Source organism: Enterococcus sp. 2G9_DIV0600 (assembly GCF_002140615.1).
Classification (GTDB): Bacteria; Bacillota; Bacilli; order Lactobacillales; family Enterococcaceae; genus Enterococcus_D; species Enterococcus_D innesii.
Genome location: NZ_NGLL01000001.1, coordinates 792884 through 971356, shown reverse-complemented (window position 1 = coordinate 971356; position 178473 = coordinate 792884). Strand labels below are relative to the sequence as shown.

Genomic DNA, 178473 nt, shown 5'->3' with positions numbered 1-178473 from the left:
CATACCAACAAACAACCCTAACACTTTTTCATTTTTACTCCTATCCCGCCAGTCCCCGCTGGCGGGCTCCTTTTTGTGAGATTGGACTTGCATTTCTTCCTAGAAAGGATTATCTTTATCTTATGCGGAAGTGGCGGAATGGCAGACGCGCACGCTTCAGGCGCGTGTGAGTTTATCTCGTGTGGGTTCAACTCCCATCTTCCGCATTTAGCAGTTCAGCTTTCTGAACTGCTTTTTTTGTTGCAAAACGCGCATGTTCATCGAATAAACATGCGCGTTTCATTCAACTATTTTTCCCCTTATTCACTAACATAGGCGGTGCGGAAAAAGAAATGCGCGCCATAAGCTGGGAATTGGATGTCTTTTACCTTTGATTTGATCAGATAATTTGAAGCACTTTGGTAAAGAGGGACTTGCGCAGCATCTTGTTCCAATAAAATTTCTTCTGCCGCTTTGTAATCTTCAAAATATTGATCGGGGTCATTGGCATGAACGGTGCGCGCATCTTCCGTCAACGCCGTATATTCTTCATTGACATAGCCGCCGTAGTTAAAGGAAGCGCCGGTTTTGTATAAGATAAAGAACATATCCATGTCACTGCTTCCAGCGATCCAACCAGAAACGGAAAGCTCGTAATCACTATTTGCTCTTGATTGATTCAAGCTGGCACGTGGCTGTTTGTTTATGGAGATCGACAAGCCTGGCAAGTTTTCTTGGAGTTGGCTTTGCAAGTACTCCCCGATTTTTTGACCATTGTCATCATCTGTCACTAATAAACGCAGCGTCGTACTTTCGCCAATTTCCGCTTGGGCTTTTTCCCACTCTTCCTTGGCAGCCTCTAAATCATACAGGTTGTAATCACCGCTATATGCTCGAAAATCTTCGCCAGTATTTGGATTCGCAGCTAAGCCGGTAGGGATCAATCCATTTAAAACTTTCGCTCCATCGTTCAACACATTATCCACGAGACTTTCTTTGTCGATCGCCAACGCGATCGCTTTACGCACATGAACATTTCCTAAGGCATCGTTGGCGGTTTTATTGAAGTCTAAGAAAAAGTTCGCCACATCGTTTTGCGTAACTAGTTCTTCATTGTCCCCGTAGTGTTGGACGTAGATCCCGCTGATTTTTTGCAAATCAAGGTCGCCGCTTTCAAACAATTGGATCCCCGTATTTTCTTCTTTGATGGTGGAGCCTTTGATCTCCTCCAATTGAACGACATCAGCATCGTAGTATTGGTCGTTTTTCACTAGCGTCCACTCATCTCCAGTCTGTTGCCAATCGGTTAAAGTAAAGGGACCAGAATACAACAAATCCTCACTTGTCCGTGCATAGGTCTCGCCTTTTTCTTCAACAAAGGCTTGATTTTGCGGTGCCAACCAGCCGATGGAAATCAAGGATAAAAAGGAAGGCTGCGGCTGCGCCAACTGCACGATAAAGGTCGCGTCATCTGGGGTTTCCAGACCAATCGTTTCTACGTCTGCATTGCCTTCACGAATGTCTTTACTATTGACTACATTATCCAACAAATAGGCATTTGGTCCCATCGTTGCTGGATCAACTAACTTTTTCCACGCATAAGCAAAGTCAGCCGAAGTGATCGCTTCGCCATTGCTCCACTTCGCATCCTCTCGCAAGGTAAAGGTATAGGTTTTGCCATCTTCACTGATTTCGACTCCTTCTGCCAAGCCTGGAACTGGTTCGCTGTTTTCATCGAAACGATAAAGCCCTTCGAATAAATGTTGTACGATGGTAAACGTTGCTTTATCCGTCGTTTGGGTCGTATCGAGAGTCGTCAGCTCAGCTGGTAGACTCACCGCAATCGCTTGATTCGGCGCTCCATTAGTTTCAGCCTCTGATCCCTCGGTATTTCCTGTTGTCGTGCAGCCAGAAAGGGTCAACCCAATCACTCCTGCTGCAACCAATAAACGCTTCTTCCAGATCATTTTCATTCTTCCTCCTATGTGATTGCGCAACCAACGCAAGTGTTTTTCATGACAGCAAAAAACGCATTCAACGATAAAAAGAAAAAACCTCATCCCTTTGCTTATCAACTTTGACAAACAAAGGGACGAGATTTTCGTGTTACCACCCTTTTTCGCACCATTCTCACAAATGGCACCTCAACAGTACGCTAAGATACTTGGCACGGTAACGGCTGCTTTCCGTCTGATTTGCGTGAACAAATCAGATCACTCAGAGCTCATCTTCACTTTTTTTCTGCTGCCCTTTCTCACCATCCGGGTTCTCTTCTAACAGATTCCAAAGCTACTCTTCTCTTCATCGTCTTTCTTTTTATCTAAAAAACAGGTAAATGACGTTTTTTTGTCTATTTCATGATTGTTTTAAAGTATACTATTGGTGTTTTTGGAAGTCAACAAGAATTGCGAATATTCAGTTTTTTATGATTTTTCTATCAGAGCTTGTTTTGCGTCTTGCTTGCCTTTCGTCAGGTTCTTCTCTAGGATAAGAACTAGATAAGCCTTCTCATTTGTAAAAAAGGAGTGTGCCAAAATGAAATTAGCAGAAGCGTTACTTTTAAGACGAGATTTGAACAATCGTCTGTTTCAATTGCGCAACGAAATCTTTAGCAGTGTGTTAGTCCAAGAAGGCGATACCTTGGATCGCAGTATTACAGAATTATTCAAGGAATACGATGAGATCAATCAACAGTATTCCGAATTAGTCGTAGCCATCAATCGGAAAAATGCGACTGCCTCTGTAGCAGATAGTGCGTTATTGCTGATGGAAGCACTAGAACAGCGAGAACAGCTGCGCCGTAAGCATGCACTGCTAACGCAAGCACTGGATGAAACCAAAGCAGCTCCCCGAATGGGTCGCAACGAAATTCGACTGGTGCGCATGATCGATACAAAAACGCTAACGGAGCAATTGAATGCGACCGCCAAACAGCTGCGAGAATTAGATGGAAAGATCCAACAAACCAACTGGCTAGTCGATCTTTAACAAACATGGGTGGGTGTCAAAGGCGAGCACAAAGCAGGTACAGGCTGATATGTACACTATGGAACGTCTGGCAGAGACGTAAACGTAACAACCACTGCTTACGAATCACAATCGTAACAATCACATTGTATTTTTTAGCGACCACGTGCTGATTTGACTGGATGGGAAAAACCCTCTTCTTTTTTGAGAAGAGGGTTGTTTTTATCGTATCCAGCCGTACGTGGAGCCGGCTCTTTTACTGGAGAGCCGGCTGCTCATTATTCACAGTGGCAGAACGCGTCAGAAACGCTTGCCCTTTCTCACTGCTCCAAAACTCCTTCATCAATGCCGTCAATCCCTCTTTGGTTTGATTGGCACCAAAGAAAGGACTGCCGGGTTCTAACATGATGCCATTAGCTAAAGCACCGATAGGAAAGGGATCAAAGCCGAAAGCGGCAACGATTTCGGCTGTCTGATCAAGGGCGGTTTGGTCATCACCAGCAATGGCGATGGCTTTTTTGGCAGTTCCTTGAGCAGCCGTTCTCGTCAGCAAGGATTCCTCTTGGATATCGTGGTACCCCATATGATTGAATCCTTTGACTACTTTACTTTGGGAAAAATAGCGTTGCACACGTTCCGAAGAAGTCTGCTCGATGGATGAGTATTCTGTTTCTTTGCCATCGACTTCCCACCAATAATTCATGGCATCGATCACTAGCTTACCAGCCAAAGCTTCTGCTGGCAGCTGTTGGTACTTACTCAACGGGATTGCCAAAATGATCGTTTGGGCTTCTGTCATCACTTCAGCGGCATTTTTTGCGATCGCTCCCGGAGCCAACACAGAAACGGACAAGGCGATTTTTTCTGCTGGCTTCGTACTGGCGATCAAGACCCGATAGCCCGCCTGGGCACCAAGATTTGCGAGCGCTAATCCTAACTTGCCTGCGCCTAAAATACCGATGGTTTTAGGCATTGCCATCACCTGCTGCCAACAATTCTTTCACCCGTGGAATCACTTTGGTTCCATACAATTCAATCGTTTTGAAACGGTCTTTTTGCAGCTGTCCGCCTGTACCGTAAACCAGATCAAAACGTTCTACACCGACTTGCGGCATCATACGGGCAATTTTTTGCGCCACGGTTTCTGGACTGCCTACATAGTAAGAACCATGTTCGACTTCAAAGTCAAAGCGCTCTTTGCTCATGGCTGGCCAGCCGCGATCAAGACCGATTTTGTCCATGCTCTTTTTGATGTAGTTCCAGCCGATTTCATAGGCTTCTTCGTCGGTGTCGGCGATCACACCATGGGAGTGCATGCCGATTGGCAGAATTGGTTGCCCCAATTGCTGCGCTGCCTTTTTATACAGATCAACATACGGCGCAAAACGAGCAGGTTCGCCACCGATGATCGCTAACATAACGGGAAACCCATAACGGACGGCACGAATGATCGATTCAGGGGTTCCACCGACACCCACATAGGTATCTAATTGATGTCCCTCGATTTTTGGAAAAACGTCGGCATTTTTTAAGGATTGCGTGAACTTGCCTTCCCAAGTTAATGGTTTGCCTTTTCTCAGTTCACTAAACATCGCTGTTTTTTCTTCAAATAGTTCTTCATAATCTTGCAAGTCATAGCCGAATAGAGGGAATGATTCAGTAAAAGATCCTCGTCCCAGCATGATTTGTGCACGACCGTTCGACAACGCGTCAACGGTCGCAAACCGTTCGTAGACCCGCACGGGATCATCCGAACTCAAGACAGTTACACCGGTACCTAATTTGATGGTTTTGGTAACCATCGCTAAAGCCGCTAGTACCGTATCAGGACTTGAGATCGAATATTCTTCCCGATGGTGCTCCCCTAAGGCAATGACATCGATGCCGACTTCATCGGCTAATTTTCCTTCCGCTACGATATTGCGCAACGATTCGCTGTAACTGATCCGTTCTTTCGTTGTATCATCAAAGGCTAGATCGCCAAACGTATCTAACCCAAATTCAAGATTTCTGTGATTGATGGTCATTTTCTTTTCCTCATTTCTCATTACTGATTCTCTGTTCTCACTATAACAAGGAACAAAAAAAGTTGCGAACAATATGCTTACTTTTTGTAAGTTAGCGATTTTAAAGCGAAAAAAACACTTTCCCGAACAAAAATTCAGGAAAGTGTTTGGTCTTTAAAGATAGATCCCCTTACTATGGAGATTCACTAAGCATTCTTCAAAGTATGCTTCATCATGTTCTGGATAGATCGGCGTAGTCAAAGGAACGGCTTGAACCGAGGGTTCCAGCGGCAGATTTTTGCCACGATACGCTGGATCGTACCATTCAGGTGCTGGCCGATAGCCTCGACGGGTCATTTCATCCAGCACTAACTGATGGTATTGAAACAATTTATAGGGCGGATGAGTAAAAACGTAATCGACCGTTGCGTGCCTCTTGCCCCAGCCTAACCCTCGTAAGGCTGCTGCTTCACGATGCTGGCCTAACAGCTGCTGCCGAGGCAAAGCAGGGATCAGTGCTTCATGCCATAAGCGCATCGGTTCAGCCTCCTTTATTCTGCGTCTTGGCTGATGAAATTGTCTTGATTTTCAATAACGATCTTGCCGACCGCATGGTGTGTCTCACTCAATGCGTGGGCATCGTAAATCCCTTGTGCTGTCAATGGGAAGGTTGCACCGATGACACTGTTGACTTTTTCTGCTTCGATCAGCTCTGTCAATTCTGCCAATTGTTTGCCGTTGGTTCGTAACCAAATTGCTTTGGCGAAGATGTCTTTTTCTTTTGCCAAGTCTTCATCTTCAATACTCAAAATCGAGATCAGACGGCCCTTAGGTTTTAAGACAGTGAAACTTTTCTTCTGGGTGTCGCCCCCCATCGTATCAAAGACCAAATCGATGTCTTGCAAGACTTCTTCAAAATCTGTCGTGTGGTAATCGATGATCTCATCGGCACCAAGTTTTTGTAATAACTCATGGTTACGAGGACTAGCCGTCGTGATGACGTAAGCGCCAGCTGCTTTTGCTAGTTGGATCGCATAGGTGCCAACTCCGCCTGCTCCGGCATGGATCAAGACTTTTTCCCCTTCTTTTAAACGACCGTGTTCAAACAACGCTTGGTAAGCAGTCAAACCAGCTAATGGCACTGCAGCTGCTTCTGCGTAGTTTTGGTTTTCTGGTTTGATCGCTGCTAACTCAGCATCCACGATGGCATAATCAGCATACGTCCCAAAACGAGTCGTTTCAGGACGGGCATAGATTGCATCACCAACTTTGAATTCTGTCACGTCAGCGCCTATTTCTACGATATTCCCTGCGACATCCCAGCCTAAAATAATTGGGAAGTCCCATGGAAACATTTGTTTCAAATAGCCTTCTCTTAATTTCCAATCGATTGGGTTGATGGATGTTGCGGCAACTTTGACTAATAATTGATTTGCTTTTAATTCTGGTAATTGGACCGTTGCTTCTTTTAATTGGTCTTTTCCACCATAGGCTTCAATAACGACAGCACGTGTTTCCATTGATGCTTCACTCCTTACATTCATTCTTCATCAAAGAGAGGTTCCTGTTTTTCCATCCCTTGATTTCTCACTTCCCTAGCTTAGGCAAAAGGAAGAAATTTGACAAATGATATGTTTGGAAACTGCCCCAGCCACCTGGCCGTTCCTCCTGCTAAGCCTTGAAAGAAACGGGTTTATTTTTTCTTCATTTTTTTATTGCCTTTTCTTTAAAAATCAATTACGCTACTCAAGAAATACGAAATTGTAAAGAAAGAAGGAATTGATGAATTGAAAAGGTTGTGGGTATTTTTTGGCGGTGTGATCGGCATCACCGCATTGCTGTTTTTCGGTGCTTCGGTGTTAACGAAAGAATCGGGGGCAGCAACGTCGTCCGACAAAAATACAGTGATTATTTACAATTGGGGCGAATATATTGACCCCGAATTGATCAAAACATTCGAAACTGAGACTGGTTACTCAGTGATTTATAATACATTTGACTCCAACGAAGCGATGGAAACGAAAATCAAGCAAGGCGGCTCGCGCTATGATTTGGTTTTCCCTAGCGAATCGATCATTCCGAAAATGATCGAAGAAGGACTGTTAGTGCCTTTAGATCATCAGAAATTGACGGGAACGGAAGATCTGTCGCCTTTTTTGATGGATCAAGCCTTTGATCCGGACAATACCTATTCGATCCCCTATTTTTGGGGCACGATCGGAATCATGGCAAATACTGAAGAAGTCGATGTTTCTTCGATCCATGGCTGGAGTGATTTATGGGACCCTGCATTTAAAAATGATGTATTGATGGTGGATGGTGCTCGCGAAACCTTAGGAATCGCGTTACAGACGCTCGGTCTTTCCCAAAACGAAAAAGACCCGACCAAGGTCGCCAAAGCCTTGAAGAAGCTGGAAAGTATCCGTCCCAATGTCAAAGCAGTTTTGACCGACGAGATCAAAACCTTGATGATCAACAACGATGCCCCTTTAGGAATCGGGTATTCGGGCGATGCCGCTTATGTGATGGCGGAAAATCCTGCCGTCACCTATATCGTTCCCAATGACGGCGGTGCGATTTGGACAGACAATTTTGCGATCCCGAAAACCGTTGGTAATCTTGAAGGAGCTTACGCCTTCATCAACTTTATGCTCCGCCCAGAAAATGCCGCACAAAATGCCGAATACGTGGGCTATGCCACGCCGAGTGAAACGGCCAAAGCCATGCTGCCAGCAGAACTGACTGCTGACAAAGCTTTCTACCCTGAGCCAAGTGCGATGGAACAAATGGAACATTATGAATACTTAGGAAAAGAAGCGGTTGAGCTTTACAACGACCTTTTCCTTGAATGGAAGTTGGGATTATAATTGTCACTATTACTAAAATCTGAACACATCTTTGATACCAAAACGAAAACGACTTTTGCGGGCTTTCTCTTGATAGAAGACCAGAAAATCACGGCTGTAGGTCCTCTTTCAGCGCTGCCAACACTTGCGGAAGACACCCAGGTCATTGATCTCAAAGAACAAATGATCATCCCAGGCTTTATTGATGCTCATGTTCATTTTTATCTTTCCGCATTACTCCATCAAGGGGCATTGACCCATCTTACGGGAATGACAGAAGAAGCCGTTGCCCAGCAAGTGCCCGCCTTGCCCATCACCCATGGATGGAAAATTGGCATCGGCTGGTTCAGCAGTGATTTCGGTCAGCAAGTCTACCCGACGAAAGATTCGATCGACAACTATTGTGCCGACACGCCTGTCATGCTGATTTCCGGTGATGCCCACAGTATTTGGTTGAATAGCCAAGGGATCGCTGCTTTAGGGATCACACCCGAGAACTTACCAGCAGGGATCAGTGGGGAGGCACTACTTGACGAAAACAGCGGACAATTAAGCGGCTGCTTTTTAGAAGCGATCGCCATTCATTATTTAGCAAAGGTCTTACAGTCGTTTCAAGCACAAAGCCCTGCTGCTTTTCTGACCTATATGAAACAGCTCAATCAATACGGCATCACGACGATCGGCGATGTTGCCTTGACAGGAGAAAGCTGGGACGATCTAGTCTATCCCACTCTTTATCGACAAACAGAAGCAGAAGCGACCTTGCGCGCTGTCTTTTATCCAGCCATGCGAGAAGACATCACGCAACTAAAAGAAACTTACCGTACTTATCGCTCCGAAAAAGTACAGATGGGCGGCGTCAAACAATTTTTTGACGGCGTGACGAGTACGCACACGGCTTTTTTAAAAGCGGAATATGAAACACCGTATTTTGCCGGTGATGTCGGGATGCCGTTGATCGATGTTCAACGGATGCGTCGCTTTATTTTACAAGCCAACCAGCAAGACTGGCCGATGCGCATCCATACCATCGGTGATGAAGCGATTCGACAAGCACTCCTCTTTTATCAAGAAAGTGCTGCTGCTCACCCGCTTTCTAAAGGCAAAGCCAATACCTTGGAACACTTGGAAGTGATGGATGCCGCTGATCTGCCACTAGTTCGCCAAGAACAATTGGTACTCTCCGTACAGCCTAGCCATTTATTAGTCGGTTATGAGACCCTCGATGAAGAAGTAGGACCTCAGCGTGCCAGTCAAATGTTTCCTTTTCAGTCCTTTCTAGAGCAAGGCGCAACCTTGGCTTTTGGGACTGATACGCCGGTCGTGATCGACGTGCCCCCTTTAGACTCGCTGTATTATGCGGTTGCTCGGCAAGAGAAAAACGGCCAGCCAGCAGGCGGATTGATGCCGCAAGAAAAAATCTCCATCGCCGATGCCCTCTATGCCCACACCGCAGGCGCCGCCAAAGCCTTGAGTCGGCAAGATATCGGGCGATTAGAAGTTGGCTGTTTAGCCGATCTTTGTATTTTGTCCCAAAACATCTTACCTTTGACCGCCGAAGAATTGCTTCAAACGACCGTTGAAGCGACCGTATTTGATGGGCGATTTGTTTATCGGCGTAATTGATGAAACACCAGATCTTGTGAAAGCACAAGGTCTGGTGTTTTTCTTTGATCAAAAAATACAGAAACAGGTGCTTAGTTTGGACCACTCTTCCCTTTTCGTACTTGCCCCTATCCCTTACGATGGATTCCCTGTTTGGCAGCTATGCATTATCATAGGTTTTCTTTCGGCAATTTTGATCCTCGTGGATTGGTCTATTCGATTGGTGCAGCAAAAGAATAATTCAAGCAGTTGTCAGTTTCTTTATTTGATGGAAATTCAGAAACATGCCTCTTTTTCCCAGGAGCTTATTCCTTTTAACAGCAATCATTGGTCTATTCCACCACCCCTTACTTTCTCCTTCAATCGTTTCTTAAACCTTTGAATAAATTCTTAATAAAATAACTAACAAAAAATAAACTTTTACTATATCTATTGAATGTAAGCGGTAAATTTGTTATTATTACCAAGGATAAGGAGGTGTTTATCTATTGTATGCGATTAAAATCTTTCATGGTTATCTAACCGCCGAAGGAAAAAGAACACGGGACAAAACAATTGCATTGACCTATACTTGCAGAGAAGATGCTGAACGTTTCGCAAATAAAATCGGCGGGAGAGTTAAAAAAATTGGCTAACCAACTAGAATAAAAAAGGCTGTCAACCTCAGTAGGTGACTGCCTTTTTTTGTTATCTGATTTCCAGCAAATCAAGCGATACTCCTGACTTTTTACATATGTTTATGATCCTTTTCTTGTTGAATCGAGAAGTGAAGCAAGTTAGTTGGTTTTGACGCCTTGAGTCTTTATACTGAAACAAAGGCACCAGCCAATCCAAAAAAAGGAGTGACCCGTCCATGTGCGGCCGATACTTATTTGACCCAACAACTGGCGAATTGTCAGAATATTATCAAGAAGCCGCGGCGAAAGCCCGCAAGCGCCAACAGACTGTCGCTGTCAATGATGTTTTCCCTTCCAATCATGTCGTAACCATCGGTGCAAATCAACAACAACAAGTTGTAGCTGGTGTGACAAGATGGGGCTTTACCGGCTTTAAAAAAGGGCATTTGATGATCAATGCGCGTTCTGAGACCGTTGAAGAGAAACCGACTTTTCGCAAACCTTTCCAAGAGCATCGCTGTGTCTTTCCAATGTCTGGTTTCTATGAATGGAATCATGAAAAGGAAAAGTTCCTCTTTTCGCAAGATCACGTGATTTATGCCGCTGGTTTTTATCGCATCCTTCAAAAAGAGGATCAGATCGAAACCGAATCAATCATTCTAACGACTGCCGCGAACGATTCTGTTGAACCGGTCCATGATCGAATGCCTCTGTTCTTAGAAAAAGAAGCGATTGCTTCTTGGATCAATGACTTGGCTTTTGCTCGCCAACAACTTAAAGCAGAAATGCCCAAGTTGAAAACCCAAATGCTCTCTTCTTAACTGTTTGCTGCCTCTTTTTCAGCAGAACAAAAAACCGCCAAGTCAGCTGTGATTTGGCGGTTTTTGCTACTTCTGCTTTTCTTAATAAACGGTGAAAGTTTTGCCAGTCATGATCCCAAAAACTGCTTTTTGATACGCTGCAAAAACGGGTGCGTCACCAACGGGAATAAAGCCTTTAAAAGAATCGGCGAAGGTTTCCCAAGAACCCACAAGCGCATTGGGACTGACTGCATTGATTCGTAGCCCATGACCGATCTCAAAAGCTGCCGATGCCACGAAGGCTTCTAAACCGCCATTGACCAGTGCTGAAGGCGTGCCCATTGGGATAAATTCGTCTTTGATAATTCCAGAAGTCAGTGTGATACTACCGCCTTCATTGAGAAACTGCTGGCCAATCAACGCAAGGTTGACTTGTCCTTGTAGCTTCGAAGCCACCGACTGTTGAATATCAGCTGGCGTCAATTCCTCAAAGGGTTTAAACACTGTGCTTCCCGCAGCGGAAACAATAGCATCCACTTTCCCAGTAGCTGCAAATAGCTGGCTGACACTGGCTGCATCCGCAATTTCGACCTGATGATCGCCATTGCTACGGCTAGCCGTGATCAGCTCCACCTCTGGTACCTGCTGAAAGCCTTCAGCTAAAAGCTGCCCAAGTGTGCCGGTATGTCCAATCAAAAGTAATTTCATTTGCTCGCCTCTTTTTTTGTTTTGTGTTTCGATTCTAACCCAACCAAGCGATTTCGACCATTCATCTGCTTTTTAGGTCTATTCTTGCCCTTGTCCATTTGTTCCCCTTCTACCTGCGTAGTGATTGGAATCACCTATCACGAAAGCAATTGACAACTTTCTCATCTTGTTCTAAGATACTACTAATTTCATACACATGCAGTGAGAAGAAGAGTACGATCCCCCCTTTCTTTCAAGAGAACTCGGAACTGGTGGAAACGAGTAAGGAAGAAGATCCGAAGATGACCTTTGAGCATTCGTGGACGAACAATCCCCGACGGAGAAAGCCCGATAGCGCAATGCAGTTTATTTGATGAACTGACTGAGGTTTTTTGTTTCAGCAAAAAACAAACGAAGGTGGTACCGCGAAATGATCGTCCTTCCCAAAGACTATTCTTTGGGAAGGCTTTTTTTATAAAAAAGGAGGAAAAGTTATGAAACGAAAGATTCGATTGGGTGTGGGCATTGGTTTATTGTCCTTAGTTTTATTTGCCGGTTGTGGCAATCAAGAAGAAGTAACGGGAAATGCCGAGGAACAGCAGACAGAAATCAGATTGGGGACGACACCAGGGCCTTACAGTGAACTATTTCTCAAAGGAATCAAACCGATTTTAGAAGAAGCTGGCTATACTGTGACGGATATTGGCTTTACTGGGGTCTTGGAAGCGGACATTGCATTGAACGATGGCGAGATCGACTTAAACGTCGATCAGCACACCGCCTATTTAGAAAACTTCAATGAAAACACGGATGCCGATTTAGTGGGTATCACACCGATTCCTACCGTTCCAGCCGGCTTGTATCCTGGCAGAAAGGACAGTTTAACAGCGATTGAAGCAAACGATACCATCGGGATCCCCAATGATCCGTCAAATAGTACCCGTGCCCTGTTGCTGCTACAAAAAGCCGGCTGGATCGAGCTTGACTCCGAAGTGGCGCCCATTGCCGCGACTTTGAGAAACATTACTAACAATCCTTATGACCTGGACATCGTCGAGATGGATTCTGCCCAAATCCCCCGCAGCTTAGCAGATTTAGACTATGCGGTGATTCCCGGCAGCATCGTTTATAGTGCTGGAATCGCTGCAGAGGAAAGCCTATTAAGTGAAGACATTTTGCAAGAATATGAACTGGTGGCAACGGTAAAAGAAGCCAATAAAGATAGTGATTGGGCACAGGCAGTGGTGGCAGCTTATCATTCTGAAGCCTTTAAAGAACTGCTGGCAGAAGAGAATCAAACGGATTATTGGTTTATTCCTGAGGAATTGCAATGACCGCTTGAAAAGTAGCAATAAGCAGCAACTGTCGTCTTATTTTTTAAAGAAGCTTCTATTATTATAGAAGTAAAAGAACTGACTACTATTGATTGGTGGACCCTTCCCTGTCGAAATCTTTGTAAAGGAGGTCAAAAATTGAATATTCAACAAATGCGGATCGTGCAAGCGATCGCTGACCATGGAAGTTTTCGTGAAGCAGCAAAACGGCTGTATCTTTCGCAGCCAAGTCTTTCCCAAGCCGTGAAAGAGTTGGAAACAGAATTGGAGGTCCAGCTTTTTGAGCGTACGAATCAAGGCGCCCGCTTGACTGCTGAAGGCTCGGAATTTCTAGACCATGCCCAGCCGATCTTGAGTCAAGTGGCGCAGCTGCAAACACGTTTTTCCAGCAAGCAAGCAGCGAATCAAACCTTCACTATCGCAAGCCAGCACTATGATTTCACGGCTGGAATTTTCAGTGAGCTGCTGCAGGAATTTCCCGACTGTCGCCAGTTTCGCCTTTTAGAAACCACGACCTTAAAGGTAATCACGGACGTGCAGCAATATCGAAGTGAATTTGGGATCCTTTATTTAAATGAGCAAAACCAAGCAGGGTTGGAACGACTTCTGCAAGGCGCCCAATTGTCCTTCGAGGCGTTGGGACGGTTTCGCCCCCATGTCTTTTTGCGAGCGGCTCATCCCTTGACAGAAAAAAGGCAGCTTTCCTTAAGACATCTCGCCCCTTATCCACAAGTACGCTTTTTGCAAGAAGATGAACGCTATTCGTTTTTTTCCGAAGATTTGATCGACTTTGCTCCAAGCCCTCAAGTGGTGCATGTCAGCGATCGAGGCACGATGGTCCAGCTATTACAGCAGACGGATCTTTATGGAACCGGCTCGGGGATCGTTGCCCAACCAGAACGCCAAGGCTTGGCTTTTCTTCCTTTGATCGACGCGTCCGAGGGTGAGATCATCCTCATTAAAAAGAACGCTCGCCCGTTATCAGTGATCGGCGAGCGTTTCTTAGCAAAATTACGGCATCATCTTACAGCTTTTCCTACTGATATATAAGCGAAGGCCTCCTCTTCCTACTCCCCATAGATGATTGGCTGCACCTTCGCATTATATTAAAAATCCTTGAGCCACTTCCCATGCAGGAGGCTCAAGGATTTTCTTTTACGGTTAACGTTGTCGGCAATCACCGCTGATTACAGCTGTTCTGCCTGCATTTGATACATTTGCTGATAGATTCCTTGCCCTTGGACAAGACTCGCATGGGTTCCCCTTTCCACGATCTTCCCTTGGTCTAGGACCAAGATTTGATCGGCTTGTTTGATCGTTGACAAACGGTGAGCGATCATGAAGGTCGTCCGTCCTTTTTGCAAGACGGTCATCGCCTTTTGAATGATGGACTCTGTTTCAGTGTCCACATGGCTCGTCGCTTCATCCAGAATCAAGATTTTTGGATCAAACACCAGCGCACGGGCGAAACTGATCAGCTGACGTTCTCCACTAGAAAACTCATTGCCTTTTTCAACGACTGGATGATGGATGCCTTTTTCATAACGGCTCAAAAGGTAGTCAGCGCCGACTTGTTTCAAGGCATCGATAATCATCGCTTCGGTGATCATTGGATCGTTCATTCCGATGTTGCTGGCGATCGTTCCAGTAAATAGATAGGGATCTTGCATGACGATCGCCATTGAATCTCTTAAACTATGACGATCATAATCAGCGATCACTTGTCCATCCACAACGATTTTTCCCTGCTGTGGATCATAAAAACGGAACAACAGGTTCAAAATACTCGATTTTCCAGAACCAGTATGACCGACTAAAGCAATGGTCTCTCCTGCGGCAACGTCAAAGTTGATATCGTGCAAGATCGCTTGCTCAGGATCATAGCCAAAGGTCACCTGTTGGAAAGAAACATCGCCATTCGTGACAGTCAGCTGATCACTTTGTTGTTTTTCAACCGGCTGATCAGCAAACTCAAAGACCCGCTGTCCAGCAGCTAATGATTGCTGCACGTTGGTGATGGTTTGGACAAGCCCTTCGATGGGATCATACAGGCGGTTGATGTAATCAATAAAGGCATACAGCAAGCCTGCTGAGATCGCCAAGCGGCCATCAAGGAAAAAGGCGGCCAAGGTCGTGATCAAAATCAAGATCGTTGAATTTCGCAACAAATTGCCTAATCCCCAAGCGATACTTGAATCGAGCAAGAGGTATTTCCGTCCAGTTTTGAACCATTTCTCTACTGTTTCATTAAATTCTTTCTGCAACTGCTTTTCTCGTTGGAAGGCTTGGATGATCGCCATTCCTTGGACAAATTCATTTAACTGCCCACTGATTTGTGAGATATACTCCCGCATTGCTAAATTGTAACGAGAGGCATATTTGGTATAAAAATGCTGCCAGATGCCCAGAATCGGGATCAAAATAAGCATCGCTGCTCCTAAGGTGCGATTCAAAAGAAATAATGCAATAAACGCACCAATGATTTGGATGATGTTGCTTAACAAATTACTGATCACGATCACGTAGAAATTCGACCGCAAGACTTCGGTGTCATTCGTGATCCGTGCGACGACCTTGCCGGCTGGAATCTGGTCAAAGTAAGAAACCGGTAATTTGTGCATATGATCAAAAAGCTGATCTCGCATTTTTTTGACGATACTGTTGGACATTTTTCGCAATTGTAGCAAGCTGATATAACGAAAAAGGGAACCAATCAAATTGACCAGCAAATACCCAGCGAGTAATTGGATCAAAAGCATCGTATTTAGGTTTCTGCTGTCAACCGCCGGTGTCATCACTCGGTCGATCAGCTGTTTGGCAATCAGTGGTGAAGTCAGTTCGAGCGCTGCTGCCAGCAACAGCAAGATCGCGCCCACGGTAAATTGTTTTTTATAATAGCTCAAATACGTGAGCAAGCGCTTAATCGTTGAGAACACTTGTATCGTCCTCCTTTAACTGTTGATGGTAATACTGTTCTTGGTACCACCCTGGGGTTTCGATCAACTCCTGATGGGTACCACGCTGTGTGATCCGTCCGTCTTCTAAGACGATGATTTGATCCGCTTCGGTGATGGCGGACAATCGATGGGTCACGATAATGGAGGTCGGTGCCTGCTTCATCGTTTTCAAATTCGTGATGATGGCTTGTTCCGTTTTGGCATCAACTGCCGAAAGGGCATCATCCAGTAAGAGGACTTCACTGTTTCGTAAAAACGCCCGTGCTAAGGACAAGCGTTGTTTTTGTCCACCAGAAAGGGAAACGCCTTTCTCACCGACAATCGTTTCGAGCCCTTCTGGCATCCGCTTGATGTCTTCGCTAAAGCAAGCAGCTTCCAGGGCTTCCCACAATACTTCTTCGGAAGCGTCTGGCTGTCCGAATAACAAGTTCTCGCGAATCGTTCGTGAAAACAAGGTATGTTCTTGCGGTACTTCTGCAAAGTGGTTGCGCACGGCTGTTGTTTGATAGGCCGTCAAGGGCTGCTCATTGATCAAGGGTACTTGATCAGAGTATGGATAGCGGTGACCGAATTGTCTTAGCAGCGTCGTTTTTCCGCTGCCGGTCTTCCCAACGATCCCTAAGACTTCTCCACGAGTGATCGTCAAATCCAGTCCTTCTAACACATAGCGAGCTGCTTGTGGGTATTGGAAATGGTATGCTTCAAAACGGATCGTATTGATGGCTTGCAGGTCGGCTTCGCCTGGCGTTTCTAATTCATCCCCTGTCTGCAGCACTTCATTGATCCGACGCCAGGATGCAGCACCTTGCTGCATCACATTCACAAGATCTCCTGCTGAGATCATCGGCCAAACGACCATTGTCAAATACACTTGGAAAGAAACCATCGCACCAATGGTGATCGTTTGGTTAGCAACAAGAAACGCCCCGACACCAAAGCTCATCACAAAACTGATCGCTAAGATGATGGTAATCAGCGGCCCAAAACGGGAATCGATCTCAGAAACGATATTGTTTTTTGCTCGTGTTTCCAGTGTTTTCTTTTGAAACTGTTCCGTGGTGGCTCCTTCTAGTCCATAAGCTCGGACGACCCGAATGCCATCAATGATCTCCAACACTTCACTGTTCATCTCAGAAACAGAATTCTGCGCTTCCGTAAACGCCTTATCGACTTGCGAGCCCCATTTGAAAATGTAATAGGCTAAAAGCGGCATTGGAATCAAGGCAATCAAGGTCAATAACCAAGAAACCGTCCCAGCCATCATCGCTACGATAAAGCTTAGATACAAACTAGTATTTAAGAAAACCATCAGACCATACCCAACGGTCATCCCCATCACTTGGACATCGTCACTGGAACGAGTCATTAAATCACCTGTTCGGAAACGATGGTAAAACGGCGCCCCCATTTTGAGAAAGTGGCTCATCAATTGTTCCCGTAATTGTTTTTGCAAATCGTAGGAACCAATAAATAAATTAAACGTCCAAACAAATTCCGCCAAATATCCTAACAAGATAGCTCCCGCGAAGAGGCTCACATATTGGATCAGTACGGAGTAATCAAAATTATCTTGAATCAACGCATCGATGAACAAGCGCAGAATATAGATCGGTGCAACATACATCGCACTAGCGATCACCATAAAGACGAATACAAAGGTATAGCGCACCTTATGTTCTTTAAAATACGTTGTTAATTGTTTTAATACATACTTCATGTTTTATCCCTCACATTCTAAAAAAGTACACAAAAAAGCTCTGTCCCTTCGGAAAAAGGACAGAGCATAAACGTCGTTATTATAGACATTATCTGTACACTAATGGTTACCGAATGAGGGATTCACTTTATTCAATTTAGTTGTTTTTTTATCAAATACTTTTTGCATCGTAATCCCTCCTTCTCTTTTTATTTTGCTGACTACACCTAACACTTTACAGATAAGTTTCTGAGAATGCAACAACTTTTATTAATTTTCTTTAAAAAAGATTGACTTTTCTAAAAATGCGAATGTCAGAACAGTCCTTTTTAACAACCTTTTTTTGAAAACGAATTCCTGTTTTATCCCAAGAGTTGCAAGGATTTTGGCAAAAATTAAAAAACAGATGCCCCTCTTTTCAACAAGCGCTGTTTGATCAGCACAATTGGTTGAAAAAAAGTTCCTCTGTTTTCTTACTACCTGTTTATTCTGTGACAGATGCTAGGCGATAGGATACTGTTCGTCCAAAAGGAAACACTTGCACCCCTTGCAAGCGATCCGTTTTCAAATACGCCACCGCTCCTTGATATAACGGCAAAACGGCTGTATCTTCAACGATCAATTGCTTTTCGAGTTCTTTCAATAAGTCCCAACGGGCAGCTGGGTCGTTTGCTAAAGTCGTCCGTGCTTCTGCTAACCCTTGGTCGTAACTTTCACTGGCATACCCAGAGGTATTCAAGCCACCTGTCGAATCATAAAATTCTAAGAAGTTGATTGGATCCGCGTAATCTGGTGTCCAAGTCCCAAAGACGAGATCAAATTCACCTTGGGATTGCAAGTCCAAGCGGTTTTGTAAAGGAATCGACTTGGCATCGATGGTTAATCCAGGCAAATTAGTTTCTAACTGTCCTTGGACAAATTCGATGGTTTTCTTGGCTGCTGCTGTATCTGCCGATAGCAACTCCAAGGTAATCTCGTCTTGTCCTAGCTCTTCTTTGGCTTGCGCCCAAAGCGCTTGTGCGGCTGTTAAATCGTACGGCAGTAAATCGCCATTCTCTTCACGAAAATCTTGGTCTGTTTCAGGATCTTTGGCAAAGTTGCTTGGCACAAAGCCGTTCAATGCAGTGGACCCATCACCTAAGATATTTTCGGCAAATGCCTCTTTGTCGATGGCTTGTAAAATTGCTTGACGTACTTTGACATTGCCTGTGACTTCTCGTTTTTGGTTGGCACTTAAATACCCCACCAGCGCCTTTGGCACATAGTTGGCTTGGTCTGAGTTTTGATATTGCTGTGCGTAAGTATCTGTCAAGGTGGTGTAGTCCAGTTCCCCTGTTTCAAAAAGGCTCACACCAGTTGCCGTTTCCTTCACTACTTGCACGTCGATCTTGGTCAATTGGACATTCTCAGCATCCCAATAATCAGGATTTTTCGTTAACGTCCATGATTCGTTGGTTCCATTCCACCCTTCGATCAAGAATGGGCCGTTGCCGACAAAATTTTCCGCTGATAACCCATAATCGGCGCCTTTTTCTTCAGCAAACGCTTGGTTTTTTGGCATAAAAGGTGTCCCGACCAGAATTTGATCCAGATATGAGATTGGACTTGTCAATGTTAGCTCTAACGTCTGCTGGTCCAATGCTTTGGCACCTAACTCACTCACCTCAGCGTCCCCTTGACGCACTTGACTGCCATTTTTCAACACATCCATTTGATTGCTACTGCTAGAACCGTTCTCTGGATTGGCAACATATTGAAAGGCGTAGACAAAATCATCCGCTGTAACAGGATCGCCATTGCTCCATTTTGCATCACGAATGGTGAAGGTATAAACCAGTCTATCTTCTGATACCGTAGGCTCTTCAGCGGCCATCGCAAGCTCAGGATCCCCCTCTTGATCCAGACGGTATAACCCTTCTGCCACTTGTCCGATCATATCGGAACTGTTGACATCCGTGTATTGCCCGCTATCAAGGGTCGATAAGGCGCCAGCGGTTGATACTTGAATCTCTTGCGCCACGGCGCCTTGCTCCTCTTGCTGTCCAGAATCCGTCGTGGAACTCGTGGTACTGCAGGCACTTAAAACCAATAGTGTGAAAGCAGCGATACCAAACATTTTCTTTTTCATTTTTCTCCTCCTTGCGTGACCTCTTTCTTACAACACGTCAACGACATACTTGAAAACCGCTTGTTCTTGTAAAAGCGCATCATAGGCAAAGTCTGGATGCCATTGAACCGCCAACAAACGCTGACCCACGTGTTCAATGCCTTCAATGATGCCATCAGGACTCCAAGCCGTCTTTTGCAACGGACGAGCCAATCGATCCACCGCTTGATGATGAAAGGAATTGACCTTTGTTTTTTGGCCATAGACACGAGCCAACATACTTTTTTCAGCCGTCGCGATGGCATGAGTCGGCACTTCTTTCGGAATCGGTGCCTGCATATGAATGATCTCACTGAAGGTACTGATGTCTTGCTGCAGCGTGCCCCCGAATGCCACGTTGACCAGCTGCATTCCCCGACAAACCGCAAAGATCGGTTTCTTTTGCAGCAGCGCTTCATCGATCAGCGCTAGTTCAAACTCATCCCGTGCCAAAAAGCCACTTCCAGTTGCCTGATGGGCTTCCTGCCCATAAAACTTGGGTGAAACATCTTGTCCACCAGCTAATACCAGTTTATCGATCTGTGAAACATAGTCCTTGGCTGCAGCTGGCTCACTGATTGGCACGAGCAATGGCAGTCCGCCCACTTGCTGGATCGCTCGCACATACCCTAATGGTGTGTAGGCGATCGGCAAATGATGCAGCACATCGCCAGCATCTTGCACTTCATTCGCAGCGATCCCTATAATTGGTTCGCTCATCGACATCCCTCCCTGATTAACGATTTTTTCAGAAAAAAAGCGGCATCTAGCAGTTGCACAAGGCAAGCGCCGCTCTTTTTCTCAAGATATGTTTCAACTATTCTAAACCAATCCGCACTTTTTGTGAAACACTATTTTCACTTTCGCGATCATTTATTACAATCACCATTCTATTTAACCCCCTCTTTGATAAGCAATAAAGAACACCGCTAGTCAGATATAGTTGAATTTTACCAATGCTTTCTCTATGTAAAAAAACATGCGAGAAGCCGTTGCTTTCCGCATGTTTCGTCATTAAAATAATCGATTGTCTTTTAAAAACTCCAGCATCTGTGTTTTTAGGGGATCTTTTTCATTACGGATCGACTTTGTTTGCGTCGTTTCATCAAGTGTCGATGGCCGCTTTTTAGGAAAAGGCGCCGCTGGTTCTTCTGCCAACTCTAAGATTTGGAAGCTATCCACCACCACTTCTGCCGCACAAAGTCTCTGACCTTCTGGTGTTTCATAAGGACAGCCTTGCAAGTGTCCATTGATTTTGATACTTGCCCCTTTTTGAGTATACCGTAAAAAGGTCTCTGCCTGTTTTCCATGAACGACACAAGCAAACCATTCATGGTGCACTTCTTCACTGTTTTGCCATTGAGACACAATGACAAGATCAAAACGTACGCTTTGATCGTCCGCCGCATCAAACGCTTCTTTACTAGGCATCTCTGCGATTTTCCCAGTAAGAACCACTTTATTCATTGCCACGTTGCATCCTCGCTTTTCTCTCATTTCTTGAGTGATCTTACCTTATGCGACCTATTCTACCACATTCCAAAAAACAAGCAATCAAAGGTCGAATGGCTTAAGAAATGCTTTGAACAAAATGAACCAACTCAAAGAATTCGTCTGATCCTGCCAACAATGTGCGATTTTCTGACTGAAAACTTTTCTTTGCTCCAGACAGCAAAAAACCAGTTGGTTCAATCCCCCTCTGAACCAACTGCCTTTTGCGGATTTTTATTTAGCAAAGGAATCTTGACTACCATAGCGATCAAAATGGAGGGTTTCGCTTTCGAGATAATCGATGATCGCTTTGGGGATCATGACCCCTTCTTTCTGGGCTTTTTCAAAGTGTATTTGGCTGATCTCTCCAGGATAGTAGACTTGTGATTGCCCTTCTACTGGCGGGATTGCATGCAGCTCAGTCACCATCTGATCGATGCTTTGCTTGAAGGTTTCGGTGTTGGTAAAACGAGATGGATCGATCACAAGCAGGAATTGTCCTAAGCGGCGTTTTTCCGTCAAGTCCGCATACATGGAGGTGACCTGTTTACCAAAAGCCAAGCCTAGCATTGAGCCAGCTAAAATATCCACCATCATCATCAAGCCATATCCTTTGGCACCAGCGATGGGCAATAATCCTTGGACTGCATAGGGATCGGTGGTAGGCAAGCCATGCTCGTCTACTGCCCAAGTATCGGGGATCTGCTGTTTCTTCGAGCGAGCGTCCAAAATTTTGCCCCACGCTTGAACCGTTGTCGCCATATCAAAAACCACCGGCGGATGATTGGCTCGTGGTGCAGCAAACGCGATTGGATTGGTGCCAAAATAGTTTTCGGTCCCACCAAAAGGCACCGCCATCGGATCCGATTGACACATGGCGATCGCCACTAAGTCGGCTTCAGCAGCCTGTTTGACGTAATACGCCATCGTCCCGCTATGGCTGGTCTGCTCGATTCCTACTGCAGCGATCCCGGCTTCTTTTGCCAGATGAATGGCGATCGCCATCGCTTCATTGCACACATAATGCCCCATACCGTTATCTCCGTGGAAAATTCCGGTAGCGGCGCTTGTTTTTTCAAAAGACATGTTTGGTTCCAGCGTGATGCCGCCTTTTACTAAACGCTCGGCATAGTAGTCCATCCGCACGGCACCATGAGAATGGATCCCGCACGCATCCGCAAAGGTCAAATGTGCCGCTGTTTCACTGGCAGCGGCTTCTGGCAAACCAGCAGCCAAGAGTTTCTTTTGCATTAATGCTTCTAATTCCAGCAGAGAACGTCTGCTCATTTCTTCCATCTTTTCTCCTCCTTATGAAAAAGAGAAGCACGCTTGGCAACGGCTTCTCCTATTGATTAAACACGCGATAATCGAGTTCATCGGCTGACTTAGCGATCAGCAGCGCTGAATAGACGTCTGAGTTCACGTTCAAAATCGTCCGCAGCATGCCAATAAACCATTCGACACCAGCAAATAGCGCAATGCTTTCGATTGGTAACCCGAGCTGGGGAACGATGATTGCCAAGGAAACTAACCCCGCTCCGGGAACAACAGCATTGGCTAAAGAAACGAAAGTCGCAGTGACAGCTACCGTCACCATTTGGATCCCGTCAAAGTTGATTTGATACATTTGGGCGATCGTCATGACGGTAATCGCCATATGCATTGCTGACCCATTGCTGTTCAAAGACATGCCCAATGGCAATACCAAATTGGTGATGCGGCTACTGAGTCCTAATTTGTTCTGGGATTCTTCCATAGCGATCGGCAGTGTGATGGCAGAAGAGGTTGTCGCCAATGCCATGACCGACATATTTTTCATATTTTTGATCAATCGTAACGGATTGATCCGACAATACACGGTCAACAAGACTAGCCACAGCCCAAGGAACGTAACGGTGGCTAGACCGTAGATGAGCAAATAGCTGCCTAATGGCAAAATGATCTGCAAGCCCAGGGAGCTGATCGTTGAAGCGATCAATGCAAAAATACCGATTGGTGCCACGATCATCACGTAACGAATGATGGCAATGACGACCTCATTCAGATCCACGATCAGCCCATAAAGAGCTGACTCAGGTTTCTTTTGCATAAAGCGATTGAGGGCAACACCAAAAAATAACCCAAAAACGATGATTTGAATAATTGACCCTTTACTCAACGCATCGAAAATATTCGTGGGAATAAAGTTGATCACTGTCTCTGATATAGAAATTTCTTGTGCTTGCAGAGGTTCACCGGCAGCTTGTGAAAAGTCGATCCCTTTGCCCGGAGCAAAGAAGACCGCCATCAGCACACCCCATGCAGCAGCGAATAAGGAGGAAATCCCAAAGACAGCGATCGTTTTTCCACCCAAACGTGTGAGTTCTTTCGGGGCAATGCCCCCAACTGCTTGAATGATTTGTCCAACGATCAATAACGGGATCGCCATTTGCATCAGACGCAAGAAAAGATCGCCCAAGATTTTTAGGAATGAAGCGGCTTGCCCAAAGAACAAACCGCAAAGAATCCCTAGAAGAACGGCAATAACGATCTGCGTCACCATCGGTAGTTTTTTTGCTTTCACTTTGATCCCCTCTTTATTTTCGAAGTATGGTTCCTGTATGCTGATCTAGTTCAGCTAACTTTTCGATTGAGGTAATAATCGCGGTTCTGGCAGCATCTTCTTCAACAAAATCAATCGCAGCTTCTATTTTTGGCAACATACTTCCCGCTGCAAAATGGCCTTCCTCGATGTAGCCCTTGGCTTGTGCCACACTGATTTCCCCTAAGGCTTGCTGATTCGGCTGATTGTAATTGATGTAGATATTGTCGACACCGGTCAAAATGATCAGGCGATCGGCCTGCACATCTTTTGCTAAGACACTGGCGGTAAAGTCTTTGTCGTTGACGGCTTCCACGCCAGTAAACCCATTATCGTTGCGAACGACAGGTACGCCACCACCACCGGCGCAAATCGTGATCACACCAGCATCGACCAATGTTTTAATGGCTTCTTTTTCAACGATTTCTTGCGGTTTCGGGGATGGAACCACTTTGCGGTAACCACGCCCAGCATCTTCTTGATATACCCCGCCATTGGCTGCCATCGCAGCATTGGCTTCCTCTTCACTATAAAAAGGTCCGACTGGTTTGGAAGGTTTCTCAAAGGATGGATCTGCTGGATCGACACGAACTTGAGTGACTAATGAGATCACTGAAGGATGTGCTTGACGTGTGGCAAACTCATTGATCAAGGCATTTTGCAGCCAATAACCGATACTTCCTTGGGTCATCGCTACGCAGCTGTCTAATTTCAATTGGGGATTTTTTCCACTTTCCCCGGCTTTTTGCTGCAACAGCAAGTTTCCGACTTGTGGTCCATTGCCGTGACAAACAATGACTTTTTCCCCTTTTTCGACAAAATCGGCAATATAATGTGCTGCTTGCGCAACAACGGCTTTTTGTCCTTCATCACTAGGGTCTTTATCTAAAATAGCATTGCCGCCTAACGCGATCACATTCAAACTCATTTTATGCTCTCCTTCTGATTTTCCTTTGCTAATACGGCAAAAACACCTAATCCGATCAGCAGTAATAGACAAGACAGGTAAAACCCGACCTGCATCGATCCTAAAGAATCGGCTAAAAAGCCAGTAACATAAGGCGCTAAGATCGACCCCGACATCCCGATAAAGTTATAGGCACTCAAGGTCGTTCCTAAGGCGCCTTTTGGTGCGTTTTTCGTCACAAAGGTCACGACGATTGGATCAAGCGCCAGCTTGCCAGTCAATCCATACAAAATCAAAACAGTGATCAATAAGGTACGATCGGTTACAAAGGCAATGGCAAATACGGAAAGGGTCGCCAATGGGACCAATAAATAGACTAATTTTTTCGTCGCGCCAGTTTTATCATTCAATCGAGCAAAGATCAATGCACCTGGAATCGATGCCCATGGGACTAAGGAAGCAATAAAGCCGACACTCGCCCCTTCAAAGCCACGCTCGGCAATCAAGAATTGCGGCAACCAAGTAATGATCACAAAGTTTGCATAAATGCTGGTAAAGCAAAGAACAAAGGCTGCCACGAGATTGCGGTTTGAAAAAATCTGCTTCAAGGAAATCTTTTCTTTTGGCCCTTCTTCTTTTATTTCTTGTCCTTCATCTTCTGGACGAATCACTTTTTCTTTCAAAACAAAATAGAACAAGACACCGACGATCAAGGTCGGAATTGCCATTAGGAAGAAGGGTTGACTCCAATGGCCCCCATTATCCAAGACCAATTTACTAGAAAGCAAGTATCCGCCAGACGTTCCAAACGCCATCCCACTGTTGATAATGGCATTTCCGACGGTCCGTTTGTTGTCGGGAATCGCTTCGGTAGACAATGCGTATTGCGGACCGTAATAGGCACCTTGACCAATCCCTGCAATGGCACGAATCACTAAGAACAAAACGAAGCTTGTGGCTAGCCCACTGAAGTACGTAGTCACCGCCAATAAAACAAAACCTAGGGCGATCACCAATTTGCGACCGATTTTGTCGCCGATGATGCCAAAAGGAATTTGCGCAACGGCATATGTCAAAAAGAAAATACTATTGGCAAGTCCTAGTTGTGTGTTGCTTAAATTGAATTCTTCTCCGATCACACCCATGATTGGATTGAAGATCGTCCGTGTGGCGTACATTAAAATCCAGCCGACAAAGAAAATAGCAACGACTTTTTTCCAGTAAGAATTGCTTACTTTGACCGCATCTTTCTGGTTACTGATTTCCATGATTTCTCCCCATTTCTATTCTTTTTCCTCAAGTGACAATGACTCCAACGCTAACAACAACCCAAAACTAAGATCTTTGCCTGACGAATGACCAACGGACATCAACTGCTGCACATCTTTTTCAATCACCTGTGGGTTTTGCTTTTTTAAGTCTTTAAATAATTGCAGCATCAGAGAATTGACATACCCTTGACTGGCACTTTGAATATAAGCAAGGCTGACATCCGTCGTAGACAGCGGTTTTGCCAATGCTTGCGCTAACGCGTCAGCTTCCGGCTGCTGCAAGGCATAGAGCATCGCTTGATAGGCAACTAAAAGATCATCGCCGCTAGGTGTCAATCCTTTGCCGCGGCCAATCAGGTGGTCAATGATTGGTTCCCAATCTGAGACAGGCTGCCGCAATTCCGCAAACACTGCTTGGGTTTTCTCATCTTCGGGCAACCCAATCTTGGTTTCTAGTTTTTGTTGAAGCAGGATTTCTTTCAAAAGCTGCAATTCCGCAGAGGTGAAGGATAGCTCCTTCACCTGCAGCGAAACCAATTCTTTTTCCTCTAATGACAGAGAAAATGTTCCTTTTGTGCTGTAAAAGGTCAGACCATGCTCTCGGACTTGCACGCGATTGCCGACCTCGATCAAAGGCAGGACTTGTTCAAACAATGCATCTGGTAAAAAGATACCGAAGCCAGTCAAATAGTTGTGATAATTGTTGATGTTAACCAGTTGCTGCCCGATCATCACATTGAATGAACGATCAAACACGCTATGCACCCGACCGTTACGACCGAATCGTCGCAATGGGTCTAGATAATCACTGATTTTGATTTTCTCAGTCAACATCGATCCCCAGATCCTTCGCATAAGCCGTCAAGGCATTTTCAAAACAGCCTAACGGTGCGCGCACAGTCCCTGCACCGACTTGGCCGACACCTGCTTCTTTATGGGCGATCCCGGTATTGATGATTGGGGTGATGCCTGTTTCAACGACTTTACGGATGTCGATCCCCAAACAAGTCCCTTGGAAGTCCCATGTTGGGATCGAGAAGGTCGGATTATGACCGAAACAGATTTTTGCCATTTCATTGGAAGTTTCTAGCGCATCTTCAAAGCCACCAGCGCCGACAAAGCGGGTTACCCCTGGTGCAGCTACCATCGCCATTGCTCCGACGCCGACGGTTTCAGTAATGGCACTATCCCCAATATCAGGATTGCCATCTGCTTCGGTAAACCCAGTAAAGTACAAACCTTTCGGCGTATTGACTGGTGCAGTATGCCATTGGTCTTCTGTTTGGGCGACACGAACTCCAAAATTGACGCCGTTTCTTGTCATGGTGGTCACGATCGTTCCTTTGGCATCGACACGAGCACCATCAACGATGGCTTTGCCAGTTGCCATCATGATATTCAAGAAGAACTGATCGGTATCTGCTAAGAACTTGATCACTTCATATTTTTGCTTTTCATCGATCTCTGTTTGGATGATCAACGGTGCGATCTCTTTCAAGAAGTTCAATGATGCTGCAATATTTCGTTGATGGAATTCATCCCCCATTGTGATCGACCGGGCAATCAATACATTCAAGTTGATGCCTTCTTCTGTTAATTGTAATGCTTTGGCAATGGTTGGTCCTAAGACGTCTTTGATCCAATCCAAACGATCGATGACTTCTTGTGAATAGGCACCGAATCGCAAGACTTTACCGATCCCTTCGTTCAAAATACAGTAGGCTTTGTTGCCGACAAGGCGGTTTTCAACCACAAAGACAGGCATATTCCCAGAAGTGATCCCGCCCATTGGTCCAACTGCCTTGACATGGTGACATGGCATAAAGCGGACTTCCCCACTTTCGAGTAAGCGGCGGGCTTCGTCTTCATCCTTCGCCCAGCGTTCAAACAAGGCAGCGCCGATACAAGATCCTTGCATCGGTCCCGTCATTTCCGACCATTGGATCGGTGGTCCTGCATGCAGCAAGGTTTTCTGGCTTTCGTTTAATTCAGCGATCACTGATTTAGCTGGAACGACATCGATCAAGAATGGTTGGGCATTTTTGATTTTATCCGTCACTGCTTGGTTTTCAGCTGTGATTTTTTCGTCAAATTCTTCTAACGCGTCTAAAATGCGGATCATTTTCTTGTTGCCGTTGGCACGAGGACGCCAGTTGAATTGTTCTGTTTTCCCGCCATATTGCAGGATCGATTCATTGAAGCTTTGCAAGCCAACATTGATGATCCGTGGTTTGGTGGTCAACAGCTCCATCACTTTCTTGCTAACTGTCGGCACCTCAACTTTGCTACCAGTATAGTCATTGACCGCTTTGTCTGCTTCAGAAAGAGTCGCCCCTTTTAAGGCGAGGGCTAATTGCACTGCTTGAGCATTGCTTGGTGCCACATAGACGCCAGCTGCTTTCAAACGGTTGACCGCTTCTTGGTAGTTTTGCGGATCTTTTTCAGTTCCGCAGACGGTAGCAACAAAGTACAGCGTGCGATCAGCTGCTTGGGCTGTTTGCTGTGCAGCTTCGATGGCTGGTAACAGTGCACCTACCATATCTGCATGTGCGCCGTAACCTAACACCACATCAAATAAAATGACCCCGGTTTGCTCATCTTGCGCATAGTCTTCGATTTTTTTAATGCGCACTTCAGGATCGATCATTGGGTGCGGTTTGCCTTGGGTATAGATATCATCACCAAGGTCGATCACATCATAGCCCTGGGAATGCAAGATATAGCCTTCTTGTTTTACAAGGCCTTCTAGATTCAAGGCTTCGGAGATCAGCATTCCTGCTTCGGCAGCTAATGTACCGCCAGAATAAAGACCTTTGACCACTTTATCTTCAGCGAGTTTGGGCACATCTGGGGTTTTCACGCGTTCAAAATAGTTCGCTTTGACGGGTTCTTCATTGGCAAGATCAACAGCGATGCGCGCTGTTTCTTCCAGCGTATGTGCCAAATAGACTTTTCCTTCATGGGCTTCTGGTTTTTCTCCTAAGAAAATCGCTACCACAGGTTTGCTGATACTTTGCAGCAATTGAACAACTTCATCCCGCACTTCTTTTGCAGGTGGTTTCGAGATCACGCAAATCACATCTGTCGGTTCATGATTTTCTAAAGCAACGATGGCATCTTTGACAGTGATCGCCCCAACTTTGTCGCTTAAGTCACGTCCGCCGGTCCCGATGGCATGAACGACACCACCGCCTAATCGGTCAATGATCGTTGTCACTTCTTGAATCCCCGTACCAGAGGCACCAACAACGCCGATGTTTCCTGGTGCCACGACATTCGTGAAGGCAATCGGAATGCTAGAAATAATACCAGTCCCACAGTCAGGACCCATCATCAATAAGCCTTTTTCATGAGCCAGCTTTTTCAAACGCACTTCATCTTCGATAGCGACATTGTCCGTAAACGAGAAAACATGCAAGTCATTTTTTAGCGCTTTTTCCATCTCGGCTGCGCCATATTCCCCAGGAATACTAAATAATGCAACATTGGCATCCGGCATTGCGCTCAAGGCTTCTTGCCATGAAGCCGCCGCTGGCGTTTCTTTGCCTTGATCTTTTGCTGAAAGATCAGCTAAAAATGAATCGATCGCTGGCATAACTTGATCCATGATTTGTTCGTTTTGGCTATCGACCACGATCATCATATCGTTGGGCGAAGCACCTTCTGCCTCTTTAGAAAGCAAGCCAGTGTTATTTAATATATCTTTGTTTGCATCCGTCCCCATCATGATTTGACTCATTTCGACATCGCCTAGATCATTGATCGTATTCGTCAGCAGCATTAAGTTAATGGAATCTTGGTAGTTATTCTTTAAGATTACTGTGTGCAGCATTTGTTCTCCTCCTTTTCTTATACTCTCATTCTAACGAGCCTTGTTTGCGTTTTCATTGGATAAAGTTCTAAAAAAATGCTATACTTTTTATCCAAAAGAGAAAAAAGGAGCATTTTATGAAATTAAAAGAATTGGTTGAACTGCCGCTTTTTGAAAAAAGTAAAGTCCTGACTGGCTCCATTGGTTTAACAAATTCCGTCGGTTCCGTTATGGTGCTGGAAGCGATGGATATCGAGAAATGGAGCAAAGCCCATCAATTGATTTTGACTTCTTTTTATGCCTTCAAAGACCAATCCCCTGAGGAACTGCGTGTTTTTTTTGAAAAAATGCAGCAAATCGGCGTCAGCGGTTTAGTGATCAAAGTGGATCGCTTGATCCCTATGATTCCAGATTGGGTGATCGAGCTTAGCTTTGCTTATCAGATCCCTTTGATCAAAGTACAGCAAGAAGTCAGCTATGAAGCCATCATGCTAGCGGTTTACGAACCATTGCTGAATCACCAAACCCAGCTGCTGCGTACCTATTACGAAGTTCGCCAGCGCTTCATGAAAGTCGAGCGCAACCACTCGTCTTTCGATCAGATCATGCAGGAGTTCTATCAATTGATCGAAAAGCCTTGTTCTTTGCGCATCCCCCATTTAGATGTGCATGTGTCCGTCGGTCAATCCTTTAAGAATTTCGTGGTGACCAAACAAGAACCCATGAAAACCGTTGAGTTTACCAAGAACCACTACGAATATTTGGAATTATTTTCTCATGAGAACAATCAATATGTGACTGCCATCAAAGTAGAGATCATCAATCCTTACAATGATTTATGTACCTTGATCGTTTATCAGAAAGATTCGCAGATTCCTGAGGCAAAAGTCATGATTATTGAAAATGTGATCGACGTCATCTATGAACGCCTCCAAATGGCGTATTTGTTGAAGAAAGAGCGCTACAATCGTATGAACAATCTTGCCGATGCCATCTTGCAAAACACTCCTAGCAATTTGGCTGAGCTGGATCTTTTGTTAGAAGAAGCGCAACTGGATCGCTACGATTTCTACCAAGGCATCGCCTTTGCTTCCAACAGCTTTAAAGATAAGGAGCGTAAGTCCGTCGTTTTGCACAAGCTACGGGCGTTGAAAACACCCCACGTCTTTTTCGAACACCATAATTATTTGGTGATCCTTTATAATTTCCAATCGATCGCCCATCAGGTGACGAAACAGATGCTGCAGACACATTTTGATGATGCCCTGCTAGCCGATGAACATGGCTGCTTGGTGGTCAGCGAAGTCTTACGCAAGGAACAGATCAAAGAGATCCTGCCAGAGTGTTTGGATGCGATCCGCTTCAATCGGCAGTTTTATTTGGCGCCGATCATTGCCTATAGCGACTTAGGTATCTTTAGTTCCTTTATCAAAGAGAACCAACTAGAAAAGCTGCAGCAAAGCATTCCCCCGAAGCTGTATCAACTTTCGGAAGAAAATGAAGAGCTGTTCAAAACGCTGTATACCTTTTTTATCACGAATCGCAATTACAAAAATACGGCTGAAACCTTGTTTCTTCATGCCAAAACGATTCGCTACCGGCTAAGCAAAATTGAACAGCTACTAGAGATCGATCTAACAAGTCCGATCCAATTAGTCAATTACGAGATCGGCACCTATTTATTAGAGCTTCAGAAAAGGAGTCAAGCAAAATGAAAAAAGAATGGCAATTGACCACCAGCGCTTCGGTGACCCTTTATCCTGCTTCTGAGAAATACCTGGTTTATTTTCACGGTGGCGGTTTTGTTTATGGAACCCGCCAAGACATTCCCGCATCACTGATCGCACTATTTCAAGCGCAGCAATACAGCGTCCTCACAGTCGATTATTTGCTGGCACCTAATTCCTCGTTAGCGGAGATTTTAGCAATGAACTGGCAGAACTTTCAAGAATTGCAAGCAACTGTGCTTAAAGATCGCCCATTTTGTTTCTGCGGTCGGTCAGCCGGTGGGTATTTGATGCTGGCGCTGACCCAGCAATTACTGAAGGAACAACAGAGATTACCTGAAAAACTGGTCAACTTTTATGGGTACACCGATCTTTCTTTTATCGAAAACAAACGAGTCTTGCAGCAGCCGCTCTTAAGCAAAGAGCAAGTCCCTCCTTTGGATCAAACCGAGATCGTTTGGGATGATCCGCAGTTTCAGCGCTATTTGCCTTATGTTTATTGGGTCCAACAGCAAGAACTCGCCACCATCTATGGGCTAACAGCTGAGGATCTTTCTGACTATGCCATTGATCCTGAGCTACTTTCACAATTTCCTCCAATTTTCAGCAGTGCTAGCAGTACCGATGAGGAAGTACCTTTTCGTTACAGCAAAGGCTTGAAGAAAGTGCCTAAAAGTAAATTTGTCCCTGTCTATGATTTGCCCCACGACTTTTTGAAAAACGTCGAGGAGCCGCAAGTCCAAATGGTCTTTCAGCAGCTTGCCCATTGGCTCGAACAATAATTTGTTACAAGTAAAGTAAAAATAATGTTTTTTTATTTTAATGATTGCGCAGAATAATTCTAATTGCCTTCGCTTCCTCCTCATCTCAAAAAACGTGCGGTTTAATGAAACTCTTTTATTAAAAAAAGGCTTGATACAGGCTCAATTCAAGAGAGAATGCTATACTAAAGGGGAGTATGTTATAGGAAAGAAGGATGAGGTTTTATGCATTTTGTCGGGATTTTGTGTTTGATCCTAATCACGACGACCCTCTTCTCGCATCTGGCGAGACGGATGGGCGTTCCTGCTGTCATCGGGCAGTTGCTAGCGGGGGTTTTATTAGGAGGCGCAGGACTCAATTGGGTCCATCCAGATATTCTGGTTCATGATTTTTCAGAGATTGGTGTTATTTTGCTGATGTTTTTAGCGGGACTGGAAAGTGATATTTCTTTATTGAAACGCTATTTTCGTCCAGGAATGCTCGTTGCCCTTTTGGGGATCGTGTTCCCGATGCTCTTCGGGTATGCCACAGGAGTCGGTTTTCAAAGCAGTCCCACAGAAGCGTTCTTTTTCGGGATCGTATTAGCTGCCACCTCAGTCAGTATTTCTGTCGAAGTATTGAAAGAGTTGAATGTGGTAAACACGAAAGAAGGTTCGACGATTCTTGGTGCTTCCGTCGTGGATGATATTTTGGTCGTGTTGGTTTTGAGTCTTAGCCTTTCCTTTTTAGGCGGCGAAAGCAGCCAAGCAACACCACTGCCGGTCACCTTATTGGTAGAACTGATTTATTTTGTGTTGATTTTTCTATTGGTGAAATGGATCGCTCCGTTCTTATTGGCACTTGCAGAAAAGCTATTTGCAAATTCCGCGGTAATCATCATGTCACTGATCATCTGCTTAGGAATGGCGTATCTTGCTGACCTTGTTGGGTTAAGCTCTGTCATTGGTGCCTTCTTCGCAGGGATCGCTGTCAGTCAAACGAAGGTTCGTGAGGAAGTGGAACACAGTGTCGAAGCATTAGGTTATGCCGTCTTCATTCCGGTGTTCTTTGTCAGCGTTGGCTTAGAAGTTGATTTTTCCCGCTTAAATGAGCAATTATTCTTTATTCTTGCCTTTACCGTGGTCGCGATCTTGACCAAACTGGTCGGCGGCTATGTCGGGGCGAAAATCGCGAAATTCTCGAACAACAGCGCTTGGATGGTGGGAGCTGGAATGATTTCCCGAGGTGAAATGGCATTGATCATTTTGCAGATTGGTCAACAAAACCAATTGATTTCGTCCACATTGTATTCCCCTTTGGTGATCGTTGTCTTGTTGAGCACCTTGATCTCTCCACTGATCTTAAAATACTTTACGAAAAAGATTTATTAAGCGATGTAGCAACAGCTAGGCGATACCGATTAGTGCAAAAAAACAGTGCGGGTTTTGTAGTGACCGCTCAACGGCCGATTGTTGATCGAACGTTGGGCGGTCATTTCCTTTCCCGCGCTGTTTTTCTCTATACAGGTATAAAAGCGACAATGCTGCTAGTTACTGGAAACCAATGTTAATTTCCCATGATCGATTTGATACACGTCATCCGCGACAGCATCAATAAACGCTTGATCGTGAGAAGTGAACAAAACCATGCCACGATAGCTGCGAATCAATTGTTCCAAGACGGTGATTGTCGGCAGATCAATAAAGTTCGTCGGTTCATCAAGAATCAAGACATTGGCAGCTTGAGTAAAGATGCGTGCGAGCTCGACCCGTGTCGCTTCTCCGCCGCTTAGCACATTGACTGGCTTCATCACTTCATTCTGGCTAAATCCTAGATTGTGTAAAATACTGCGGACCAGTGGTTCCTGATAGTCTGTTTGAGCCATCAATTCCGTCAAAAGTGGTGTGGTGCTGTTTTTTCGATAGCCCATTTGCTCGTAGATCGCAAAGACGATTTTCGGTGATACATAGATTCCCTCTCCACCTGCGATGATTTCTTTTAGTAAAGTCGACTTCCCCGAACCGTTCGGACCCACGATAGCGATTTTCTTCCCGGCAGCAAACTGGAAACTGCTGCTGTCTAGCAAACATTTCGTCCCTCTTTGAATGGTTACTTGCTCCCCACGAATCGGTCGTTTATTATGCAGTTCCACTGCAGGGACTACTGGAAAACGAATCACCTGCTGCTGGGCGACACCCTTCACTTCTTCCAACTGATCCAAGCGGCTTTCCATGGCTTTGACTGTTTTTTGCAATGACTTTTGCACCGTGTCCTTTTGTTTTGATGACGACAAACGGTCTGGTCGGATGTTTTGCTGCCGCTTTTTTTCAGAAATGCGACTGCTCTTGATCACTTGTTCTTTTTTCTTTTGGATTGCTTGAGTCAACTGCTGCTTTTGTTGCTGATACTGTGCCGCCTCCCAGGCAACACGCTGTGTCGCTTGCTCTTTTTGCTGTCGGTAACTGTCATAATTGCCAGAATACTCGATGACTTTGCCTTGATCGACTTCCCAGATTTTCGTTGCCAGCTGATTCAATAGGTACCGATCATGACTGACCACGATCAGGGTGCCATAATAATACTGCAATTCCTCAATCAAGACTTGAATTCCTTGCTGGTCTAAATGGGTCGTTGGCTCATCGAGCAAAAGTCCTAATTGATAGGAAGATAACATTTGTGCCAACCGGTATTTGGTCTCCTCCCCGCCACTTAGTGTCGCCAATTCATTAGTTGGGATCGAAAAACGACCAAACAGCGCCCAGTCAAGAGCCTCCGTCTTTTCAGTCACCTCAGCGATTTGCGGGAAATAGTGAAACGAATTTTCTCTTTGGATCGTTCCTGAATCAGGATCGATCACTCCCGCAATCAATTTCAGCAAGCTGGACTTGCCTTGCCCGTTTGCGCCCACGATCCCGATACGATCTGTTTGATAGGCGCTCAGTTCTTCAATGTTCAGTACTTCTTTGGACCCATAATTTTTGATTAGCTTGTTTATTTTTACACTTAATTGTTCCATCAGTCTGTCCTTCCCGTCTAGGAAAACGCAAGAACAAAAAAAGGGCATAGCCTACCGCTATACCCTGATTTTAATAAGAAATTGGAAAAAAGAGGACACTCATCCCTTGAAATCACGATTGCCTAGACTTTTGAAATAGATTTAAATTAGCTATTCAAAAGGTCAATCCACAATTTCATCGATGCTGTCATGTTTTTTCCTCCTCTTTTTGTCGTATTTGTCTGTTGAATGACGAGCTGAAAATCAGTCGCTACTGTTTACCGTTTACGGTATTTCAGGAAGCTTCTTTAGTCTATCAACGAATCAATCGTAGCACGTTTTCAAAAAAGAGTAAAGTTTCATCACAAGAATGATTGGTCTTATACGCCATCGGTGATTTTTTCTGCTAATTTGACCGGGGCTTTTTCACCATTGAAGACTGCACGATCCAGTTCTCCTTCATCATGAGCAACGATCAACGCCACCGTGACGTCAGGATCCACATTCAAAAGGGTCCGAAACATCCCAGAAAACCAATCGATCCCTGCCAGTAAGGCGATGCTTTCATTAGGCAGTCCTAACATAGGTAAAACCGTAGCCAGTGTAACTAATCCGCCGCCTGGAACGACGATCGTTCCCAAGCATGCCAACGAGGACAACAAGACCACTTGCAAAAGATCCCCCAAGCTTAATTGGATCTGGTACGCCTGAGCAACGGTTACGATTGCCAGGGCTAAAAATAAGGAGAGCCCATTGCTATTTAAGGTCATGCCCAGAGGCATCACGAGCTTATTGATTCGATCACTGATCCCAAATCGTTCTTTGCCATCTTCGATTTGAAACGGCAATGAAACAGCAGAAGAGGTGGTCGTAAAGGAAATCACCGAGAGGCGCCACATGTTCTTTATCAAACGAAACAAGGAAACTTTGCAATAGAGCGACGTCAAGAGAAACCAAAGAAACAAAAAGAGCAAAGATGCTGCTGATAACGTCAATAAAAAACTGGCTAACATTCCCAAAACACGAATACCGGTATCTTCTACTAAGGAAGCAACAAGGCCGAAAATCCCGATCGGCGCCAACTTCATGATCATGCTGACCATTTTTATCAAAATATGATTAAAACTGCTGATCATATCTAGAAACAGCTGATTCTTTTTTTCATGCTTGATCAAGCTCAAGGCAAGGCCAAAGAAGAGCGAAAAAATAATCACTTGGATCATATTCTGCTCCACCATGGCTTGAACAATGTTCAGTGGAACAAAGTTTAAGATGACTTCTTCCATGCTGCTGGTACTTAATGCGGTTTCTGTACTTTGCAGCAGGGACTGATCAAGGCCTGCGCCGGGCTTGAGGATCAAGGCGAACAAGAGACCGAAAATAGCGGCGACAAGGGTCGAACCGGTAAACCAGAGGAAGACTTTCCCGCCAATACCACCTAATTCTTTTGGATCAAGTCCCCCCACCGCTTCAATCACCGAGCCCATGACCAACACGACCACAGACATTTGAATCAGTCGCAAGAAGAAGTCCCCGACTAGCTGCATTTGATCACCTAACCCGGGAAAGGAAACGCCCCAAAAAATCCCCAATACCGTTGCAATCATGATTTGGTTGGTCAAACTGATTTTTAAGGATCGTTTTTTCATCTGTTGTTCCTCACTTTTCTACTTGGCTGTTTTCTTAGAGTTTACAGTCAAGAATAAGAATGTACCACCGATCAACAAAATAATTGCGATATAAAAGCCCATTACTTTTGACCCTGTTGCATCCGAGATCGATCCGGTCAATGTTGGTGCGATAACGGAAGACATCATGCCGAAAAAGTTGAAGACCCCTAATGTCGTACCGACCCCAACTTTTGGTGCATTTTCCCCTAGCCAAGAAATGATGATTGGTTCAACTGCTAATTTTCCAAGGAACCCGTACAAGATCAACGCGATCATTAAGAAGGTCGAATTTGTCGCTTGCACTGTTACTAATAACATCAACGCCGCCAATACTTCTAAAATAACGATAAAGGTAACTTTTTTATGCATGTATTTATCTGCCAAGCGGCTAAAGAACAAGGCCCCAGGAATCGAAGCAAATGCCACCAATGAAGAAGAGAAGCCGATCGCGACTCCTTGGAAGCCTCGTTCTGTTCCTAAGAAGTTTGGTAGCCAAGTAACCGTCATATAGTAGGCATAACACGTCGCAAAATATAACACATAAGTAAAGAGCATCCGCAGTGAGAACAAGGTCGAAAGGGAAACTTTTTCTTTCGGCTGATCCGTTGTTTCTTCTTCAGCTGCTGCTTGACTCTCCAAGAAAGCTACGTCTTCTTTGTTGCTGCGGATCACCAATGCGAAAGCGATCGTCATACAAACGATCAAGAAAGCGGATAAATACATCATTGTTTGCCAAGGCATGTTCATCTGAATAACGATAAAGCTTGACAAGATCATCCCAAACCCTGAACCAACGGCAGAACCACTATTGACGATCGCTGTTGAGAAGCTCTTCTTTTCTTTCGGAATGTTCTGTGAGGTCAAAGAATACGCGGAGCCGTAAAAAGACCCACAGCCGATCCCTGCTAAAAAGCTACCGGTATAGATCATGGTGATTGAAGAGGCTTGTGAAATCAGTAAAGCTGCCAGTGCAAATACCACAAATCCCGGAAGCAGAACTGTTTTCTTCCCAATCTTATCCACTAAAAAGCCGGCAGGGATCTGCATGATCACATAGCCGAAAAAGTAAAAGCTGGCGATCGATCCTAATGCTGTATCAGAAATATTGCCGCCAAGTGACTCATTGATTTGCGGATAGACCGGTGATAACGCAGCACGATAAATCCAGATAGTGACCCAGCCTGAACACATTAAGATAATAATTTGTTTCCAGTAGGCAAGCCCACCACGTTCTTTATTGATTTCCATTTTTTTCCCTCCATCAGTTACACAAGTAAAGTTTGTGAAGCACGCCAACGAAAGCGCTTTAAGATAGTCTTAGTGTACGTTTTTTTGCCGACGATTGCATTTGTCATTTTTCACAAAGCGCTTTCAGTCGTTGTGCATTTGTGCTAAAATTTTAAGTCGTTTTTTGGTAGTAATTTAACGCAGCGATGAGCGCTTTGCCGGCAGAAATTGGTGCTTGCTGGTACAATAGTGCCCCTTCTAACGCGGCTAGGACATGTAAAATATTTTCTTTGCGGCTGCTGTAACCCATATTTCCAATCCGCCAGATTTTTCCTTTTAGATCACCAAATGAACTAGCGATCTCTACACCAAAGGAGTGAAGCATCTCTTCTCGGACAGCTTCGCCATCAACACCTTCTGGAATAAAGATGGGGGTAACTGTCGGCATTTTGGTTGCTTTTTCGCCATAAATTGAAAGCCCCATTGCCTCCAGTCCAGCGACCAACGCCCCTTCATTCGTCAAATGACGTTGGTAGGCTGCATCCAGGCCTTCGTTTAGCAGCATCCGTAATCCTTCATGAAGCGCATAGATCATACTCGTCGCTTCTGTGTGATGGTTGATTCGCTCTTTATTCCAGTAGCGTTGCAGTTGACTCAAATCCAGGTAATTGCTCATAATGTGCCGCTTGTTTCGATCCGTTTTGCTCAAGCCTAATTCTTTTTGGTAACGGGCATTAAGGACAGCTTCGACTCGCTCGTTGTAGGTCACTAATGAAAGACCAGACGGCACGCTTAAACACTTCTGAGTACCAGCAATTGCCAAATCGACACACCAATCATCGACTGACAGGGCTACGCCACCATAAGTCGCCACCATGTCAACGACAAAGAAAATATCTTTTGCGCGACAATACTGCCCGATTTCTGCTAACGGCTGCATTTGCCCGTTGGCGGTTTCCCCGTGGACCATCGCCACGATTTTGGGTTGAAATGCGGCGATTTCTTTGATGACCTCTGCGGGTGCAAAAGGAGCCGTCCACTCTTTTTCCACATATTTGACTTGCGCTTGAGCACGTTCACAGATTTCTCCCAGTAAGAAAGCAAAGCGCCCATAGGCTGGGATCAAGACTTTGTCCCCTGGTTCGATCAAAGCGATCAGCGCCGCTTCTAAACCAGCTCGGGAAGTCCCGTCAATGGCAAATGCCTCTTTGTTTTTGGTTCCAAACGGTTGTTTGATCATTTCTTTGACCTCATCCATGATCACCAAAAAATTCGGATCAAACTGCCCCAAAATACGATTGGTCATTGCTTGTAGAACAGCTGGATGGGCTTCTACAGGCCCAGGTGTCATGATCGTACGTTGTGCGATCGTTAACTCTTTATACATCTTTTCCCCTCATTTCTCTTTTTGTTTTCACTGTCCATCGTCTTGTCAACGTTTCCAAGTTTGTTGTACAATAAAGCTAAAAAAGGACATGTTTTTGTTTGTTTTGTTCAATTCTAAAAGGAGTTTCTCTATGAAGTTAGTTGCTGAATTGCTTGCTACACCACGCTTTTCCAATTTGCGTTTATTGACAGATCCCCTGACTGCGGAAATTCCCGTCGACAGTATCGAAATCACTGAGACCCCCGATATCGCCCACTATATTCCTGAGCATACCTTTATCTTAAGCACGGCGATGGTTTATAAAGATAATCAAGGAGCACTGCTTGAACTGATCGATTCCCTCGTAGCCAAAAATGCCGCTGGATTAGGCATCAAGATCGGTCGTTTTTTAGATGTCATCGATCCTGAAGTCATCGCCTATGCCGATAGCTTGGGTTTCCCCATCGTAGAAGTACCTGCCACGATGCCGCTGGGCCGTTTGATGCACCAGCTTTTGAATTTACTATGGAACACCAAAACCGAGCAGTTGAGTTATGCCTTAGATATCCAAAAACGGTTCTCTGCTTCCTTGATGAAGGATGTCAGCATCGCTCGCTTTATCGCTGATTTTGGCCAAATGGTCAATACACCGATCATTTTGTTGAATCCTTTTAAACAAGTGATTGCCCACTCCAAGCATTTCACCCGCATGTCAAAACCCGCGGAGTACTACATCCATCAATTAGGACAAACGAAAGGGGTTTTTACTGGTGAAAAAAGCGGGGCGATCCCTATCAAAGATCTTCATGAAAAAACGTCACAAATTTCTTATTATGCCATTGAAACCTCCACTTATTTCCCCCATTATTTAGTCATTTTGAATCCTGAGGCAATTCCTTATCCTGTCTCGGATTTTGCGCTGGAACAAGCAGCATTGGTCTTGTCGTTTATGCTCTACAAGAACCAAAAAGTGCAAGAATCTTTTGAAGATTTAAAAAGTGACTTTTTAACACGGATGATCGAATACCAGCAATCGACCAAGCAAGAACAAAAAGATTGGTTAGATCTCGGAAAGACTTACGGGTTAGTCAAAGCCCGCCATTATCGTGTCATCTATGGTGCCTGTGAACCAACCAAAGAAACCAAAGGCAAAGACAAATACCTAAAAGAAGAAAGTGACTTGGTTTATCAGTGGTTTAGTGAACAACTGCCTTATCGCATCAAAGATGTTTGTCTCTTTCGCTTAAAGGGCAGCAATCACTTTGCGATTTTCGTGCAGCACAAGTGTGATGCCTTAGAAGACCATTTGATCGAGACCGCCAATGCTTTGACCAATCGGTTGCCATTTCGAATGGCCTTTGGTGTAGGAAGTGTCTGTGAAAGTATCAATGATTTAGCCAGCTCCTACATCGAAGCAAAAACTGCGTATGAAGAACGAAGAGGCCAACATGATTCTTCCATCGTCTCTTTCTACCATCAAAGGGGAATGCGGAGTCTATTTGAAAAAATGAGTCCTGAAGATATCCATTATTTCTGCCGTACGATTCTTAAAGAATTGGCGTTTCCGCAAGAAGATGCCACCATCGAATTGCGCAAAACCTTACGGGCTTACTTGGATTATCAATGTGAGATCACCCGCACCGCCAAAGCCTTGTTCGTTCATCGCAACACGATCAAATACCGCATCGAACAGTGTCAAAAGCTACTAGGAAAAAACGTGCATGATCCTAGCATCAGCCTGGATCTGCGTTTAGCCCTTGAGCTGTCGGAAGAAGGCGACTAATAGGCGAATCAAGCAGTTGGATCGCTGGTTTTACCCAGCGATCCTTGTGCCTGCTTCACCTAACAATGCTAAGTCCGCTTCTTCCAATGAGCAGATGATTGCTGTCTTTCCTTGTTTGGCAAACGCAATCGCCGCTTCCATTTTCGGCCCCATACTACCTTCTGCAAAATGCCCCGCATCAAAATATGCTTGCGCTTCACTTACGGATAAGCCCGTTAATTTTTCTTGTTTCGGTGTTCCATAATTGATATAAACGTTGTTGACGTCGGTCAGCATCATAAATACATCGGCATCCACTTGTTCTGCCAGTTTTTTCCCAGTTCGATCTTTATCGATGACTGCTTCGATCCCTTTCAAGCCTTCCGCTTGTTTTACGACTGGAATCCCACCGCCGCCACCAGCGATCACGATGGTATTTTGATTCAATAAATGAACCATTGATTCCACGCCGTGGATCGTCACAGGTTGTGGAGATGGCACGACGCGACGGTACCCACGTCCAGCATCTTCTTCCATCACCCAATGTTTTTCCTCAGCCATCTTTTTTGCTTCTTCTTCTGAGTAGAACAAGCCGATCGGCTTCGTTGGCTTTTCAAACGCGGGATCATCCGCTGCCACTTCCACTTGGGTCAATAAGGTCACGACATTGCTGGTCAATTCTTCTTGCTCAATTTTATTTTTGATGCTTTGCTCCATTAAATAACCGATAAAGCCTTGTGACTCTGCATTGCAGACATCCAGTGGAAAAGGCGGCACGACTTCTTTGGCTTCTTCATTTTGTCGTAAAATATTGCCGACTTGCGGACCATTGCCGTGCGTCACGACGATTTGATGGTCAAGCTTCTCGATTTTAGCGATCTGTTCTGCACTTAACTGGATATTTGCAAGCTGTGTCTCAACGGTCGCTGGTTGATTCGGTTTTAAAATTGCATTGCCCCCTAGAGCGATGACCACTCGTTTTGCCATATGAATTCCTCATTTCTATTGTTTTGAAATTGATCGATACTGCGAGCAACCCCTGCCAAAAAGTCGGCCCCCGAGGTGTGACCGATCGCTAGTATCTCTTTGATTACTTGGGAAAAAGCCGCTGAATCGGTACACCTGGTCAAGGATAATGCCGATTGATTGAATGCGCCTGTCAGTGCATGCAGAAGATAGTGTTTACTGACGTCAGTCGTTAAATCATTGACTGTCAACAGCCTTCTTTGTAGATAAGCCACCAAGCGGGTATCTTCTTGCCCCATCACTCGGCGAGCCAGTAAATGACCAACTAGCATATCATCGCCTGTGGGGGTCAATCCGACACCCCGTCCGACTAAATAAGCGACTGCTTGCCGTTGTTCCTTAAATGAAGGCGTGCATAGCTGATCGATTGCGTCATAAAACGGATGATTGCTGCGGATGGTTTCTGAAACCGCTTCTTGAATTCCCGTCTTTTCCGTGACGCTTTGGAGGGCTGACCAAAACAGTTCTCGATCAAATGGGACTGTGCCAGCTGGAAAGGTGGTTGTAAATTTGGCTGCCTTTTGAAAAGACAGACGATGATGCGGAAAATGGATCACCCGTTGCTGAACCAAAAGAGCGGTACCAGCAACTAAGCCTGTCGCCAACGCTGCATAATCGTCGGCAGCTAAAATCATCCCTTTGGGCACGCGAGCCGCTTGTTTGGAGACACAGATCAGCTGATCCTGACGAGGATCTTGCAGATTGAAACTATGCTGAAACACACTGTGAACGATCCAGTTGCCATTGATAAATGTGGGTTCAAATAAAGCTTGGTCGATCCATTTTGCCTGTATCATCGCTAGGTTGCTCCTTTTTCACGTTTTCAGTCCCTGATTTATTCTTCAAATCCTAATTTTTTCGCATAAGCCAAGACAGCTTTTTCAAAGCAATCCATTGGTGGTGTCACTGTCCCGGCACCAATTTGTCCCCGTCCAGCTTGTTTGTTGGCGATCCCTGTATTGATCATCGGTAAGATCCCTGTTTCCACGACTTTACGAGCATCGATCCCTAAACAGATCCCTTTGAAGTCCCATGTAGGAACGGGAAAATTCGGATTGGTATCAATGGAGATCTCTAACATCTCATTGCTGGTTTTCAACGCATCGTGAAATCCGCCGGAACCAACGAAGCGTGTCACAGCTGGGGCAGCAATCATTGCCATTCCCCCAACACCAAAGGTTTCCGTAATGGCACTGTCGCCCATATCTGGAGAGGCATCTTCTTCACTGAATCCTGAGAAATAGAGCCCTTTTGGTGTATTGACAGGACCAGTAAACCACTCATCTCCCATGCCAGAAATACGGATACCGAATTCATGCCCGTTGCGACACATTGCTGTCACAACCGTTCCTTCTTCAATCGTCCGGGCGCCATCAAGCACCGCTTTTGAAGAAGCCATCATGATATTCAAGAAAAACTGATCCGTGTCTGCTAGAAACTGAATGACTTCTGGTTTTTCTTTTTCAAATCCTTCCAGAGTAACGATCGCTGGTGCTACTTCTTTTAAGAACGCCAACGAAGCAGCGATATTCCGTTGATGGAACTCATCCCCCATGGCGATTGCTTTTGCGACTAAGACATTGATGTTCAAGCCATCGGGTTTTGTTTGTAGTGCAGCACTTAAAACTGGTGCTAACGTATTTTTCATCCAATGCAAGCGATCAATGACTTCTTGAGAATAGGCGCCAAAACGTAAAACTGCCCCGATCCCTTCGTTCATCGTACAATACGCTCGGTTGCCATCGGTTTTGTTTTCTACCACGAGCACTGGCATATTGGCAGAGGTGATGCCCCCCATTGGGCCAACCGCTTGCACGTGGTGACAAGGAATCAATTGAACTTCCCCAGATGCTAATAAATGGCGTACCTCTTCTTCCGTTTCGCCCCAGCCTTCAAAAAGCCCCGCACCAACACAAGCGCCTTGAATCGGATCGATCATCTGGTCGTAGCGGATCGGTGGTCCTGCATGCAATAGGACTTTTCCTTCACCTAACTCTGGAATGACACTGACTGCTGGAACGACATCCAGCAAAAAAGGCGAACCCGCAACGATTTTGGCAATAACGGCTTGGTTTGCTTCTTCAATAGTTTCGTACACGATAACTTCCTCCTACTCTGATAGTGACACTTGTGCTAAGAAACGTAAGGCTTTTTGTAACGTTACGTTTCCACCAGCAATTGGCTGCCAGTCATATTGAACGACTTGACCGTGATGCGCCTGGATTGCTTCCGCAAAGCTACGCAATCCTACATTGATGAATGCGTCATTCGCCAACAATTCGCGGCTCTTTTCAGATGGCTCTGGCAATGCATCGGCAGTTGTCACTGCTTTTGGCAACAGCTTACGATTAATTGGTGAAAAGGGGTGACCGAGTAATGCTAAAGCTTGTTTGACTGCTTGGGCATTGCTTTGACACAAAATCACGCCAGCTGCGGTTAAAATCTCTGCTTGCTCGTTACTGTCTTGGGGGTCTAAATCACTTCCGACGATCGTAGCGATCACCGCTAACTCTCGGCCAGCTGCTTGTGCTGCTTCCTTCAACGATTTGATGGTCGGTGCCAATTCACTCGCCATATCTTGATGAGAGCCGTACCCTAAAACGATATCTAACAAAATCACTGCCGTTTCAGGATCTTCTCCCGCTTGTTTCAACAGTTCGATCCGCTTTGTTGGGTCGATCATCGGATGGGGCTTGCCTTGCGTATAGATGTCATCACCTAAATCGATGATCTCATGGCCAGCTGCTTTTAAGATGTACCCTTCCTGATGGGCATCTTCTTGTTCTAGATTTAATCCTGCTTTGACTAGCATCGCTGCTTCGTACGCCAATGTTCCGCCAGAATAGTAAGCTTTGATTTTTTGCTGTTCAGGGCCAAAAGCGGCAGCTGCCGTTTCCTCTTTTACTGGCTCTAATCCAATCTGTTCTTGACGTAGCAGCTGCACGGCTAATTGAGCCGCTTCTTCCAGCGTGTAAGCTCGGTAAAGATTTTCTTCGTGATCCGTTGGCTCTTCCCCCAGAAAAATCGTGACTGCAGGTTTTGTTCCTCTTCTTAATAATGCCAATACTTCATCGCGGACACGTGGTGCAGGTGGTTTGGAGATCACCACGATCACCTCCGTATCAGGATCATGTTCCAAGGCAAGAATGCTGTCTTTCATGGTGATCCCACCGACTTCTTCTTTGAGATCTCGTCCACCGGTTCCGATGGCTTGTGTCACACCCGCACCCAATTTATGAATGATGGTGGTGACTTCTTGGATGCCCGTACCCGAAGCGCCGACAACACCGATTTTCCCTTTACGAACGGCATTCGTGAAGGCTACTGGTATCCCATTGAGAATCCCTGTGCCACAATCTGGTCCCATTAAAAGAAGTCCTTGTTCATGAGCCAGTTTCTTTAGCCGAACTTCCTCTTCCAATGAAACGTTATCACTGAAACAAAAAACATGTTTGCCCGCTGCTAATGCGGTTTCAATTTCTGGTGCTGCCATAGTACCAGGAATCGATAAGACAGCGACCTTCGCATCTTTTCCAAGATCTAAGGCTTTTTCCCAAGTTTTGACGCTTTGGGTTTCTTCCCCTGCGCTATTGCTTTGGTCCGATAAGAAGGCATCGATTTCTGACAGGACTGTTTCGATGATTTCTTCCTCTTCAATGTCTAACACGAGCACCATATCGTTGGAGGTCGCATTGCTCATCTCCTCGGTATAAAGACCACCCGTCTTGAAGATATCCTTATTGGCAGGTGTACCCATCATGACCGAAGCGTTGTTGATCCCTTCGATCGTCAGTAAACGATTGGTCAAAAGCATTAAAACAATGGAATCTTGGTAATTGTTTTTTTGAATAATAGTGTGTAACATGGGTCTCCTCACTTTCCTGTTCCTGTCTGTGCAAAGGCATCTGACCCAGAATACTGGTCAAAATGAACCGTGTCGCTAATGAGATAGCGATAAATGTTCTTTTCGATAGGAATGCCTTCTGCCATATATTTTTCATAGGTTAGTTGATTGATCTCGCCTGGATAATAGACTTGCTGGAACTGTTCAGCAGCCGGTATGGCGTGTAGCTCTTCGATCATCGTTTCGACTGACTCTTTAAATGTCTCTAAATCTGTAAAGCGTTGCGGATCGATCAGCAAAATAAATTGCCCTAAGTCGCGGCCTTTCGTCAGATCGTTGTACATAGAGGAAACATGCTTGCCAAAAGGCAGCCCAAGGAGCATTCCAGACAAGATATCCACCATCATCATCAACCCAAAGCCTTTTGGTCCTGAGATTGGCAATAACCCATGAACATGATGCGGATTTGTCGTTGGCTTGCCATGGGCATCAACGGCCCATGTTGCTGGAATCTCTTTATCTTTGGAACGAGCATCTAAAATTTTGCCCCACGCTTGGACCGTCGTTGCCATATCAAAAACCACCGGCGCACCATGCTTTCGCGGTGCCGCAAAGGCAATCGGATTGGTACCAAAATAATTTTCTTTGCCGCCAAAAGGAACCACCATTGAATCCGATTGGCACATAGATAATGCAATCAAGTCAGCTTCTGCGGCTTTTTTGACATAATAGGATAGTGCCCCACTATGACTCGTTTTCCGCACACCAACCGCCGCGATCCCAGAACGTTTGGCCATCTCAATCGCATGCTTTGTCGCTTCTAATACGACGACCTGCCCTGCGCCATTTTGACCGTGAACGATCCCGCTGCTAGGTCCAGTCTCTTCAAACGTGATCTGCGGGGTGCGATTCATCCCGCCTTTAGCGATCCGCTCTGCGTAATAGTCTACCCGTACAGCCCCGTGAGAGTGGATCCCGCTGGCATCGGCAAAGACCAAATGCTCTGCAACGATGGCTGCGTGCTCTTCAGACAAACCAGCAGCCGCTAATTTGTTTTGGATCAATTGTTGTAACTCTTGTGACTGTACAATAACCGTTTCTTCCATCTTCTAAACTCCTTTAAATTTCCGGATCGCGGTTGCAATCTTTGGAATAAATATAGGTCAATGGTTCGTCACGACCAACACCATAGGCCGCTTGCTGTACATAGGCACTCATGAAAATGTAGTCGCCTTTTTCCACCGGGAACCACTCATTGTCTAAGTTATACATCCCTTTACCTGACAGTAAGTACGCCCCGTGTTCTTGATAGTGGGTCTCAATGTAGCCATGACTTGCCCCTGGTTCAAAGGAAAGGATATGGATATTCATGTCAAAGCCCAACTCTTTCGGTAAGAAATCCCAAAGCAAGACGCCTGCCATCCCTTCGTATTGGATCGGTGTCAACTCTGAAAGATTCCCCACTACTTTGTAGGATTGGTGATTTTCTAACGGTTGGTAACGCTTCTTATACAAGAACACTTCTGTCGCTTCTTCTTGGAGATTTTTCATATACAGTTTTTCTCCAGCAGGCAGATAGATATAGCCTCCGTCCGTCAATGTATGGGTTTCTTTGCCATCACTTACTTCCAGTTTGCCCGAGATGACATACAAGAAACTTTCGATCTCTGGACCGCCGAAGCCCAATTGGTTGGCGCCATCTTTTTTGAATGAAATGATGTAATCGACAAAAGATGCCCCTAATTTTGGTGTGCCGAGTATCGAACATTCACAGTTTTCAAAGCCTGGAATGACATTATTCACTAACCCATCATGCGGCAAGATCGCAAAATTATTTTTTCTAATGACTGCTCGTGATTGCAGCAATCCATCTAAATAGCCCGTGTTATTATTTTTATATCCCATGTGTGTCCCTGCTTTCTATTCTTTGTATGCTAGCTCGTAAATGGAAGCTGCTAAAACTTCAACCCCAGCTACTAAATCTTCGATAGTCGTTGCTTCGGCTGGGTTGTGGCTAATCCCATCAATACTTGGTACAAACAGCATCGCCGTTGGAAAATGTGGTGCAATGATTTGGGAATCATGACCCGCCCCACTGTGCATGACTTTGTAGCGTTTGCCATTTTGCTTCACCGCTTGTTCCACCGTGGCAACGATCGTATCGTCCATCGGCACAGGGCGTTCATCCATCCATAGGTCCATCTCCACTGTCAGGTCGTGCTCTTGGGCGATCGCTTGAATGATCTGTTCTGCTTCAGCAGTAAAGGCATCCAATAACTGCCCATCAGTATGGCGACAATCCATCGTAAACAACACTTCACCAGGAACCACGTTGACCGTATTCGGCTTTGGCTCAACTTTACCGAATGTCACAACTAATGGATCCCCAAGCTCTAAACCACGGTCGATCACTGCGGCACACATTTTGGCAAAACCATACACAGCATCTTGGCGATAGCCCATCGGTGTGGTTCCTGCATGATTGGCTTGTCCTTTTAAGACAAAGGTGTAGCGCTTTTGTCCAGCGATACTATTGACGACACCGATCTGCAAATTTTCTTTTTCTAAAACACTGCCTTGTTCGATATGGATTTCCACGAAGGCTTTGATGTCTGATCGAACCGGTTCTTGTGGGTCGCTAAAATCAAAGCCTTGGCGTTGCATCTCTGCCACGAAGCTATTGCCTTCAAAATCTGCGATCGCTTCAACATCGGCTTTTTTGGCCTCTCCGACAAAGTTTTTACTTCCCCAAAAAACGGTTGGAAAACGACTGCCTTCTTCTTCTGCCATTGAGATGACTTCCAAGGAGCGTAAAGGTTGCCCATGGGTCTCTTTTAAATACTTGATCGCTAAAGCAGCAGCAACGACCCCGTATTGACCGTCTAATGTGCCTCCGTTGACGACGGTATCGATATGTGACCCTGAAAGAATCGTTTCTTCTGGATACTGGCTGCCTTCCATTCTGCCGAAGAGATTGCCGACTGCATCATAGGACGTCGTTAAGCCAGTTTCTTTTAATTGTTTTTCTACAAATGATTGCGCTTCTTTCCATGAATCGGTATAAAGCAGTCTAGTCATTCCTCCAGTGGGATCACTCCCAATCTGAGATAGTGCATCGATCATTGCCGCTACTTCTTTTTTCAACTCCATTGTTCTGCCTCCTTTGATTTATACGGTTATTGTAAGCGTGTTACTGAAGGACATCATTGTTCACTTTCGACAAAACCGTTTCTATTTTTAGTCATAACGCTGTTTTTTAAACCGCTTCCTTCTCCTATACTCTTCCTTATACTATCGAAGAAGAGAAAGGAAGAAAACAATGGTTTATCCTAAAAATGCCTTTGCGCAAATAGAAAATATCCAATTTGACACCTACGGCACTTTGCCGTTAGAAGTGACGATCCTAAAAGCAGCGCAGCCTCGGATCAGCCTTTTGTATTTTCATGGTGGTGGCTTCCTCTATGGTCAGCGGGAAGACCTTCCACAGGATTATGTCCACCAATTGCTGGCTGCCGGCGTTAGCCTTTACCTGTTCGATTATCCACTGGCTCCCGAAGTAGCGCTACACGATATCTACCTTCATGCAAAAAAAGCAGTGGAGTGGTTTTTGGCAGAAGGCTGGCAGTTCAGCGGCGTTGGTACAAATGAGTACATTTTGTTCGGTCGCTCCGCCGGCGGTTTTTTAGCGACCTTACTGACCGCAAGCACAAAGCACTCGGAGCAAAAGGGCTTGATCCGATTTTACGGTTACCAAGAGTTGTTTTGTAAAGAATTTTTGCAGCCGGCACGCTTTTACACACAATTTCCGAAAGTCCCACCACTCGCCGCTGAAGCCATGATCGAAAGCCAACCCATCACCCACGGCACGTTAGAAAAACGATTCCCTTTGTACCTTTCCGCCCGTCAATATGGCAACTGGCAGCGTTATTTAGGGAATCGGGAACAGCTAGCAGCCTTGGCGATTCCTGCTGCCGCTTACCAAGACTTTCCTCCTTGCTTTGTCGTTCATTGCAAAAAAGATCCAGATGTTCCCTTCAGCGCATCCGATGCTTTCGCTGCACAAGTCCCCCATGCCAAAACACTTTGGCTCGACTTAGATCAGCATGACTTTGATCGGACACCAAATGCGAGCGCTGATGAGTGCTATCGAGAGATGATTGGGTGGCTGACTAACCAATTCTGAAACTCTCAGCTCTTGATAGGTGATGATTTTGAAGCGATCGGTACGCTGTGATCTTGCGTACAGCAAAAAAGTGACCATTAGAGAACCAACTCTAATGATCACTTTTTTTGATTTGATTACTAGTATATGGGCACAACGATTTCTTCAAAAATCTAACGCTTTGCCTCGCAATTTTACTGAAGTCTTCAGAATAAAACAGCAACTGATCAGCAGATCGTTGTTAAGGGAAACTTGCAGAAGTATCTTTCATTTCTTCGAATTTCGTACCTTTAACAAGATTACATCAACGAACGATAAAGCTCAATAATTTCTTCTAAAGTCGTATCCCGCGGGTTGCCTGGTGTGCAGACATCGTTCAAGGCATCTTTGGCGATGGCTGGGATATCTTCTTCTTTGACGCCTAATTCAGAAATGGTCACTGGAATGCCCACATCTTTGCTTAACTGATCGATTGCTTGGCAAGCAGCATCGCGGACGTCTTCAAGTGACATCGTTTCTGCCCCTTCAATGCCTAAAACGATCGCGATCTCACGGTATTTTTCACCCGTAAAGTCTTTGTTGTATTTCATGATGGTTGGCAACAAGGACGCGCACGCTACTCCGTGAGGAATGTTGTACCAAGCGGACAATGGATGGGCCATGCCGTGGACTAAGCCCAAGCCGACGTTTGAAAAGCCCATACCGGCAATGTATTGTCCTAACGCCATCGCTTCTCGTCCTGCTTGATCGCCATTCACGGAATCTCGCAATGAGCGGCCGATGATCTCAATTGCTTTGATGTGCAGCATATCAGTCATTTCCCATGCGCCTTTGGTGATGAAGCCTTCGATGGCGTGGGTCATGGCATCCATTCCCGTTGCGGCTGCCAAGCTCTTAGGCATCCCCATCATCATATCGCTGTCCACAAAGGCTACCAGAGGAATATCGTGAGGATCTACACAAACAAATTTCCGATGATTGTCTTCATCTGTAATCACATAGTTGATCGTTACTTCGGCTGCAGTCCCAGAAGTTGTCGGTACCGCTAAAATCGGCAAGCACGGATGTTTCGTGTCTGCCACGCCTTCCAAACTAATCACATCGGAAAATTCAGGATTCGTAGCAATGATCGCGATCGCTTTTGCCGTATCGATCGGTGAACCACCGCCAATCGCAATGATACAATCGGCTTGGGCTTCTTGGACAAACGCTAAGCCGTCTTTGACATTTTGGATCGTTGGGTTCGGCACAATCCCATCATATAACGCATAATCGACACCTGCTTCATCCAATAATTTCGTCACTTTGGTCGCAACTTCAAATTTCACCAAATCTTTGTCGGTGATCACTGCCGCTTTTTTAAACCCTCGTGCCTTGAATTCGGTCGGTACGTTCTCGATCGCTCCTTTTCCAAAATACGATGTTTCATTCAAAATCATTCTATTTGTCATTCTTTCTACCTCCATTTGTTTGTTTATTCACAATATATTTTAAATAGAAAAGACTGAAAGCCTTTTCTATTTTTCTACCATTGATTATACCTCAAGATAGCCTGCTCGGGGAGTGACTTTGAAAGCGTCAGCCAATTTTTTCAGATTTTCATCTGTAATGGTTTGTAAAATTGGGCCTTGCGCTTTGACATAGGTGTACACTTCCGCAGCTTTCTCTGCCGTTTCAATCAAGCCAAAGACTTCGTCCATATCTTTGCCAGCGCCATAGATCCCATGTTGTGGCCAAAGAACCAAACGGGTCTCTTTCATTTTAGCAGCCGTTGCTTCGCCGATCTCATTCGTTCCTGGGACCATCCAAGGAATGATGGAAACACCTTCGGGGAAGACCACCAAGCACTCCGTACACATTTGCCACAAGGTCCGCGTGAAACTGCGTTCATCCAACTCATGGGTAAAACTCATGGCTAAAAGATGAGATGCGTGGTTATGCATGATGATTCGGTTTTCTGGATCGACCGACAAGCGAGCGATATGACTCATGAAATGACTTGGCAGTTCACTCGTTGGCACCGCACCATTTTCCAAGCCCCAAAGCAATTCCAATGTTTGCCCATCTTCTTTGACTCGGATCACACCAAGGTTTTCCGCTGGATGTGCCGCTACATTTTTAAAGTATTTTCCTGAACCTGTCACGATAAAGTACTTGCCAGCTAGTGCCGTGGCATCAAAAATCATGGGAATTTCCCGCAAGACGCTTTGCGGATCGAGGAAAGGCAAGATCTCTTCTTCTGTTAATAAGTAAGAAATATTGCCGCCGTTGCGCTCATCCCACCCTAAACGGTAAAGGTTTGCTGTCGTTTCCATCATTTCTTGTACAAAATTCGCTTGTAAAATATCAATCTTTTTCATCGTTCTCCTACTTTCTGGCTTTTAAGACGGTTTCTTCATAGGCTTTCACTTCTGATAGCCAATCCAGACCTGCTGGTACCCCTTGGCTTTCACAGAAGTAATTCCAAACATCTGCATACGGATAGTCTTTTAATTCTTCCGTCATGGCTAAACGAGTGGTGAAATCACCTGACAATTCGATTGCTTTTAGTTCTTCGATCGGTTCTAGCATCGCTTTTAGCAACGCTTTTTGAGTATTGCGCGTCCCGATCACCCACGCAGCGACCCGATTGATCGTCGCATCAAAGAAATCTAACCCAATGTTGGTTTTTGGCAATAAGTCATTGCGAACCAATTCGCGGCCAATCTCTTGCAATTCATCGTCCATGATCACGACATGATCACTATCCCAGCGTACAGGACGGCTGACATGCAGCAAAATGCCTTTGCTGAATAGTGCCAATGAAGACAGTTTATTGGAGATCACTTCGGTTGGATGGAAATGTCCAGCATCCAAACAAATCAATTTATCGCGCGTCAAGCCATAGCCCATATAAAATTCATGAGAGCCGACGGTGTAGGCTTCGGCACCAAGACCAAACAACTTGCTTTCCACGGCATCTACCGTGTAGTCCGCTGGCAATTCTTCAGCAAAAATCTCATCTAATGCTGTCATCAAGCGTTCCCGTGGTGTAAAACGATCGATCGGGTTGTCTTTGTAGCCATCTGGCACCCAGAAATTATTGACACAGACTTGCCCAGTTTCTTTCCCCATATAGGCAGCGATTTGACGAGAACGTTTGCCGTGTTCGATCCAGAACTGACGAACTTCTTCATCTGGTGAAGCAAGGGTAAAGCCATCTTTGAACATGGGATGTGAGAAAAAGGTTGGATTGAAGTCTAAACCTAAGCCTTGTTCTTTCGCCCAAGCAACCCATTTTTCAAAATGCTTCGGCTCCAATTCATTTAGATCCACTTCTTCCTCGGTGTCTAAATAGATGGCGTGAAGGTTCAATTTGTGTTTTCCAGGAATCAAAGAGTAGGCTTTTTCTAAATCTTGGCGCAACTCCTCTGGGGTATGGGCAGCACCAGGATAATTCCCCGTTACAGAGATCCCACCAGATAACGCTTCATCACTCAAAAATCCTTGGACATCGTCCCCTTGCCAAACATGCATCGAGATTTTCACATCGGCTAATTTTTTCAAAACCGCATCCGTGTTGACGCCTAATTTGGCATATGCTTTCTTAGCTTCTTCATAACGCTGTTGAATCGTTGTCATTTTTTTCCTACTCCTTCTATAAAACGTTGATAGTTGCTTAAAATCTTGTGATCAAAAGGCTGTGGTTCATGAACACTGCAAGGAAATGAGTGTTTGACCGCGCGGCGTGCTTCAGCCAGCGACGTGAAGATGCCAGCACTCATCATCTGCATTAAAAGATTACCGATCGCCGTTGCTTCACTTGGACTGGCTTCGATCGTCAGCTGCGCAGCATCAGCCGTCAGTTGATTTAAAAAGCGATTATTGGAACCGCCCCCCACGATATGCAGTTTTTGCAGCTTGTTTGTCGTACCTGTCAGCTGTTCCAGCTTTTGTAATTCACTGGCATAACAAAGCGCTAAGTTATCATACACACAGCGAGCCAGTTCCCCTGCGGTTTCTGGAACTTTCTGCTGGGTTTCTCGACAATACGCTTGCAGTTCAGTAATCATGTTTTCCGGATTCAAAAAACGAGGATCATTGACATCGACAAACTGTTGAAAAGCAGGCGTTGCTTGCGCCAATTCCGCCAATTCTGCATAGGAATACTGATAGTCTTGCTGCCGAGCCACTTCTTGGATCAGCCACATGCCCATAATATTTTTTAAAAAGCGAATCGTGTTGTGGGCACCCCATTCGTTCGTATAATTTTCATCAAAGGCGGCAAGGGAAACATTGGGTACTTTGGTTTCGATCCCCAGCAATGACCAAGTCCCGCTGCTGATGTAGCCCCAATCTGCCCCCTCTCCAGGTGTACCGATGATCGCCGATGCCGTATCATGACTAGCGACAGTGACAAAGGTCGCTTGTGGCAAATCATAGGCGGGAAACTTCTGTGTTTGCAGTACGCCTAAAATCGTTCCAGCATCAACCAATGGTGGGAATAAGCCTTCTGTTACACCGATCTCAGCTAACAATTCTGCATCCCATGTTTGGGTGTTGGCATTTAGGAGCTGCATCGTCGAAGCATTGGTTTTTTCCGTGACCATCTTGCCAGTAAAAACGTAGCCCAAGTAGTCTGGAATCAGCAGCAGCTTGTCGGCTTTTTGCAGCAGTTGCGCTTCTTCTGCGGCTAACTGAAAAATCGTGTTGAAGGGCTGCAGCTGAATGCCTGTTTTCTCATACAGTTTTTGCAAAGAATAGCGCTGACCAAAAGTTGCGATCGCATCATTGGTGCGACTATCTCGATAAGCGACTGGGTCGCCTAAACGCTCGCCTGCTTGATCGATCAAACAGTAATCCACTGCCCAGGTGTCGATTCCGACGAAGCAGTCATTGATACCTGCTTGTTTCACTTTTTGCAGTCCTACTAAAATCTCTTGGATCAAATAATCGATCGCCCAGCGGTCAAAGCCTTCATGGGAACGAAAGCCGTTTTTAAAGCGATGGATTTCCTCTAAAGTGATCTGCTCATTTTCCCAACGGCTCAGCATCAGACGACCGCTTGATGCACCGATATCGATTGCGATAAATGTGTTCACTGGTCTCCACCTTTCATTATCTTGTTTAAAAATAAATCGATTACAATTCACTGATTCATTCTTGTTTCCTCAATTTTAGCTTGACAATTAACGAGTTTCATCACACAATTTTGATAAATACTTGCACAATCTTGGTAAAAAGGAGGATCCGATGGATTACTGGGAAAAAGCCAACCACTCATGGTCAACCGATTCACTGCGTTACATCAATACTTCAACCCAAAAGCAGCGTGAACTTTTCTATTACATTCAAGAAATCGGCTATTTCAAAGCCAGCAAACCTTACTTTACAGAACGAGAGAACCTGCCTTCTTATTTGATCAAATATACATTGTCCGGCTGCGGTGAATTGCGCTACAAAGGTAAAAGCTATCAATTAAAAGCAGGTGATGTGTTTTTTATCGACTGCCTAGACTATCAGTACTACCGCACCGTTAGTCAAGAGCCCTGGGAAATGGACTGGATCCATCTATATGGCGCCAATGTCGCAGCATTTTATGATGAATTTCTAAAGAATGGCAGTCCAGTTTTTCACACCAATCCTGCCAGCAGTCGTCAAAATCCGATCCACTTGGTCTTACAAGATTTATTGATGCTACAGCCAGAACCAAATGCGAAAACTGCCTTCCAAAGCTCTGTTTTGATCCATCAGCTGCTCAATGAACTGCTCCTGCAAAAATATCATCTCGACTTTTCGGATAGTGAAATCCCGCCTTATATTTTGCAGATTCGAGACCAGCTAGAAGAAGATTTCCGTCAAGGGATCACCTTGGAATCTTTGGAGGAAAGGTATCATATCAATAAGTATCAAATCGTCAAGGAGTTCTCCAAATATATGGGCTTGCCCCCCATCGAGTACCAGATCAGCAAACGCATCTCTTATTCGAAAGACCTTTTGCGCTATTCTCGGCTTTCCATCAAAGAGATCTCATTGGCGATCGGCATTGAAAACACCGCCTATTTCAGCCGTTTATTCAAGAAAAAAGTCGGCATTTCACCTAGTGATTATCGACAGACGGAGAATGGGCGGTAAAAAAAACATGAAATCATTCACTGATTTCATGTTTTTTTGCATTGAATCTAACGTTTTAGTTGGCAACAATATGAGACTCTTTTTCATTCATGATCTTCTCGAATGCTGACGCATTCGTTACCACAACTGGCGTAATGGTCGCATATCCCTCAGCTTGGATAGCTGCGAGATCGGCTTTTATCAGCGGCTGGCCCTTTTTGATTGCTTGATTTGCTTCAACAAGGGTCGTAAAGTGTTTTCCTTCTAGTTCTACGGTGTCAACACCAATATGGATCAAAAGTTCAACGCCTTGATCACTGGTCAAGCCGATCGCATGCTTTGTCGGAAATAAAGCAGTGACCATGCCATCAAAAGGGGCATAAAAGGTATTTGATTGCGGTTTGACAGCTTTACCTTGCCCCATCAAGCCTTCTGAAAAAACTTTATCAGGAACCTCTGTTAAGGGAACGACTTCTCCCTGAACGACTTCTTGAAAATTAATTTTGGTATCCACGGACTCTTTTGAATTGACTGCTTCCCTTTTTTCAGGTTCTACAATTCCCCATAAATAAGTGATTAGAAAAGCCGCAACAAGCCCTACTGCCTGCGAAGCGATCCCACCATAAAATCCACCATCGATTCCTGCTGGATTGATGATCAAAGGAATACCTAATAATCCTGAACCACCAAAAGAATACTGCACTGTCTGCGTAAAGCCTGCAATAACCCCACCTAAACTTCCACCGATGACAGCAGCGATCAACGGACGTTTATAAGGAAGCAATACTCCGTACAATGCTGGTTCGCTGACACCAATCAGGGTTGTCAGACCTGTTGAGTATGCGAGTGCTTTCGTTTTATCATTTTTCGTACGTAGACCAACCGCTACGACAGCACCAGCCATTGCCATTTGGTTCGCTAAGAGCAGACCCATCACAGGATCGAACCCTTGCATCGCCATGTTGTTAAGAAAAATCGGAATGAATGCCCAATGCAATCCGAACATGACCATCAAGATCCATGGACCCCCAATCACCAGCCCACCCAATACCGGACTAAAGTGATAAACATTATTAACAAGCGCTGCCATTAGACTGGATAAGTTGGATATAATTGGACCAACGACCAGCAAGGCAAGAGGGACAGAAACTAGCAACACGATAAGAGGCTGTACCATGAATCGCAAATCCTTCAATGGCCAATTCTGAACGAAGCCATTGATTTTGGCTGCCACCCAGACAGCAATGATTGCCGGAAAAACGGAAGAAGTATAGTCCATCATATTCACGGGAATCGACAAAAAGGTCAAACTACCTTCTGTCGCATACGGCAGCAAAGTAGGATAGATCAATGATGCCCCAATCAACATTCCGACATAACTGTTTAATTTAAAATAATTTGCCGCCGAAGCACCTAATAAGATTGGCATGAAGTAAAAGAAAGCATTAGACAATGCATACAAAACGATATAGGTTCCCGAAGTTTCTGACAAAATACCTGCTACTGATAAAATCGTCAAGATTCCTTTGATCGTTCCTGACGCAGCCATAGCGCCTAAAGCTGGCGTGAAAATCCCTGAAATCGTGGTGGTAAATTGATCAAAAAGAGACTTTTTTGTTTTTTCACGAGTATTGTCCTCTTTTAGTTCGCCAACTTGTTGCAGGACCGCTTCATAGACATCGTTCACACGATTTCCTAAGACGATCTGGTACTGTCCGCCCTGTTCAACGACTGAGATCACTCCGTCAAGACTAGCAATCGTCTCCTTATTTGGAATACCGGTATCATGCAATACAAAGCGCAGACGTGTGACGCAATGGGTCACCGATTCGATATTGGCTTTTCCACCAATTTCCTTTAAAACCTCTGTTGCCAACTGCTGGTTGTTCATTTTTACTCCTCCTCAATAAAAAGTTTGATTTCGCCAGTGATCCCCAAAGGCTCGAACAGGACAAACTGTGAAAGATAATCCCTCATACTGCGACCTAAATTATTGATCACTTCAATCTGGATGGAATTATTCGTTTTTCGAAGCAGGTCCGTCAACTCAAATGTATACGGTGTACTGATTCTTGTGCCTACACAATGACCGTTCACTGAAACAGTCACAACTTCTGAAGCATCTTCAATACTTAATAAAACCTCTCCTGCTGCTTTAGGGAAGTCCACGGTATAAGTGATTTTCCCGCTAAACCGACTGAAGTCATCACCGACCCCCAGTAAAGGCAGTGACGAATATTGTTTTTGACAGGTAACCGCTGCTTGCTCTTTCCCGATTCCTTCGAAAGTGACTTGCCATGGCTGATCGTTTAGATGAACTTCTTTCATAGGTTTGCTTGTTTCAATACGCAATGGTTGTTCCGAGGTAGCTTCAAAAAGAATCAGACTCTCTGCTGGTGCTAAATGAATCTCATAGCTGCCATTTTTATATGACACAGGTTTCAGTTTATTTTCTACTGGATCATATTGAACTAAAGGCTTCTCAGCAGGAAAAACAGCCTGAAACTGCAGCGATTCACTGTCATTTTCGTTGAAAAGCATGAATACCTCATCTGTCTGCTGCTGATAATGATAGTACCGCAAATACGGCAGAGCTTTTGACGTTTCTAAACGATCCCGTACCTTCAAGCCAGCATTATCAGTAAGTGCTGTGAGCGGCGTTACTTCTGTCAGACGATCGAGAAGCCGCAGCTCATGGCTAAGCAAAGTCTCTTCAAGGGATTCTTTCACCATCTCCTCAATAAAAATAATTTGAATACCAGATTCTGCGAGAGCTGTCAGCTTTTTGATCAATGAATCAGACATTCGCTCAGCATATGGAATGACTAGTGTTTGAAAGGCATGCTCATTAATGACAAATGTTTGATTCGTATATTGCGCATCAAGCATCATCTCAACCGAAACGATTTCAAATTCGTATTGATGTTCCATCAGTTCACGAGCAACTTTTTGAATCGGCATATAAGCGCCTGCCCACTCCGCTTCAGCATGGTACAGCACAGCAATGTCCGCTTGATGTTTCCCGTCACTAAATAGATAACTCAAACGATTCATATACGCCATCAGCTGTTTGAAGCCCTCAAATTGTGGATTATGGCCTTGCGCATAAAAATGCGGCGGACAATCGGCATCAGGAAAGTCATTCATTGAAAAGGCATGAGGGACAAAATGATTGACCCCTCGCACCAGCATGTGATCGGTTAGCCATTTCATCAGTTTGGTTCCTTCTGACCAACCATATGCGCCGAATACTTCGCACATCGTTCGACCTTGTTTCACAGGGTCTAAGTTTCCTAAAGACGCCCCCATTTTCCCTAATGCGTAATGGAAAAATTCGCCATCCCAGCCAGTAGATGTCATGGCTTCAAAGTATCCGTCATTTTGTTGCGGCATCAATTGATGCAAAACGACATCGATCCCTGCCATCGATTGTCCTTTCATCGATTGAAAGAAGTGACCTGCCCCATAGCCTAAACGTGCATGGGCATTGTTATCCTCAATCACATGTCCGATATAGTCGACTTTATGTTCACGACACCAACGTCCGATCCGCTGAGAAAAGTGTTGACTATATAGCTCAGAAACCAACGACATATAATTGTAACGAATCTTAGCCGTATGTTTTGATTCACCACGATAGAGAGCCGGCAACAGCCCTCGCAGCTCAGTTTCAGATATGGCTAGCTGGTTTGCTAACAAAGTCAACAAATCATGCCGCCACGGCAATGGCATATCTACTTTTCCAAGGACTGCATCAGGACCCTTGATATTCCCAAACCGCGGTTCATCTGAGAAAAATCCTTGGATCGTTGTGCCAAATTTCTCTCCAAAGTGTTGATAATGACTTTGATAAACCGTTTCCAGCAAAATATCTGTTGCTTCTGGTACCAAAGGATTTAAGTACCCTTGTGTCGAAGCTTCCCCTCCTTCTTGTGTCGTGTAAAAGACAAAGATACTCCACTCTCCTTCAGGAATAGACCAATACAATGTCTCATCAATAATTGAGTCTGTAAGGTCGATCCAGTTCTCCTCACTGATCTGCTTAAATCCAGTTTTCTTGACCGCAACGGCGCTGATGATTTCAGCTGAAAAAAATGACTTGCCACTCTCCTTAACCGTTTCCCTTTCTGAATTCAAAATATTCGGTCTTTCTGCATTAAAACACCAATCCAGCATAATTCCAGCATTCTTTTTGGGACCTACAAAATCAAATTGTCGGAAATTCAAAAATTCTTTCTGCAAGTGACGATGATTCTTTTCAATTTCTCCTGCGGCATAGCCTGTTGGAAAGTGTTTATCATCCAAAATCCAAAGTGTCATCTGTCTTTTTTCACACTCTTCAATGATGATCGCCAACTCATCCCACCATTGTGCTTTCAAAAATTCTTCATGGGGGCGTGATTCGATACAGACAGATCGGATGCCTGCTTCATAAATTTTACTGATGTAAGTTTGAATCGTTTCCTTATCTTCTCCATGCATCCATAAAAACGGAAAAATATGATTATCATATTTTTCGTTCAATAAATTCGTTATCTTTTTCATACAAATTCCTCTTTCTTTCTCATTCAACTTCATTTAAAATCATAATAAATACGCTTACAAATGTATCATAAGCAATTCTTTAGCTTGAAACAATGTCATACGCTTTGTAGATAATTATCATATTTTTAGATTTACGAAAGGAGGAGATCGTAATGACAACCGAAGAAATGGAAGCAAAACTTTTTCAGTTATCTGAACGAGAATGCTATCACAGAGACCATCCAAACCACCTTTCTGACTATTATCAACAGCTGGAAAAAGTGACGATCAATGGCCGACAAGTTTACTTATTCGATAATCTGATGGAAGAACAAGAAAACTTTACTCTGGTAAAGCAAAGCCGCTTCAGTCCAGTTCCTTATCATAACCACAGTTTTATCGAATTAAATTATATCTACTCAGGAACATGCACCCAATTGATCGATGATCAGAAAGTTACGCTGACAAAAGGACAAATTTGTCTGATTGATACCGGAATTCCCCATTCGATTGAAATGACCGGTGAAGAAGATGTTTTGATCAATCTTTTGATCAAGCGGGATTATTTCGCTCAATTGATTAGTCGGGAACAGTTTGATGAAGGGGTCGTGCTTGATTTTGTTCTGACTGCATTGTCAGACAAGCACGCGCATGACCAATATATTGTCTTTAAGAACAATAAAGATGATCGGATCCATGCTGTGATTCAAGAAATGCTGAAAGAAACTTATGAAAAAGCCATTGGTAGTAAACGAATCATCAGCAATCTAATAGCCATTCTTTTCACTTTTCTCGTGCGTGAGTTCGACTATCAGACCAACAAGCAAGAAGCGGCAAAAAAACAGCACATTCTAGCGATCTTGACCTATATCGAAGAAAACTTCCAAACGGTTACTTTGCCAAAACTCGCCACCCTTTTTAACTATTCCCCTTCCTATCTAAGTGCATTGATCAAACGAGAAACTAGTAAAAATTTGACCGAATTGATTATCGAAAAAAAATTGAATCTCGCCCACAACTTAATTGCTTCTTCCACCAAACCAATCACCCAATGCGCGGCTGAAGCAGGTTTCACCAATATCACTTTTTTCTATAAGAAATACAAAATTTATTATGGGCATACACCGAAAAAGAAAAAATGATCCTATTTCGCTACTTGCAAAAAAAGAAGCCGAGAAATGTTCCTTCTCGGCTTCTTTTTATTCGTCATTCCCTATCGCCCCAACACCTCCGCCACCGAATATACGCCTGGGGCAAAGGTCTTGCCTGTTAGCTTCTTCGTCATGGCATTAAAGGTATAGTGCTCCTCTAAGACGACAACTTCATCGTATTGCTTTAATAGCGTGCGAAATTCTGCATCAGATAAGAGGAAATTCTCTCGGCCATCGACATTGGGTGAAAACAAGTAATATTTGCCGACATAGCCAACTAAGTAGCTGTCTACTGCTTCTTTGTTAGTACTGACCACCAAATATTTTTTCTCGTTCAGGTCAAAGTGATCGCCAGTAACGGCTGAAACTTGTGCTGGAATCGAAGCAGCATATTCACGATTGGTATAACGCATGCCATTATTTTCTGAGAGGATCAGCAATGTCGCAAAAAACAGCAGAATCAAGGTGCTGTATTGATAGATTTTTTTTGTGGTCAAACTGGCAAAGCTACGGTAGTTTCGCCGATCGATCGCTTGTTCATGATACAAATGATCAATGCCCCGGACCATTAAAAAGGTCATCAAACCTAATGCCAAGATCACAATACTCGAGGCATAACGATCGAACCCTGCCAAAGACAGTGCTTCATCAGTGGGCATCGAGAACAAGAACATGGCATAGATTCCTAAATAATACCCCCCAATGATACCATCGATCAACAGCAGTTCTTTTAAAAATGGATTGCGTTTTTTCATGATAAATCGGACAAATAGCCAACTGCCCAACAGAATGACCTGGATCAAGAGAATCCCTTGCGTGGAGATCGTCGCAACATCCGTGATCGTTTTGACAAAAACATCCGTAATCTGCTGCAGTATCTGAGAATCCTTTTCGCCAAAAATCTGTTTATATGCGGTCACGCTGACTTCATGCTTCGATTTAGGAAAATTCGCTTTGACATGCAGGTTCCAAAGAATCGCTGGCAGGACAGATAGCCCAATGGCAGCTAATCCTACAATCATCATGCCCAGCCGTTGCCGCCAACGAACTGATGCCTGCCACAAGCAGACTAGTAAATAGCCGCCTAAAATCAGCAGAAAAAAGACGGCGCTATTTTTGACCAAATCAAGAGAGGCGCCAATCAAAAGAAAGAAACCGATCGACGGTAGTACGTTGCCTTTTAAAGCGAATAAGCCAGCGATGCCAGCTAAAGTCAACACTGGCAGGATAAAGTCTACTAACAAATTATTCATTCGAATCGCAATATTAAAATAATTGAAAACCGCCATACTGGTGAAGATCAGGGCAAAAGCCAGCTTTCTTTTCGGATCACGAATAATCGCAAAGAAACTATACAGACTACAGAAAATCAAAATCAATTGACCAATCAGCAAGACATTCTCATGATAGCCAACAATGATCGCTGTATAAGTAACAAACAGCGAGCTGCCTAAAGGATAGGAAGTAAAACTAATGATGGCATCGGCTGCCGTTGGCAATTGTCCCTGCGTATAAAGGAATTTAACGATCGTCGCCCAATGGGAGAAGTTGTCATAGTGGGTCAAATGACTGTGAAGCAAGGTTAAAACGAACAAAGCAAAATAGCCGTAAAACCACAGCATGATGGGCTCTTGCAAGCCCCAACGCACCTGATAGCGCTCCTGCCAAAAACGCCAAACGCATAATAGTAAGCCAAGACCAAATAAAACCCATGCCCCCCAGATCAACCATCCTTTGGGACCATATGCGACAAAGGAAAGAACGAGGATCGGCAAACAGCAAGCAGCGATCCAGCTGATGTGTTTGGGAAAATGGCAAACTCGTACAAAAAGATAGGCATAGCCAGCTAATGATAAACCAAAGAGACTAAATCGCAGCAGGATCTCGATCATCGTCTGCCTCCTTTCTCAGCAAGCTGTCTACCCATTCTTGAAAGGCTGCTGTAAAACGCAGCTCGGAAAGATTGCTTACTTGATAAATCACTTGATTTTCTGTTGGTTGAAGCATCGCTTTTTCAGCGTGAAGCACAAGATTACTGATCGGCAAGGTTAGATGAGCCGGCATCTCGACTTCTTCTGCTTTTGTCAGCGTGAACTGGTCAAAACCAAACGTTGTGACCACATAGGTTCCTTCATCAAAGTGCCATTTTTGATCAATGGTCAGTATGGGCACTCGTTGAGTCGGCAATGGCTTTTGTTTAGCTTGCAGCAGATGCTTACCGAGATTCTCAAAAAGACTATCAAAGAAGGTCATCCATGGGTCCCGCAGAACCGGTAGGCTTTGATTGAAGCCATCATAAATGATCTGCAAATAAGCCAAGTAGTCTTTTTCTGATAATTGGTGTAAAGCAACCCCATAGACCCAGCGATCCTTGCCTGAAAAGACGCGGACGACGTTTCCCGTCATCTCTGCTTGGTAGCCATTGCGGGTGATTTTAAAAGTCAGCTGCGCATCTGGCGGAAAATAAAGAGGAACGTCAGAAACGAAGGACATGCCGTTTTCTGAGATATTTTCTGTCATCAAAGAATAGCTGGCGTCTTGGTCGGAAACTTCAACAGGATAATAGGCTCTGAACCGTTCCGTCGTTCGGTAAATCGGGCGACCAAGATAAAATAAGACCGCAAAGGTTAAGTTAAAGAAATGGGTCAGCAACCAGAAAGTCAACACGCTGCCATAGAAAATCTCTGAGCCGAATTTGCCGTAATTAAACTTCACTAAGCCGATAATCGTCAAAATCAACAGCAACAAATGCGGCACCACAAATAACAAGTCTTTTTTAGACTGAGTTGCTGCTTTATTGGTCACTTTGAAACGGGTCTCTTTGATGCCAATGGCTTGTAAAAAGACAGGAATCACTAGGTAAGGTGCAAAAATCGTTTCCTGGATCTCGCCCCAGCGCTGCGTTCGAATATCACTGCTCAAATCCTGCATCGCCAAATGCAAGAACGTATAGCTTGGCAGCCAAAACAGCAGCAAGACCCAAAAGTTGGTCTCTACGACCCTTACATTAAAGACGGTGTACAAAATCGGCGCGAAAATAAACAGCAACCGACGCAAAAACGACCACCAATACAAATAACTGTTTAAGAAAACCATTTTTTGCGCCAAAGACAACGTCTTGTTTTTGAAAAGATGGAGATTATGGACACTTTGGACCACTCCTCTCCCCCAGCGAATCCGCTGCTTTAAGGCACTTGGGATATCAATGGGAGACAGACCACTGGCCATTGGCTGCAGTGTTGACAAACTGCGATAACCTTGGCAATTGATCAAGGCGCCTAATTCAAAATCTTCCGTGATCGTGTCCGTCGGAAATCCGCCAGCGGCTTCGATCGCTTCTCGTGCGATCACCGTATTGGAACCTGTATAAATAGCTGTATCATGGGCGTTGTTCAAAACATTGACTTCTCTGGAAAAGAAGTCCTGCTCGTTAGGGATTGCCGCTTCTGAAAAAAGATTGTACTGAAAAAGATCCGCATTATAAAAGCTTTGCGGTGTTTGGACAAAGCCCAACGGTTTGATGGTCTGGTCTTTACGGCGTTCCTGCTGATTTGCCACAAAATATGGCACTGTTTCCAGCAAAAAATCTGAGTAAGGAATCATATCTGCATCAAAGGTCGCCACTAGCGGCGAATTGGTTTTTGACAATGCATGATTGAGATTGCCTGACTTGGCATGCTGATTGCCGGTCAATCCGATATAACCGATGCCAAATTTATCTGCCAGTGCTTTGACCTCTGGACGGTTGGTGTCATCTGACAAGTAGATGTGAACTTTTTTGGGATCGGGGTATTTCATATGAACTGCCGCATTGACCGTTTTTAATAAAAGCGGCACTTCTTCATTATGGGTCGCAATCAACACATCGATCGCTGGATAGTCGGCTTCTGGCACGATCGGTTTTTCAAAAGGCTTTGCTTTGTTTTTGTTCCAAATCAACAGCAAGCCCGTAAAGTTCGATACGATCTCACTGCCCCAAAGCAGCAAACCAAACAGCAGGGCAAACCAAGACTCGTGCCATGGCAATGTATACAGCCCCCGCCATGATAAATAGATCAGCGAAAAGACAAACGCCAGAAAGTAAACGACTTTTTTCGCCCAAGGCAAACGTTTTTGTTCCACCTCAATCACTCCTTAAAGATGACATTTTTTTGCACATGGTAACTAAAGAAAAAGAGCAGGCAATCGACGCCTATTTTTAACAACACAGAATCCCCGATTGGCAGGATCAAATAGATCAAGTAGACGAGGAAAGAGGACAGCAAAATCTGTACGATCACCAATAAAAAATATTGCAACATACTGTTCTTTGTCCGTTGACCAAAAACAAGCTCACGATTGATGTAATAATTGACGATCGCCGAAATCAATCGGGCCCCCAGCGAAGCGATCACGATGGAGGACAGATCGATGACAGACAAGAAATGGATCAATAACGCATAGGCGATCACATCGACAAAAAAGGAGACCACAGATGAAAACAAATACTTCAAAAAGACGCTATAGATAGCGACAGAATCTGCCAAGACCCGAAAATGGGAAGACGCATTTTCTTCAATATAGATGGTGGCGATCGGTTGCGAGAGAATCGGCCACCCCCGCTTCTGGGCTTCGATCAGCATCCGCGTTTCATATTCAAAGCGCTCACCTGAGATCGCCAACAAATCTGTCATGAATTTCCGAGGGAAAACCCTTAAGCCCGTCTGCGAATCCTCGATGGCAAGACCAGTCGCTAAACGTAAGATATTTCGGGTCAAAATATTGCCGAACTTACTCCGCAAGGGGACTTCTTTGCCAAAGGATCGGGTCCCTAAAATAATGCTGTCCGGATGGGCTTGTGCCTTGGTTAAGCAAGCCATCATATCGGTATACTCATGTTGCCCATCCGAATCAATGGTCACCATAAATTCAACTGCCGGTTGATTTGTCAGCACTTCGGTGAGGGCGGTTTTGATAGCTGCGCCTTTTCCAAGATTCTTTGGATGGGTCAAAACCTGACAGCCAAACTGCTGTTCCAACGCCGAAAAGACAGACTGATAAGCTGATCCACTGCCATCATCCACGACCAAAATCGGCAGGTGTTGGTTATGCAAACGAATTTTCTCCACCAGAGCCAGCAGTTTGTGGTCAGGTTCTAGCGAAGGAATCATGATTAAACTATTTTCCATATGCGTTCCTCATTTAAGGTAGTATTTTTGAAAACAAAAAAAGAAAAGAAGCCAACCCCATCAGTAAAGACAGAGTTGGTCGCGACCGCTGCGCTTGGCGCGATACAATGCTTGATCGGCACGTTCTTGTGTTTGCATCAGCAGCTCGCCCCTTTGCCGTTGTGCGATCCCAATCGACAACGTGATGCTGACCGAATCGCCGGCATCCAAGATGATTTCTTGGTAACGGATGCGCTTTTGGATTTTTTCGAGGAGATAAGCAGCAGCCTGTGCGTCTCCTTGGATCAAGATCGCAAACTCTTCCCCACCGATGCGATAGACCGGATTGCTAGCCGTACAGTAGGTCGAAAAAATACGAGCGATTTCTTGCAAAATCACATCCCCGGCACGGTGTCCGTAACGGTCATTGTAATTTTTGAAATGATCGATATCGATCAAAGCGATCGATAAGTCCACCTCGGTCGTATCTAGGCGTTGGCGGTCCTCTTGAAACTTACGAAAGTTGTTCAACTGCGTCAAATCATCGATTTTGACTAAAGCCAAAATGCGCTGCATATCATTTAATATTGAGTAAAGGAAAAACGCCAACGTATAAGCAAGAATGCCATAAACTATATAAATTAAGGTCGTTTTTTGAATATCACCAGTCAAATAGCAGCCAAATAGAAAGGAGATAACAATCAAGTAGGTGATCGATAAAATCAACTCTTGTTTGTCACTAAGCCGCCGCTTGGCCCAAGCATGGAGAAGCGTCAGGGTCACCATCAAAAAGAAACTGAGATATAAGTTCAACCAGGAAGATTTTGATACTTCAAACAAAAAACGGCCTAACGCTAGATTGAACATCGTTGGTACGGTCACCTTCCAGCCCAGATACTTCATAGAAAAAGCGTACAGCAAAAAGCGCAGGTCAAATCTTGTTTCATATACGACATAAGAGAAGTTCATTAGCAACATCCCTACCACGGTTTCACAAACAATCGCCGCTGCGATCTGCTTTGCTTTGAAAGTCCCTTGCCCTACGAAGCCATCACTGACTTTGAACAACAAGTAAATATTGATGATGATTGCACCTAAATTTGCGAGTGTATTGACAACCAGCGTATTTGCCATTTCCTGCGCTTCCTTTCTAAAAAAAAGAACCCTTACTTGCTGATTCGACAGAACATTTCCAAAGATGTTTCATGGAAAAGCGGACGGAGCATCAAGTAAGGATCACTATTTATCATTGACAGTTTCTATCACTCTTGATTTAAAATAATTTACCAGAAATTATACATATTTTCAATCTTTTTGTTGATATAAGAAGATTCTCAAAATAAATAAAATGATCAAAATGTATATTTTCTAAATAAATAACATTATTTCTTTATTATTACTAACTTTTTGTGCATAAACATTTAATTCTTTGAGAATTTGTGTAAATTATTTTTCCATTATTTTTTACGTCTCAGGCAAGGTGCACACCCGGTTTCGACCACTTTGTTTTGCGAGATAGAGGGCTTGATCGGCTCTTTCAACAGCTGCCAAGATATCGCCATGACAAACTGTACTCGCTTCAACGCCGCAAGACAAAGACATCGTCCCTTTTTCAAAATTGGCCACAGGAAACATACTGCTGGAAATGGTTTGACACAGTGTCGTCATCGCAGCTACGGTCTTTTCTTTGACATCCCCTTCGATCACGAGACAGAACTCTTCTCCGCCATAACGATAAAAGGAAAAGGTCTCGGCAAAATGCGCCTCTAAAAAAGTAGTCGTCCGTGAGGCAAAGGTTCTTAACAACTCATTTCCGGCGATATGACCATAACGGTCGTTGACCTTTTTGAAGTGATCGAGATCAATCATGGCGATCGTCACAGTCTTTTTCTGTGAAACGGCTTGAAGCAGATCGTGGTTATAGGTCCCATAGTTGAAGCAGCCGGTCAACGCATCGATCTTACTATTCGCCAACTCTGCCAGTACTTGGTACTCTTCGCCTTCAATCAACCGATGAAGCCACATAAAGCCGCCCAACAGCACAAAAGAACCAACAAATACTGCCAGCATCGCTTCCCAGTCATAGGTCGTCGTATGATGGACCAGCATCGAAAAATGCGGTGAGAGCAGACAGGTCAAAAAATACATCAAATAAAATTGCTGTTGCGGACGGATCCGCTTGACTTTTGATAAAAGAAAATCAAGGACAAAGATCCCAACTCCGAATAATGGAAGATAAAAAGCTTTACCCACATCAGAAAAACCGACAAACCACAAATAAAAGACGACCATACACGGCGTTACCAAAATCAAGATCTTACCACGATCACCATAGAAAAAATGACTCGCTATAAAAGCGGTTGTGTATTGATAACAGATAAACCCAACTGAATTCATAGAAAAAGAAAGAATAAAATACAAATGCGTAAACGTCAGAATACCAATAATAAAATACTTAAATGGACGAGAAACCGATATTTTTTGCACACTTCGTACAAAAACATCTGCGGTCACCAGTAAACTGGCAATCATCAGCGGCAAACCAAACGCCAAAAGCACGCCTCGTTCTAACATTCCATCACAATCGCTCTCCTTTAGACCATAAATACCCTTGTTGCAAATGCACCCCCATCTCAAGCAACTGTACCATTTTTTCGCGGTTCTCGATGCCTTCAACGATCAGCTCAAGCTGATATTTTTGGGCAACCTTCAACCAACAAGCCAAAAAGCTGAAGCCAATCTCCTCATCAAGCTGAATAAACGGTAACAACGAAAATTTCAAACAATCAACGCTGGCAAGATTGGCAAAGACCAACGAGAGGGTATTTTGTCCACAACCGATATCATCGACCGCAATCACATAACCATAAGCTTTAATTTTTGCAATGGCTACAGACAAATCAAATGACTCCTGCTGTATGCGTACGGGATGCTCCGTCAATTCAATCTGCAACTGCTCCTTATGAACAGCCATCGTTTCAAAAAAGGACCACGTTGACTGCCACAGCAGCTGTTGTGGATGAATATTTACACTAAAGCGGGTTTCCGGCTTTTTTTGACACAAACGCCGCAATTCCTTAGCATACCATTCCATCAATTGCTGATTGCCGCTTTCAGTTTGAATCATTGTACTGAATTCTTGCTGAGGGAAGCGGTTGTTCTTCTCGCTACGCAGTAAGACTTCATAGCCATTCAGCTCTTGCTGACTTAGCGATTCTACCTGCATGATTGGTTGACACAACAGATAAAGGCGATCTATGTTTTCCCAAGTTGTTTCATTCACCATCTTCGTTAAGCCCCCATCTAGTAAAGTTATCATATCTGAGAATCGGTAATATTCCTGTCATCGTTCGTTTCTCATGCAAAAAAATGGTTCTCGTAAAGGAACTGATTTGCCTAAGTATACCAAACAGAACCAAAAATGCCCAAATATTTTAAATTCTCTGAAAGAGACTTCCGTGAAAGAATGGACGGCAATCCCATGCCTGTTTAATAGAAATGCCCCAAAGTAACCACTTTTTGCTTTTTCGTAGAAACTTGCACGTTGAAAGTTGCTTCTTTCTCATCAGCTTCCTATTTCCCTAAGTACTTATAAAAAAAACGATTCTTTTTAAATAACAAAAAAAACAGCAAGTCTGCTTGCTGCTTTTTCTACGTATTTCTTTGACTGGGGTAGCTGGATTCGAACCAACGCATGACGGAGTCAAAGTCCGTTGCCTTACCGCTTGGCTATACCCCAATAATGGTGGAGGAGAGTGGATTCGAACCACTGAACCCTAAGGAACGGATTTACAGTCCGTCGCGTTTAGCCACTTCGCTACTCCTCCAAAAGGTTTTTCTCAAACCTGACAATAGTTATAATACCGAAAAAGATAACAAATTGCAAGAGCAAAAAGTAATTTTTTCTAGAAATTATTCATGTAAATTCCATTGGCGAATAATCATCTCGATGGCAGCTTCTAAGCTTCTGCTCGAACCTAGATCCTCATCCCCTAAAAAGCTTTGAAATTCTTTTGGTCCAGTTGTTAAAATCTCACCGATGCGTTTTTTACCGATAAATAATTCATTGACGGTATAGTCTTTGCCATGAATGGCTTTTGTTGTTTCTTCAATACGGACTTCGATATCTTTATTTTTCTTAGACATGGTTGCACCTCTTTCTTTACAGCACCTTCCTATTTTAACAGAAAAGCAGCAAAAGAAAAAGAAAATCTCTTCTGGAAATAAAAAAAGTAGCCAATCTTTACGATCAGCTACATTTCCTTAGATCACTTCTGGTTCGTCAAGACAGCACTCGTCACGGTATAACCTGCATCGCTTAAAATTTTCTCGATTGCTGCGACTTGCCGTGATTCTACTTGGATCTCAACAACTGTTTTTAGTGCCATCCGATTTACCACAATCGTCAAAATACTCATTTGATGATCGGCAAGGAGTTTCGTCACGTCTGCTAAAACCCCCACATGGTCATCCGTGATCTCGATCGATACTCGGGTCCCGCCATCGTGGTAGCCAGTGATTTTCAAAAAGGCATCAAAAATATCATTGTTGGTAATGATTCCCACTAGGGCATCATCATCCATGACTGGTAAAACCCCCACGTTCTCACTACGCATGACGGAAATGGCGTCCTCTAATAGTGCATCTGGTTCAATCGTAGTCACTTTTTTCAACATGATATCAGCGACCGTCGTTTTATTTAAGAGATAGTTCATTTCATAAACGCTTAAGCTTGTCGCTTTTGAGGGAGTTGCTTCAGCGATCGTTCCTTCTGTGATCAACCCTACTAATTTACCATCGTCAACGACGGGCAGACGATGGATATCGTGCTGCTTCATCACATCTATTGCATCAAAGATCGGTGTCTGCGAATCGACGGTGATGACCGTCTTCGTCATAAAATCACTTACGCTCATTGTTTAACCTCCTAGATACGCTTTTCTTACTTCATCGCTTGCTAGTAATTCTTCTCCAGTACCTTCTAAAACGATTTTCCCCGTTTCTAATACATAGCCGCGATCGGCAATCGATAAAGCCATTTTCGCATTTTGTTCGATCAGCAGCACAGTCGTTCCTTGCTGCTTGATTTCTTGAATGATGGAAAAAATTTCTTTGATAAAAATTGGTGCCAAGCCCATCGATGGCTCATCCAGCAAAAGCAAGCGCGGTTTTGACATCAATGCCCGCCCCATTGCCAACATCTGCTGCTCACCGCCAGATAATGTCGACGCATCTTGCGAGAGGCGTTCTTTCAATACAGGAAACTTGCCGTAAACTTGTTCATAGTCTTCTTTGACACCACTGTCTTTACGCAAGAAGGCGCCCATCTCTAAGTTTTCTTGAACCGTCAAACCGGAAAAGACGTGCCGCCCTTCTGGCACCTGCGACAAGCCGTTTGCGACGATTTTTTGCGGTGCTTCTTTCTCAATTTGCTTTCCTTCAAAAGTGACGGAGCCTTTTGAAGGACGGATCAATCCAGAAATCGTCCGTAAAATCGTGGTTTTCCCGGCACCATTGGCACCAATCAGCGAAACGATCTCTCCTTGATTGACGTGGAAGGAAACATCATGAACTGCTTGGATCATGCCGTAGTGAACACTTAAATTTTGAATTTCCAGCATCAGATTTCCCCTCCTAGATAGGCTTCGATTACCCGTGGATTGTTTTTGATCTCTTCTGGTTCACCGTGGGCGATGACTTGCCCGTATTCCAGTACATAGATCCGTTCGCACACTTCCATGACCAAACTCATATCATGCTCGATCAAGAGGATCGTCAATTGAAAATCTTTTTGGATCTTATAGATCAGCTTTGTCAGTTCTGTTGTTTCCTGAGGATTCATCCCCGCTGCCGGCTCGTCAAGAAACAAAATTTTTGGCTCCGTAGCTAATGCGCGTACGATCTCTAAACGGCGTTGCTCGCCATAAGGCAAATTTTTCGCTAACGTTTGACTTTTTCGATCCATATCAAAGATCCGTAACAGCTCTAAGGCTTTTTTCTTCATGGATTCTTCGTTTTTGTAATACTTTGGCAAACGCAGGATGCTCGTCAGTAGTCCTTCTTTATGCTTACTGTTCATAGCGATCAAAACGTTGTCCATCACGGTCAAGTTTTTAAACAAGCGAATGTTTTGGAAGGTTCTTGAAAGGCCTAAATCCGCGATTTTATAAGGCTTCACGCCATTTAAACGTTTTGGCTTACCTTGGGTCTCAAAAAGCACTTCGCCTTCACTAGGCTCATACACACCTGTCAGGAGGTTAAAGAGCGTTGTCTTGCCGGCACCGTTTGGTCCAATCAACCCGACCAGCTCATTGGTATCTAGATGGAGGTCTACATGAGAAACAGCAGCTAAACCGCCGAAGTTTTTCGTTAAGCTTTTAACTTCTAATAGAGGCATCGTTGTCATCCCCCTTTTTTCTAAATTTGTCCAACAGTCCTTTTACGGAGAATTCCCAGGTTCCTAAAAGTCCGCTTGGTTTAAAGATCATGATGATGATCAAAGCCAATGCATAAATGATCATGCGCAAATCAGAGAAGCCTTGCAAGTACATGTTTAAGATTCCTAGCACTACTGCCGAAACAACTGCTCCTGTGGTACTCCCAAGCCCTCCAAAAACGACGATGATCAAGACATCGATCGATTTCATAAAACCGTAATCTCGTGGGAAAACCGACTGCTGATAGCTGGCATAAAGGGTACCAGCAATGCTTGCCATCACTGCCCCCATTACAAACGCAATTACCTTGTATTTCGTTGTGTTGACCCCCATCGATTCTGCAGCAATCTCATCTTCCCGAATCGCTAAAGTCGCTCGACCAGGTCCGCTATGGATAAAGTTTGACACGACAAGAATCGATAAAACGGCAAAGAGAAAGACGATCTGCCAATTACTGAATTGGGGCAATCCGAAAATTCCAGCAGGACCATTGGTCAAGCCTCGTAAGTTCACCAACAAGATCCGAATGATCTCTGCCACACCTAAGGTAGCGATCGCTAGATAGTCGCCTTTTAAACGGAGGGTCGGAATCCCAACTACTAATGCGACTGCACCTGAAACCAGCATTCCCACCAATAAACCAGTTAAAAAGCCGCCAAAGGTTGGATTGCTTGCCGACAGGATCGCGCCAGCATAAGCACCGATAGCCATGAACCCGGCATGTCCCAAGGAGAATTGCCCTGAAAAACCAATGATAAGATTCAAACTGACTGCCAAGATGATATTGATGCCGATATTGACAATGATGGCGTCAGAAAACAGATTGATCATCCCGCCGTTGTAAGCTGCAAATAACCCGAAATAAAGAATAGCTGCCAGAGCGAGCCAAATTAAGTTGTAACGTAAATTCTTTTTCATTTCTGCCACCTACACTTTCTCTTTGATATTTTTGCCGAGGATCCCAGCTGGACGAACCAACAATATAATTATTAAAATGACGTACACTAAAGCATCCTTGTAATCAGAAAAACCAAGCGCTGTCGCTGCTGTCTCCACCAAACCGATCACAAAGCCGCCTAAAGCTGCACCAGGAATGATCCCGATCCCGCCGAGAACCGCCGCAACAAAAGATTTCAGACCAGGAACGACCCCCATTGATGGATCAATGGAATTATAATACAAACCGATCAGCATCCCACCAGCTGCAGCCAAAGCCGAGCCTAAGGCAAAGGTAAAGGAAATCGTTCGGTTGACATTGATCCCCATTAAACGCGCTGCATCCGCATCAACACTTACTGCACGCATCGCTTTTCCCATACGGGTCTTTTTCACGATCAATTGCAAGAGAATCATTAAGGTAACCGAAACAGCCAAGATCAATAACTGGACATTACTTACTTGAACAAACCCGATGGAATAAGTTTGTCGTTCGATCGCTTGCGGAAAGGGGCGCACATTGGCTGAAAAGAAAAAGATCATGACATTTTGCAAAAAATAAGAAACCCCGATTGCCGTGATCAGTGCCGAAATTCGCGTGGAATTGCGTAAGGGACGATACGCTAAAAATTCGATCGTTACCCCAAGAGCTGCACTGGCGATCATTGAAATGAACAACGCGGGGAAAAACCCTAATTGCCATTGATTGATCAAAAAGTAACCGATAAAACTACCAATCATATAAACTTCTCCGTGGGCGAAGTTGATCAGCTTGATGATGCCATACACCATCGTATAACCCAACGCTAACAAGGCGTAGATACTGCCTAGAAACAAGCCGTTGATCAATTGTTGGATCATCATTTCCATATACTCACTTCCAATATCATTTATTATGGTTCTTCTCGTCAGAGAAAAGAAACTGAGACAAACACATCAGGTCTGTCCCAGTTTTCACTGCCAAACAACTGCAGGTTTTTAAGGTTCCACAGTGTCTGCTGAGGTTTCCTTCCCGTCAGTCAATCCTAAAACAACTGCTGATTTCTCAGGGTTATGATTTTCATCCATTGTGATTTCACCTGTCACGCCGACAAAGTCTTTCAGTTCAGACAAACCAGCTGCAATTGCCAATGAATCTGCTGAGTTTTGATCTTCGATTGCTTGTTTGATCATATAAACGGCATCATAGGCTAATGCATTAAAAGCAGAAGGTTCTTTGCCATACTTTTCCTTGAAAGCGGCCACAAACGGCTCAACTTTGTCATTTGCTGGTGCTTTGGTAGAGAAGTGACCGGTATAGTAAACATTGCTGACATTTTCTGCACCAGCTGTTTGAACCATTTTTTCATCACCGAATCCATCGGCACCAATGATTGCTTGATCAATTCCTAATTCTCGCGCTTGCTTGATGATCAAACCAGCTTCTGTGTAGTAGCCTGGAATGAACAAGACATCGAAGTCGACATCTTTGATTCTTGTAAGAACTGCTTGGAAATCTTTGTCGCCTTCAGTAAAGTTATCTTCTAAGACAATTTCGCCTGGGTAGCTTTCTTTAAATGCTTCCGTCAATCCAATTGCGTAATCACTTGAGTTGTCTCCCAAGATCACGGCTTTTGATGCATCCAAATTTTCAGCCGCATATTTTGCTAAGATCGTTCCTTGGAAGCTATCTTGGAAACAAGAACGGAAGGCAAATTCTTGCACTTTCCCACTAGTGTAAGTAATCGCATCGTCAGTACCTGAAGGAGTAACCATTGGTACTTGCGCTCTAGTCACGTTAGGCAAAGCTGCTTTCGTAGCACCAGAGGTTGCTGGACCAATGATGGCTACCACTTTATCATTCGTTGCTAAATTGGCTGCTACTGTAGCAGCTTCATTGTTATCTGATTTGTTATCTTTCGAAATAATTTCAATTTGTTTTCCAAGAACACCACCGGCAGCATTGATTTCTTCTACTGCTAAGTCGATTCCTTCTTTTTCAGCCGTCCCATAAGCAGCTACGGCTCCTGACAACTCTAAATTGGTTCCGATCTTGATAGTATCTCCCTCTTGTTTGTTGCCACCTTCAGCAGCCCCGCTGCCGTCCGTTGATCCACCTGTTGGTCCAGCGCTACACGCTGTCAACAAAAACAAACTCGCAAACAAAAACGCAAATTTCTTTTTCATATTTTTCCTCTCCTTCACTTCCCCTGAATATGTTATCCAATATACTGAAAAATCCGGAAAATGTCAACGAATTATCAGAATATTTCACCTATTCAGAATTTATTTTTTTCGCTATAAAAAAATGGGGTTTTTAAAACACTGATCCACCAACAATGGAATCGCTTTTCAGTTTTTTGAGCAAAAAGAAAAGTAAGCAAAGTTTTTTTCCTTTGCTTACTTTTTGAACGTTTCGAATTGCTTCATTTTTTTGTCAAAAGGACGTTTGAAAACATCACATCTAGATGTTAGCGGCTATTTCTTGGATACAATGCTTGAAAATTGGCTGCTGCCCCAACTAGATTGGCGTCATTGCGATAGTCACAAAGCTTGATCAGTGGGACAAAATCATTTAAAGCTTGATCTGCCAGCATTTTTTTCAACCGTTGATCAACTTCTTGTAATAAGCCTTTTTTGGCACTGACACCGCCACCGATAATGATCACTTCAGGATCAAAAGCAAATTGAATACTGAACAGTCCTTGCGCTAAATAGCGGTAAAATTTATTGACTTCCTCGATCGCAATGGCATCCCCATCTTCTGCGCGTTGAAAGACCTCTTCGCCGGTAATTGTGGCTCGATCTACACCGATTCGATCACAATACCGCCAAGCCATCTGAACCGCTGTCCCTAATTGCGAAAATGTTTTGCCTTGATCCAAGATCATCAACCCAAATTCGCCACCGTATAAATGTGCCCCACGGACTAGCTCACCATTTTGAAACAGGGTGCCGCCAACGCCTGTTCCGATCACAACGAAGGCAGCTTGCTGAAACTCTTTGCCCGCTCCTTGATAAAATTCAGCCATCCCAGCGCAATTGGCATCATTTTCGATGGTTACTGGTACCCCAAATGCTGCTTCGAGTTCTGAGTAAATATCAAACCCATGGATATAAGGGATCGCACTGATGCCGTCGATCCGCCGCTCTTGGGCATTGACCGCACCCGGCGCACTGATCCCGACCCCTTCGATCTCTTCGTTTACGCTTGTTCTCACTTGCTGCAGCTGGGCTTTCATTTCCTCCCAAGTATTTGGAGTAATAAATTTGCCTTTACTCACCAAAGAATCTTGTGACCAGACGCCGTATTTTACTGCTGAACCACCCATATCAAAAACTAAAATCGCCATTTTTTCCCCTCAATCCTTTATTATTCTGATACTATCTATTTTACCGTAAGTCCCCGCTTGAAGAAAGCGATTTCCGATAACAATAAAAAAAACAGCCTAAAATCGACATAGACTGTCTCTATGGGATTAGAGCTGCTTTTCCAAAATAACTTGATCAATCAACTGCTGCCCATTTTCGAAAATCGGTTCAGCATAGTGGGTGGTGAAATAATTTTTCACCCGGTCTTTTTCAACATATCCTTGCTTTTGATACAAAGTCAGGGCTGCTGAGGGCAGACTACCGGTTTTGATCACGACGAGAGGGTGTTTTGCACCTTGCTGCTGACTAAGAATCGCTTTTTCGGCAGCTTGCAACAATTGACCCCCAATGCCCCTTCCTTGCTTTACTGGGGAGACAGCCACATTCATTATCTCCCACTTTGTGCCTTGGTCTTGATACACTAAGACACCGATCACTTCTCCAGCTTCTTCATAAACAAGCGTCTGGCTATCATATAGATAGCCTTCTACAACTGTTTTTTCAGGATCCGCATCCAGCAACAGTGACCAAGGATACGCTTCATTAGGGTGGATTGGACGAATCATGTTTTTCTTCCTTTTCTTTTTCTCTTATGTTCGTTTAACTTTTCCGATAACGGTACGTTGGTTTGACTTTATCATCAGTGTTACGTTTTAACGTAAAGGTCTGAGGCACGTAGTCGATTCCCCCCTTTACAAAAGGATGGCACCGTAAGATACGTGCGATTCCCATCAAACCTCCTTTGGCTGCTCCATGGACTTGGATCGCTTGGATCATGTATCCTGAGCAAGTCGGATAATAACGACAGCTAGGAGGAAATAATGGAGAAATAAAACGTTGATAGAAACGAACAAAGCCAATCAAAAGTTTACTCATTTCTTGCCAACCTTTCTTTTTATGATCACGATGCAGTAAAGACAGATAGAAAAAACTAGGACTCAGCACGAGGCGTAAGTCCTAGTTTTGGTTTACTTCATAAACTCAAAGATATGATTCCAAAGACTTGGAGAGAAGACTTTAAAAGGACTACCGTCGCCAATCACTCCATAGCCAATCATTGTTCCAGCTAAGAACAATAAAATAGCTAACAAAATGACAATTAGAATTTTTATCAAGCTAGTTAGAATGTAACGGTTCAACTTCACTTTATTCTCTCCTACTCCTACTAAGCGTTTACTGGTACGGTTTCTTCAACTACTTCAGAAACTCGTTCCACAGAAGCACCTAATTGCTGCAATTTTTCATGGAATTTGTAATAGCCACGATCCAAATATTTTAGATTGCGGACACGTGTCCGACCAGTTGAACGCAGACCTAATAAAATCAACGCTGCGGCAGCACGTAAATCCGTCGCATAGACCAGCGCACCTTGCAATTCATGGCCGCCTTCGATCACTGCTATGTTGCCGTCGATTTTGACATGAGCATTCATCCGACGCATTTCTTCTAAATGTTGGAAACGATTCTCAAATACCGTTTCATTCACAACACTTGTTCCAGCTGCTAAAAGTTGAATAGCAGACATTTGCGCTTGCATGTCCGTAGGAAAACCTGGATGAGGCATTGTTTTCACATCTGTTGCCTTCAATTTTTCAGGTCCAACGACACGAATCCCTTCAGCTACTTCAGTCACTTCTGCGCCCATTTCGATCAATTTTGAAATCAATGGACGATTGTGTTCTGAGATTGCATCTTTAATAATAACGTCTCCTTGAGTCATCGCAGCTGCAACCATAAAGGTTCCTGCTTCGATACGGTCTTGGACGATCGAATGATCTACTGCATGCAGGTGTTCGACCCCTTCAATACGCATCGTTTCGGTTCCTGCACCAAAGACCTTGGCACCCATTTTGTTTAAAATGTTTGCTAAATCGACGATTTCAGGTTCACGAGCGACGTTTTCAATGATAGTGATGCCTTTAGCTTTTACGGCAGCCATCATGATATTTTGCGTTGCGCCGACACTTGGGAAATCCAAGTAAATGCTATTGCCTTTTAACTCATCAGCGATCGCTTCTATGTATCCATCTTTTTGGATGATTTGAGCGCCTAGTGCTTGAAATCCCTTCAAATGTAGATCAATTGGTCGTTTGCCGATTGCACAGCCGCCAGGCATTGCCACTTTGGCATGACCATTACGGGCTAACAAAGGTCCCATGACTACGATTGAAGCGCGCATTTGGCTTACATACTCATACGGTGCTTCGATCGCTAACTCTTGTGATGCATCGATCGTCATCGTATTGTTTTCTTCTTCAAAATCGATTGCGACATTTAAATGCCGAATCACTTCTTTCATTGTTAATACATCGGAAAGGATCGGTACATTTGTTAATGTCGTTGTTCCTTCTTCCGCTAATAAGCTTGCCGCTAAGATAGGTAGAACAGCATTTTTTGCCCCTTCGATCTTCACTGTTCCAGTTAATCGATTACCACCTTGAACGATCATCTCTTCCATTTATGTTCCCTCCAAATAATGCAGTGACTCACACAAATCTTGCCAATTATAGCATAATATTCGGTGTTTTTGCATATATTAATGAAATTCTTAAAAACCTGTTAAAAATAAATTACGACATAACGCAATCAACTCAAGGAAAAAAGTACTGGCGGTGTAGCCTAATGCAATCGCAAGAAACACCATGACCATTCGTATCTGAGTCGTTCGTAAGGCTTTAAAAAAAGCATCGATCCGCACAGATTGCAATGCCCAAAATGCTAAATAGATGAACGCTAAATGACTCACGATTCGAATGATTGCATCAATTCCATACACTTGCATACTTCCTGCTCCTTTTTTCATAATTGAACATTCCTATCATACCACAAAGATGTCAAGATAAAAAATAATCTTTCTTGAAACCTTCATGAAAAGACTTTAAAAAGTTTTTAAAACGTTTTCTCGGAGAAACAAAAAAACAAAGGCAAGATGCCCTTGTTTTTTAGGAATGTTTTGACACGTTGATTCGATTGATGGCGCGGTGCAAAGCAACCGTTGCGCGACGAAGCTGGTCGATATCTTCGACTTGTTTGGCCTCTTCGATTTGACGTTCTGCACGTTGTTTTGCTCTTTCTGCCCGTGAAACGTCGATGTCGCGATCACGTTCCGCACTATCGGCTACGATAGAGACAACATTGTCCCGCACTTCAAGGATACCGCCATTGACGGCGACCCAGTCGACGTGAGTATCCGAATCGATCCGTTTGACCCGGACTTCATCAATCGTCAAAGGAACGATGATTGGGGCATGATGCGGCAAAATACCGATCTCGCCATCTGTCGTACGTGCAACCACGATTTTCGCGTGGTGATCGTAAACCAAACCAGCAGGTGTCACCACATTGACTGTTAAAAATTGATCCATGAGGTTCCCCTCTTTCTTCGAGGCTGGTTAATTAATAGCCAATTTTTTTCGCTTTTTCAATGACGTCTTCAATTCGTCCTACACTACGGAAGGCTTCTTCTGGAAGATCATCATATTTTCCTTCAAGAATCTCAGCAAAGCCTTTGATCGTTTCCTCAACTGGTACATAAGAACCAGGTTGTCCAGTAAACTGTTCCGCTACGTGGAAGTTTTGCGACAAGAAGAATTGAATCCGACGCGCACGAGCCACTAACGTTTTTTCTTCATCAGACAACTCATCCATCCCTAAGATAGCGATGATGTCTTGTAGTTCGCGGTAACGTTGCAACGCATGCTGTACTTCAGTCGCTACTTCATAGTGTTTTTCACCAACGATTTCAGGTGCTAACGCACTAGAAGAAGAAGCCAGTGGATCAACGGCTGGATAGATCCCTTGTTCAGTCAATTTCCGTTCCAAGTTGGTTGTTGCATCCAAATGGGCAAAAGCAGTCGCTGGTGCCGGGTCCGTGTAGTCATCGGCAGGAACATAGATCGCTTGAATAGAAGTAACCGATCCTTTTTTCGTTGAAGTGATCCGTTCTTGTAATTGTCCCATTTCGGTTGCTAGTGTCGGTTGATACCCAACAGCAGAAGGCATCCGACCTAGTAAGGCAGATACTTCAGAACCAGCTTGCGTAAATCGGAAAATGTTATCGATAAACAAGAGTACGTCTTGTCCTTCTACATCGCGGAAGTACTCCGCTAAGGTCAAACCAGTCAAGGCAACCCGCATCCGAGCACCTGGTGGTTCGTTCATTTGTCCAAACACCATGGCTGTTTTTTCGATAACGCCAGATTCTTTCATTTCATTATAAAGGTCGTTTCCTTCACGTGTCCGTTCACCAACACCTGTGAAGACAGAGATCCCCCCATGCTCTTGGGCGATGTTGTGGATCAGTTCTTGAATCAAGACGGTTTTACCAACACCGGCACCACCGAAAAGACCAACTTTCCCCCCTTTTAAATAAGGGGCCAATAAGTCGATAACTTTGATCCCAGTCTCAAGGATCTCGGTACTTGTTGACAATTCATCAAAGTCAGGAGCTTTTTTGTGAATCCCACTGCGAGGTGCTTCTTCAGGGAACGGCGCTTCTAAATCGATAGTGTCTCCTAGGACATTAAACACCCGTCCTAAGGTGTCTGTCCCAACTGGAACAGAAATGGAGGCGCCTGTATCGATTACTTCCATTCCTCGTTGTAAGCCATCTGTTGATTCCATGGCAATCGTACGGATAACGCCGTCGCCAAGTTCTAAGGCAGCTTCTAACACAACTTTTGTTTTCTGCTCATCTTTTTTGTAAACAATCAACGCATTGTTGATATCTGGTAATGATTGGTCTAGAGAGAATTCCACGTCAACAACGGGACCAATGACTTGAACAATCTTGCCTGAACTCATTCGTATTCCTCCATTCGTTCTTGAAACTATTCTAACGCGGATGCCCCCGCCACAATTTCAGTAATTTCTTGGGTGATTGCGCCTTGACGCGCTCGGTTGTAAGAGATCGTCAAGTCCCCAATAATATTTTTGGCATTATCTGTTGCTGTTTTCATCGCTGTCATTCCGGCAGCATGCTCGGCTGTTTTTGCGTCAACAATCGCACCATAAATCAAGCTTTCAGCGTATTGAGGCAGTAATTGATTCAAAATCGCTTCTCTAGAAGGTTCAAACAAGTATTCTTGTTCATAACTTTCGGCTTCTTCAGGATCTAGATCGGAAATCGGCAACATTTTCTCCACACGAAATTGGCTAGTCAATGAGTTGATATGATGGTTATAACACACATATAATTCATCGAAGACTTCGTTTTGGTACATCGTTGTCGCCAATGTTACGATTTTACGCACCTCGTCAAAGCTTGGTTGATCCGAAAGGTTTCTTAACTCGTACGCCAAATTGATGCCCCGTGCTTTGAAAAAGTCGGCGCCAGTTGCACCAATGGCAATCATGACATACTCTTCTTCTTTTGCATGGTCTTCGTCCAGCATGGTCATCATTTGCTTCAAGATGGAACTATTGTAGCCGCCCACTAGACCGCCATCAGAAGTGATGACGATATAGCCTGTGCGTTTGACCGGACGACTAACCAACATACTGTTATAGTTCACACCATCTTTAGGACCGGAACCTGCAAGATCGGAAAGCTGCTGCGCAGTTAAATGCGTAACGATTTCACGTACTTTGTTGGCATACACTTGAAACTGTTTCGAATGAGCTTCAGATTTTGTTAATTTTGCAGCTGAAACCATTTGCATGGCCTTTGTGATTTGGCTGGTTTTTTTTGTTGAGGCAATTCGTTGCTTGATTTCATTTAATGAAGCAGCCATTTTCTCTCACCTCTTTTATGCGTTTTGCATTGTCGATATTTTATCTTGCGGCGTTACCCGAGAACTGTTGGATGCCATGAAAATATCTTTGAATGCTTTAATGGTGTCATCTAACAAGCTTTCTTCTGGCAAGTCTTTCGTTGTCCGAATGGTTTCAAAAATCGTTGCTGCGTTTGCTTCGATATATTCAAATAATTCTGCTTCAAAGTCCAATAGTTTATTGACTGGCACACTATCAATGAATCCATGCGTCAAGGCATAAAGAATCACGACTTGTTTTTCTACTGCCAATGGTTCATGCAGTTTTTGCTTCAAGATTTCAACGGTTCGACGACCGCGGTTTAATTTGGCTTGTGTCGCAGCATCTAGATCAGACCCAAACTGTGTAAAGGCCTCTAGTTCGCGATAGCTAGCCAAGTCCAAACGCAAGGTACCGGCAACTTTTTTCATCGCTTTGATCTGCGCAGAACCACCAACCCGTGAAACGGACAATCCAGCCGCTACGGCAGGACGCACACCAGAATAGAATAGGTCGTTTTCTAAGAAAATTTGTCCATCTGTGATAGAAATCACGTTGGTTGGGATATAGGCTGAGATATCCCCTGCTTGTGTTTCAACAAACGGCAATGCCGTCATTGATCCACCGCCTAGTTCATCACTTAATTTCGCTGCACGTTCCAATAAACGAGAGTGCAAGTAGAAGACATCCCCTGGGTATGCTTCACGACCTGGCGGACGGCGTAGAAGGAGAGAAAGTTCACGATAAGCGACTGCTTGTTTTGATAAGTCATCAAAGACGATCAAAACATGTTTGCCGTTATACATGAATTCTTCTCCCATTGCTGCCCCAGCATAAGGTGCGATGTAAAGCAATGGTGCTGGTTGTGAAGCACCTGCTGAAACAACGATCGTGTAATCAAGTGCACCGTAACGGCGTAATGTTTCTACTTGTGCACGAACCGTTGAGTCTTTTTGGCCAATAGCGACATAGATACAGATCATGTCTTGCCCTTTTTGGTTGATGATCGCATCAATAGCGATCGTTGTTTTCCCGGTTTTCCGGTCACCGATGACTAATTCCCGTTGGCCACGACCGATTGGTACTAAAGCATCAATAGCTTTTAAACCAGTTTGCATTGGTTCCGAAACGGATTTCCGTTGCATAACACCTGGTGCAGCTGCTTCGACTGGGCGTGATTTATCTGTTTCGATCGGACCTAAACCATCGATTGGTTGCCCTAATGGATTTACTACCCGGCCAATTAATGCATCGCCGACAGGAACTTCCATGATTTTACCGGTTCGTTTTACTTTGTCCCCTTCACGAATGGTTTCAAAATCACCTAGGATGATGATCCCGACATCGTTTGACTCTAAGTTTTGTGCCATCCCATAAGAACCGTTTGAAAACTCAAGCAGTTCTCCACTCATGGCATTTTCTAAACCGTGGGCGCGGGCGATCCCGTCCCCAACGTATGTGACAGTACCGATTTCTTCTACAGAAAGTTCGTTCTGATAATTTTTAATTTGCTCTTTGATCAAGGCACTAATTTCTTCTGCTTTGATGGCCATCCGATTCACCTCTTATCTCTTGTTTATCTGCCGATTTTTTGTCGCAGATAATCCAGTTGGCTCTTAATACTACCGTCGATCACTTGATGATTTGCTTCAACGATGACACCGCCTAAAATCGTTGGATCGATCGTTTCTTTCAATTGTGCCTGCTTGTACCCAAGCTTATCGGCGATCTGCTTTTCAATTTTGCTTTTTTGTTCTGCTGACAAAGCAACAGCCGTTGTGATCGTTCCGAGAACAAGACCTTGATATTCATCGTAACGACGTTCGTATTCATCAATGATCAGCAATAGATCATCCATGCGATCATATTCATAAACGATCTCTAAGAAATTTCTGACCAAGCCTTCAAAGCCCTTCAGCAATTGATCGACTAATTGTCTTTTCTCATGAAGATCCAAACGGTTATCGGTCACGATTTGGCCGAATGTTGGAATTTCCTGATAAATCTGACGCAAGGTCATTAATTCTTGGTAAACTTCTGTCAAGCGCTGTTCTTCCATCGCCAATTCGAACAACGCTTTTCCATAACGTTTTCCCACTGTGAATTTATCGAGTTTCATTAACTGAACCCAATCCTTCGATATATTGATTGATTAGGGATTCATGATTTTCGGGAGTCAATTCGCGGCCTAAGATTTTTTCTGCGATTTGAAGCGAAAGTTCTGCCACATCATCTTTCACTTCTTTTAACGCAGTTTCTTTTTCAAGGGTGATATCTGAGTTGGCTTTTTCTTTCAAACGAGCCACTTCTTCTTTGGTCTCGCTCAAAATATTTTGCCGACTCAATTCCCCGCTATCTTTGGCGCTCTTGATGATCTCCGCAGCTTCAGAATGAGAACGTGCCAATTTTTCTTGGCGTTCTTTTTCTAATTTTGCTGCATTCAAGCGTGATTGTTCCGCTGAATCCAAATCATTGGCGATTTTATCTTCCCGTTTTTGCATCATGCTACTGATGGCATCCCATGCAAAATGTTTCAATAAGAATAGCAAAAGAAGAATTGATCCGCTGACAACGATAATATTGCCAAGCATTGGATTTTGAACTTCCGCCATAACCAACTGATTTAGCATAACGATTCTTCCTTTCTGAAAGTCATTGTTTCATTAGAAAAAAGCAAAAACGAGTGCAATTGTTCGTTTCTGCCTTTTCGTGCTTGTCTTATCGGAAGACTAATAACAGCGCGATAACTACCCCTAGAATCGGTACAGCTTCGACTAACGCTACCCCGATAAACATTGTTGAACGTAGTTGACCTGACATTTCAGGTTGGCGTGCCATTGATTCGATCGTTTTTGCGATTACTTGTCCGTTACCATACCCTGCACCAATTGCTGCTCCGATAATTGCTAATCCTGCTCCAATAAAGTTCATTCTTTTTTCCTCCTAATTGTATGTCGATTCGATTAATGTTCTGCCACGATTTTGTGGCTCATAAATACCATGGTCAATGTAACAAATACATAAGCTTGGATCGCTCCAATAAAGAGTGAGAAGCCAATCCAGATCATTTCTAGCGGCATCACGATCGGTAATGACCACCAACCAAGACTAATAAACATGTTGGCAATCAATCCTAATAACACTTCACCAGCGAATATATTTCCATATAAACGCAAGCCTAACGTGATGACATTCGTAAACTCTTCGATGATTTTTAGCGGCAATAAAAAGCCCACCGGTTTCAGATACGAATTGATCAAGTAATTTTTGAAGCCCAACGACTTGATCCCAAAGAAATGTGTCAAGGAAATAACCATAAGTGCGAGTGTCAATGTAACAAACGGGTCTGCTGTCGGACTTTTCCATAAGGTAATGTCATCTGTCGTCACGATTTTTGTGACTAAGCCGATCTCATTTGCCACAAACACAAAAAGAAACATTGTTACACCGAGCAAATGAAAGTTGTTCACTTGAGATCCTGGTAGATTGTCCGCCACGATGCCACGAACAAAGTCAATGACCCATTCAATGAAGTTCTGCTTCCCTTTCGGTTTCATTTGCAAATTACGTGTACAAATAAAGACCACCAAAAAAACAATGATACAAGAAATGATTGTCATCATAGCTACAGTTCCATCAAACCATATAGGACCGATATGAAACATAAGCGATTTATCTTCCAATCTTTCTCACCTCTTTTCCTGTCATCTCCAGAAAAAAATCTGGTGTTACAATGCGTTTCCTCTCATAACAATCGGTATCATACCACCACGAATGGAAAATTTCAAAGCATTTTCAAGAAAATTAGACAAAAAACTCACAATGCCAAAAATCCTAAATTAAATGAAAAATCCCCGTGTCGCTATGTGGAAGAAAAAGCCTGTTATATCAACAGCTTTCCCTTAAATGCTACCAAATTTAGCGCGATTTTCAAAGCAATAACCTCTATCGGATTCTAAAAGAAGTTCTTAGAAAATTAGAAATTTCTAAGAACTCGGTCAATTTGTCTTTCTTGATCTTTGCGTTTCAAGGATTCCCGCTTGTCATATTCGCGTTTTCCTTTCGCTAAACCAATCAAAACTTTGGCATAACCATCCTTGATATACACCTTTAACGGAACGATCGTCATGCCTGTATTTTTTGTTTCGCCAACCAGACGAGCAATCTGCTTTTTATGCAGTAACAGTTTTCTTGTCCGTAGTGGATCATGATTAAAAATGTTTCCTTGCTCGTAAGGGCTGATATGCACATTGACTAAGAATGCCTCACCATTGCGAATGCGTACAAAGCCGTCTTTCAAATTGATCCGACTGTTACGGATCGCTTTGATCTCTGTTCCCTGTAAGACGATCCCCGCTTCGATCGTATCGAGGATCGTGTAATCATGGCGGGCCTTTTTGTTTTGGGCGATTAATTTCCCTTCTCCTTTAGGCACGGGCCATCCCTCCATTTATTTTTTCTTGATTCCTTTGTAAAAAGGTTTTTTCTTTTTCACTTTGCCAGCTTTTTTCGGCTTGCCTTTGCCTGATTGTTCAAACCGTTTCCCTTGGTTTTTCTCAGGGTTTCGTTGTTTTTTTCCACGGCGGTTCGCTTCATTTTTTTGATGGTTGCTTCGTTTGTTAGCTTTTGGTGCTTGCAGTTTTTCAACTTCTTCTGCTGCTACCAGTTCGAAATCAATCTCTCTTGTTTCTGGATCAGCCTTTACGACTTTGATGCGAACTTTCTGACCAATTTTAAAGGTCAAGCCTGTCCGTTCCCCCACAAGTGCTAGATGGTTTTCCAAATAATGGAAGTAATCTTGCTTCAAGTTATTGATATGGATCAGCCCTTCAATCGTGTTAGGCAATTCAATAAACAAGCCAAACTTGACCACTGAACTGATGATACCGTCAAACTCTTCTCCTACTTTATCGGCCATATACTCAGCTTTTTTAAGCGCATCGACTTCTCTTTCTGCATCGACTGCTCGTCGTTCCATTTGGGAGCTGTGCATTGCGATATCAGGCAAGATTTCCGCCCATTTGTTTTGGTTGGCTTCAGAGACATCTTCACTGTAAGAACGAATCAAGCGATGCACGATCAAGTCGGGGTACCGACGGATAGGTGACGTGAAGTGGGTATAATCTTCCGCTGCCAAACCATAGTGACCGACGTTTTCTTCAGAATACTTCGCTTGTTGCATACTTCTTAGTAGCATCGTATTGACAACCATTGCCTCTGGCTTATCTGCCACATCTTCAACCACTTTTTGTAGTTGTTTTGGTGAGATCGAGCCATTGGTCTGTTTGACTACGATCCCTAAAGCAGACGCAAAATCAAAGAAGCGGCGCATTTTCTCTTCTTTTGGTTCCTCGTGGATCCGATAAATAAATGGCAGATGTTTCCGATTGAAATGGCGCGCCACGGTTTCATTGGCTGCCAACATGAAGGATTCGATCAATCGCTCGCCGACACCACGTTCTCGCAGAACGATTTCTTGTGGGTGTCCTTCTCCATCGACTAAGACTTTCGCTTCTCGGTCTTCAAAAGAAACTGCCCCACGTTTGATGCGCATCGCTTCTAACACGTGATGCAAGGCGGCCATATCATGGAACATCGGTACTAGTTCCGCATATTCTTTGGTGGTTTCTGGATCATTGTCTTCAATGATTTGATTGACTGCTTGATACGTCATCCGGGCACTTGTTTGAATAATACTTTGGAAAATATTGTAATCCGTGACGATCCCCTCTTGGTTGATCCACATTTCACAGCTCATGGTCAACCTTGGCACGTTTGGATTCAACGAACAGATGCCGTTTGATAAACGCTGTGGGATCATTGGAATCACTCGATCCGTAAGGTAGACACTCGTTCCCCGATCAAACGCTTCTTTATCCAATGCGCTGTTTTCGGTCACATAATAAGAAACATCGGCGATATGCACGCCCAAATAGAAGCTGCCGTTAGGCAATGCTTTTACCGTCACCGCATCATCCAAATCTTTGGCATCCGCTCCATCGATCGTTACGATCTGTTGACCTCGCAAATCACGCCGTTCTGGAAAGTCGGCAGGATCGATCGTATCTGGGACTGCATCTGCCGCCGCTAAGGTTTCTTCCTCGAATTTTGTGGGAATCCCGTTCGCCACGACGATCGACAATATATCCATTCCAGGATCGTTTTTATGTCCTACAACTTTCGTGATCAACCCCTCTAAGCTTTTCGAATAACCTTTTTCTGGGTAATGGCTGATTTCAACGATCACAATGCTACCATCTACAGGTCGAATCCCTTGAGCGCCAATAAACACCTTTAATTCACTTAGTTTTTTATCTTTAGGCTGAACTACGCCATATAGATCCGACTCTTCGATCTCTTTTTCGTCAAATAATGTAAACTCGCCGACCAACTGACTGATGGCGCGTTGTTTGATTTCTACGACTTTCCCCTCTGCACCACGATCTGAGAAAGGATCGGCAACATGCACGATGTCTACAGCAACGGTATCGCCGTCCATGGCATAGCCTGTTGCTTCTTTAGGGATATAAATATCGTCTTCTTCTTCATCCAACGTGACAAAACCGAAGCCCCGCTCGTTGGCTCGGAAAGTCCCTTCCACAAATACACGTTTCATGGGTAATTTCACTTTGCCTTTTTTGTTAAAAATCACACTGCCTTCTCGTTCCATCGCTGCTACTGTCTGGACAAGATTCTTAAAGTCTGTGCTTTTTTGAAGTCCTAGACCTTCAGCAATTTCTTCCATTGAAAAGCTTTTTTTGCGGCTTTCTTCGAGAAACTGAATGATTTTTGTTTTAATCGTTTCTGTCATAACTCACTCTTTCCAAGCAAGTGTTTCTAAGAAAGCAAACACATCCTGCTCTAATTTTTTCCGTTCTGGTCCAACGGTCACCACATGACCGCTTTCGGGATACCATTGAAGCGTATAGGGAACATGGGACAGTGCCTCTGCTGTTTTGAAAACTGTCTGTGGATCGATCATTTGATCCTTTCCTGCTTGCGCCAGGAAGATTGGGCGCTTGATTTTTCCTAAATGCCCAGCTGTGGTTTGTCCGACTGTTTCGATTCCTTGCAGCTGTTCTCTGACCTTACGAGGGACTCCTGCCAATATTTCTTTTTGGGTCGCCTCGTCTAAATCAGCATAGGGTATGACCATTTCAGCATACTTTTCAAAATTGACTGGCACTTCATTCTTGGTTTCAAATAATGGCGAACAAAACAGTCCGCCCCCCATCAATGTTGGATCTTGGGTCAAACGATCCATCGCTAAAATCCCACCCATCGAAAGTCCAAGAACGGCAACTTCCTCATAGCCTTTTTCTTTCACATAAGCAACTGCATCCGCAGCATCCTGCTGCCAAACAGTCATTCCTTGATTTAAGATATCATCTGGATTCGGTGTACCATGTCCAGTAAACATCGGTGTATAAACCGTGTAGTCTTTTTGTTCTAACGAACGACAAAGCATGCGCACATCGTTAGGACTGCCTGAATAGGCATGGAACAAAATGACCGCTCGTTTGCCGTGTTCAGCAAAAACCGGTTTTGGTTGATTAAATGTTTTCATGTTTCCTTTCACCTCACGTCCAATTCTACCATAGTTAGCAAGAATACTTCGACAAATGCGATCAAAATCTTCCCGTTAAAAAGAAAAAAACCTCTCTTTACGAGAGGTTCGCTAACAAAGTGATTAGTTTGATGAAAGAAAAGCCAAAATAAAGAGCAAGACCATCCAAACAAAACCTAAAATGGCCGTTGAACGCTGCATCACCGCTTCAAATCCACGGGCTTTTTGCTTACCAAACAATTGATCTGCACCGCCAGTAAAGGCACTAGCTGCACTATTTTGCTTGCTAGGCTGCATCATGATCGTAATGACCATTAAAATCGAAATAACGATCACAGCAGTTAATAAGATGTTATACACGTTAGCTCCTCCTTGCTTGCTAAAGTCGTCCTTTCCATTTTAGCATTTTCCGCTGGAAATTACTACTCTCTTTTTGTCATGGACCGTTGCATGACGGTTTTAAAAAAAGACTGTCCTTTCTGACAGCCTTTTTCTCATAGATCACTTTCGTTCAAATCAGCGAACGAGTACGTCATCGTATTCTGGTTTTTCTTTGAACTCTTTGACCGCAAAGGAGCAGACAGGCATAATTTTTTTCTCTTCCCGTCTTGCTTTTTCAACAACCGCTTTGAGTAATTTTTGCGCCAATTGCTGGCCGCGATAATCAGGGTTGACGAAGGTGTGGTCTACTTCTAGAACATCATCTGGCGTTTCTTGCCATGTGATTTCTCCCACCTCTTTTTCTCCATCATACAAAGCAAAACGTTTATTTTCTTCTTTGATTTCCATTGCTTTCTTCCTTTCTATCAGACGATGTCTGTATTTTGTTTGATATTCTCAATGAATTGCAAAACGGTTGGCCAATATTCTGGAGCATCTTTCACTGCCTGTAAATGTCCCATATTCGCAAAGAGGACTTTTTGTTTCGGTCCAGCCGTTGCTTCCATTAAGGTATTGATCTCTTTTTCCGAAAGAAACGAATCTTTTTCTCCTTGTAAAAACAGCGCAGGTAAATGGTTGCTGCCGACTTGTCGGGTCACCGAGATCTGCAAGAAGGGATAACCGACTAATTGTTTGCTATAGCGATTCGCTAAGCGCAAAAAGCGTTTGATCGGTAACCGAGAAAATTGCGGCAAGCTTGATCGGATCGCACTGTAAACGGACGTATAGCTGCTGTCTGAGATCAACCCAGCCACTTGCACCGGCATGACTTCTCCACTAGCCAGCAGCAAAGTCGCCGCCCCCATTCCTAAACCATAGAGGAAGATTTGTGTTTGGGGGTCTTTTTCCAAAATCTTATCGATCCACAAAAGCAGGTCCATCCGATCTAGCCACCCTAAGCCGATCTCTTTGCCTTCACTGCGGCCATGTCCACGCAAATCAGGAACTAAAACATTGTAACCCGCAGCCCAGAATTTCTCGGCCGCATCTTGACAGTCTGCTTGCCCATCACTGCGATACCCATGCAAGCAAATCACCCATGTTTTAGCACACTGATCGAAGACTTCTGCTCTCAAGATCAGATCATCGGTGGTCGTTACCGTACATTCCGAACCTTGTGCCCAAAAAGCCGAACTGCTTTTTGCGATCCGCTCTTTGTATGGAATCCCCAGTTTCTTTCTGCCTTCTTTTTCATACCATTCATTGTTACGCATAATAATTGCCGAAACAAAATAGCGTACGCCCTTTTTCATCACAGACGTGCGATATACATAGTACACCAAAAAAATAAAAATAAGCAGTAGTAGCAATAGCCAAACCATAGGATCCCCCCTTCATTTTAGTTTACCATTTACACCGGTTTTCAGCCAAAGTTTTGTCGCAAGTCTTAAATAAGTCCTATACTTTTTTAAGAAAAAATCTTTGTACTGACTTCTAGCGAAGGAGCAGTACAAAGATTTGTTTGGTTAACTATGTTTCTGTTTATAGAATAGGAAAGCAATCATGGTGAGTAAGATACCTCCAAAAACACTTAGTTCATAAGAGGATTCCTCGTTTGTCTTTGGCAAGCGTTTTTCATTATCTGTCTGTGATGACTCTGTCTGGTTCTTTTTGTCATCCAGCTTTTGCTCGGCGTTTCTGGCTATTTTTTTCGGTTTATCAGACTTGTCAGAAGGGGTTGGTACTTTGGGACCGCTAGGATCATTCGGTGTCTCAGGCGTTCTCGGCGTTTTTGGTTCGACATAAGTATTGATCAAATCATAGCCATGGACATCTGACTTGTATCCTTTGACAGCCACTTCTTGAATGCTATAGGTGTAAGCTTGACCTTCGGCATCATACTTAGGCAGATTGTCAAATCGATAGGTCCAGTTGCCTTGGTTATCTGCTTTTACGACTTGCTTGTCGATTTCTTTATCATTTCGCATCAATTTGACAGTGATACTCTTCGGCCGTGTGTTGAACTTGTTATCATAGTCTTTCCATGTCTTTGTTCCGGCTACTTCTGTCGTTTCGTTGTTACGATAGGTGTTGACTAGGTCATAGCCGTTGACTTTAGTGGTGTAACCTAGCACTTTTCCTTCCTGGATCGTGTAAGTGTACTCTTTTCCTTCGGCATCATATTTAGGCAGATTGTCAAAACGATAGGTCCAGTTCCCTTGGTTATCTGCTTTTACGGTTTGTTTGTCAATCTCTTTACCGTTTTGCATTAAGTCGACAGTGATGCTTTCAGGGCGGGTATTGAACTTGTTGTCGTAGTCATTCCACGTCTTCGTTCCCGATACTGCCGTTGTTTCGGTGTTACGATAGGTGTTAACTAGGTCATAGCCTTTGATTTCAGTGGTGTATTCTGGAACTTTCTCTTCCTGGATCGTGTAAGTGTACTCTTTTCCTTCGGCATCATACTTAGGCAGATTGTCAAAACGATAGGTCCAGTTCCCTTGGTTATCTGCTTTTACGACTTGCTTGGCGATTTCTTTATCATTTTGCATCAGCTTGACAGTGATGCTTTCAGGACGGGTATTGAACTTGTTATCATAATCATTCCACGTCTTCGTTCCCGATACTGCCGTTTTTTCGGTGTTACGATAGGTGTTAACTAAGTCATAACCGTTGATTTCACTGGTGTATCCTGGAACATTTTCTTCTTGGATCATGTAAGTGTACACTTTTCCTTCGGCATCATACTTAGGCAAATTGTCAAATCGATAGGTCCAGTCGCCGTGGTTATCTGATTTTACGACTTGCTTGTCGATTTTCTTATCATTTTGAATCAGTTTGACAGTGATGCTTTCAGGGCGGGTATTGAACTTGTTGTCGTAGTCATTCCATGTCTTTGTTCCTGATACTTCTGTCGTTTCAGTATTGCGGTAGGTGTTGACTAGGTCATAGCCATTTACTTTGGTGGTGTATCCTTCAACGGGTGTTTCTTGAATTGCGTAGTCATAGGTCTGACCAGATTCGTCGGTTGTTGGTAGATCGGTAAATTCATAATGCCATTCCCCCTCTTTATTCGGGGTAACCTTTTTTGTTTGGAACACTTCACCGTTTTGCAGTAATTGAACCGTAATGCTTGTCGGACGAGTATTAAATTTGTTGTCATAATCGTCCCACGTTTTGGTTCCGCTGACTGTCGTTGTATCAAGAGACAGCAGGTGATTCATTGCAGCAAGTTTGATTATCGGTACAACCGTTTCATTGGCTTGAAGATCCCAGCGGTGGGTTTCCGCATTGACCAATACCGTATCAGCAATGATACTGCCGTCAACATTTTGGTGGACATCAACTGTATCACCAACAGCCAAAATCGTTCCTTGGAAGGGACTATTAATCGAAATCATTTGATTTTCTGGCTGATTAATAAAATTCCACAGGATAACGGCATCATCAAAATCTTCTGTTTCATGACTATTGCGCGTCGTGCCATCTGTATATTCTAGTTTAATTTGCGACTTGATATTAACGGTACTTGCTCCTTCGGTATCCACATTGATGAGTACAGGAGACGTGCCCTTTGTTAGCCCTTTGATGGTAATTGGTGTATCTTTTTCTAATTCTGTTTTTGAAAGAGTAACGACTACCTTTTGATCTTCTTCATCAATAGTGTCTGCCGAAAAGGAAATTGGTTTCTTGTCGATTAGATAACCATCTGGCGCTTCTGTTTCAACAAAGGAATAGTCCCCTTCTGGAAGATCCGTTTCGATTACTTGTCCATCATCATTTGTGACCTCTTCATCAACCTCTTTATGTGTCTTTTTATTTTGAAGTTCGTAAACACCGTCATCAAGCGGGTTTCCTTGTTCATCCGTTAAGGTCAACACCACCTCTTGCGTATCATTTTCAGCACGGGCGGTATTAATGACCCGCTGATTATTATCAGTAAAATCTTTGGTTACACCGGGTGTTTGCGGATAGGCTCCTAGCCTTTCTGACGTCGCCTGTAACGTTGAAAATACCTTTTTAAAATCTATATACGGTTCACTTGCAGAATGATCTTGGAAAACTTCGGAAGTTTTCAAGTGATCCATTCTCTGTCCATTTACAAAAACGGCAGGTTGTTGATTTTGATCTGCGAAATCTACTGTGACTGCTGGGCCAAAGACAACTTTGTTTTTTCTGCTATCAGTTCCTGACACAAAAGAAGAATTTGCGATCGTATTGACCTTTTGAATATAATTGATTTCTGTTGCCAACGAACCATCCTGAATACTGGTTCCAAAATTGACATTGCCATTTAGTTCCCCCACTGCTATGTTTCCGTTCGTGTGGGTATTTAGCGTCGCATGGTTAGCAAAAATATGAAAATACTGAGCTTCTCCTAGAAGTACGTTATCAACTTCTGGCACATCATTCTTAAAGCTGCCGCCACTTGATAGTTGTGAAGCTGCTGGCGCACTTGCTTGTGTATCAAGTGGTGATTCGATTGTTGTTGATACGGTAGTTGATTCTGCTTGTGGTTGTGACTCGCTGCTTTTTGTGGCAGGCTGTTTTTCGGAAGCCTCTGTTTGTTCCTGACTGTCAGCAAGCACTGCTTCGGCACTCGTTGCTTCTGTGGATTGATTGTCAGGTAGAACAACTGCTACATCTGTTGTGTTGATAATGTCTTCTTTCACTTGTCCATTTTTTTCCTCTGTTTGAAGAAATGCGGATTTGATTGTCAAAGTTTTAAGAGCTTTTGTTTGAAACGTTAGCGTCATTTGGCTAAAGGAGCTGCTAGTAGTTTCTTCCATCAGCTGCTGTCTTTGCGGATCATATGTAAATGGCGTGCCGTTGCTTTGGATTGATTCTGGCAGAACCGTTTGTTCTCCTTTACTCAAGCTGAATGCCAGTTGATTAGCAGCAGACTGCTGATTCTTTTCTACCTCGATCGTCCAAGTGATTTTTCCTGTCGTATGATCTGGTAATGAGGTCACTTGCGCTGTTCCTTTTTCATTTTGAAATAGAATTATTTTGGTGTTTCCCTCGGTGTCCGCATGAGCTGTAATGACTGGTAACAATGGTATCACATAGGACATCACAAGCAATGACAACATGAAAATTGGGTAAGCTATTTTTTTCACATAAGTACGCATTTCTCTTCCTCCAAACAACAAATTTTACTCAGGTGATTATCCTAATCGGAAAAAAGACAAAATGCAAAATACCTCAAAGTTTGTTTATGTGAAAAAAATGAAAGCAAGACCCATAAAATGATTCTTACTCTCAGGAGAATTTGTGAAAATGAAATATAATTTCTTTAGTTTTAAAAAACAACAGAACAATTTATTCATGATAAATACTCAAAATCCAGAAAGAATCTTTTGTTTGTGATAAAAGTTCTTTCATTCAAAACTCTTGAGCAACAGCAGTGATTGGCAACTCGTTAAAATTTCACTAGTCAAAAAACAATAAATGTAAACTGGAAATGAAAATTTTCATAAACAATCAGATTATTTTCATTTTCGATTACAAAAATTTTAGCTGATTCTTTAAAATCTTACTGTTATTTTCCCTCTATTTATAAGTTCTCTTAATTTTTCAACTTACTTTCTATAAAAAAAACTGTTCCTTGTTCATCTACTAGAAACAGGTTTTTTCTATATAGCTTTCATTCACTTTTAATTACTAAAAGTTTGAGCAATCTCCTCTTGATCAAAGTCACAAGCCACATCCAAGGACAAAGAATCTGCAGTAGCCAATGCACCCCATGACACACAAAATTTTAAATCAGTTGGACTTTGATTCCCCTCAATAAAATAAGCTGGGAATCCCGAGTCAGACCTGTCAAGTTGATATACACCCCCAGATTTTTTCAGGAAACACTCATCGTCATAATATTGAGTTACAGCAAAATTAAGGTTATTGGCAGATTTTTTTAACAAATATTGCCCGCCATAGTATCTTTGCCCACTAACGATTTCAAAATCACGGAAAGAGTGTCGAGGAAGATCCGTTTTTATCTCAAGTTTTCCCTTCCCTTTGATCATTTTTAAATTAGGCAATAAGATAAAGCGACCGATTATTTCGTTGACCCAATCTGGATGACTTTCACCGTAGTCACTCGAAAAATTGCTATGACCATCGATTACTTTAAAAGAAATCGGCTCCCCGTTAAAGGTTAACCATTAGTTTCCAACAGTTGTGGGTAGCAACTGGTGACTATAAAGATCGCCAAACGATCTGTCTGGTCTTTCATCACATGAATCAGACACAGCTATATCCTTACAATGCTTTTCTATATATACCAATAGATCTGTATCGTCTGTAACGACAGAATATGAGCTACCATCATCAATAATTAATTCTAGGCTGCCTAATGGATGCTGAATATACGGAAGATCTACATCACGATTCCAGCCTTCCCACTCAGGCTAAGAATCAAAGATCAAAAGATCATCCAAAGAAATGCTGGGTAAAAAACCAGTTAGCACCCCTTCATAAAGATAAGTATCTTTGATTGTATCCAATAAATTATGGCCGCTCAGCCAAATAAGCGACTTTCCATTTTTATTCTTTTCAATCGAATGCAAAATACTTATGTCACCTGAATAATCGGTAATCAGCCAATTATACTGGAGGATCACATCTTTTGGAAATAGGTCAATAATTCCTGCAGCCGAAACAATATGTTCTACTTCCTTTGATACTACATTATTTATGTACAATTTTTTCATCAGCATTCTCTCCTAAAATACTAAGTTTTCCTATAGTCTATCATACAAGTAGCATACCGATAAAACTCGTAAAAAAGTCCCCCCATGTCATTTAACATGAGGGGACTTTACCATCATTTCAGTACAGCCAAACGAAAATGTTTGTTCAAACTGAAATTATTTATTTTTCAAGTTGTAGAATGCTTGCAAGCCTTTGTATTCAGCAACTTCACCAAGTTGGTCTTCGATACGTAATAATTGGTTGTATTTTGCAATACGGTCAGTACGTGAAAGAGAACCAGTTTTGATTTGGCCAGCGTTTGTTGCAACTGCGATATCAGAGATTGTTGAATCTTCTGTTTCACCTGAACGGTGAGAAACGACTGCAGTGTAACCAGCTTCTTTCGCCATTTCGATTGCATTGAAAGTTTCAGTCAATGTACCGATTTGGTTAACTTTGATAAGGATTGAGTTACCGATACCGTTTTTGATCCCTTTTTCAAGGATTTCAGTATTTGTAACGAACAAGTCATCCCCTACTAATTGAACTTTGTCGCCTAGGCGTTCAGTTAATAGTTTCCAACCATCCCAGTCATTTTCATCCATACCGTCTTCGATAGTGATGATTGGGTATTTGTTAACTAATTCTTCTAAGTAGTCAACTTGTTCAGCAGCAGTACGTTTTACGCCGTTTTCGCCTTCAAATTTAGAGTAGTCGTAAACACCGTTTTCGTAGAATTCTGATGATGCACAGTCAAATCCTAGGTATACATCTTTACCTGGTTCTAAACCAGCAGCTTTGATTGCTTCTAAGATTGTTTCAACACCGTCTTCAGTTCCTTCAAAACGAGGAGCGAAACCACCTTCGTCACCTACTGAAGTTTCTAAACCACGTTTAGACAAGATTGATTTCAAAGCGTGGAATACTTCAGTACCCCAACGTAAGCCTTCTTTGAATGTAGGTGCGCCTACAGGCAAGATCATGAATTCTTGGAAAGCGATTGGTGCGTCAGAGTGAGAACCACCGTTGACGATGTTCATCATAGGAGTTGGCAATACTTTTGTATTGAATCCGCCTAAGTAGTGGTATAAAGGTACTTCTAGGTAATCAGCAGCTGCACGAGCAACAGCGATAGAAACACCAAGAATCGCGTTTGCGCCTAATTTGCCTTTGTTAGGAGTTCCGTCTAAAGCGATCATTGCTTTATCGATAGCCATTTGGTCACGTACATCGTAGCCGATGATAGCTTCTGCAATGATGTTATTTACATTGTCAACTGCTTTCGTTACACCTTTACCGCCATAACGAGCTTTGTCGCCATCACGTAATTCAACTGCTTCGTGTTCACCTGTTGAAGCTCCTGAAGGAACCATTCCGCGGCCGAAAGCACCTGATTCTGTGTAGACTTCTACTTCGATAGTTGGGTTACCACGTGAGTCTAAGACTTCGCGTGCGTAAACATCAGTAATAATTGACATGTTTTGTCTCTCCTTTGAGTTTGTTTTATCTTAAGGGGAAAGCCCCTTGCGAACAACTTAATTGTAGTGAAAAAATCACGATTCTGCAAATGTTATTTTCATGAAAATGAAATTATTTTACAGCATCTAATAATGCTAGGAATGAATCAGCTTGCAAGCTTGCGCCGCCAACTAATGCTCCGTCAACATTTTCTTTTGCCATGTATTCAGCAATGTTTTCAGGTTTTACAGAACCGCCGTATTGGATACGCACGCTATCTGAAACTTCTTTGCCGTATAATTTTTCAACGGTTTTGCGGACAACACCACAAATTTCGTCTGCGATGTTTGCATCCGCTGATTTACCAGTACCGATCGCCCAGATTGGTTCGTACGCAATCACAAGATTACTTACTTGACCGTCTGTTAAACCGTCTAAGCCAGCAGTGATTTGTCCTTCGATCCACTCAGCTGTTTTGCCAGCTTCATAGGTTTCTAAAGATTCACCACAGCATAGGATTGGAATCATGCCGTTTGCAAAGATTGCTTTGGCTTTTTTGTTGATGTCTTCATCTGTCTCATGGAAGTATTCACGACGTTCTGAATGGCCGATGATGACATAGTCAACACCTAGATCTGCTAAAGCTGCTGGTGAAGTTTCGCCAGTAAAGGCACCTTCATTTTCCCAGTAGCTGTTTTGAGCAGCAATTTTTAATTCTGTTCCTTCAGCAGCATTCACTAATGTTTCTAAGAATAAAGCTGGCGAACCGATCACAGAGTCAACTGTCTCGTTGCTAGGAATTTTTGTTTTGACTGCTTCAGCAAATTCTTTTGCTTCTTTCGCAGTTTTGTTCATTTTCCAGTTTCCGGCAATAATTGGTTTGCGCATGTTCTGGCACTCCTTTTCGTTATCAAGCGTGCAAAGAAAGTTCTTTGCACGGCTTGTCATTGATTATTTATCGTTGATCGCAGCTAGGCCAGGAAGTGTTTTTCCTTCTAGCAATTCAAGGCTGGCACCGCCACCTGTTGAGATGTGGGTAAACTTGTCAGCAAACCCTAATTGTTCTGCTGCAGCTGCAGAGTCACCGCCACCGATGATCGTTGTTGCATCTTCAAGGTTAGCAATTGCTTCACAAACACCGATCGTACCGTTTGCGAAGTTAGACATTTCAAACACACCCATAGGTCCGTTCCAAACGACTGTTTTTGCGCCTTTTAATGTTTCAGCAAACAAAGCGATGGTTTCAGGTCCGATATCTAAGCCCATTTGTCCTTCAGGAACATCACCAGTATGTTCTTCTGTTGGGACATCATTTGAAAATTCAGCAGCAGTGATTGAATCAACTGGTAATACTAATTTATCGCCAGCTTTTTCGATCAATTCTTTTGCTAATTCTACTTTATCTGCTTCCACAAGAGAATTACCGATTTCCATGCCTTTTGCTTTGTAGAACGTATACGTCATTCCGCCGCCGATCAAGATTTTGTCTGCTTTAGGAATCAAGTTTTCGATTACGCCGATTTTATCAGATACTTTTGCTCCACCAAGAATCGCGATCATTGGACGTTTTGGTTCTTCGACTGCTTCCCCGATGAATTTGATTTCTTTTTCCATTAAGAAACCAGCAACTGTTGGGATACCTGTTGAAGCGATCCCTACGTTTGAAGCGTGTGCGCGGTGTGCGGTACCAAAGGCATCATTTACAAAAACATCGCCTAAAGAAGCCCAGTATTTACCTAGTTCAGGATCGTTTTTGCTTTCTTTTTTGCCATCGATGTCTTCGAAACGAGTGTTTTCAAAAACAACGACATCACCATCTTGCATGTTGTTGATCGCTGCTTCTAATTTTTCACCGCGGGTTTCATCAACGAAAGTTACTTCTTTGCCTAATAATTCGCCAAGACGTTTCGCAACTGGCGCTAAAGATTTTCCAGCTTTATCTGCTTCTTCTTTCACACGACCTAAGTGTGAGAAAAGAATTGCTTTTCCGCCGTTTTCGATCACATAATTGATTGTTGGTAATGCTGCTTTGATCCGTGTATCATCTCCGATCACTCCATCTTTCAATGGAACGTTGAAGTCCACACGTACAAGAACTTTTTTATCTTTTAAATCGATATCTTGAACTGTCATTTTAGCCATGAACAGATTCCTCCTAGCATAATTGTTAAAAAAAGCGGAGAAGCGCGATGCTTCCCCGCTTTCTCTTGCGATGGTTTAAATTAAAGTCGTTCGCAACTCTTATAGGTTAGCGAAGTATTCTAAAGTACGTACTAATTGTGCAGTGTATGACATTTCATTGTCGTACCAAGCAACAGTTTTAACTAATTGTTTGTCGCCAACAGTCATAACTTTTGTTTGAGTTGCATCAAATAATGAACCGTAAGTCATACCAACGATATCAGAAGAAACGATTTCGTCTGTGTTGTAACCGTAAGATTCGTTTGAAGCTTCTTTCATTGCTGCATTGATTTCATCAACAGTTACTTCTTTGTCAAGAACAGTAACTAATTCAGTTAATGAACCAGTTGCAACAGGAACACGTTGAGCAGCACCATCTAATTTGCCGTTCAATTCTGGGATTACTAAGCCGATCGCTTTAGCAGCACCAGTTGAGTTAGGCACGATGTTTGCAGCAGCAGCACGGGCACGGCGGAAGTCACCTTTAGGGTGTGGTCCGTCTAGAGTCATTTGGTCACCTGTGTAAGCGTGGATTGTAGTCATTAATCCTTCAATCACACCAAATTTGTCGTTCAATGTTTTCGCCATAGGAGCTAAACAGTTTGTTGTACATGAAGCGCCAGAGATAACTGTTTCTTCACCTGTTAAAGTTTCATGGTTTGTGTTGTAAACGATTGTTGGAACATCGTTTCCACCAGGAGCTGAGATAACTACACGTTTTGCACCAGCTGTTAAATGTTTTTCAGCAGCTGCTTTAGAAGTGAAGAATCCAGTACATTCTAACACGATTTCAACACCTAGTTCGCCCCAAGGCAATTCTTCAGGGTTGCGGTTAGCTAAAACTTTGATTTCGTTTCCGTTCACATTGAATGAACCTTCGTGAACTTCAACTGTACCGTTGAAACGTCCTTGTGTTGTATCATATTTTAACAAGTGAGCTAACATTTTAGCGTCTGTTAAATCATTGATAGCCACAACTTCGATTCCTTCTACTTCTTGGATACGACGAAATGCTAAGCGTCCGATACGTCCAAATCCATTAATACCTACTTTAACTGTCATTTAAGATTTCCTCCTTATGAAAATCATAAAAATATTTATTTTAAAGGGTTGCCCCTTTTAAAATCTCATTTGCGCAAGCTTCATCGGTGATGAGCCAGGTTTGTTTTGGTGCATTTTTCATGTATGCATTGACCGCTTTGGCTTTTGACTGTCCACCAGCGACCGCAAAAATGATTGGGACTTTTTGCAAATCTTTTAATTGAAGCCCAATTCGAGGAACTTTGTAAACGACCTCGCCTGCTTCATTAAAGAAATACCCAAAGGATTCTGCAACTGCATTTTTTTGTTTCAACATCAGAATTTCTTGTTCTGACATTTTTCGTCGAGCCGCCATATGCAACGCCCGTCCAATACTATGAATAACACAATTTGCTTGACTTATCAAGTTTAAGACATCAACGATGGCGGGTTCTTTCAAGAGAAACTCGTAGGTGTTCATGCTTAATTGTTCTGGTACAAACAAGGAGCGATAATCGCCATTTGTCTGCATCGCCATCACTGAGCTGACTGAGTTTGCTTGGACGTTGACTGATTCTCCAATACCGCCACGGGCTGGTACAAACAAGTTATGACGTTTGGCGGTTTCTAAATTGCCTAATTCCTCAGCAACTTTCGCCATTGTCGTCCCTCCCATCACTGCGATGGTGTTTTTGCCTTCTGGCAATAAGAGATCCAACGATTCATTCAGCAACTGGCCAAATTCAGCAATAACTTTCGGTTGTCGATCACCATCGCCACTCGCAATCAAACAACGTTCGATGCCAAAGGTCTCTGATAATCGTTTCTCGATTTGGTGCATTCCGAACAGCTGATCCATCAGTGCACCGATCTTCGTGTACACTTCTTCTCCGTAGGCGGTCAATTGCATGCCGCTTTTTGAAGAGTCGATCAGTTTCAGCTTTTTAAGGATATCTGTTTCCGTCCTCAACACGCGTTCCGTCATTGATAAACTTTCCGAAAGTGTCCGGCGGCCAACGGGCTGCATCCAATAAATATTTCTTAAGATACGGTAACGTTCCTGGAGTACAGCGAGAATATCCGGGGTGATTGCCTCAATCAATTTTAATTCATCGAGCATTTTATATCCTCCCGTTGGACAATTTTCGTCCTACAATGACTTAAAATGACCCATCGATTGCAAAAAAAATTTAAATCTGTTTCCTACACCAATAATAGTAGCACTTATCGCCTTGATACGCAACTATTTCAGTCACAAAATCTTGCTTTTCATAAAATCGTCATAAATTAAAAAATTGGAAGTGATCGATAAAAAAAGGAAAGGCTTTGCTGCCTTCCCTACTCGTCGTTAGTAGTAAGCTTTTGCTTTACTCGAATCGTTTCCGCTTGGAAGAACCAGGGATATTCATGGCTTCGCGATACTTTGCCACCGTTCGTCTGGAAATATCGATGCCTTGGGCTTTGAGGGCATCTGTCAACTTTTGATCTGACAATGGTTTATTTTTATTTTCTTCATCGATCAGTGCTTTTAGCTGCTGTTTGATCGATGCAGTCGTCAGGTCATCACCGCTTTCTTGCGTCGAAACTTTCTGTCCAAAAAATAGTTTCAATTCAAACACCCCAAAGGAGGTTTCCAAATATTTCCCATTGACTGCCCGGCTGACCGTTGATTCATGAATGCCTAACTCTTCGGCAACTTCTCTTAAAACCAATGGCTTTAATGGTCGATCCGGTTGGGTGAAAAACTCCTTTTGCCGAGCAACGATCTGCACGCCGACACGATAGATGGTATCCCCTCGTTGTTGCAAGGTCTTCTTTAGCCACTCGAACTCTTGGGCTTTATTGTCTAAATAACTGAGGACCTCCGGATCACCGCTTTGCTTTAATTGGTCAAAGTACTGTTGCTGAAAGCGAACTTCTGGTAAGGCGCGCTTGTTTGATTTCACGATTGGTTGTCCTTTTTCAACCGTTACTCGCAAATCAGGTACAATGTAAAGCCCATCCGTTGACCCAAACGCCGCCCCCGGTGTCGGGGTCAACGTTTGAACATAGTCAAAGACCTTTTGGATCTCGTTTAAAGGGATCTGCAACGCTTTACTGATTTTGTCCCACTTGCGCTCTGCCATTTCCGTAAAGAATTCTTCTAAAATGAGATAGGCCATTGGCGGCGCATAGTCATCTCTTTCCGTTTGCAGCATCAAGCACTCTCTTAGATCACGAGCACCGACTCCTGCCGGATCTAGCTGCTGGATCAAGGTCAAGGCATCGAGCATTTGGATTGGGGTCCCACCAACAAGCTTTCCAGCTTCTTCCAAGTCAATCGTCAAAAAGCCGTTTAAATCAATGTACTCGACTAAAAATAAAACGATTGTCCGCAAAAAGGTGTCGCGGTAATTTAAATGGACTTGATCAATGAGGTGTTCAAACAACGATGTATGCTGGTCAGGAATCTGACTTAAATAATCCATTATTTGTTCTGACGAGCCGCTGCTCTTGCTTGGTGTGATGGGCGAATCATATTCCCCCAGATCAATCAACGGATTTTCTAATGCCTGGTTATCTATGAATGACAATAATTCGTCTGCGGAAAATTGCAGCACTTGGATCGATTGCTGCAATTTCTGCGTCATAGCAAGCTTTTGCGTCTGTTTTTGTTGTTGTGAAAATTGCTGTTGAAATTTCATCATTCTACCTCTTGTTTTTTTCACTGAAATTGGTTAAACTAATATTTGTGGTTCGCGCCTTTAGTGTAGTGGATATCACGTAAGATTCCGGTTCTTGAGACGGGGGTTCGATTCCCTCAAGGCGCGTTTTTTCTTTTCGTTACAAGTATACTCGATTCAAATCAATAATTCAAAAGCACTTAGGGACCGCTGACGCGGTTCCTTTTTTTATTTGTATCTATGTAAGAAGACGAAAACGTCCTTCACCGATTATAAGTTGCTTGCAACCAAAAGGCGAAAAAAAGAAGAGGATTACTCCTCTTCTTCCTCTTCATCCGCAAAATCATCTTCATCATCGTCATCGATAATGGTGAGATCTTCCTCAATGCTGTCAGGTAATTCTTCTTCATCATCGGTGCTGTTGTCGGCGCCGATTTCTTGCAAGTCTGAATTGTATGCCGAGATTTCTTCATCCTCGTCATCATCATCATCAAAGAGATCATCTTCTTCGTCATCTGACAAATCAGTATCCTCAGGATCATCATCGTTATAATCGATTGCGTCTTCATCATCGTTGATAAAGGCATTGACTTTTTTACGTTTGCGACGACGTGGTGTATCTTCATCCTCGTCTTCGATGCCATGGTTGACTTCTTCATCGATCGAATCAATGGCGTACCATGAACGTAAGCCCCAACGATTGTCGCCTAAAGAAATAAAACTACCGTCGATATTCAAGTCTGTATAAAACTGCGCCAATGAATCACGAATCTCGCTGTCTGATGTTTCAAGATAGTTTTGGATTTGGTTGACCAAATCAGAAAAATCCATCACGTCACCGCGCTGCTCTAAAATCGCATGGGCAACTTCAATCATCGACAATTCGTTTTTATTTACACCTTCAAATACATTAATTTCCAAACAGGACACGTCCTTTCACAGTCTACTCCTAATCATACAAAATTACGGCTCAAATTGCAATTTTTTCTTTCAATTTCCCTTTGATCAAGCGGTAAATTCTAAAGATAGCTTGTATTCGCCGACTTTGTCAGCAGCCATGAACAAGTCATAATCGATATCGATCTTTCCCGAGTATGGACGGTCTTTCAAACTAACGTGCAAGTGATTGGTGAAGGTGTGGAACATCATCAAGCCATATGGGGTTTGATAGCTCGTCTCTAAACGTTCCTTATAAGAAAATTTCAAGCGCATGCGCATTTCCCCTGAGCGAATCAATTGAATCAGTCCGTCTGGCATGATTTTCATCGTAACGGGAATGTCGGTGCCATCTGGCTGGATCTCTTTGTAACGGATATATAAGGTATCACCGATCTTGACTGCTTGTCCTTGCAGATCAAACAGAAAGTTCTCTGTTTCCCCTGCTTGACGTACATTGGTTGTTAAATGAATCGAGATTGGGATTCCTTTTGATAATTCTTGCATGTACGTGTGCCTCCTTTGAAGATTTCAGTTTCATTCTTGCTTTTTTTTATGCGTTTGTCAATCATTTCAGTTGATTCTCCTTGGTCTATTTCTTCATTGAAAATAAAAACGAAAACAAAAGCAAGTTTTCATTCTTTTCTCCAAGTAATTTTCCAAGAATCGTATATAATAAGGATAACAGCTATTTTTAAAGGAGTTTAACCGATTTGACTATCTATGTAATGGATCAAACCTTACCACGTATCCACAATCCTTATGAGCCGTTTGCCTTCACCGATGTTGCCACCGAAGCTGCTGGCAAACAGGAACAAGTTTATTGTCATTTTTGGCAGTTGTCCGATACGATGATTTTAGGCATGAAAGATATCCGGTTGCCGTTTTTGACAGACGGCCTGCAGGTTTTAAAAGAAGCTGGCTATGCCTCGATCATCCGCAACTCAGGCGGGCTCGGGGTCATCAATGATGCCGGTATTTTGAATGTCTCCCTCATTTTCCCTAAACATTTGGCTGCCACCACGGATGCCGCCTATGAAATGATGGCGACATTGTTGCAAACAGCCTTTCCTGAGCAGACAATTTTGGCTTATGAAATTGCTGACTCGTATTGCCCAGGCACCTATGACCTGAGTATTGATGGAAAAAAAATTGCTGGTACAGCACAACGACGGATCAAAGATGGCGTGGCTGTCATGATGTATCTGAGCATCAATGGCGACCAACTAGCCCGCGGTTCTCTCGTTCGTCGTTTTTACCAAGCAGGTTTGAAAGAAGGCTTTGGTACGAATGGCTATCCAGCCGTCAATCCTGCGAGCATGACCACTTTAGAAGCAGCCCTCGGCCGTAAGTTTACCACACAAGAGGTGATTGACCGCTTGCAAAAAGCCCTGCTTTCCTTGATCTCTGGCCAATCCCTATATCCGCTTGAATCACTGGATCAATGGCTGACAGAAAATAACCTTAGCGAACAAATGCAGCAACGCTTAGCTGGCATGGAAAAGCGAAACCAACCAATAAAGGAGTTTAGCGATGAGTCTACCTTATAAATATCAAACCTTAGCGATAGAAAAAGTATTTCGTGACCCCGTTCATAACTATGTCCATGTACAGCACCAAGTAATTTTAGATTTGATCAATTCCAAAGAAGTACAGCGTTTACGACGCATCAAACAGCTGGGAACTGCTTCCTTTACCTTTCACGGAGCAGAACACAGCCGCTTTTCCCATTCCTTGGGGGTTTATGAAATCAGTCGTCGCATTTGCGATATTTTCCAACGCAATTATCCCATTGAAAAAGTCGGGCCAAACGGCTGGGATGACAAAGAGCGTTTAGTGACCTTGTGTGCAGCATTGCTTCATGATGTGGGCCACGGACCCTACTCCCACACCTTTGAGCATATTTTTCATACGGATCATGAAGCGATCACAGTGGCGATCATCACTTCTCCTGAGACGGAAGTTCATCAGATATTGAATCGTGTGGAAGCTGGATTTCCTGAGAAGGTGGCAAGTGTTATCACTAAAACCTATCCCAATCCCCAAGTCGTTCAAATGATTTCCAGTCAAATCGATGCTGATCGGATGGACTACTTGCTGCGCGATGCTTATTTTACCGGCACTGAATACGGCACGTTTGATCTGACTCGCATTCTACGAGTGATTCGTCCTTATGAAGGCGGTATTGCTTTTTCTATGAATGGCATGCACGCTGTGGAGGACTACATCGTCAGTCGTTACCAAATGTATGTGCAAGTTTATTTCCATGCTAGTTCTCGAGGGATGGAAGTGATCTTAGCCCATTTGCTGGATCGAGCTGCAGAACTGTATCAAGTGGATTCAGAATTGTTTCAAGGCCATTCGCAGCTGCTTCTCCCATTTTTAAAACAAGAATTCACTTTAGATGAATACTTGAAACTCGACGATGGCGTGTTGAATACCTACTTTACCCAATGGACGGAAGAGAATGATCCGATCCTCAGCGATTTAGCCAAGCGGTTCTTAAATCGTAAACCGCTAAAATCCGCTCGCTTTGACGATGAGACACAGTTGCCGATGATTGAAGAAATGCAGGGACTGGTGGAAAAAGTCGGCTTCAATCCCCGCTATTATACTGCCATCAATTCAAGCTTCGATCTGCCTTATGATTTTTATCGGCCGACTTCAGGCAAACATCGGACACAGATCGAATTACAGGAAAAAGATGGTTCTCTTGTGGAATTATCCCAAGCCAGTCAGCTTGTTGCAGCCTTAGCAGGACAAACCCAAGGTGACCAGCGCTTTTATTTTCCAAAAGAAATGATTGACCCCAACATCCAAAATCACTATGATTTATTTGGAGAGACGTATCAAGAGTTTGCCAAGCACATTCGCAATGGTGCTTTGATCAAACCAAGCCACTAGGAGGAACTTATGAGTATCAAATTGATCGCCATCGATATCGATGGCACCCTGTTGAACAACGACCGCAAGATCACCCCAGCCGTTTACAAGGCATTGAAAGACGCTGAAAAGCAAGGTGTACGCATCGTTTTGTGTACGGGACGCCCTTTAACTGGTGTCCAAGATTTATTAAAGGAACTAGACTTATTTACGGACAATGATTTCGTGATTACTTATAATGGCTCTTTGGTTCAAAAAACCAAAAACCAAGAGATCATCTCTGAATTTGGTTTGTCCCAAGACGACTATCTCTTTGTTGAGATGACTGCGAGAAAATTAGGGGTTCATCTTCATGTAGAAACCGAAGATACTATGTATACCGCTAACCGCGATATCAGTCCTTATACGATTTATGAAGCTTTCTTAGTCAACATGCCATTGAAATATCGGACACCAGAAGAAATGACTGCTGACTTGAATATCATCAAAATGATGATGATCGATGATCCCGAAATACTGGATCAGATCATCCCACAATTGCCGAGCAGTTTGACGGACAACTACAATGTGGTCAAAAGTGCTCCTTACTTCTTGGAAGTCCTAAATAAACAAGCCCATAAAGGAGCTGCTGTCAAAAAATTGGCGGAGCACTTAGGCATCAAACAAGAAGAAGTCATGGCGATCGGCGATAACGAAAATGATTTAACCATGGTGGAATACGCTGGTATCGGTGTGGCGATGGCCAATGCCACTGAAAATGTGAAAAATGCCGCAGATGTCCTAACCGCTTCAAACGAAGAAGACGGTGTGGCAGAAGTAATCAACAAGTATGTTTTAGCAAATAACTAAGTGTAAAAAAAGGCAGGTTTCCTTTTTATCGGAAGCCTGCCTTTTTTATTTTGCCAACCATTGTTCAACTGCCCATTTATGACTGCCGCGTTTCAATCGTTGAATCGCTTCTTCTGGCGTATGCCATGACAACTGATTGGTTTCTTCTGTCGGTTCGCAGACTTTTTTCCATTTGGTCATTAAATAGAAATAGCCGGGGTGATGGTAAAATGTATCGCGATGGCGTGAATAGAAGTATTCAACTGCTTCTCCTAAATAGGCAGCGATCTCCCCTTCAAATCCAAGTTCTTCTATTAATTCTCTCTGGATCGCTTCTTCTTTGGTCTCATTTGGTTCAATTTCACCGCCTGGTAAAAAATAGGCGCCATTGGGTGCTTGCACCAAGATCACTTCATTTTTTTCGTTTGGAAGAACGACATACGCCCCATATCTTGATTTGTATGGTTTCCCCGCTTCTTTTTCCCCGAACACAATTTCCTTTTCTGGCATGATTCCCTCCACCAACACTTTCTTTCCATTTTACCCTATGCCAATAGTCTGGACAAGCTGGAAATAACGCCCTGTTGTCTTTTATTCGTTATAAAATGAGAAAATATGTTATCATACAACTATCAAGATCGAAAGGATGATTTACCCATGAAAATGGCTCACACTTGTGTCCGCGTCAAAGACTTAACGGCTTCTCTAGATTTTTATCAAACTGCTTTTGGTTTTGAAGAATCTCGCCGTCGTGATTTTCCTGAACATCAATTTACTTTGGTTTACTTAACATTGCCTGGTGATGACTACGAGCTAGAGTTGACATATAACTATGACCATCCTGGCTATGAGTTAGGCGACGGCTATGGCCACATCGCCATCAGTACCGATGATCTAGAAGCGCTTCATGAGAAGCACCAAGCTGCCGGATTTGATGTCACTGACCTGAAAGGACTACCAGGAACTTCTCCTTCTTACTATTTTGTGAAAGATCCTGACGGCTACAAAATCGAAGTTATTCGCGAAAAATAAAGCGAAGGTGATCGATAAAAGGACCTCGTGTCCTTTTTTCTTTTTCGATCCATTTCGATTCATTTACTAGTAGAAAGGTTTGATCAAATGAAACCCATTATCGGCATCGCTGCTAATGAACGACCAATGATTGAAGAAGCAGAGCATTGGTTGTCCTATACACCCAAAAATTTTGTCACCCATATCCAACAAGCCCAAGGCATTCCCCTATTATTACCAATGGGTGTCGTGGAAGATACTGCAACTTATATCAGCAAAATCGATAAACTCTTGTTAGCCGGTGGTCATGATGTCTCCCCTGACCATTATGGCGAAGATCCTCATCCTTTGATTCAAGGCATTCATCCTGATCGTGATGTCTTTGAATTGGCATTGATCAAAGAAGCAGTGGCTCAAAACAAACCGATCCTTGGAATCTGCCGCGGTATGCAGTTACTAAATGTCGCATTTGGTGGGAGTTTGTACCAAGATCTCTCTTTGATCGATCACCCAACGATCAAACACGTGCAATTGCCAACGTTCTTTCAATTCCCTACACATCGGGTGGAAATCAAGGAAGACAGTCGTTTGGCTGCTCTTTTAGGCACAACCTATCACGTCAATTCTTTTCATCACCAAGCAGTCAAAACAGTTGCAGATGATTTCAACGTGACCGCCACCGCTCCTGATGGTGTTGTTGAAGCGATTGAATCCACCGCCTATGGCGCACCAATCTTAGGCATTCAGTGGCATCCTGAACTAGCCGCTCACAAGCTGCCTTCTGAGCAATCGATCTTCGACTTTTTTGTGCAGGAATTCTAAAGACCTGCACCTTGTTTTCTAGATTCTAGCCACTAAAAAACGCCCGATCACAAAAAGGATCGGGCGTTTTGTTTATTTCTCATTTTTCATTAACACTAGTGATTGTTTCAACGTTGCCAAGATGCCATTGTCGTTATAGATCAAGACATTTGATTTGTACATTTTTGCAGAAACCAGCATCAGAACGATCGTAGTAACAGCAAGGATCCCTACTGAAATCAACGCTCCGCCAATCCCCACTGTATCATTAGCAAGCCGTACTGGCATAATATACGAGGACAAGAATGGGATATAAGAGGTTACTCGTAAAACAACGTTATGCGGATCCATACCGCCTAGTACGATTCCTAGCATATACCCGCCTAACGAAAGATACGTCACTGGAATAATGGCTTTCGCCGTATCTTCTGCTTTGTTCACTAACGACCCGCAAAGGGCTGACAAGACAGAATAGATCAAGATTCCTAAGAAGACGAAAACGATCGCAAACACGAGGAAAGGACCAAAAATGCCATCTGACGAAAAACTTGCCAACAAGTCTTTTACCATCGAGTTGTCCTTGATCCAGAAATAACTCCCGCCAAAAATCGCAACATACGCAACTAGCTGGGTTGCTGCAACCATGATTACCCCAGTCAATTTGGCGTAGTAATGGGTTTGTGCTCGCGTACTAGACAAAATGACTTCCATAATGCGTGTGCCTTTTTCAGAAGCAATTTCTTGCGCAATGATTTGTGCGTAAGTGATGATAAAGAAAAAGAGAACGATTGTTGCGATGGTACTAACCGCTGCTTGCATCGCGGTATTATCTTCTCCATAGGTCATTTCGCCATCTTCACTGAAGGAAACTTTTTGCCGGTCAAGCGGTGCAACTTCACTAAGAACTGCCACTTGCTCAGCCGTCAAACCAAGCTCGCTAGCTCTATAGGATGACTGCAGGCCCGTCAATAATTGTTGGATCGTCAGCTCTAAAGCTTGCCCCATCGAAGACTCGCTTAATAATTCCCCTTGCAGCGTATCCCCTGAAGAAGTAATAACTAGCAAGGCATCAGCATCTTTGTCTGCCAATTGTTGTTGTCCTTGTTCTTCGCTGTCAACAACTTCAAATTCATAATCATCGCTACTTTGCTCCACAAAGGTCTGCGCAATAGCCGGTTCATTCGCATAAACAGCAATTTTATCGACACTGCTCATACCATCAGCAAAATAACTAATTAGATAAAACCCGCCCATTGCAATGAATGGAACCAATATCATAATCAAAAACGAAATTGATTTGATATTTTTCTTATAAACATCTAATGCGATTACCCAAAACTTATTCATTTTTTTTTCCTGCCTTCCGCTTAAAGATTTCTTCTAACGTTGGCGGTTGTTGATTGAACATAGGGATATAACCATCCGCCGTCGCTAAATCAAATAAGGTTTTTCCTACTGCAGGATCAGCGATCGTAATATCATAGCTGCCGTCTTCTCTAGCAATCACTTGCTCGACACCTGACACTGCCAAAAGCTGTTCTTTCGTCAAATTAGACTCTAAATAAACTTTCGTTCGTCCAAAGGATTCACGAATTTCATGGACCTTTCCGTTTAAGACCGTTTGACCATCTCGTAGCATAATCAAGTGATCGCAGATTTTTTCTACATTATCCATATTATGGCTGGAGAAAATGACGCAAGAGCCTTTTTCTTTCAGTTCAATGATCCCGTTTTTCAACAGTTCCGCGTTGACTGGGTCTAAGCCACTAAACGGTTCATCTAAAATCACTAATTTTGGTTCATGGATCAATGTTGAGATTAGCTGAACTTTTTGCTGATTTCCTTTTGATAAAGATTTGACTTTATCAGTTTTCTTGCCCTTGACTTTAAATTTGTCCATCCAATAGTCAATTTTAGGTACGATGTCTTCTTTCTTTTTGCCTCGTAAACGCGCGAAGTAGATCAATTGATCTTCAATCGTGACTTTTGGAAACAAGCCGCGTTCTTCTGGCAGATAGCCGATAATATTGTATTCTTTTTCACTAATTTTGTGACCATCCCATAATACTTCTCCTTGATCGGCTTTCAAGAAATCCAAAATCAATCGGAATGTCGTTGTTTTTCCTGCTCCGTTTTGACCAATTAAGCCCATGATCTGTCCATCATTGATGGTAAAGGATAAATGATCAACTGCTGTATAATCCCCAAATGTTTTTACTAATTGTTTTGCTTCTAACACATGCTCACCTTCCCTGTCTAATAAAATATATCACTAAAGAAAAAGCCGATAACGGCACCAATGATTGCTCCGACAAACATCAAAATGACTGTGTCACGAATTACCCGTTGTCGCTTCGCCAGTTTCTCTGGTTCATTGTAATAACTTGCTCGATTTTTATATAAGAATTTCATCAGAATCGTGGTCAATCCCACCCCAATCGGGATAAACACCAGTCCAGTAATCAAACCTAGCCCAAAGGACCAAAATGGATTTGTGCGAATATTGAAATAACGGATTAAAAAATAAATTGCTGCTAATATCGCTAAACTGATCACCGAAAGCAGAATCGACTTTTTCATTAAATACCGTGTTTCATTATCGATCCGTTCTTGATAGCTTTCCTGATCACTGAAAATCGCCGGTGTATCTAGTGACGCTTTAAAATAAAAATAACGATCTTTATAATTGCTAATGTAGGTCCAGCCCCCAGCTTGGTACATCGCTAAGTAGTCAACGATCTCAGATGGTTCCCCTTCGAAAAAGTCCACTGCATATTTGGTCGCTTCTGGTTTTCCTTTGATAAACTTCAAAAAACCTAAACGATTCATCTTCACAAAATGCCAGCCTAGTGACGCTTGTTTTTGCAGACGAACCATTTCCTTTTCTGGATAGTAGGCGACTCCAAGAGAAAGAAGATATTTCTTATTGATGCCCATCTTGATCCCCTCCTAACGCTTCGAAGACCTGTTCTCCGATTTGATAAAATAATTTGCGTCGCTGAATATCTTTTTCCAGAATTTGTCTTCCTTCTAATGTAATTTGATAGATTTTTTTTCGATCAACGCTTTCTTCTAAATCGATCCACCCCTTTTTCGTAAGCTTTTTCAAAATCGTATACATCGTTGCGGGACCAATCTCAAACGTCCCTTGGCTTAGGTCATCAATCTGTTTCATGATGAGATACCCATGTTTTGGCTTTAAAAGCGCTAATAAAATCAAATAGGTCGAATCTGTCAATGCCTCATCCATTTGATTCCTCCATCCATCACCTATATCACTTAATGATATATTATCGAATGATATAGCCAGCGTCAATCTTTTTTTTGGAAAATAAAAGCCGTCCCCGTTTACGGAAACGACTTTTGATCATTAATTAGCAATTTTGACAGGCGTATTATAAGGCATGTTATAGTAAAACCATTTGGCATCCGGCACTGCTAATCGAATACAGCCATGAGAAGCCCGAGTGCCTAATTTTCGTCCTTCAACGGAACTAAAAGCATTGGTGGACCAAGCGATACTCGTTGGAATCGTATGGAATAAATAGACCCCATGGTCTTTAAAGGAACGGTAGTAGGCAGCCCCTGAAAAAGCTAAGCCTTTTTCTGCTTGAATGCGGAAATTCCCTAAAGGTGTTGGTGTATTAAAGGCACCGGTCGAGCAAAGCATCGTATAAATCACTTTATTCCCTGATTTGATATAAACCCGCTGTTTGCTGATGGATACTTCAATGTTTAAGTTTTGAACGTTTAATGAAGGATATTTCCCTCCTGTAGTATACATCCAAAAATTGCTATTTACATTTGTGGTTTGATTTTCCTTGACCCAACCGATTCGACCAGCTGGCGAAACGAGATACAAGTAATTGCCATCACTTGTTTTTGCTAGTTTGGTCGCTTGTGCCATATAGCCTTTGTAGGCACTCTTTTTTCCAAGTTTCGTACTATTTGGATCGGCTTTTTCAAAGAAATTGCCATCTCCATTCTTAACGACCACATAGCGGCTAATGTTGCTTTGAGAAGTGATCGTATGGGCATTGGTCACTCCACTTGCATTGATGTAGCCCAGCCATTTGTTGTTGAGATAGAGTGAGTAGTAGGTGGAGCCGTTGAAATGTTGATATTTCCCAGTAACTTGGATATTCTTATTCATGTAATTTGTGCTACTGCCTTTTTTCTTCGTAAAAGCTAAATCTTGCCATAAGGTATAATTCTTGCTATTAAGGCGGACTGTGCGTTTTTCGCTTTGCCAAGTACCACCTTGATTGTTGGCGACCGTTGCTGCATCGGCATTTAAGTAGCCAATCCATTTTCCGTTAGCATCATAAAGGGACAAGTAGACACCGCCATTGACGTGGTTATATCTTCCTTTTGCAAGATAGGTTTTTCCCGCTAATTTCGTTGTAGTATTTTTCTTACTCGACCAACGGAAATTTCCCCAAATCGTGTAATTTTTCTTGGTCAATGTCACATATTTTCCGTAGGATTGGTAGGCGCCTTGTGCATCCGTCGTTAACTTAACACCCGAGGCATTGATATAGCCTAACCATTTATTGTTATTTGTATAAAGGGAATAGTACGTCGACCCATTCAAGTGACGATATTTCCCAGTAACTTTGACTGTTTTGCCATTTAAAGCGGCTGTCGTTCCTTTCTTCGCTGTCCAATTAAAATTTTGCCATAGCGTATAATTTCCGCTGATGATTGTGGCATATTTTGATTCAGATTGCCATGCACCGCCGGGTGAAGTCGCTAGCTTAACACCGGCGGCTTTTATCCAACCGATGAGAACATTTTTATTTGAATACAATGCGTAATAGGTCACTTTATTATTCGTCGTGAATACTTCTTTGATTTCAAAGGTTTGACCATTAATGCTTGAAGAGGTGCTCGTTTTTTTATCTAAAAACACATCTTGCCAAAGCGATTCTTTCGCACTTGTGATGGTTGCATATTTCTTCTCGGTTTTGAAGGTTCCGCTGGCAACTTTCACTGCTGCTTCTGCTACGACACCGACAACCTTTTGATCGTCGCGAATTTCAAGATAGGTCTGCTTGTCGGTACCTTGATACTGTTTGACACTACGGTATACCTTGCCAGCTAATTCATCGATCGTTCCTTGTTCGATCAATTGACCATTTTCTAATCGGTAAAGGATTTTTTGTGTTTCTGGATCTGTTGCGGCGATCGGCTTGATTTTTACATATTGGTCATTATCTTCTACTTTCTTAACATCGATTTTCGCAACATCTGGTTCTTCAGAAGATTCTTCCGTCGATTGAGTAGATGAATCTTGTGTGGTCTCGGTCTGACTGCTCTCAGTCGTAGCCGTGCTAGTACTTGACGTTGTTTCTGATAAAGAGGTAGACGTTGATGAGGACTCTGTTGCCGTACTTGACTCTACACTCTCAGTGCTGGCCTCTTGAGATGATGCTGCGCTTTCTTCTGAGAAGCTTTCTGACGTCGTCTCTTGCGCAGCGAAAGAAGCTGTTGTCGAATCCCCTTCATTTGCTGCATAAACTTGTGTGATCGTTCCTACAATGGGTGCGATCAGTACCCCAACAATCGCAACGCCTTGAAATAACCCGCGTTTTAACTTTTTCATTTTTATTCCCCCTTTAATCCTATTTTGGTATCACTTTCTTACTATATTAACTAAATATTTTTTAGTGCCACTCCCTACTTTAAGTATACCACTGCCTAAAAGAAAATTTGAAAAAAACGTCCCCAAAATAAAAAAAGCAATAGCCACTTTCGGCTATTGCTAAAAAAATATTTCTTCTATTACATATGTTCTGCAACTAAAGCTTTCAATTGATCTTTTGTATGCACCCCAATTGCTTTATCAACCACTTGACCGTCTTTTTTCAACAATAAAGTAGGAATAGACATGATTCCGAATGAAGCAGGTGTTTCAGGATTTTCATCCACATCCATTTTCACGATCTTCAATTCGTCTTCCTCATATTCATTCGCTAATTGTTCCAAGATCGGTGCTTGCATACGACAAGGGCCACACCAAGTTGCCCAAAAATCAATAAGGACTAAGCCTTTATCGGTTTCTTCTGAAAAAGTTTTATCGGTAATTTCTTTTGCCATCGTACTTCCCCTCCATTTTTAAAACTAAAAAAAGTATACCACGTATCGGAAGTTTTTTAAAATCGTCTGCTTACAAAAGGTAAGGGTTCTTAACGTTTAGTTAAACTTCACAATGGTCGCTCCATTGCCTCCTTGATTTGCTGGGGCAAATTCAAAACTTTTCACCGAGCGATGGTTTTTTAGGTAGTCAGTGATCCCTTGACGCAATGCGCCGGTTCCTTTACCGTGAACGATCGTCACCTGCGGATAACCTGCCAAAATTGCTGCATCCAAATACTGATCCACTTCATTGAGGGCTTCTTCGTACCGCTTGCCGCGTAAATCCAACTGATTGACCACTGGACTGCTGTCAGCAGAACGAATCGTATTAACGATACGCTGTGTAGGCTCCTTCACTGGCGCTGCTGGTTGGAGATCTGTTTCTGGCAAATTCATTTTCAGAATGCCGATTTGGACTTGCCACTGATTTTTACCGGCTTTTTTCAACAGTACCCCGCGCTGCCCATAAGAAGTTACGAGTACCTCGTCTCCTTCTTTCAGCGTCTTGGCTGCTTTGGCTTTTTGCAGAACCTTGTTTTTTTGCAGATGTTCTTCTTGCTGCAGTCCTGATAGCTTGGTGCGCGCATCGATCAGTTCGTGTTCTTTGACCTTCGTTTGACCGCCAGCTAACTGCATTTTACGAATATCGGCAATGATTTTTTCTGATTCCTCTTTAGCCTCTTCTACGATTTGATTGGCTTTTTGACGGGCTTTTGCCAATTCTTTTTCGCGTTCTTCAAAGAAATAACTGTAAGCTGCTTCCAATTCTTGGTGCAAGCGGGCTGCTTCTTTTACATGATGACGAACTTCCAGATACTCCGTTTCCGTCATTTTGCGTCGATTTTCCAAATCAGCGATCATTTCATTCAGATCTTGGCTTTCTCCATCCATGATCTCTTTGGCTTGGTCAATGATGGTATCTGGCAAGCCAAGTCTTTTCGAAATCTCAAACGCATTGCTTCGCCCCGGAACCCCGATCAACAAGCGATAGGTTGGACTTAAGGTATCGACATCAAACTCCATAGAGGCGTTGATCGTATTGGATCGGTTATAGCCATAAACTTTCAATTCTGGATAATGGGTCGTCGCCATGACATAAGCCGACTTAGCCCCAAGTTCGTCTAAAATCGCAATCGCTAGTGCCGCCCCTTCTTGAGGATCGGTCCCAGCACCTAGTTCATCAAAAAGCACCAGACTTGTTTCGTCGACTTTTTTCAACACATCAACGATCGTTGTCATATGTGAAGAAAAGGTCGATAGGCTTTGCTCAATGGATTGTTCATCACCAATGTCCGCAAAAATTTCATTGAAGACCCCCATTTGGCTTTCTTCTTCTGCCAGAATTGGTAAGCCGGCTTGGCCCATGATCTGCAACAGCCCTAATGTTTTTAAGGTGATGGTTTTCCCACCGGTATTCGGCCCAGTAATGACAACAGCTTGATAGTCTTTTCCAATCGTAATATCGTTAGGAACGACTTTTTCTTGATCGATCAATGGGTGACGTGCTTGTTTAAAAAAGACATGGTTATCTTGATTGATCGCTGGTACGACCGCCTTCATCTCTTTCCCAAAGCGAGCCTTGGCATTCATGAAATCCATGATCCCGATCACATACGCATTATGGAGAATCTCTCTTTGGTATGGGGCTAACTCTGCTGATAATTCTGCTAAAATACGAGTGATTTCGTCCCGTTCCGCAATTTGATGTTGACGCAAACGGTTATTTTGTTCCACTACTTGTTTTGGTTCGATAAACAAGGTTTGACCAGAGGAACTTTGGTCGTGAACCACGCCGCCAAAAACACCTCGGTATTCTTGTTTGACTGGAATCACATAACGCTCATTTCGCATGGTTACGATCGTATCACTTAGATACTTTGCATTGCCACCTCGGACGATGCCATCCAATGTCTCGCGAATCGTCCGTTCTGCTCGTCGGATCGATTGGCGAATTCCCCGTAGTGCTGGAGAGGCATCGTCTGTGACTCGGCCATCCTCATCGATAGATTCTTTCAAGCGACGATTCAAGGTTGGCAAAGACACCAACTGTTCTTCCCAGTGATACAAGCGGGAAAATTCAATCTCACTTTCAGACAAATCAGCAAAAAAGCGTTTCAATTCCTGCGTGGTTGATAAGACGCGGGCAACTTGTGCCAATTCAACGCCGTTTAAATCTGCGCCGATTTCGATCCGTTTCATTTGGGGACGAATATTCTCAATTTTTGGTACAGGGATTCCGCCTCTTAAACGCTGGATCTTGATCGCGTCTTCTGTTTCTGCTAGCCAAGAGGAAATGACTTGCTCATCACTTGATGGCACAAGCTTTGCTAAGGCTTCTTTTCCTTGGGCTGTTACGATATACTGACCGATTTGACTCTTTACTTGTTCAAATCCTAAAACATCAAGGATCTTAGTATTCATTCTTTTCTCACCTGCTTTGTTTTAACTTTTTGTTCCTAAGAAAAAGGCAGAATGGCTCTGCAACCATCTGCCTGCTTTTTACCCAATCACATCTGTGATCCACAATCGATAGAAGTAATCTGAGAGAATCGGTGACCGATCAACGATGAAATTCGCAGTTCCGCTCGTTTCAAACAGATTTTGAATCGTGGCAAACGGGATCATTGAGAGAATCATGAAAAACATATACAAATTGATATACATCAAGATGACATTTAAAACACCCGCAACTGCCCAGTCATAGCCGCCTAAAAAACGTAGGCGTTTGTAACGCAAACTGTCTGCAAAAATCACTAATAGTTTGGTGATCAGCCAACCAGCAAAGAGTACCATCACAAAAGCGATGGCCGCATAATAGGCTTTGTCTAAATCTAAAGCCAGTTCCATATCGTAGTATTTTAACTTTGAATCCGCCGTTACTGACATATAAGGAACATAGAGCTCAATTTTTTTCGCAATTTCTTGGTAATTCGCAACTGCAAAGAAAAAAGAGATCAAATAGCCCAAAACTGAGACCAATTGTAAACTGGTTCCGCGCCGCGCGCCGCCATAAAAGGCTGCCAACAACAAAACCAAGACAAATAATCCAATCATTTAGGAATCCTTTCTACGCCGCACTACCCATGGGCTGTCTTTTCTTGAATTTTTCGTTTCCTTTGTTCATTTAAGATCTGTTGTGCTTCCACATGATTATGGATCTCCACATCACTGCGACCTGTCTCATCGAGAACTTTCCGTGCTTCGGATTCGATCGCTTCGATCCGCTTGATACGATTCTCAAGCTCCGTTGCTTTAATGGCTTGTCCCCGCAATTCGTCCACTTTTTTTTGTAGGACCAACAGCTGTTCTTGTTTTTTCAGCTGGTCGGAAACAGCGTTGATCGCTAATAAGATCGACGCTTGTTCTTGATCGGTTTGTGGCGACAATTGCATGATCTCAAGCAGTTGGTCATTGACCAATCTTGTCACCATATCCATGTGTTCTTTGCTTTCGCGTCCAATAATCGTGTAACTTTGATTCGCGATAACTGCTTTATAGCGTTTCTTTTGCTCCGTCATAGGAATATTTCCTCCCATTGCTTACATTCTGCTCTATTCTATCACTTATTGAACATGTGTCGCAAACTCTTAACTATTATACGTGATTTTCTTATGAATTTCCATGCCAATCGTTTGTTTGCTGATCGTCTTAGTAAAAAAGAATAAGAAGTATGGTAAAATCTTAAAGTATCCTTTTGTCTACCTAAAAAAAGACAAAAAATCAGGAGGAATCAAATGAGTACGATCGTTATCAAAGTACCAACTTCAACTATCCAAAAAATGCAGCAATTTTATCAACGAGAATTGCTGGCGAAGAAAGTTCCTTATACAGTGTTTGTCGCCAAAAAAGGGCCAACGACGATCACTGCTTATACGTCTGGAAAAGTCATGTTTCAAGGAGCGACTGCTGAAAAAGAAGCTTCCTTATGGGGCGACACGGCTAGTGCTGTACCGGATAAGAAAAAAGCGCCTGTTTCAACCACTGCGTTGCCAGCAGGATTTAGCGAAAAAAGCGTCGTCGGCAGTGACGAGGTCGGCAACGGCAGTTATTTCGGTCCTTTGGTGGTCTGTGCCGTCTATGCCAAAAAAGAGCAATTACCACAGCTGAAAGCCTTAGGTGTCAAGGACTCAAAAATGCTGACAGATCCAGAGATCCGTAAGATGGCGCCGAAAATCAAAGAATTGGTTCCTTACCAATTGCTCACTGTCACGCCCAGCAAATACAACGAGATCCAACCAAAATACAACACGGTCCGAATGAAAGTTGCTTTGCATAATCAAGCCATTCGTTTGCTTTTGCAAAAAATTGCTCCTGAGACACCAGATGCCATTTTGATCGATCAGTTCACAAGCGAAAAAAATTATCGCACCTATTTAAAGTCGGAACAAGCAGCGGTCACCGAAAAGCTCTATTTTGCAACGAAAGGTGAACAATATCATCTAGCAGTAGCGGCAGCCTCTATTTTATGCCGTACAGTCTTTTTGGATGAATTAGAGGCAGCCTCCAAAGAAGTCGGTATGCGTTTGCCTTCTGGCGCCCACGCAGCTGCTGACCAAGTTGCCGCAAAATTACTACAACAAGGTGGCATAGCACTATTGAGCAAATATGCCAAACTGCATTTTGCGAATACCGAAAAAGCACAGAAACTTGCTAAGCTGTGAGTTCTCGTATTTTCAAAAAAACTGCCCTGCTTCTGATAAAGGAAGCGGTGGCAGTTTTTGTCCTCAATACCAGTTGAATGCTGCGAATCAAAGCCCTAAGCCAGCTGCTTCGATTCCCATCGTGATCAACCCAGCTAAATAATTTTCTGAAAGCCGATCGGAAAAGTGTAATTTTGGCAAGACGCCATACTGAAACACTGCTGCCAGCTGCTTTTCCAAAAAGGAGCGCGACACGAGCGCCTGCCACTCAGAGGGTAAAAACAAAATGACTTGATGCGGGTCCGTCACTGCCACGATCGCTTGAAGTGTGGCAGTCACTTGTTCTGGGATCGCCTCTTTTGCCAACGGGTAAGAAGCCGTGTAGAGATGCGGCAAATGCTTGATTTCGCCACTTAAATGGTTGGCTCCTTTAAAGAGCTGTTGGTCGATGACCAGTCCCGCACCTGGCGGATAATTTTTCGGAAAATAAATGCCAGCCACGATTTTTTTCTCTTCTTTGAAATGAAATACCGCAGCATTCACGTCATTCTCAATAAGCGCTTTTACAGCGATCTCTTTTTCAATCAATTCCCCTAACGCCATGTCCTTAAATGCCGGAGCATCCATGATCTTCAGTCTTCCAGCAATTTCCACACCCGGAATCCCCACGACTGCCAAGCCGATTTTCGGGTATTCCTGTTTTATCTGACGAATCACTTGCAAGAACTGCGGCAATCGGCCCTCTGCTGACTGCTCATGATGCAAAATGTTCCCCACGAGATCAACAACTGAAAAACGAATCACGATCTGCTGGTCTTCTTCGATAAACTGAATGATCAACAACAGTGTCCGTTGTGCATTGTACTGGTAAGCCGCAGCTTGACGTCCTCCCGTTCGTTGCGGTTGATCCGTCGTCAAAAGTAGTTGCTTTTCAATCAATTCAGGAAGCAACTTGTTGATCGTTACCACGCTTAATTGAGAGGCATCTGCCAGTTGGCGCTTGGTCATAGGCGCTTGCTGCTGCTTTAGCAAATTCAGCAAAACTGCCTGATTATGTAATTTAATGGTCGTTGGCTGATAAGCTTTCATTTTTCTCCCCCTCAACGCTCCTATTTTAACAGATAAAAAGCTGGGAATATACCTTTATTAATTTTGTTAACAAAGGTATAATAGAAGTAACTTATTAAACAAAGTTTACTAAGTTCAAAAAGGAACGAAGAAAGAACGACGCATGTTGCTTATTAAAGGAGTTGTCGATAATGAAAATTGAACACATCGCACTATATGTCAATGATTTGGAAAAAATGAGGACATTTTATGAAACCTACTTTCAGGCGGTCAGCAACCCAAAATACCATAATCCGAAAACAGGCTTTCAGTCCTATTTTTTGACCTTTGATTCTGGAAGTCGGTTAGAATTAACGACCAAGAAATTTTTAAGCCCTCGTGTCAGTGAAAGCTTAGGCTACACTCACCTTGCGATAGCAGTTGGTGATCAAGCTGACGTCGATCGATACGCTCAACGGTTTGTTGAAGATGGCTACCCTCTTTTAAATGGTCCTCGTACAACAGGCGATGGCTATTATGAAGCAGTTGTCCAAGACCCCGAGGGCAATTTGATTGAATTAACCACCGACGATTTACCGTCTTAGAAAGGATTTTGCAATGAAAGAAGACTTTGATTATCAAGCGATGTTGGCTGGTCAATTGTATCAAGCTGCTGGCATTCTCCCTGAGAATGGTTCAGCGGAGGGAAAAAAACGGGCCCAGGAAATCAACCATTTACCAGTCGATGACCGAGAAGGAATCATCGCCAAAGAAAAAGTACTCTTTGGCAAATTTGGGCAGCATTGCTTTGTCCAGCCCCCCCTTTTTGTTGATTATGGTCGCCATGTTGAGATTGGTGATCACTTTTATGCCAATATGGATTGCATTTTTTTAGATGTCAATAAGATTCTGATTGGTGATCATGTGATGGTGGGACCACGGGTCAGCTTCTATACTGCCGGCCATCCAATCGATTCTGTGATCCGCAGTCAAGATTTGGAATTTGGCCTACCGATCACCGTCGAAGATTACGTTTGGATCGGGGGTAATAGTACGATTTTACCAGGTGTCACGATCGGCAAACATGCCATCGTCGCTGCTGGTTCCGTCGTCACAAAAGATGTGCCGCCGAATACGATCGTCGGTGGCAATCCAGCCCGTGTGATCCGTGAGATTCAGCCGACTGACAAAGAGCATTGGGAGACTGCCGCCCAGCTCTATCATCAAAAACGAGCAGACTGGCAGAAGCAGCAAAAATGACGAAACAAAAGGAGACGCCATGATTTTTACAGACTATCACGTTCATAGTGATTACAGCGATGATTCTTGGTATTTGATGGAAGATGTAGTCAAAGACGCCATTAAACTAGGCTTAGCAGAAATCTGCTTTACCGATCATGTGGATTATGGGGTCAAAGAAGACTGGCAAGCGACGGATACGTACCTCGTCGGAGCCAATAAAGTCGTAAAAAATGTCTACTACGACTTGTATTTTAACGAACTGGCACGCTTAAAGGAAACATACAGTGACCAAATCAAGCTAAAAACTGGGCTGGAATTTGGGATGCAAATGCACACGATCCCACAATTTACCCGTCTTTATCATTCGCATCCCTTTGATTTCATTTTACTTTCCGTTCATCAGGTAGACGATCAAGAATTTTGGACCGGAGAATTTCAAAAAGGACGCAGCCAACAGGAATGCTACGAGCGCTATTATGATGAAATGTATCAACTAGTCACGACATATAAAGAGTATTCCGTCTTAGCCCATATGGATTTGATTCGTCGTTATTTAGATAAAGAGAAGGACGCTTTTAAACAAACGAAAGAACAAATCGCAGAGATCTTGAAAGTCGTGATCAAAGATGGCAAAGGCATTGAACTGAATACCTCTTCCCACCGTTACGGAATCAATGGGTATACGCCATCGATCGAGATCCTCAAGCTTTATCGTGACTTGGGGGGAAGCGTGCTAACCATCGGCAGCGATAGTCATAAACCAGAGCAGCTCGGGTTTCAAATCAAAGAGGGACAAGATCTTTTACGATCATTAGGATTTACTGAACTCTGTACGTTTGAACAGATGCAGCCGATTTTCCATCGTTTTGCTTAACCTGCACAAAAGCTCGATCTTTTGCAAAAATCATCCCCTCGTCTTTCGTTATGAACCTAAGTATTTTAAATAACAAAAAGAACGACCGCTTCAATCTGCGGTCGTTCTTTTTTTAGACATTAGTTCGTCCAAGCAGCAACTTCTTCTGGGTGATTGGCTACCCAATCTTTGGCTGCATCTTCGGCTGACGTTCCGTCATTGATTGCTAACATGACTTCTTCCATGTCTTCTTGTGTCCAGTTGAAACGATCAAGTACTTCGTAGACTTCTGGCATGTCATCTGCTAATCCTTGGCGTACAACAGTGTTGATGCTTTCTGCTTCACCCATTGTTCCTTCTGGATCATCCAGATATTTCAGATCATATTTCGCAAACATCCAATGTGGAGACCAGCCAGTAATAACGATCTCATCTTGGTTCTTGATGGCTTGGCCTAATGCCACTGTCATCGCTCCTGAAGAAGAGGTAGCGACATTCCAATCGGAAAGGTTGTCATACGTTGCAACCGTATTTTCCGCTGCATTTACGACACCAGCGCCTGGTTCGATACCAGTGATGGTTTTTCCAGCTTCGTCAGAAAGGTCTGCGATGGAATCTACATCCATATAACTTGGTACAACGATCCCCAGTTTTGCCCCCTCTAAGTTAGGACCTAAGTTCTCGACTTGGTCTTGGTACTGTTCATACTGGGATTGATGCGTAGATGGCAGCCAAGCAGCAACCATCCCGTCAACTTCCCCTTTTGCCACAGATTCCCACATGATGGCATTATCCAATGGCGTCGTATTGACTTCGTAGCCCATTTGCGACAAGACTTCTGCCACCACATGGGTAGATGCAACTTCCGTATCCCATTCGACATACGCCAAGTTCACCGTGCCTTTGCTGTCAGAAACATTTCCAAAAGCAAACGATGCTCCAATCAAAGCAACGACTGCCGCTGCAGCAATCCCGCCAAAAAGACGTTTTTGTTTGCGACTCGTCTTGCTCGCTGCTTTTTGATGTGCCGAACGGTTCAAATTCTGGGTAAAGCGATCCATAATGATCGCCAAAATAACTAAGGATACCCCACTGACAAATCCGTTACCGACTTGTGCTCGTTGTAAGGCGGACAAGACGCCGCGCCCTAATCCAGGAGCCCCGATCATTGACGCAATCACGACCATTGATAATGCCAGCATCGTCGTTTGGTTGACCCCAGCCAAAATAGTACTTTTGGCTAGTGGCAATTCTAATTTGATCAGTTTTTGCCAGCCAGTCCCACCGAAGGAATCAGAGGCTTCTACCAATTCACGAGAAATTTGGCGAATCCCTAAGTTCGTCATCCGAACGGTTGGTGGTAGAGCAAAGATCACTGAGGCAAAGACCCCAGGAACCATCCCGATCCCAAAGAAAGCAACCGCAGGAATCAAATAAACGAAACCAGGCATCGTTTGCATAAAGTCTAAGATTGGCGTCACGATGCTTTGCGCTTTTTCGCTTTTCGCCATTAAGATCCCTAGTGGAATCCCAATGATGATCGAAACCAAACTTGACAACAAGACCAACGTCACGGTGTTCATCAAGTCTGTCCATAACCCTTGATTATAGATGAACAGCAACCCAACAAAAGTAAAGGCTGGCAAGCCGAATTTTTTGCGTGAAACGAAAAAGGCAGCAGCCGTCAATAAGACGATCATTAACAACGGTGGTACAAACAATAATACATTTGTAATAGCGTCCATGATAAATTGTCCGAAAGACTGTAAGGCTGAAAACAATCCACTGAAAGTTCCTGTTAGCCAATCAGTAAAGTTTTCGACCCAATCAGCTACCGGAATCGTATGTTGTAAGAAATTATCCATTTGTCACTACCCCTTCCTCTGCTTGAGCGGCTGAATCGGTCTCAGCCAGCGCTTCAATCACGCTTCCGCGGATCACGACTCCGATCAAACGATCGTTTTCTACCACGGCTAAAGGTGTAGGCGAATCATAGATCAAATTGAAGATATCCGTTACCAGCATATCTTTATCAATCTTTTTAACATTTTTATCAATAACTTCCTTCAAGGTCAGATTGTTTTTCCGTGCCTCACGAGCAGACTCGGCTGTCAAGCTTCCTTTTAGGTGACGACGTTTGTCGACGGCTAACAACATGCTGACTTCTTCTTTCCGCATCCGGTTCAATGCTACGCTTGGTCCATCGATCTCGATGTTCGTCGTCAATGCTGGAACCATGATGTTTTGCGCAGTCAAGACTTTGGAACGATCGACATCTTCCACGAAATCACGCACGTATTGGTTGGCAGGATTCGTCAAAATATCTTCTCCTGTACCGATCTGCATGATCTGACCATCTTTCATTAAAGCGATCCGGTCACCGATCCGCAAGGCCTCGTTCAAATCATGGGTGATAAAGATGATCGTTTTTTGAACATTGGCTTGTAGTTCTAAAAGTTCATCTTGCATTTCACGGCGAATCAGCGGATCGAGTGCTGAAAAGGCTTCGTCCATCAAGAGGATCTCTGGATCATTGGCTAACGCACGGGCAAGTCCCACACGCTGTTGCATCCCTCCAGACAGCTGGTCAGGATATTGGTCTTTAAATGAAAGTAACCCTGAGTTTTCTAACGCTTTTTCCGCTTTCGCTGTTCGTTCTTCTTTCGAGACCCCACGGACTTCTAGTCCGTATTCTGTGTTCTCTAAAATCGTCCGATGAGGGAAAAGGCCAAAGCTTTGGAAAACCATGTTGATTTTGTGACGGCGAACTTCTCGCAGTTCTTCTTTACTCATTTTAGCAACATCCACGCCATCTATGTAAATATCTCCGCCAGACGGCTCGATCAATCGATTCAAGAGGCGAATCAATGTTGACTTCCCGCTTCCAGAAAGGCCCATGATGACGAAAATCTCGCCTTCGTTGACTTCGAAGTTCACATCATAGACCCCGACGGTGGCACCCGTTTTTTCTAAAATCTCGTTTTTGCTACGTTGTTCTTTGACCATGGCAAGAGCTTGCTGCTTTTTCTTACCGAAGATTTTGGTTAAGTGTTCCACTTTAACTTTACTCAAATGATTAATACTCCTTTTTCTGAAAAATTTCACGAAAGTGACCATACCATCTTAACAAGATGTGGTCACTTTGTCAAAAAAAATTTCCCAATGCTTTTTCTTTTGCAAAAAAAGCATGGGAATCAGGAAAAAGAATTACGCTGAATGGTCCGTTGGATAGAAGAAATTGGTCATGCGCTGCAACGCCAGTTCATTTCCGACAAAATAAATCGTATTGCCTGCACTAAATTTCGCATAAGGTCCTGGTGACAACAACAATTCTTCGGTTGTTTGGATTGCGATGATCGTCGCCCCTGTGGCTTGCCAAATATTCAATTCATTGATACTTTTTTCCAAATGCTGCGCTTGTTCCGTCAACTGAAGTTCAAAGGGCACAAACGGACTCATGTGGTGTACCTTTTTGGTCTGCTGCACTAACGTGTTCAACAAGTCAGAAAAATTATCCAGCTCTTGCTGCTGCCGCTCCACACTGTCTAAAATATCTTGTCTGATTTCTTGGATCGACTGCACATCTTGGTATTGTTCCACAAAGGCCTGTGCTTTTTCCTTTGAAGCAATATAGGCGCCGCTGCCATGACGGACATCCATGATTTCTAAATCAACTAATACATTGATCGCTTTACGGGCTGTTTCAGGAGAGACATTGAAATTGCTGGCTAACGTTGAGCGTGCATGGATCTTTTGCCCAACTTGGTAGCGATTTTCAACGATTCGTTCCGCGATCGCCACGGCAATCTGCTGATAACGAGGCAAAGCGACCTTCTTTTTATCTTGAAACTTATTCGTCATGATGAACTTCCTTTACTTTTTTTTCATCATAACAAGAAACATTGTTGGTGGCAACTATTCACTGATTCGCGGATTTTTGATCAAACGTACACGAATGATTGCCCCTGCCTGCTGCATCTGTTTTTGCAGATCTTGCAGCAGTGTTTCATTTGTCTCATCAAGATCAATCAAAGTATAGGCAACTCCGGCTTTTCTCTCACTCGCCAAATTATCGATATCCACGCCTGCTTCAGAAATGATCCGCAATAATGGGGCAAAAGCACCAGGCTTGTCGTGATAAAACAGCGCTAAGCGATACGGTGCCAAAAAAGGCAACTCTGCATGGGGGAAATTGACCGATTCTTGAATCGTCCCAGCGCGTAAATAGGCATGCATGCGATCAAAAACTACGTGGTCCCCCTTTTCCAAGGCATTGGTAGTACTGCCGCCGATATGCGGATAACACAACACTTTCGGTTGTCCGATCAAGCCCGCACTAGGAAAATCAGTGATGTATTGTTTGAGCTGATTTTTGGCTAATGCTTCTAAGACGGCTGCTTCTTCCACGATTTCCCCGCGACCAAAATTCATCAACACTGCATTTTTTTTCATCTGCTGAATCGTTCGTCGATTCAGCAAGCCGTGGGTCTCTTGACTCAAAGGAAGCAAAACCACCACAAAATCTGATTCGGCCAACAGTACGTGCAAGTCACTAACTTGTTCGTAATCGTGGGCCGCTTTTTTCGTACGGGCATAGCCGAGGACTTCCATTCCTAACTGGTGACAGGCTTTTGCCACCCGTTCACCGATCTCTCCTAAGCCTAAAATACCGATGGTTTTTCCAGCTAATTCTTCGCCGATCACTTCTTTTCGCCGTTCTTCAGCTACCTTCAACACATCTTCTGCTTCAATTTGACCTGACGTTAGCTCTTCTTGCAAATCGGCTACCGTCTGGATGGCTTTGAATAAGGGGCGAACGCTGAGAAACAAATTGGAGAGCACCAATTCTTTGACTGCATTGGCATTGACACCGGGACTATTGAAGACTACTGTGCCATTTTGAGTACACCGTGCCAAATCGATCGTATTGGTGCCTGTTCCTGAGCGAGCGATCACAGCTAATTTGGGTGTGATCAATTCGTTAGGAACCGTTGAACTGCGTACAAACAGCGCCTCTGGGGCCGCTTGATTTTTTAACGCGTATCCTTTTTTGATTGCTCGCTTAGCTATCATTTCGGTCATCTTATCTAACTGATAAATCGTCTCCATAACGCAGACCTCCTTTTGTCTTTAGTGCGTATTAGTCAAATAGTACAAAAAAGTGCGGTAAAATGATAGCAATACGCAAGAGAGGATGATTACTATGCACCTATCGATCACAAATTTTCCTGATGAACAGCCGATCGTTGGCAAAGACTCGCAGCTTCAAGACACAACTTTAGGAGACTATGTCGAAATTGGCGAAGCCAATCACATTGATCATTCTTCCATCGGCAATTATACCTATACGGGGCAATATTGCTTTATTCAGAACAGTCAATTAGGACGTTTTATCAGTATCGCTGCGATGGTTCGGATCGGTCCTACCAATCATCCTTACGAACGCCCCAGCCAACACCTTTTTGCTTACAATGGCGAGGGTTATGGGTTTATGCCTAAAGACGAGTCCTTCTTAGAAAAACGCAAAGCGAAGACGACCTTCATTGGCAATGATGTCTGGATCGGCCATGGTGCCGTGATCCAATCTGGTTTGACCGTCGGTGATGGTGCCGTGATCGCCTCAAACGCAGTAGTAACCAAAGATGTGCCGCCTTATGCGATCGTCGGCGGGGTTCCAGCAAAAGTGATCAAATACCGCTTTGATCCAGAAACGATCACTGCTTTAAAAGAAATCGCTTGGTGGAATTGGAGTCGTGCAGAATTAGAAGCACGCTATCTGGATTTCCGGCTCCCAATCGAAGATTTTGTAGCAAAATACAGCCGTTGATTATGCGCTTTTTCCGCTTAGTACGAGGAATGAATGATAACACATCACAGTCATTCATTCTTCGAAAGTCTTTGAGGGTAGGATTTTTTAGAAATAAATAAAAAACACTGAAAATCTATTGTATCGAGAAATTCCTGTGCTAAAATGGAGAAATCAAATGAAGTTTTTCACGAACTTTTAAAGGAGTGTTCTATTTGACCATTTTAGACTATCGTCCATTAAATCTTTACACCAATTACCGCGAAGCTGCCGAGGCATTTCCTGACACAACCATCATCCACGATGAAGTGCTGCCAGCATTTCCTGAACTTGGCTATCGTAGTACCTACCGTTCGAGCCATGAAATGATTTTAAAACGTGCGTACCAACTTGCTGCACTAGGCGTGCAAGCCGGCGATAAAATCATTCTTTACAAATCTTCAAAATTCGATACCTATTTATTAGCAACGGCTGCTTCTTACCTTGGTGCCGTTCCTGCCATGATCTCCTATCATTTTCCTGCTGAAACCATCGAAGTGTTTGTGGATCGCTTAGAAGATCCATTCATCTTATTTGATGAAGAAACCGAAGGCCGCGTCGCACAAGTGAAAAATAGCAGTACTGACAAACAGATTGCTGTTCGTCATCTGCTGCAACAACCAGCGGAACCAGTGGCCCAAACTGAGTTACCGGTGGATCAAATTTCTTATATGACCCACACTTCTGGAACAACGGGTATTCCAAAATTGATTTGTCATTCGGCAAACTCCATGGGCTGGCGGACAAAATGGCAAAAAACGATCTTCACCAAGATTGATCGCACCAAGGCAGACTCTGATTTAATTGCGTTCCATATCTCACCGGTGCACTCCCGCTTCAATATTGGCATCTCATCCTTGATGGCGATGGGCTTTCCGATGATGCCATTAGCCAATGCCAACGGCGCTCATGTCGTAAGCATGCTAAAAGAATATCCACCAATCGCTTTGGAAACTCATCCAAACAATTTTGTCCAATGGAGCTTTGTGGCAAAAGAACAACCAGATGCTTTCGCCAATATTCGCTATTACCATTCAACTTTTGATGCCATCAACAACCAAACAATGGCCACTTTTTTAAATACTTCAGCAACAAAAGAAGCAATCTTTTTGCAAGTCTATGGTCAAAGTGAATGCGGGCCAATGATCCTAAAAGCACATACCTTAGAAAGCATCGCTACCAATGATGCCCGTGATATGGGTGTGGGTCTCGAGGACTTAACGAGAGCACGGATCGCCGATGCAGAGGGCAACGAGCTGCCAGCCAATACCGATGGGCACATCCATTTCCTTTCAAAAGGACGCGCGTTGACCTATTATAAAGAAGATCAGCGTTTTGCTGACAATGTCTATGGCGCTTGGTGGGACAGTGGTGACTACGGCATGATGGATGATCAGGGCCATCTTTACTTAAAAGACCGTCAAGTGGACTTGATCAAAAATATTGAAAGCAATCTTGCCTTGGAAGACCTTTTGCTAGATCATTTAGACTTCCTTGCCGAAGTTGTGATTGTTCGCGACAAAGAAAACTCACCACAACCAATCATTGCTTTAGCGCCAAATCGTGAAATGGATTGGGATGCTTGGTGGAAAATGGTGGAAGATCTCCCTCACCTCAATCAACCAATTTTACGCGACTACGAAGATATCCCACGAACAGCAACCATGAAAGTTCAACGACTACAAATTGAAAAAGAATTCAAAAACGCAGAATAAAGCAAAAGAAACGGCCAGCAGATTTCCCTGCTGGCCGTTTCTTTTGCTTTCGCTGTGTTTTCTTTCGCTGCGGTTATTCTTTCGCTGACCGTTTTCTTGAGTAGATACGTTCTTTAGATTGCCCATATTGACTTAGCTTTGTTTCAGCTAATGTGATACCAAAGCCCTTTCCATCAGGTACCAGCAGCTTGCCTTCATGCAAAGTTGCAGGCTGTGTAATGACATCATCATAAAAGTAACGGTCAGAAGCGGAAAGGTCCCCGGGAAAATGGAAAATATCTTGACTCGCAAATTGCAAATTCATGGCTCGTCCCACACCAGACTCAAACATGCCGCCTAACCAAACAAGCAGTCCATGGGTTTGACATCGATCAAGGATCCGCAAAGCTTCGGTGATCCCACCGACACGAGGGATTTTCAGGTTGATCGCACGGCAGCTGTCCAGTGCTGCGACTGTATCGACGTCTTCTGCCGTTCGAATATCTTCATCCAAACATAGAGGCGTCTTCATCTGTCGCTGTAGCTGACTGTGCCCCACCAGATCTCGTACCTTAAGGGGTTGCTCGATCATCACCAAGCCTAAGTCATCCAATGCCAAAATGCGTTCAGGCTCACTTTGATAGGCCCCGTTCGCATCTGCCATCAAAAGCAATTCTGGAAAGGCTTGTCGAATCGCTCGCAAGGGTGCCACATCTTGCCCCGGCTTGATTTTTAACTTGATTCGTTGATACCCTTGGGCGACATAAGCGGCAACAAGAGCCATTAGTTTTTCGACAGAGTCTTGTATGCCGATACTAACGCCAACCGCGACACTCGGTCGGGTCGCGGTATACAGCTCTTTCACACTTTGATGCGTTTGCTTGCCATATAGATCCCAAATTGCTGTTTCCAAAGCCGATTTTGCCATGTAGTTTCCTTGGACCGTTTGAAACAGCTGCCAAACTTCTTGCGGATGCTCGATCTCCTGGTCAATCAATAATGGGATCAGTGCTGTTTCAATCACTTGTCGAGCAGAAAAGAGGGTTTCTTCAATGTAATCTGGCTGCTCAAAAGCGACCAATTCACCGATGCCCACCGTTCCCTCCTCTGCCGTCACCAAATAAAGATCAAAGGCTTTTTCTGTTAATTGTCCGTAACTTGTCACAAAGGGGTGTTTGAGGGGCAAGCGACAGGCGATGCGTTCAATTTTTTCAATCTTCATTGCGTTCTCTCCTTGTCAATCAGCTGACTGTGGCCCCGATCCTTTTACAAACCATTGATCGATTTCATGACGAACCTGTGTCGGCTGTTCTAAATGGATACAATGTCCAGCATTAGCAACGACTTTGATGGTCATCTCTGGTTGCAGCTGCTTCATTTGGTGGGCGATTTTACGAAACTTTAAATCTTTTTCCCCCGCTAAATAAAGAATTTCACAAGCTAGCCGCGGAAGTGCCGACCAACAGCTTGGCTGTTTGCCGGTACCACCGTAAACCAAACTTACTGCCAAGCCAAATTTATTTTGCTGCAAGCGACCTTGCCTTACAGCAGCCTGCTGCGCTAAGGGTAGCTCCTTTTGACTAGCAAACAACGGCAGTTCTTGCCAGTAATCGACAAAATCGACCAGAGACTCCCTTAGTAAGCGCAACGCTAACCGACGATCGTGTCGCTGACGAGCGAGTCGTTCCGCTGGATCAGCTAACCCGGGGGAACCACTCTCAAGCAATAGATGGGTCACTGCAGTTGGTTCCATGACCGCCCAAAAAAGTGCGATTCGTGCCCCCATCGAGTAGCCATAAAGGCCATAACGTTCAATCCCTAGCTTCGCTAAAAGCTGTGCAAGATCCTCTACCAGTAAAGGAAGTTCATAACGCATGGGATGGACATAAATCGATGACCGTCCATGTCCAATCAAGTCGACTGCCAATACATTATAAGAACCTTCCTCTGCAAAAACCGGTCGAAAACTTTCCGAAGAACCCGTGAAGCCATGCAATGCCACAAGGGTTGGTAAGGCTGGTCGGTACGGTTGCAACCACTGATAAAAATAACTGACGCCATTTATCGTGTCCCTCATTGCTGTGCTCCCGCCTCGCTAAACTGCTGTTGCAGTGCTTGCCATGTATTGACCGGATCTTTTTGCTCACCTTTCACTTCGATTATTTGAAAGCACGGCCGTTGGCTTGTTTCCGTTAAAATCGTTTGAAACTCTAGCAAAGAGGTCGGTGTGTGCCAATCTGCCTCATATAAGGCCGCCACTTTTTGAAACTCAAGGTCTAACGGCGTGCCAAAGAGCGGGACAAAGTCGTTTGATTCTAGGGTGTTTTGTGACAAAAAGGAAAAGATCCCACCACCGTTATTATTCAGTAAAATGATCGTTACTGGCAATTGATACTGACGAAGTAGTTGTAGGCCGTTCATATCATGGTACAACGCTAAATCACCAATCAACAAGTAGGTAGGCTTTTGACTGGCGGAAGCAATCCCAGCTACGGTCGAGACAAGGCCGTCGATCCCATTGACGCCCCGATTTCCATACACTCGATAAGTGGAGGTAGTTTTGCTGCCGTAGCGATCAAAGAAACGGATCGCATTGCTGTTTGCCAAAAGGATCTGCGCATCTTCGGGCAAACATTGTTGGAGCATGCGCACAGCGCTGCTCTCATCCCATTGTTGCAACTGCGGACATGCAGCAATCACCTGATCTGCCCGCGCTTGAAGTGCTTGCCATTGTTGTTGCCACGCCATATTTTTGACGATCGGCAACTGGGTGATGGCCGCCACGAAAGTGGTGATCGCTGCTTCGATCAAATAGTTTGCTCGATGCAACTGGTCTTGCCACTGTCCCGATGGATCAACAAAGAGCCACGTCGTCGTATCCGCTGCTTTGTTCAACCATAATAGGACATTTTTAGTGACTGGTAAGCGACCAAAACGCACGACCACTTCTGGTTGGAAGGCAGAAGTCAATTGCGGGAAAACAAGATCGGCTTGACTGATAAATGTTCCTACTTTGGTACCGGCTGTCGCCAAATTGGTCAATGGATCGCCGACAATCGGCCAGCCTAATTTCTCTGAAAAAGCCAGCAACTGCTGCGCTTCTTCGATCGTAAGGCTTTCTCCAGCAATCAGAATACCTTTTTTACCAAAGTAAGGGGCTAGCTGGGTGATCATCTCTGCTGACAGCTCTTGTTGTGGTGCCAGATAGCTCACGTCTTGCTGTATACTGCATTGGCGACTAAAGTCAGGCAACAGCGGCTCCCGTAATGGAAAGTTGATTTGGACAGGGCCTCTCGGCTGCTTTTGCGCTTCGATCGTGCAAGTTGCAGCTTGCCAAAAACTATAACGCAACAAAGCTGGATCGTTTTCTGGCACCGTCATCTCTACCATCTTTTTGACATGAGAGGCATACAAATTATGTTGATCCATTGCTTGTGGCGCCCCAACGCCCCGCAGTTCTGGCGGGCGATCAGCCGTTAAGACGATCAATGGCAAGTTGGTGGCCTCTGCTTCACATATTGCTGGATAATAATTGGCTGCTGCAGTTCCAGAAGTACACAGTAAGATTGTTGGCTGGAGATCAACTTTGGACATCCCTAAAGCAAAAAAAGCAGCCGAACGTTCATCGACAGCCACCGTACAGGTGATCTCAGGATCACGATGCAATAGTAGCGCCAATGGCGTTGATCGTGAACCGGGACTAATAACCGCTCGCTTCGCACCCGCTGCTTTTAGTCCCTGGATTGCCGCTAATAAATAGTCTGTCATGACTGTCTGATTATTCATCTCCTAAGATCCCTCTCCTCATCGGTTGAAATTTTAACCGTGTTTCTTGACGTTCGGATTCCGCATCTGAATCGGCAACGATCCCACAGCCTGCATACAGCGTTGCTTGATTGCCGCTAAAGAATCCTGAGCGAATCGCCACAGCAAACTCGCCAATATCTTCTTGAATACCCAACCAACCGATCGGTCCACCGTACATCCCTCTGCTGGCTGGTTCATGGGTACGAATCCATGAGACGGCTGCTTCTTTCGGTTCTCCCCCCAATGCTGGGGTCGGGTGTAGTTTTTGCACGGCGCTCAGAAAATTGACTCCTGCTTTTCTTTGCCCTGCTAAAGGAACAAACAAATGCTGAATGTCACGATTCTTGATGACGGAACGGGCTTCTGATTGAAAGCCGTCAGCTAACAAAGTGGCCAATGCCGTTTCTAAGCGATCGACAACTACTTGATGTTCATGGGTATTTTTTGCGTCCGCTAAGAGGGCTTGTGCCAGTGCCTCATCTTCTTCTTTTGTTTGGCCTCTTGGTGCGGAACCTGCGATACTCACCGTTTCAAATTGATCGACAGTCGCTTTTAGCAAGCGTTCTGGCGTCGCACCAGCAAAAACATGGCCCCCATGTTCGATGGCAAAAAGATAGGTATTCGGCTGCTGTTGCGCCAACCGTTGCAACACCCCAGCACTAATGATCGACTGCTTCGTTTCTATCTTCATTCTCCTGGCCAGAACCACTTTTTTCAACGGTGTTTCATTCGAGCGAATGGCTGCCACTGTCTCTTCGACCGTTTGCAGCCATTGGGGCACCTCTAGTTCCTCTTGTGCCTGAAAAGCAGGCGTTTCTGCTACAAGACTCTTGTCCGGGTTGGCATTCAACCAGCTTGCGACTTTTTCCTGTAAGGCAGCGACTTTTTGTTGTCGTTGTTCCTCGGAAAAAGCGGCTACTGTATAAACGACGCCACACTGATTGCCAGCTTTGCGGACCAGTATTTCTGGCAACGCAAAGAGACCGGCACCTAGCTCAGCCCAATCCTGACTGACTTCTGCCTGTTCATCAAAAGCAAAGCCCCCAACCAGCTGCGCCTGAAAAGGTGCCTCTGGTTGATAATGGGCTTGCTTTAAGAGAGAGCGGACTTCTGAAAAGTCTGCAAGTTTGGGTTGCGAAAAAGTGACTAACCAACCCAACCCTACCATACTAGTCGTTTCATCAGGAGTACGCCAGAAATAGCGTTCCCCTTGATATTCTTGTGCCGCTGCATAAAGAGCCAGTAAGTCACACCTTTCTAAAGGCTGATACTCACTCAAATAGGTTTTCCCGGCAGCGATCGCTGCTTCATAATTACTTGTTGATTTGCTGTTCAATGTAGTTCACTCTTTCTTCACTCAGCAATAGCCGTTTTAAAAGTTTGCCGCTTGCTGTGCGCGGCATTTCTCGCACGTGATAAAAACGGCGCGGAAATTTATAATGGGCGATCTGCCCTTCTAATGTATCCAACAACGCTTGAAGTCGGACGGACTCATTTAACGTTAAATAAGCCGCGACAGATTGTCCCCACTCCTCGTCTGGTTCCCCCACCACAGCTGCCTCTTTGACCGCTGGATGCTGCAACAAGGCTTGCTCCACTTCTGCGGGATAGATATTTTCTCCACCAGATATGATCAGTTCGCTTGCACGACTGACTACATACAAAAAGCCCTCTTGATCAAGATACCCTAGATCTCCTGTGGCAAACCAGCCCTCTTGGTCCCACTGCTGTGGACTGCGATCGTTCAAGTAACGAGTCGTGATCGCAGGTCCTTGCAGGTGGATCTCTCCGATCGGCTGGGTACTTTCAACAGTCTGATGATCTGCCATTTTCGCATCAGCCGCAATTCGTAAATGGACACTTTGCAGGGGAACCCCTGAGGAGCCGATTTTTTCTGAAGCTTTTTCTGGTGGCAATGCCACCACTTGTGAACAAGTTTCTGTCATCCCATAGGATTGGATCACAGAAAGCTGTTTTTGCTGGCATTTTTCCAATATACTTTTGGCAATGGGCCCGCCGCCTAGCAGTACATAACGCAACGAATCAAAGCCATGTTGGGGCACCAATGGCAGCAAGTCCATCAACATTTTTGCCACCAAAGAAACGATCGTCCCTTTTCCTGCTTCAAGATCTTTTGCCATTTCTACAGCATCAAAGCGCTCATACAAACGAACACTCATTCCAAGTCGCAGTGAACGCAAGAGAATTGATAATCCACTGATATGGTACAGCGGAACTGCACAAAGCCAACAATCCTCACTAGTGATCGTTAAGTTCTTTTGAGTCGCTTCGGCACTTGCCAGATGATTCCCAAAGGTTTGCGGCACACCCTTTGGATTGCCAGTCGTACCGGATGTATACATAATCGAAGCTACCTGTTCTGCTTGATAGATTGCTTTATTAGGAACAAACGAAGGATCAAAAGAACTGGCAAGAGCCTTCGCCTGCTCCATCACTTGTGCAAAGGTCATGCTGCGAACACCTGGGACTGCAGCTTGATCTGCCGTGATCAGCCAGTCGCAGTGGGCATCTTGCAATTGGAAGGTGATTTCAGCGGCTGTCAATCGCGTATTCAACAGCTGGACTTCGATCCCCAACTCCCACAACGCAAGGATCGTAAAAACCATTTCAGGGGAGTTATTGCTAAAAAGGGCTACCCGGTTTGGCTGATCAACGAACTGGGCTTGATAATAAGCAGCGTAAGCATAAACCTCTTTTTGCAAGGCAGCAAACGACCAGCTTTTTTCATGCCAATAAAAAGCTGGTCGTTCTGGATGAAGTTGTGCTTGCCTTTGCAGCCAACTCCCAGTCATTATGGGAATTTAGGGAATTGGTCGAAGTTTGGTTGACGTTTTTCTTTAAACGCGTCACGACCTTCTTTGGCTTCATCCATCGTGTAATACAATAAGGTCGCATCGCCGGCTAATTGCTGAATGCCAGCTAATCCATCCGTATCGGCATTCATTGATGCTTTGATCATACGTAACGCCAACGGGCTCTTTTGCAGCATCGTTTCGGCCCATTCCATCGTTTCATCTTCTACTCGATCAAGAGGAACGACTGTATTGATCCAGTTCATCGCCAATGCTTCTTCGGCAGTATATTGTTTTGTCATGAACCAAACTTCCTTGGCTTTTTTATGTCCGATCGTCCGTGCAAGATAGCCCGAACCATAGCCACCATCAAAACTACCGACATTTGGTCCTGTTTGACCAAATTTAGCATTGTCAGCGGCAATCGTTAAATCACAAACCAATTGTAAAACATTCCCGCCGCCGATCGACCAGCCTTTGACCATGGCAATCACCGGTTTTGGCAACGTGCGGATCAAGCGTTGCAGATCCAATACGTTTAAGCGAGGAACCTGATCTTCCCCAACATAGCCACCGTGACCACGGACTTTTTGGTCTCCGCCTGAACAAAAGGCTTTGTCGCCGGCGCCTGTCAAAATAATCACGCCGATGCCTGGTTCATCGCGACTGATTGAAAACGCATCAATCATTTCAAACACCGTTTTTGGTGTAAACGCATTGTGGACTTCTGGGCGGTTGATCGTGATTTTCGCCACTTTTCCATGTTGTTCAAATAAAATTTCATCGTACTCTTTTAAGGTTTTCCATTCTCTCATTACTTGTTCCTCCTCAATTCACATAGCTCTATTATACACATATCTAGTCGCTTTTCGTTAGAAATTGCTTTGTTTAAGGGAATTTCTTAAGACTTCTCCACCTGTTGCTGTCTTTCTTAGAACTTCGGCTATTTCTACCAAAACTCGTGCTATAATCATGGTAACTTTCTTAGAAAAAGGAGCAAAAAATGAACTTACTAGAAGCTTTAGAAATCGAAGTAGAAGCAGCAACAGCCGATTTTGTTCGTTTACGAATGCCCATCAAAGAACAGCACAAACAGCCTTTTGGTCTCGTTCACGGTGGCATTAACGGCGTTTTGATCGAGACTGCCTGCAGCATCGGTGCCAATCAAGCTTTGGCTCAAGAAGAAGCCTTCGCCGCCGGCGTTGACCTACAAGTCAACCATCTAGCCGCCGCCCAAGAAGGAACCCTGATCGTAGAAGCTAGTCCTGATCGCATCGGCGCCCGTATCCAAACTTGGCAAGCCACTATTTGGTTAGCTAGCGGGTTAAAAACTGCCGTTGGTCGCTGTACCTTGACGACAGTGCGCAAATAATTCTTTTCGCTCCTGTGTTGTAAACACGGGAGCATTTTTGGCCTGCTTTATTAAGAAGAGTTTCACCAGACAACTCCTTATGGACGAGCTTCTTTCAGTAAAGAGGATTCTAAAAGCGCGACAGTGTTTTTTCAAAAGATACGTTGTTTTTTTACAGAATAGAGGTCTTTCGTTATAATGTAGCTAAGAAAGCGAGGTTTATTATGAAAAATAACCGATTGATCCACTTTTTAGGTGGCAAAACAAGCTATTATGTCTTAGGACTGATTATCTTGTCGGCAGTTGCTGTCTTTTTGCTAAATCAGATTTCTTTTTTATTTACACCCTTTTCAGCCATACTTACAGCTATTATCCCACCCTTTTTATTTGGGCTGATCCTTTACTATCTGTTTAACCCGGTGGTCGATAAATTGGAATCGAAAAAAATTCCCCGCAGTGTTTCGATTGCTGGGATCTATCTTTTGATTCTTTTATTGATCGTCTTTGCTGGTTTCCAGCTTTACCCGATTTTGGAGCAGCAAACCACCGATCTGATCAACAGTTTACCGAGTTTGGTCAGTGACTTTGAGAAAAACGCGACCGCCTTTTTAGAAAATACCCCGTTTCAAGATGAGATGGCACAAATTACAGACACATTGCAAAATATCACCAACAACATCATGAGTTTTATTGGGAACTATTGGGAAACTGGTGCTGCTGGGCTCAGCAGTTTGTTTTCAACGATTTCGACCTTGTTCATTGCTTTATTCACTGGACCGATCATTGCCTTTTTCTTATTGCGCAACCCCAACAAGTTTTATTTTTCGGTCCTCTCATTAGTGCCACCGCGTTTTCGCAAAGACTTTAATGAAATCGTCAAGATCTCTGACATACAAGTCGGTGCCTTTTTGAAAGGACAAATCATTTCTTCCTTGATTTTAGGGGCGATCTATTGGGTCGTTTTCCTATTGATTGGCTTAGAGTATGCCAGTATTCTGGCGATCGCCGCTGGTCTGCTTTGCATCATCCCCTATATTGGACCTTTTATCGTCTTTTTCCCGGGGCTTTTCATTGCCACACAAGACTCCACCGGGATGTTGGTTAAGTTTTTGATTGCTTGGTTTGCTGTACAGCTGCTTCATGGCGATTTAGTCGTGCCCCGTGTGATGGGTGACCGATTGAAAATCCATCCTATTACGATTCTGGTTGTTTTATTGGTGATGGGTGATTTGATGGGAATCGTTGGGGTGATTTTCGGAATCCCGATTTATTGTCTGCTAAAAGTTCTTGTCGTTTACGTGTTCCGCAAATTCAAGCAGCGCTATAACCGCTATTACGGTCAAGAGGGCAAATACTTCCACAGTGCCTTCACTAGCAAAGATTACCTAGGTGACGAAGACAAAGACACCAAGAAAAAAGCCTAAAAAAAACTGTCGCGAATCGTTGGTTCGCGGCAGTTTTTTGGTCTATTTTATTTCAGCTCATGTTCCAAAAAGAAATGATAGAGCGCCCCTAATAAATTGGCGTCATTTTGAAATTTGCAGGCTTGGATTTCCGGCTTCGTCAAGGTCTGCTGCAAAATCGGTAAACTAGCCAGCAGTTGCTGATACTGACGGTCGATTTCTTCCACTACGATCGCTTGGGCACTGATGCCACCGCCAATCACGAAGCGCTCTAAGTCAATCACGGCTTGAACATTGAGTATGACACACGCGATTTCTCGGCAATACGCTGTAAACAGCGCCCAGACCTGCGGCTCTCTCTGATTGATGGCGTCAAAAACTGCTTCACCATCCGCAAAATCAGCTAAGCCTAGCAGTTGGGCGCTGCGGCGAATCATGGCGACCGCTGAACCGCTAAAACCTGCCAATTGCTGCAGGGTCAATCCCTGATTAGCTGGTTGCTCAGCGTTTTCTGGAGCATCGCTTCTCTTAGTGGCATTTAGTAGAAAACTTAACTCCCCGGCTTGAAAATGTGCACCTTGGATCAGTTTTCCCTCAACGATTACACCACCGCCCAAACCAGTACCTAATGTTATGGCAGCCCCGTTTTGAATTCCTTTAAGGTTTCCTAGCCACCATTCAGCTAATGCGGCTGCCTTACCATCGTTGGTCACAGCAAGCGGCACTTGGTACTTTGCCAGCAGCTGTTTTAAGGAGACTCCATCTAAAAAAGGCAATGCCCCGCCAAACGAGATCGTCCCGGTCTCTGGGTTGACTTTTCCTGGAGTACTAACAGCAATGCCCCGAATGCTCCCCTGAGCGTCTTCAACGATCGTTTCAATCCCTGTCAGAAATTCCGTAAGATTTTTCGGCGTATCCATCCGTCCTCGCGTCAGAATATTCCCCGAGCGATCAATGGCAGCCGATTTGATTTTCGTGCCGCCGATGTCGATGCTTAAATAGTTTTTATTCACTGAATCCCACCCTCTGCTTCTACTGCCCATCGCAGGACGGTTTTGGCTTTATCTGGTGAGACTTTTCGCGGATCAGACAAATAGATTTCTCGATGCTGGAACGTGTCCATCGTTGGACGGATCACTAACTGTTCTTGTTTTAACAGCTCCTTCATTTGCGCAAAGGTTTCCGCTTCAGTGTCAAAAGAGCCTGTATGCATCGCTTGCAGGCACAATCCTTCTTCATAGCGCTCAAAGATGAGCTTTTCTAGATTTGGATTGTCTTTCTTCTCTTTGACGGCCAAGAGCTGTTCTTGAAACAGTGTTTCCGTAACGGGCTCTGGTTGGCGAATCATGATTTTGTAGATCAATTCTTCTTTGTTAACGGCACCGTCTGGCTTTGTCAGCGAGGTCCATACGCCTTCCAAAGGAAAGACCGTGTATTCAAAGGGTTCATTGCCAAAAGCCCCTTTTTTCAATCCCATCCTGAGTGAATAAGAAATCGTATATAAAGCGGCGATCTCTTCGCTAAATTCAGGTCGATTCGGATTGCCGCTGCCGCTCAAACTGATAAATTGATACGTTGGCACCTCGATCACTGTTGGTTTTTTGGGAAGATAGAGCTCTTTTTCTAGTTTGCGCCATTCATACTTCATAAAAGACCCTCCTCGATTTGCTTTTCTTTATTTTACCATGAAAAAGAAGGGACATCGCAAAAACAGTTATCCCCTCAACTGCAAAGGGACAACTGTTTTTTTCTTATAGGGATAATGTAGCTACTTGATTTTTTCCCAACTGCTCGTTTTATGCAGCTTCTTGTTCTTCTTTCAGCAATTTTGTGTCATAAAACTTCGCAAATGGAAAATAGATCAAGAAAGAAACAACTGCACAGACAATGGCAACGACACCTGCACGCCAGTCTCCACCGGTGCCAATAAAGCCACCAAGTCCAACGGGTGTTGGGAAAGGAATATTGGCGATCATGGGACGAATCAATTCCATCCTTGTGGCAAAATACGCGATCGTGGCGGATGCCATCGGTGCTAACAAGAAAGGAATTGCTAAATAAGGATTATAGATGATTGGCACCCCGAAAATAATCGGTTCATTGATATTGAAAATCGACGGGACGATGGCAGCTCTTCCTAATACTTTCATCTGTTTCGATTTAGCAATGTAGATCATAAATAAGGTAAAACCAAGGGTTGCTCCCGAACCACCTAACGTCACGTACCCGTTGGTAAATTGGCCTGCTAACGGGAAACTCGCTCCTTCAACATTGGCAGCTAAATTAGCTAACATGATCGGGGTGATCAGTGGACTAATGATATTGAATCCATGAATCCCTACCAACCACAAGGCATGCGCGAGGAAGTAAATCACCATGATTCCCAACCAACTATCCGTAAGGTGGGTAACAAACCCAAACGGAATTGCCACTAGTTGAAAAATATCCGTCCCCAAAACAACTAAAATCCCATTGATGGTCAGAACCACGACTGCCACTACAAAGGCTGGTATCAGTGCCGTAAAACTACGAGCCACACCTTCAGGCACTTCTTCGGGCATTTTGATGACCCAGTTGTTTTTTACACAGAGACGATACAACTGAACAGCAACGACTGCCATCACGATACCGGTGAAAATACCAACAGTTCCTAGACGTGCGACTCCATCGGCACCAATCAACCAGCCATTGATCAGCCCTTCTTCCACATCATTAATCCTTGTCATTTTTCCGCCGTCAAAAACAAGCTGAGGAATCGACATTAATGTAGCAAAAACACCTAACAATGCCCCATTGATCGGCGTCAGGTCGAGATTCTCCTCGACTTGAATGATCTTGGAATACTCATAGCCCAGAACGATACAAAAATATAATGCCAATAACCCCATGGTTGTACTATTTGCTAACATATACAAATCACTGAAATTCAAAAAAGTCGCTTCAAAAAAGTCAGCTAAAAACGGAAACGTGATTGGTAAAATGTTGAATACTAAAAACATTGAGCCTACGATCGTAAAAGGAATCGATGCCATCCCTGCCGCCATGATGCTACGAACGATTTTATATTGAGAAATCTTTCCCATCGGACCCATTACTGCTTTTTCCAAAAGTTGAAATAGTTTATTGTTCGATTCTGTCAATTCAATCACCCTTTCTTTCTATCTCTTCAAATTCGCGTATCCATTGCCAATGTTTATCTTTATTGCGAAAAATTTTCTTCAATTTTCTGACACCACTCCAAGCAAAGACGCCACTTATCCAGAGAACTATGCGAACATACTCCGTACTTTGCGAGGTAAAATAGGGGAAAATAACTTCTGTCACTCCAAAAAATGTCAATAAAAAAAGAATGATCATTGTCCCCGTTTGAAGGCGTAAATACCAAGTTGTAAAAAAGAGTTGCTTGGGGTCGATGGTTGCGTGGTGTCCATATAAGCGAATAAATTCACTGACCGGTCCCATTGAAAACAGCAACAGGCTCAGTGGAACCACACGCAGCCATTGCCCTGCCAAAGAAGCAGCCAACAACCAATATAGGTTAAAAAAGAAAAAGAATGCAACTAAGTACCGCAAAAGTAACAGACGTTGAAAATAGAGATTTTTCTTCGTCAGTTTTTGCGATGCATCTCTTTGCGCGACTTTTGCTTGCTTACTCGCCATCTGCACTCCAGCATTGGATCGCTTCTTCAAGGCGATTCATCTTTTGATAAATCCCTAGCATTTCTAGTGCAACTTCTCTGAGGGTCATGGTTGTCATCAAATGATCTAGTGCATGGATCAACAAGATATCACAGGTAAATGAAGTCCCTGAAGCATATTCTTGCAGCATTTTTGACTGGATGCGGTGGGCTTTGACTAATGAATCATTGGCTGTGTCCAACAACTCTTGCGCTTCTTGACAACTGCTGATTCGCATCTGTTCAAAGGCTTGATGAATCATCGTGCGGGCATCACCGCTTGCTAAAATAAGTTCAAAGGATATTTCTTGAATTTTTTCACTATCCATAGCCTACCTCCATTTATTTCGCACTTTTTTCTAATGCAATGCTTTCTTTGACTAGCTGTGCTAATTTCTCGATCCCGATCGGTATCGGAATATATGCTTGCGGGGGAATATTCACGATTGGTTTGCCGTATTTTTCGGCGCTTTTCTTTAAATTGGCAAAATGCATTTTCGTTTGCGGACTGACTAGATATAAATCGTACTCGTCCTTAGCGATCGTAGCGATCCCCTCTGAAGCAGAGATGGCATCGATCCTCACTGACCACCCTTCTGTTGTTAAAAAGCTTGTTCCTTTTTTAGCGATCAACGATGAAGACATGCCCGCTGCACAAATTATCAATACTTTTTTCATTTCGCTTCCTCCTTCTATGAAACGCTTCCATTTTGGTGTATCTGTTTCTTTCTTCTACCCTCCTTCGTGCTAAAAAAATCCTTGAGAACGATTCACTACCTGCTGATTCTTACAAGTAGTAATCCTTCCACATATAAATAGTATTACATAACGAGTACTTTGTAAATGTAATAAAACTCTATTAGTGATATAAAACATTAATTTCTTTCTGCTTCTATCGTGTCATAGTAGAATAATTTTGTGGAGGGGATTTCATGTTTAAAGATCGTTTAAGACAGTTGCGGAAAACGCGATCTGGTTTAACACAAGAAAAAATGGCAAAATATTTAGGAATCGCCAAAACAACCTATGCTTCATATGAGCAAGGCAATCGGATGCCCGATATTGAGATCCAAAAAGAACTTGCTGATTACTTCAATGTCAGTCTCGATTATTTACATGGACGTCCGAATGATTTGGAAGCCCTCTCTATGAAACAGATTCGTGTGGCTTCAAGAATCAACGAAGACTTTACTGAATATCAACTATCTGAAATCATTACCTTTATTGAATTTGTAAAAAATCGCCCAGAGTAAACGGTACTATTCTGACTTTTTTCTCTGGCTAACTTGTGGTGCTGCTTCGTTACCTAAAGAAAAAACTGCTGTCAATGTCTCGCAAGGAAACATTGACAGCAGCTGAAGAGCCTCGGCTCTTTTTTTATTGTCTTACGGTCTCATTAGCGGCAAAGCGTTTTGAAAAATGTTGTTCTAATCGCTTTTGCCCGGCTTCAATCAAAATGCACAACAGCCAATAGATAACGGCAACTAGCACGTACATGGACATGTAATCAAAGGTTCGTCCGCCAACGATCTTGGCTTTTTGAAAAATATCAGGAATCGTGATCATTGCTGCCAAGGACGTCCCTTTCAACAAATCCATTGCCACATTACTCAATGCCGGTACAGAAATACGAAAGGCTTGCGGTAAAATAATCAGACGCATCGTTTTCGTAAATGATAACCCTAACGCATAGGCAGCATCAAATTGCCCACGATCCACACCAGCAATTGATCCTCGGTAGATTTCCCCGATAAATGCGCTGCTGGTCAATGTAAAACAGATGATCGCAGCACTAAGCGCCGACAATTGATAGGGCAAGCCAAAATACAGTAGGAACAACAAGACCAGCGCTGGGACGCCTCTTAGAAATGAGAGGTAGCCCCGCACGAACCCTCTAATGATGGGGTTTTCCAGCATTCCTAAGAAGGTGAGCATGATCCCTAAGAGGTTGCCACCTAGAAAAGAAACGACAGCAATACCGACCGTATAGGACAAGCCCGACAGCAAATAGGGCAATGAGTCCCACATCAACGGCAAATCAAGGGTTGGAATATACATTAGTCTGTTTCAACCGTTTGGATCGCTTGATCAGATTTTACTGAAATATCGGTTTGAAAATACGTTTCCGCAAGTTCTTTTAAACGGCCGTCTTCTTTCATTTCTGCTAAAACAGCATCCACTTTTTCCTGCAATGCTTGATGATCTTTCACAAATAAGAAGCCCGTTTCATTCGGATTAAAGTAGACATCTTCTAAAATTTTAACAGGGATATCTGGCAAAGCAGCAACCGCCATTTTTTGCAAATAGTAATCATTCAAGATCACATCCGTTCGACCATTCGCAACATCTGTCAAATACTGATCATTCGTTGCGTTGTCGTAAGTCACTAATTCTGCCCCATAGGATTCGGCTAAGCGCATGTAGCTGGTATTCGGTTCACCAGCAGCTTTTTTGCCATCCAAATCTTCTAAAGAAGCAATCCCAGAGTCATCACTTTTACGCACGATCATACTATCGAACGAGTATTTAATAGGCGTTGAGAGACTGAATTTTTCCGCCCGTTCATCCGTCAAACCAAAATCGTTGGCAGCAAAATCGGCTTCTCCACGTGTTAAAGAAGAAACTTGTCCATCGACATTGTACTCTTTAAATGTGATCTCTACGCCTAATCGTTTGGCGACTTCTTTTGCCACATCGACATCATAGCCCACTAATTCATTTTCATCGTTATAGTAAGACGATGGATACAAGGTTCCCGAAGTAGCAACAACCAATGTTTTGGCTTCTTCCACCTTGCTTAAACTGGTGTCTTCTTCCGTTGGCTTGCTGCAGGCACTTAACAGGACCCCCGCAAATAAACCTAAAAAGCCAACCATTGCAACGATTTTCCCTTTTCTAACTTGTTTCATAATATCCTCCTCTTAGTTTCCTTGTTTTGGCAACAGAAATCGTTGCTGTGTTTCAAATAAATAGCCGACTTGGAAAAGCAGATCTTCTCTGCCTTTAGACGCCATAAATTGGATCCCTAGCGGCAACCCTTCCTCACTAAGAGCAGTTGGCAAGCTGATGGCTGGCTGCCCCGTTAAGTTGGCTAATTGAGTGTACGGTGTCAGAGCATAGCTCTTGGCAAACATTTCTTCGATCAACTCACCAGCAGCACTTTTTCCAAGCGATTCGATCTCATGCAGTCTTTGGCGAATGCTATCGCTTTGTAAGTCTTCCTCGATCAAAGGGGCTGGAAAAGCCGTCGTCGGTGTTAAAAAGAGATCATAGGTCGAAAAGACTTCTTCCATTTTTTCTGCCAGCTGATCCCACCACTGCAAGGCAAGAACGTAATCGGCGGCAGGCAGTTTTTTGCCATATTGGTAAAGTGCCCAGGTCATCAATTCCATTTCTTCCCGTCTGACCGGTTCTTGACGAGCAGCATCGATCTCAGCAAACATCGCAGCTGTTTCGCCACCATTCATGGCGTAATAAGTGGTCATCATTTGCTGACCATCCACTGGATAGCCCACTTCAACGACTTCATGCCCCTGCTCTTCTAAAAATGCGGCTGCACTTCGGACTGCTTGGATGGCAGTTTCTGACACTTGGCCACCGGTCGGCGATGCGGTAGTAAAAGCAACCTTCAACCGCGGTTTTTGACTCGCTTGTTGATGATGCCATTCTACTTGCGGTGCCTGATAAGGGGCTGCCGGCTGTGACGTCCGCAACGCATAAAACAACTGTTCCGTATCACGCATAGAAAGCGTCAACGCAAAGTTGATGGAAGCGCCTTGCCAGCTGCGCCACTCACTAGGACCCACTGGCATCGTGCCACGGGTTGGCTTCAAACCGATCAATCCGCTAAAGGATGCTGGAATGCGGATCGATCCGCCGCCATCACTGGCACCCGCAATCGGAAACATCCCCGAAGCCACTGCCGCTGCCGCACCACCACTAGAACCACCAGCTGAATAGGCAGGATTCCACGGATTACGTGTAGGCCCATACAATGTTGGATCAGTGATATTTTTGAATCCAAATTCTGGTGCATTGGTTTGCCCTAACGGCACAAAGCCCACCTCTTCTAAACGAGAAACAAAGTGAGCCGTGCGGCTGGCTCGTGCTTTTGCAAACAGTTTGGCTCCTGACGTTGCTGGCCACCCTGCTTTGGTTTGGCCGAGTATTTTTAATGGCATGGGTTGTCCACCAAAAACCGTTTTTTGAAGATGCTGCTCGTAATGCTGGATCGCTGCTTGCGGATCAAATGTTACAAGCGCATTCAAAAGCGGATTTTGTTGATTGACTTTTTCTTCGATCATCAGCACCCGCTCGGCAAAGCTAATTTGTCCTTGCCGCAATTGTTCCGCCCAATAGGTCGCATCTCGCATGCTTGTCCCTCCTTTTTCTCAAAACCTCAAACAATTATCTAAACTGTAACACATGAAAAATTCTTCTTTATATAGACTACAATATACCAAACACTAGGAAATCTTTCAACAAAAATAGAACAGTTTCCAAACCTGTATCATATCGTTCTCAAATGTTCCCATCTTTTTACTACCAGCTGTCGACCAGCGCTTCTTCTTAGCTGCCCTCATCATTGCCTAACAAAAACGGCACATCGCCAAACGATGTGCCGTTTTGATTTACTTGTATTTTTCTTCCAGCTTGCTCATCCAAAGACCTAACCAAGCCCCCAAGACAAACAAGATAATTCCGATGACGGCTGTTACCCAAGTAAAGCCGCTATAGTTTGCCACCGGAGGAATCACGATCAATATCGTTGAGGCAATAACGATCCCTAAAATGAAGTGATAGACTTTTGAATGATAATGGGTCAATAGCCACTCCATCAATTTCGAAAACAGCAGCATCACTGCCAAACCGCCAATGGAGATCGGTAGAAAGACCCCCATGATGTCAAAGCTCTTAAAGCCTTTCAACATCGGATCATAAAGGCCCAGAACGAGCAAAAGGTTTGAAGGACTCAAGCCGGGAACCAAAACACCTAACGCGATCAGACCGCCGGCGATCACAAAACCTATGAAATTGGCAGGGATCGTTCCTAAGATATCGCCCATAAAATAGAGGAACAAGAAGCCGATGACCATACTGCCGAAGAACCAAAGCAGGTCGCCGGTTGTCCGTTTGCTTTTCAAGGTCGATTCTTTAGCAAGTGCTGGTAACGTCCCAATAATTGCCCCCGCAAAGCCCCACAAAACGATGATTTGATAGTTTTGCAGCAGCCACTCTAATGGCTTTGATAAAAGCCCGATCCCTACGATTCCCCCGATCCCTACTGGTAGGAAAAAGAGGAGATTCTCTTTAAAATTCTTCGTGAGATGTGCCATAAAGCGCAGCATCCGCTCATAAATGCCTAAGATGGCTGCCAATACGCCACCTGAAACACCAGGCAAGATAAAGCCCAAGGCAATCACCACGCCTTTAAGAAAACGTGACAAAATACTTTCGTTTCTCTGTTTTTCCATTTACAATTGCTCTCCTTAGCGATGGTTTTCACCAATCGTTCTTTTTTCATCAATCCCTTTAACTATACTTGATTGCCAAAAAAATGGAAAGTAATTTCTAATTCCTCATACAAAGGCAGATTTCAAAGTTCTTTCAGCATCAAGAAATCCGTCTGCTCATCATCCCCCATGAAAAAGGAGTGACTGCCAACTCTTTCAAAGCCCATCGTATGATAAAAAGCCAACGCATTGTCGTTAAATTCCCAAACACCTAACCAGATCGACTTTTTCTGCAGCTCTTTAGCGGTCTCTTGGGCAAACAGCAGCAGTGTTTTGCCATAGCCTCTGCGCTTATGTTCTTTTTTAATATAGATTCGTTCAATTTCCAACCCCTCTGGGGCAATCGCTTCCGTTTGCGCCTCACCCCAGTTAAGTTTGATATATCCTACGGTTTGATCATTTTCTTGTAAAAAATAAAACGCCGATTGCGGATTTTCTAACTCTCGGGTCAGTTTCGGCAGATTGTAGGCTTCTTCTAGATAGATACGAGTATTTTCCTCCGTATTGAAAGGAGCAAATGTATCGTAATAGGTGGATACGCTGATTTCTCCCAATTCTTCTAAATCTGCCAAAGTACATCGTTTGATAGCCATCAAAACGCCTCCTCATTTTTTCAAGCTATTCTATCACATCTCCATCATCCCTTGCAAAAGCAAAAAGGACGGACAGCTTTCCCCACTGTCCGTCCTTTCATAGACTTACTCTTTTATAACCAAGAGCCAGAAAACTGATGGATCACCATCGTACTCGGATCTTCCTCGACCTCACCAGTGATATAGCTTTTTGGTGAAAACGTCATTTGCGGGAAGATTTCTACACCCTTAACGGTTTGTCGTTGATTATTCAATTCTAATCCGTGGTTTTGCAACAGTTCCGTCACTCGGATCACATTGGTGACGACATCTTCCGTTTTTTCTGCCCGGACAAATTTTCGGTCATCGTAATCGTGGTACCATTCTTCCATAAAGGGATGATGCGGCACCGCTCCAATGATCCCAGTAGAAATCTTGGTTTCGATCTCAAAGCCCATAAATGCCTCCAGTGTCAAGAGCTCATCTAAAGGTTTGACCACCTCGATATCAGTATCCATATAAATACCGCCTTCTGTCACTAATGCATACAAACGAACCACATCTGACACAAAGGCCCATTCTTCTTGGTCATAGGCCTCTTTTAGATAAGGACCGAATTTTGAAAGGTCGATCGTTGATTCATCCCAACGTTTGATCTCATAATCCGGACAATATTTTTTCCAGGTATCCATGTATTTCTTTTCTTGTTCACCTAATGGATTGCCGCCAAACCAGCAATAATGAATAATTTTTGGAATCATCAATCTCTCTCCTTTAGTTTATTGGTCTCTTTTAAGTGTAGCGGATTTTGCAATTGTTTCAAAATCATATACACTTTTTGCAGTGAAAAAAACTGTTTCCTCTGCTCTTCAGGATCAGAAAGGATCATTGAAAAAAGCACCTGAGTCAACGACTCGAGTGCTTTTTGAGGGATTGCCTATAAATAGCGATTGTCCCGTAAGACGGCTTTTTTGATATCTGCCACCGTTTGCGTCCCAGCAAGCTGCATGACCATCTCCAATTCTTTTTTGAAGAAATCAAAGACTTGTTGAACACCGGTAGCACCACCTAGAGCCAACCCATAGATCACTGGGCGACCGATCGCCACTAGATCTGCTCCGCAAGCAATCGCTTTAAAGACATGCTGTCCTCGCCGTACCCCGCTATCAAAGACGATCGGCGCCCGACCTGCCACTGCTTCAGCCACGATCTGCAAGGAATCAAAGGAAGCTGGACCACCATCCAATTGGCGTCCCCCGTGATTTGAGACCCAAATCCCTTGTGCACCTGCCCCTAATGCTCGTTCCACATCTTCTTCTGATTGCACCCCTTTGACATAAACTGGCAAGTCAGATTCTTTGGCGATAAAAGCGACATCCTGGGGACTTAATTTTTGTTTTGAGGAGCCGTAAACGGCATCCATCGTTTGTCCGATCCCTGATTGATAGGCCTGAACGATCGGCATTGCCAACGGAAAGGTGAAGCCATTACGGCGATCCGTTTCTCGATTGCCCCCCACAGTTGCATCTGCGGTCAAAACGATCGCTTTGGCGCCATTGCGTTTTGCCATCGCCAAGATGTCTTTATTGATGCCATCGTCTTTGCTCATATAGAATTGGAACCACTGCGGCGCTTCTTGGCCACCAGCTGCTCGGATTTCTTCCAACGTACAAGAAGCATACGAACTCGCCGTATAGATCGTGCCAAAACGTGAAACACCTTTGGCTGACGCTTGTTCTGCCGCAACATTTGCTAAGCCGTGGGCGGCAACAGGCGCCATAATGATTGGCGCTGACAACGTATCACCGCCAAAGGACAACGTTGTGTCCGGTAATTCAATGTCCTTTAAGACATGAGGAATGATCAATTTGTGATTGAAGGCGCGTTCATTTTCTTGATAGGTAAAAATATCCCCCGCACCACTGCTGATATAGCCATACCCACCTTTAGGAATCACTTCCTCTGCCGCGATCTCCAAATCGCGCATATTGATAAAATCAATTGCTCCTTCTGCTGTACTTGCTTGATAAATTTTTTCCATGCCTTTCCCTACTCTCCGATAAGATAACGTTTACATTCTCATCCTACGCCTGATTGTAGGATCACGCAACTCATTCGCTCACTCTGTCAAATAAGCTTCTTTTACTTTCCCACTCAAGACAGCCCTCCATTGAGCTGGCTGAATTATTATTTTGCTCGTTTAACATATTCTGCCAATAACAACGGCTGAATCGTTGGATATGTCCAGCTGGCAGGCGGCTCTGCCATTACATAGATTGCTTCGATCTCTGAGGTCAATTCATCCTGCAAGTCCGTGATCTGGGCTTCAAACACCAAGCCGTAATCGGTCTCCCCGTCTTTTTCTACCCCATAGATAAATAACGGCTCTAGAGTAAAGTGCTTAGCGCCTGTTTCTTCTTTTCATTCACAGGCGGCACACTCTGTGATGCTTTCTCCTAGTTCTCGCTTGCCTCCAGGGATCTCTAATGTGTCTCGTTCTTTGTGTTTGACATAGACGAACTTTTCTTGGTACTTGCTGATGATCACCGCAAAGACTAACTGCTCTTCTGCGATCTTTTCAAGCTCGAAAATCGTTACGTGATTCATTTTTCTCATTCCTTTCAAAAAAGCAGACATGCTTCTAAACGAAACAGTCGTTAAATCAAAAAAAAGTGCTGATCCCTTATGAAAAGGGCCAGCACTTGCAGCTTATTACTCTTCTTCTTCCGCCATGAATGTGTTGAAGACTTCTTCAATCATATCCCATTCTGCTTCTGTTTCGATCTGTTCTAATTCACCTTCAGAACCGTCTTCGTTTTCAATATAAGCGTACGCTTGTAATTCAACGTCTTCTTCTTCCGGTACGCCTGCTGGATAAAGCAAGACGTAGTTGCGGCCGAATTCTTCCGTACCGTCAACCGTTAATAGAATTTCGTATAAAGTTTCATTTCCTTGATCATCGATTAAAGTAATGTGTTCATGTCCTTCATGATCGTGATCGTGGTTATGATCGTGTGTATGTTCTGACATTTATTTTCCTCTTTTCTGTAAATTAAAACAGCTGTTTCCCAGCACCATCTAAATAATTCTGCAAAATCATGACTGCTGCTAATTTATCAATCACTTTTTTTCGTTTGGCACGCGAGGTATTCGCCTGTTCTACCAGCATTCGTTCTGCTTGAACGGTCGTCAGACGTTCGTCTTGGTAAACGACCGGCAAACCGAATTGCTGTTCGATCGCTGCGCCGTAAGCCATAGAAGCTTCCGCTCTAGGTCCGATCGTATTATTCATATTTTTAGGTAGTCCTACCACAAAACGTGAGACTTCATATTCTTTCACCAATTCAGCAAGTCGATCATAACCGAAATTGCCTTCATCTTCATTGATGCGAATGATCTCAATCCCTTGTGCTGTCCAGCCCATTGGGTCACTGACCGCCACGCCGACTGTCCGCGAACCAACATCCAATCCCATGATTCTCATTATAGGTTGATCCCGTGATTGCCTAAATAATAACGGATCAGAACTTCCATGATCTCATCCCGTTCGTGACGACGAATCAAATTCCGGGCATCCCGATAACGAGGAATGTAAGCCGGGTCGCCAGAAAGGAGATAACCGACGATTTGATTGATCGGATTGTATCCTTTTTCCTCTAATGCTCGGTAGACGATAGCTAATGTTTCGCTGACTTCTTTTTTACGGCTATCATCAAAATCAAAGCGAACTGTTTCATCTGTAAAACCCATTTCACGACACCTCTCTTTTGTATAGATTTTAGCATATGTTCCTACTATATTGTACTAAACGTTTGATAAAACTACAAACATATGCTTAGATTTTCTCCATTATAACAAAGGTTTATGATGTTTTTATGAACTTTCTTAAAAAAAGCTAGAAAGCGCGATAGACATACTGATTTTCTGGTGCTTCAATCGTCTTCTCTTGGTCTGCTACCACCATCGGCAAGTCCCGTTTGAAGGGTTGATAGTACTTCGATTGGATCGTCCCTTCCACGTGGAGCCACTGGTTATTTTCTGCCGTTGTTTGTTGAGGTAATTCCACTCGCAAGCCAAAAACGCCTGAATCAGCCACACAATGGATAATGCCAAAACGAAACAAAAAGATTTCATTGGCATCATCTTGATCTGCATGGTACACAAATCCATCATAGGTGATTTTCTTACCAATGAATTCACTCGGGTACGTATAGATCAACTCCATGACTTCCAAGTAATTTTCTTCCGTTACCGCAATCGTCTCATCTTTGGCGTAACGTGCCAATGCGGCATCCATCTGAGTGTCATAATCTTCTTTGTTAAAATAAAGACTTGTATCGGGTTTCAGATATTGGGTCGTCATTTCTGGATCCCCTACAGATTCTTCACTTAGGGGGAAATTAAACCCTTTTGCTTCAACGATCGTCGTATCCAAGCTAACGGTGGGGAAAAAGAAACCCACGATGATCGGTAAGGCTAATAGAAAATACGCAATCACTCGTTGGTGTTTTTTCTCTAATCCATGCTGGTGCTCGTCGTCATGATGATGCTCGGGCTCTTGTTTGACCCAAAAGTACAGCTGGACCAAAGCCAACAATAAAGAAATGATCATAGATAAAATAGCGAGATAGCGATAATGAATGTTGATAAACTGATTGAGTTTACCCGTCACTTGCAAATACATCATCAATTCAAAATAGCCTGATAAGATCAAAAAACGAACCATTCTTTACACCACCCATGCATAAATTGAAACGACGATTGCGACTAAACCAACTAAAGAAGCGATAAAACGCCCCGAAAAGTACCGCTTCATCATCAACAAGTTTTTAATATCTACCATTGGACCAAAAACCAGGAAACCGACGACTGGTCCCGTGCCGAATAAACTCAACAACGAAGAGCCGATAAAGGCATCTGCTTCGGAACATAGGGATAACGTTAATGCTAACAGCAGCATGACAAAGACCGCTAGCAGCTTCGTGGAACCTAATGTCAGCATCAAGCCAGTTGGCAGATAGGTCTGCATCGCTGAGGCGATCAACGCACCAATGATCAAATAACGCCCAGTATCGAAAAACTCATCCAAACTATGCTGCAGCAAATGACGAATCTGCCGAAGGAGCGGATGACTGGTCTTTTCTGTTTGATGATGGGCGTGATCATGCCCATGATGGTGTGAATGAACTGACTGCTCATTCCCGCCACTTAATTGATTGGCAAGCCGTGTTTTTAAGACCTCTTGTTTGTTAAAATACGCCAGCCAGATCCCCACGACCATTGCGACCAATAAGCTGCCCAGTACACGCAAAAAGGCGAACTTCGCGGAATTTCCAAAGGCAATGAATGTAGAAAAAATCACGATAGGATTGATGATCGGCGCAGTCAGCATAAAGGCAAACGCCGTGTACACTGGCACGTCTTTTTTTACGAACTGATTGACGATCGGTACGATCCCGCATTCGCAGGAAGGAAAAAAGACCCCCAGACCACAACCAACTGTGATCGATGCCAATTTGTTTTTTGGTAAGAGTCTCGTGACTCTTTCTGGCGTCAAGAAGACTTGTAAAGCACCTGATATCAAGCAGCCCAATAGGACAAAGGGCAAGGCTTCAATGACGATAGATAAAAAAATAACACTCATTTGCAGGACAGAATTCGGTAATGCCTGAAACATAACTTTAACCTTCTTTATCAATAAATTCGAAACGCTGGAATTACTATACGTTTTTTCCTTTTTTTATACAACGTTTTTTTTAAAGCAGTCTGTTTTTTTAATCGTTGCTTTAGATTTTCCTTATCTTTAAATCCTTCTTGTTCACCTAAATGATCAGCAACTAGCAGATATTTTGACTTTTCCTCAAGAACAGCGTACATTTTCCATGGAGGAATGACTTATGCAAAAAAATCAACCGATCCAAGAGAGGCTCGCCCAACATCCGTTGGCACTACTCTATCTCTCTCAACCAAATTGCAGTATTTGTGTTGCGGACAAACCACGCATCCAAACACTGGCACAAACCCAACAACTCCCACTATTTACCATCAACACGCTGGCAGAGCCAAAAGCAGCCAGTTTATTTTCGGTCTTGACGGTTCCCGTCGTCCTCTTGTTCGCAAATGGGAAAGAAGTGCATCGCGAAGCCCGCATCATCGATTTCACACGTTTGACTCAACAAATCTTGCGGTATCAAGAAGCACTCACAAGCGTTGAAGAGCAAGATTCCTACGAATCACTTTTTGACCAGTTAGACGAGTAAGTTCAGTGAATGAAAGCAAAAAACAGCTGTCAGATCCTTGTATATACTACGATCTGGCAGCTGTTTTTCTGGTTCCTATTTATGTGATGCGATTATTCGCTTAGTGATGGTTCTTCTACTGGTTCTTCATGTGACAAGACGTTGCCTGAATGCAAGAAATAAATCAATGTTTGCAATTCATTGGTTAAGTCAACGTTTTGAATCAGCACGCCTTTTGGTGCAGTGATCCGTGCAGGTGTAAAGTTCAAGATTCCTTTAATGCCAGCTTTCACAAGCTCGTTCACTAAATCTTGTGAATGTTGTGCGGGAACCGTCAAAATAGCCACATCGATCTGTTGGATCTTCACTTGTTCCTTCATGTCATCCATTGGATAGACCGGCACACCATCTACGATTCGACCAACTAGATCTTCGTTGACATCAAATGCGGCACTGATCCGAATGCTGTTGCTTTGGTGAAATTTGTATTTCAACAAGGCGCTCCCCAAGTTTCCGACACCGACTAAAGCTACATTCGTCATGTGGTCTTCGTTCAATGTCTTCGCAAAGAACTGCATCAAGCTTTCAACATCATAGCCGTAGCCGCGTTTTCCTAATTCACCAAAGTAGGAAAAGTCGCGGCGGATCGTCGCACTATCAACTTGAACAGCTTCACTTAGTTCGGTCGAAGAAACTTTTAATTTGCCTGCTTGGTGCAAAATACGCAAGTAACGATAATATAAAGGCAATCGCTTCGCTGTTGCCTTTGGAATTTGATGATCTTTCAAAGAATACTCCCCCATTGTGAAAAATTCACTTGTGATGAAGCTATCATAACAAATACATTGTTCAAAAATCAATTTGAATGCTCATAATTTGAAATATAAATTTTATAATGGTAAAATCAAACTTTTTCCCAATCGCCGTTTCCCCTAAAATATGATAGACTTGTAGTATTGCAACCTTGATACAGACAAGTTTCTTAAAGATAGGAATGACATACACATGATTTTATTACAAGCCAACCAAATCGCCCGTCTTTTCGGAGCCGAGGTTTTATTTGAAAATATCCAATTAGAGATTGCCAGCAATTCCCGAATCGCGCTTGTTGGGCGCAACGGTGCTGGTAAATCAACGCTACTGAAAATTATTGCTGGACTCGAAAGTCCTGATAAAGGAACGATCGCTAAAAACAAAACCGCTACGATGGGCTACTTAGCTCAAGATACCGGACTTGCTAGTCAGGCCACCGTTTGGGAAGAAATGCTGGGGGCTTTTGCAACGGTTCGGCAGATGGAGCAGCGCATGCGTACCTTAGAGATCGCCATCTCCGAAGCAGATCCTACTGCTGACTCTGGCAATCTCCTGAAAGAATACGACCAGTTGCAACATGAATTTGCAGAAAAAAACGGCTATGGCTATGAAAATGAAATTCGCTCCGTCTTGCACGGTTTTCAGTTTGATCCTTCTTTTTACACACAGCCGATCGATACCCTTTCCGGTGGTCAAAAAACCCGCTTGGCATTAGCAAAAATGCTGCTGCAAAAACCTGATATCTTGATCCTCGATGAACCGACCAACCATTTAGACATCGAAACGTTAGCTTGGTTGGAAAACTATCTGCAAGGATATGCCGGTGCGTTGCTGATCGTTTCCCATGACCGTTACTTCTTAGACAAAGTTGTCAACGAAGTCTACGAACTGAGTCGCCAAAAAATGCGCCACTACAAAGGCAATTACAGCCGCTATTTGACCCTGAAAGCTGAACAGCTGCAAAGCGAATGGAAAGCCTTTGAAAAGCAGCAAGAAGAAATCAATAAACTGGAAGACTTTGTTGCCCGCAATCTTGTCCGTGCCTCTACCACCAAACGCGCGCAAAGTCGCCGTAAGCAATTGGAGAAAATGGACCGGTTGGATCGCCCGCAAGGAGATGAAAAGTCCGCCCACTTCCTTTTTTCCATTGAAAAACCTTCAGGAAATGTTGTAATGCAAGTAGAAAATGCCGCTATCGGTTATTCTGAAGAAGAAGTCTTATCGGCGCCCATCGACTTAGATGTTCGGCGCAAAGATGCGATCGCTTTAGTAGGACCGAATGGGATCGGCAAATCAACCTTACTGAAATCACTGATTCATAAAATCCCCTTTATTCAAGGAAAGGTGCATTTTGGCGCCAATGTCTCAATCGGGTACTATGACCAAACTCAATCCGATCTGCACTCAACCAAAACGATCCTCCATGAGCTTTGGGATGACCACAGTACCACACCTGAAGTCGAGATTCGCAATATATTAGGCAGCTTCTTATTTTCGGGAGAAGATGTTGAAAAGCCGATCACGCTGTTAAGCGGTGGCGAAAAAGCCCGTGTCGCTTTGGCAAAATTAGCCATGGACCATGACAATTTCTTGATTTTGGATGAGCCAACCAACCATTTAGACATCGACAGCAAAGAAGTCTTAGAAAATGCCCTGATCGATTATGAAGGCACGTTGTTCTTCGTATCTCATGACCGCTACTTTATCAATCGAATCGCCACAAAGGTCGTGGAACTGTCTGAAAACGGCAGCAAGCTCTATCTAGGCGATTACGATTATTATTTAGAAAAGAAACAAGAAGAAGCTGAGATCGCAGCGATGCTGGAAGCAAAAACAACCGAAACCACCATTTCAGCGGGCAAACAAACCTTTGTCCAAAGCAAAGAACAGCAAAAAGCCGTTAGAACCTTACAGCGAAAAGTCGCCCAAATCGAAGAAGAGCTTGCCACGATAGAAGAAACGATCCAGCAACTGGAACAAGACATGACCGCACCAGAAGCGTTGAATGATCATGTAAAATTGACCGCGTTGAATCAAGCGTTAGAACAAGCCCGCACTGAACAAGAAGCCCTATTAGAAGCATGGGAAAATACTAGCTTAGAACTAGAGGCATTTGAAAGTTGATCGTGTCATCGGTCTGTAGGCCGATGACAATCGCTCCCTCCTTTGTTTTACTTAAAAGAACAGGATGAATACGTACAATTCGTAAAACAAGGAGGGAAAAATGCAAAAACAGACAGATGTTTATCGAAAGCGTCGGCCAATGATTGTTTTGGCAGGATTGGTGTTGATTTGGATAGGGTTCAATCGAATCTCTCATCACGTGTTGTACGGAGAGTTGTCCGAACACGTGTCTACCGCCGTTGCCTATGATGATAGCTACGATGACGAATATGTTTACTCCCAAGCTATTTTAAGTGAAGATATCAATGCTTACTTAGGGGAAATGGACATCACAACACCGATTTTCCTGCAGACGAACGAAGAATGGGCCGATAGATCCTATGGCAATGACGGCAGCCAGACCTTGGCAGAAAACGGCTGCGCGATCGCTTCTCTTGCGATGGTTCAATCCTACCTTGAAGGCTATCCCATTTCGCCACTGGAGGTCCTCGATTGGGCAGGAGATCATTATTACGTTGACGGCCAAGGAACGGACTGGCGGATTTTTTCTGACTTTGCCGATGCAAACGGCTACAACTATTATGATCTTGGCACAGATCTAGCCAGCGTTGAAGCTTACTTGCAACAAAATCATCCCGTCATCGTTTCTGTGACTCCAGGGGAATTTACAGATGGCGGCCATATTATGGTCTTAGGTGGAATGATGGACGATCAAGTGTTTGTCTTAGATCCCAATGATGATCCAGAAAAATCCCATTACTCTATCTATTACACACTAGATGAAATCGCTGATCAAAGCTTGCGCTTTTGGACCTTCAGCTGATTGATCGAAAAAAGTCCCATTGGGGGCTTTTTTCTTTGTCGTCCCGAAAGCAGCAACTGGATCTTACTTTTTTAATAAAAAAACCATTCTTTCTCCCCTTAGGAATCCGCTTTCTATTATAATGGAAGAAAGAAAGGTGTGAAGTCTATGAAAATCGGTATCCCCAAAGAAATCAAGAACAATGAAAATCGTGTGGCATTGCCGCCCTCCGGAGTCTATGAGTTAGTCCAAGACGGACACGAAGTCTTCGTTGAACAAGGCGCTGGTGCAGGATCAACCTTTTCTGATCAAGCGTATCAGGAAGTCGGCGCTACGATTGCTACCGTTGAAGAGGTTTGGGCCTCTGAATTGGTTATGAAAGTCAAAGAACCTTTACCAGAAGAATACCCCTTTTTGCATGAGGGACTGGTTTTATTCACCTATTTCCACGTAGCCGCCAATCAACAGCTTGCTCAAGCGTTGATCGACAGCAAAGTGATCGCTGTTGCTTATGAGAACGTCCAGCTGGCGAACGGCACCCTGCCTCTGCTATCGCCTATGAGTGAGATCGCTGGAAGAATGTCTGTTCAAATTGGCGCGCAATTTCTCGAAAAAATTTATGGCGGAAAAGGAATCCTGCTTTCAGGTGTTCCCGGCGTCCGTCAAGGTCGGGTTACGATCATTGGTGGTGGCGTCGCCGGTGAGAATGCCGCGAGAGTCGCCGTAGGTCTAGGCGCACAAGTGACGATTTTAGACGTTTCGATCCCACGCTTACAAGAGCTGGATCGACAGTTTTCTGGTCAAGTCCAAACCTTGTATTCCAATCGCTTGAATATCGAACGAACGATCCAATCCGCAGACTTGGTGGTAGGAGCGGTCTTATTGCCAGGACAAAAAGCCCCGTGCTTAGTGACCCGCGAAATGGTGAAACAGATGCCTGAAAAATCCGTGATCGTCGATATTGCCATTGACCAAGGCGGAATTTTTGAGACCGAAGACAAAGTCACCACCCACGACGAGCCAACCTATATCCGGGAAGAAGTTATTCACTATGCAGTGGCGAATATGCCAGGTGCTGTGCCGCAAACGGCAACCATCGCATTGAGCATTGCCACCTTGCCGTATGCCCAGCAGCTAGCGAACGATCCTTTAGCAGCGTTGCGAGAAAATCAGGCACTTGCCAAAGGGGTCATCGCCTATGAGGGCGCATTTACTTCAAAAGAAGCCGCTCACGATCTGTCATTGCCTTTTACCGATCTATCGGAATTGATTTGAGCCACTCTCCCACAATAAAAACAGCAGCCGCACAAGTAATTCGCGGCTGCTGTTTTGCTTTCTATGAGAATTTCCTTTTTTGGGTAGCATGGGCTTTGGAAGTATGCTATATTCATACTTAAAAAAAATTCGACCTAGACAGGAGGAACACTGTGCTTACTCAACAACAAATCCAAGCATTTCCTAAAGTAGAACTTCACTGCCATCTCGACGGTTCCATTCGTCCAGAAACATTGATCGCCATCGCCAATCAGCAAGAACTACCGATCGAGCAAGACATAGAAGCGGTAAAAGCACAGATGCAAGCCCCCAAAGATTGTCATGACCTGAGGGATTATCTTCGCTGCTTTGATTTCGTTCGGCCGTATTTGCAAACACAAGAAGCGTTAGCAGCTGCCGCCTATGATGTGATGGAACAAGCCGCTCAAGATGGGGTCGCTTATATTGAGATCCGCTTTGCCCCCAGCTTATCGATGGACAAAGGACTCACTTGCAGCCAGACCATCCAAGCCGTGATCGAAGGCATCGCACGAGCAGAAGAACGCTACCCAATCAAAGGCAATGTTTTGGTCATTGGGATGCGTCAAGAAGACCTACCAGCTATTACGGCGATTTTTGATGAAGCGATCGCTCTTACCGATGAAAAAGTCGTCGGCATTGATCTGGCAGGTCCAGAAGAAGACGGGTACGTCCCTGATTTAGCTGCCAGCTATCAAGTGTTCCTCAAGAACCAAAGTGTCCAGCTGACCTTACATGCAGGCGAATGCGGCTGTGTGCAAAACATTTATCAAGCCATCGAAAGCGGTGCGCAGCGGATTGGCCACGGCATCGCCTTAAAAGGAGATCCTACTGCTCAAGCATTTGTTCGAGAACAAAATCGCTGTATCGAAGGCTGCCCTACCAGCAATGTTCATACGCGTGCGATTCCCACATACTCGGCATACCCATTAAGAGAATGGCTGGAAGCCAAGGTACCTTTTTGTTTGAACACCGATAACCGAACGGTCTCAAACACGACATTGACCAATGAATACCTGCAAATGGCTCATCATTGCGACATGACCGAATCAGAGATGCGCTTCTTAAACGAAACTGCCGCTCAGCATTCCTTTGCGGAAGCTGCCGACAAAGCGGTACTCTTGAAAAAAATTCAAGAATGGCAATTCTAATAAACATGGACGCTAGTGATCCCCACTGGCGTCCATGTTTATTTCCAAAACGATCAACTTTCTTTCCTTTATGCAAAGAAGAGCCGATCGATCCTTGTTAATTCCACCTTACCTCCCATTTTCTATTTTTATGAAAATAAAAAAGCTGTTTAGATGAAATCTCATCATAAACAACTTTTCTATGCTAGATAAAAATTTGTATTCAATGTCAACGTTTTTGAAGAAAACAAGAAAACCATTCCCATGTTCTCTTACACAATCATTTACACAAGTACCCAGCTAATTTTTTAAATCTAAGCCTTCAATCAACGCCACCGCACGATCGATCCCAGCGTCTTTTGTTTCTTCTAGCACCACGTAACAGTATGGCTTGTGTTTGATCAGAAGCTGTAAAATTTCTGGATACCGTATTTGTCCTTCACCTAACGGGACAGGGATCACTTCTTCTCCCGAGAGTTGAAAATCCTTTAGGTGCAAGCAGACGATTTTCTCTCCGAAAAGAGTAAATGCTTCTTCTACCAATGCGACTTGATCAGCAGCTGTTTTTGCGGTGATCAAATTCGTTGGATCGTAAATGATCCCTAAATAATCAGAAGGAACACGTTCAATCAGCTCGGCGATGCGCTGATTCGAATACAGCGGATGATTCAGTCCAGCTTCGATCCCTACCATGATTTGATATTTTTCTCCCGCTCGAACGAGTCGCTGGATCACATGGATCAAGTCTTCAAAAACCTCATCCGAAAAATTCTCTTCGCTATATCCCAGCGCGGCAATGACTGAGCCTGTTTCTGAAGCCATCATGCTGGCACCAAAATAACGGGCATGGAATAAATAGCGCTCAAATTTCTGTAAGATTTTTTCTCGTTCCCCTGGTTCGGGATGAATCAAGTTACTATAACAACTTAACAAAGCGATTTGAACGCCTTGTTCTTGGAATTCATTCTTGAAGAAGGTCCCCATACCTGGATTCATCTTTTCAGGAGCACTTAGGTCTGGAAAAGACGCATTCAAGGCAAACTGAACGTTTTTTATTTTCTTTGCACCTATGGCTTGTGCTAACTGCTTTGGTGTATATTCTCCTGAGAGATCATGCCCTCGGATGGCTAAATGAATCATCTGACTCCTCGCTTTCTACTGTTTTTTCCCATTCAATAATCAAATTTTCATAAGGTTTTAGCCTATGGTTACCGCGCGTCAGCGCTTCCCCTGACAAGCGTTCGAATCCGGGGAGAGGTAAGGTAAAGTCAGCTGTCGTCATACCTAAGTTACTGATCCAAAGTTGGACATGGGTCGCTGACTCTCTGCGATACTTCATCACACCTTCCGAACATTTGATCAACTGGCGATCTGATTCATAAGGGAAAAGTTCTTTGCGACAAAACGACTGCCATATCAAACTGTCTGGTAAATTGCTAGGTAGCGCACCTAAATAGATGATCTCTCCTTGAGCCAGTTGTTTCTTAGCTAGTAGCGTTTGGTCATTCCCTCGTCCGATCGTTTCCCAATCTTCTGGGCAGTGAAAAACTGTGACCAAATGATCCAAAGGTTCTTCTAGGCCATCATAGGTTAGCTGATAAGCCAGTCCTTTCACCGTAAACTGCTGGATTTGGTCAAACCCGAGCCATTCTCCTAAACGATCTAAACCATTCGTCGCTGGCCACGCCAGCTCTTTGGTCCGATCCCCTGTCATCGGGCCTAAAATCAGCTTGCCTCCTGCTTCGGTAAAGGCGGCAAATTTTTTCAGCAAAGTAGGGCTTATCCAACGAACAAATGGGGCAAGAACAACATCATACTCTTCTAACGGACTATTTTCTTGAATGATTTCTACACGAATCCCTTGGCGAATCAGACTGCCGTAAAATTCGGTAAATAGGCTGCGATAATCATAAACACCCCCATGATCGATCGTGTAAAAGCGTTTCGAGTAATCCGAGTACATGATGGCTATTTTTGCTGATACATACTTCGTTTCCGCTAAAAGTGGTGCGATCTGTTGTCTTAGTTCGCCAATCCGAACTACCTCTTCATACCCACGATCTGGCTCTCCCCAAGCAGTTAACACGGCACTATGGGGTTGCTCCACACCATAGCGATGTCCACGAAAATGCCAAAAGCAGAAGGATTTCAAATTACCTGCATAGCCAATGAACGCTTCACTTGTGACAAACCCATGAGGACGAGGTGCTGCATAGTTTTCAATATGACCAGCATTGGCAGTACAAGTTTCTAACAACAACATTTCCTTGTTGCGCGGTTTGACATTCCGCCAACGATCCAAGTTCATCGTATACGCTGGATAATTGTCTGCCGGTGCATACGTATCAAAACCAGCAATATCTAAATCAGCAAATAGCTCATCATTTTGCAAGTTAAACCCAAAAGCGGAGTTATGGGTAACGGGTAACGCGGTCTCCATTCGGATAAAATGACAAAGATCATGCGCAAACTCATTCAACGTATCGGTGGTAAAACGGCGAAAGGCATTCATCAAGGAAGAATTATGCAAAAATGGGGTCGTTAGCGGCAAGACGACATCCTCAAATGCGTCATACCACTCACTCCACACCTTCGTTCCCCAACACTTATTGAGGTTAGTCACGGATTGATAGCTGTCTTTTAAATACGTATGCCAACGCGTTTGGCACGTCGTACAGTAACATAGATCGACATGACATTTAAACTCATTGTCCAATTGCAACATAACGACATTTTCATGTTTTTCGGCAATCTCCGCGATTTTTCTCGTCAAACGATAGGCATAACGGCGAAAGTCCTCGTTGTTGGTACAGACATGCTGTCTTGAGCCGTGATGCATCTTCGTTCCATCTTGGTTAGTGACTAATGCTTCTGGGTACTGTTTTGTAAACCAGCGGGGCGGAGTTGGCGTTGGAATACATAAGCAAACATCGATGCCATTTGCTTGGTACTGTTCTAGCGTACGTTCCAACAACGCAAAATCATATTCACCAGGTTGAGGCTCCAAGTCACGCCACATGAATTCCCCAATTCTAGCAAAATTCATGCCCAACGTTTTCATCGTTTGACTATCACTTTGCATAATTTCTTCCGACCAGACTTCTGGATACATGCAGGCGCCGTAATAAATATCAGGAAACAGTGGTTGCTCATGGAAAAACGCCTGTAAACGAATCGCTACGTAGCGAGCGATCATCTGCGCCCCGACCTTTGAAAAGTGGGTATCATCTGCAAGACCTGCAGGATAATTGGGATGCTCATTCGGTGCTAACCAAACAAAGAGTGCTTTGGAAGCTTCTAGTCCTAATGTGTCATAATAATGATAGGTATAGCGATTTAAATCAAACAAAACTACTTCTTCCGTTCGACTAAGTTCTCTTAAGACAGGTAAAAATGCTGACAACGTATGCGCCAGTCGTCCCTCTTCTCCTACCCGCCGTTCAACAGGTGTACACAGGATCGGGATTCCTGCTTTTTCTTTGATTTGACGGATCATGTCTGTTAAATGAGCAATGTATGCCTCCATCGTGACATGGTTTTTCTCTTTTTGGTCATTATGTCCAAATTGCAGTAGGACGACTGTATTCGGTTCGACTTCTTGCAGGAGCTGCTCAAACAACCCTTCTTCGATAAACGAACGAGTCGTACTGCCGTTTTTTGCAAAATTGCGTACGTTTACTTCTGGGGATAGATAGCTTGGTAAGGCTTGTCCCCAGCCCATCATTGGCTGTTGATCAAGGGGATAATCCGCCACGGTTGAATCTCCGCCTAGAACGATTTTCATTTCTTTTCTTCCTCCATCTATTTACTATCAGATTTCCAACAGCTTTGACAAGTCTGCTGGTTTTCTTGTTGAACTTAAGCTGTATTAGAAATCGCTTTCTTTTCTATTATACAAAACATTCGCTGATGAAAACATGGAAAAATCAGAGCAAAAGCTGCGAAAATACGAGCTTTTCCGCAGCAACCAACAGTGATCAGCTCTGACCTTTTCGATATTGTCCTGGGGTCATTCCCGTGCACTTTTTAAATAAACGATTGAAGTAGCTGGGATTATACCCAAGGTTTTCGGCGATTTCATTGATTTGGTGATCGGTTTCGAGCAACTGCCGTTTTGCTTCTACGATGCGAACGTTGGTTAAATAATCAATAAAGTTGACCTGCTTGGCACGCTTGAACTCCTTACTCAAAAAGATTGGGTCGACTTCGAAACGATCCGCAACGTATTCTAAGGAAATTTGTTCATTGCGAAAATCAGATTGGATGTACTCCGCTACTTTTTGGATCATTTCACTATAAGAATTAGCGACATTTTCTTGCCAGAGGATGGAAACGGGCTTTAAGAAATGATGGTACAAAAAGGCTTGGATCTGATTGATGTCCAAAAGTCGTTCGATTCGCTCTAACACAACCGTTTTCGATACATAATCCGTTCGTGAGACCCCATTTTCATTTAAAAGGTAATCGACTTGATCGTACATTCGATTGACCACATAGATCACCGCGGCCTGTTGATTGTTTTCTGCCACGACCTGTTCTAAAAACCGCTGGACACTTCGTTGCAATTCTTCATGATAGCCACTTTTCAGCGCTGTTAAAATCAAATTTTCTTGCGAAAGAGAATACTTTGGCAGCGGGCGCATGTTCTCTCCTTGAAGCACTTGATTTTCGGGAATCAACTGTTGCAGATGGATTTGCTTTTTGAGACGTTGGGTAACTTCAGGCAACTTGCGAATCTCAGTTTCTTGTTGCGAACTAACGATGGTGACATAACGGCAGACGATCAAATTGATTTGCTTGGTGACCATCGTGAAGTAATCTGTCAGTTGTTGCTCTTGATTGACCACAAAAACCAAAATCCGTCCTTCATTTGACGAAACGATGGTTGATTCTGGGAAAAACATGGCTGTGACATCCGCTATAATGTTTTCTAACGCAAACAAAATGTGGGTTTCATCTTGTGAATTTGCTTGATTGCTTAATAGATCATTGAGTTGGAAATAAAACAAGCGATACCCTTGGTCACTTAAGCGCCAGTTTTTTTGCTGCAGTAATTGTTGCGATTCTTCCTCTGATAAATAGCCATAATACCCTTCCATCAAATGTTGGATCACTTGCCGCTTGAGCGAATCTTGAAAGCGTTCCGCCTGATTTTGTAGCAATCCTTTTTCCCGACTTAATTGTTGCCAACGGTCCACCAAAAACTCCAGATCGTTTTCTTTTTTCCATTGGGTATTACCAAAGAGCTGATCCATCGTTTTTTCAAAAGGTTGGTATTGTTTTTTTGCCAAAAAGAGACTCATGACTGCCACACAAGCAATAAAAAGAATACTTACGACGATCAGCACTCTAGCCAAATGAGTGACTGGCTCGGTAATCAATGCTAAGGGAACGACGGTATAAAACGTCCATATTTGGTTGAGTCGCGTACTGTTTACGGCGATCATGCTATAATCATTGCCATTGATCGATTCGACCCAGGTTCCTTGATGCTCCTCACTCAGCGGTTGGATAACATTTGCTAAGTTCTGATCGCCAATATAACGAAAACTCTCATGATTAAAGGAAATCGCTGCGAGTCCATTTTCAATTTGGGTATCATAAAAATACTTTAACAATGATTGCTCGTCGATCGTTGCAACTAAAAAAATTTTAGGCTGATCTTCGCCTTGGCTATCAATGTTTTGTACAAAAATCAATTCATCCTCTTCTTCAATGATCTTCCACTGATACTGCCTCCCATTATCGATCCGATAGCGTTCAAATGCTGTTTTGGTTTGCTCGAGCGTTAATTCATACGTACCGCCACTTTCAATCCCAAAAGGCGCCTCGCCTAGTGAATAAATACCGATTCGATTGACATAATTGGAGCTATTTGTTAAGTAAAACAATTCTTCCGACAGCTGGATCAACGTCTGATAATTCGTCGTTTCCAATAAATCTTCTTGGTAGCGCCTTTGAAACGATTGCCCCCAAACGCTTAAAGTCACTTCCAGCTGCGAGAACTGTTGGTTGATGTTACTAACGATTCCTTCGACTTGGCGATTGTTTAGTTCTTGATAGGATCGCTGTAATGGTCCGATCAAATAGGCATGCAAAAAGATTGCAACAGCTAATAGCGGCACGACGATCCATAGACTGGCTAGCTGCAGTTTTCGATGAAAACCGCCTGTTTTAAAGTACTTCATTCCCAAACACCCTTGTAATAGATTTTATGTGACAAATTGTCATGCGAAAAAATGCATGACAACCTATCCACAACTATTGAAGTGTATCATCCTTTGACGGATCCAATCAGCATTCCTTTGGCAAAATGTTTTTGCAAAAACGGATAGAAGATCAAAATTGGCAAAGTCGCCACAATGATGACTGCAAATTTGATTCCTTGTTCAGGCGGCACATAGTTGGGGTCCATACTTGCTAACGCATTGGCACCACTGGACGCCATCGTGATCTGTCTTAACAATAACTGAATCGGCCATTTTGCTGAATCGTTGATATAGAGCAATCCACTCATGAAGTCGTTCCAGATACCAACAGCGTAAAAAAGGGTGAAGGTCGCGATCACTGGTTTTGATAAAGGCAAAATGATTTTCCATAAAATCCCTAGTTCCGTACAGCCGTCCATCTTGGCGGATTCTTCCAATTCGATCGGCATTTCTTGGAAAAAGTTTTTGATGATCATTAAGTTGAACGGATTGATCGCGATTGGCAAAATCAATGCCCAATAAGAATTGATCAGTCCTAAATTTTTCACCACGATAAACGTTGGGATCATCCCACCTGAAAAGAGCATTGCAAAAATCACGAGATTCAACAAGGTGTTCCGTCCTTTTAGGTGCTTACGTGATAAAGGATAGGCAAAGGTGAAGGTACAGAAAAGCTGCACCAGCGTGCCAACGATGGTAACGCCGACCGTTACAAGCAAACTACGGATAAAGGTGTTGGTTGAAAAAATAAAGCGATAGGAGTCGAGACTGATCTCATTTGGCCATAAGAAAAACGAACGTGTGGTCAATTCTAACTCCGTAGCAAATGAACCGGCGATCACATAAATAAAAGGAATCACCATGAATAACCCAATCAATGCCAAAAATAGCGCATTAAAAATGTCAAATATTTTCCCTGCCTTCGTATTGTGTAAAGTATCCATCTTTTTCCTCCTTAGTATAAGCCGCTTTCGCCAAAGCGTTTCGCTAATTTATTGGTACAAAGTACGAGGATGATCCCAACGATCGATTTAAATAATCCGACGGCTGTTGAGTAACTGTAAGCGCCATTGGTGATCCCCATCATATACACATACGTATCAAAAACATCTGCTACTGTTCGGTTCAACTGATTGGTCATCAAGAAAATCTGATCAAACCCAGTAGACAAAATCGACCCGATCCGCATGATCAGCATAATGATGATCGTCGAACGAATCGCAGGCAAAGTGATGTGCCACACACGACGAAAACGTCCTGCACCATCCATGATCGCGGCTTCGTATTGTTCCTGATCCACACCTGATAAGGCAGCTAAATAAATAATAGTCCCCCAACCGATCTCTTTCCAAATCGATTGCATTACGATCATGGGGCGGAACCATTGCGGGTCTGAGAGAAAGTCGATTTCAACGCCTGTCAACGAAGCGATAAATTGAGTGATCGCTCCATGATCGATGTTGAATAAGATATGCCAAAGACTAACAACGATCGTCCATGAAAGAAAATGTGGTACATAGACGAAGGTTTGAATGGTCCGCTGAAACAGCTTGTTGCGCAATTCATTCAGTAACAGTGCCAAAAAGATGGGTGCTGGAAACGAAAAGAAGATGTTTAAAAAGGCAATCATCAACGTGTTCCACAAGATCCGAAAGAAATCAGGATTATTGAAGAAATCCATAAAATTTTGTGTTCCAACCCATGGACTATCTGCGATTCCTAAAAAAGGTACATAATCTTTGAAAGCAATGATCAACCCATACATCGGTGCATAACGAAATACTGCAAAATAGATGATCCCGGGAAATGTCAAAATATAGAGCCATTTATTTTGTTTAAAATGGTTGAGAAAACTCCCCCATTGCTCTTTCGTTTTCGGCACTTTTTTTATTGTTGTTTCCATTCATTCTCCTCCTCTAACTCCGCTCCGATCAGTGCTAAACAACAAATCGTATTTAGACCCCACTGTGACAACACATTGGTCGATACCCACGGCATTTCTTTTATTTTTTTCCACGTTGTCGCTGCTTCAATGGTCGCTTCGATCGGCAATGGAACACCCGATTTGTCATTATCAAGCAATAACTGCCAAGCCCTTTGACTGATTGCTTGATCGTTACGCACTCGCCCAGCAAAGGCCATCATCGTCGACGCAAACATTGGCCAGGCAAAATGAGGTTCCGTCAGTACCCCGTTTGATTCTTCTGCTTTTCTCTCAGGACTCAAGCTATAAAACCAGCCAAACTCCCCTAACATCTCTGTCCACTCGGGGTCTTCCAGCACTTGAGCAAGTTCTAACCAAACTTGCGGCGCCCCAAAGGAGATGACCATGTGATAGCCGCCAAAATTCCCAGTTCCCATATAAGATAAGGTTTTGTCTTGTGGATCAAATAACACTGTGGGACCAGACAATAGGCGCTGGGGCATGGCTTTGATGCAGGTGATGCCCGTGCGAATTTTTTCAAGGTAAACAGGATCATTCGTCCGTTCCCACTGGGTAAACCAGTTCGAGACTAGCGCAGCCCAATCTGGTCCGATGCGAATCGGTATCCGCTTCGTTTCTCGTTCATAAAACTCGCGCATCGGTGGTAACGCATCAAAAGCATAGGTTTCATTGTCTTTGACTTGTTCCATAATCTCCCCAATGCGTTCATCCGCTGTCAAATAGTAGTAGTAGCGATGGAGACCCGCCATTGAAATTCGAACTTCTTTTGCTTGGCAGCCCCAATGAATGACATTATGCCGTGACCCTAATCCTTTGTATTCACCAGCATGGTACTGATCGACTTCTGAAGTATGTCTCGTCATGCTTTCAGCCAGATAGTAGACGCTTGGATCACCAGTCCGTAAGAAATCTAGCCAAAGCCACATGTTGGGGACCAATTCAGTGTTTTGCCAAGCGTACCCACCAAGATCGTAGCGCCATTGGTGTCGAAACTGATCATAGGTATGCATGACATCACCATAGTTCCAATAGCCATACCAACTTCTTTGTTGGACTTCTGCTAAATAGAATTGACGCATCTTAGCCAATTGTTGCTCCAGCAACTGTTTCGTTTTCGTTGATTCGTCTGGTAAACTGATCCTGCCAAAAACCTTCGTCTCTTGATAACGCTCTGGCAATGAAACGATCTGGGCAGGTTCTTGGTTTTCTTGAGCTAAGCCCAGCAACACTTCTTCTGACGGGGCTTCTTCATAAAAATCCAACCAACAACGCGTCGTATTTGCTACGCCAACTGCCGTCGAACGAATCTCTTCCATTCCTTCGTATCCGCTAAGCATATGATCACGTTTGGAATAGTGCTGAAAATCCATTGGCTTGGCATTCGGTGACCACTGCCACATCGTGATTTGGGTTTCTTTTTGGGTGATGCCTGTCACCTCGATCGCAGATGGTGCTTTTTCCCAAAATTTCTCCATGCTGCAAGCAACGCCGCCGGTTTCTCCCCCAGCGTAAAAGGTACCTGAATAATGCTCGCCATCCCCAATGGGCAACCAACAGTACCCAGCTTCGGTCTGTTTTTCTAATTCAAATGACCGATGATTGATTTGATTGACCCGAAAATTGTCCCAAATAGCATTTTCCACCGCATGAGACAGCATCGGCTCGTCCGCTGGGGTCAATGAAACGAGCTGTCCACTGGCTTGTTGTTGATAGGGAATATTTTGCTGATAGTGTCGACGTGAAAGTAACAATTGTGCCGCTTCATGATACACAGCGTCTGCAATAAATTTGACTTGTCGATTCCAATTTTCACCTGTCAACGCATAATCAAATGCTATCCCCATGCCTTCATAAGCAAGTGGTTTGATGATAATGACCGTATGAATGATTTCCAATTTGCTGATTTCGCGAAAGATGCGGAACCGTAAAATAAACTCTTGCACCACTTCTTGATCGATCTCGATGACGCCCGATACTTTGATAACGGCTTTTTCTGAACCATTTTCTTCCAACATCAAGTCCGTTACTTTGGACTGCACCTTTTTGTTTTGGTATTGCAGGATTGCGTGAAGATCTTGCAATTTTTTCTGCCCATTGACCGCTACCCAGTCCAAAACATTTTTCCCTTCCCCATGTTTCGGGAAGAAGCCTTTGATCGTACCGTTGTCAAAATAAATACCGTTGTAAGCTTCCCTAGCAATCGCCTGTTTCTTCTGGACACGCTGTTTTCTTTGAAAAAGTAACTGCGTCGTTTCTGCCACCAGACCACTGTGTCCTGTCCATTTCACACTGCCATCTGGCCAGTAAGCCAGTACTTTCGTTTGCAGCGGCTCCTCCCCCAGCAAAAACAGTTCCTCACTCAGAATTTCAGGTTGTAAAGCTCCTTTTTCCCATGGATAACCAAAACTCAGCCCACGTTTTCCCTTAGGTTTATTTTTGAGCCATTTCAATGCCATGTTCGATTTCCTCCTCTTCCCTCTCTGCAGGTTGAACTGCATCGTTTTGTTGCTTTAGCTTTTGTTCATTTTCATCAAATAATTTCAAGTAAATCCCCATTGCGCCAATGATCCACATCCCAATACTTAAAAATGGAAGGAAACCGGGGAGAAAAAAGCTAATCGTACTACAAATCCCAAACCAAAGGACGCCTAAAAAGGTGCCAATAGGTTGAAAAAAAAGAAAGCGTAGCGAAGCGCCTAGGTACTTCTTCGTTGGGAGCACATAATATTCGTACATGCTAAGCAATGTATTGATCACAGCGATCGCGACGCATTGGCTAACGATCAATAGGATCAAGCCTGTTTGAGTCAATGCCGCTAAAAATCCTTGCTGGATCACCACCATGGGGCACAAATAAAACAGAATGATCGGCAAGCCCAAGCGATTCGATCGCCAAAAGTTCCTGCGGTAATACCCAAAGAACGTTTGAAAAAAAGGTGGCGATTCCTGTTTAAGGGTTTTCTTTGCTATGTGGAATCCTGCTTGTACGCTAGGCGCCAGTCCAAAGATGATCCCACCTACTAGCGCGCCTATAATAACGGTTACATTTATCAGCAAACAATAAAAGACAAAATCTGCTGCTTGATATGCTTTCTGCCAATTCATCACCGTTCCTCCTCTAAGGAATATACCTTCAAGTCTTTATAGCGGGCCTTCATTGGCGCCATTTGCCGAAATCCGATCGCTCCTTTGGTTAATACGGGCCCAAACTGTTCCTCATCAAGGTACCTTAACACCAATAAGTCGTTGATCCAAAAGGAAATCGTTGCACCTACCTTATCGATTTTTAGGTGATAAAACCCTCGGGCATCTGCTACACTCGGAAGTGGATCTGCGCCTTGGGCGACCAGATGAAACCCATGGCTTTTGCGCAAATTACATGTTTCAAACGCCCGTTCCTCCTCATACTTTCTTCGAAAATAAGAAAGGTGGTAAGCATTGATCCCTCCAGAATGATACTCGGGATATGCCCCGGTTCGTTTGGGTACTCCAGAATCGAAGATCGAGCCACCCTTGCGATTGGCTGCTGCAAAAAAGAGCATACATAAGCCTGGTTCAGCCAGTGGTTGAAACTGCCAGGTGATTCGTAGGTCCGCTGGAAATTGTTGAGGCAGCCATAAAACAAAATGTGGTTGTTTGTTTGATTCTTCAGAATACGTATTCGCCAGAATCATCCCGTCTTGGAAAGTAATCTTGGGCTCTCCTTCAGCAATAAAGTGTTGAATATCTGCTGCTTGATTCAGCGGATTTTCATAGATCAATTTCGCTAACATTTCCTCTTCTCCTTTTATGCGTATATGAGCTACTTTTCTCTTTTCATAGTAAACTTGACCTACATTTCTAACAATTGACTTTTTTTGAATTCCTTGATATCAAGCGTTAGATTAGGGTTTCCACTTGTTTTTTTCCATTTTTTCTTTTCTGATTTCTTACTACCTGTCTCGTCTCACCTAAATAGTACTCCATTTTATTAGCTGAATAATTAGCTGAAAAAAATTATTGAAAAAGAAAAAGGTTGAGAGCAAGATCCACTCAACCTTCTTCGACTGTCGTTATTGTGCTTGATGAAGGGCATTCGTTTCTTCCATCAGCTGCGTGCCTCCTTGATTCTTCCAAAGTTCGATCGCAGCTTCCCAACCCGCTTCATCGATTTGTCCCGCAATAAATTGAACCCGCGCATCACTAATGATCTGATCAAGCTGTGCCCCTTTTGTTACATACGTATCTGTATTATAGGAGGCTGCTGGGTTAAAGACAGCGTGCTCTAAATCAGCTTCCATCAATGCCAATCGTTTTTCATAGCTTTCAGTAGCCGCTTCTGTATCAGGCTTAGCAATATAGTACAGGGTATCTTCCGTTACATTCATCCCAATTTGTGAGTACCCTTTGACCGCATTGGCTAGCGCTTCAGCTTCTGATCCTTCTAGTGCGACGGACATTCCATCCACTACTTCAAAATTGATTCCTTCAATTCCGTTGTTCAGCAATACCTGTGCTTCTTTATTATTTAATTTATCAAGGAACGTCAACACCTCTTTTAGATGTTCCTCTGTCTGGACACTCGACTTAGGAATCGCCAAGAAGCCAGAATAGCCATCTGTCGGTAACGCGTTCATCGTACCGTTATTATCTTTTAAATTCCCTGTAAAGACGACGAGGTCTTCTTCTCCAGCTTGCAATAATTTATTACTGATTTGTGCTGCTCGTGAATACGTATCAATAATGATCCCACCACGTCCATTGATAAACGGCTCATCCCATTTATCTGCTGCCATGGTTGCAAAATCACGATTGACATAGCCTTGTTCCACCATATCTTTAACAAATTGCATTGATTCTAGGTATTCTGGTTGCATAAAGGATGGCTCTAAAGTGCCGTCTATTTCTTTCCAAGCATTTCCTGCCCCAAACCAAGTAGCTAACACATCGTAAGGACTATTTGAGTTGATCGAGCCAGGCCATTGGGGAATAATCAAACCAAACGTATCATTTTCACCATTCCCATCGGGATCGTTCTCAGTAAATGCTTTGGCAACCTCATAGAGATCATCGATCGTTTCTGGTACATCTAAGTTTAAGTTTTCTAACCAATCTTTTCGGATGATCACCGCCGTCCGCATCGCATCACGTTTCCGATAAATTCCGTACACTTTGCCATTCACAGAAGAATTACGCAAAACATCCTCGTTAGATTGAGAGAGATTAGGATAATCAGCTAAATAGTCGGTCAAATCCCAAAAAGCGCCATTTTCTGCTGACTTGATAAATCCTCCTGATTTTCCTTGAATGA

161 protein-coding genes, 4 tRNA genes, 1 pseudogene and 1 other annotated feature (1 of these 167 running past the window's edge) are annotated in these 178473 nt (G+C 43.8%); of the genes and pseudogenes, 36 read left to right on the top strand and 130 right to left on the bottom strand.

All coding sequences use genetic code 11. The features are described from left to right. Positions 1–124: 124 nt before the first annotated feature. Positions 125–206, top strand: a tRNA-Leu gene (locus tag A5870_RS04655). 93 nt (positions 207–299) lie between these two features. Here the strand turns inward: A5870_RS04655 and A5870_RS04650 are convergent. Beyond that, positions 300–1952, bottom strand: a complete 1653-nt coding sequence (locus A5870_RS04650) for a peptide ABC transporter substrate-binding protein (RefSeq protein ID WP_086291961.1) — start codon at positions 1950–1952, stop codon at positions 300–302. A 562-nt stretch (positions 1953–2514) separates the two neighbouring features. Here A5870_RS04650 and A5870_RS04645 point away from each other — a divergent pair. After that, positions 2515–2967, top strand: coding sequence for a DIP1984 family protein (locus tag A5870_RS04645; RefSeq protein ID WP_086291960.1), 453 nt, complete (start codon positions 2515–2517; stop codon positions 2965–2967). 235 nt (positions 2968–3202) lie between these two features. Here A5870_RS04645 and A5870_RS04640 read toward each other — a convergent pair whose 3' ends face one another. The 4 genes from A5870_RS04640 to A5870_RS04625 all read right to left on the bottom strand — a co-directional run bounded on the left by A5870_RS04640 (position 3203) and on the right by A5870_RS04625 (position 6472). After that, positions 3203–3919, bottom strand: a complete 717-nt coding sequence (locus A5870_RS04640; RefSeq protein ID WP_086291959.1) for an NADPH-dependent F420 reductase — start codon at positions 3917–3919, stop codon at positions 3203–3205. Next, a complete protein-coding gene (locus tag A5870_RS04635) occupies positions 3912–4973 on the bottom strand; it encodes an LLM class flavin-dependent oxidoreductase (protein ID WP_015509212.1) in 1062 nt (353 codons plus the stop codon). The genes A5870_RS04640 and A5870_RS04635 overlap by 8 nt, the downstream gene beginning before the upstream one ends. Positions 4974–5126: 153 nt before the next feature. Further along, entirely contained in the window at positions 5127–5489 is a 363-nt protein-coding gene (locus A5870_RS04630) for a TIGR02328 family protein (protein WP_086291958.1), read from the bottom strand. Positions 5490–5503: 14 nt separating this feature from the next. Further along, the gene (locus A5870_RS04625; protein ID WP_086291957.1) at positions 5504–6472 is read right to left on the bottom strand and encodes an NADP-dependent oxidoreductase; all 969 of its coding nucleotides are present in this window, start codon (positions 6470–6472) and stop codon (positions 5504–5506) included. Positions 6473–6739: 267 nt separating this feature from the next. Between A5870_RS04625 and A5870_RS04620 the strand changes: the two genes are divergently transcribed. The 5 genes from A5870_RS04620 to A5870_RS04600 all read left to right on the top strand — a co-directional run bounded on the left by A5870_RS04620 (position 6740) and on the right by A5870_RS04600 (position 10841). Next, positions 6740–7819 carry an ABC transporter substrate-binding protein gene (locus A5870_RS04620; protein ID WP_086291956.1) on the top strand — a complete coding sequence of 360 codons (1080 nt, stop codon included), beginning with the start codon at positions 6740–6742 and terminating at the stop codon, positions 7817–7819. Continuing rightward, positions 7820–9424: an amidohydrolase gene (locus A5870_RS04615; protein WP_086291955.1), complete on the top strand. Its 1605-nt coding sequence runs from the start codon at positions 7820–7822 to the stop codon at positions 9422–9424. Continuing rightward, positions 9396–9785: a hypothetical protein gene (locus A5870_RS17540; protein WP_242596056.1), complete on the top strand. Its 390-nt coding sequence runs from the start codon at positions 9396–9398 to the stop codon at positions 9783–9785. The genes A5870_RS04615 and A5870_RS17540 overlap by 29 nt, the downstream gene beginning before the upstream one ends. Positions 9786–9891: 106 nt before the next feature. Next, a complete protein-coding gene (locus A5870_RS17280) occupies positions 9892–10038 on the top strand; it encodes a hypothetical protein (protein ID WP_005234527.1) in 147 nt (48 codons plus the stop codon). Positions 10039–10256: 218 nt separating this feature from the next. Beyond that, positions 10257–10841, top strand: a complete 585-nt coding sequence (locus A5870_RS04600) for an SOS response-associated peptidase (protein ID WP_086291954.1) — start codon at positions 10257–10259, stop codon at positions 10839–10841. A gap of 81 nt (positions 10842–10922) precedes the next feature. On the opposite strand, the gene A5870_RS04595 is transcribed toward A5870_RS04600, so the two are convergent. Further along, positions 10923–11528, bottom strand: a complete 606-nt coding sequence (locus A5870_RS04595) for a short chain dehydrogenase (protein WP_086291953.1) — start codon at positions 11526–11528, stop codon at positions 10923–10925. Positions 11529–11720: 192 nt separating this feature from the next. Beyond that, positions 11721–11952 (top strand) — a binding site (T-box leader). Positions 11953–12001: 49 nt separating this feature from the next. Here A5870_RS04595 and A5870_RS04590 point away from each other — a divergent pair. Both A5870_RS04590 and A5870_RS04585 read left to right on the top strand, forming a co-directional pair. Further along, positions 12002–12841, top strand: a complete 840-nt coding sequence (locus tag A5870_RS04590; RefSeq protein ID WP_086291952.1) for a MetQ/NlpA family ABC transporter substrate-binding protein — start codon at positions 12002–12004, stop codon at positions 12839–12841. Between the two features lie 138 nt (positions 12842–12979). After that, on the top strand, positions 12980–13891 hold the full coding sequence (locus A5870_RS04585; RefSeq protein ID WP_086291951.1) for a LysR family transcriptional regulator: 912 nt from the start codon (positions 12980–12982) through the stop codon (positions 13889–13891). A gap of 137 nt (positions 13892–14028) precedes the next feature. On the opposite strand, the gene A5870_RS04580 is transcribed toward A5870_RS04585, so the two are convergent. The 11 genes from A5870_RS04580 to fdrA (A5870_RS04525) form a co-directional block, all read right to left on the bottom strand. Further along, on the bottom strand, positions 14029–15777 hold the full coding sequence (locus tag A5870_RS04580; RefSeq protein WP_086291950.1) for an ABC transporter ATP-binding protein: 1749 nt from the start codon (positions 15775–15777) through the stop codon (positions 14029–14031). Next, positions 15761–17515, bottom strand: a complete 1755-nt coding sequence (locus A5870_RS04575; protein ID WP_077452853.1) for an ABC transporter ATP-binding protein — start codon at positions 17513–17515, stop codon at positions 15761–15763. The genes A5870_RS04580 and A5870_RS04575 overlap by 17 nt, the downstream gene beginning before the upstream one ends. A gap of 463 nt (positions 17516–17978) precedes the next feature. Further along, positions 17979–19622 (bottom strand): peptide ABC transporter substrate-binding protein, encoded by a 1644-nt coding sequence (locus tag A5870_RS04570; RefSeq protein ID WP_086291949.1) that lies wholly within the window; start codon positions 19620–19622, stop codon positions 17979–17981. A gap of 27 nt (positions 19623–19649) precedes the next feature. Further along, entirely contained in the window at positions 19650–20360 is a 711-nt protein-coding gene (locus A5870_RS04565; protein ID WP_086291948.1) for a gamma-glutamyl-gamma-aminobutyrate hydrolase family protein, read from the bottom strand. Between the two features lie 294 nt (positions 20361–20654). Continuing rightward, complete coding sequence (gene ssb / locus A5870_RS04555) at positions 20655–21137, bottom strand: single-stranded DNA-binding protein (protein ID WP_086291946.1); 483 nt, start codon at positions 21135–21137, stop codon at positions 20655–20657. Positions 21138–21365: 228 nt separating this feature from the next. After that, positions 21366–22427, bottom strand: coding sequence for an ureidoglycolate dehydrogenase (allD, locus tag A5870_RS04550; protein WP_086291945.1), 1062 nt, complete (start codon positions 22425–22427; stop codon positions 21366–21368). A 49-nt stretch (positions 22428–22476) separates the two neighbouring features. Continuing rightward, a complete protein-coding gene (locus A5870_RS04545) occupies positions 22477–23694 on the bottom strand; it encodes a dicarboxylate/amino acid:cation symporter (RefSeq protein ID WP_086291944.1) in 1218 nt (405 codons plus the stop codon). Between the two features lie 13 nt (positions 23695–23707). Continuing rightward, on the bottom strand, positions 23708–24640 hold the full coding sequence (arcC, locus tag A5870_RS04540; RefSeq protein ID WP_086291943.1) for a carbamate kinase: 933 nt from the start codon (positions 24638–24640) through the stop codon (positions 23708–23710). After that, positions 24637–25887: an MFS transporter gene (locus A5870_RS04535; RefSeq protein ID WP_005225376.1), complete on the bottom strand. Its 1251-nt coding sequence runs from the start codon at positions 25885–25887 to the stop codon at positions 24637–24639. The genes arcC (A5870_RS04540) and A5870_RS04535 overlap by 4 nt, the downstream gene beginning before the upstream one ends. Positions 25888–25902: 15 nt before the next feature. Continuing rightward, on the bottom strand, positions 25903–26724 hold the full coding sequence (locus A5870_RS04530) for a DUF2877 domain-containing protein (protein ID WP_086291942.1): 822 nt from the start codon (positions 26722–26724) through the stop codon (positions 25903–25905). Next, the gene (gene fdrA, locus A5870_RS04525; RefSeq protein WP_086291941.1) at positions 26714–29722 is read right to left on the bottom strand and encodes a DUF1116 domain-containing protein; all 3009 of its coding nucleotides are present in this window, start codon (positions 29720–29722) and stop codon (positions 26714–26716) included. The genes A5870_RS04530 and fdrA (A5870_RS04525) overlap by 11 nt, the downstream gene beginning before the upstream one ends. Before the next feature lie 116 nt (positions 29723–29838). Between fdrA (A5870_RS04525) and A5870_RS04520 the strand changes: the two genes are divergently transcribed. From A5870_RS04520 to A5870_RS04510, 3 genes are all read left to right on the top strand, one after another. Next, entirely contained in the window at positions 29839–31416 is a 1578-nt protein-coding gene (locus A5870_RS04520; protein ID WP_061054457.1) for a PucR family transcriptional regulator, read from the top strand. Next, complete coding sequence (locus A5870_RS04515) at positions 31413–32210, top strand: alpha/beta hydrolase (RefSeq protein WP_086291940.1); 798 nt, start codon at positions 31413–31415, stop codon at positions 32208–32210. Before A5870_RS04520 ends, A5870_RS04515 begins: the two co-directional genes overlap by 4 nt. 204 nt (positions 32211–32414) lie before the next feature. Next, positions 32415–33560 carry a cation:proton antiporter gene (locus A5870_RS04510; RefSeq protein WP_081117446.1) on the top strand — a complete coding sequence of 382 codons (1146 nt, stop codon included), beginning with the start codon at positions 32415–32417 and terminating at the stop codon, positions 33558–33560. A gap of 155 nt (positions 33561–33715) precedes the next feature. Here the strand turns inward: A5870_RS04510 and abc-f are convergent, their stop codons facing one another. The 4 genes from abc-f to A5870_RS04490 all read right to left on the bottom strand — a co-directional run bounded on the left by abc-f (position 33716) and on the right by A5870_RS04490 (position 39448). Next, the gene (abc-f, locus tag A5870_RS04505) at positions 33716–35185 is read right to left on the bottom strand and encodes a ribosomal protection-like ABC-F family protein (RefSeq protein ID WP_086291939.1); all 1470 of its coding nucleotides are present in this window, start codon (positions 35183–35185) and stop codon (positions 33716–33718) included. Between the two features lie 359 nt (positions 35186–35544). Then, positions 35545–36813: a dicarboxylate/amino acid:cation symporter gene (locus tag A5870_RS04500; protein ID WP_086291938.1), complete on the bottom strand. Its 1269-nt coding sequence runs from the start codon at positions 36811–36813 to the stop codon at positions 35545–35547. An 18-nt stretch (positions 36814–36831) separates the two neighbouring features. Next, positions 36832–38082, bottom strand: a complete 1251-nt coding sequence (locus A5870_RS04495) for an MFS transporter (RefSeq protein WP_081117449.1) — start codon at positions 38080–38082, stop codon at positions 36832–36834. A 151-nt stretch (positions 38083–38233) separates the two neighbouring features. Continuing rightward, complete coding sequence (locus A5870_RS04490; RefSeq protein WP_086291937.1) at positions 38234–39448, bottom strand: pyridoxal-phosphate-dependent aminotransferase family protein; 1215 nt, start codon at positions 39446–39448, stop codon at positions 38234–38236. A gap of 130 nt (positions 39449–39578) precedes the next feature. Between A5870_RS04490 and A5870_RS04485 the strand changes: the two genes are divergently transcribed. Continuing rightward, on the top strand, positions 39579–41210 hold the full coding sequence (locus A5870_RS04485; RefSeq protein ID WP_086291936.1) for a PucR family transcriptional regulator: 1632 nt from the start codon (positions 39579–39581) through the stop codon (positions 41208–41210). A gap of 30 nt (positions 41211–41240) precedes the next feature. Here A5870_RS04485 and arcC (A5870_RS04480) read toward each other — a convergent pair whose 3' ends face one another. Genes arcC (A5870_RS04480) through allC form a run of 7 tightly spaced genes read right to left on the bottom strand, consistent with a single transcriptional unit; the run spans position 41241 to position 49209 of the window. Beyond that, a complete protein-coding gene (gene arcC, locus A5870_RS04480) occupies positions 41241–42176 on the bottom strand; it encodes a carbamate kinase (protein ID WP_005225365.1) in 936 nt (311 codons plus the stop codon). Next, positions 42149–43012 (bottom strand): DUF2877 domain-containing protein, encoded by an 864-nt coding sequence (locus A5870_RS04475; protein WP_086291935.1) that lies wholly within the window; start codon positions 43010–43012, stop codon positions 42149–42151. Before A5870_RS04475 ends, arcC (A5870_RS04480) begins: the two co-directional genes overlap by 28 nt. Before the next feature lie 38 nt (positions 43013–43050). Further along, positions 43051–44313, bottom strand: a complete 1263-nt coding sequence (locus A5870_RS04470) for a DUF1116 domain-containing protein (protein ID WP_081116826.1) — start codon at positions 44311–44313, stop codon at positions 43051–43053. Positions 44314–44325: 12 nt separating this feature from the next. Next, complete coding sequence (fdrA, locus tag A5870_RS04465) at positions 44326–46080, bottom strand: acyl-CoA synthetase FdrA (RefSeq protein WP_086291934.1); 1755 nt, start codon at positions 46078–46080, stop codon at positions 44326–44328. Between the two features lie 8 nt (positions 46081–46088). Further along, the gene (allD, locus tag A5870_RS04460) at positions 46089–47165 is read right to left on the bottom strand and encodes an ureidoglycolate dehydrogenase (protein WP_016610607.1); all 1077 of its coding nucleotides are present in this window, start codon (positions 47163–47165) and stop codon (positions 46089–46091) included. Between the two features lie 13 nt (positions 47166–47178). Next, entirely contained in the window at positions 47179–47964 is a 786-nt protein-coding gene (gene allE / locus A5870_RS04455) for a (S)-ureidoglycine aminohydrolase (protein ID WP_086291933.1), read from the bottom strand. A gap of 15 nt (positions 47965–47979) precedes the next feature. Beyond that, positions 47980–49209 (bottom strand): allantoate deiminase, encoded by a 1230-nt coding sequence (gene allC, locus A5870_RS04450; RefSeq protein WP_086291932.1) that lies wholly within the window; start codon positions 49207–49209, stop codon positions 47980–47982. A 169-nt stretch (positions 49210–49378) separates the two neighbouring features. On the opposite strand from allC, the gene A5870_RS04445 reads away from it, so the two are divergent. Continuing rightward, positions 49379–50242, top strand: a complete 864-nt coding sequence (locus A5870_RS04445) for an alpha/beta hydrolase (RefSeq protein WP_086291931.1) — start codon at positions 49379–49381, stop codon at positions 50240–50242. Between the two features lie 278 nt (positions 50243–50520). Here A5870_RS04445 and fucO read toward each other — a convergent pair whose 3' ends face one another. The 4 genes from fucO to rhaB form a co-directional block, all read right to left on the bottom strand. After that, positions 50521–51672 carry a lactaldehyde reductase gene (gene fucO, locus A5870_RS04440; RefSeq protein WP_086291930.1) on the bottom strand — a complete coding sequence of 384 codons (1152 nt, stop codon included), beginning with the start codon at positions 51670–51672 and terminating at the stop codon, positions 50521–50523. 84 nt (positions 51673–51756) lie between these two features. After that, a complete protein-coding gene (gene rhaD / locus A5870_RS04435; RefSeq protein ID WP_086291929.1) occupies positions 51757–52581 on the bottom strand; it encodes a rhamnulose-1-phosphate aldolase in 825 nt (274 codons plus the stop codon). A 7-nt stretch (positions 52582–52588) separates the two neighbouring features. Next, positions 52589–53842 carry an L-rhamnose isomerase gene (gene rhaA / locus A5870_RS04430; protein WP_086291928.1) on the bottom strand — a complete coding sequence of 418 codons (1254 nt, stop codon included), beginning with the start codon at positions 53840–53842 and terminating at the stop codon, positions 52589–52591. Further along, positions 53839–55254, bottom strand: a complete 1416-nt coding sequence (gene rhaB / locus A5870_RS04425; RefSeq protein ID WP_242596061.1) for a rhamnulokinase — start codon at positions 55252–55254, stop codon at positions 53839–53841. The genes rhaA and rhaB overlap by 4 nt, the downstream gene beginning before the upstream one ends. Positions 55255–55453: 199 nt before the next feature. Here rhaB and A5870_RS04420 point away from each other — a divergent pair, with 199 nt between their 5' ends. Next, the gene (locus A5870_RS04420; RefSeq protein ID WP_034872044.1) at positions 55454–56335 is read left to right on the top strand and encodes an AraC family transcriptional regulator; all 882 of its coding nucleotides are present in this window, start codon (positions 55454–55456) and stop codon (positions 56333–56335) included. Between the two features lie 55 nt (positions 56336–56390). On the opposite strand, the gene A5870_RS04415 is transcribed toward A5870_RS04420, so the two are convergent. Together A5870_RS04415 and A5870_RS04410 are read right to left on the bottom strand one after the other, a co-directional pair. After that, on the bottom strand, positions 56391–58205 hold the full coding sequence (locus A5870_RS04415) for a beta-glucoside-specific PTS transporter subunit IIABC (protein WP_086291926.1): 1815 nt from the start codon (positions 58203–58205) through the stop codon (positions 56391–56393). Between the two features lie 2 nt (positions 58206–58207). Continuing rightward, the gene (locus tag A5870_RS04410) at positions 58208–60859 is read right to left on the bottom strand and encodes a glycosyl hydrolase (RefSeq protein ID WP_228078684.1); all 2652 of its coding nucleotides are present in this window, start codon (positions 60857–60859) and stop codon (positions 58208–58210) included. A gap of 152 nt (positions 60860–61011) precedes the next feature. Between A5870_RS04410 and A5870_RS04405 the strand changes: the two genes are divergently transcribed. Then, positions 61012–61980, top strand: coding sequence for an AraC family transcriptional regulator (locus A5870_RS04405; RefSeq protein ID WP_086291924.1), 969 nt, complete (start codon positions 61012–61014; stop codon positions 61978–61980). Positions 61981–62051: 71 nt separating this feature from the next. On the opposite strand, the gene A5870_RS04400 is transcribed toward A5870_RS04405, so the two are convergent. The 44 genes from A5870_RS04400 to rpoN all read right to left on the bottom strand — a co-directional run bounded on the left by A5870_RS04400 (position 62052) and on the right by rpoN (position 105598). Beyond that, positions 62052–63881, bottom strand: coding sequence for a lantibiotic ABC transporter permease (locus tag A5870_RS04400; RefSeq protein ID WP_086291923.1), 1830 nt, complete (start codon positions 63879–63881; stop codon positions 62052–62054). Continuing rightward, the gene (locus A5870_RS04395) at positions 63856–66120 is read right to left on the bottom strand and encodes a glycosyltransferase family 2 protein (protein WP_086291922.1); all 2265 of its coding nucleotides are present in this window, start codon (positions 66118–66120) and stop codon (positions 63856–63858) included. The genes A5870_RS04400 and A5870_RS04395 overlap by 26 nt, the downstream gene beginning before the upstream one ends. Further along, positions 66117–67157: a bifunctional glycosyltransferase family 2/GtrA family protein gene (locus A5870_RS04390; protein ID WP_077452883.1), complete on the bottom strand. Its 1041-nt coding sequence runs from the start codon at positions 67155–67157 to the stop codon at positions 66117–66119. The genes A5870_RS04395 and A5870_RS04390 overlap by 4 nt, the downstream gene beginning before the upstream one ends. 60 nt (positions 67158–67217) lie before the next feature. Continuing rightward, a complete protein-coding gene (locus A5870_RS04385) occupies positions 67218–68270 on the bottom strand; it encodes a GGDEF domain-containing protein (RefSeq protein WP_086291921.1) in 1053 nt (350 codons plus the stop codon). A gap of 330 nt (positions 68271–68600) precedes the next feature. Further along, positions 68601–69710 carry a GGDEF domain-containing protein gene (locus A5870_RS04380; protein WP_086291920.1) on the bottom strand — a complete coding sequence of 370 codons (1110 nt, stop codon included), beginning with the start codon at positions 69708–69710 and terminating at the stop codon, positions 68601–68603. A gap of 4 nt (positions 69711–69714) precedes the next feature. After that, on the bottom strand, positions 69715–70422 hold the full coding sequence (locus tag A5870_RS04375) for an EAL domain-containing protein (RefSeq protein ID WP_086291919.1): 708 nt from the start codon (positions 70420–70422) through the stop codon (positions 69715–69717). Positions 70423–70803: 381 nt separating this feature from the next. Beyond that, positions 70804–70875 (bottom strand) — tRNA-Gln (locus A5870_RS04365). A 4-nt stretch (positions 70876–70879) separates the two neighbouring features. Continuing rightward, a tRNA-Tyr gene (locus A5870_RS04360) sits at positions 70880–70963 on the bottom strand. Positions 70964–71048: 85 nt separating this feature from the next. Further along, positions 71049–71282, bottom strand: coding sequence for a DUF2969 domain-containing protein (locus A5870_RS04355; protein WP_005228752.1), 234 nt, complete (start codon positions 71280–71282; stop codon positions 71049–71051). A gap of 122 nt (positions 71283–71404) precedes the next feature. Beyond that, positions 71405–72052, bottom strand: a complete 648-nt coding sequence (locus A5870_RS04350; RefSeq protein WP_008380901.1) for a CBS and ACT domain-containing protein — start codon at positions 72050–72052, stop codon at positions 71405–71407. Positions 72053–72055: 3 nt separating this feature from the next. After that, on the bottom strand, positions 72056–72757 hold the full coding sequence (locus tag A5870_RS04345; RefSeq protein WP_086291918.1) for an ABC transporter ATP-binding protein: 702 nt from the start codon (positions 72755–72757) through the stop codon (positions 72056–72058). Beyond that, positions 72757–73533, bottom strand: coding sequence for an ABC transporter ATP-binding protein (locus A5870_RS04340; RefSeq protein WP_086291917.1), 777 nt, complete (start codon positions 73531–73533; stop codon positions 72757–72759). Before A5870_RS04340 ends, A5870_RS04345 begins: the two co-directional genes overlap by 1 nt. After that, the gene (locus tag A5870_RS04335; protein WP_005228744.1) at positions 73514–74491 is read right to left on the bottom strand and encodes a branched-chain amino acid ABC transporter permease; all 978 of its coding nucleotides are present in this window, start codon (positions 74489–74491) and stop codon (positions 73514–73516) included. The genes A5870_RS04340 and A5870_RS04335 overlap by 20 nt, the downstream gene beginning before the upstream one ends. A 9-nt stretch (positions 74492–74500) precedes the next feature. Beyond that, positions 74501–75379, bottom strand: a complete 879-nt coding sequence (locus A5870_RS04330) for a branched-chain amino acid ABC transporter permease (protein ID WP_005228742.1) — start codon at positions 75377–75379, stop codon at positions 74501–74503. 108 nt (positions 75380–75487) lie between these two features. Next, on the bottom strand, positions 75488–76675 hold the full coding sequence (locus A5870_RS04325; RefSeq protein ID WP_086291916.1) for an ABC transporter substrate-binding protein: 1188 nt from the start codon (positions 76673–76675) through the stop codon (positions 75488–75490). A 284-nt stretch (positions 76676–76959) separates the two neighbouring features. Then, on the bottom strand, positions 76960–77841 hold the full coding sequence (locus tag A5870_RS04315; RefSeq protein ID WP_086291915.1) for an ROK family protein: 882 nt from the start codon (positions 77839–77841) through the stop codon (positions 76960–76962). A gap of 126 nt (positions 77842–77967) precedes the next feature. Beyond that, positions 77968–78426, bottom strand: a complete 459-nt coding sequence (locus A5870_RS04310; protein WP_086291914.1) for a GNAT family N-acetyltransferase — start codon at positions 78424–78426, stop codon at positions 77968–77970. A 34-nt stretch (positions 78427–78460) separates the two neighbouring features. Then, complete coding sequence (yidD, locus tag A5870_RS04305; protein WP_206600723.1) at positions 78461–78736, bottom strand: membrane protein insertion efficiency factor YidD; 276 nt, start codon at positions 78734–78736, stop codon at positions 78461–78463. A gap of 92 nt (positions 78737–78828) precedes the next feature. Next, complete coding sequence (locus A5870_RS04300; protein ID WP_005228723.1) at positions 78829–79005, bottom strand: DNA-directed RNA polymerase subunit beta; 177 nt, start codon at positions 79003–79005, stop codon at positions 78829–78831. A gap of 20 nt (positions 79006–79025) precedes the next feature. After that, the gene (murA, locus tag A5870_RS04295; RefSeq protein ID WP_086291913.1) at positions 79026–80318 is read right to left on the bottom strand and encodes a UDP-N-acetylglucosamine 1-carboxyvinyltransferase; all 1293 of its coding nucleotides are present in this window, start codon (positions 80316–80318) and stop codon (positions 79026–79028) included. Between the two features lie 90 nt (positions 80319–80408). Next, on the bottom strand, positions 80409–80642 hold the full coding sequence (locus tag A5870_RS04290; protein ID WP_008380880.1) for a DUF1146 family protein: 234 nt from the start codon (positions 80640–80642) through the stop codon (positions 80409–80411). 160 nt (positions 80643–80802) lie between these two features. Then, on the bottom strand, positions 80803–81225 hold the full coding sequence (locus tag A5870_RS04285) for a F0F1 ATP synthase subunit epsilon (RefSeq protein WP_005228716.1): 423 nt from the start codon (positions 81223–81225) through the stop codon (positions 80803–80805). Between the two features lie 31 nt (positions 81226–81256). Next, entirely contained in the window at positions 81257–82663 is a 1407-nt protein-coding gene (gene atpD, locus A5870_RS04280; protein ID WP_086291912.1) for a F0F1 ATP synthase subunit beta, read from the bottom strand. 26 nt (positions 82664–82689) lie between these two features. Then, positions 82690–83592, bottom strand: coding sequence for a F0F1 ATP synthase subunit gamma (locus tag A5870_RS04275; RefSeq protein WP_005228710.1), 903 nt, complete (start codon positions 83590–83592; stop codon positions 82690–82692). Positions 83593–83607: 15 nt separating this feature from the next. Then, entirely contained in the window at positions 83608–85164 is a 1557-nt protein-coding gene (atpA, locus tag A5870_RS04270) for a F0F1 ATP synthase subunit alpha (protein ID WP_005228708.1), read from the bottom strand. Between the two features lie 23 nt (positions 85165–85187). Then, positions 85188–85730 carry a F0F1 ATP synthase subunit delta gene (locus A5870_RS04265; protein ID WP_016619750.1) on the bottom strand — a complete coding sequence of 181 codons (543 nt, stop codon included), beginning with the start codon at positions 85728–85730 and terminating at the stop codon, positions 85188–85190. Further along, positions 85717–86241, bottom strand: a complete 525-nt coding sequence (gene atpF, locus A5870_RS04260) for a F0F1 ATP synthase subunit B (protein WP_016612589.1) — start codon at positions 86239–86241, stop codon at positions 85717–85719. The genes A5870_RS04265 and atpF overlap by 14 nt, the downstream gene beginning before the upstream one ends. Before the next feature lie 88 nt (positions 86242–86329). Beyond that, entirely contained in the window at positions 86330–86542 is a 213-nt protein-coding gene (atpE, locus tag A5870_RS04255; protein WP_005228705.1) for an ATP synthase F0 subunit C, read from the bottom strand. Positions 86543–86574: 32 nt separating this feature from the next. Further along, positions 86575–87294 carry a F0F1 ATP synthase subunit A gene (atpB, locus tag A5870_RS04250; protein WP_008380872.1) on the bottom strand — a complete coding sequence of 240 codons (720 nt, stop codon included), beginning with the start codon at positions 87292–87294 and terminating at the stop codon, positions 86575–86577. Between the two features lie 293 nt (positions 87295–87587). Next, complete coding sequence (gene smpB / locus A5870_RS04245; RefSeq protein ID WP_081116364.1) at positions 87588–88046, bottom strand: SsrA-binding protein SmpB; 459 nt, start codon at positions 88044–88046, stop codon at positions 87588–87590. Between the two features lie 15 nt (positions 88047–88061). Beyond that, entirely contained in the window at positions 88062–90422 is a 2361-nt protein-coding gene (gene rnr, locus A5870_RS04240) for a ribonuclease R (RefSeq protein WP_086291911.1), read from the bottom strand. A 3-nt stretch (positions 90423–90425) separates the two neighbouring features. Then, a complete protein-coding gene (locus A5870_RS04235; protein ID WP_086291910.1) occupies positions 90426–91178 on the bottom strand; it encodes an alpha/beta hydrolase in 753 nt (250 codons plus the stop codon). Positions 91179–91301: 123 nt separating this feature from the next. Continuing rightward, positions 91302–91538: a preprotein translocase subunit SecG gene (gene secG / locus A5870_RS04230; protein WP_005228700.1), complete on the bottom strand. Its 237-nt coding sequence runs from the start codon at positions 91536–91538 to the stop codon at positions 91302–91304. A 156-nt stretch (positions 91539–91694) separates the two neighbouring features. Next, positions 91695–91967 (bottom strand): GNAT family N-acetyltransferase, encoded by a 273-nt coding sequence (locus tag A5870_RS04225; protein WP_015510184.1) that lies wholly within the window; start codon positions 91965–91967, stop codon positions 91695–91697. 17 nt (positions 91968–91984) lie between these two features. Beyond that, positions 91985–92941, bottom strand: a complete 957-nt coding sequence (locus A5870_RS04220) for an alpha/beta hydrolase (RefSeq protein ID WP_086291909.1) — start codon at positions 92939–92941, stop codon at positions 91985–91987. Between the two features lie 144 nt (positions 92942–93085). Then, positions 93086–96691, bottom strand: coding sequence for a Cna B-type domain-containing protein (locus tag A5870_RS04215; RefSeq protein WP_086291908.1), 3606 nt, complete (start codon positions 96689–96691; stop codon positions 93086–93088). Positions 96692–97216: 525 nt separating this feature from the next. Beyond that, positions 97217–97600: a hypothetical protein gene (locus tag A5870_RS17535; protein ID WP_242596055.1), complete on the bottom strand. Its 384-nt coding sequence runs from the start codon at positions 97598–97600 to the stop codon at positions 97217–97219. A 369-nt stretch (positions 97601–97969) separates the two neighbouring features. Further along, entirely contained in the window at positions 97970–98272 is a 303-nt protein-coding gene (locus tag A5870_RS17530; RefSeq protein WP_242596054.1) for a hypothetical protein, read from the bottom strand. Positions 98273–98428: 156 nt separating this feature from the next. After that, on the bottom strand, positions 98429–99730 hold the full coding sequence (gene eno / locus A5870_RS04205) for a surface-displayed alpha-enolase (protein WP_005228686.1): 1302 nt from the start codon (positions 99728–99730) through the stop codon (positions 98429–98431). 112 nt (positions 99731–99842) lie between these two features. Continuing rightward, positions 99843–100598, bottom strand: a complete 756-nt coding sequence (gene tpiA, locus A5870_RS04200) for a triose-phosphate isomerase (protein WP_008380860.1) — start codon at positions 100596–100598, stop codon at positions 99843–99845. A gap of 63 nt (positions 100599–100661) precedes the next feature. Beyond that, positions 100662–101852 carry a phosphoglycerate kinase gene (locus A5870_RS04195; RefSeq protein WP_005234355.1) on the bottom strand — a complete coding sequence of 397 codons (1191 nt, stop codon included), beginning with the start codon at positions 101850–101852 and terminating at the stop codon, positions 100662–100664. Positions 101853–101951: 99 nt separating this feature from the next. Beyond that, positions 101952–102953, bottom strand: coding sequence for a type I glyceraldehyde-3-phosphate dehydrogenase (gap, locus tag A5870_RS04190; RefSeq protein ID WP_008380858.1), 1002 nt, complete (start codon positions 102951–102953; stop codon positions 101952–101954). 40 nt (positions 102954–102993) lie between these two features. Then, positions 102994–104031 carry a sugar-binding transcriptional regulator gene (locus A5870_RS04185; protein ID WP_005228675.1) on the bottom strand — a complete coding sequence of 346 codons (1038 nt, stop codon included), beginning with the start codon at positions 104029–104031 and terminating at the stop codon, positions 102994–102996. 247 nt (positions 104032–104278) lie between these two features. Next, positions 104279–105598: an RNA polymerase factor sigma-54 gene (rpoN, locus tag A5870_RS04180; RefSeq protein ID WP_170924034.1), complete on the bottom strand. Its 1320-nt coding sequence runs from the start codon at positions 105596–105598 to the stop codon at positions 104279–104281. Positions 105599–105649: 51 nt separating this feature from the next. Here rpoN and A5870_RS04175 point away from each other — a divergent pair. Continuing rightward, a tRNA-Arg gene (locus tag A5870_RS04175) sits at positions 105650–105721 on the top strand. Positions 105722–105886: 165 nt separating this feature from the next. On the opposite strand, the gene rpoE is transcribed toward A5870_RS04175, so the two are convergent. After that, complete coding sequence (gene rpoE / locus A5870_RS04170; protein ID WP_005234347.1) at positions 105887–106495, bottom strand: DNA-directed RNA polymerase subunit delta; 609 nt, start codon at positions 106493–106495, stop codon at positions 105887–105889. Positions 106496–106579: 84 nt separating this feature from the next. Further along, positions 106580–107017: a DUF1934 domain-containing protein gene (locus A5870_RS04165; RefSeq protein WP_077451789.1), complete on the bottom strand. Its 438-nt coding sequence runs from the start codon at positions 107015–107017 to the stop codon at positions 106580–106582. A gap of 221 nt (positions 107018–107238) precedes the next feature. On the opposite strand from A5870_RS04165, the gene A5870_RS04160 reads away from it, so the two are divergent. Genes A5870_RS04160 through yidA form a run of 3 tightly spaced genes read left to right on the top strand, consistent with a single transcriptional unit; the run spans position 107239 to position 110242 of the window. Then, positions 107239–108060, top strand: a complete 822-nt coding sequence (locus A5870_RS04160) for a lipoate--protein ligase family protein (RefSeq protein WP_375350268.1) — start codon at positions 107239–107241, stop codon at positions 108058–108060. Continuing rightward, positions 108044–109414: an HD domain-containing protein gene (locus tag A5870_RS04155; RefSeq protein ID WP_077451793.1), complete on the top strand. Its 1371-nt coding sequence runs from the start codon at positions 108044–108046 to the stop codon at positions 109412–109414. Before A5870_RS04160 ends, A5870_RS04155 begins: the two co-directional genes overlap by 17 nt. A gap of 9 nt (positions 109415–109423) precedes the next feature. After that, positions 109424–110242, top strand: a complete 819-nt coding sequence (gene yidA / locus A5870_RS04150; protein ID WP_016619757.1) for a sugar-phosphatase — start codon at positions 109424–109426, stop codon at positions 110240–110242. 45 nt (positions 110243–110287) lie between these two features. Here the strand turns inward: yidA and A5870_RS04145 are convergent, their stop codons facing one another. Continuing rightward, the gene (locus A5870_RS04145; protein ID WP_005234342.1) at positions 110288–110731 is read right to left on the bottom strand and encodes an NUDIX hydrolase; all 444 of its coding nucleotides are present in this window, start codon (positions 110729–110731) and stop codon (positions 110288–110290) included. A gap of 147 nt (positions 110732–110878) precedes the next feature. Here A5870_RS04145 and gloA point away from each other — a divergent pair, with 147 nt between their 5' ends. Together gloA and A5870_RS04135 are read left to right on the top strand one after the other, a co-directional pair. Continuing rightward, the gene (gene gloA, locus A5870_RS04140; RefSeq protein WP_005234340.1) at positions 110879–111253 is read left to right on the top strand and encodes a lactoylglutathione lyase; all 375 of its coding nucleotides are present in this window, start codon (positions 110879–110881) and stop codon (positions 111251–111253) included. 87 nt (positions 111254–111340) lie between these two features. Next, positions 111341–112054, top strand: coding sequence for a gamma-glutamyl-gamma-aminobutyrate hydrolase family protein (locus tag A5870_RS04135; protein ID WP_086291905.1), 714 nt, complete (start codon positions 111341–111343; stop codon positions 112052–112054). Between the two features lie 72 nt (positions 112055–112126). Here A5870_RS04135 and A5870_RS04130 read toward each other — a convergent pair whose 3' ends face one another. The 9 genes from A5870_RS04130 to zapA all read right to left on the bottom strand — a co-directional run bounded on the left by A5870_RS04130 (position 112127) and on the right by zapA (position 121689). Beyond that, positions 112127–113380 (bottom strand): ABC transporter permease, encoded by a 1254-nt coding sequence (locus tag A5870_RS04130; protein WP_086291904.1) that lies wholly within the window; start codon positions 113378–113380, stop codon positions 112127–112129. Then, positions 113373–114272: an ABC transporter ATP-binding protein gene (locus A5870_RS04125; RefSeq protein WP_086291903.1), complete on the bottom strand. Its 900-nt coding sequence runs from the start codon at positions 114270–114272 to the stop codon at positions 113373–113375. Before A5870_RS04125 ends, A5870_RS04130 begins: the two co-directional genes overlap by 8 nt. Before the next feature lie 17 nt (positions 114273–114289). Next, complete coding sequence (locus tag A5870_RS04120) at positions 114290–114970, bottom strand: DUF2812 domain-containing protein (RefSeq protein WP_086291902.1); 681 nt, start codon at positions 114968–114970, stop codon at positions 114290–114292. Then, complete coding sequence (locus tag A5870_RS04115) at positions 114957–115283, bottom strand: PadR family transcriptional regulator (RefSeq protein WP_077451805.1); 327 nt, start codon at positions 115281–115283, stop codon at positions 114957–114959. The genes A5870_RS04120 and A5870_RS04115 overlap by 14 nt, the downstream gene beginning before the upstream one ends. A gap of 120 nt (positions 115284–115403) precedes the next feature. Next, on the bottom strand, positions 115404–117638 hold the full coding sequence (locus tag A5870_RS04110) for a L,D-transpeptidase (RefSeq protein ID WP_086291901.1): 2235 nt from the start codon (positions 117636–117638) through the stop codon (positions 115404–115406). Positions 117639–117817: 179 nt separating this feature from the next. Beyond that, positions 117818–118132 (bottom strand): thioredoxin, encoded by a 315-nt coding sequence (gene trxA, locus A5870_RS04105; RefSeq protein ID WP_005228645.1) that lies wholly within the window; start codon positions 118130–118132, stop codon positions 117818–117820. Positions 118133–118228: 96 nt separating this feature from the next. After that, a complete protein-coding gene (locus A5870_RS04100) occupies positions 118229–120592 on the bottom strand; it encodes an endonuclease MutS2 (RefSeq protein ID WP_086291900.1) in 2364 nt (787 codons plus the stop codon). Positions 120593–120670: 78 nt separating this feature from the next. Continuing rightward, entirely contained in the window at positions 120671–121225 is a 555-nt protein-coding gene (locus A5870_RS04095) for a CvpA family protein (RefSeq protein WP_005234314.1), read from the bottom strand. A gap of 23 nt (positions 121226–121248) precedes the next feature. Beyond that, on the bottom strand, positions 121249–121689 hold the full coding sequence (zapA, locus tag A5870_RS04090; protein ID WP_005228634.1) for a cell division protein ZapA: 441 nt from the start codon (positions 121687–121689) through the stop codon (positions 121249–121251). A 216-nt stretch (positions 121690–121905) separates the two neighbouring features. Between zapA and rnhC the strand changes: the two genes are divergently transcribed. Then, on the top strand, positions 121906–122832 hold the full coding sequence (rnhC, locus tag A5870_RS04085; protein ID WP_086291899.1) for a ribonuclease HIII: 927 nt from the start codon (positions 121906–121908) through the stop codon (positions 122830–122832). An 87-nt stretch (positions 122833–122919) separates the two neighbouring features. Here the strand turns inward: rnhC and A5870_RS04080 are convergent, their stop codons facing one another. Continuing rightward, entirely contained in the window at positions 122920–123900 is a 981-nt protein-coding gene (locus tag A5870_RS04080) for an ROK family protein (protein ID WP_086291898.1), read from the bottom strand. Between the two features lie 170 nt (positions 123901–124070). Between A5870_RS04080 and A5870_RS04075 the strand changes: the two genes are divergently transcribed. The 3 genes from A5870_RS04075 to A5870_RS04065 are packed head-to-tail and all read left to right on the top strand — an operon-like array spanning position 124071 to position 125974. Continuing rightward, positions 124071–124463 (top strand): VOC family protein, encoded by a 393-nt coding sequence (locus tag A5870_RS04075; protein ID WP_016619764.1) that lies wholly within the window; start codon positions 124071–124073, stop codon positions 124461–124463. A gap of 13 nt (positions 124464–124476) precedes the next feature. Next, positions 124477–125118: a sugar O-acetyltransferase gene (locus A5870_RS04070; protein WP_086291897.1), complete on the top strand. Its 642-nt coding sequence runs from the start codon at positions 124477–124479 to the stop codon at positions 125116–125118. Between the two features lie 19 nt (positions 125119–125137). Next, entirely contained in the window at positions 125138–125974 is an 837-nt protein-coding gene (locus A5870_RS04065) for a histidinol-phosphatase HisJ family protein (protein ID WP_081117504.1), read from the top strand. A gap of 119 nt (positions 125975–126093) precedes the next feature. On the opposite strand, the gene A5870_RS04060 is transcribed toward A5870_RS04065, so the two are convergent. The 4 genes from A5870_RS04060 to A5870_RS04045 all read right to left on the bottom strand — a co-directional run bounded on the left by A5870_RS04060 (position 126094) and on the right by A5870_RS04045 (position 131062). Continuing rightward, positions 126094–127818 (bottom strand): ABC transporter permease/substrate binding protein, encoded by a 1725-nt coding sequence (locus tag A5870_RS04060; RefSeq protein WP_005228611.1) that lies wholly within the window; start codon positions 127816–127818, stop codon positions 126094–126096. Next, positions 127811–129025: a quaternary amine ABC transporter ATP-binding protein gene (locus A5870_RS04055; RefSeq protein WP_005228609.1), complete on the bottom strand. Its 1215-nt coding sequence runs from the start codon at positions 129023–129025 to the stop codon at positions 127811–127813. Before A5870_RS04055 ends, A5870_RS04060 begins: the two co-directional genes overlap by 8 nt. Positions 129026–129160: 135 nt before the next feature. Then, positions 129161–129814: a GntR family transcriptional regulator gene (locus A5870_RS04050; protein ID WP_005234303.1), complete on the bottom strand. Its 654-nt coding sequence runs from the start codon at positions 129812–129814 to the stop codon at positions 129161–129163. Positions 129815–129868: 54 nt separating this feature from the next. After that, positions 129869–131062, bottom strand: coding sequence for an NAD(P)-dependent oxidoreductase (locus A5870_RS04045; RefSeq protein WP_086291896.1), 1194 nt, complete (start codon positions 131060–131062; stop codon positions 129869–129871). 94 nt (positions 131063–131156) lie between these two features. Here A5870_RS04045 and A5870_RS04040 point away from each other — a divergent pair, with 94 nt between their 5' ends. Continuing rightward, the gene (locus A5870_RS04040; RefSeq protein ID WP_086291895.1) at positions 131157–131780 is read left to right on the top strand and encodes a DapH/DapD/GlmU-related protein; all 624 of its coding nucleotides are present in this window, start codon (positions 131157–131159) and stop codon (positions 131778–131780) included. A gap of 194 nt (positions 131781–131974) precedes the next feature. Further along, entirely contained in the window at positions 131975–133513 is a 1539-nt protein-coding gene (locus A5870_RS04035) for an AMP-binding protein (RefSeq protein WP_086291894.1), read from the top strand. A gap of 73 nt (positions 133514–133586) precedes the next feature. Here A5870_RS04035 and menC read toward each other — a convergent pair whose 3' ends face one another. Genes menC through menB form a run of 6 tightly spaced genes read right to left on the bottom strand, consistent with a single transcriptional unit; the run spans position 133587 to position 140927 of the window. Further along, positions 133587–134714, bottom strand: a complete 1128-nt coding sequence (menC, locus tag A5870_RS04030; RefSeq protein ID WP_086291893.1) for an o-succinylbenzoate synthase — start codon at positions 134712–134714, stop codon at positions 133587–133589. 15 nt (positions 134715–134729) lie between these two features. Next, on the bottom strand, positions 134730–135569 hold the full coding sequence (gene menH / locus A5870_RS04025) for a 2-succinyl-6-hydroxy-2,4-cyclohexadiene-1-carboxylate synthase (protein WP_086291892.1): 840 nt from the start codon (positions 135567–135569) through the stop codon (positions 134730–134732). After that, entirely contained in the window at positions 135566–137278 is a 1713-nt protein-coding gene (gene menD / locus A5870_RS04020) for a 2-succinyl-5-enolpyruvyl-6-hydroxy-3-cyclohexene-1-carboxylic-acid synthase (protein WP_086291891.1), read from the bottom strand. The genes menH and menD overlap by 4 nt, the downstream gene beginning before the upstream one ends. Further along, positions 137271–138635, bottom strand: a complete 1365-nt coding sequence (locus A5870_RS04015) for an isochorismate synthase (RefSeq protein ID WP_086291890.1) — start codon at positions 138633–138635, stop codon at positions 137271–137273. The genes menD and A5870_RS04015 overlap by 8 nt, the downstream gene beginning before the upstream one ends. Then, positions 138613–140112, bottom strand: a complete 1500-nt coding sequence (gene menE / locus A5870_RS04010; RefSeq protein WP_086291889.1) for an o-succinylbenzoate--CoA ligase — start codon at positions 140110–140112, stop codon at positions 138613–138615. The genes A5870_RS04015 and menE overlap by 23 nt, the downstream gene beginning before the upstream one ends. Beyond that, a complete protein-coding gene (gene menB, locus A5870_RS04005) occupies positions 140112–140927 on the bottom strand; it encodes a 1,4-dihydroxy-2-naphthoyl-CoA synthase (RefSeq protein WP_010749830.1) in 816 nt (271 codons plus the stop codon). Before menB ends, menE begins: the two co-directional genes overlap by 1 nt. A gap of 188 nt (positions 140928–141115) precedes the next feature. Here menB and A5870_RS04000 point away from each other — a divergent pair, with 188 nt between their 5' ends. Beyond that, entirely contained in the window at positions 141116–141484 is a 369-nt protein-coding gene (locus tag A5870_RS04000; protein ID WP_005234285.1) for a PaaI family thioesterase, read from the top strand. Positions 141485–141687: 203 nt separating this feature from the next. After that, positions 141688–142887 (top strand): AI-2E family transporter, encoded by a 1200-nt coding sequence (locus tag A5870_RS03995; RefSeq protein ID WP_086291888.1) that lies wholly within the window; start codon positions 141688–141690, stop codon positions 142885–142887. A 47-nt stretch (positions 142888–142934) separates the two neighbouring features. On the opposite strand, the gene A5870_RS03990 is transcribed toward A5870_RS03995, so the two are convergent. The 6 genes from A5870_RS03990 to A5870_RS03965 all read right to left on the bottom strand — a co-directional run bounded on the left by A5870_RS03990 (position 142935) and on the right by A5870_RS03965 (position 147221). Further along, a complete protein-coding gene (locus A5870_RS03990; protein ID WP_086291887.1) occupies positions 142935–143879 on the bottom strand; it encodes an ROK family protein in 945 nt (314 codons plus the stop codon). Next, on the bottom strand, positions 143876–144514 hold the full coding sequence (locus A5870_RS03985; protein WP_081117521.1) for a GyrI-like domain-containing protein: 639 nt from the start codon (positions 144512–144514) through the stop codon (positions 143876–143878). Before A5870_RS03985 ends, A5870_RS03990 begins: the two co-directional genes overlap by 4 nt. 148 nt (positions 144515–144662) lie before the next feature. After that, positions 144663–146015: a PTS cellobiose transporter subunit IIC gene (gene celB / locus A5870_RS03980; protein WP_086291886.1), complete on the bottom strand. Its 1353-nt coding sequence runs from the start codon at positions 146013–146015 to the stop codon at positions 144663–144665. Further along, positions 146008–146526 (bottom strand): hypothetical protein, encoded by a 519-nt coding sequence (locus A5870_RS03975; RefSeq protein ID WP_086291885.1) that lies wholly within the window; start codon positions 146524–146526, stop codon positions 146008–146010. The genes celB and A5870_RS03975 overlap by 8 nt, the downstream gene beginning before the upstream one ends. Further along, complete coding sequence (locus A5870_RS03970; protein ID WP_086291884.1) at positions 146516–146872, bottom strand: PTS lactose/cellobiose transporter subunit IIA; 357 nt, start codon at positions 146870–146872, stop codon at positions 146516–146518. Before A5870_RS03970 ends, A5870_RS03975 begins: the two co-directional genes overlap by 11 nt. A gap of 13 nt (positions 146873–146885) precedes the next feature. Next, entirely contained in the window at positions 146886–147221 is a 336-nt protein-coding gene (locus A5870_RS03965) for a PTS cellobiose transporter subunit IIB (protein ID WP_086291883.1), read from the bottom strand. 254 nt (positions 147222–147475) lie between these two features. Between A5870_RS03965 and A5870_RS03960 the strand changes: the two genes are divergently transcribed. Then, positions 147476–147796, top strand: a complete 321-nt coding sequence (locus A5870_RS03960) for a helix-turn-helix domain-containing protein (protein ID WP_086291882.1) — start codon at positions 147476–147478, stop codon at positions 147794–147796. A 124-nt stretch (positions 147797–147920) separates the two neighbouring features. On the opposite strand, the gene A5870_RS03955 is transcribed toward A5870_RS03960, so the two are convergent. The 13 genes and pseudogenes from A5870_RS03955 to A5870_RS03895 all read right to left on the bottom strand — a co-directional run bounded on the left by A5870_RS03955 (position 147921) and on the right by A5870_RS03895 (position 158305). Beyond that, entirely contained in the window at positions 147921–148601 is a 681-nt protein-coding gene (locus tag A5870_RS03955; protein WP_086291881.1) for an amino acid ABC transporter permease, read from the bottom strand. Further along, positions 148601–149452 (bottom strand): transporter substrate-binding domain-containing protein, encoded by an 852-nt coding sequence (locus tag A5870_RS03950; RefSeq protein ID WP_015510211.1) that lies wholly within the window; start codon positions 149450–149452, stop codon positions 148601–148603. Before A5870_RS03950 ends, A5870_RS03955 begins: the two co-directional genes overlap by 1 nt. A 12-nt stretch (positions 149453–149464) precedes the next feature. Then, positions 149465–150916, bottom strand: coding sequence for an amidase (locus tag A5870_RS03945; protein ID WP_077451844.1), 1452 nt, complete (start codon positions 150914–150916; stop codon positions 149465–149467). 258 nt (positions 150917–151174) lie between these two features. After that, positions 151175–152017, bottom strand: a complete 843-nt coding sequence (locus A5870_RS03940) for a DUF368 domain-containing protein (RefSeq protein WP_086291880.1) — start codon at positions 152015–152017, stop codon at positions 151175–151177. 122 nt (positions 152018–152139) lie between these two features. Continuing rightward, complete coding sequence (locus A5870_RS03935) at positions 152140–152649, bottom strand: GNAT family N-acetyltransferase (RefSeq protein WP_015510214.1); 510 nt, start codon at positions 152647–152649, stop codon at positions 152140–152142. Positions 152650–152762: 113 nt separating this feature from the next. Beyond that, on the bottom strand, positions 152763–153389 hold the full coding sequence (locus A5870_RS03930; RefSeq protein WP_010749841.1) for a glycosyltransferase family 32 protein: 627 nt from the start codon (positions 153387–153389) through the stop codon (positions 152763–152765). Positions 153390–153565: 176 nt separating this feature from the next. Beyond that, positions 153566–154669, bottom strand: coding sequence for an alpha-hydroxy-acid oxidizing protein (locus A5870_RS03925; RefSeq protein ID WP_010749842.1), 1104 nt, complete (start codon positions 154667–154669; stop codon positions 153566–153568). Between the two features lie 146 nt (positions 154670–154815). Beyond that, positions 154816–155235: pseudogene (locus tag A5870_RS17770) on the bottom strand (NUDIX domain-containing protein). A gap of 105 nt (positions 155236–155340) precedes the next feature. Beyond that, positions 155341–155658, bottom strand: coding sequence for a DUF1292 domain-containing protein (locus A5870_RS03915; protein ID WP_005228559.1), 318 nt, complete (start codon positions 155656–155658; stop codon positions 155341–155343). 22 nt (positions 155659–155680) lie between these two features. Beyond that, entirely contained in the window at positions 155681–156112 is a 432-nt protein-coding gene (gene ruvX, locus A5870_RS03910; protein WP_005234242.1) for a Holliday junction resolvase RuvX, read from the bottom strand. Next, entirely contained in the window at positions 156112–156378 is a 267-nt protein-coding gene (locus A5870_RS03905) for an IreB family regulatory phosphoprotein (protein ID WP_005228556.1), read from the bottom strand. Before A5870_RS03905 ends, ruvX begins: the two co-directional genes overlap by 1 nt. A gap of 145 nt (positions 156379–156523) precedes the next feature. After that, a complete protein-coding gene (locus A5870_RS03900) occupies positions 156524–157354 on the bottom strand; it encodes a TIGR03943 family putative permease subunit (protein ID WP_086291879.1) in 831 nt (276 codons plus the stop codon). 3 nt (positions 157355–157357) lie between these two features. Continuing rightward, positions 157358–158305: a permease gene (locus A5870_RS03895; RefSeq protein WP_081117532.1), complete on the bottom strand. Its 948-nt coding sequence runs from the start codon at positions 158303–158305 to the stop codon at positions 157358–157360. Between the two features lie 220 nt (positions 158306–158525). Here A5870_RS03895 and A5870_RS03885 point away from each other — a divergent pair, with 220 nt between their 5' ends. Continuing rightward, a complete protein-coding gene (locus A5870_RS03885) occupies positions 158526–158888 on the top strand; it encodes a thioredoxin family protein (protein ID WP_086291878.1) in 363 nt (120 codons plus the stop codon). 92 nt (positions 158889–158980) lie between these two features. Here the strand turns inward: A5870_RS03885 and A5870_RS03880 are convergent, their stop codons facing one another. Continuing rightward, positions 158981–159655: a redox-sensing transcriptional repressor Rex gene (locus A5870_RS03880; RefSeq protein ID WP_005228549.1), complete on the bottom strand. Its 675-nt coding sequence runs from the start codon at positions 159653–159655 to the stop codon at positions 158981–158983. 217 nt (positions 159656–159872) lie between these two features. On the opposite strand from A5870_RS03880, the gene A5870_RS03875 reads away from it, so the two are divergent. The 4 genes from A5870_RS03875 to add all read left to right on the top strand — a co-directional run bounded on the left by A5870_RS03875 (position 159873) and on the right by add (position 165050). Beyond that, positions 159873–161804: an ABC-F family ATP-binding cassette domain-containing protein gene (locus tag A5870_RS03875; RefSeq protein ID WP_086291877.1), complete on the top strand. Its 1932-nt coding sequence runs from the start codon at positions 159873–159875 to the stop codon at positions 161802–161804. Between the two features lie 100 nt (positions 161805–161904). Further along, on the top strand, positions 161905–162627 hold the full coding sequence (locus tag A5870_RS03870; protein ID WP_077451881.1) for a C39 family peptidase: 723 nt from the start codon (positions 161905–161907) through the stop codon (positions 162625–162627). A gap of 147 nt (positions 162628–162774) precedes the next feature. Next, positions 162775–163881, top strand: coding sequence for an alanine dehydrogenase (ald, locus tag A5870_RS03865; RefSeq protein WP_086291876.1), 1107 nt, complete (start codon positions 162775–162777; stop codon positions 163879–163881). A gap of 152 nt (positions 163882–164033) precedes the next feature. After that, positions 164034–165050, top strand: coding sequence for an adenosine deaminase (add, locus tag A5870_RS03860; protein WP_086291875.1), 1017 nt, complete (start codon positions 164034–164036; stop codon positions 165048–165050). A gap of 279 nt (positions 165051–165329) precedes the next feature. Here add and A5870_RS03855 read toward each other — a convergent pair whose 3' ends face one another. The 9 genes from A5870_RS03855 to A5870_RS03815 form a co-directional block, all read right to left on the bottom strand. Continuing rightward, the gene (locus tag A5870_RS03855; protein WP_086291874.1) at positions 165330–166169 is read right to left on the bottom strand and encodes a sugar phosphate isomerase/epimerase family protein; all 840 of its coding nucleotides are present in this window, start codon (positions 166167–166169) and stop codon (positions 165330–165332) included. Further along, positions 166141–168813: a beta-galactosidase gene (locus A5870_RS03850; RefSeq protein ID WP_086291873.1), complete on the bottom strand. Its 2673-nt coding sequence runs from the start codon at positions 168811–168813 to the stop codon at positions 166141–166143. The genes A5870_RS03855 and A5870_RS03850 overlap by 29 nt, the downstream gene beginning before the upstream one ends. 193 nt (positions 168814–169006) lie before the next feature. After that, positions 169007–171217 (bottom strand): helix-turn-helix transcriptional regulator, encoded by a 2211-nt coding sequence (locus A5870_RS03845; protein WP_086291872.1) that lies wholly within the window; start codon positions 171215–171217, stop codon positions 169007–169009. A gap of 86 nt (positions 171218–171303) precedes the next feature. Further along, entirely contained in the window at positions 171304–172182 is an 879-nt protein-coding gene (locus A5870_RS03840; protein WP_005234200.1) for a carbohydrate ABC transporter permease, read from the bottom strand. Between the two features lie 11 nt (positions 172183–172193). After that, positions 172194–173141, bottom strand: a complete 948-nt coding sequence (locus A5870_RS03835) for an ABC transporter permease (RefSeq protein WP_086291871.1) — start codon at positions 173139–173141, stop codon at positions 172194–172196. After that, entirely contained in the window at positions 173126–175639 is a 2514-nt protein-coding gene (locus A5870_RS03830; protein ID WP_086291870.1) for an exo-rhamnogalacturonan lyase family protein, read from the bottom strand. The genes A5870_RS03835 and A5870_RS03830 overlap by 16 nt, the downstream gene beginning before the upstream one ends. Beyond that, on the bottom strand, positions 175614–176288 hold the full coding sequence (locus A5870_RS03825) for a YesL family protein (protein WP_086291869.1): 675 nt from the start codon (positions 176286–176288) through the stop codon (positions 175614–175616). Before A5870_RS03825 ends, A5870_RS03830 begins: the two co-directional genes overlap by 26 nt. After that, positions 176288–176956 (bottom strand): DUF1961 family protein, encoded by a 669-nt coding sequence (locus tag A5870_RS03820; protein WP_086291868.1) that lies wholly within the window; start codon positions 176954–176956, stop codon positions 176288–176290. Before A5870_RS03820 ends, A5870_RS03825 begins: the two co-directional genes overlap by 1 nt. Before the next feature lie 279 nt (positions 176957–177235). Further along, positions 177236–178473, bottom strand: partial view of an extracellular solute-binding protein gene (locus A5870_RS03815; protein ID WP_086291867.1) — the 3' portion only. It continues 277 nt past the right edge of the window; only the last 1238 of its 1515 coding nucleotides appear in the window; the start codon falls outside the window, past its right edge; it ends in the stop codon at positions 177236–177238.

What these genes read in the sequence shown, in the direction of transcription:
- A5870_RS04135 (WP_086291905.1), top strand. Translation starts at nt 111,341, where the DNA reads ATGAAACCCATTATCGGCATCGCTGCTAATGAACGACCAATGATTGAA.
- A5870_RS04315 (WP_086291915.1), bottom strand. Translation starts at nt 77,841, where the DNA reads ATGGCGATTTTAGTTTTTGATATGGGTGGTTCAGCAGTAAAATACGGC.
- A5870_RS04225 (WP_015510184.1), bottom strand. Translation starts at nt 91,967, where the DNA reads ATGGAAATCAAAGAAGAAAATAAACGTTTTGCTTTGTATGATGGAGAA.
- fucO (WP_086291930.1), bottom strand. Translation starts at nt 51,672, where the DNA reads ATGACAAATAGAATGATTTTGAATGAAACATCGTATTTTGGAAAAGGA.
- A5870_RS04445 (WP_086291931.1), top strand. Translation starts at nt 49,379, where the DNA reads ATGGTTTATCCTAAAAATGCCTTTGCGCAAATAGAAAATATCCAATTT.
- rhaA (WP_086291928.1), bottom strand. Translation starts at nt 53,842, where the DNA reads ATGACAACGATTCAACAGCGTTATGAAGAAGCTAAGAAAGCATATGCC.
- A5870_RS03875 (WP_086291877.1), top strand. Translation starts at nt 159,873, where the DNA reads ATGATTTTATTACAAGCCAACCAAATCGCCCGTCTTTTCGGAGCCGAG.
- A5870_RS04535 (WP_005225376.1), bottom strand. Translation starts at nt 25,887, where the DNA reads ATGGAAATCAGTAACCAGAAAGATGCGGTCAAAGTAAGCAATTCTTAC.
- gap (WP_008380858.1), bottom strand. Translation starts at nt 102,953, where the DNA reads ATGACAGTTAAAGTAGGTATTAATGGATTTGGACGTATCGGACGCTTA.
- A5870_RS04410 (WP_228078684.1), bottom strand. Translation starts at nt 60,859, where the DNA reads ATGAAAAAGATAACGAATTTATTGAACGAAAAATATGATAATCATATT.
- A5870_RS03885 (WP_086291878.1), top strand. Translation starts at nt 158,526, where the DNA reads ATGCAAAAAAATCAACCGATCCAAGAGAGGCTCGCCCAACATCCGTTG.
- A5870_RS03955 (WP_086291881.1), bottom strand. Translation starts at nt 148,601, where the DNA reads ATGTATATTCCAACCCTTGATTTGCCGTTGATGTGGGACTCATTGCCC.
- zapA (WP_005228634.1), bottom strand. Translation starts at nt 121,689, where the DNA reads ATGACGGAGCAAAAGAAACGCTATAAAGCAGTTATCGCGAATCAAAGT.
- menD (WP_086291891.1), bottom strand. Translation starts at nt 137,278, where the DNA reads ATGAATAATCAGACAGTCATGACAGACTATTTATTAGCGGCAATCCAG.
- tpiA (WP_008380860.1), bottom strand. Translation starts at nt 100,598, where the DNA reads ATGCGCAAACCAATTATTGCCGGAAACTGGAAAATGAACAAAACTGCG.
- gloA (WP_005234340.1), top strand. Translation starts at nt 110,879, where the DNA reads ATGAAAATGGCTCACACTTGTGTCCGCGTCAAAGACTTAACGGCTTCT.
- allD (WP_016610607.1), bottom strand. Translation starts at nt 47,165, where the DNA reads ATGGAAGAAACGGTTATTGTACAGTCACAAGAGTTACAACAATTGATC.
- A5870_RS03975 (WP_086291885.1), bottom strand. Translation starts at nt 146,526, where the DNA reads ATGGCGAGTAAGCAAGCAAAAGTCGCGCAAAGAGATGCATCGCAAAAA.
- A5870_RS04640 (WP_086291959.1), bottom strand. Translation starts at nt 3,919, where the DNA reads ATGCCTAAAACCATCGGTATTTTAGGCGCAGGCAAGTTAGGATTAGCG.
- A5870_RS04345 (WP_086291918.1), bottom strand. Translation starts at nt 72,757, where the DNA reads ATGCTGGAAATTCAAAATTTAAGTGTTCACTACGGCATGATCCAAGCA.
- A5870_RS04475 (WP_086291935.1), bottom strand. Translation starts at nt 43,012, where the DNA reads ATGATACAGGCAAAATGGATCGACCAAGCTTTATTTGAACCCACATTT.
- A5870_RS04485 (WP_086291936.1), top strand. Translation starts at nt 39,579, where the DNA reads ATGAAGTTAGTTGCTGAATTGCTTGCTACACCACGCTTTTCCAATTTG.
- A5870_RS03845 (WP_086291872.1), bottom strand. Translation starts at nt 171,217, where the DNA reads ATGAAGTACTTTAAAACAGGCGGTTTTCATCGAAAACTGCAGCTAGCC.
- A5870_RS04045 (WP_086291896.1), bottom strand. Translation starts at nt 131,062, where the DNA reads ATGGAGACGATTTATCAGTTAGATAAGATGACCGAAATGATAGCTAAG.
- A5870_RS04575 (WP_077452853.1), bottom strand. Translation starts at nt 17,515, where the DNA reads ATGAAGTATGTATTAAAACAATTAACAACGTATTTTAAAGAACATAAG.
- A5870_RS04000 (WP_005234285.1), top strand. Translation starts at nt 141,116, where the DNA reads ATGAACTTACTAGAAGCTTTAGAAATCGAAGTAGAAGCAGCAACAGCC.
- A5870_RS03970 (WP_086291884.1), bottom strand. Translation starts at nt 146,872, where the DNA reads ATGGATAGTGAAAAAATTCAAGAAATATCCTTTGAACTTATTTTAGCA.
- A5870_RS04165 (WP_077451789.1), bottom strand. Translation starts at nt 107,017, where the DNA reads ATGCAAGAATTATCAAAAGGAATCCCAATCTCGATTCATTTAACAACC.
- A5870_RS04275 (WP_005228710.1), bottom strand. Translation starts at nt 83,592, where the DNA reads ATGGCTGCTTCATTAAATGAAATCAAGCAACGAATTGCCTCAACAAAA.
- A5870_RS04160 (WP_375350268.1), top strand. Translation starts at nt 107,239, where the DNA reads ATGGATCAAACCTTACCACGTATCCACAATCCTTATGAGCCGTTTGCC.
- A5870_RS04375 (WP_086291919.1), bottom strand. Translation starts at nt 70,422, where the DNA reads ATGGTGAATGAAACAACTTGGGAAAACATAGATCGCCTTTATCTGTTG.
- A5870_RS04060 (WP_005228611.1), bottom strand. Translation starts at nt 127,818, where the DNA reads ATGGATAATTTCTTACAACATACGATTCCGGTAGCTGATTGGGTCGAA.
- A5870_RS04235 (WP_086291910.1), bottom strand. Translation starts at nt 91,178, where the DNA reads ATGAAAACATTTAATCAACCAAAACCGGTTTTTGCTGAACACGGCAAA.
- A5870_RS04530 (WP_086291942.1), bottom strand. Translation starts at nt 26,724, where the DNA reads ATGTTGACTGAGAAAATCAAAATCAGTGATTATCTAGACCCATTGCGA.
- A5870_RS04625 (WP_086291957.1), bottom strand. Translation starts at nt 6,472, where the DNA reads ATGGAAACACGTGCTGTCGTTATTGAAGCCTATGGTGGAAAAGACCAA.
- A5870_RS04355 (WP_005228752.1), bottom strand. Translation starts at nt 71,282, where the DNA reads ATGTCTAAGAAAAATAAAGATATCGAAGTCCGTATTGAAGAAACAACA.
- A5870_RS04185 (WP_005228675.1), bottom strand. Translation starts at nt 104,031, where the DNA reads ATGCTCGATGAATTAAAATTGATTGAGGCAATCACCCCGGATATTCTC.
- A5870_RS04510 (WP_081117446.1), top strand. Translation starts at nt 32,415, where the DNA reads ATGCATTTTGTCGGGATTTTGTGTTTGATCCTAATCACGACGACCCTC.
- A5870_RS03995 (WP_086291888.1), top strand. Translation starts at nt 141,688, where the DNA reads ATGAAAAATAACCGATTGATCCACTTTTTAGGTGGCAAAACAAGCTAT.
- A5870_RS04515 (WP_086291940.1), top strand. Translation starts at nt 31,413, where the DNA reads ATGAAAAAAGAATGGCAATTGACCACCAGCGCTTCGGTGACCCTTTAT.
- ssb (WP_086291946.1), bottom strand. Translation starts at nt 21,137, where the DNA reads ATGAGAGAAAAGCGAGGATGCAACGTGGCAATGAATAAAGTGGTTCTT.
- A5870_RS03925 (WP_010749842.1), bottom strand. Translation starts at nt 154,669, where the DNA reads ATGGAAAAAATTTATCAAGCAAGTACAGCAGAAGGAGCAATTGATTTT.
- A5870_RS03915 (WP_005228559.1), bottom strand. Translation starts at nt 155,658, where the DNA reads ATGTCAGAACATACACACGATCATAACCACGATCACGATCATGAAGGA.
- A5870_RS17540 (WP_242596056.1), top strand. Translation starts at nt 9,396, where the DNA reads ATGGGCGATTTGTTTATCGGCGTAATTGATGAAACACCAGATCTTGTG.
- A5870_RS04335 (WP_005228744.1), bottom strand. Translation starts at nt 74,491, where the DNA reads ATGAAAAAGAATTTACGTTACAACTTAATTTGGCTCGCTCTGGCAGCT.
- menE (WP_086291889.1), bottom strand. Translation starts at nt 140,112, where the DNA reads ATGACTGGGAGTTGGCTGCAAAGGCAAGCACAACTTCATCCAGAACGA.
- A5870_RS04070 (WP_086291897.1), top strand. Translation starts at nt 124,477, where the DNA reads ATGAAAGAAGACTTTGATTATCAAGCGATGTTGGCTGGTCAATTGTAT.
- A5870_RS04415 (WP_086291926.1), bottom strand. Translation starts at nt 58,205, where the DNA reads ATGAACAACCAGCAGTTGGCAACAGAGGTTTTAAAGGAAATTGGTGGA.
- A5870_RS03965 (WP_086291883.1), bottom strand. Translation starts at nt 147,221, where the DNA reads ATGAAAAAAGTATTGATAATTTGTGCAGCGGGCATGTCTTCATCGTTG.
- A5870_RS04385 (WP_086291921.1), bottom strand. Translation starts at nt 68,270, where the DNA reads ATGGCAAATACGCTGGTTGTCAATACACTCGCAAATTTAGGTGCAATC.
- A5870_RS04595 (WP_086291953.1), bottom strand. Translation starts at nt 11,528, where the DNA reads ATGAAATTACTTTTGATTGGACATACCGGCACACTTGGGCAGCTTTTA.
- A5870_RS04310 (WP_086291914.1), bottom strand. Translation starts at nt 78,426, where the DNA reads ATGATTCGTCCAATCCACCCTAATGAAGCGTATCCTTGGTCACTGTTG.
- A5870_RS04215 (WP_086291908.1), bottom strand. Translation starts at nt 96,691, where the DNA reads ATGCGTACTTATGTGAAAAAAATAGCTTACCCAATTTTCATGTTGTCA.
- A5870_RS04390 (WP_077452883.1), bottom strand. Translation starts at nt 67,157, where the DNA reads ATGGAAAATAGTTTAATCATGATTCCTTCGCTAGAACCTGACCACAAA.
- A5870_RS03930 (WP_010749841.1), bottom strand. Translation starts at nt 153,389, where the DNA reads ATGATTCCAAAAATTATTCATTATTGCTGGTTTGGCGGCAATCCATTA.
- A5870_RS03950 (WP_015510211.1), bottom strand. Translation starts at nt 149,452, where the DNA reads ATGAAACAAGTTAGAAAAGGGAAAATCGTTGCAATGGTTGGCTTTTTA.
- rhaB (WP_242596061.1), bottom strand. Translation starts at nt 55,254, where the DNA reads ATGCTGAGCCGTTGGGAAAATGAGCAGATCACTTTAGAGGAAATCCAT.
- A5870_RS04645 (WP_086291960.1), top strand. Translation starts at nt 2,515, where the DNA reads ATGAAATTAGCAGAAGCGTTACTTTTAAGACGAGATTTGAACAATCGT.
- A5870_RS04495 (WP_081117449.1), bottom strand. Translation starts at nt 38,082, where the DNA reads ATGGAAATCAATAAAGAACGTGGTGGGCTTGCCTACTGGAAACAAATT.
- atpE (WP_005228705.1), bottom strand. Translation starts at nt 86,542, where the DNA reads ATGAACTTTATTGGAGCAGGATTAGCAATTATCGGAGCAGCAATTGGT.
- arcC (WP_005225365.1), bottom strand. Translation starts at nt 42,176, where the DNA reads ATGGCAAAACGAGTGGTCATCGCTCTAGGGGGCAATGCAATTTTAAAA.
- allE (WP_086291933.1), bottom strand. Translation starts at nt 47,964, where the DNA reads ATGGGATATAAAAATAATAACACGGGCTATTTAGATGGATTGCTGCAA.
- A5870_RS03830 (WP_086291870.1), bottom strand. Translation starts at nt 175,639, where the DNA reads ATGGCATTGAAATGGCTCAAAAATAAACCTAAGGGAAAACGTGGGCTG.
- A5870_RS04100 (WP_086291900.1), bottom strand. Translation starts at nt 120,592, where the DNA reads ATGAATACTAAGATCCTTGATGTTTTAGGATTTGAACAAGTAAAGAGT.
- ald (WP_086291876.1), top strand. Translation starts at nt 162,775, where the DNA reads ATGAAAATCGGTATCCCCAAAGAAATCAAGAACAATGAAAATCGTGTG.
- A5870_RS04350 (WP_008380901.1), bottom strand. Translation starts at nt 72,052, where the DNA reads ATGAGCGTAAGTGATTTTATGACGAAGACGGTCATCACCGTCGATTCG.
- A5870_RS04330 (WP_005228742.1), bottom strand. Translation starts at nt 75,379, where the DNA reads ATGGAAATGATGATCCAACAATTGATCAACGGCTTGTTTCTAGGCAGT.
- eno (WP_005228686.1), bottom strand. Translation starts at nt 99,730, where the DNA reads ATGTCAATTATTACTGATGTTTACGCACGCGAAGTCTTAGACTCACGT.
- A5870_RS04115 (WP_077451805.1), bottom strand. Translation starts at nt 115,283, where the DNA reads ATGGATGAGGCATTGACAGATTCGACCTATTTGATTTTATTAGCGCTT.
- rnr (WP_086291911.1), bottom strand. Translation starts at nt 90,422, where the DNA reads ATGACAGAAACGATTAAAACAAAAATCATTCAGTTTCTCGAAGAAAGC.
- A5870_RS03945 (WP_077451844.1), bottom strand. Translation starts at nt 150,916, where the DNA reads ATGCGAGATGCGACCTATTGGGCGGAACAATTGCGGCAAGGACAAATT.
- A5870_RS04570 (WP_086291949.1), bottom strand. Translation starts at nt 19,622, where the DNA reads ATGAAAAAGAAAATGTTTGGTATCGCTGCTTTCACACTATTGGTTTTA.
- A5870_RS04110 (WP_086291901.1), bottom strand. Translation starts at nt 117,638, where the DNA reads ATGAAAAAGTTAAAACGCGGGTTATTTCAAGGCGTTGCGATTGTTGGG.
- A5870_RS04600 (WP_086291954.1), top strand. Translation starts at nt 10,257, where the DNA reads ATGTGCGGCCGATACTTATTTGACCCAACAACTGGCGAATTGTCAGAA.
- fdrA (WP_086291941.1), bottom strand. Translation starts at nt 29,722, where the DNA reads ATGCTGCACACAGTAATCTTAAAGAATAACTACCAAGATTCCATTAAC.
- A5870_RS04120 (WP_086291902.1), bottom strand. Translation starts at nt 114,970, where the DNA reads ATGGGCATCAATAAGAAATATCTTCTTTCTCTTGGAGTCGCCTACTAT.
- A5870_RS04325 (WP_086291916.1), bottom strand. Translation starts at nt 76,675, where the DNA reads ATGAAAAAGAAATTTGCGTTTTTGTTTGCGAGTTTGTTTTTGTTGACA.
- allC (WP_086291932.1), bottom strand. Translation starts at nt 49,209, where the DNA reads ATGGAGTTGAAAAAAGAAGTAGCGGCAATGATCGATGCACTATCTCAG.
- abc-f (WP_086291939.1), bottom strand. Translation starts at nt 35,185, where the DNA reads ATGGAACAATTAAGTGTAAAAATAAACAAGCTAATCAAAAATTATGGG.
- atpA (WP_005228708.1), bottom strand. Translation starts at nt 85,164, where the DNA reads ATGGCCATCAAAGCAGAAGAAATTAGTGCCTTGATCAAAGAGCAAATT.
- A5870_RS04195 (WP_005234355.1), bottom strand. Translation starts at nt 101,852, where the DNA reads ATGGCTAAAATGACAGTTCAAGATATCGATTTAAAAGATAAAAAAGTT.
- A5870_RS04065 (WP_081117504.1), top strand. Translation starts at nt 125,138, where the DNA reads ATGATTTTTACAGACTATCACGTTCATAGTGATTACAGCGATGATTCT.
- A5870_RS03825 (WP_086291869.1), bottom strand. Translation starts at nt 176,288, where the DNA reads ATGAATTGGCAGAAAGCATATCAAGCAGCAGATTTTGTCTTTTATTGT.
- A5870_RS04590 (WP_086291952.1), top strand. Translation starts at nt 12,002, where the DNA reads ATGAAACGAAAGATTCGATTGGGTGTGGGCATTGGTTTATTGTCCTTA.
- A5870_RS04155 (WP_077451793.1), top strand. Translation starts at nt 108,044, where the DNA reads ATGAGTCTACCTTATAAATATCAAACCTTAGCGATAGAAAAAGTATTT.
- menB (WP_010749830.1), bottom strand. Translation starts at nt 140,927, where the DNA reads ATGAGAGAATGGAAAACCTTAAAAGAGTACGATGAAATTTTATTTGAA.
- A5870_RS04340 (WP_086291917.1), bottom strand. Translation starts at nt 73,533, where the DNA reads ATGCCTCTATTAGAAGTTAAAAGCTTAACGAAAAACTTCGGCGGTTTA.
- A5870_RS04650 (WP_086291961.1), bottom strand. Translation starts at nt 1,952, where the DNA reads ATGAAAATGATCTGGAAGAAGCGTTTATTGGTTGCAGCAGGAGTGATT.
- A5870_RS04490 (WP_086291937.1), bottom strand. Translation starts at nt 39,448, where the DNA reads ATGTATAAAGAGTTAACGATCGCACAACGTACGATCATGACACCTGGG.
- A5870_RS04265 (WP_016619750.1), bottom strand. Translation starts at nt 85,730, where the DNA reads ATGAAACTCGATAAATTCACAGTGGGAAAACGTTATGGAAAAGCGTTG.
- A5870_RS03940 (WP_086291880.1), bottom strand. Translation starts at nt 152,017, where the DNA reads ATGGAAAAACAGAGAAACGAAAGTATTTTGTCACGTTTTCTTAAAGGC.
- A5870_RS04050 (WP_005234303.1), bottom strand. Translation starts at nt 129,814, where the DNA reads ATGACGAATAAGTTTCAAGATAAAAAGAAGGTCGCTTTGCCTCGTTAT.
- A5870_RS03870 (WP_077451881.1), top strand. Translation starts at nt 161,905, where the DNA reads ATGCAAAAACAGACAGATGTTTATCGAAAGCGTCGGCCAATGATTGTT.
- allD (WP_086291945.1), bottom strand. Translation starts at nt 22,427, where the DNA reads ATGGAAGAAATGAGCAGACGTTCTCTGCTGGAATTAGAAGCATTAATG.
- A5870_RS04630 (WP_086291958.1), bottom strand. Translation starts at nt 5,489, where the DNA reads ATGCGCTTATGGCATGAAGCACTGATCCCTGCTTTGCCTCGGCAGCAG.
- A5870_RS04040 (WP_086291895.1), top strand. Translation starts at nt 131,157, where the DNA reads ATGCACCTATCGATCACAAATTTTCCTGATGAACAGCCGATCGTTGGC.
- A5870_RS03895 (WP_081117532.1), bottom strand. Translation starts at nt 158,305, where the DNA reads ATGTTTCAGGCATTACCGAATTCTGTCCTGCAAATGAGTGTTATTTTT.
- A5870_RS04380 (WP_086291920.1), bottom strand. Translation starts at nt 69,710, where the DNA reads ATGTTAGAACGAGGCGTGCTTTTGGCGTTTGGTTTGCCGCTGATGATT.
- A5870_RS04130 (WP_086291904.1), bottom strand. Translation starts at nt 113,380, where the DNA reads ATGAATAAGTTTTGGGTAATCGCATTAGATGTTTATAAGAAAAATATC.
- A5870_RS03855 (WP_086291874.1), bottom strand. Translation starts at nt 166,169, where the DNA reads ATGATTCATTTAGCCATCCGAGGGCATGATCTCTCAGGAGAATATACA.
- A5870_RS03960 (WP_086291882.1), top strand. Translation starts at nt 147,476, where the DNA reads ATGTTTAAAGATCGTTTAAGACAGTTGCGGAAAACGCGATCTGGTTTA.
- yidA (WP_016619757.1), top strand. Translation starts at nt 109,424, where the DNA reads ATGAGTATCAAATTGATCGCCATCGATATCGATGGCACCCTGTTGAAC.
- A5870_RS04565 (WP_086291948.1), bottom strand. Translation starts at nt 20,360, where the DNA reads ATGAGCGAACCAATTATAGGGATCGCTGCGAATGAAGTGCAAGATGCT.
- ruvX (WP_005234242.1), bottom strand. Translation starts at nt 156,112, where the DNA reads ATGAGAATCATGGGATTGGATGTTGGTTCGCGGACAGTCGGCGTGGCG.
- A5870_RS04405 (WP_086291924.1), top strand. Translation starts at nt 61,012, where the DNA reads ATGACAACCGAAGAAATGGAAGCAAAACTTTTTCAGTTATCTGAACGA.
- A5870_RS04075 (WP_016619764.1), top strand. Translation starts at nt 124,071, where the DNA reads ATGAAAATTGAACACATCGCACTATATGTCAATGATTTGGAAAAAATG.
- A5870_RS04220 (WP_086291909.1), bottom strand. Translation starts at nt 92,941, where the DNA reads ATGGTTTGGCTATTGCTACTACTGCTTATTTTTATTTTTTTGGTGTAC.
- A5870_RS04285 (WP_005228716.1), bottom strand. Translation starts at nt 81,225, where the DNA reads ATGGATCAATTTTTAACAGTCAATGTGGTGACACCTGCTGGTTTGGTT.
- menC (WP_086291893.1), bottom strand. Translation starts at nt 134,714, where the DNA reads ATGAAGATTGAAAAAATTGAACGCATCGCCTGTCGCTTGCCCCTCAAA.
- A5870_RS04420 (WP_034872044.1), top strand. Translation starts at nt 55,454, where the DNA reads ATGGATTACTGGGAAAAAGCCAACCACTCATGGTCAACCGATTCACTG.
- rpoN (WP_170924034.1), bottom strand. Translation starts at nt 105,598, where the DNA reads ATGATGAAATTTCAACAGCAATTTTCACAACAACAAAAACAGACGCAA.
- A5870_RS03985 (WP_081117521.1), bottom strand. Translation starts at nt 144,514, where the DNA reads ATGAAGTATGAATGGCGCAAACTAGAAAAAGAGCTCTATCTTCCCAAA.
- A5870_RS03935 (WP_015510214.1), bottom strand. Translation starts at nt 152,649, where the DNA reads ATGGCTATCAAACGATGTACTTTGGCAGATTTAGAAGAATTGGGAGAA.
- A5870_RS03820 (WP_086291868.1), bottom strand. Translation starts at nt 176,956, where the DNA reads ATGTTAGCGAAATTGATCTATGAAAATCCGCTGAATCAAGCAGCAGAT.
- rhaD (WP_086291929.1), bottom strand. Translation starts at nt 52,581, where the DNA reads ATGAAAAAGATTGATATTTTACAAGCGAATTTTGTACAAGAAATGATG.
- murA (WP_086291913.1), bottom strand. Translation starts at nt 80,318, where the DNA reads ATGGAAGAGATGATCGTTCAAGGTGGTAATCGATTAACTGGAACAGTG.
- arcC (WP_086291943.1), bottom strand. Translation starts at nt 24,640, where the DNA reads ATGAGTTTGAATGTGATCGCGTTAGGCGGCAATGCTATTTTAGATAAA.
- A5870_RS04520 (WP_061054457.1), top strand. Translation starts at nt 29,839, where the DNA reads ATGAAATTAAAAGAATTGGTTGAACTGCCGCTTTTTGAAAAAAGTAAA.
- menH (WP_086291892.1), bottom strand. Translation starts at nt 135,569, where the DNA reads ATGAGGGACACGATAAATGGCGTCAGTTATTTTTATCAGTGGTTGCAA.
- trxA (WP_005228645.1), bottom strand. Translation starts at nt 118,132, where the DNA reads ATGGCAAAAGAAATTACCGATAAAACTTTTTCAGAAGAAACCGATAAA.
- A5870_RS04400 (WP_086291923.1), bottom strand. Translation starts at nt 63,881, where the DNA reads ATGATCGAGATCCTGCTGCGATTTAGTCTCTTTGGTTTATCATTAGCT.
- atpD (WP_086291912.1), bottom strand. Translation starts at nt 82,663, where the DNA reads ATGAGTTCAGGCAAGATTGTTCAAGTCATTGGTCCCGTTGTTGACGTG.
- rnhC (WP_086291899.1), top strand. Translation starts at nt 121,906, where the DNA reads ATGAGTACGATCGTTATCAAAGTACCAACTTCAACTATCCAAAAAATG.
- A5870_RS03835 (WP_086291871.1), bottom strand. Translation starts at nt 173,141, where the DNA reads ATGGAAACAACAATAAAAAAAGTGCCGAAAACGAAAGAGCAATGGGGG.
- A5870_RS04080 (WP_086291898.1), bottom strand. Translation starts at nt 123,900, where the DNA reads ATGAAAGCTTATCAGCCAACGACCATTAAATTACATAATCAGGCAGTT.
- A5870_RS04500 (WP_086291938.1), bottom strand. Translation starts at nt 36,813, where the DNA reads ATGAAAAAACGATCCTTAAAAATCAGTTTGACCAACCAAATCATGATT.
- A5870_RS04290 (WP_008380880.1), bottom strand. Translation starts at nt 80,642, where the DNA reads ATGCAAGTGTATGGAATTGATGCAATCATTCGAATCGTGAGTCATTTA.
- yidD (WP_206600723.1), bottom strand. Translation starts at nt 78,736, where the DNA reads ATGAGTAAACTTTTGATTGGCTTTGTTCGTTTCTATCAACGTTTTATT.
- A5870_RS04095 (WP_005234314.1), bottom strand. Translation starts at nt 121,225, where the DNA reads ATGATTGGATTATTTGTCTTGGTTTTGTTGTTGGCAGCCTTTTATGGC.
- A5870_RS04635 (WP_015509212.1), bottom strand. Translation starts at nt 4,973, where the DNA reads ATGACCATCAATCACAGAAATCTTGAATTTGGGTTAGATACGTTTGGC.
- fdrA (WP_086291934.1), bottom strand. Translation starts at nt 46,080, where the DNA reads ATGTTACACACTATTATTCAAAAAAACAATTACCAAGATTCCATTGTT.
- A5870_RS03840 (WP_005234200.1), bottom strand. Translation starts at nt 172,182, where the DNA reads ATGGATACTTTACACAATACGAAGGCAGGGAAAATATTTGACATTTTT.
- A5870_RS04145 (WP_005234342.1), bottom strand. Translation starts at nt 110,731, where the DNA reads ATGCCAGAAAAGGAAATTGTGTTCGGGGAAAAAGAAGCGGGGAAACCA.
- A5870_RS03905 (WP_005228556.1), bottom strand. Translation starts at nt 156,378, where the DNA reads ATGGGTTTTACAGATGAAACAGTTCGCTTTGATTTTGATGATAGCCGT.
- A5870_RS17530 (WP_242596054.1), bottom strand. Translation starts at nt 98,272, where the DNA reads ATGAAAAAATTGTACATAAATAATGTAGTATCAAAGGAAGTAGAACAT.
- A5870_RS03850 (WP_086291873.1), bottom strand. Translation starts at nt 168,813, where the DNA reads ATGAAAATCGTTCTAGGCGGAGATTCAACCGTGGCGGATTATCCCCTT.
- A5870_RS03900 (WP_086291879.1), bottom strand. Translation starts at nt 157,354, where the DNA reads ATGGTTCGTTTTTTGATCTTATCAGGCTATTTTGAATTGATGATGTAT.
- atpF (WP_016612589.1), bottom strand. Translation starts at nt 86,241, where the DNA reads ATGCTAAATCAGTTGGTTATGGCGGAAGTTCAAAATCCAATGCTTGGC.